This is a genomic window from Xanthomonas graminis pv. graminis, assembly GCF_030168915.1.
In the GTDB taxonomy this organism is placed as follows: domain Bacteria; phylum Pseudomonadota; class Gammaproteobacteria; order Xanthomonadales; family Xanthomonadaceae; genus Xanthomonas_A; species Xanthomonas_A translucens.
Genome location: NZ_CP076255.1, coordinates 516,229 through 745,532, shown reverse-complemented (window position 1 = coordinate 745,532; position 229,304 = coordinate 516,229). Strand labels below are relative to the sequence as shown.

Here is a 229,304-nt window from a genome sequence, read left to right as displayed (position 1 = left end):
ACCCCGTCGCGCCAGGAGATCGCCGCGGCCATCTCCGCCAGATTCGACGCTCAGCGAGCGGCCCTGGCCTCCAAGTACGCCGACCAGCTGCAGGTCCTGGACATGGGCCGCGCCGCAGTCGGCAAGCTGACGTTCAACCCGCTGCACAAATGAAAACGGCTCGAGCGCGCCAACGCCCAAGCCGTCAAATCACAGACCGAACCCTCACGAGGAACGACCATGACCGCAACGATACACCAATTTTCGCCGGACGTAGATCGCCTGCGTCTGCTGCAGAACGCGCTTGACACCAACTCCGCCGGCCTTTTCTTGATGCGGCTTTACTTCGAGCGCCTGGATTGCTTCGGCGAACACGATAGCTACACGAAAGCGTTCGAGATGGTCACCCGCGCGATACGAGAAAGCGTCCGAAGAGACAGGGAACTCTATGACGGAAGCGACATAGAAGCGCAGATGGAAAGGCTCAAGTACCTGAGCAGGATCGACGCGCATAGCGCGCACTCCAGCGGCACGCTTTCGCACGCGATCGTGGTGCAGTTCCCCGCAGAGCGCATCGTGCGTCGGCGCAAAGCGAAGAAGCTGGCCGTGCTGCCCACCGATCAGCCGTTCCGATTTTCCAAGCGTGCTGCTGATGCGCAGCCCGCAATCACCCAGGACCGGGAGAAAGCCAGATGAGCTACCGCCCCATGCGCTGCCTCACGGCTCGCCAACTGCGCGACGTGCCGCGTGCCCAGGTCGAGCGCTGGCTCGCCAGCACGAAGGCCGCGGAGAGCGCCCTGGACACGCTCATCGGCATGGGGTGCAGCGCGCCCCAGTACGCCAACGACCGCGCCGTGTGCGAGCACAACCGGCGGCTGCTGACAAAGCAGCTGTCGCGCGTGGCGGCCTGATCAGGAAAAGGCGATGAGCGATGCCAAGGTCAAGCACATCCACGAGCGGAAGCGATCGCAAATCACTGGCCGCGGCAAGGGCCCGCCGTTCTTGTCGATCGAGCACCGAATCGCCGATTCGGCGGAGTTCGGCAATCTCGGCGGCAACGCCCTCAAGCTGCTGCTGGAACTGGCCAGGCAGTACCGACCAGGCAAGAACGGCGACCTCAGCATCCCGTGGTCGCTCCTGCAGCAGCGCGGATGGCGCAGCAAGGCCACTGTGCACGCCGCAAAGCAGGAACTGCTGGCCGGCGGCTGGATCATCGAAACTCGGAAAGGCGGCAAGCACGCGTGCAGCTTGTACGCCCTCAGCTACTACTCGATCGACGAATCCGACAAGCATATGGAACCGGCCACCGCTGTGCCTCCAAATCTGTGGCAGCAAAAACGCGCGGCGTAGTCGCTATGTGGGCCAATCAGGTCGCTATGTGGGCCAATTGCCTATTGAATTAGCCCACATGGCGACCTCTGAGGTCGCTATGTGTACCAGTCGAGCGGTTATCCACAGGGGTTTGAGGTCGCTATGTGTACACCCTTCTAGATATCTACCATGGGGCACTGCTTTTGCTGCTGCTCCCCGCTCTGGATTACCGCTCCAGCACCACGGCGGCCAAATCGGCAAGCGATCGACGAGCGTTCGGCGAACGGCGATGCGTTCGCAGTGCGTTCGCAGTGCGTTCGCATGCTAGATCGATGCGTTCGCATGCTACGAGCAGGAAATCGGCTGCTACTAGCAGGCGCGCGGCTCACTGCGCACTCAATGAGCGCTCACGAACCCTTCGGAGCCCCTTCGGAAAGCCTTCCCCGAAGGCTTCCGGGAAGGCTTGCGGCAACCCCGGCGCCCTGCGCGCGCCGACTGGGCAGCACCAAGGTGACGGCGCTCCCCGTCAATCAGGCGGCCGCGGCGCTGGGCGTTCCCTGCGGCACGCTGCGGCGCTGGCTGCGCGAAGGTTGCCCGGCGGTGACCCGGGGACGGCGCGGCCGCGGCCCAGCGCAAGCCATGATTGCGGCGGATCGGGCGGTGTCGGGTCCTTCGGGAACCACCGGTCAGCAGCCCAGGTGAGCAAGGGGATGAGGTTGGCGGCAAGGGCTAGATACTCGAAGAGGTCGTGCATAGCGGCGTCCGGCTCGGTCTGGGTGAAAGGTCATCCTGAGCGAGCTGTGGGAGCGGTCAACGGGCGAGGTCTTGGCTCTGGGCCTTCGGCAATCCAGCGCGCCGCGGTGCATGGAAGGCCACACCATGCACGTAGCATCGCTGTCGGCATCCGTTGGCGCGCGCCCCCAGGTTTTGCCGCCAAGTGCGCGCGCGCGCGAGGAGATCACCAGAAGGTTCGCAGGCGTTTTGCAGACGTTTCCGCAGGCATCGCGCACGCGCGCGAGGAGATTGACATGATCGACCCCGAAAAGCTTGGCACGTTCAACCTCAGCGACCCCGAAGACCGGGCGCGGTTCGATCGCATCCACACGCCGCGCACCGGCGACCGGCTGTCGTCTTCCCTTCGGCGAACGCTCGACGAACTGCTGGCCGGCTGGAATCAGCCTGCCGAGGTGATCCAGCGAGAGCGCGACCTCGTGGAGCGCAGCCTCGCGCACATGGACGCCATCGAGGAGCAGGCTGGCGGCGCGCTGGCGGCCCTGCACCATCCGCTGATGGCCGTGGCCATGGTCCAGGCATCCGCCGCGGTGCAGCTGCTCGCCCGGGAGCCATACGTGCGCGCTGCCCGCGCTGCGATCGAGGCCAGGGCAGCAGGCGGCAGAGCCAAGGCACGCAACAACGGCGCGCCGCCTGGTCACGCGGCCGTGGTCAAGGCTGCTCGTCGCCTTCAGGCCGCAGGCGAGCCAGACCGCGACCTAGTCAGGCTGCTGGCGCAGGAGTTCCGATACTCGGACGACACGATACGGCGGGTGTTGCAGAAGAACGGCGTGCTGCCGGCCAGCAGGAGCAGGAACCGCGCCTTCTAAGCACATGCGGTTTTCATCCGGTTCAATGCCGGCATGGATACCGCAACCACCGACCCCAACGCCCGCAACAACGGCGCCGATACGGCATCGCGCGACAACCGCGGCCGCTTCGGACCGGGCAACCCCGGCCGCCGGCGCGGCGCGCGCAACAAGAGCACCCTCGCCGCTCTGGCCTTGCTGGACAAGGATTCAAAGCGGCTCACGCAGAAGGCCATCGACATGGCGCTCGCCGGCGACGCCGCGGCCATGCGTCTCTGCCTCGAGCGAATCGCCCCTCCCACGCGCGAGCGCGTGATCCAGGTGGACCTACCCATCCCCGAGACGCCGGCCGACGTACCGGCCACGATGCGCGCCATCCTGACGGCCGCGGCCGAGGGTGCCATCACTGCAGGCGAAGCCGAGAAGCTGGGGCGCTGCGTGGAGAGCTTCGCCCGGGCCCACGAGCTCGCCGACTTCGACTTGCGCCTGCGCGCTCTGGAGGGCCAGCATGCGCGCTGACCGATCGCGGCGGCTGGCCGCCCTAGAAGCCAAGCCGGCGCCGGCGCCGACTTGCCCCGCCGCCCTCGCATTCTGGACCTACTTCGACGAACTGCTGGTATCCCACGGCCCGCGGGTGAGCCCTGCACCGATGGCGAAGATCCACGAGGCGTTCAACGAGGGCTCAAGCCACGACGCCGCCGTTGCAGCTGTGGATTTCATGGAGGCGATCGAAAGGATCGACCCCGAGGCCAGCGCACGTCTGAACCACCTTCTCGACAGCGCTTGATCAGCGCCCACTCGGCATCGCCAGCACCAGCACAGGAGCACCCATGTTCAACCGAAAGCCCACCCGCACCATCATCGTCGACGGCCAGTCCATCGAATGCAGCGAGGACAGCGCCGCGGCGATCGAGCGCCTGCAGCACCAGCTGGCGGACACCGCGGCCGTGAACCAGCGCCTGCGCGCCGACCAGGCCGCCGTCGCCGAGGCCAAGGATGCGGAGATCGCCAAGCTCAACGCGGACCTGGCGAGCCTGCAGGACAGCCGGCCGAGGCCGGAGGACATCGACAGGCTCGTCGACGAGCGGGTGAAGCGCATGGCCGATTCGGCGGCCAGCGTGCAGCCGGCGAGCGACAGCCGCGCGCCCAACCAGGATCCGGTAGCCCAGGCGCTGCGCGACGGCGCCGGCCTGCGCACCGCAGTCCAGGACAACGGCTACGCCGAGTTCGTGGCGAGCCTGGACTATCGCACCCGCAAGCAGGAGGGCTGAACCATGCATGCCACCTTCACCGATCGCATCACCGTCGGTTCCACCCGTCGCACAGCCGACGGCTACCTCGTGGCCGACGCCAAGGTCGCGCGCACCGGCGTGCAGGAATACCTGGGCAGCGAGCTGGGCCGGCCCGACATGCCGGTGGTGCGCGTCTACCGCCCGGCGGACGAGGTCTTCTCCGATTCCACCCTGCGCAGCTTCGCCCACCGGCCGATGACGCTGGAGCATCCGACCCAGGGACACGTCGATGCCTCCAACTGGAAGGACCTGGCCATCGGCCACACCGGCGCCGAAGTGGTGCGCGACGGCGAGTTCGTGCGCGTGCCGCTGGTGCTGATGGACGCCGCGGCGATCACCGCCTACGAGTCCGGCAAGCGGCAGCTCTCGATGGGCTACACCGCCGAGGTCCATTTCGAGGCTGGCACCACTCCGGACGGTCAGCACTACGATGCCGTGCAGCGGAAGATCGCCAACAACCACCTGGCGATGGTCGACACGGCGCGCGGCGGCCCGCAGCTGCACATCGACTCAGCGCCGAAGCACGCCACCCTGCCGCTGCTCGATGCCGCCGAATGGCGCAAGCGCCTGATGGACGACGCCGGCCACAGCAGCCTGCGCGAGGACGAACTGGACGTGCTGTCGCGACAACTCGCGGCGAACGCAGCCGCTGGCCAGCGCACGGTGACGCAGGCAGCGAAGGACGCCGCGCAGGTGCGCGCGCACGCGTGCGGCACGCGTCAGCAACGCGTGGATGACGCGTGCGGCGCCGGCGCCAGCGACCGGTCCTACGCCCAGATGTGCGCCGGCCTCGACTACCGCACCCGCTGATCCAGCCACCTGCATACCGGAGTTTCCATGTCCATCGTCGAAGAGATCCGCACGGCAATGAGCCGCGACAATCCGCTGAGCTCGCAGGAGGTCAGCAGGATGCTGGCGCAGCTGCAGCCCGAGCTCGGCCGCTGCAATGCTCGCTGGGAGGAGATCGCGATCGCCGGCCCGCGATCCGCGAACAATGGCCCGCTCTACCGCAATCTGCTGATCAGCGGCAGCGTGGACGACATCGCGAAGATGCAGCAGGAATTCGATCGCCTGTCGATCGAGCGGGACCGCATGCGGGCCATGCAGAACAGCCTCTCCCAGCTCCGCAACCTCGCGCTGCTCAGGGAGGCCGACGAAGGCCTGCCCGACCTGCAGCAGCGTCTGGTGGCCGCCATCGAAGGCGCGGAGGCGAAACAGCGGGAGCTGGAGGCTTCGTTCGACGCTGTGGAGCAGCTGTACCTGGGGATTACTCAGGCGCGTGGCCAGTTGAACGCCGCCGGCATCACGCCCAAGCCCGAGCAATCCGCGGCAGCTGCCACGATCGCCAGGCTGGCGGTGCTGAGCTCGCTGTCGCGTGGCCAGCGCACGTCCATGTACCGCGATGCCGGCGTGCACGGCGGCAACATCGGGATCGTGCGCACGGAGAACGGAACCGAAGATGCTTCGGGCGGCCACGCCGCGGAGTGGCACGCATGAGCCGCGCGAAGCTGCTGCTGGATGCCCACCAACTCGCGCCCGACACGTTTTTCACCGACGACCAGACAGATCACGAGATCCGCCGCAGCTTGGTCCAAGACTTCATGGGCCCGGATGCAGGCATCGACCTCGACAGCGAGGCCATGGTGGCGCGCGCGTTCGACTCCATGTTGCGCACTGGCGTGACGGTAGACGGCGGCGCACGCGGCAGCCGGCCGCACGCGCAGCTGCTGCACTGATCAACCGCGCGGAGCGTTGCTCCTCCGCGCCGGGCCAGCCGGAAGGTGCCCGTGACAACGTCCGGCAGCCGCTGCACTTGGGTTGGGTGTGAGGCGGTCGGATCCCGCTCCGGCGGGATCTTGTTTCAGCAAACCTAGGGAGGAAGACATGGAACACGCTCAAGCACCTAAGCACATGCACAGCATGATGCAAGCTCTACTCGACTCAGCCACCCCACTTTTCGCTGAGTTCCAGCGACAGCTGGCCCGGCTCTCTCCTGAAGCAATGGAAGTGGCTGCAGAGGCGATCATCGCCGGCCATCGCAGAATGCTCTGCCTCGAAGTCGACAGCCCGCTACCTGCAGTGCACTTGGTGACGGTGGGTCCGGACAAGAAGATGACGCAGCACATTTCACTGCAGTTCCCCATCCCTCGCGGCCCGCTCAACTGAAGGAAGAAACCATGGAAAAGCTGCGCACCATCCGCCTGTACGGCCCTCTGGGCACGCGCTTCGGCCGTGAGTTCCGCCTAGCTGTCAGCAGCCCCGCCGAGGCCGTGCGCGCGCTCTGCGTGCTGCTGCCTGGCTTCGCGAGCTACCTGACGCACGCCAAGGATCGCGGCATGGCCTTCGCCGTCTTCGTCGGTCGCCGCAACTTGGGACTGGAGCAGTTGCACGACCCGCCCGGCACCGAGGACATCCGCATCGCACCAGTGCTGATGGGTGCCAAGAGCTCTGCCATCACGACGATCCTCATCGGTGCAGCGCTTATCATCACTGCCGGCGCGGCGAGCGTTTATCTCGGTGGTACCTTCCTCGGCACTGCGGCGGTCGGTGGCGTTGTGGGCGCCGCTGGCGCTGCAGGTTGGGCAATGGTGGTCGGCGGCATTGCGCAGATGCTGGCGCCGCAGCCTAAGGGTCTCGGCACCGGCGAGCGGCCGGAGAACAAGCCGAGCTACAGCTTCAACGGCCCGGTGAACACGCAGGCACAGGGGAGCCCATACCCGCTGGGCTATGGCCGTGGCTGGGGCGGCGGCGCGATCATCAGCGCCGGCATCTACACGGAGGACCAGGCGTAGAGTCAGCAGACGCAATTGCATAGGCCGCCTCTATCACAAAGTCGAACGCCCCTGGCCGTCTACCCTTGCTCAATTGCAGGGCCGTACACTTACTTTTTCAACGGATAGCACTCATGGGCTTGAAGTTTCACCCCGATCCAGGCGTGGTGGTGATCTGCGATTTCTCAGGGTTCAAGGAACCAGAAATGGTGAAGCGTCGGCCCGCTATCGTCATTTCGCCACGCTTCCGGCAACGGGACGATCTGTGCACGATCGTCCCTCTGAGCACAACTCCCCCCAGGTCGGTATGCAAGTTTCACCACAGGATCCAGTTCGATCCGCGTATGCCAGATCCATATGGGGAAGAGTGGATGTGGGTAAAGGCCGACATGGTTTCAGCGGTTTCCTTCGCCCGTTTGACGCTGCCTTGGGAAGGTCGAGATTTGCAGGGAAACCGGGTGTACGACGTACGCAAGATTTCTGACGTGGATTTGAAGGCCATAAAAGCGTGCGTGCTTCACGCTCTTGGAATGGGGCACTTGACTCCTCACCTCTGAAGGCGTAGATTTCGTGGCGTTCCCGCTCTGCTTCGGCATCGGGCTTAAGTCCACCTCGAAAGGGGTGGCCTCCGCACAGTGGAGATTGCAATCCCGTGCGGCGACTGACCCCTGAGAAATCAGGGGTTTTGCTTTTCTGGGCTGAGCCTGGGGCTGCACAAGCTCAATCTCACTGCAATTTATGGCGACGGCCGCAACCCGGTGCTGCTGGCCCTGCACCACCGACCAGGTCTCGCTGGGCCTGATCCGGTGCTTCTGGAGCTGGGCATCGAGGCCGCTCAGGCCGACCAGAGCGGGCGCGCGCGGTCGATCTGGTCGCCGAGGCCGGGCGCTGGGCGATCGTGTCCGCGCTGGACCCGGACTACCCGCTGCCGGCCGCGGTCAGCGACGGCCAGGGCGAGGTCGGCAGCGCCAGCCTGCCCGACCGGCAGCCGCTGGAAGTGTTGCGCGAAGGCCTGCAACTGGGCCAACGCGACGGCCTTGCGGCGCTGGCGCGGCTGCGCGAGGCCAACCTGCCGGCCGCGACGCCGATGCGATTCGCCGCCTGATCGACCTCGGCCTAGCAGTGGATGCGATCGACGCGCAGGGCTGTACCGCGCTGCTGCGCGCCGTCCGCGGCGGTGGACCTGCTGGCGTGCCAGGCTAGCGCCATGGACAACTCATCTGCTGATGCCGACCACGCTCCCGGACCGCAACCGCTGCACTTCATCCACATCCGCGAAGTGCTGGCGCGCGTCGACCTGTCGAAGTCCACGCTCTAAGCAGGCATCCGCGCCGGCGCGTTCCCCAAGCCGGTGCCGCTGGGCACGATTTCGGTGTGGGTCGAATCCGAGATCGATGAGTGGATGGCAGCGCGCATCGCAGAGCGTGGTGCTGGCTGAGCGCTTGGATCTACAGAGACGGCACCGGCCAGCGAGATGCTCCACGATCCAGTCAGCTTCTACGCCTGCCGAGCCAGCCAGCAATCTTTCGAAAGGCTGGACGAGGTTTATGGCGCGCATCTATGAGTTCGGCACGCTTGCCTGCAAAGACAACCACGCCAGCCTTGGTCTGAATTGTCTTCATCAATTCGATTGTCATGCGCTGACGGTTAGCTGCTTCGCTGACCGCGCGAGTGACGTAGAGATCAAGCGCGTCCATGCCTTCAATGGCTTGCAGAAGCGGACCTATAAGGTCAGCGTCAGGCAGTTCATGCAAAGGGATCTGCGCCAAGCGTGATCCAACCGATCTAAGCTCCGAAAGGTTCCAGTGCTTTGCTCCATCTGTGGCAAGAACGTCTGTCGAAATCGATTCGAACTGCTCCGCCACATAGGCCGCGAAGGCAATGATCTCGCAAATGGACTGGACGCGCGTAGCAATATCACGCCTATGTTGGGCGACAGCAAATCTACCCGCAGCGTAGATGGCAATGGCGCTGAGCCCTGCTTGCGCCCAAGCAGCCCAAACCTCCGCCTTCAGGCATGGCACGCTCACGAGCAACGGGCAGTAGAGCGGATCGGCCATTTCGGTCCTTCGAGTCGGATGCCCGCATCGTGCAGCGGCTCCATGCCCAAGGCAAGCGCAAGCAAATTCGCCTGATGCGCTGTAGCTGCAGCACTGGCACACCGAGGTAGCGGATGGCAGCTAGCATCGACTACACAATTTTGTGCAGTCGCAGAGCGCGAAAGATCGGTGTAGTTCCGGTGTAAGGATGCAGGAAATTCCCAGAGTTTCACCGTGGAAATCGGAAATCTAAGGCGCGCGAATATTCGCGGAAACAGCCTATTTCAAGGCATTTTTGAGCATATCGATGGCTGACGGAAACTCAGCCGAACCGGATTATGAGTCCTCTGCTCTAACCGTTGAGCTATAGGCCCGGACGCGTCCGGAGCGGGCGGGCGATGCGGTGGCCGCCGGCTTGGCGCCTCTGGCGTGCATGCAGAGGAAGGCGCCGAGGCGGCGTGAGTTTAGCGTCCGCGGTGGGGCTGTGTCTTCCCGGGATTGTCGACACGCGTCTTGTCTACGTGAGGCGAGTGGCACAGGCCGCACCGGAAAAAACCCTCAGCAGCCTCCTGGGGAGATGCTTCAGCCCCGACAGCGGGTCAGGAGAGCGCGTCGGGGCTGAAGCCCCTCCCACAACAGCCCGTCCTCCGGAGCAGGCGATTGTCCCTATCGCCCGCCCCCTGACCGTCGGCGCTCATCAGCAGATCGCATCGACGGCCGATGCGACGCCGTTAGTCACCCAAGCGCCCTTCCCTCACTCCTCCAACCCCAACACCAGCACCCCCAGCGGCGGGATGGTCAGCGACAGCGAGGCCGGATGGCCGTGGGCGCCGATGGTCTCGGTGCGCACGCTGCCACCGTTGCCGGTGTTGCTGCCGCCGTAGATTTCCGCGTCGGAGTTCAGCAGTTCGCGCCAGCGGCCGCCGCGGGGTACACCGATGCGGTAGCCGTGGTGCACCAGCGGGGTGAGGTTGGCGACGACCAGCAGCGGGGCGTCGCTGCCCTGGGCGGTGCGCAGGTAGGCGAACAGGCTGTTGCCGGCGTCGTCGCCGATGACCCAGGCGAAGCCGTCGGGGGTGTCGTCGCGGGCGTGCAGCGCGGGGTGTTCGGCGTACAGGCGGTTGAGGTCGCGGACCAGGTGCTGGATGCCGCGGTGGCGCGGGTCGTCGAGCAGGTGCCAGGGCAGTGCGGCGTCGTGGTTCCACTCGGTGGGCTGGGCGATTTCGCAGCCCATGAACAGCAACTTGCGCCCGGGGTGGGTGTACATGAAGCCGAGGTAAGCGCGCAGGTTGGCGAAGCGCTGCCAGTCGTCGCCGGGCATGCGCCCGAGCAGGGAGCGTTTGCCGTGCACCACTTCGTCGTGGGAGATGGGCAGCATGAAGCGCTCGGAATACGCGTAGACCATGCTGAAGGTCAGTTCGCCGTGGTGGTAGCGGCGGTAGATGGGGTCCAGTTCGATGTAGTGCAGGCTGTCGTGCATCCAGCCCATGTTCCATTTGTAATTGAAGCCCAGGCCGCCATGCGCCAGGTCGGCGGTGACGCCGGGCCAGGCGGTGGATTCTTCGGCGATGGTGATGGCGCCGGGCGCGTGTTCGGCCACGACCTGGTTGAGCCGGCGCAGGAAGGCGATGGTCTCGTAGTTCTCGCGGCCGCCGTGGATGTTGGGCACCCACTCGCCGGCATCGCGGCTGTAGTCGCGATAGAGCATGGAGGCGACGGCGTCCACGCGCAGGCCGTCGACGTGGTAACGCTGCAGGAATTCCAGGGCGCTGGCGATCAGGAAGCCGGAGACTTCTCGGCGCCCGTGGTTGTAGATCAGGGTGTTCCAGTCGCGGTGGAAGCCTTCGCGCGGGTCGGCGTGTTCGTACAGCGAGGTGCCGTCGAAATGGGCCAGGCCGTGCGCGTCGGTGGGGAAATGCGCCGGCACCCAGTCGACGATGACGCCGATGTCTTCGCGGTGGCAGCGGTCGACGAAGCGGGCGAAGCCGTCGGGCGAGCCGAAGCGCGCGGTGGGCGCGAACAGGCCCAGCGGCTGGTAGCCCCAGGAGCCGCCGAACGGATGTTCGGTGACCGGCATCAGTTCGATATGGGTGAAGCCCATGTCGGCGACGTAGGGAATCAGGCGGTCGGCCAGGGCGTCCCAGTCGAGCATGCTGCCGTCGTCGGCGTGCATCCACGAGCCGGCGTGGATTTCGTACACGCTCAGCGGTGCGCTGGGGCCGTGGCGGCGCGCGCGCGCCGCCATCCAGGCGGCGTCGCGCCACTGGTATGGGGTGGGATCGGCCACGATGGAGGCGGTGCCGGGCGCCAGTTCGGCGCGGCGCGCGACCGGGTCGGCCTTGGCCGGCAGGTCTTCGCCGCGCGGGCCGCGCAGCGCGTACTTGTAGTGCGCGCCGGCGGCGACGCCGGGTACGAACAGTTCCCACACGCCGGCCTGGTGGCGCAGCCGCATCGGGTGGCGGCGCGCGTCCCAGGTGTTGAAGTCGCCGATCACCGCCACGCGGGTGGCGTTGGGCGCCCACACCGCGAAGCGGGTGCCGCGCACGCCATCGACTTCGACCACGTTGGCGCCGAGCGCGTCGGCCAGTTGCAGGTGGTGGCCTTCGGATATCAGGTGCAGGTCGAAATCGCTGAGCTGCGGACCGAACGCGTAGGCGTCCTCAGTGTGCTGCTCGCCGCCGGGCCAGCGGATGCGCAGCCGGTAGCGGCCGTCGTCAGGCAGGGTGGCGGCGAAGAAGCCGGGGCTGGGGCCTTCCTGCAGCGGCACCTCGCGGCCGTCGTCGAGCACCGCGGTGACCGCTTCGGCGCCGGGCAGGTGGCTGCGCAGCACGCGCGCGTCGCCGATGCGGTGCGCACCGAGCACGGCGAACGGATCGCCGTGGCGGGCGTTGGCGAACGCACGCAGCGTTGCCTCGTCCCAGGTGTGGCCGACATCAGTCATTGCATCGCCTCCTCGGGCGCGGGAAAGCGTTCGAGTATGCGCAGCAGTCCCTGTATCGGCACCATGATCCAGGCCGGGCGGTTGGCGGCCTCGTAACGAATTTCATAGCTGGCCTTCTCGATCAGGAACAACAGGGTGGTGGTGTCGAAGGCGGCGGGCGCCACCCACGGGTGCGGGCTGGCGTCGAGCACTTCGCGGTAGGCGGCCAGGAAGGTGGCGCTGGCGCGGCGGCGGAACGCGGACAGGAACGCGTCCAGGACGGTGTCCAGGCCGACCCCGGCGCGCGCCGCGGTGCCCTCTTCGCCGCGTGCGGAGACTTCGCTGGCGTAGTCGAGCGAGCGCAGGAAGCCGGCCACGTCGTGCAGCGGGCTGGCCTTGGCCCGGCGCGCGTCCAGCGACTTGGCCGGCTCGCCTTCGAAGTCGATCAGCACCACGTCGTCGAATGCGACCAGGATCTGGCCGAGGTGGAAATCGCCGTGCACGCGGGTCAGCAGCGCGCCGGCGAGCAAGGCCGGCGCCTGCCGCAGCCAGGCGTCCAGGCGCGGGCGTTGCGCGAGCAAGGCATCCACGGCCGCGCGGTCGGCGCCATCCTCGCTGCTCTCGCGATGCGCGGACACGGTGTCCCACATCGCCTGCACCTCGTGCTCGACGCGGGCGACCACCTGCTGCGCGGCGGCGGCATCCACCGGTTGCGGCGCGAAGGCGGCGGCGTCGGTGGGCTGGGCCAGCACGTCGTGCAGTTCCGCCAGGCGCCGCCCGACCACCGCGGCGAAGGCGTCGTAGCCGGCCACGCTCTCGTCGCGTGCGGCATCGTCCTGCGCGGCGGCGTATTCCTCGGCGCCGCGCGCCAGGTGATCCAGGGTCCAGCGCCAGGCATCGCCCTGGTTGCGCACGAAGCCCTGCAGCAGCGCCAGCGTGGTTTCCACGCCATGCGCATCGACCCGGGTGACGTGGCCGAACAAGGGCGCGGCATTGGCGTAACCGATCGCAGTCAGCCGCTCGCCGAGTTCGATCTCGGGATTGGCGCCGGCGGAAACGCGGCGCAGCAACTTGAACACCGCCTTGTCGCCGACGATCAGCGAGCTGTTGCTCTGTTCGGCCGACAACCAGCGGATCTCGGCATCGTCGGCAATCTCGACCGTGGCCAGTGCCGGCGTGGGACAGAAGCGGATCTGTTCGGGCGCGGCATCGGCCCCGGCGTGGGTCTCGCCATCGACCGACAGCACCGTGCCGGCACGCAATGCGGCAAGCGTGGTGCGGGTCAGCGATTTGAGCGCAAAGCCGTCGGTCAGATAGCCGACTTCGCGGCCATGCCGCACCCGCGCCAACGCCAGCTGTTCGGCGAGCACGCTGGGTTGTTCGCGGTCCCAGACGATGCCCAGCGGCAGCATGTAGCGCTCGCGTTCGCCATGCTCCAGTTCCGCTTCGATCTCCAGCAGGCTCAGCCCGTCACTGCCAGGCAGCGGGGTGCGCCGGGCGATGCGCACGCCGCGCAGCGCGCGGTCCTTGGCCGCGAACCAGCGCCGCGTGGACAGCCACGCCGGCAGGATGTCGCGCTCCAGCGTGCCCAGGTGCGGCAGCAGCGCGTCGGCATCGGCCGCGCCGCGCAGCACCAGGGTCTGGTAGTCGGGCAGCGGCATCGGAGCGGGCACGTGCCAGTCCGGCAGGGTGGCGTTGCCGACCAGCTGGAACGCGTAGAAGCCGAATGCGGGGACGGTGAGCAGGTAGGTCAGGCGCCCGATCGGCGGGAAGCTGCCGCCGCCGATGACGTCCACCGGCACCCGGCCTTCGAATTCGGACAGGTCCAGTTCCACCGCCTGCAGCGTGTGCGACAGGTTGGCCACGCACAGCACGGTCTCGTCCTCGTGGCAGCGCAGGTAGGCGAGCAGGCGGCGATTGCCGGGATACAGGAAACGCAGCGTGCCGCGACCGAAGGCGCGGTAGCGCTTGCGCACCGACAGGATGCGCCGGGTCCAGGTCAGCAGCGAATGCTGGTCGCGCTGCTGCGCTTCGACATTGACCGCCTGGAAGCCGTACAGCGGATCCATGATCGGCGGCAGCACCAGCGCGGCCGGGTCGGCGCGCGAGAAGCCGCCATTGCGGTCGATCGACCATTGCATCGGCGTGCGTACGCCGTCGCGGTCGCCGAGGTGGATGTTGTCGCCCATGCCGATCTCGTCGCCGTAGTACAGCACCGGCGTGCCGGGCATGCTCAGCAGCAGCGAAGTCATCAGTTCGATGCGGCGGCGGTCGCGTTCGAGCAGCGGCGCCAGGCGCCGGCGGATGCCTAAATTGATGCGTGCGCGGCGGTCGGCGGCGTAGGTCTGCCACAGGTAGTCGCGCTCCGAATCGGTGACCATCTCCAGGGTCAGTTCGTCGTGGTTGCGCAGGAAGATCGCCCACTGGCAGCTCTCCGGGATTTCCGGGGTCTGGCGCATGATGTCGGTGATCGGGAAGCGGTCCTCGCGCGCGATGGCCATGTACATGCGCGGCATCAGCGGGAAGTGGAACGCCATGTGGCATTCGTCGGCGTTTTCGCCGAAATACTGCTGGGTGTCTTCCGGCCACATGTTGGCCTCGGCCAGCAGCATGCGGTCGGGATATTCGGCGTCCAGCGTGGCGCGGATGCGGCGCAGGATGGCGTGGGTCTCGGGCAGGTTCTCGTTGGAGGTGCCGTCGCGCTCGATCAGGTACGGCACCGCGTCCAGGCGCAGGCCGTCCACGCCCAGGTCGAGCCAGAAGCGCATCACTTCCAGTACCGCTTCCAGCACCGCCGGGTTGTCGAAATTCAGGTCGGGCTGGTGCGAGTAGAACCGGTGCCAGAAGTATTGCCCGGCGACCGGGTCCCAGGTCCAGTTGGAGTTCTCGGTGTCGCAGAAGATGATGCGGGTGCCGGCGTAATCCTGGTCGCTGTCGGACCACACGTAGAAGTCGCGCTCCGGCGAGCCGGCCGGCGCATTGCGCGCGCGCTGGAACCAGGAATGCTGGTCGGAGGTGTGGTTGATCACCAGTTCGGTGACCACGCGGATGCCGCGCGCATGCGCCTGCGCCACCAGCCGTTCGAAGTCGGCGATGCTGCCGTAATCCGGGTGTACCGCCATGTATTCTGCGATGTCGTAGCCGTCGTCGCGGCGCGGGCTGGGATAGAACGGCAGCAGCCAGATGGTGTCCACGCCGAGGTCGGCGATGTAGTCGAGTTTGGAGATCAGGCCGGGGAAATCGCCGATGCCGTCGTCGTTGGAGTCGAAGAACGACTTGACGTGCACCTGGTAGATGATCGCGTCCTTGTACCAGAGCGCGTCGCGCACCAGCGGGCTTGCCTCGCTGTCGGCGGACAATGGAACTGCAGCATTCATGAAGTGGCTCCGGCGCGGAGACGCCATAGGGAAAACGGCCGCGACGGATCGAGGCGAATGGTGTGCTGCTTGCCGTGCCAGGCGAAGGCATGGCCGTCCCACAGGTCCTGCACGGCGACGCTGGCGTGGTCGGGCAGGCCCAGTTCCCACAGCGGCACTTCGATCTGCGCCTCCTGCGCGGCGTGCGGGTCCAGGCTGATCGCCACCAGCACCAGGCTGCGGCTGCGCGCCAGATGCGCGTCGTCGAGGAACTTGCCGAAATACAGCACCTGGTCGTTGTGCGCGAGATAGAAGCGCGTGCCGAGGTGCGATTGCAGTTCCGGGTGCTGGCGGCGCAGCAGGTTGAGGCGGGTGATCTCGTCGACGATGTCGCCGGGTGCGCGCTCGGGCCACACGCGCAGCTGGTACTTCTCCGAATCCAGGTATTCCTCTTTGCCCGGCGCCAGCGGCGTGGCCTCGCACAGTTCGAAGCCCTGGTACATGCCCCACAGGCCCGACAGCGTGGTCGCCAGCGCGGCACGGATCAGGTGGCCGCCGCGGCCGCTTTGCTGCAGGAACACCGGATTGATGTCCGGCGTGTTGACGAAGAAATGCGGGCGGAAGCATTCGCGCGGAATGCCTGTGTTGAGCTCTTCGATATAGGCCTGCAGTTCGGCCTTGTGCTGGCGCCAGGTGAAGTAGGTGTAGGACTGCGAGAAGCCGACCTTGGCCAGCCGGTACATCGGCTTGGGCCGGGTGAAGGCTTCGGACAGGAACACCACCTGCGGATGGCGGCCGCGCACTTCGGCGATCAGCCATTCCCAGAACGGGAACGGCTTGGTGTGCGGGTTGTCGACCCGGAACAGGTGCACGCCTTCGTTGACCCAGAACAGCACCGCGTCGCGCAGCGCGTTCCACAGCTCCGGCACTGCGCCGCTGGCGTAGAAATCGACATTGACGATGTCCTGGTATTTCTTCGGCGGATTTTCCGCGTACGGGATCGAGCCGTCGGCGCGCCAGGTGAACCAGTCCGGATGCTCGCGCAGCCACGGATGGTCCGGCGCGCACTGGATCGCGAAATCCAGCGCAAGTTCCAGGCCCTGCGCGGCGGCGGCGGTACGCAGCCGGCGGAAGCCGTCCAGCCCGCCGAGTTCGGCATGCACATCGGTGTGCCCGCCGTCGGCCGAGCCGATCGCGTACGGGCTACCGGGTTCGCCCGGCTGCGCGGTGACCGCGTTGTTGCGGCCCTTGCGGTTCTTTTCGCCGATGGGATGGATCGGCGGCATGTACAGCACGTCGAAGCCCATCGCGCGGATATGCGGCAGGCGCGCGATGACGTCGTCGAAGGTCCCGTGGCGCGCGAGGTCGCCGCTCTGCGAACGCGGAAACAGCTCGTACCAGCTGGAGAAATGCGCGCCGCGGCGCTCGGCCTCGACGCGGAAGGTCATCGGGTATTCGGTGCGGAACGGCTTGTCGTCGGCACGCGCCATGGCCTCGGCGGTGCCGGGCTCGAGCAGGATTTCCGCGCGCGCCGAGGGGTCGTCGCTGCGGGTGATGCGGGCGAGGATCGCCTTCAGTCGCGCGGCCAGCGGGCCGCGGCTGCGCGCACGCGCCGCCTCGACCTGGGCCAGCGCTTCCTGCACGTCCACGGCCAGCAGGGTGCCGGCGGCACGCTTCTTTTCCAGGTCGGCATGGGTGGTGGCGAAGATGTCGCGCCAGGCTTCGATGCGGAATTCGTAGCGGCCCAGCCGCTCCAGCGGGAACTCGCCGCGCCAGCGGTCGTTGCCCAGCGCGCGCATCGGCGCGCTGGACCAGGTGCGTGCGTCGGCGGCACGCCACAGCAACGCCACCGCGATGCGGTCGTGGCCGTCGCAGAACGCGTCGGCTTCCACGCAGAGGCGATCGCCCACGGTGCGCTTGACCGGGAAGCGGCCATCATCCACCGAGGGCGTCACCGCTTCGATGCAGATCCGCGCCGCAGCGGCGGCGACATCGGCCGGCGTGCGGGCGCGCGGGGCGGCGAGCACCGGACGCGCTGGCACGCTGCGGTAGACCCGCACTTCGCCCGCTTCCAGGGTGCCGCCCTGGTCGCCCTGGATCGGCTCGCCCTGGTCGCTGAGCAAGCTTTCGCTGTCGCCGAGCAGGCGCAGCAGCGCCGCGCCGGGCACTGGCAGCAGATGGTCGCGATCGCTGTTGAGCAGCACCAGCCAGGGCGCGGCGTCGAGCGGTTCGACCGCGACTGCGGTCAGCGCGCCATCGCGCAGCAAGGGGCGCAGGCGCAGATCGTGTGTGGTCTCGACCGGGATGGCCGGCGCTTCGTCGGCATCGGTGTCGGTCGGTACAGGCAAGGCCGTGGGTTCGGCGATCGCCCAGGCATCGCCGAACGCGGCGGCCAGCCGCACGCGCTGCGTGCGTTGCAGCGGCGGTGGCGCATCCGAAGGCGCATCCGGATCGATCGTGGCGACGACGCGACGCGCCAGGCTGCGCAGCGCCACGTCCTCGTCGAAGAACCAGCTGCCGCGTCCGTCCCACCAGGCCAGCGACGAGAACGCCGCGTCGAAGCCGGCGCCGTGCAGGTGGCGCAGGGCGGCCAGGCCCAGGCCGGGGGTCCAGGCCAGGAACGCCGCCGCCGGCACCTGCGTCTGCACGTCGGCGATCAGGCTGCGCCACAGCGCGGCCGGCACGCGCTGCGGCTGTAGCACGCGGAAGCCGGCCAGGCCGCCGCGAAGCCAATCGCGCAGGCGCACGCTCCACCATTGCGCCAGGCCCGCGCCTTCCTCGGCGTAGGCGAAACGGCCCTGGGCGATGTCCGGCGCGGCACGCTGCGTGCGCGGATCCGGCAGCGCCGAGGTGCGCGCGCGGAACCAGTGCGGGTGTTCCTGCAGTAGGCGGCTGCCGCCGCCGATCTCGTCGATGCGCAGATCGACCAGCAACTTCAGGCCGTGCTTGTGCGCCAGCGCCAGCCACTGCTGCAGTTGCGCTTCGCCGGCAGCATCGTCGGCGGCCGGGTCCGCCAGCCGCCCCTGCGGGTCCTGCGCGAACGGATTGGGCAACACCACGTGGTCGCAGCCATTGGCCTGTGCGGCCGCCATGGCCGCCTCCAGCGCGGCCGGATCGAGGGTACTCAAGGGGGACAGCAGGCAGACATGCATTCGGAGATCCCGTTCGTCGTCAATGAGGAGTGCACGATCCAGACCGCGGCGTTCGCCGCAGGCGGCCCGGGTCGGCCGTCGCACAAGACGGAGACGGAATGCGCCTGCACGGTGTGCCACATCCGCATCGGAGGTGGCACCGTGACGCCAATGCCGCTCGACGCGATGCGACAGCGCCACAAGACCACAGCGGATGCCAATGAAATGTGTTCATGGCATTAAATGCGCACATACATTCTCAGGTCGCGGACGCCGCCCGATCGGCCGCCATGACGCCGTCGCAGCATGACGCCATGGGCGTTCGCGGCGAAACCCGGTGTCGGACCGACGCAGTGCCGACGTCTTAACGTCACCCTGCGTTCACGCGCCGGCCACGTCCCAGCGGACGGCCGTTGAGGCTGGCGCTGCCGATGCAGGGAGGCGCGTCGTGGCCGTCGGCGACGCTGCGCAAGCGCTTGCCGTTGGGCAGCGCCAGGGTCGGGTGCGGCAGGGCGGTGACCATGGACCAGGCCGGCATCTGCCCCGGATTGCTGCACTGCAAAATGCGCAGCGAATCACAACGGCGCAGGATGGGCGGCCTTTTGAACCGGTCTAATCGCCGTGCCGTCGTCCCCCGCCGACAAACGCGTCACCGTGTCCGACCTCGCCGCCGCCTGCGGCGTGTCGCGGGCGACCGTGTCGCTGGTGCTGCGCAACAGCCCGCTGGTGCATGCGGACACGCGCGCGCGGGTGGCGGCGGAGATCGCGCGGCAGGGCTACGTCTACCACCGCGGCGCGGCCAGCCTGCGCGGGCGCGCCTCCAACGCGGTGGCGCTGGTGGTCAACGACTTGGCCAATCCGTTCTTCGCCGAATTCGCCGGCGGCGTGGACGCGGCGCTGGCCGAGGCCGGCTACGTGATGCTGATGGGCAGCACCGGCGAATCGCCGGAGCGCCAGCACAGCGTGCTGGCCTCGCTGATCGAGCACCAGCCGGCGGCGCTGATCCTGTCGCCGACCGAGAACACCGACGCGGCGCGGCTGCGCCAGTTGCTCGGCACGCGGCTGCCGGTGCTGCTGTTCAACCGCGCGCTGGACGGCGACTGGCCGTTGCTGGCGCTGGACAACCGCCGCGGCGCGCGCCTGGCCACCGAGCACCTGCTGGCGCTGGGCCACCATGCGATCGCGTTCTTCGGCGGCCACCGCCAGTCCAGTTCCTGCGCCGAACGCCGCGCCGGCTACCGCGACGCACTCGCCGCCGCCGGCATCGCCGCCGATCCGGCGTGGCTGATCGAATGCGCGCCGACCCGGCTGGACGCCGCGCGCCAGGCCGGCGCGCTGTGCGCGCGCGACCCGCTGCCGACCGCCCTGGTCTGCTACAACGACGTGGTGGCGCTGGGCCTGGCCAGCGGCCTGGCCGAACGCGGCCGCCACGCCGGCCACGACTACGCGCTGATCGGCTTCGACGACATCGCCGAAGCCGCCGTCGCCACCCCGTCGCTGTCCACCGTCGCCGTCGCCCCGCGCGAACGCGGCATGCAGGCCGCGCAGCTGGTGCTGGACGCATTACGCCAGCAACAGACACTGCCTGCGCTTACCATCGCCCCCGCCCGGCTGTGCCTGCGTGCCAGCAGCCGGGTCGCCCTCTCGTCCGTTCCCGGAGTCGCTGCATGAGCCGTCGCCCGCTGTCCAACACTGCCGCCATCGCGGTGGTCAGCATGATCTTCTTCACCTGGGGCGGTCTGACCAGCCTCAACGATGTGCTGATCCCGCATCTGAAAGCCGTGTTCCAGATGAACTACACGCAGTCGATGCTGATCCAGTTCACCTTCTTCGGCACCTACTTCCTGATGTCGCTGCCGGCCGGTGCGGTGGTGGCGCGGGTCGGCTACAAGGCCAGCATCGTCATCGGCCTGGTGATCGCGGCGATCGGCGCGGTGATGTTCTACCCGGCGGCGCGGCTGCCGTCGTATCCGCTGTTCCTGACCGCGCTGTTCGTGCTGGCCAGCGGCATCACCCTGCTGCAGGTGGCGGCCAATCCGTACATCAGCCTGATCGGCGAACCGCGCAAGGCGCCGAGCCGGCTCAACTTCGCGCAGGCGCTGAATTCGCTGGGCACCACTGTGTTCCCGCTGCTGATCGGCCCGCTGATCCTGGCCACCGCGGTGCTGTCGGCCGACAAGATCGCGGCGATGAGCGCACTCGAACAAGCGGCTTATCGCGGCGCGCAGGCGCAATCGGTGCAGGTGCCGTACCTGCTGCTGGCCGGCGGCCTGTTGCTGCTGGCGGTGTTCGTGCTGGTGATGCGCATCCCGTCGCTGCGCGAGGACGACGCCGACAGCACCGAGTCACAGCACAGCTTCGGCGATGCGCTGCGCCAGTCGCACCTGCTGTGGGGCGTGGTGGCGATCTTCATGTACGTGGGCGCGGAAGTGTCGATCGGCAGCTTCCTGATCAACTACATCTCCGGCCCGACCACCGGCGGCCTGACCGAAGCCACCGCCAGCCGCTACCTGGCGTTCTACTGGGGCGGCGCGATGGTCGGCCGCTTCGCCGGCGCCGCGCTGCTGCAGTTGATCCCGGCGCGCAAGCTGCTGGCCGCCTTCGCCGGCGTCGCCTCGCTGCTGCTGATCGCGACCATGCTCAGCAGCGGCCAGGTGGCGATGTGGAGCGTGATCGCGATCGGCCTGTTCAACTCGATCATGTTCCCGACCATCTTCACCGTGGCCATCGAACGCCTCGGCCCGCTGACCAGCAAGGCCTCGAGCCTGCTGATCATGGGCATCGTCGGTGGCGCGCTGGTGCCGCTGGCGCAGGGCAAACTGGCCGACGCGATCGGCATCCAGCACGCCTTCGTGATCCCGCTGCTGTGCTACGCCTACATCCTCTGGTACGGCCTGCGCGGCTCGCGGCTGTCGGCCAACCTGCCGGCCGAGGCGCCGGGCACCAGGCCGGTGGCGCGCGCGATGCATTGATGCATAAAACGGGTACGGCGGCGCGCTGCCGCCGTGCCTGCGCTCGGCTGTTCTCCCCCCTCCCCCACACATGGCTCCTAGCGACCGCATGAACCTGCCTGCCACGCCCCTGCCCGACTTCGCCGATGCCGCCGTGTTGCGCGCGCATATCGCCGACACCATGGCCTTCTACCATCCGCGCGCGATCGATCCGGCCGGCGGCTTCTTCCACTACTTCCGCGACGACGGCAGCGTGTACGACGCCGGCCACCGCCACCTGGTCAGCAGCACCCGCTTCGTCTTCAACTACGCGATGGCGGCGAACGAGTTCGCCGATTCGCCGCTGGCCGCCGAGTACCTGGACGCGGCGCGCCACGGCCTGCGCTACCTGCGCGAGACGCATCGCGACGCCGCCAGCGGCGGCTACGTGTGGACCCTGCGCGACGGCGTCGCCGAGGACCGCACCCAGCACGCCTACGGCGCCGCCTTCGTGTTGCTGGCCTATTCCACCGCGAAGAAGGCCGGCCTCGATACCGACGCGTGGATGGACGAAACCTGGCAGCTGCTGGAAACCCGCTACTGGGACGCTAGCGCCGGCCTGTACCGCGACGAGGCCACGCCCGACTGGCAGTTCTCCAGCTACCGCGGGCAGAACGCCAACATGCACTTGTGCGAGGCGCTGATCGCCGCCTACGAGGCCAGCGCCGAGCCGCGCTATCTGCAGCGCGCGCTACTGCTCGCCGACCACATCACCCGCCGGCAAGCCGCGCTGGCCGGCGGCCTGGTGTGGGAGCACTAAGACGCGTACTGGCAGGTGGACTGGGACTACAACCGCGACAATCCAAAGCACCTGTTCCGGCCCTGGGGTTTCCAGCCCGGCCACCAAGTCGAATGGGCGAAGCTGCTGGTGCTGCTGCACGGGCACCTGCACACCGCCGATGGCAGCGCGCCGGACTGGCTGTTGCCCACCGCGCGGCACCTGTTCGACACCGCACTGGCCCACGGCTGGGACGCGCAGCACGGCGGCATCGTCTATGGCTTCGCCTCCGGCAGCGAAGCCGAGCCGGTGGTCGGCGTGTCCGACGTGGCGCAGCACCCGACCTACTTCTGCGACGACGACAAGTATTTCTGGGTGCAGGCCGAAGCCATCGCCGCCGCCGCGCGGCTGCTGGCCGCGAGCGGCGATGCGGGCTACCGCGCCGCCTACGACAGGCTGTGGGCGTATTCGTGGGAACACCTGGTCGATCACCGCTACGGCGCCTGGTTCCGCATCCTTAGCCGCGACAACCGCAGCTACAGCGACGAGAAGAGCCCGGCCGGCAAGACCGATTACCACACCATGGGCGCCTGCCACGACGTGCTGGCGGTGATGCGCAGCAGCAAGGCGTTCGCATAGATGCGCGGGGCGCCGGCGATCCGGCGCCTCTGTTCCTGTAGGAGCGGCTTCAGCCGCGACAGGGTGTTACCGGTGAGACCCGGTCGCGGCTGAAGCCGCTCCTACAGGGGTTGGTCGTGCGCAGGTGGTGCGATAGCGCAAGCAAGTGGCACCAATCCTTCGCCCACAAAAAAGCCCCGCACCTGGCGGGGCTTTTCCGTTGCCGCGAACCGCGCTCGATCAGTCGATATCGAGGAAGCTGCGCAGCTGCTCGGAGCGGCTGGGATGACGCAGCTTGCGCAGCGCCTTGGCCTCTATCTGGCGGATGCGCTCGCGGGTGACGTCGAACTGCTTGCCGACTTCCTCAAGGGTGTGGTCGGTGTTCATGTCGATGCCGAAGCGCATGCGCAACACCTTGGCCTCGCGCGGGGTCAGCCCGGCGAGCACGTCGCGCACGGTCTCGGACAGGTTGATGTTGGTGGTGTTCTCGATCGGGGACTCCACGTTGGTGTCCTCGATGAAGTCGCCCAGATGCGAATCCTCGTCGTCGCCGATCGGGGTTTCCATCGAGATCGGCTCCTTGGCGATCTTCATCACCTTGCGGATCTTGTCCTCCGGCATGTCCATTTCCTTGGCCAGCTCCTCCGGCGTGGCCTCGCGGCCATACTGCTGGAGCATCTGCCGGGAAATGCGGTTCAACTTGTTGATCGTCTCGATCATGTGCACCGGGATGCGGATGGTGCGCGCCTGATCGGCGATCGAACGGGTGATGGCCTGGCGGATCCACCAGGTCGCATACGTGGAGAACTTGTAGCCGCGGCGGTATTCGAACTTGTCCACCGCCTTCATCAGGCCGATGTTGCCTTCCTGGATCAGGTCGAGGAACTGCAGGCCGCGGTTGGTGTACTTCTTGGCGATCGAGATCACCAGGCGCAGGTTGGCCTCGACCATTTCCTTCTTGGCCTTGCGCGCCTTGGCTTCGCCATAGGCCATCGCGCGGCTGATTTCCTTCAGCTCGGTCAGGCTCAGGTAGGTCGCCTGCTCCACCGCCACGGTGGCTTCCTGCTCGGAGACGATCTGGTCCTTGACGTCGCGCAGCGCCGAGGACCACTTCTGCTTGCGCTTCAGTGCGTCGTCGACCCAGGCCACGTTGGTCTGGTTGCCTTCCCAGGAACGGATGAAGTCCTTGCGCGGCATCCGCGCCACGTGCGTGGCCAGGTGCAGCACGCGGCGCTCGTGGTCCTTGACCTGGGCCATGGTGTCGCGCAGCTTGCGCACCAGCACGTCGGTCAGCGGCAGCGGCAGCTTCAAGGTGACGAACACCTCGGCGATGTCGGTGCGCAGCTTGGTGACCAGCTTGTGCTCGGCGCCGTTCTTGGCGTGCGCCTTCTTGAACTTGGCGTATTCGGTGGCCAGCAGCTCCATGCGCCGCGCGACCTCGGCCGGATCCGGACCGGTCGGGCCGGCCTCTTCCTCGGCGGCTTCGACTTCCTCGTCGTCATCGTCGTCGCTGGCATCGGCGGCGCTGTCGTCGTCGCTGGCGACCACGGCCGGCGCCGGCTCTTCCTCGATCAGGTCGTTGAAGCCGACCACGATCTCGGCCAGGCGCTTCTTGCCTTCCTTGTGCTGCTCGTAGTCCTCGAGCAGGGTTTCCACTGCCAGCGGGAACGCACCCAGCGCGGCCTGGACCTGGCTGAGGCCTTCCTCGATGCGCTTGGCGATGGCGATTTCGCCTTCGCGGGTCAGCAGCTCGACCGTGCCCATCTCGCGCATATACATGCGCACCGGGTCGGTGGTGCGGCCACCTTCGGTATCGAGCGCGGTCAGCGCCGCGGCGGCTTCTTCGGCCGCGGTGTCGTCGACTTCGCGGTTACCGGTGTTGCCGTCGTTGAGCAGCAGGGTCTCGGCGTCGGGGGCGACTTCATGGACGTCGATGCCCATGCCGTTGATCATGCTGATGATGTCTTCGATCTGCTCCGGATCGACCAGGTCGTCGGGCAGATGGTCATTGACTTCGGCGTAAGTCAGATAGCCCTGTTCCAGGCCCTTGCTGATCAGTAGCTTGATGTCGGATTGCTGGGCAGGACGTTCGTTGGCCATGAGTGCTCGCGCCACCGGCAGGTAGATGAATGAGTGAACCTAGCATTATAACAGCCCGGACAGCCGCTTGCCGGACAAAGAGCGTGAATCGCTCCACCAGGAGCGCCCCGGCTTAAGGCCGGAGCAGGAAAGTGACCGGGCCGTCGTTGACCAGGCTGACGATCATATGGGCACCGAAGCGCCCGCTTTCCACCCCCGGCGGATGCCGCTCCCGGCAGATCTCCAGCAATCGGTTGAAGCCGCGTTCAGCCTCGGCTGGCGGCGCCGCGGTGGTGAAGCTGGGACGCATGCCCGAGCCGGTGTCCGCGGCCAGGGTGAACTGGCTGACCAGCAGCAGGCCGCCGCCGGTATCGCGCAGCGCGCGGTTCATGCGCCCGCTGGCGTCGGCGAACACGCGGTAGCCGAGCAGGCGCTCGGCCATGCGCTGCAACTTGGCCTCGGTATCGCCCGGCTCCACCGCCACCAGCGCCAGCAGGCCAGGGCCGATGCGACCGACCACCGCGTCGTCGACGCGGACCTCGGCCTGGGTGACGCGCTGGATCAGGGAGAGCATGGGCGGGACTCCGGTATTCGGGACTCGGGACTCGGGACTCGGGACTCGGAAGCATCCGGGTTCGATGGGGCGCTGTCATCCCGCCGGATCATGGCCGAATTGCAGCGGCTGGCGGAAGCCGTACCGGCACACAAGCGGGCCGATCCGTGACGCCGATCGGGCCGGGTGCGACCGCGCCAGCCTGGCGCGGCCGGCGCAGCGGATAAACTGGGGCGATGAAACCCGCAACCCTCGCAACCGTTCTGTACCGCTGCGCCGCCGCCGTGGCGCGCCTGCCCTGGCCGTGGCTGCGGTGCCTGGCCGACGGCCTGGCCTGGCTGTGGCTGCGCAAGGACGCGCGCGAGAGCCGGGTCACCCGCCGCAACCTGGAGCTGGCCTACCCGGAACTGCTGCCCAGCGAGCGCGTGGCCCTGCACCGCGACGTGCTGCGCTCCACCGCGCGGCAGGCGTTCGAGACCCTGGTGCTGTGGACCCGGCCGCCGGCGCAGAACCTGGCGCAGCTGCGCCAGCGCCACGGCCAGGCACTGTACGACGCCGCGCTGGCGTCGGGCCGCGGGGTGATCGTGGCCGCGCCGCACTTCGGCAACTGGGAACTGCTCAACCAGTGGCTGGCCTCGCGCGGCGACATCGCCATCGTCTACCGCGCGCCGGCGTCCGACGTCGGCGATGCGTTCCTGCAGTTGGTGCGCAGCGGCGACAACGTGCGCCAGGTGCGCGCCGAAGGCCCGGCGGTGCGGCAGTTGTTCAAGGTGCTCAAGGACGGCGGCGCGGTCGGCATTCTTCCCGACCAGCAACCCAAGGCCGGCGACGGCGTGTTCGCGCCGTTCTTCGGCGTGCCGGCGCTGACCATGACCCTGGTCAACCGGCTGGCCGAGCGCACCGGCGCGATCGTGCTGTTCGCCTGGTGCGAGCGGGTCGACAACGACCTGGAATTCGCGCTGCAGGTGCAGCCGGCGCCGGAGGCGATCGCCGACCCGGACCCGCTGCGCGCCGCGACCGCGCTGAACGAAGGCGTGGAGCGGGTGGCGCGCCGCGACCCGGCGCAATACCAGTGGACCTACAAGCGCTACACGCTGCGCCCGGATCCGGCCGAAGCCAACCCCTACGCCACCGCCAGGCATCCGCACTGAGCAGCGGCGCTACGGCTAATCGTCGTGCGGCTGCGCCGGGCCGGCGAGGATGCGCTGGTAGAAGGCCAGGTCCAGCCAGCGCCCGAACTTGAACCCGGCCTCGCGCACGGTGCCGGCATGCACGAAACCCAGTTGCTTGTGCAGTGCGATGCTGCCGGCGTTGCTGGCGTCGATGCCGCCCACCAGCACGTGCACGCCGCGTTCCTGCGCCGCATCGACCAGCGCCAGCAGCAGGCGCCGCCCCAGGCCCTTGCCGCGATGGTCGCGGTGCACGTACAGCGAATGCTCGACGCTGTACTTGAACGCCGGCCAGGCGCGGAACGTGCCGTAGCTGGCGAAACCGAGCAGGCTGCCGTGCGCGTCCTCGATCCCGATCACCGGAAAGCCGCCGGCGCGCTTGGCCGCGAACCAGCCGACCATGCTTTCCGGCGGGCGCGGCCGGTAGTCGTAGAGTGCGGTGGAATGGGCGATGGCCTCGTTGAAGATCTCCAGGATCGCGCCGGCATGGCGCTGTTCGGTGCATTCGACGAGGTGCATGCGCGGGTCCTGGAAACGGGTCCGGCCTAGTAGAAATGAATCGGCCGCGGTTGAACATGCCCATCACCGCCCGCCGGCAGATCGCGACCGCGATCCGGTGAGTGACCGCGCCTGGCATGGCGGTTGCATGCATCCATGCTGGCGCGGCACACAGTGCGTTCCATCACGCGAATGCTGGCGAGGAGGCCAAACCACGCGACAATAGCCGCCCGGGCACGCTGCCCCGCCCGCATGTGGCGCGACCGGGGTGCGCCGCCGCCGACCAGCCTTGAAGCGGCGCAGAAGATCCCCATTTGGAGTCCTGCATGACCAGCCCTGCCCCCCTCACCTGCACGCCCCCGTTCGGCGATCCTGCTGCGATCCGCGCCGAACGTGCGGCCTCGGAGCTGCGGGCCGGCCGCCCGGTGGTCATCGAAGGCGGCGATGGTCAGGCGCGTGCGGTGCTGGCGCTGGACAGCAGCACCGCGCAGTCCTACCTGAGCTTCACGCAGGCGGCGGCGCAGCGGCATTACCTGTTCCTCACCCCGACCCGCGCACAGGTGCTGGGCCTGGTCGCGCCGCAGGGCGCACGCATCGCCCTGGCCGAGCAGTCCTACGATGCCCTGGCCGCGCTGGCCTACCTGCGCAGCGGCACGCTGCCCACGCACTGGATGCCGGGCGATGCGCTGGATGCCGGCGCCGTGGAGATCGCGCGCCTGGGCCTGCTGCTGCCGGCGATCGTCGCGGTGGACCTGGACGCCGACAGCGCCTTCCAGGGCTGCCAGTCGCTGCAGCTGGACGACCTGAAACACGGCTGCGCGACCACCACCTCCGGCAGCTACGAACTGGTGACCCGCACCCAGGTCCCGTTGCGCGATCTGGGCAGCAGCGAGTTCGTGGTGTTCCGCGGCGGCGTGGCGCAGCGCGACCAGGTCGCGATCGTGATCGGCCAGCCGGACCTGTCCGTGCCGGTGCCGGTACGGGTGCATTCGTCCTGCCTCACCGGCGACCTGTTCGGCTCGTTGAAGTGCGATTGCGGCGACCAGTTGCGGCATGGCCTGGCCAAGCTCAAGGAACTCGGCGGCGGCGTGCTGCTGTACCTGGACCAGGAAGGCCGCGGCACCGGCATCGCCACCAAGTTGCGCGCCTACGGCTACCAGCACGACGGGCTGGACACCATCGACGCCGATGCGCAGCTGGGCTTCGGCGCCGACGAACGCCGCTACGGCAGCGCGGTGGCGATGCTGCGCGGACTCGGCATCCAGCGCGTGCGCCTGCTGACCAACAACCCCTCCAAGGCCGAGCGCCTGCGCGCGGCCGGCATCGACGTGGTCGAGCGCATCCCGATCACCGGCGCGATCACCGCCGAGAACGAGCGCTATCTGCGCACCAAGGCCACCCGCGCCGGCCATGCGCTGGACGTGGACGCGCTGATTCACGCCGCGCGCTGAGCCGCGGCGGCGCAACACCGGCCACGACGATCGCGGCGCATGCCGGACGGCATGGCGCGCCGAGGCGAGTCCTGACCGCTTCCCGCGCGCCCGCGGAGCGCGCCAGGCGCCGCCCGCGTTACGATCGCGGACCTGCGCGGCGCGCGTGCACAGTGTCCGCCCATCGCTTCGAGAACCCGCCGTGACCGCACCGCCGTCCCTGGATCCCTCCGCCGCCCCCGCGCCTGGCGCCGACCCGCAGGCCGCTGTCGCGTCACCGGCCGCGCACGACTGGCAACCGCTGCCGCTGCGCGGCGCCTGGCTGGCCGCGCTCGGCGGCGGCGGCATGCTCGGCATCTGCGTGCTGATCGCCGCGGCGATCTTCGGTCTCTCCCTGCACAGCCGCCAGACGGTGCTCATCGGTGCCGGCGCCGCCGCGCTCGGCGCGCTGCTGGGCGCCTGCATCGGCTTCGTGCGCCATCGCCGGATCCGCTGGCGGCTAGACGCGCAGGGCCTGGATCTGCGCCGCGGGCGGATGTGGCAGAGCGAGGTGCACGTGCCGATGTCGCGCGTGCAGCACCTGGACCTGCGCCGTGGCCCGCTGGAGCGCGCCGCGCGCCTGGCGACCCTGATCGTGCATACCGCCGGCACCCGGCACAACGCGGTGGCCGTGCCCGGCCTGGACCAGGCCGACGCCGAGCGCCTGCGCGAACGCCTGGCGCACCAGCTCGACCACGACGACGATGCGCTATGAGCGCCGCCGTGGACGCTGAAGACACTGCGGTCCGGCGCCTGCACCCGTGGTCGTGGCTGTTCGTGCTGCTGCAGCACCTGCGGCATTTCCTGCTGCCGCTGCTGGCGTTGCTGGTATTCGGCGGGCGCGACGGCCACAACGACCATCTCGACCAGCTGATGCTGCTGCTGGCGGGCAGCGCGCTGATCGCGGTGTCGCTGCTGCGCTACTTCACCTACCAGTACCGCATCGGCCGCGACAGCCTGAGCATCCGCAGCGGCTGGCTGGAACGCAGCCTGCGCGAGATCCCGTTCGCGCGCATCCACAACGTGGTCGTGCACCAGTCGCTGCTGCATCGGCTGTTCGGGGTGGCCGAAGTGCGGCTGGAATCGGCCGGCGGAACCAAGCCGGAAGCGCAGATGCGAGTGCTGCGGCTGGACCAGGCGCTGGCGTTGGAGCGGCAGATCCGCCATCGCGCAGGCGACGACAGCGCGGCGGCGTCCACGGCTGCCGCCGCGGCCAGCGACGTGCTGCTGGCGTTGCCCACGGTGGAGGTGCTGCGCCAGGGGCTGATCTCCAACCGCGGCATGGTGGTGGTGGCGACCGTGTTCGGTGCCACCTATCACCTGTTCCCCGAGCGCATGGTCTCCAACGCGATCGACCGCTACGCGCAGCAGCTGTTCGGTTACGCCAGCCATCTGCACCTGGGTTGGATGGCCGGCGCGGCCACGCTGACGCTGATGCTGGTCACGCTGCTGCTGATCATGCGCGCGCTGTCGATGGCGCTGGCGCTGCTGCAGTATCACGGCTTCCGGCTCAGCGAGAGCGAGCGCCGGCTGACCGTGGAGCGCGGCCTGCTGACGCGGCTGCGCAGCAGCGTGGCGCGGCGCCGGATCCAGGCCTGGACCCTGCACGAGGGCATGCTGCAACGCCTGCTGCGGCGGCGCAGCCTGCACATCGATACCGCGGTGATGGATGGCCACGGCGAGCACGGCCGCGCGCTGAAGGAATTGGCGCCGCTGGCGACCCCCGCGGCCTGCGATGCGCTGCTGCATCGGCTGCTGCCGCAGATCGCCTGGCCGCCGCCGCAGTGGCACGGCATCGCCACGCGCTGCTGGTGGCGGCTATCCCTGCCGGCGCTGTGCCTGGTGCCGCTGGCCTGCGCCGGGCTGTGGCAAGCGTTCGGCGCCTGGGCCGCGCTGTCGCTGCTGTGGTTGCCGTGGTCGGCGTTCAAGGCCTGGCGCCACGCGCAACGCATGGGCTATGCGCTGGACGATCGCTACGTGGCGGTACGCGGCGGCTGGTGGCGGCGCTGGTGGCGGCTGGCCGAGATCGACAAGCTGCAGGCGCTGCGGCTGACCCGCTCGCCGCTGGACCGCCGCTGCGGCACCGCCACGCTGTGGCTGGATACCGCCGGCGCCCGCCATGGCGAGCCGCCGTTGCGGGTGCGGCTGCTGCCGGAGCCGGAGGCGCGCGCGGTCTACCTGCAACTGAGCCGGGCGCTGGCGCGGCGCCGGCTGCGCTGGTAGCGGCAGGCACGGCGCCCTGCCGCGCGCTGGGTCAACGCGCGCCGCGGCCCCAGTAGCCGATGCGCCGGCGGATCTTCAGCTTGCGCCAGACATTCCACGGCTTGCGCCGCGGATTGCGCGCGCCCTCGGCGACGAAATCGTCGATCGCGCGCAGCACGCGCTCGCTGGACTGCCCATCGCGGTAGGGATGCAGGCCGTCGGCGAAGTCGCGGATCGCCGCCATCAGTTGCGGCGGCCGCGCCAGCGCGCGGCGGATCGCCGGCTCGAACTGCGCGGGGTCGTCGATGTCGATCAGTTGCGGGCCCGGGCGCCGGTTCTTGAACGTTACCACCGGCTTGTAGGTCAGCAGGAACTCGTTGAGCGCCGAGGAGGTGTCCGAGCACATCAGGTCCACCTGCGGAAACAGCTCCAGGATGTTGTCGTTGTCGGCGAAACGCAGGTACGCGTTCTCGAGCGCGCGGTAGCGCGCCACCATCTGCGGATCCATCTTCGGATGGAAGGTCACGATCCAGCGCCACTCACCGCTGCGCGACAGCCGCTTGACCTCGTCGTAAAGGATGCCGGCCGCACTCCACGACGGCGAGAACGTGGAGTGGTACAGGATCACCGGCGGTTGCCGCACCGGCGCGAGCTCGGCGCCGATCTCGCGCATGAACGGATCGATCTTGGGGAAGCCGGTTTCCTTCACCGCGAAGTGGCCGAGCCTGCGCGCCAGCGCGCCGAACGCGGCAGTGTCGCGCGGGCCGGTGGTGCAGTACAGGTCGAAGAAGCCGCGCACGTAGATGTGCCGCGGCTTGCCGGCGTCGAAGCCGTGGAAGGTCTCGACCTTCACCCCGGGGAAGAAATGCGGCACCGCGTTGCTGGAGGTGATCACCGCGTACGGATTCCACGCCAGCACCTCCTCGACGGTGGCCAGATGGCGTTCGTCGGCGCTCAGATCGGCGGCGCCGGGGCCGTCGAAGAACCACGCCGCCTGGTCGCCGCGCGCGCGGATCGCGGCCTGCAACGGGCGCAGGATCGCCAACGCGTAGCGCTCGGACCCGTACAGCAGATAGTGCTTGCTCATCAGTGCTCCAGATCGTGCCGTTGCAGCTGCGCCCGCGCCTGCTCCACCGAGGCCGGGTTGTACTGCATTTCGTAATAGCGCATGCGCTTGTACAGCGCGTAGCTGGCCGCGGTCTGCGCCACCACGAAACCGCGCCAGCCATCGAGCACCGCCAGGCGCAACAGGTAATCCTTGAGGAAGGCGCCGGCGAACACGAACGGGCTTTGCCACATTCTCACCGGCTTGCGCTTGTCGCGCCAGCCGAGCGCCTTCAGTTCGGCGTAGCGCAGCACCTTCAGTTGCTTATGCACCAGGGTCGGGTTGTGCAGGTGGTTGAACGGCGGCGCGAACTCGGTGCTGGCGCCGTCGAAGCGCAGCGATTCGTGCACCCGCGCATCGCTCCAGCGCGCGCGGCCGCGGTGGTACAGCCGCGCCAGGCGCTCGCCGACCATCGGCCGGTACCAGCGCATCGGCGCGCCCATGTACCAGGTGCTGCGACGCAGCCACACCGCGTCCAGGCGGTCCTCCGCCAGCAGCTGCGGCAGCCGCGCCAGGCATTCGGCGCGCAGCGCGTCGGACAGGAATTCATCCGCGTCCAGCACCAGGATCCAGTCGTGCGCGGCCTGGGTGGAGGCGAAGTTGCGCTGCGCGCCGAAGCCCAGCCAGGCCTGCTCGACCACGCGCGCGCCGTGCGCGCGGGCGATCGCCGCAGTGTCGTCGGTACTGCCGCAGTCCACCACCAGCTTGTCGGCGGCGAAAGGCACGCTGTCCAGGCAGCGGGCGATGTTGCCGGCTTCGTTGTAGGTCATCACCACCAGGCTGAGCGGCAAGGTGGTCGCGGCGGCGTCGGCCATGGCGCTCGGTATCCGGGGCAGCGGTGCAGCCTGCGGGCATGGCGCGGTCGGCGCCGCGCCGGTCGGCGGTGCGGGATCGGCAGTCTACCGGCTTCCGGCAACGCCTTCAGCGGCGCCGGCGCGCACCTGCGGCGGCTGCGCATCGCAGGCCGCCAGCCCGATCAGCACGCCGACCAGGGACACGTAGAAACCGGTGGTGACCTGGTGCGCGAACATCGACTGGGTCATGCCGCACAGGATGTAGGCGGCCACCACCATGATCCCGGTCGCGGCCGGGCCATGGAATTCGGGGCGCGGGCGGCGCCGGTACAGGCGCAGCAGCAGCCATAGCGGCACGCCGTAGACCAGCACGATCAGCAGCGTGCCGGGCAGGCCCTGGGTCGCGCTCCATTCGGCAAGATCGTTGTGCGCGTGGCCCAGGTGGCAACGCTCCACCCAGGTCCTGCTGCGGCAATCGGGCAGGCGCAGCATCGCGTTGTCGAAGCGGCCTACGCCCACGCCCACCAGCGGATGCTCGACGAAGGTGGCCGCCGCCACCTGCAGGCGCTCGATGCGCGCGCCGGCGGAAGAGTCGCTGTCGCCGCGCTCGTAGCGCTGCACGTCGTGATGCAGTTCGGCCAGGCGGGTCTGCCGGGTCAGCGCCGGCACGCTCAGCACCAGGGTCGCCGCCAGCGCGGCGAGCACGCCCAGGATCACCAACCGCGCGCGGCCGCTGCGCCAGCGCACGCACAGCGCAGTGACCACCAGCAGCAACAGCATGCCCAGCCAGACGCCGCGGCTGCCGCTGAACAGGATGGTCGCGCAGCCGGCGACGAGCGCCACGATGGTCCATGGCCAACGCCCGTGCGGCCGGCAGAACACCGCCACCACCATCAGCACCAGCACCACATCGGCGAGCACGATCGCGTTGGTCCAGCCCTCGGCGCGCGGCTGGCCCTGCAGCACCTGCACGATCGCCAGCACCAGGGTGACGAAGATGCCCAGCAGCGCGCCCCACCACAGCAGGTGCCGCGGCGGGCGCAGTGCGTAGACCCACAAGGCGGTCCACGGCAGCACCAGGAACCGGGTGCGGTTGTCGATGTCCTTCAGCGGCTGGCCGAAGTACAGCAACGAGAACAGCGACAGTCCGATCACCAGCAGCGCCAGCACGCCCAGCCAGCGCAGCGACGGCTGCAGCCCGGCCGCCGCGCGGCGCATCCGCTGCAGCGCCAGCAGGCTGCTCGCCAACAGCAGCAGCCCGAAAGGCAGCAATCCGCCGGGGATGCTGACCACCAGCGCCGGCAGGCACAGCAGGCCCAGCGCGGCGCCCCACTCGGCCAGCGTGTGGCGACGGGACGGGAACGCGGCCAGCGGCGGCGCGGCGCGAGACGGAGCTTCGGTCATCTGGGAGAGAACGGACGCATAGACGAGGGGGGGCGATGATCCAAGTGCGACCCCTAACCCGACCTGACCTGGACGCGGCCGCTGCCGGCCGGCGCCAACGCGGCCGGCGGCGGCGCATCGCCGAGCAGATCGGCCACCACCGCCAGCAGGCGCTCGCCGAACTCGCGCTGGCGCGACTCGAAGAACGCGCGCGCCGCGGTGCCCAGCGCATCGCATTGCATCGGCGCCAGCGCCAGCGCCTGCGTCATCGCCCGCTCGATCCCGGCCGCGTCGATCCGGTAGCGCACGCCGAAGTTGTCCTCGCGCTCGCCGACCGGATCGATCAGCACGCCGCGCTCGGCGCTCACCAGTTCGTTCATCGGCGCGCCGTCGGTGGTGATCACCACCGCGCCGACGCTCAGCGCTTCCATGATGTAGTGGCCGAAGCCTTCGACCTCGGACGGGCACAGGTGGAACCGGTGCGCGTTCTGCAGCCGGCGCAGCTCGCGCTGGTCCAGATAGCCGGTCAGGTAGTCGATGTTCTCGGCCTCGATCGGGCGCGACTTCTTCGCGCTCTGCACCACCGTCAACCGCGGCCATTCCGGGTGCCGCGCCCACGTCTGCAGCAGCACCGCGGTGCCCTTGGCCGAGCTGCGGCTGGCCACGTGCAGGCAGGCGCGCTCGCGCGGCACCTCCGGGCGGTAGCAATCGTCGCTGCAGAAACCGATGAAGGCGGTGGCCGGCCCCTGCGCGGAAAAAAGCTGCTCGGCCTGCCGGGTCTTGCACAAGACCCGCTGGAAACGCGGCAGCCAGCGCAGCCACTTGCGGCGGAACCATTCCGGATTGGGCACCAGCACGTTGCGCCGGCCCGCGCCCAGGCAGCGCGGATACACCCGTTCCAGGAAGATCTGCAGATCGGCCCGGCCGCGCAGCAGGCTGCGCAGCGCCAGGCGCAATTCGCGCAGGTGGTTGGCGAAGCGCACCGTGCCGAAGCCGAGCACTTCCACCCGGTAGCGGCCGCTGCGGCGCAGCGCCTCGGCGACCACTTGCAGATCGCGACTCAGGCCGCCGCCGTTGTCGCGGCTGATCACCCGGATCAGGCGCATCGGCATGCTCGCCCTGCGGCGCGCACGGCGCCGGCGTTGCGAGCGAAGCGGGCGCGGCCGCCGCTCACTCGAAACGGTCCTTGTCCTGCTCGCGCAGGCGATCGCGGTCGACCGGGGTGACCGTGCATTGGCCATGCACGGCGGCGGCCGGCACCAGCCACCAGTTGCGGCGGTTGGACACGCCCGCCAGGGTGCTGGCGCGGCGATCGATGCAGCCGAGCATCGCCGCCTCCTGCACCAGCAGCCAGCGCCGCTGCGGCGCCTGCGCCTGCCAGGCCACGCCGCGGCGCAACTGCTCGTCCCACGGCACCACGAAACCGAAGGTGGTCGCGGCGCGGTCGGCCATCAACAGGTTCTGTTCCTTCCAGGCGACCAGGCCCAGTTCCGCGTCCGGCCCGATGCGGCGGCCGGCCGCCTCCATCACCCCGCGTGCGGAGCTGGACGTGTTGATCAGCGGATACACCAGCAGCCCGACCAGCACCCACAGCATGCTCAGCGTGGACACCATCGCCAGTTCCGGACGCCGCCGCGCGAACAGCGCCAGGCTGGCCACGCCCCACAGGCCGAGCGCCAGCAGGATCCAGGCCAGCGCCTGCACGGTCGGCAGATCGACGCCGCGCTGCTCCATCATCTGCGCGCGGAAGCCATGCCCGGCCAGGATCGCCGCGCCAACCGCGCCCAGCGCCACCGTCACCACCGCGGTGAACGCCAGCAACAGCCGCTTGATCCCGGCCTTGCGCAGCAGCCCGGCGATCAGCGGCGCCATCGCCAGGCACAGCATCGGCAGCGCCGGCAGGATGTAGACGTCGCGCTTGCCGGTCGGAATCGAGAAGAACAGCACGATCAACGCCCACCACGCCAACGGCAGCAGATAGCGCGGATCGCGCCGGCGCAGGCGCCGCGCCCAGGCCGGCATCGCCCACGGCAGCGCCAGCAGCAGCGGCAGCCACATGCTCGGCATCACCCCGAAGAAATACAGCGGCCCATGCGGGTGGTCCCAGGATCTGGCGTAGCGCCCGGCGGTCTGCCGGAACAGGATGTCGTCGAGGTAGGCCCGGTATTCGGGCTGCTGCGCCGACAACGCCGTGGTCACCATCGGCACCAGCCAGATCGACACCGCGCCCAGGAACGCCAGCGGCCCCAGCCAGAAGCGCGGATCGCGCGCACCGACCCTGACCCCGCGCCACTGCGCCAGCGACGCCGCCGCGGCCGGCAGCAGCATCAGCAGCGCCAGCGCGCCCACGCCCTTGGTGATCGTGCCCAGGCCGGCGGCGAACCAGCCCAGCGCCCACATCCGCCAGTCGGGTCCGCGCAGCACGTGGCGCAACAGGCCGTAGTTGGCCAGGGTGATGTAGAACACCACCAGCGGATCGATCTGCGCCTTCTTCGCCTGGTAGGTGAAGTGGAACGCGAACAGCAGCGCATACGCCGCATACATGCCGACCCGGCGCGTCCACAGCCGCCGGCCCAGGTCGTAGACGCAGGCCAGCGTGCCCAGCCCGGCCAGCAGCGAGGGCAGCAGGAACGCCACCCGCCAGTTGCCGAACACGGTGTAAAACGACGCCTGCAGCCACATCAGCATCGGCGGCTTGTCCGAATACAGCTCGGTGCCGCGGTGCGGGAACAGCCAGTTGCCGCTGTCCACCATCTGCTTGGCAACCAGCGCGAAGCGCGGCTCGTCGGCCGGATGCGGATCGCGCAGGCCCAGGCCGGCGCCGAGCACCAGCAGCGCGAGCAGGGCCAGCAAGCAGAATTCTCGGGACGCGCGGGTTTTCAGCATGGGCCAGGATGATACCGGGGCCGCTTCACGCCGTCTTGCGCAGCCGCGCATAGAAGAAGCCATCGCGGTCCTGCTCGCCGGGCAGGCGCTGGCGGCCGCCGCCGTCCGCGTGGCCGCAGGCGGCGCCGGGATCTTCGGCCACCGCATCGGCGGTGCGCGCCAGGAACGCCTGCAGCTGGCGCGCGTTCTCGTCCTTGAGCAGCGAACAGGTGGCGTAGACCAGCACCCCGCCCGGCCGCAGCACCTGCCAGCCGGCGTCCAGCAACCGCGCCTGCAGCGCTTGCAGCGCGACCACGTCCTCGCGCCGCCGGTGCAGCAGCACGTCCGGCTGGCGGCGCACGATGCCGGTGGCCGAACACGGCGCGTCCAGCAGCACCGCATCGAACGCCTCGCCGTCCCACCAACTGTCCGGCTGCGCCGCATCGGCCACCTGCAGTTGCGCCTGCGCGCCGGCGCCTGTGCGTTGGAAGGTCTCGCGCACCCGCGCCAGGCGCCGCGCGTCCACGTCCAGCGCGGTCAGGCGCAGGCGCGGGCGCGCTCGAGCAGGTGCGCCGACTTGCCGCCGGGCGCAGCGCAGGCATCCAGCACGCGCGCGCCCGGCGCCGGCGCCAGCACGTCGGCAACCTGCTGCGCCGAACCGTCCTGCACCGACACCCAGCCGTCGGCGAAGCCGGGCAAGGCGCTCATCGCCACCGACTCGGCCAGGCGGATCGCATCGGCCAGGTCCGGCACCGCCTGCGCGCCGATGCCGGCGTCAGCCAGCAGTTGCAGATAGGCGTCGCGCGTGCCGCGCTGGCGGTTCACCCGCAGCCACAGCGGCGCCGCCTGCTGGCTGGCGGCGAAGATCGCCTCGGCCTGCTGCGGCCAGTCGGCGTGCAGCGCAGCGCGCAGCCACAGCGGCCAGCCGGCATCGGCGGCCACCGCCGGCAACCCGTCGCGCAGCGCAAGGCGCAGCAAGGCGTTGACCATGCCGGCCTGGCGCGGCCGGTCCAGCGCCCGCGCCGCCTCCACCGTCGCCGACAGCGCCGCGTGCGGCGCCAGGCCGAGCACGTCGAGCTGGGCGAAGCCGGCCATCAGCAGCGTGCGCAGTTCGGCGTCGCGCTGCGGCAGCTGCTTCTGCAGCCACAGCCGCAGTGCGGCCTCGTAGGCCGGGCGCCGGCGCAGCACGGCGAAGCAGATCGCCTCGACTAGGGCGCGGTCGCGCGGATCGGGCAGCGCCGGCAGCGCGGTGGCCAGTTCGGCCTTCAGCGAGCGGCCGCGGTCGATCACCGCGCTCAGCACGCGGGCGGCGACGACGCGGGGCGCGACGCCGGGCGGCGGCGCGACGGCAGGCGGCGCGGCAGGCGTCTGGGTCATCGGCCGCTCGCGCCGGTTCAGGCCAGCACCGGCAGGTCGCGCCGGGCGTTGAGGTAGTCGGCGGCGGTGATCGCCTTGCCGCCTTCGCGCTGCAGCACGCGCAGGCGCAGCGCGCCCTGCCCGCAGGCGATGTCGATGCCCTGCTTGGACGCGGCCAGCACCGTCCCCGGCGGCTGCGCATGCGCCAGCTCCAGCGCCACCGCGCCGTGGATGCGCACGCGCTCGCCGGCCAGCACCGCCTCGGCGATCGGCCATGGATTGAACGCGCGCACCCGCAGCGCCAGCTGCGCCGCCGGCTGCTGCCAGTCCAGCCGCGCCTGCGCCTTGTCCAGCTTGTGCGCGTAGGTGACGCCAACCTCCGGCTGCGGTTGCGGCACCGGACGGATGCCGGCGCGCAGCAGGCCCAGGCCGTCGGCCAGCACCTGCGCGCCGAGCGCGGCCAGCCGGTCGTGCAGCTGTCCGCCGGTGTCGCTGTCGCCGATCGGGGTGCGCTGCGACATCAGCACCGGGCCGGTGTCCAGGCCGGCTTCCATCTGCATCAGGCACACCCCGGTCTGGCTGTCGCCGGCCTCGATCGCGCGCTGGATCGGCGCGGCGCCGCGCCAGCGCGGCAGCAGCGAGGCGTGCACGTTCCAGCAGCCATGGGTCGGGATCGCCAGCACCGCCTTGGGCAGGATCAGGCCGTAGGCCACCACCACCATCAGGTCCGGCTGCAGCGCGCGCAGGGTCTGCAGCGCTTCCGGCGAACGCAGGGTATCCGGCTGCAGCACCGGGATGCCGCGCGCGACCGCCTCCAGCTTCACCGGCGAGGGCGTTAGCCCGCGGCCGCGCCCGGCAGGACGGTCCGGCTGGGTATAGACCGCGACCACTTCATGGCGCTGCGCGGCCGCGCGCAACGACGGCACGGCGAAGTCCGGCGTACCGGCGAAGACGATTTTCATGGAGGCTGGGAACCGGGAAAAGGGAATGGAGAATCGGCAAGGCGCGGACCCGGAAATGGCACGGGCACCGCACTGACGATTCCCGTTTCCGCATTCCCGCTTCGCGGCCTTCAGGCCACGTGCTTGCGCGCCTTGGCCAGCTTCTTGCGCACCATCTCGCGCTTGAGCGGCGACAGGTAATCGACGAACAGCTTGCCGTCCAGGTGGTCCATCTCATGCTGCACGCACACCGCCAGCAGGCCGTCGGTGGACAGTTCCTGCGGTCGACCGTGGCGGTCCAGGTAGCGCACGACGATAGCCTCGGCGCGGGTCACGTCGGCATAGATGCCGGGTACCGACAGGCAGCCCTCCTGGTGCACCTGCTCGCCGTCGCGCTGCACGATCTGCGGGTTGATGAACACCTGCGGGGCGTCCTTCTCTTCGCTGACGTCGATGACCATGAAACGCTGGTGCACGTCCACCTGGCTTGCGGCCAAGCCGATGCCGGGGGCCTCGTACATGGTCTCGAACATGTCGTCGAGCAGGCGCTGGAACGCCGGCGCGGTCACGTCGGCAGGATCGACCGGCAGCGCCTTGGTACGCAGGCGCGGATCGGGGAATTCGAGGATGGGAAGCAGGGCCATAGCGGTACCCAGATGGGGGCGCCGGAAAATTCGGCAAGACGTGACAATTCTACCCCGTTCTGGCGCCAACGCTTGCGCCGCGCCCAGGGTTCTGGACTATAGTGCGCGGACCTGTTGGGGAATCAGGCTCCGCACTCAATGTTCAATCGACTCCGTACGGTCGTCGCCGTGGCGATGCTCACCGTGGCGACCTATGCCGCTTCCGCGGGCATGGCTGCCGAACACCCTGACACCTATGTGGTGCGCAAGGGCGACACGCTGTGGGACATCGCCGGGCGCTTCCTCGGCAAGCCCTGGCTGTGGCCGGAAATCTGGCAGGCCAACCCGCAGGTGCACAATCCGCATCTGATCTACCCCGGCGACGTGCTCAGCCTGGCCTACCTGGACCGGGTGGCGCGCGCCACGGTCAAGCCCGGCCCGCGCCAGGACGCGCCGATCGACGCGATCCCGCTGTCCGACGTCGAGCCGTTCCTGAAGAACCTGCGCGTGGCCGACAGCATCGACGGCCTGCCCTACGTGGTCGGCGTCGAGGACAACCGGCTGCGCGCCACCGCCGGGCAACTGGTCTACGCGACCGGGCTGAGCGCGCCGCAGACCGGGCAACGCTACGCGGTAGTGCGCCCGACCGTGCGCTACGAACTGCCCAGGCTCAGCGACGACCTGAACAACGAAGGCCGCAGCACCCCGGGTACCGGCAACCTGTGGCAGACCTTCGTGCCGCCGGACACCAAGCGCCGCGAGACGCTGGGCTACGAACTGGCCCAGGTCAACGTCGGCACCGTCACCCGCGTCTCCGCCGACGCCAGCCAGGCCACTACACTGCTGCTGCAGGACAGCGCCCGCGAAGTGCGCGCCGGCGATCGCCTGATCGCGGTCGAAGCGCAGCCCTACGACCTGCAGTTCGTGCCGCATCCGCCCTCCGCGCAGGCGCTCGAGGCCGGGCTGCGGGTGCTGGCGGTGGCCGACGCGTTCAGCGCCGCCGGCCCGCGCGACGTGATCGCGATCTCCGGCGGCAGTCGCGAAGGCATCGACAACGGCACCGTGGTCTCGCTGTGGCGCCATGGCACCCGGGTCAACGACCGCGTGCAGCGCCCGAACACCTCGCGCGCCGACGACGGCTTCAGCGGCGGCCGCGGCACGGTCGCCCTGCCCGACGAATACGCCGCGCACGCGATGGTATTCCGCACCTTCGACAAGGTCAGCTACGCGCTGGTGATGGACGGCATCAAGCCGACCCGGATCGGCTACGACGTGAAGCACCCGGACGCACGCTGACCCGCGCACGCGGGCAAGTCCTACCTCCGCAACAGACGGCGCCCGAGGGCGCCGTCTGCGTTTGCGGCCTAGCCTGGGCCTGTTAACCCGAATGGAACAGGCTCCCAGACCGATGTCCGCCCTGCCCGTCCCGCCCCGTACCGCCCCTGCCTGCGCCGATCCGGCGCTGCTGACCCTGTCCCTGGCCGGCGGCGCCAGCGCCCCGCGCCGGCGCCTGCTCGACCACTGCGGCAGCCCCGCCGCGGCCCTGGCCGCCGGCGCCGGCGCCTGGCGCGCGGCGGGACTGGATCCGGCGCAGATCGCAGCGCTGCAGCGGCCCGACCGCGCCGCCGTGGACGCCGCGCTGGCCTGGCTGGCGCAGCCGCGCCGGCACCTGCTCGGCTGCCACGACCCGGACTACCCGGCGCTGCTGCTGCGCAGCCCCAACCCGCCGCTGGTGCTGTACCTGGAAGGCGACCCGGCGGCGCTGTGGCATCCGGCGGTGGCGGTGGTCGGCAGCCGCGCGCCCAGCGCCGGTGGCCGCGACAACGCGCAGCGCTTCGCCCTGGCGCTGGCCACGGCCGGGTTCGCGGTGACCAGCGGCATGGCCGCCGGGGTCGATGCCGCCGCGCACGCCGCGGCGCTGTCGCGCCAGGACGGGCTCACCGTGGCAGTGGTCGGCACCGGCGCCGACCTGGCCTACCCACGCCAGCACGCCGCCCTGCGCGAACGCATCGCCGCGCGCGGCGCGGTGGTCAGCGAGCATCCGCCCGGCACCCCGGCGCGGCCCGGCCACTTCCCGGCGCGCAACCGGATCATCGCCGGGCTGGCGCTAGCCACCCTGGTGATCGAGGCCGCCGCCCGCTCCGGCGCGCTGATCACCGCACGCCTGGCCGCCGAGGCCGGGCGCGAGGTGTTCGCGCTGCCCGGCTCGATCCACAACCCGCTGGCGCGCGGCTGCCACCGCCTGATCCGCGACGGCGCCGGACTGGTCGAGAGCGCCGAGGAGGTGCTGGCCGGGGTCGCGCCGCTGGCCGCGGAATTGGCCGATGCCTTGCGCGGACGCCTGCACGCCCCCACTGAGAGGATCGCCGACGACCCCGGCGCCATGCCGTCCTTCCCCGATCCCGACTACCAGCGCTTGTGGCAGGCGCTGGGCCACGACCCCACCTGTATGGATTCAGTGATCGCGCGCACCGGATTGACGGCCGCGGCGGCGTCCTCCATGCTGCTGACCATGGAACTGGATGGCTACGTGGCGGTCGAACGAGGTCGTTACACCCGCAAACCCTAGTTTCTTCACCTCCACAGCGTTTAGCGACGCAGGCCGAGGGCAATGAAAGAGAGCATTCTGGATGTCCTGCTGTACCTGTTCGAACATTATTTCAGCGAGGATGCGGACCCGGTCCGCGATCGCGACTCCCTCCAGAATGGCCTGATCCAGGCTGGCTTCAGCCCCACCGAAATCAGCAAAGCGTTCGATTGGCTCGATGCCCTGGCCGACCAGCGGCCGGCCGTGCCGCAGCCGCGCATCGACGGCCCGATCCGCATCTACCACGGCCCGGAGCTGGACAAGCTCGACGTGGAATGCCGCGGCTTCCTGCTGTTCCTGGAACAGCACGGCATCCTCGACAGCGACCAGCGCGAGCTGGTGCTGGACCGGGCGATGGCGCTGGACCAGGACGAACTGGATCTGGACGACCTGAAATGGGTGGTGCTGATGGTGCTGTTCAACCAGCCCGGCGCCGAGGCGGCCTACGCGTGGATGGAAACGCAGATGTTCGTCGACGAACCGGAGCCGGTGCACTGAAGCATTGCCGGGGCATGCACGGATGCACGAGGAACCGACCCTGAGCGCCTGGTACTACGCCGACGCCGCACGCGACCGGCACGGCCCGCTGAGCACCGCGGCGCTGCTGGAACGCCTGCGCGACGGGCTTCTCGAGCGCGACACCCTGGTCTGGCGCGAAGGCCTGCCGGACTGGCGGCCGCTGCACACGCTGGCCGACGAACTGGGCCTGCCGGCCACGGCCACGCCGCCCCCGCTGCCCCCACCGGCGATTGCCACGACCGCCGTCACTGCCGCCGCGCCGCGCAATGGCCTGTCCGGCTGCGGCGTCGGCACGCTCGTCGCGGCCGTGGTCGGCGCGGTGCTGCTGACCATCATCGGCATCCTCGCCGCCATCGCCGTCCCCGCGTATCAGGACTACACGCTGCGCGCCAAGGCCACGCAGGCGATCGGCAGCATGGCGCCGCTGCAGGCGCAGATCACCAGCTTCGCCGCGCAGCAGGGGCGCTGCCCGGTGAACGGCGACAGCGGCTTCGGCACCGCGCCGAGCTATGCCAGCGACTTCGTCGCGCAGGTGCGCATCGGCCGTTTCGACAACGGCCACTGCGGCCTGGAAGCCACCCTGCACGCGCCCGGCCAGGCCAAGCTGGATGGCAAGGCGCTGTGGCTGGACTACGATGAGCGGACGTCGGCCTGGAAGTGCAGTGCCGAGCTGGAAGACCGCTACCTGCCCGCGCACTGCCGCGGCGGCTGAGCGGAACGGATTTTCGACCGCAACCCTGGGGAACAGGAATGAGTGAGTGGTACTACGCCGATGCCGCGCAGCAGCGCCATGGACCGATGCCGGCCGAACAACTGCAGCAGCGCTTCCAGCGCGGCGAGGTGGGCCTGACCACGCTGGTGTGGCGCGACGGCCTCAGCCAATGGCGTCCGCTGGCCGATGTCGTCGACGAACTGGGCCTGACCCAGGCGCCGGCGGCGAGCGCGGCGGATGCCGCCGCCGCGGCGCCGCACGTGCCCGACGCGCAGGCCGTGCCAAGCGCCTGGACCACGCCGGACGCCGCGGCCGCGGCGCATTCGCCCTATGCCGCGCCCACCGCCACGCTCGGCGAGGAAGCGCGTTTCGTCAGCGGCGGCGAGGTGGTGCAGGCCGGCTTCTGGAAGCGCACCGCCGCCTACCTGATCGACGGCATGCTGGTCGGCATCGTCTCGCAGATGATCCAGTTGGTGATCATGCTCGGCTTCTTCGGCTTCAGCGGCCTGGGCGGCGGCCGCACCCCGGATTTCAGCACCGCCAGCGGCATCCTCATGCTGGTGCTGGCGTACCTGTTGCCGATGGCGATGTCCGCGCTGTACTTCGGCCTGTTCCATGCCTCGACCAAGCAGGCCACGCTGGGCAAGATGGCGATCGGCATCAAGGTGGTGCGTACCGACGGTAGCCGGATCAGCGTCGGCCGCGGCATCGGCCGCTACTTCGGCTTCCTGCTGAGCAGCCTGACCCTCTTCATCGGCTTCCTGATGGCCGCCTTCACCGAGCGCAAGCAGGCCCTGCACGACATGCTCTGCGACACCCTGGTGGTGGACAAATGGGCCTATACCGACCACCCGGAGTGGCAGCAGCACAAGCTGGGCACGGTCACCGTGGTGATCCTGTCGCTGTTCGGGGTGCTGATGGTCGGGCTCCTGCTGCTGGTGATCCTGGCGATCGGCGTGGCTGCGAGCGGTAGCTGGCACTGAAGCCGGGACTTGGGACCGGGGACCGGGGACCCGGAGAACGGAAGTCGGTAAAGCGCCGTTGGCTTGGGCATTTTCCGGCATTGCGGGGCGGCGGCGCTTGACAGCCGGCGCCGGACATGTCCACTAATAAAAAGAGACGCAGCTGAACGCCCGGGGTACCTGCCCCGGGCGTCGGTCGCTCTGAACCACCGCAACGCTTCACTAACCGCAGCAATTGCGCCACCCTACCGCCCCCAGGGCGCCCGCCCCGCCCATCGAAGCCCAGTCCGCCATGTCCAAGCACCTGCTCATCGTCGAATCGCCCGCCAAGGCCAAGACGATCAACAAATACCTCGGCAAGGACTTCCACGTCCTGGCCTCGTATGGGCACGTGCGCGACCTGATCCCGAAAGAAGGCGCGGTGGACCCGGACGACGGCTTTGCGATGCGCTACGCGCTGATCGAGAAGAACGAGAAGCACGTCGAGGCCATCGCCAAGGCCGCCAAGGTCGCCGACGACATCTATCTGGCGACCGACCCGGATCGCGAGGGCGAGGCGATCAGCTGGCACATCGCCGAGATCCTCAAGGAGCGCGGGCTGCTCAAGGACAAGCCGCTGCACCGGGTGGTGTTCACCGAAATCACCCCGCGCGCGATCAAGGAGGCGATGGCCAACCCGCGGCAGATCGCCGTGGACCTGGTCGATGCGCAGCAGGCGCGGCGCGCGCTGGACTACCTGGTCGGCTTCAACCTGTCGCCGGTGCTGTGGCGCAAGGTGCAGCGCGGGCTGTCCGCCGGCCGCGTGCAGTCGCCGGCACTGCGCATGATCGTGGAGCGCGAGGAAGAGATCGAAGCCTTTGTCGCCCGCGAATACTGGAGCATCGGCGCCGACTGCCTGCACCCCTCGCAGCCGTTCGCGGCCAAGCTGGTCAAGCTCGACGGGCAGAAGTTCGAACAGTTCACCATCACCGACGGCGACACCGCCGAAGCGGCGCGGATGCGCCTGCAGAAGGCCGCGCAGGGCGCGCTGCACGTTACCGACGTGGCCAGCAAGGAGCGCAAGCGCCGCCCGGCGCCGCCGTTCACCACCTCCACGCTGCAGCAGGAGGCCTCGCGCAAGCTCGGCTTCACCACCAGCCGCACCATGCGCGTGGCGCAGAAGCTGTACGAAGGCGTGACCGTGGGCGACGAAGGCACGGTCGGCCTGATCAGCTACATGCGTACCGACTCGGTGAACCTGTCGCAGGACGCGCTGGCCGAAATCCGCGACGTGATCGCGCGCGACTTCGGCACCGGCGCGTTGCCGGACAAGCCGAACATGTACCAGACCAAGTCCAAGAACGCGCAGGAAGCGCACGAAGCGATCCGTCCGACCGCGGCGCTGCGCACCCCGGCGCAGATGGCCAAGTACCTGGACGACGACGGCCGCCGCCTGTACGAACTGATCTGGAAGCGCGCGGTGGCCTGCCAGATGGTGCCGGCGACGATGAACACCGTGACCGTGGAACTGGCAGCCGGCAACGAGCACAGCTTCCGCGCCAGCGGCACCACGGTGATCGACCCAGGCTTCCTGGCCGTGTACGAGGAAGGCAAGGACCAGAAGGCCGCCGAGGACGAAGACGAAGGCCGCAAGCTGCCGGCGATGAAGCCCGGCGACCGCATCCCGCTCGACCGCATCCATACCGACCAGCATTTCACCGAGCCGCCGCCGCGGTTTTCGGAAGCCTCGCTGGTCAAGACGCTCGAGGAATACGGCATCGGCCGCCCGTCGACCTATGCCTCGATCATCCAGACCCTGCTGTTCCGCAAGTACGTGGAACTGGACGCGCGCCGCTTCCGCCCCTCGGACGTGGGCCGTGCGGTCAGCAAGTTCCTGTCCGGCCACTTCACCCGCTACGTCGACTACGACTTCACCGCCAAGCTCGAGGACGAGCTGGACGCGGTGTCGCGCGGCGAGGAGGAATGGCGGCCGCTGATGGAGAAGTTCTGGGGCCCGTTCAAGGAACTGGTCGAGGAGAAGAAGGAATCGGTGGACCGCTCCGAGGCCACCGGCGCGCGCGAACTCGGCACCGACCCCAAGACCGGCAAGCCGGTCAGCGTGCGCCTGGGCCGGTTCGGGCCGTATGCGGCGATCGGCAGCACCGCCGAGGACGCCGAGGACAAGCCCAAGTTCGCCTCGCTGCGGCCGGGGCAGAGCATGCACACCATCACCCTGGAAGACGCGCTGGAGCTGTTCCTGATGCCGCGTGCGCTGGGCGAGGACAAGGGCGAGGACGTCAGCGTCGGCATCGGCCGCTTCGGTCCGTTCGCCAAGCGCGGCAGCGTCTATGCCTCGCTAAAGAAGGAAGACGATCCGTACACCATCGACCTGGCGCGGGCGGTGTTCCTGATCGAAGAGAAGGAAGAGATCGCGCGCAACCGCATCATCAAGGAATACCCCGGCAGCGACATCCAGGTGCTCAACGGCCGCTTCGGCCCGTACATCAGCGACGGCAAGCTCAACGGCAAGATCCCCAAGGACCGCGAGCCGGCCACGCTGACCCTGGAAGAAGTGCAGAAGCTGCTGGAAGAGACCGGCAAGCCGGCACGGCGCGGCTTCGGCGCCAAGAAGGCCGCGGCGAAGAAGGAAGCGGCGCCGAAGAAGAGCGCAGCCAAGAAGGCCGCGGCCGACGCCCCGGCCAAGCCCGCGGCGAAGAAGGCGGTCAAGAAGGCGGCGAAGAAGACCGCGAAGAAAGCCGCCAAGAAAGTGGTCAAGAAGGCCGCGGCCAAGTCGGCTTGATCCACCACCGCCGCTGCTGCGGATGCGACATCCACAGCGGCGGCGGCGGATGGCCTCGATCGCCATCCATCGCGGCACGCGATCGGATCGCGCTTGCCGCGATCCAGGTGCACCGGTGCATTCGGTAGCGGCGCCGCAAAGGCTGTAAGAACCGCAGCCGCCGCACCCTGCGCACAGGCCACATCGCCGCGCAGCGCGCGCGCCGCCCTCCAGGAATCGAACCGGAACCGGCAGGACAGCGCGCGTCGCGCTTGCCAATGCCGAATCTCCCGACTCCCGGTTCCCCAGCCATTGCCTCACAACAACAGCCTGCCGCATCATCCATGCATGCCCGATCTGTCGCTCAACCAAGCCGTCGCCGTCCTGCAGCAAGGCGGTGTCATCGCCTATCCCACCGAGGCGGTCTGGGGCCTGGGCTGCGATCCGTACGACCAGGCGGCGGTGACGCGCCTGCTGCAGATCAAGCAGCGGCCGGTGGAGAAAGGCCTGATCCTGGTCGCCGCCGAACTGGAGCCGCTGCGCCCGCTGCTCGACCTGGCGGCGCTGCCGCCGGAGCGCCTGGCCGCAGTGCTGGCCAACTGGCCCGGCGCGCATACCTGGGTGTTGCCGGCCGCGGCGCAAGCGCCGCCCTGGATCACCGGCGCGCATTGCGGCATCGCGGTACGGATCAGCGCGCATCCGCTGGTGGCGGCGCTGTGCCGCGCCTGGGGCGGCGCACTGGTCTCGACCAGCGCCAACCGCGGCGGCGAGCCGCCGGCGCGGCAGCGCAGCGAACTGGATCCGCACCTGCTGGCTGCGCTCGACGGCGTGGTCGATGGGCAGACCGGCGGCCTGGCCCAGCCTACCCCGATCCGCGATGCACTCAGCGGCGAGATCCTGCGCGCCTGAGCGCGTTGCCGATCCCACGCGGTTCCGGCTTTCCCTGGCCGGCGAAGGCGCGCAAGATGCGCGCATGCCCACGCTCGTCCGCCCTGCCCTGCTCCTGACCGCGCTGCTGCCGCTGGCGGGCAGCGCCTGGGCGCAGACCAGGCAAACCACCCGCAGCGATGGCGCGCAGGGGTCGGTGCGCATCTACCGCTGCGTCGGCAGCGCCGGCGCGGTCAGCCTGCAGAACGCGCCCTGCGAGAACGCGCACCAGCAGCAGGTGCTGGACATGCAGCGCCCGCGCGATCCGCCGCCACGCCCGACCACCACGCTCAGCACCGATCCGGCGCGCGACGCCGCAGCGCCAGCGCCGCTGCCGCAGCGCGAGATCCGCATCGTGACCGTGCAGCCGCCGCAGCCGATGTACGAATGCGTGACCAGCGAGGGCCAGCGCTATACCAGCGACGACAACGAAGGCAATCCGCGCTGGGTGCCGCTGTGGGCCATCGGCTATGCCGGTGGCGACGGCGACGGCGGCGGCCATCGCCACGGCAATGGCGGCGGCGATGGCCGCCGCCCGCGCCCGCCGCAGCCGGTGTATCCAGGCGCCGGCGTGGTGGTGCCGGCCGGCAGCACGCTGATCCGCGACACCTGCAACGCGCTGCCGGCGCAGGAAGTGTGTGCGCGCCTGGCCGACCGCCGCTGGGAACTGATCCGCCGCTACAACAGCGCGCTGCAGAGCGATCGCCGCGCGCTGGAAACCGAGCAGCGCGGCATCGACGCGCGCCTGGACCGCGACTGCGGCGGCAGCTGAGATGCGCAGCGCGCTCTGCCTCGCCGCGCTGCTGGCCGGCGCCGGCGCCGCGCATGCAGAACAGGTGGTGTTCTATCGCTGCACCGATGCGCACGACAACCTGACCGTGCAGAACCAGCCATGCCCCAAGGGCATGCGCCAGCAGAAGAAGATCATGCAGGGCGTCGGCCGCGCGCCCGCACCGGGACCCGGTGCCGCGCCAGCGGCCGCAGCGGCAGCCGCAGCGCAGGCAGCGCCGGCGTTCGTACCCGCAGCAGTGCCCGTCGCCGCCCCGCCCGATTCGACCAATTCGACCAATTCGACCGATCCGCAGACAGCGCCGGCGGACGCTGCGCCAAGGCTGCCGCCACCGCCGCTATACGCCTGCACCACCTATGAGCAGCAACGCTACATCGGCGAAGTCGCCGAGCCCGCGCCGCGCTGCGTTCCCTTGCGCACCATGGGCCTGGACGGCAGCCCCGACAAGACCGGCGGCAGCGCCTGCGAAGTGCTTCGCGACCGCTGCGTGGCGCTGCCCGAGGCCGGCGCCTGCGAGGCCTGGACGACCTATGTGGCCAAAGCCGAGACGCACTGGCGTTTCGCCACATCCGAACACACCGAGCAACTGCGGCAGGAATTCCTGCGTCGCCAGCAATTGCTGCAGGCGAGCAGCTGCGGCGCGCCGGATTAGGGGCATGCCCCCGCGGATGTTCGATCCGACACTGGCCGTGTATCCGACCATGCCCTGCCTGTATCCAACCATGCCCCTGTAGGAGCGGCTTCAGCCGCGACAGGCATTGTCAGCAAAACGTCGCGGCTGAAGCCGCTCCTACACGGCCTGGCCGGCACTCGCAGTCTACCGGCGCCCTAGAACCCGTAACGCAGAAACCCGCCGTCCACCGCGATGCATTCGCCAGTGATGTAGCTGGCCGCCGGCAGGCACAGGAAACCGACCGCGGCCGCCACTTCCTCCGGCTCGCCGATCCGCCGCATCGGCGTGCGCTCGATCACCTGCTCGTAGTAGTCCGGATCCGACAGCGGCCCGGACGTGCGGCGGGTACGGATGTACCACGGCGCCACCGCATTGACCCGGATCCCGTCTTCGGCCCATTCGGCGGCCAGGTTGCGGGTCAGCTGGTGCAGCGCGGCCTTGGTCATGCCGTACGGCGCGCCGCTGCGCACGTGGGTCAGTCCGGACACGCTGCCGACGTTGACGATCGCCGCGGCCGCGTGCTGCGCCAGCAACGGATGCGCATAGCGCGACAGTTCGAACGCCGAGAACAGGTTGGTCTCGAAGATGCTGCGCCACTCGTCTTCGGTGTAGTCCACCGCGGCCTTGCTCAGGTTGCCGCCGGCGTTGTTGATCAGCAGGTGCAGGCCGTCGGCATGGTCCTCGACCCAGTCCAGGATCTCGCGGCGGTCCTCGTCGTCGGCCACGTCCGCGGCCAACGCCAGGATGCGCCGCTCCGGATAGGCGTCGGCCAGTTCGTCGCGCGCCGCTTCCAGCGCATCGATGTCGCGCGCCACCAGCATCAGCTCGGCGCCGAAGCCGAGCAGCTCGCGCGCGATCGCCAGGCCGATGCCGGCGCTGGCGCCGGTGATCAATGCGGTCTGTCCGTCCAGCCGCCAACGTTGCTGCATCGCCTTGCCTGTCTGCACCGGGGTGGGCGTAGGATAACGCCCACGCTCAACGAGGTCGCTGCCATGACGGGTTCACTGCGCTTGATGACGTTGGGACTGTCGCTGCTGGTCGCGCTGGCCGCCTGCAAGCCGGCACCGCCGAAACCGCCAGACAAGCCGCCCGAACCGCAGGCCGCCGCGCTGCGCACGGCGATCGGGCAACCGCTCGAGCGCGCCAAGCAAGCGGCGGCAGGGACCGAGCAGGCCACGGCCACGCAGAACGCCGCGATCGACGCCGCCACCGGGCAATGAAAAACGCCGGCATCGGCCGGCGTCGTTCGTTGCTTGCAGCGCACCCGCCAGTAGCGGAGGCGCATGCATCAGGCCTGCATCAGAAGCCGCAGAAGCAGTAGGCCAGCGCCTTGACCGGCGTGCCGTCGCGCTTGTCGGTGGCGTCCTGCACGAAGCGCAGCTGGGTATCCAGCTCCGGCATGCTGCGCGCCAGCATGGCGTGCGCCAGTGCCGAGTCGCCCAGCATCCACGCGCCCATGCGGCTGCCGGCGAACCCGTTGACGAACTGCGCGAACGGCGTGGCCGGCTTCTCGATGTAGCGCACGCGGTACTTGTCGCGCGCGCCCAGCTTGGCCCGCGCGGCGGCATCGGCCACCGCGTCCTTGAAGCCGCCGAACGCGTCCACCAGGCCGCGTTCCTTGGCCTGCGCACCGCTCCACACGCGGCCGCGCGCGACCTGGTCGACCGCCTCGACCGGCTTGTTGCGCGCCTGCGCGACCTTGCCGGTGAAGTCGGCGTAGCCCTTGTTGATCACCGACTGGATCACCTGTCCGACCACCGGATCCATCGGCCGGGTGACGTCGAACGCCCCGGCGAAACGGGTGGTGCCGACGCCGTCGGTATGCACGCCGATCTTGTCCAGGCTGCGGGTCAGGTTGGGGATCATGCCGAAGATGCCGATCGAGCCGGTGATCGTCGACGGGTCGGCGTAGATGCGATCGGCGTTCATGCTGATCCAGTAGCCGCCGGAGGCGGCCAGGTCGCCCATCGACACCACCACCGGCTTGCCGGCCGCCTTCAGTGCCACCACCTCGCGGCGGATCTGCTCGGAGGCGAACACTTCGCCGCCGGGCGAATCCACGCGCAGCACCACCGCCTTGACCGCCTCGTCGTCGCGCGCGTCGCGCAGCAGCGCCGCGGTCGATTCGCCGCCGATGCGCCCGGCCGGCTGCTCGCCGCCGCTGATCTCGCCCGCGGCCACCACCACCGCCACCTGCGGCCGCGAATCCACCGGCGAACGGCGCAGATCCAGCTGCTGCAGATAGGCATCCAGGTTGACATTACGGAAGCCCGTATCGGCATCGTCGTCGGCGACGCCGCGCTTGGTCAGCAGTTCCTCGACCTCCTCGCGGGTCTTCAGGCCGTCCACCAGCTTCTGCTGCAGCGCGAACTTGGCCATGTCGCCGCCGGCCGCGGCGATGCCTTCGGGCATCGTGTCGATGCCGGCAGAGATCTGCTCGGGCGCCAGCTTGCGCGCCTTGGCGATGTCGGCCACATAGCGCTGCCACACGTCGTTCATCCAGAACAGGTCGGCTTCCTTGGACGCCGGCGAGGCCGCGTCGAGCACGTACGGTTCGGCCGCGGACTTGAACTCGCCGACCTTGAACAGGTGCACGTCCACGCCGAGCTTGTCCTGCAGGCCTTCGCGGAAGTACTGGCGGTAACGGCCCAGGCCTTCCAGCACCACCGAACCCATCGGGTCCAGGTAGACCTCGTTGGCCTGTGCGGCCAACAGGTACTGCGCCTGGCTCAGGCTGTCGCTGTAGGCCACGACCTGCTTGCCGGAAGCGCGCAGGTCCTGCAGCGCTGCGGACACTTCGCGCATCGAGGCGAAGCCGCTGGGCTGCAGCTTGTCCAGGCGCAGCGCCACGCGCTCGATCTTCGGATCGGTCTTGGCCGCTTCCAGCGCGCGGATCAGGTCGCGCAGCTGGATCTCCTCGGCGCCCTTGTCGCCCATCGCCTTGGTCAGCGCGCGGCTGACCGGATCGGCGCTGAACTGCTCGACCAGGGTGCCTTCCGGCGCGATCAGCAGCGTGGTGCGGTCGCGCAGCGCCTTGGCGCCGTCGCCGCGCGCCATCGCGAACACGATCGCCAGCAGGAGCAGCAGCAGGAAGCCGAAGAACACCAGGTTCAGGATCAGCCGGCGAGTGAAGTTCATCACATCCCATAGGCCAACGAAGAAGCTGGCGATGGGGCTGCGACGCACGGGTTGGTTCATGGAAAAACTCCGGAAGGATGGTCTTGCGCGCGTGCAGCATACCGGCTGTGCCGGCGCCGCACATGCGCCTGAAGTCAGGGGTCAGGACGCCGCGGCGGCGAGCAGGCGCCCGCTGCTGAGCCGGAAGCGCGCGGCCATCATCACCGCGGCCGCGGCCAGGCCCAGGATCAGCCCGATCCACATGCCCTGCGGTCCCCAGCCCAGCCACAGGCCGAGCCCGGCGCCCAGCGGCATGCCCAGGCCCCAGTAGGAGCACAGGGCGAGCAGCATCGGCACGCGGGTGTCGTTGAGCCCGCGCAGCGCGCCGGCCGACAGCACCTGCACCCCGTCGGGGAACTGGAATGCGGCCGCGTACAGCAGCAGCGTGGACGCCAGCCCGGCCACCGCGATATCGCGGGTGTAGACGCCGACGATGGCGTCGTGGCCGAACAGCAGCACCAGCGCCGACAACACCTGGGTGCCGAGCACGATGGTATAGCCGGCCCAGGCCGCGCCGCGCACGCCGACCGCATCGCCGCCGCCGGCCGCGCGCCCGACCCGCACCGTGGTCGCCTCGGCCACGCCCATCGGCACCATGAAGCACAGCTGCGCCACGTTGATCGCGATCTGGTGCGCGGCCGCCGGCACCTCGCCCAGCCGCGCGATCAGCAAGGCGGTGACGATGAACAGTCCGCCCTCCATCAGGATGGTGATGCCGATCGGCAACCCGGTCTTCAGCAACCCGCCGATCGCGCGCAGGTCCGGCGCCTCGAAGCTCGCGAACAGGCGCAACGGTGCGAAGCGCCTGGAACGCGCCAGATAGATGGCGAAACACAGCGCCTGCAGCCACATCATGATCGCCGAGGCCATGCCCAGCCCGCCGGCGCCGCGCGCGCGCAGCCCGAACAGGCCGAAGGTCAGCACGTAGCCCAGCGGCGCCAGCACCAGCAGCCCGCCGAAGCCGAGCAGCATGGTCGGCAGCGTCCAGTGCATGCCCTCGCTGAGATAGCGCATGCAGAAGTACAGCACCATCGCCGGCACGCCCCAGCGGATCGCATGCAGGAAATCGCGCGCGCCGGGCACGATCTCCGCGGCGATGCCCAGTTGCGGCAACGCCCTCGGCATCACGCTCAGGAACGCGAACATCAGCACGCCCAGGCCCAGCGACAACCACAGCGCCTGGCGGAACATCGGCCCGATCTGCGCGTGGCGCTTGCCGCCGTCGAGCTGCGACACCGACGCGGTCAACGCGATCAGGGTGCCGATCGGAATCATCATCGGCAGCCACAACAGCGCGGTGCCGACCGTCACCGAGGCCAGCGTGCGGGTGCCATGGTGGCCGGCGATCACGTTGTCGACGAAGCTGATCAGGCCGGCGGAGATATGCCCCAGGACCAGCGGCAGGGCGAGCTGCGCGGTGCTGCGCAGTTCGCGGCCCCGGACCGAGGCCGGGGTGGAGGACGAAGACATTGCAAGACTCTGGCGATTCCGCCGACTGCGGCCGCGTCAGGAAAGCGCCGGCGCCGGGTGGCGGAGGGGCGGCATTTTACCCTGCGCGGCTGGTCGGCGCAGGCTTTGGGACGCGGGACGCGGGACGCAGGACTCGGAGAGCGGAGACGCTGCGCTCAGCGTGCGGCGCGTTGGCGCAGCCAGGCCGCGCGCGTGTCCGCGCCCTGCGCCAGCAACTCGCGGCGCAGCGTCGCGCGCTCCTGCGGCGGGGTGCGCTGCGCCAACAGCGCCAGGTGCTCGCGTTGTTCGGCCGGCAGCGTGCGCAGCAGGCCGAGCAGCGCCGCACGCTGCGCGTCGGGCACGTAGCCGAACAGCGGCTGCAGCGCCCAGTACTCGCTGCCCAGTTCCGGTCCCAGCAACCAACCGTGGCGTTCCAGCGCATCCAGCGCGGCGAATTGCGCGCGCAGCGTGTGCTGCTGCTCCACCGGCAAGCCGGCGAAGGCGCTGGCCACCTGGCGCAGGCGCGCCTGCACCGTGGCGCCCAGCGCCTCCCAGGCGGCCTGGCGCTCGCGCAACTGCGCCGGGGTCAACGCCGGCGGCGGGTCGGTCGCGGCGGCCTGTGCCGGCGCGGTGGCAACGCCACTGGCCGGTTGCGCGGCGGCGGCGTCGGCGGCCTCCTCCGCGCTCGGCGCACTGCGCTCGATCCGGGCCGGCGGCGCGCCCGCCGCATACCACGCGAAGAAATCCAGGTCGTAGACCGCCGGCTCCGGCAGCGCTGCCGGCGCAGCGGCCGGCAGCGGCGGCGCGCTGCGCGTCTCCGACTCGGCCGGCAGTTCCTCCACCTGCACCGGCCCGGCAGCGCCCAGCGCCAGGCCCGAACCGGCGCCCGCCGCGGCGGGCCGCGACGGCATGCGCCCCCACCACCAGGTGCCGAGCATGGCCAGGACCACGACCACGCTCACCGCCGCGGCCAGGCGCGCACGGGTCGGGCCGCGCCCGCCGCTACGCCGGCGCGGACGCACCGGCGTCGGCGCCGCCGGTGTGGGTGCGGGCGCCGGCGTGGGCGGCGCAGCGGCGATGGCCGCATCGCGCAACTGCGCCAGCGCCTGCAGCCGCTCCGGCGGCAGCTCGCGCAGATGCTGCTGCGCGGCGTCGGCCAGCGCGCGCCAGCCGGCGGCATCCGGCTGCCCGCCGACATCGCGCGGGCAGGCCCGCGCCAACGCCTGCTGGTAATCCTGGCCTGCTGGTAATCCTGGGTGGACTGATTCAACACCTGCGCCGCGGTCGGCTCGTCCAGCCCGGCCACGATCCGCAGCAGCAGCGCCAGGCGGTCGGCGGCGGTCAGCTTGCCCAGGTGCGCCAGCGGCAGCGGCCAGCCGCTGCGGGCGGCGGTCACGATCTGGCGCAGCGACGGGACGGCCGCGAGCAGTTTCCAGAAGTGCAGCGGCCAGTCGGCCATCGGCAGGGTCGCGGCATGGCTGCGGAACGCGCGCATCGCCGCGGCCAGCGCCGGCGCGCCGCGCTCGACGCTGCCGCTCTGCAACTCGGCCAGCACCGCGGCACGGCGTTCGATGCCGCGCAGGAAGGCGGCCAGGGCGGGGGGTGCGACCGCGCCGTCGGAGGGGGGCGCGGCGGTCATCGGAACTCCATCATCGGCGCGATGATAGCGAGGCCGCCGCCGCGCCGCGCGCTTGACAACGGCGCGCCGATCGGCTGCTTCAGGCGCCAGCCGGGCAGATCGCGGCGGCGGGTTGTGCACAAGCAGCGGCAGGGACGTCCAACGCCTCCTGTCAAGCCCCCGCAAAATCATGTTGCAGCCATGTTTCACGGCTAAGTGACTGTTATTAAATGCATTTATTGGAGTGGCGCTTTTTTGTCCAACTTGTGGCAGAGGCTTGTGAATCCGTCTTCACGGCGTGGAGCATCCCTTTCATGCACAGCTTTATCCACAGCGGGTGTGGATAAAATCGATTCTCCAAGCGGGGCAGCTATTTACGACTTGTTTATCACTTTTCGAACAGCTATCGCCCGCAACTGGCGCTCCTCGCCGCCCCCGCCGAGGGAGCCCTGGCCCCCGTCCCCCGGCCGCTAAACTAGGACCGATGCCGTCCCCTGCCGCCACCCTCCGCGTCGCCCTGCCGCTGCCGCTGCCGCAGCTGTTCGACTACCTGCCGCCGCCCGGCGACGCCGCCGGCGCCGGCGACATCGGCCGCCGCCTGCGGGTGCCGTTCGGCAACCGCGAGCTGAGCGGGGTGGTCGCCGCGCTCGGCCAGGTCGCCGACAGCGAGAGCCTGCGCACGGCGCTGGCCTGGCTGGACCCGGTGCCGCTGCTGCATGGCGAGCTGGCCGACTCGCTGCACTGGCTGGCCCGCTACAGCCACGCGCCGCTGGGCGAAGTGCTGGCGACCGCGCTGCCGGTGGCCCTGCGCCGCGGCGAGGCGCTGCCCGACACCCACGCCTGGGCCTGGCGCCTGACCGAGGCCGGCGCCAGCCACCGCGCCCGCGCCGGCACCCGCCCGCACCGCTTCGCCGCCCTGCTGGCGGACGGCCCCATGGACGAAGACCGGCTCGACCAGGCCATGGACGACTGGCGCAGCGCCGCGCGCAGCCTGGCCAAGCGCGACTTCGCCGAACGCATCGCGGTGCCGGCCAGCAGCGCGGCGCCGCAGCCGCAGCCCGGCCCCAGCCCGAACGACGAACAGCAGGTCGCGATCGACGCGGTCGTGGCCGCGCCCGGCTTCGCCCCGTTCCTGCTCGACGGGGTCACCGGCAGCGGCAAGACCGAGGTCTACCTGCAGGCCATCGCCGCCTGCCTGGCGCGCGGCCGCCAGGCGCTGGTGCTGGTGCCGGAGATCGGCCTGACCCCGCAGACCCTGGCGCGGTTCCGCGCGCGCCTGGGCGTGCCGGTGCACGCGCTGCATTCCGGACTCACCGACAACGAGCGCGCGCGGGTCTGGGCCGCGGCCTGGCGCGGCGAGGCGCGGGTGGTGGTCGGGACCCGCTCGGCGGTGTTCGTGCCGCTGCCGCAGGCCGGGCTGATCGTGATCGACGAGGAACACGATGGCAGCTACAAGCAGCAGGACGGGATCCGCTACCACGCCCGCGATTTCGCACTGGTGCGCGGCAAGGCGCTGGACGTGCCGGTGCTGCTGGGCAGCGCCACGCCGTCGCTGGAAAGCCTGCACAACGCCGCCAGCGGCCGCTACGCGCACCTGCGCCTGACCCGCCGCGCCGGCGCGGCGCGGCCGCCGACGGTGCGCGTGCTCGACGTGCGCAAGCGGCCGCTGCAGGACGGGCTGTCGCCGGAGGTGCTGGCCGGCATCGGCAGCGCGCTGGCCGACGGCGGCCAGGTGCTGGTATTCAAGAACCGCCGCGGCTACGCGCCGGTGCTGCTGTGCCACGACTGCGGCTGGACCGCGCCGTGCCAGCGCTGCAGCACCCCGCTGCACGCCACGCCGATGACCGTGCATGCCGGCGGCCGGCGCCTGCAATGCCACCACTGCGGCGCGCGCCAGCCGGCGCCGCTGGCCTGCCCGGACTGCGGCAGCCTGGCGCTGCAGCCGCAGGGCATCGGCACCGAGCGCCTGGAAGAACGCCTGCTGCAGGCCTTCCCCGACGTCCCCGTGCTGCGCATCGATCGCGGCACCACCCAGCGCCGCGACGCGCTGGAGACGCAGCTGGCCACGCTCGGCACCGCACCGGGAATCCTGGTCGGCACGCAGATCCTGGCCAAGGGCCACGACCTGCCGCAGCTGACCCGGGTGGTGGTGGTCGGCATCGACGAAGGCCTGTTCTCGGCCGACTTCCGCGCCAGCGAGAAACTGGCGCAGCAGCTGATCCAGGTCGCCGGCCGCGCCGGCCGCGCCGCGCGCCCGGGCGAGGTGTGGCTGCAGACTCACCATCCCGGCCATGCGCTGCTGGAGACCCTGGTGCACGGCGGCTACCACGCCTTCGCCGAGGCCGAACTGGCGCAGCGCGAAGCGGCCGGCTTCCCGCCGTTCGCGTACCTGGCGCTGCTGCGCGCCGAGGCCAAGCAGGTCGAACACGCCAACGCCTTCCTCAGCGCGGTGCGCGCGCTGCTGCCGGAGCAGGCCGACGTGCAGCGCTTCGGGCCGATGCCGGCGCCGATGCCGCGCCGCGCCGGTTTCCAGCGCACCCAGTTGCTGTTGTCGGCGCCAACGCGGCGCGCGCTGCATGCGGTGCTGGACGCGGCGGTGCCGGCGATCTACGCGCTGCCGCAGGCGCGGCGGGTGCGCTGGTCGCTGGATGTGGATCCGCAGGATCTGTACTGAGCCGGGCGCGTTCTCAGCGCGGCATGGCCAGCGCTTCCAGCAGCTGCGCGCGCAACGCGTCCGCATCGCCTGCTTCCACGCAGCGCCACGCGCCGGCATCCGCGCCGAGGCCGCAGGCGGCGGTGGCGATCACCGGCTTGCCCAGCGCCAACGCCAACGCCAACCGCAGGCCGCCCAGGCGCGACGGCGCCGCCGCGGCGGGCGAAACAAGCGGCCGCTCCGTCGCTGTCGCGCGTATTCCCGCGCGCGCTCCGCATCCCTGCCGGCGCCTGCCATCGCGCTACTATAGGAGCCATGCCGTTCCAGCCCCCAGTTCCTGCACGGCGCCGCGACCGCTGCCTGCATCACGGCGCCGCGCTGCACCGGGTGGGGGCGGCGTCCGCGGCCGGCGCCAGCGTCGCGACAGCCGCTTGCGCCTCGTCTTTGCGTCCCCCTGGAGTCCTGCATGGCTGACCCGCACGTGCCGCACCTGATCGTGATCGGCGGCGGTTTCGCCGGGTTGTGGGCCACGCGCGCGCTGGCCAAGGCGCCGCTGCGCATCACCCTGATCGACCGCCGCAACCACCACCTGTTCCAGCCGCTGCTGTACCAGGTCGCCACCGCCGGCCTGTCGTCGCCGGACATCGCCGCGCCGCTGCGCCAGATCCTGCGCAAGCAGGGCAACGTGGAAGTGCGCCTGGGCGAAGTGCTGCGCCTGGACAAGCAGGCGCGGCAGGTGCACTTGGCCGGCGGCGAGACGCTGGACTACGACTACCTGCTGGTCGCCACCGGCGCCACCCATGCCTACTTCGGCCACGACGAATGGGCCAGGCACGCGCCCGGGCTGAAGACCCTGGACGACGCGCTGCACCTGCGCCGCCACCTGCTGCTGGCGTTCGAACGCGCCGAAGCCGAGAGCGACCCGGCCGCGCGTGCGGCCTGGCTCAGCTTCGCCATCGTCGGCGGCGGCCCGACCGGGGTGGAACTGGCCGGCACACTGGCCGAGATCGCGCGGCATACGCTCAAGCACGAATTCCGCCGCATCGATCCCGCCGAGGCCAGGGTGCGGCTGATCGAAGCCGGCCCGCGCGTGCTCGCCTCGTTCCCGGAACGGCTGTCGGCCAAGGCGCAGAAACAACTGGAAAAGCTCGGCGTGGAGGTGCTGACCGGCGTGCCGGTGGCCGACATCGACGCCAGCGGCTACCGCCTGGGCAGCACCTTCGTGCCCGCGCGCACCGTGGTCTGGGCCGCCGGCGTGGCCGCCTCGCCGCTGGCGCGGACCCTGGACGTGCCGCTGGACCGCAGCGGCCGGGTGCAGGTGCAGCCGGACCTGAGCATCCCCGGGCATCCGGAAGTGTTCGTCGCCGGCGACCTGGCCGCGCTGCAGCAGGCCGACGGCAAGCCGGTACCCGGGGTGGCGCCGGCGGCCAAGCAGATGGGCCGGCACGTCGCCGAAAACCTGGCGAAACGGCTGCGCGGCGAAGCCGGCGACGCACCGTTCCGCTATGCCGACTACGGCAACCTGGCCACCATCGGGCGCATGGCCGCGATCGTGCACCTGGGCCGGCTGCAGCTGTCCGGCCTGCTGGCCTGGTGGTTCTGGCTGGCCGCGCACGTGTTCTTCCTGATCGGCTTCCGCAACCGCCTGGTGGTGCTGCTCAACTGGGCCTGGGCGTACTGGAGCTACCAGCGCGCGGCGCGCATCATCCTCGGCGACGACGCGCGCCAGGGCGCGCCCGCGCCGCCGCCGGACGCGTGACACCCCTGGGGCGCGGCTGCGATCCTGGCCGCCCTTTGCCACTGTGCAGTGCCCTCTTGGCGACCTTCCTGTTCCTGCTCGACCTGCTCGGCACCTTCGTGTTCGCGATCAGCGGCGCCACCGTCGGCGTGCGCCACCGCCTGGACCTGTTCGGCGTGCTGGTGCTGTCGTGCGCGGCCGCGGTGTCCGGCGGCATCGCCCGCGACGTGCTGATCGGCGCCACCCCGCCGGCCGCGCTCGGCGATGCGCACTACCTGGGCGTCGCCTGCCTGGCCGGGCTGCTGACCTTCTACAGCCACAACACGGTCGAGCGCCTGCGCAACCCGGTGCAACTCTTCGACGCGCTCGGCCTGGCGCTGTTCGCGGTGTACGGCACCAGCAAGGCGCTGGCGTTCGGCCTGGGCCCGCTCAGCGCGACCCTGCTCGGCATGCTCAGCGGCATCGGCGGCGGCATCGTGCGCGACCTGCTGGTGGCGCGCACGCCGGTGGTGCTGCAGGCCGAGCTGTACGCGGTGGCGGCCTTGCTCGGCGGCGGCGTGGTCGCCGCAGCGCATGCGCTGCACCTGCCGCAGCCGTGAGGATTGGCGATCGGCGCCACGCTGTGTTTCGGCCTGCGCTTCATGGCGATCCGCTACGGCTGGCACCTGCCGGTGGCGCGGCCACCGCGGGAGCCGTGACCGGCAACACGCGCGTCTGCACCGCGGGCGGCATGCCGGTTTCCACGCGTCTTGCGCAACGAAAAAGGCCCGGAAAACCGGGCCTTTCTGCTTGGCGGATGGATCGTCCGCAACTACGCAACCCTTACGCCACGAACAACGCCTTCATCTTCTTCAGCGCGTTGGCTTCGATCTGGCGGATGCGCTCGGCGGACACGCCGTACTCGTCGGCCAGCTCCTGCAGCGTGATCTTGCTGTCGGCATCCAGCCAGCGGCGCTTGATGATGTCGCGCGAACGCGCATCCAGTTCGGCCAGGCCTTCGCGCAGCAGCTGCAGCTGGTTGCCCTCGCTGTCGGCGCGCTCGTAGGCCTGCGAGGGATCTTCCTCGGCGGCCATCAGGTAGGCGGCCGGCGACGGCGGCGCGTGGTCGTCGTCGTCGTCGGACGGCGCATCGAAGCCGATGTCGCGGCCGGACAGGCGCGACTCCATCTCCAGCACCTCGCGTTCGGACACATTGAGATCCTTGGCGACCGCGGTCACTTCCGCCGCGTTCATCCAGCCCAGGCGGGTCTTGGACTTGCGCAGGTTGAAGAACAGCTTGCGCTGCGCTTTGGTCGTGGCGACCTTGACGATGCGCCAGTTCTTCAGAATGTACTCATGCATTTCGGCACGGATCCAGTGCACCGCGAAGCTGACCAGGCGTACGCCCATTTCCGGGTCGAAGCGCTTGACCGCCTTCATCAGGCCGATGTTGCCTTCCTGGATCAGGTCGCCCAGCGGCAGGCCGTAGCCGTTGTAGCCGCGGGCCACGTGGACCACGAAGCGCAGATGCGAATGGACCAGTTCGCGCGCCGCGTCCAGGTCTTCCTGGTCGCGATAACGCACCGCCAGCGCGCGCTCCTCTTCGGAGGTCAGCACCGGAATCTGATGCACGGCGCCGATATAGGCATCCAGCGAACCGAGCGGACTGGGGATCGGAAGATTGTTGGCCACCAGCGCGGTGGCAGGGATGGTCTGGCTCATAGGGCTCATCTTAGCAGTCAACTAACTAGACTGCTGGGTACAGTAAAAAGTTCCTGCGTTCTGTTTATGCAACATTCGACTCAGGAAACGGACTGTGACGGAAGCCATTGGAACACTGGGCAAGGCAGGCGTAACCGGTTACGAGCGCCAAAACTAGCACCGCTCCTGCGAAATTTGCGTACACGCGGCGCACCTCGGGCATCGCCGTCGAACCACGGTTCAGCCGCCGCCCGCCGCCGCGTCCAGCGCCGCGCGCGGCGGCAGGCTCCAGTCGATCGGCGCGGCGCCGCGGCGGCGCAGGTAGTCGTTGGCCGCGGAGAAATGCTTGCAGCCCAGGAAGCCGCGGTGCGCCGACAGCGGCGAGGGATGCGGCGCCTTCAACACGCGGTGGCGGCGGGTGTCGATGACCTTGCCCTTGGCCTGGGCATAGCTGCCCCACAGCAGGAAGACCAGGCCTTCGCGCTCGCGGTTCAGGGTGTCCACCACATGGTCGGTAAAGCCCTCCCAGCCCTTGCCCTGGTGCGCGCCGGCGCGCCCTTCCTCGACCGTGAGCACCGCATTGAGCAGCAGCACGCCGCGCTGCGCCCACGGCAGCAGGCAGCCGTGATCGGGACGGCGGATGCCCAGGTCGTCCTCGATCTCCTTGTAGATGTTCAGCAGCGACGGCGGCACCGGCACTCCGGGCAGCACCGAGAAGCACAGCCCGTGCGCCTGGCCGTAGCCGTGGTACGGATCCTGGCCGAGGATCACCACTTCGACCCGGTCGAACGGGGTCGCGTCGAACGCGGCGAAGATCTGCCGCCCGGGCGGGAACACGCGTGCGCCGGCCGCCTTGCGCTGGCGCAGGAACGCGGCCAGTTCGCGCATTTCCGGGCGCAGCAGCCAGTCGCCGATCTGCGCCTTCCAGGAGGGTTCCAGCTGGATCCGGGTGTCGTCTTCGCTACGCATGCAGGGTCGGTGGAGGTGTCGGTCAGAAGGTCACGGCATTGTCGCTGAGCTTGGCCAGGCGCAGCTGGAACAGCACCTTGGTGACCAGCAGGCGCTCCTCGATCGGCTTTTGCACCAGGTCGTTGGCGCCGGCGCGCAGCAACTCGGACTGGTTGTGCGGGTTGCTGTCGCCGGTCATCACCAGCACCGGCATGCGCCGCTTGCCGTAGGCGAAGTCGATGCGGATGCGCTGCACCACGTCGCGGCCGTTGAGTTCGCCCTTCAGGGTGACGTCGGTCAGCACCAGGTCGATGCGGCGGGTGGTGCGGCCCAGCGATTCGGCGGTGAGCAGCGCGAACGCGTCCTCGGCGGTCAGCACGTGCACCACGTGCAGTTCCTGGCGCTCGAGCATGCGCTTGGTCGCCTCTGCCACCACCCGGCTGTCCTCGACGTAGAGGATGGTGGCGCCGACCACCGGCTGCGGCTGTACGTAGCCGCGGATGAAGGTCGCCAGCGCCTCATGGCCCAGCGCCTTGTCGAAATAGTCGGTGACGTATTCGGTGAAGCGGCGTTCGACCAGATGCTGCTGCGCGTCGCCGGAGACCACGATCACCGGCACGTAGGCCTGGCCCGCGGCCTCGCGCACGCTGCGTGCCAGGGCCAAGCCGTCGCCGTCGGGCAGCGCCAGCGAGGTGGTGACCAGGTTCACCGGGCCGGCCTCCAGCGCGGCGCGCGCCTCGGCGATGCTGGCGCAGCCGACCACTTCCACGTCCGGCAGTTCGCGGTGCAGCACATCGGCGATCAGCTTGCGCACCAGCTTGGAGCCGTCCACGACCATCACCCGCGGTGCGTCGCTGATCAGGTGCTTGAGCTCGTGCCGGGACATGCGCGCCTCAAGTATCGGTAGGACGCGTCTGGCGCAGGAAGTGGCCGGTCACCAGCCAGGCGCCGAGCCAGCCCAGCAGCAGGGTGCCGAGCAGCACCAACGCCGAGTGCAGCGCGTCCAGCCCGTGCAGCGCGAAATGGCTGCCGTAGCTGTCGGCCAGTTCCGCCAGCGGCGGCCCCAGCGCCAGCCCGGACCCAGCGATCAGGCCCAGCGCCAGCACCCCGGCGCCGAAGCCGTACCAGGCACCCAGGTACAGGAACGGACGGCGGATGAAGCCGTCGCTGGCGCCGAGCAACTGCAGCACGCCGATTTCCTCGCGCCGCGACTGGATGTCCAGGCGCACGGTGTTGCCGACCACCAGCGCCGCGCCGGCACCGAGCAGCACCGACAGCACCTGCACCAGGCGCTCGCCGAAGCGCAGCCAGCCGTCCAGGCGCTTGCGCCACAGCGCGTCGTGCTGGACCAGGTCGGCCTGCGGCAGCGCGCTCAGCGCCGCCGCCAGCGGCGCATCCTCGGCCGCGGCCGGGGTGACGATCAGCAGCGTCGGCAGCGGGTTGTCGTCGAGCGCGTCCAGCGCCTCGCCCAGCCCGGCGCTGTCGCGCAGCTCGGCCATGCCCTGCTCGGGCGTGCGCAGCGCCACTGCGGCGACGTCGGCACGGCCGCGCAGGGTCGTCGCCAGGGCGTTGGCCGCGGCGGCATCGACGCCGGTCTTCAGGAACACATTGATGTCGCGCGACTGCTGCACGTTGCCGGCGAACTGCTTGAGGTTGTCCAGCGCGATCGACAGCCCCAGCGGCAACGCCAGGGCCAGCGCCATCACCGCCATGGTCAGCAACGTCGCCCACGGCTTGCGCATGGCCCGGCCGAGGCTGTAGACGATGCTGTGCAGGTGGTGGTCCCACCATACGCCCAGGCGCGAGGGCGCGGCGCCGCCGCCGGCAGTGCGTGCGCTCATTCGGCCAGGTCCTGCGGAGAGATGTCGTCGGCCAGGCGGCCGTGGTCCAGGATCAGCACGCGCTTGCGCATCTGCTTGAGCAGCGCCAGGTCGTGGCTGACCACCAGCACGCTGGTGCCGCGCGCCGGCAATTCGGCGAACAGCTGCATGATCTCGGCGGCCAGGGTCGGGTCGAGGTTGCCGGTCGGCTCGTCGGCGACCAGCAGGCGCGGCTCGGCGACCATCGCCCGGGCGATGCCGACGCGTTGCTGCTCGCCGGCCGACAGCTGCGACGGCAGCGCCTTCTCGCGATGGCCCAGGCCCATCCGCTCCAGCACAGAGCGCACGCGCTTGCCGATCTCGGCGCGGCGGGTGCCGCGCAGGATCAGCGGCAGCGCCACGTTCTCGGCGATGCTGCGGTCCATCAGCAGGCGGTGGTCCTGGTAGACGACGCCGACCTCGCGCCGGTGCAGCGGCACGCGCCGCCCGCGCACCTTCAGCAGGTTGCGCTCGCCGAACAGCACCGCCCCGCGCGACGGACGCTCGCTGAGATGGATCAATTTGAGCAAGGTGCTCTTGCCCGCCCCGGAATGGCCGGTGACGAACAGCATCTCGCCCTCCTCCACCTGGAAGCTGACATCCACCAGGGCCTCATGGCCACCGGCGTACTGTTTGCTGACATTGTCGAACCGCAGAACGCTCATCCGGCGATTATGCCGGAGCGGCCCGGGTTTTCGTCCACCGTGCGCGCGCCGCGAACGGTGGAGCGCCGGTTCAGGAGCTGGAGACCAGCGAACGCAGCTTGCGGCCGAGGCGGGTCAGGAACGAATCGTTCGCTGCGGCGGCCGGCGCGGCAGCACGCTCGCCCTGGCGCGCGGCCCTGACCTGCACCGGCTTGGTCGGCGCATCGCTGCTCGCGACGGCGGCAGCGCCCTCGGCGCCTTCGGCACCTTCCAGCGGACGCCCGCCGCGGCGACGCCGGCGCTTGCGCGGCGCGCGCTCGCCATCCACCGCAGGCGCGCCTTCGGCGGCCGCGCGGGCAGGCCTGGGCGTGGGCGCCGCGACCGCTGGCGCGGCTTCGGTGGCGACCGCCGCCGCGGGCGCGTCGGCGACAGCTGCGGTCGCTGCCCCGGCCTCGGCGTCGGCCGGACGCGGGGTGCGCGGGCGCCGCGGCTTGCCGTCGGCAGCGCGCGCTTCGCCCCGGCCGCCGGCACCGCCGCCGGGGCCGCCACGGCCAGCGCCGGGCTTGCCGCGGCTGCCGCCGCCGCGCCGCTGCTCGTCGGCCTCGCGCTGCGCACGCGCCTCGCGGAAGATGTCGCCGATGCTCTCGTCGGCATCCGCATCGACCTCGACCACGTCGCCCTCGACCACCGCGCGCGGGGTGCGCGGCAGCGCCATCAGCAATTCGGCGGTGACCGGCTCGACCGGGATCTTCTGCTCGATGTAGGCCTCGATATCCGGCAGGCTCATCGCGTAGCGCTCGCAGGCGAAGCTGATCGCATCGCCCTCCTCGCCCAGCCGCGCGGTGCGGCCGATACGGTGCACGTAGTCCTCGGCGTCGAACGGCAGGTCGTAGTTGTAGACGTACTTGACGCCGTCGATGTGCAGGCCGCGCGCGGCCACGTCGGTGGCGACCAGGATCTCCAGCTGGCCCTTCTGGAAGCGGTTGAGCAGGGTCTCGCGCTTCTTCTGCGGCACGTCGCCGGACAGCACGCCGACCCGGTAGCCATTGCGCTCCAGCGAACGCGCCACGCGCTCGACGAAGGCCTTGGTGTTGACGAACACCATGGTGCGCGCGCCCTCGCTGCGCGACAGCAGGCCCAGCAGCAGGGTCAGCTTCTCCTCATCGGAGGGGAAGTAGATGCGCTGGCGCACACGCGCGGCGGTGATGCTCTCGGTCTCGACCACGAGCTTTTCCGGCTCGTTCATGTGCTCGTAGGCCAGCTCCAGCACGCGGTGACTGAGCGTGGCCGAGAACAGCAGGGTCTGCCGGGTGCCGCGCTCGGGCATGCGCCGCAGCAGGAAGCGGATGTCCTTGATGAAGCCCAGGTCGAACATGCGGTCGGCTTCGTCGAGCACGCAGATCTCGCAGGCGTGCAGCGACACCACTTTGTGTTGCTTGACGTAGTCGATCAGCCGGCCCGGGGTGGCGATGATCACGTCCACGCCCTGCTGCAGCAGTTCGCGCTGCTTGTCGTAGTCCACGCCGCCGTAGACCAGGGCGAAGCGCAGGCCCAGGTCGGCGCCGAACTTGACCGCGTCCTTGTGGATCTGGATCGCCAGTTCGCGGGTCGGGGCCAGGATCAGCGCGCGCGGATCCTCGGGCTTGCGGTCGGCCAGCGCCGGGCGGCTGAGCAGGCGGTTCATCACCGTCACCAGGAACGCCAGGGTCTTGCCGGTGCCGGTCTGGGCCTGGCCGGCCACGTCGCGGCCCGGCAGGGCCACCGGCAGGGTCAGCGCCTGGATCGGCGTGCAGCGGGTGAAGCCGGCGCCTTCGAGGCCGGCCAGCAGCGCCGGTTGCAGCTCGAACGCGGAAAAAGTCACATCGGTCAGGGGTTTGTCGCTCATCATTCCATCTTCGTCAGGCCACCCCGCCCGAAGCGTAAGGTCGCGGCTTGCATCGGCCCCGGCAGCGTCGCACACTGGCGACTTCACATGCCGGGTCGCGCGACAGGGGGAATCCCTTGATTTCGCCGCGCAATGCCCCAGTTTACCGCAATGCGGCGGCCACCCGGTCCGGCCGGTCGCATTGGCCCAGGAGATACCCCCAAGTGAGCGATAAGGTCCTACACGTCGGCGACGCCGATTTCGATACCGCCGTGCTGCAGTCCGGCGAGCCTGTCCTGGTGGACTTCTGGGCGGAATGGTGCGGGCCGTGCAAGATGATCGCCCCGGTGCTGGACGACCTGGCCGACGCCTACGACGGCAAGCTCAAGGTGGCCAAGGTCAACGTGGACGAGAACCGCGCCACCGCGATCAAGTACCACGTGCGCTCGATCCCGATGCTGCTGCTGTTCAAGGATGGCAAGGTCCAGGCCACCCAGATCGGCGCGGTCGGCAAGGGCCAGCTGACCCAGATGATCGACAAGACCCTGGGCGGCGCGGCGGCCTGAGTCCGTCGCTGGCCGTTCCGGAGCGGAGCGGCCGCTGTGGTAACGGCCCGCGGCTTCGCTGCCGGCCGGCTGAATCGCCCGGTAACGCGTGCTTGCCGTGGTTGCGCGGCGATGATAGTGTCAGTACATCCGGTGGCATTCGCGCACCGCACCCCCTCTGGAAGATTCTCTTCTAGACCCCTTCCCAACCCGTTTGCCCCCACGCTGGGCGCTCGCACTCATAGCGAGGAATCACCACTTGTCCGATCACACCATCACCGAACCCGGGAGCGTCGATGCCCCCGCCGAGAAGCGCGCGCGCAAGCCGCGTGTCGGCAAGCCCGTCACCGGCGCTGAAGGCGGAGCAGAGCATGGCGCGCCTGCGCAGCCGAACCTGCCGCTGAACCCGGCACCGGCTCAGGCCGACGCGCCCCGCGCCGCACCCCAGCAGGAACGCGCCGCGCCGCAGGAGCACGCGCAGGCCGCGTCGCAGCAGCCTCAGTCCCAGCCCGCTCCCGCTTCCGGCGGCTACGCCCAGGGCCAGGGCGGCGGCAACCAGAACGACGGCGGCGAGCCGCGCGAAGGCGGCAACCCGCGCTTCAACAACCAGAATCCGCAGAACCAGAACAACCAGAACAACCAGCAGGGCAATCGCCGCGACCGCTTCCGCAATCGCCGCGATCGCAGTGGTGGCGGTGGTGGCGGTGGTGGCGGCGGTCGCTTCCCGGACAACGGTCTGCCCAGCGACACCGGCGCCAACGAAGTGTTCGTGCCGCGTCCGCACGCCAACGTGCCGGAAGGCTTCCCGATCTACTCGCTGAGCGACCTGAAGCGGATGCCGGCGCAGAAGCTGCTGGACATGGCCGAGCAGCTCAACATCCAGGACGGCGTGGCCCGCGCGCGCAAGCAGGACGTGATCTTCGCGCTGCTGAAGGTGCTGACCCGCCACGGCGAAGGCGTCGCCGCCGACGGCGTGCTGGAAATCCTGCCGGACGGCTTCGGCTTCCTGCGCGCGGCCGAGGCCAGCTACCTGGCCGGCCCGGACGACACCTACATCTCGCCCAGCCAGATCCGCCGCTTCAACCTGCGCACCGGCGACCACCTGTCCGGCCGCATCCGCTTCCCGAAGGACGGCGAACGCTACTTCGCGCTGTCGATCGTCGACACGATCAACGGCGAGCCGCTGGAAGCGAGCAAGAACAAGGTGCTGTTCGAGAACCTGACCGCGCTGTTCCCGCGCAAGCGCTTCACCCTTGAACGCGGCAACGGTTCCTCGGAAGACATCTCCGGGCGCATCCTCGATCTGATGGCGCCGCAGGGCAAGGGTCAGCGCGCGCTGATCGTGTCCCCGCCCAAGGCCGGCAAGACCATGCTGATGCAGCAGGTGGCCACGGCGATCACCACCAACCATCCCGACGTGCACATGATCGTGCTGCTGATCGACGAGCGGCCGGAAGAAGTGACCGAAATGCAGCGCACCGTGCGCGGCGAGGTCATCTCCTCCACCTTCGACGAGCCGGCCGCGCGCCACGTGCAGGTCGCCGAAATGGTGATCGAGCGCGCCAAGCGCCTGGTCGAACACAAGAAGGACGTGGTGATCCTGCTCGACTCGATCACCCGCCTGGCCCGCGCCTACAACAACGTGGTGCCGTCCTCCGGCAAGGTGCTCAGCGGCGGCGTGGACGCCAATGCGCTGCACCGCCCGAAGCGTTTCTTCGGCGCGGCGCGCAATGTCGAAGAAGGCGGCTCGCTGACCATCATCGCCACGGCGCTGGTGGAAACCGGCAGCAAGATGGACGAGGTGATCTACGAAGAGTTCAAGGGCACCGGCAACAGCGAAGTGCACCTGAACCGCCGGATCGCCGAAAAGCGCGTGTACCCGGCGATCGACATCAACCGTTCCGGCACCCGTCGCGAAGACCTGCTGATCGAGCCGGAGCTGCTGCAGAAGATCTGGATCCTGCGCAAGCTGCTGCATCCGATGGACGAGATCGCGGCGATGGAGTTCCTGCTGGACAAGATGAAGAACACCAAGTCCAACGACGAGTTCTTCGGGTCGATGAAGCGCTGACGGCAGCGCTGGCCGAACACGAAAACGCCCCGCATCGCGGGGCGTTTTTCGTTTGCGGCGCTGCCGCGCAGCGCGCAGGCAGTGCGGCTGCGCTCAGCTGCCCTGCAACGGCGTCAGCAGGCGCGGGCCGTTGTTGTCGACCATGTACACGCCGCCGGCCGACAGCGTGTCGGGCGAGAAGCCCGATGCGTCCTCGCCGGTGTCCCAGGGCGCACGCGCGCGCGGACCGGGGACATAGCTGATCCAGTGCCCGTAGCTGCTGTCCATGCCTTGGTTGGGCTGGTCGCGCAGCGAATAGTTGACCGGGACGCGCACCGCCCAGTACGGCGCTGACACGTCCTGGCCTTCGCTCGGCGACGGAACCTCCACTTGCGCGCCGCCGCCAGTGCGCTCCTGGCGAAGATCTCGCGCAGCTTCTGCATCTCGCTCTCCGAGGCCACGATGCGCAGGTTGACCTGCTCGACCGCGGCATCGGCGACGCTGCCGTCGCGCGCCACGTTGAGCACCAGGTACGCCGAGCCGGAGGCGCCCACACGGTACGCCGCTTCCGGATACGCCGGCGGCGGCGTCCTGATCGAGGTCACCGCGCGCGGATCCTTGGGATCGTAGGCGGCGAAGCTGGCATGGCGGATTTCCACCTGATCGCGGTCGCCCTGCTGGCGCTTGGCCACCAGACGCAGCGTCACCGGTGTGCGCGCCGGCACCGGCTTGCCGTCGCGCAGCGCCGGCTCGAACGTCCACCGCTGCACCGACGCGCGCACGAAGCCGAGCACGCCCTCGGGCAGCTTGTCTGCGTGATCGATCGCCAGCGCCGACACCGTGCCGTCTGGCTCGATGTCGATCTTGCCGGTCACCAGCAGGCTGCTTTCGACCTGCTTGCGCACCGCGCCCGGCCCGCTGCCGGTGGCGGTGGCGAACGCGGTGGCCGCGAGCAACGCCAACAGCAGACCGCCCCAACGCCACGTCGTGAGTCCTGATTTGCGATGCATTGCGCTGTCCTTGCATGGATGAGGCGCCGATTACAACGCAGCCGGCTTGCGCAGACAAGTCAGGCCAGGCGCAGCGACTCCGGGTATGGCGGCGCGTCCGGGTAGTCGTCCTCGCGCAGCCGCGCCTGCAGCGCGCGCCACCACTGCGGGTCGAACAGTTCGCCATGCGCCCGTTTGACCGCCTCCAGCGAGGCGGCCGGCAACCCCATGAACAGCGCGAACCGCTCCGGGAACACGTCGCGCGCGGCGACGTGGAACCAGGGTTCGGCGGACATCGCTTCCTCGTCGTTGCGCGGCTGCGGCCAGTCGCGGAAGGTGCAGTCGGTGACCAGGCACAGTTCGTCGTAGTCGTAGAACACCGCGCGCCCCTGCCGCGACACGCCGAAGTTCTTCAGCAGCATGTCGCCGGGGAAGATGTTGTTGCGCGCCATGTCCTTGATCGCCTGCGCGTAGTCCAGCGCCGCCTCGCGCGCCGCCTCGGCGGTCTGCTCGCGCAGGTACAGGTTCAGCGGGCGCAGCCGCCGCTGCACGTAGCACAGCTCGAAGATCAGGTCCTCGCCGTCCTCGCGCAGGCTGCGCGCGCAGCCCTGCAGCAGTTCGGCGAGCAGCGCCGGCGCGAAGCGCGCGCGCGGAAAACGCAGCGAACGGTAGGGCTGCGCGTCGAGCAGGCGGCCGACCCGGTCCAGGTTGAACACCAGCGCGTACTTGTCCTCGACCTGTTCGCGGCTCATCGTCTTCGGATAGGCGAAGCGGTCGCGGATCAGCTTGAACACCAGCGGGTAGCTGGGCAGGGTAAACACCGCCATGACCATGCCCGGCGTGCCGTCGGCATGCACCAGCTGCTCGTTGGGCTGGGCCTGGAAGTGGCGGAAGAAGGTGCGGAAGCGCTCGGTCTTGCCCTGCTTGGCGCGGCCGAGCATGGTGTACAGCTCGTCGATCGGCTTGTGCGGCAGCAGGCTGCGCAGGAACACCACCGCGTCGCCGACGGTGGGCAGGTCGGCCTGGAAGTAGCTGCGCGAGATGCCGAACAGTTGGGCCACGTCGTTGCGCCGGGTCAGCACCGCTTCGGCGCGCAGGCCGTCGGCATCGTTGACCAACGCGATCACGCAGGGCGAGAAGCGATGCTCGCCGAACACGCGGCCGACCAGATAGGCGCGGCGCTCGCGGTAGAAGACCGTCTCCAGCAGCTCGATGCCGCGCACCGGCTGCTCGCCCCAGTGCGCCAGGTCGTCCTGCAGGCGCACCGCGATGGCCGCCGCGCAGCGCGTGCGGTGCGCGTACGGCACGTCGAACGGGTAATCGCCGAGCACGCGCATGAACGCGTCCACCGGCCGCGTCTCGGAGACCGCATAGTTGTGCCGCGCCACCGGATGGGTGATCGCATCGGTCGGCTCGATGTCCAGCGCCACGAACTCGATCCGCGTATCCACGCCCTGGGTGCGGAAGAAGCGCCGGGTCAGGGTGTTGTAGAAGGTCTTGTACAGCTCCTGGTCGATCAGCCCGTGCAGTTGCGCGGCGAAGCTGTCGCGCACCTGCGCCCACAGCGTGCGGTCGTGGGTCTGGCCAAGCAACAGCGTGCGCAGGCGCAGCATGCATTCGCCGATGCATTGGTCGTACAGCGCGATGCGCTCGACCGCGTCGTTGCGCGCGGCGTTCCAGTCGCGGCTCTCGAAGCGGCGGCGGGCGCGGCCGCTGATCTGCGCGAAGCGCGCGTGGTAGTCCTCGAACGCATCGCGGATGCTGCGCGCCACGGCGTCGGCGCGGGGTTCGGCTGGCACGGGCGGAGCGGGCGTGTCGGTCATGGCCGCAGTCTACCTGCGGGTGCGGCGGCGCGACCGCAAAAAAAGCCCGGCCGACGCGCGTGCGTCGGCCGGGCTCGTACGACAGCGAACGACAGCGGCGCTTACTGCGCCGTCAGCGTCGCCAGCGCGGCGTTGAAGGTCGCGCTCGGCCGCATCGCCTGGCTGACCCGCTCCAGGTTCGGGCGGTAGTAGCCCTGGATATCGACCGGCTTGCCCTGCACGCCGTTGAGCTCGGCGACGATGGCCGCCTCGTGCTCGGCCAGTTGCTTGGCCAGTGGCGCGAAGCGCGCCTTAAGCGCCGCGTCCTCGTCCTGCGCGGCCAGCGCCTGCGCCCAGTACAGGGCCAGGTAGAAATGGCTACCGCGGTTGTCGAGTTCGCCGACCTTGCGCGAGGGCGACTTGTCGTTGTCCAGGAACTGGCCGTTGGCCTGGTCCAGGGTCTTGGCCAGCACGCCGATGGTCGCGTTCCGGTGACGCTGGCCCAGATGCTCCAGCGACGCGGCCAGGGCCAGGAACTCGCCCAGCGAATCCCAGCGCAGGTAATTCTCTTCGACGAACTGCTGCACGTGCTTGGGCGCCGAACCGCCGGCACCGGTCTCGAACAGGCCGCCGCCGGCCATCAGCGGCACGACCGACAGCATCTTGGCGCTGGTGCCCAGCTCCATGATCGGGAACAGGTCGGTGAGATAGTCGCGCAGCACGTTGCCGGTGACCGAGATGGTGTCCTCGCCCTTGCGGATGCGCTGCAGCGAGAACGCGGTCGCTTCCACCGGCGGCAGGATGCGGATGTCCAGGCCGTTGGTGTCGTGGTCCTGCAGATAGCGCTCCACCTTCTGGATCATCAACGCATCGTGGGCGCGCTGCGGATCCAGCCAGAACACCGCCGGGGTGCCGCTCAGGCGCGCGCGGCTGACCGCCAGCTTGACCCAGTCCTGGATCGGCGCGTCCTTGACCTGGCACATGCGCCAGATGTCGCCGGCTTCGACCGCATGCTCCAGCAGGACCGTGCCGCCAGCGTCGATGACCCGCACCGTGCCGTCGGCAGCGATCTGGAAGGTCTTGTCGTGCGAACCGTATTCCTCGGCCTTCTGCGCCATCAGACCGACGTTGGGCACGCTGCCCATCGTCGCCGGATCGAACGCGCCATGCCGCTTGCAGTCCTCGATCACCGCCTGGTACACGCCGGCGTAGCAGCGGTCCGGGATCAGCGCCTTGGTGTCCTGCAACTTGCCCTCCGCGTTCCACATCTTGCCGGAGTCGCGGATCATCGCCGGCATCGACGCATCGACGATCACGTCGCTGGGCACATGCAGGTTGGTGATGCCCTTGTCGGAATTGACCATCGCCAGCGCCGGGCGCTGCGCGTACACCGCCTGCAGATCGGCTTCGATCTGCGCGCGTTGCGCCTCCGGCAGGGTGGCGATGCGCGCGTAAAGGTCGCCGATGCCGTTGTTCGGATCGAAGCCGACCTGCCTCAGCGCCTCGGCGTGCTTGTCCAGCACCTCCTGGTAGAACGCGCCGACCACCACGCCGAACATGATCGGGTCGGAGACCTTCATCATCGTCGCCTTCAGGTGCAGCGAGAACAGCACGCCCTGCTGCTTGGCGTCGGCGATCTGCGCCTGCACGAAGCTGGCCAGCGCGCGCTTGCTCATCACCGCCGCGTCGATGATCTCGCCGGCCTGCACTGCGGTCTTTTCCTTCAGCACGGTGACGCTGCCGTCCTTGCCGACCAGTTCGATCCTGACGCTGCCGGCCTGCGCGATCAGCGCCGAGCGCTCGCTGCCGTAGAAATCGCCGGCGTCCATGTGCGCCACGTGCGATTTGGAATCGGCGCTCCACGCGCCCATGCGATGCGGATGCTTGCGCGCGTAGTTCTTCACCGACAGCGGCGCGCGGCGATCGGAATTGCCCTCGCGCAGTACCGGATTGACCGCACTGCCCTTGACCCGGTCGTAGCGCGCCTTGGCCTCTTTCTGCGTGTCGTCCTGCGGCTCGTCCAGGTAGTCCGGCAGCGCGTAGCCCTGCTGCTGCAGTTCCTTGATCGCGGCCTTGAGCTGCGGCACCGAGGCGCTGATGTTGGGCAGCTTGATGATGTTGGCTTCCGGCGTGGTCGCCAGCTGGCCCAGCTCGGCCAGGTCGTCGGCGATGCGCTGATCCTCGCGCAGGTATTCGGGGAACTGCGAGATCAGGCGGCCGGCCAGCGAGATGTCGCGGGTTCCCACGGCGATGCCGGCGGTACCGGCGAAGGCGGCGACGATCGGCAACAGCGACTGCGTCGCCAGGTACGGGGCTTCGTCGGTGAGCGTGTACAGGATCTTGGGCGTATTCGACATGAGTGACGTGGGCTCGCTTGCGGATTCGGGAAGGACGCGTTGCCGCGGGAAAGACCGCAGTCGGCACGGCGCGGACGGCGTGCGAACTGTGGCGCTTTCGACTAGGGGAAACCCGGCGACGGCGTTGGCATTGCAGCCGTCGATTGTCGCGTTTTCTGCGGGCCGGAGAAAGCGTTTGCATGGAACGGTTGAGATCACCGCCGCCGCGCCAGCGCATGCGCTGGCGCGGTGTGCGGCATGGCACAGCGGCGATGGCTTGCATTGGCTCGCAGGACAAATTCCGCCATCGCTTGCGGCACAAGGCGGGGCGCCTTCCCTGCGCAGGCGTATGGGCTGCACATCGGCAGAGCGATTCGCATGCAGTGCCGATGGCATTGATCGAAAGGCGGGCGGCATCGATACGGTCGCGTATGTTGCCGGCAGAAGTATCAATGCATGACGCGACCTCTATCGAGCTGCCGATTGTTCATCAACCGCGCCAGCATCTGCGTCCCCAGCTCTCGCTAGTGCGGCGACACGCTCGCCATGCCGGAGCCAATGAACTGTCTAACAAGGGCGGAACTTCCGGGTATATGCTTCCTACGGCCCGGCGATCGCGGTGCCAACACGGAGATGGGCATAGGGGGCAAGGATGAAGTTCTACGCACACTCGGCCAAGCGACAGGATCGGGGCGACTGGCAACCGCTGGCCGAGCACCTCATCCAGGTCGGCGATTTCGCTGCCGAACACGCGGCGCCTTTTGGCGGCCAGATTCTGGCCCGCGCAGCCGGCCGCCTGCATGACTTGGGCAAGTACACCGAAAAGTTTCAGGCCCGTTTGGATGGCGACCCAGCCCGCGTGGACCACGCCACCTGGGGCGCGCGGATTGCCCGCGAGCGTTACTGCACCACCGGCGCTCTGATCGCCTATGGCATCGCTGGCCACCACGCTGGGCTGGCTGATGGACGAGCCGGGCACGAGGCGCAGTCGCGTCCCTCGCTGCAAGAGCGCCTGTCCGACGACTACCGCAAGCACGAACTGCCGCCGCTGCTTCCGGAGTGGGAACAGGAGTTGGCGCTGCCGGACAAGCTGGCGTTACCGGCAGGTTTCGCTGGCCATCCGCATTTGGAACGTCGTCCCTTCCAGCTATCCCTGCTCGCCAGGATGCTGTTCTCCTGCCTAGTGGATGCCGACTTTACCGACACTGACGACTTCTACCGACGCCTGGAAGGCCGACCGTCGCGCGCGGAAGAAGCCGGTACGCGGCCCACGCTGGCCCAGCTGCGCGAACGCCTGAACACGCACATGGCCGGCTTTCCCCGCGAAGGCGGCATCAACCCGCTGCGCACGCAGATCCTGCACGAAGTTCGCGCCAAGGCGGACATGCGTCCCGGCCTGTTCTCGCTCACCGTACCGACCGGCGGCGGCAAGACGCTGGCCTCGCTGGCGTTCGCCCTGGATCACGCCATCGCGCATGCACAAAGCCACGGCCTGCGCCGGGTGATCTACGTGATTCCGTTCACCAGCATCGTCGAACAGACCGTGCAGGTATTCCGTCACGCGCTCGGGGTGCAGGACCGCGACGACGTGGTGCTGGAACACCACAGCGCGTTCTTCGACGACCCCAGTGCCGCCCCGCAGGCGATCGCCAAGCGCAGGCTGGCGATGGAGAACTGGGACGCACCGATCGTGGTCACCACCGCGGTGCAGTTCTTCGAGAGCCTGTTTGCGGACCGTCCAGCGCGCTGCCGCAAGCTGCACAACATCGCCGGCAGCGTGGTGGTCCTGGATGAGGCGCAGACCCTGCCGCACAACCTGCTGCGTCCCTGCGTGGCGCTGTTGGACGAACTGGCGCGCAACTACCGGGTCAGCCCGGTGCTGTGCACCGCCACCCAGCCGGCGCTGCGCCTGGAACAGGGCTTCAAGGGCGGCCTGGAACACGTGCAAGAACTGGTGGACGATCCACCGGCCCTGTATACGCAGCTGCAACGTGTCCACGTGCGCCACGTGGGCATGCTCGACGACGACGCATTGGCTGACCACCTGCGCCGGCGCGAGCAGGTGCTGTGCATCGTCAACAACCGCCGCCACGCGCGCCACCTATTCGATGCGATCGCCGGTCAACCCGGCGTGCGCCACCTGACCACGCTGATGCACGCACGCCATCGCAGCGCGGTGTTGGCTGAACTGCGCGAGGATCTGAAGGCGGGCCGTCCGTGTCGGCTGGTCGCCACCAGCCTGATCGAGGCTGGGATCGATGTGGACTTTCCTGACGTGCTGCGCGCCGAGGCTGGCCTGGATTCCATCGCCCAGGCGGCGGGGCGCTGCAACCGCGAAGGCCGACGACCGCTCGACGCCAGCGAAGTGCTGGTGTTCGCGCCGGCAAACCGGGATTGGGCACCACCGAAGGAACTGGAACTGTTCGCCGAGGTCTTCCGTGGCGTCGAGCGCGCCCACCGCAACGATTTGCTGGCGATGGAGGCGGTCGCCGACTACTTTGGTGCGCTCTATCGCCGCCTGGGCGATGGCCGGCTCGACCGCGAGGACCTGCTGGGCCTGCTGCGCAACGCCGACATCGACGGCCTGCCGCTGGATACGCTGGCGCGCAAGTTCAAGCTGATCCGCACCACGATGCGTCCGCTGATCGTGCCCTATGCACCGGGCAGCGACAAAGAGGTACCCGAGGTCGCCGATACCCTGCGCCAGCTCGAACACGCCGAGCAGGTGGGCGTGGCCGGTGCTGCCCGTCGCCTGCAACCATGGCTGGTGCAGGTGCCCGAGCAGGCCTACAAGGCGCTGTGGCAGGCCCATGCCATCGCTCCGGTCGCGCAGGCCAGGTATGGGGAGCAGTTCGTCCGGCTGGTGAATCCAAGCTTGTACAACGCGCGGTTCGGGCTGCACTGGGACAACCCGCAGTTCATAGCAGCCGAGGCTCTGGTCAATTGAGCAAAACCGCTTGCAATCAAATCTCGAAAATTGAGATAGAAATGAGGCAGATTCGACTTGGTAAGGCCACCATAGGGGGAACAAGGATGAGTTACGGCATCAGGCTCCACATCTGGGGCGAGCGGGCGCTGTTCACGCGCCCGGAGATGAAGGTAGAGCGGGTCTCGTACGACATCATCACGCCGTCGGCAGCGCGCGGCATCCTGGAGGCGATCCACTGGAAGCCGGCGATCCGCTGGGTGGTAGACGGCATCCAGGTACTCAAGCCGATCCGCTTCGAGTCGATCCGCCGCAACGAGGTCGGTGGCAAGCTTTCGGCAGCCAGCGTGGGTAAGGCGATCAAGGCCGGGCGCACCGATACACTGGTCAGCTACGTCGAGGAAGACCGCCAGCAACGCGCCGCCACCCTCCTGCGCGACGTGGGCTACGTGATCACCGCACACTTCGAGCTGACCGACAAGGCCGGCGCCGACGACAACGTCGGCAAGCACCTGGACATCTTCAACCGCCGCGCACGGCGCGGGCAGTGCTTCCAGGCGCCATGCCTGGGCACGCGCGAGTTCCCCGCCAGTTTCGCGCTGATCGAAGACGACACTGCCGTGCCGGCCACCGACCCCGCGCTGGCCGGCGAACGCGATCTGGGCTGGATGCTGCACGACATCGACTTCACCGACGGCATGACCCCGCACTTCTTCCGCGCACGCATGGTCGATGGGCGCGTCGAAGTACCAGCGCCGGAAGACGGCGGGGTGCGCGCATGATCCTGTCCGCGCTCGCCGACTACTACCAACGGCTACTGGACGATCCGACATCGGGCATCGCCGCGCCAGGCTATAGCCAGGAGAAGATCGGCTACGCGATCGTGCTGACCGCCGACGGTAGCGTCGTGGCCGTGGAGGACGAACACGACTACGACGGCAAGAAGCGGATTCCGAAGTCAGTTTCCGTGCCGGCGTCATTCAAGCGCCCCGGAATCGGAACCAATCCGTTCTTCCTGTGGGACAAGACCAGCTACGCGCTCGGGGTCAGCGCCAGCAGCAAGCGTAGCGAGCAGGAGCACGCAGCATTCAAAGCTCTGCACCAGCAAGCACTAGGCGGCAGCGACGATCCTGGCTTGCTGGCACTACTCGCTTTCCTCAACACGTGGTCCCCCACACAGTTTCCGGAACACCCGCATTTCGCCCGGCACGGCGAGGCACTACTGGATTCCAACATGGTGTTCCGCCTGGACGGCGACACCGGCTATCTGCATCAACGCGCTGCCGCGCGCGCTGCCTGGGAACGGCAGCAAGGCCAAGGTGCCGATGGCGCATCCGGCATCTGCCTGGTCAGTGGCGAACGCGCGCCGCTGGCGCGGCTGCATTCGGCGATCAAGGGCGTGAGCGGTGGACAGTCTGCGGGAATGTCCATCGTTTCCTTCAATGACGATGCCTACATTTCATATCGTGGTTCATTGGAAAAAATCAGAGCCCAAAAGAAAGAGAACAATAGCGGCGCCAGCGCCCCAATCTCCGAACAGGCCGCCTTCGCCTACACCACTGCGCTCAACCACCTACTGCGGCGCGACCCGCGCAACCGGCAACGGCTGCAGATAGGCGACAGCACGGTGGTGTTCTGGGCGCAGGCGAAGACGACCGCGCAGGCCGATGGTGCCGAGGACCTGATCGCCGATTTCCTACGTGGCGGCGAAGCCGACGACCCTGCAATCGCCGACGGTCAGGCCACCCAGCGCCTGCAGCTCGCACTGGAGCAGGTGCGACAAGCGCGGCCGCTGCGAGAAGTGGATGCCACGCTGGACGACGAAGCCCGCATCTTCGTGCTGGGCCTTGCTCCGAACGCCTCGCGCTTGTCGATCCGCTTTTGGGAAACGCAAACGCTGGCCGGCTTCGCGCGCCGCCTGGCCGACCACTATCACGACCTCGCCCTGCAACCACCGGCCTGGAAACGCCCGCCAACGCCGCAGTTCCTCGCCCTGCAGACCGCGCCGGTCTACGGAGAGCACGGCAAGCCCAAGGCCGAGGACGTCTCGCCGCTGCTGGCCGGTGAGCTGACGCGGGCGATCCTCGCCGGCACGCGCTATCCGCGCAGCCTGTTGGGCGCCATCGTCATGCGCTTCCGCGCCGATGGGCAGCTCAATCCGCTGCGTGTGGCCTTGTGCCGGGCCGTACTGGCGCGCGACGCACGTTTGGATACGCAACAAGGACTGTCATCCACCAAGGGAGAACCGCCCGTGAGTCTCGATACTGCCAATACCGATCCCGGCTACTTGCTGGGACGATTGTTCTCGTCACTGGAAAACCTGCAACGCGCAGCGCTCGGCAGCCAGATCAATGCCACCATTCGCGACCGCTACTACGGCGCCGCCTCGGCGACCCCGGCCAGCATCTTCCCGGTCCTGCTGCGCAGCGCGCAGAACCATTTCGGCAAGCTGCGCAAGGACAAAGCGGGCTTGGCGGTGAATCTGGAAAAGGAGATCGGCCAGATCATCGACGTGCTTCCTAGCAGCTTCCCCCGTACGCTACCGATCGAAGAGCAGGGCCGTTTCGCGATCGGCTATTACCACCAGACCCAGGCGCGCTTCGTCCGCAACGACGGCAAGGACGCCCCCGACACCGCTTCCGAAGGAGAGAACGCATGAGCGCCATCGCCCGCCGCTACGAGTTCGTTTACCTGTTCGACGTCATCAACGGCAATCCCAACGGCGACCCCGACGCCGGCAACCTGCCGCGGCTGGACCCGGAAACCAACCGCGGCCTGGTCACCGACGTGGCGCTCAAGCGCAAGATCCGCAACTACGTCGCACTGGAAAAGGAGAACACGCCTGGCTATACCATTTACATGCAGGAGAAGTCGGTGCTGAACAACCAGCACAAGCAGGCCTACGCCGCGCTCGGCATCGAACATGAAGCCAAGAAATTGCCCAAGGACGAGGCCAAGGCGCGCGAACTGACCGCCTGGATGTGCAAGAACTTCTTCGACGTGCGCGCCTTCGGCGCGGTCATGACCACCGAGGTCAATACCGGCCAAGTGCGCGGCCCGGTGCAGCTGGCCTTCGCCAGTTCGGTCGAGCCGGTGCTGCCGCTGGAGGTGTCGATCACCCGCGTGGCGGTGACCAACGAGAAGGACCTGGAAAAGGAGCGCACCATGGGCCGCAAGCACATCCTGCCCTACGGCCTGTACCGCTCACATGGCTTCGTCTCGGCCAAGCTGGCCGAACGTACCGGGTTCTCCGAAGACGACCTGCAACTGCTGTGGCGCGCGCTGACCAACCTGTTCGAGCACGACCGCTCGGCCGCCCGTGGCGAGATGGCCGCGCGCAAGCTGATCGTGTTCGAGCACGAGCATCCTATGGGCAATGCTCCGGCGCATGTGCTGTTCGACAAGGTCAAGGTCGAACGCGTCGAGAGTGCCGACAACGGGCCGGCACGCGGCTTCTCCGACTACCGCGTGGTGATCGATCGCGACCTGCCCACAGGCATCACCGTCACCGAACTGTTCTGACCACCGCAGGAGAGCGGGAACCATGGACGACGAAGACCTGATCCCGCTCTCCGCCCTGCAGCATTACCTTTATTGCCCGCGCCAGTGCGCGCTGATCCATGTGGAACGGCAATGGGCGGAGAACCGGCAGACCGCCGAAGGCCGGCTGCTGCACCAGCGCGCCGATGCGCCACAGACCGAGCGTCGGCGCGGCGTGCGCACGGTCACCGCGATGCCGTTGCTGGCGCTGGACCTGGGCATCACTGGCAAGGCCGATGTGGTCGAATTCCATCGCGAGGGCGTCGGCGAATTCGCCTTCCCGGTGGAATACAAGCGCGGCCGGCCGAAGTCGCACCGGGCCGACGACGTACAACTGTGCGCGCAGGCCTTGTGCCTTGAGCACATGCTGGGCCATCCCGTCGCCGCCGGCGCCCTGTTCTACGGCCAGACGCGGCGGCGCAAGGATGTCGCCTTCGACCCAGCCCTGCGCGAGCTGACCCTGCGCACCATCACCGAAACCCGCGCAATGCTGTCGTCCGGCACTACGCCCAGCGCGCACTATGAAGCGCGACGCTGCGATGCCTGTTCCCTGATCGACCTGTGCCAGCCACGACTGCTCGGCCGCGGCAGCGTCGACGATTGGCTGCGCAAGCAGCTCGACACCGAGGAGGAGTGAAGGTGCGCCGCCAACTCAACACGCTCTACGCCACCACAGACGGCGCCTGGCTGCGCAAAGACGGGGCTAACGTCGTGATGGAGGTCGAACGGCAAGAACGCGCCCGACTCCCCGTGCACATGTTGGAAAGCCTGGTCTGTATCGGCAGGGTCGCGGTATCGCCGCAGCTGCTGGGCTTTTGTTCCGAACAAGGCATCAGCATCTGCTACCTGACACCACAGGGACGCTTCCTGGCGCGCGTCGAAGGCCCGGTTTCAGGCAACGTGCTATTGCGCCGCGAACAATACCGGCGCAGCGACGACCCTGCGCGTTGCGCGGCCATCGTCCGTAACCTGCTGGTGGGAAAGATCCACAACCAGCGCGCCGTCCTTGCCCGCGGCTGGCGCGACCACGGCGACCGACTCACCGAAGTCACAGCCTTTCAGCACGCGCTCAAGCGGCTCAAGCGCATCCCGCAACGCATCCTTGGCGAGACCAGCGTGGACGTGTTGCGCGGCCTGGAAGGCGAGGCCGCGCAATCCTATTTCGGCGTGTTCGACCAACTCGTCCGTGCCGACGCACCGGTGCTACGCTTCGGCGGCCGCAACCGCCGTCCGCCGCGCGACGCATTCAATGCCCTGCTCTCCTTCCTCTATACCCTGCTCACCCACGATTGCCGTTCCGCCCTGGAAACAGTCGGCCTGGATCCGGCAGTCGGCTTTCTGCACAGAGACCGCCCCGGGCGGCCCAGCCTGGCCCTCGACCTGGCCGAGGAATTCAGGCCGTTGCTCGGCGAGCGCCTGGCACTGTCGCTGATCAATCGTCGCCAGTTGAACGAACGCGACTTTCAGATCTTCGACAACGGTGCCGTCCTGCTGAAGGACGATGCCCGCAAAACCGTTCTGGTGGCTTACCAGGAACGCAAGCGCGAACAACTCCAGCACGCCTTCCTCGGCGACAAGGTGGATATCGGGTTGCTGCCCTTCGTCCAGGCCCAACTACTGGCCCGACACCTGCGCGGCGACCTGGATGGCTATCCCCCCTTCCTCTGGAAATGAAAAGGCCGCCGCGCCATGATGGTTTTGGTCAGCTACGATGTCAGCACGAGCTCCCCCGGCGGCGAGAAGCGACTGCGCAAAGTCGCCAAAGCCTGCCGTGATCTCGGCCAACGCGTGCAATTCTCGGTCTTCGAAATCGAAGTGGACCCTGCACAATGGGCCGCATTGCGGCAGCGCTTATGCGACCTGATCGATCCGGGCGTCGACAGCCTTCGCTTCTATCAGCTCGGCGCGAAATGGGAAGCCCGCGTGGAGCACGTCGGCGCCAAGCCCAGCCTTGACCTCAAAGGCCCACTGATCTTCTGACGCGAACCGCAAGCGACCGGGGAAAGCCCGGCAGGTTCGCGCAACACGCCAAGCCATTGATTTTAAATTAAAAAACCTAACTCCCTCCGCTCATTGCAGGCCCGCGGCAACCCAATTCGATTGCGTCTTCGAAGGGTTCCGCAAAAGTGCGGACTTTTTCCCAGCACCCATCAGCACTTATGCTCAGGGCGGTCGCGTCCTCACGGGCGCGTGGATTGAAACCTCGAAGATCATATCTATCTGCATTTGCCCGTTGGTCGCGTCCTCACGGGCGCGTGGATTGAAACGTAGTAGTCGTTTGCGGATATGCTCCGCGCCCGGTGTCGCGTCCTCACGGGCGCGTGGATTGAAACCTTCGCCCTTGCCCCAAGCCTGCTCGGCGCGGAGGTCGCGTCCTCACGGGCGCGTGGATTGAAACGAGAACACCGCCAAGGTCGCGATCGAGATCGGCTCGTCGCGTCCTCACGGGCGCGTGGATTGAAACCTGGGTCGTGTTGCTGAGCCTATGGCTTCGATCAGTCGCGTCCTCACCGGCGCGCGGATTGAAACACCACCATCCAAGACGCGATGACGGAGTGGAAAGCGGCCGCGCCCTTACGGACGCGTGGATTGAAACATCGGACGGCACTCTCTGGAGGCTTGGAGCTATCGTCGCGTCCTCATAGGAGCGCGGATTGAAACGCGTTGGCGGTTCGTCGCGCTGGTGAGTTTTAAGGACGCTTCCTCACGGACCCGTAGATCGGAAATTGACTTGGCGACGCTATGTCGTTCTATCGGCTTTGCCCACAAAAAAAGGCGCAGTCTCGCGACTGCGCCCAGCGTGCCGCGCCGGCCGGGAGAGAGTCGGCTGGCGCGATCCGTGACTGCGGTGTCCCTAGCGGGACGCGATGCACATCACTTGACTTCGAATTCCTGCGCCGTTCCGGCCGGCTGGCCGTTCACGGTGACCTCGGCCTTGTACTTGCCGGCCGGCCAGCCCTTGGCGTTGGTGAAGGAGATATTGGTGGTTTCCGCACCGGCCGTGGTCAGCGTCGCGTTCTGCTCGCCGGCGGTCTGGCCGTCCTGGAACAGCAGCTTGGCGCCGACAGCGGTGTTGGTGGAGGAACCCTCGGTCTTCACCGAGACGATGATGGTGTCCTTGCTGCTCAGCGTGGTCAGCGGCGCCACTGTCTTGTCGGCACCGGCGGTATTGCCCACGGTCACCGAGGCGACCGTCACCGTGCCGGCAGTGGCCGCGGCCGGCGCCGTCTCTGCCGGGCCCGGCATCGCCTCGGTCGGGGCGGAGGAGGTCGGATCCGGCGTGGCGGTCTGGCTCTGCTCCTGCTTCTTGCAACCGGCCAGGGCGAGCGCGCCGACCAGGGCCAGCAGCAGGGGAGAGGTCAGTGTCTTGGAATGGATCTTCATGAGGTGGTGCTCCTTGGATGGATGATGGGTCGCGCACGTTGTGCGGCGCGGGTCAGGCGCGGGCAGGCAGCTTCAGCGTCTGCCCCGGATAGATCTTGTCCGGGTCGTCGAGCACGTCGCGGTTGGCTTCGAAGATGCGGGTCCAGGCGTTGCCGTCGCCGTAGTGCAGCTTGGCGATCTTGGACAACGAATCGCCCGATTTGACCACGTAGACCTGCTGCACCTGTTCGGCAGTGGTGTCCACGTGGGCCTGCACGGCGGAGAAATCCGCCTTCGGCGCGATGTCCGCGGTGGTGTCCACCTTGGCGGTGACTGCCGAAAAATCGGCGCGCTTGTCGCTGTTCATCGCATGTGGCTCCGTGCGGGGATGGGATGCGGCCACGGTTGCATAGAATTTGTTAAAAGCGGATCGCGCAGCCGTGAACGGCGCCGGCCCCATTCAGCCTGCGCCTACTGGCGCGGGTCGCGGTGGAAGGCGATCGGCTCGGCCACGTCGGGCGTGGCGCGCCAGGGATTGATGTCCAGGCCGCCGCGGCGGGTGTAGCGCGCCTCGACCTGCAGTGACTGCGGGCGGCAGCGGATCAGCAGGTCGTGGAAGATCTGCTCGACGCATTGTTCGTGGAAGCCGGCGTGCTCGCGAAAGCTGATCAGATAGCGCAGCAGGCCTTCGCGGTCGATGCGGCCGCCGCGATAGCGCACGCACAGCGTGGCCCAGTCCGGCTGGCCGGTGACCGGGCAGTTGGACTTGAGCAAGGCGCTGCTCAGCGTTTCCTCGACGAGGTCGTCGGCCGCAGCCAGCAGGAACTGCGGACGCGGCGGGCCGTAGCAGTCGATGGCGATGTCCAGCACATCCAGCGAGTCGCCCTCGCCCAGCGGGTCCACCGGCGGCAGGCCGAACTCCATGCTCACGTCGGCGCCAGCGCGCGCCGACAGGTCGGTGACGATGCAGGCGCGCACCGCTTCGGCGCTGTTGAAGCGCATCGCGTTGAGCGAGTTGAGGTAGAGCTTGAGCGACTTGGATTCGATCAGCTGCGGCGAGGTGCACGGGACCTGCAGCGTGGCGGTGGCCACGCAGGGCTTGCCCTGCGCGTCCAGCCAGCCCAGTTCGTAGGCATGCCAGCGGTCGAGGCCGAAGAACGGCAGCGGCGCGGTCTCCAGGCCGATCTCGGCGCGGCCGCCGGCGCGGGGAATCGGGAACAGCAGCGCGGGATCGTACTGCGAGGGGTACGCGACCTCGCGGCCGAGACTGGAATCCTGGGGGGTGTTCATGTCGGCCAGTCTAGCGGGCGCGGTGTGGCTGGCAGGTGTATGGAAGGCCGTGACTGGGGAGTCGGGATGGGCAACGGCGTGCCGCTGCGAGCGCGCGCATCGCGGCCGACTCAGCCCGAGTCAGGAACGCCGGAATGGAGATGGCAAAAATGCAGCGCCCAGCGCCGCCGCGTTTGCGAATCCCCAATCACTGCTTCATCGCCAGATAATCCAGCGACACCTGCAGCAGTGCGCGCAGGCCGACGTCCAGCGCCGATTCGTCTAGCAGGAACTGCGGCGAGTGGTTGCTCGGCGCAGTCGCCGGGTCGATGCCGGGGCCGGTGGCGCCGACGAAGAAGAACATCGACGGCACCTGCTGCGCGTAGAACGAGAAGTCTTCCGCGCCCATCTGCAGCGGCGGCTCGTAGACGTTGCCGGCGCCGACCACCGCCTGCAGGCTGGGCAGCATCTTCGCGGTCAGCGCCGGGTCGTTGATGGTGGCCGGGTTGCCGTCCTGGTCGGGCACGTGCGCCTCGGCCTTGGCGCCGTGCGCGGCGGCGGTGTGCTCGGCGACGGTCTTCAGGTCGGCGAAGATCTGCTGGCGCATGGCGTCGTCGAAGGTGCGGATGGTGCCGACCATCTCCACCTCGTCGGGAATGATGTTGTAGCGGATGCCGCCCTTGATCGCGCCGAAGCTGAGCACCGCCGGCTGCCTGGAAATGTTGGCGCGGCGGCTGACCACGGTCTGCGCCGCGCCGATCAGGTCGGCGCTGGCCACGATCGGGTCGATCCCGTTCCACGGCGCCGAGCCGTGGGTCTGGCGGCCGATCACCTTGATGCTGAAGCGGTCCGAGGCGGCCATCAGCGGACCGTCGCGCACCGCGATCTTGCCCGCCTGCACGCTGGAGAACACGTGCAGGCCAAACATCGCGTCGGGCTTGAAGTCGCGGAACAGGCCTTCCTTCAGCATCAGCGCGGCGCCGCCCTCCTCGTTGCCCGGCGCGCCTTCCTCGGAGGGCTGGAATACCAGCATCACCTCGCCCGGCAGCTGCGCGCGCATCGCCACCAGCGCTTCGGCCACGCCCAGCAGGATGCTGGTGTGGGCGTCGTGGCCGCAGGCATGCATGACCCCGACAGTCTCGCCGCGGTACTCAGCGGTGGCCTTGGAGGCGAACGCCAGGCCGGTCTGCTCGGTCACCGGCAGCGCGTCCATGTCCGCGCGCAGGGCGATCTTCGGCCCCGGCAGCGCGCCCTTGATGATCGCCACCACGCCGTGGTGGGCGATCCCGGTCTGCGGCTTCAGGCCCAGCGCGCGCAGCCGCTCGGCGACCTTGGCAGAGGTGCGCTGCTCGCGGTTGGACAGCTCGGGGTGCTGGTGGAAGTCGCGCCGCCACTCGACCACCCTGGGCTGCAGCCTGGCCGCCGCAGCCGTCACTTCCTGGCGTTCGGTGGGCTCGGCGCAGGCCAGCGCGGGGACGGCCAGCAGCAGCGCAGACAGCAGACGGGGCAGGCGCGGCATGGAAATCTCCGGTCGGGTTTTGTGTGGCGTTCAGTCAATGTAGTGCATCGGCGGCCGCCGGGCATCCGCCGGCGCCGCGTTGGGGCGAAAAAACCCTTAATAATCCGTGTCAACCAATCCGGCACCGGTGCGTTGTCGCTACCAGCGCCGATGGCCGCAAGGCACACGTCGTCATCGCTTGAGTCATGGTCCAATCGCAACCTGCCGTCGATATGCTTCACCGCTCATCGCATCAGCCACTGCGGGAGGGTCGCCCACCCCGCCTCGCCACAGGAGTTCCCCCGGATGTCGCGTTTCTGGAAGATTGCGCTGCTGATCGTCGCAGCGGTGGCCGTGGTGCTGGTGGGCGCGCACTTCCTGCGCAGCGGACATGGCCGCGGCGGCGCGGGGGCGGGCGGCGATGGCGACGACAGCACGCCGATCCCGGTGACGGTGGTTGCCGCCGGTAGCCAGGCGGTGCCGATCTATGCCACCTCCAACGGCACGGTGGCCGCGCTGGCCACGGTCACGGTCAACCCGCAGGTGAGCGGCCAGCTGATGAGCCTGAACTTCCGCGAAGGCCAGGAAGTGAAGAAGGGCCAGGTGCTGGCGCAGATCGACCCGCGCTCGCTGCAGGCCAGCTACGATGAGGCGGCGGCGAGCAAGCGCCAGAACCAGGCGTTGCTGGCCACCGCCCGCTCCACCTTCCAGCGCTCCGATGCGCCGGCCTACCGCCAGTACGTGGCCAAGACCGACCTGGACACGCAGCGCAACCAGGTGGCGCAGTACGAGGCGGCGGTCGCCGCCAACGACGCAGCGATGCGCGCGGCGCAGGTGCAATTGCAGTACACCCGCATCCTCGCCCCGATCGACGGCATCACCGGCATCCGCGGCGTGGACGTGGGCAATATCGTCGGCACTAGCAGCAACATCGTCACCATCACCCAGATCCATCCGATCTACGTGGTCTTCAACCTAGCCGAGCGCGAGCTGCAGGGCCTGCGCGAGGCGCTGGCGGCCGGACCGCTGACGGTGGCGGCACTGGACCGCACCGACGCGCACGTGATCGCCGGCGACGGCAAGGTCGACGTGATCGACAATCAGATCAGCAGCGACACCGGCACCTTCAAGGTCCGCGCCGAGTTCCCCAACCCCGGCAACGCGCTGTGGCCGGGCCAGTTCGTCAACGTGCGGCTGACCCTGCGCACCCTGGCCAGCGGCGTGGTGGTGCCGACCCAGGCGGTGCAGCGCGGCCCCGATGGCGACTACGTGTACGTGGTGCAGGGCGACAACACGGTCAAGATGCAGACGGTCAGGCAGGGCGTGGAAGTGGGCGACAGCCAGGTGCAGCTGGAGCAGGGCCTGAAGGCCGGCGAACGGGTGGTCACCGAAGGCCAGTTCCGGCTCAAGCCGGGCAGCAAGGTCGCCCCGCTGAAGCCGGGCGAAGCCCCGCCGCAGCCGACCGAAGCCGAATTGAAGGCGGCGGAAAGCAAGCAAAAGCGCAAGGACGGCAGCGGCGGCCGTCGCGGCGGCGGACTGCGCTGAGGCCCGGCGCGCGGCGCGGCGCGCTGCGTCCGGCCGCGCGAGCGCGCACGGCCAGGACCAGAACGCCGCGCCCCCCCAGGCACCGCGCGCGCCATTGGCGCCGCTGCAGATCGATCCGCTCCATCCCGACTTCCGAGCAAGGACACCCCTGTGGGCTTTTCGACGATCTTCATCCGCCGCCCGGTCGCCACCACCTTGTTGATGGCAGGCGTGTTGCTGCTCGGCATCCTCGGCTACCGGCAGTTGCCGGTGTCGGCGCTGCCGGAGATCGACGCCCCCAGCCTGGTGGTGACCACCCAGTACCCCGGCGCCAACGCCAGCACCATGGCCTCGCTGGTGACCACGCCGCTGGAGCGGCAACTGGGGCAGATCTCCGGCCTGCAGATGATGACCTCCGATTCCTCGGCGGGCCTGTCCACGATCATCCTGCAGTTCGCGATGGAGCGCGACATCGACATCGCCGCGCAGGACGTGCAGGCGGCGATCCGCCAGTCCACCCTGCCCTCGTCGCTGCCCTACCAGCCGGTCTACAACCGGGTGAACCCGGCCGACGCGGCGATCCTGACCCTCAAGCTCAGCTCCGACACGCTGCCGCTACGCGACGTCAACAACTACGCCGACTCGATCCTGGCGCAGCGCCTGTCGCAGGTGCCCGGGGTGGGCCTGGTGTCGATCGCCGGCAACGTGCGCCCGGCCGTGCGCATCCAGGTCAACCCGGCGCAGCTGTCGAACATGGGCCTGACCATGGAGGCGCTGCGCAGCGCGCTGACCGAGACCAACGTCAACGCGCCGAAGGGCTCGCTCAACGGCAAGACCCAGTCCTACAGCATCGGCACCAACGACCAGCTGTCCAGCGCCGCCGGCTACCGCGACACCGTCATCAGCTACAAGAATGGCGCGCCGGTGCGGCTGTCGGACGTGGCGCAGGTGGTGGACGGGGTGGAGAACGACCAGCTCGCCGCCTGGGCCGACGGCAAGCCGGCGGTGCTGCTGGAGATCCGCCGCCAGCCCGGCGCCAACATCGTGCAGACGGTGGAGCAGATCCGCGCGATCCTGCCGCAGCTGCAGGGCGTGCTGCCCAGCGGCGTGCACCTGGACGTGTTCTCCGACCGCACCGAGACCATCCGCGCCTCGGTGCACGAGGTCAAGTTCACCCTGATCCTGACCATCTTCCTGGTGGTGGCGGTGATCTTCGTGTTCCTGCGCCGGCTGTGGGCCACGATCATCCCGTCGGTGGCGGTGCCGCTGTCGCTGGCCGGCACCTTCGCGGTGATGGCTTTCGCCGGCATGTCGCTGGACAACCTGTCGCTGATGGCGCTGGTGGTGGCCACCGGTTTCGTGGTCGACGACGCGATCGTGATGATCGAGAACATCGTGCGCTACATCGAGCAGGGCAAGAGCGGGCGCGAGGCGGCAGAGATCGGCGCCAAGCAGATCGGCTTCACCGTGCTGTCGCTGACCGTGTCGCTGGTGGCGGTGTTCCTGCCGCTGATCCTGATGCCCGGCGTCACCGGCCGCCTGTTCCACGAGTTCGCCTGGGTGCTGTCGATCGCGGTGGTGATCTCGATGCTGGTGTCGCTGACGCTGACGCCGATGATGTGCGCCTACCTGCTCAAGCCCGATGCGCTGCCCGAAGGCGAGGACGCGCACGAGCGCGCGGCCGCGGCCGGCAAGACCACCGTGTGGACGCGCACCGTGGCGCTGTACGAGCGCACCCTGGACTGGGTGCTCGGGCACCAGCCGCTGACCCTGGCGATCGCGCTGGCGACGATGGTGCTGACCGTGGTGCTGTACGTGGTGATCCCCAAGGGCCTGCTGCCCGAACAGGACACCGGGCTGATCACCGGCGTGGTCCAGGCCGACCAGAACGTGGCGTTCCCGCAGATGCAGCAGCGCACCGAAGCGGTGGCCGCGGCGCTGCGCAAGGACCCGGCGGTGACCGGGGTGGCCGCCTTCATCGGCGCCGGCTCGATGAATCCCACCCTCAACCAGGGCCAGCTCAGCATCGTGCTGAAGACCCGCGCCGATCGCGACGGCCTGGACGAGGTGCTGCCGCGGCTGCAGCAGGCGGTGGCCGGGTTGCCGGGCGTGGCGCTGTACCTGAAGCCGGTGCAGGACGTGACCCTGGACACGCGCGTGGCCGCGACCGAATACCAGTACTCGCTGTCGGACGTGGACAGCGCCGAGCTGGCGACGCAGGGCGCGCGCCTGACCGAAGCGCTGCGCAAGCGCCCGGAACTGGCCGACGTGGACAACAACCTGGCCAACCAGGGCCGCGCGCTGGAACTGAGCGTGGACCGCGACAAGGCCAGCGCGCTCGGCGTGCCGATGCAGACCATCGACGACACCCTGTACGACGCCTTCGGCCAGCGCCAGATCTCCACCATCTTCACCCAGCTCAACCAGTACCGCGTGGTGCTGGAAGTGGCGCCGCAATTTCGCAACAGCACCGCGCTGCTGCACCAGCTGGCGGTGACCAGCAATGGCAGCGGCGCGCTGACCGCCAGCAACGCCACCAGCTTCGGCCAGACCACGTCCAGCAATTCGTCCACCGCCACCGGCATCGGCAACCAGAACACCGGCATCGCCGTCGGCAGCGGCGGCACCGTGCCGCTGGCCGCGCTGGCTGCGGCAAAGGTCACCACCACGCCGCTGGTGGTCAGCCACCAGCAACAGCTGCCGGCGGTGACGGTGTCGTTCAACCTGGCGCCGGGCTACTCGCTGTCGCAGGCGGTGGCCGCGATCGAGGAGACGAAGGAACAATTGCAGCTACCGGCGCAGCTGCATGCCGAGTTCATCGGCAAGGCGGCCGAATTCACCGGCAGCCAGACCGACATCGTGTGGCTGCTGCTGGCCTCGGTGGTGCTGATCTACATCGTGCTCGGCGTGCTGTACGAGAGCTACATCCATCCGCTGACGATCATCTCCACGCTGCCGCCGGCCGGCGTCGGCGCGCTGCTGGCACTGATGCTGTGCGGGCTGAGCCTGTCGGTGGACGGCATCGTCGGCATCGTGCTGCTGATCGGCATCGTCAAGAAGAACGCGATCATGATGATCGACTTCGCGATCGACGCGCGCCGCGAGGGCGCCAACGCGCACGACGCGATCCGCCGCGCCTGCCTGCTGCGCTTCCGCCCGATCATGATGACCACCGCCGCGGCGATGCTCGGCGCGCTGCCGCTGGCGCTGGGCGACGGCATCGGCTCGGAACTGCGGCGCCCGCTCGGCATCGCCATCGTCGGCGGCCTGCTGCTGTCGCAGCTGGTCACGCTGTACACCACGCCGGTGATCTACCTGTACATGGAGCGCGCCTCCGAGCGGCTGCGCGCCTATCGGGAGCGGCGGGCGGCGGCGGCGGGGCGGCTGGCATGATGTGCCGGGACTCGGGACTCGGGACTCGGGACTCGGAAAGCGGTGTCCGTGCAGAGTCCGTGCTACGGCGCGCCGCGGGGCTTTCCCGGAAAGCGCGAACCACATCTGCTTCGCGAGTCCCGAGTCCCGAGTCCCGAGTCCCGAACCAATGAACCTCTCCAGCCCCTTCATCCGCCGCCCGATCGGCACCACGCTGCTGGCCATCGGCCTGTTCGTGATCGGCATGATGTGCTACCTGCGCCTGGGCGTGGCGGCACTGCCGAACATCTCGATCCCGGTGATCTTCGTGCAGGCCAGCCAGGCCGGCGCCGACGCCTCGACGATGGCGTCTACGGTCACCGCGCCGCTGGAGCGGCATCTGGGCCAGATCCCCGGCATCGACACCATGCGCTCCTCCAGTTCGGAGGGGAACAGCCAGGTGTTCATGATGTTCCAGAGCGACCGCAACATCGATTCGGCCGCGCAGGACGTGCAGACCGCGATCAATTCCGCGCAGGCGGACCTGCCCTCGGGCCTGTCCACGCCGCGTTATCAAAAGGCCAATCCCAACGACGATCCGGTCATCGCCATCGCGCTGACCTCGGACACGCAATCGGCCGACGAGCTGTACAACGTCGCCGACTCGCTGCTGGCGCAGCGCCTGCGCCAGATCAGCGGTGTGGCCTCGGTCGACATCGGCGGCGCCTCGACCCCGGCGGTGCGGGTGGACGTGAACCTGCGCGCGCTCAACGCGATGGGGCTGACCCCGGACGATCTGCGCAACGCTGTGCGCGCGGCCAATGTGACCTCGCCCACCGGCTTCCTCAGCGACGGCGCCTCCACCACCGCGATCGTGGCCAACAATTCGGTGGCCAAGGCCGCCGATTTCGGCCAGGTGGTGATCTCGCAGCAGAACGGCCGCACCGTGCGCCTGCGCGATGTGGCCAACGTCTACGACGGCCAGCAGGACGCCTACCAGGCGGCCTGGTTCGGCGGCAAACGGGCGGTGGTGATGTACGTATTCATCCGCGCCGGCGCCAACATCGTGGAGACGGTGGACCGGGTCAAGGCGCAACTCCCGATGCTGCGCGGCTACCTGCAGCCGGGCACCAGGATGTCCGCCTACTTCGACCGCACCCCGACCATCCGCGCCTCGTTGAACGAGGTGCAGGCCACGCTGCTGATCAGCCTGGCGATGGTGGTGCTGACCATGGCGCTGTTCCTGCGGCGGCTCGCGCCGACGCTGATCGCCGCGGCCACCGTGCCGCTGTCGCTGGCCGGCGCGGCGCTGGCGATGTACGTGCTGGGCTTCACCCTGAACAATCTGAGCCTGCTGGCGCTGGTGATCGCGATCGGCTTCATCGTCGACGATGCGATCGTGGTGATCGAGAACATCATGCGCCACCTCGACGAAGGCATGTCGCGGCTGGATGCGGCACTGGCCGGCGCGCGCGAGATCGGCTTCACCATCGTCTCGATCACCGCCTCGCTGGTAGCGGTGTTCATCCCGATCCTGTTCGCCAGCGGCATCATCGGCAAGTTCTTCCGCGAGTTCACCGTGACCCTGGTGGCGGCGATCTGCGTGTCGGCGGTGGTCTCGCTGACCCTGACCCCGGCGCTGTGCAGCCGCTTCCTGTCCGCGCACGCCGAGCCGGAGCGGCCGGGCCGTTTCGGCGCCTGGCTGGAGCGTGTGCATGCCGGCATGCTGCGCGTGTACACCGTGGCGCTGGATTTTTCGCTGCGCCACGCGCTGCTGCTGGCGCTGACCCCGCTGCTGCTGATCGCCGCCACCGTGTTCCTGGCCGGCGCGGTGCAGAAGGGGTCGTTCCCGGCACAGGACACCGGCCTGATCGCGGGCCGCGCCAGTTCCAGCGCCACCGTGTCCTTCGCCGACATGGTCAAGCGCCAACGCCGCATCACCGACATGCTGATGTCCGATCCGGCGGTGAAGATCGTCGGCGCGCGCCTGGGCAGCAGCCGCCAGGGCTCCAGCGCCAGCTTCAACATCGAACTCAAGCGCCACGACGAGGGCCGTACCGAGACCACCGCGCAGGTGCTGGCGCGGCTCAGCGCCAAGGCCGACCGCTACCCCGACCTGCAACTGCGCCTGCGCGCGATCCAGGACCTGCCCAGCGACGGCGGCGGCGGCACCAGCCAGGGCGCGCAATACCGCGTCTCGCTGCAGGGCAACGACAACGCCCAGTTGCAGCAGTGGCTGCCCAAGCTGCAGGAGGCGCTGAAACGGAACCCGAAGCTGCGCGACGTCGGCACCGACGTGGACAGCGCCGGCCTGCGCCAGAACATCGTCATCAACCGCGCCCAGGCCGCGCGCCTGGGCGTTTCGATCGGCGCGATCGACGGCGCGCTGTACGGCGCGTTCGGCCAGCGCCAGATCTCCACGATCTATTCCGATCTCAACCAGTACAGCGTGGTGGTCAACGCATTGCCCGAGCAGACCGCCACGCCGGCGGCGCTGGACCGGATCTACGTGCCCACGCGCAGCGGCGCGATGGTGCCGCTCACCGCGGTGGCGCACCAGGTGCCGGGCCTGGCACCGCCGCAGATCACCCATCAGAAGCAGTACACGACGATGGACCTGAGCTACAACCTGGCGCCGGGCGTGAGCACCGGCGAAGGCGACGCGATCATCGCCGCCACCGTGGCCGGCCTGCGCATGCCCGGCGACATCCGCATCGCCGACGGCGGCGGCTTCAACGTGCAGCTGCAGCCCAACTCGATGCTGATCCTGGTGCTGGCGGCGATCGTGGTGGTCTACATCGTGCTGGGCATGCTGTACGAGAGCCTGGTGCATCCGGTGACGATCCTGTCCACGCTGCCGGCCGCGGGCATGGGCGCGCTGCTGGCGCTGTGGGTCACCGACACGGAACTGTCGGCGATCTCGATGATCGCGCTGATGCTGCTGATCGGCATCGTCAAGAAGAACGCGATCATGATGATCGACTTCGCCCTGGTCGCCGAGCGCCAGCATGGCAAGTCGCCGCTGGAGGCGGTGCGCGAGGCCTGCGTAGTGCGCTTCCGCCCGATCATGATGACCACGATGGTGGCGATCCTGGCCGCGGTGCCGCTGGCGGTGGGCCTGGGCGAAGGCGCGGAGCTGCGCCGCCCGCTGGGCATCGCGATGATCGGCGGCCTGCTGATCTCGCAGAGCCTGACCCTGCTCAGCACCCCGGCGCTGTACGTGATCTTCTCCTGCCTGCGGGAGCGCTGGATGGCGCGGCGCCGCGCGCCGGCGAAGCGACGGGCGGCGACGGTCACGCCGGCGACCCACTGAGCGGCGCGGGCGATGCGTGCCACTGCCGGCCTGATCTGGCGGCGATGGCGCACAGGCGCAGATGGCCACAGGCCCAGGGCGTGACGAGCGGGTAATCCACTCCAGCGCCGGTCGCCGTGCACTGAACCGATTCATCTTTCGCGTGCACGCCGCCGGCGGAAGGATGCCGTCCTTCATCGCTTCGGATCCAGCCGCGTCGGTTCGCTCCTGTCCGGCGACCTGGAACACCGTGCTGGTCTACTGGCCGTTCATGCGCTTGGCGGGCGGTGGAAAACGGTGGCGGCCAGGCAACGGCAATCGAACCACAGTGCGGCGGCGCATTGGCGCCTTGCACTGCTTCAGGCCACGCGGCGCGTATCTGCCTGCATCCGAACGCGCACCATGCCAGCGGTTTTCCAGCGATCACACAGCGGCAGCCAGGCATTGTCGGCTGCGCCGCGCCAAGAGCGGAAGTGCAAGACCTAAGACGGAGAGAATGCCATGCGACCTGCGGGAATCACCAGATCCGGCTCTGCGGAACCGGCAGATCAACCACACCCCACTCCGGTTGCATCGGATCCCGCGACGGCCGCACATCCGTCCGTGGCGGCGCCGGCCGCGCAGCCTGCGCCATTGGACGGGCTCGCGGGCAGGCCGCGCAGGCCCGCCCGCGCGTCGCATTCCCGCTCGGCCGCGAGCGCGGCCGGGCCATCGCGGAGGACGCCGCGGTCCATGCCCGGCACCGATCTCGTGTCGGCGCTGAACCAGTTAGAACTGAGCGATGCGTTATCCGATGAGATCGCGCAGAAAACGAAAGATTTGTACAAGTCGAGAGAGAAAGCGGTTTTTTTTCATGAAAAAATCTTTGACCCTGAGCAGGATACGGATTCTGAGAAAAAACTCGCACCTGCGGACAAGCTGAAGTTTATCGCGAATGCCATACAGTCGGCCCGACAGGGCCTGCACGCATTTGCCTAGTTGAATGCGCGCGGCTGCCTGCTAAAACAAAGTTCATCGGAATTGGAAGTGGATCTATTGACCCTTCTAGGAAGGGCGGCAACGGTCGGCTATAAAACGTGGGACGAGCTGCTGGAAAAAAAATGGACGAGCGATCTGCGCGCAACATCAACTTCTCTGCATCGGCACGTGCACGACATGCGGTCGATTACGCGGGAAGCGATCGCGGGCCAACAGCCCGAGGAGTGGCGGGGGTATCTGCAGGAAATCGACAAGTACCGGGCGACGATGGATGAGTTCGTGAACTACGTGAAGGCGCCGGGAACCCAGCAGATAACGCGCGACAATATCAAGTCCGTACTGCCGGTCGTCAAGACTCACCTGGGATCTTGCTATCAGTCGATGCAGGAGATCCGCGGCATGCTCATCGAGATCTACACCCTTAAGCTGGAAGGCCAGGTGGCAAGCGCCGAAAGCAACGGCATGCACGCGCTAAAGCCCCGCATGGACGAGCTGCGCAAGGCCCAACACTACCTGGGCGAAGCGAGGTCCGAGGCCTTCGAGGTGCTGAACCATGCGATCTTGAACCATGCCATTCCCCTGCTGATCGGCGCTGAGGTGACCCCGCAGGTGCTGGAAAAGCATATGGCCGTCATGGAGGACTATGCAGAACACCATGGCCGGATCGGGTCGAGACTGTGCCTGGATGTCGCGGCGTTCATCGAGGACGACAAGGACGAAGCCACCTGGCGCACCATGCTCGACCTGGCACAGGCGCTCACCGATTATCGGCAGAGCCTGCTGGATCTTTGCCGCTCTGCCAGCGGTGGTGGGCGCCCGGCCGAGCCGCAGCCAGCGACAGCGCTCGAGGAGCAGCCCGCGCCAAGCGCGCCAGGACCGGCACGCAAGCCGCGCAAGTCGCGCGGCAACCGCGCGACCGCGGAACCCAGCACCGCGCCTGCATCCCCGGCCGCCCCCGGCGACACGCGCACGCCCGCGCAAAAGCAGGCGGATACGCTGCTGAAAAGCGTTGCCCTGGAACCGGCGATGGTCCACGAACTGGGCGCGGACTTCATCCAGATCGCGAAAAGGCTAGGCAAAGACACCGGCAACGTCGAGAAGATGCTGCGCGATGCCGATCAAGATGCCGCCAGCGGCTTCGATTTCGTGAGGGCGTCGGTGCAAGGCTGGTTCGGCAGCAGCGAGCAACTGCGGCAGGCAAAAACCAAACTGCCGGCGGATGACCCGCGGATTGGCGCGCTCAGCGAGCGGCTGCAAGTTCTGCAACTGATCGAGCAGCGCGTGCGGACACACGAAGTCGATGCGCTGAAGTGCGATACGCAGCCGCGCTCGGTGCATCTGGCGCGGTTGTTGGCGATGAACGAGATCGCCCGGGTGGCTGCCCCGATCCGGCTGCCGTCGGACGCAGACATCGCAGATCGCGGCACCCTGTTCGAAGTGCGCATCGATCACAAACCGCTCTCCGACGGCCAGTGCCCGGCGCCCTGGTTCGTGCATCTGCACACGGCCGCGCCGGTACCCGCGAACGCGCTGGCGTCGCTCAACTACAAAGCCTTCGCCGCGGTCCATCTCAAGACCGCGAAGGAGAAAAACCTGGGCAAGCGCTGGGAGACGCTGATGCAAGCGCTTGGCCATACCGACGCGAAGGTGCACCGCGCCACGATCGGCTCGGAGGTGCTTGGGACGCTGTTGCAGGCCTGCCCTGGCGTCGATGCCGCGCCTGGGCAGGCGCGGCGCGGCCATAGCGGCCATCGGAGGAGGCATCGGTGACGCGCTCGCAACCAGCGCGTGTCCCGCCGCGCGAGCCGAAGCAGGCGCCCATGACTCCAGACCCATGGCCCATTTTCGCAGGCCACCGCGCCGCGTGCGGGTAAGGGCGCAGCCTCGCGCGCAACCACATCGGCGGGGCGCGTCGCGCCCTGACCATAGCCTCCTCTCTCGGCGGAAGAGGGGCTCGCCGCGCGCTCAGTTCTGCAACGCTTGCAGCGAGGCGCGTTCGATGTCCGCATAGATCGCGAATTCGTCGTGCACCGCCGCACCCAGCGCCTGCTCGAACGCGGCGCGGTTGGCGTGCGCGGCATAGGCGCGCTGTTCGCCGCCGCCGAGGTTGGACTGGAAGATGCCCGCGGCGCTGACCGGCAGGAAGTCCTCGTAGACGATCGGATCGGCGCTGGCCAGGCCGTCGGCAAGCAAGGCCTCGGCAGGCTTGCCGGCCAGCGCCGCGGCGCCCGCCGCGCGGCCGGCATCGGTCAGCGCATAGCGGAAATAGCCCAGGCCTTCGCGGCGCAGCGTGGCGTAGTCGTCGGGAAAATCGGCGAACGCGGCCTGCAGGCGCGCGGCATAGTCGCCGCCGGCGCTGCCGTCGGCGGCACGCGCACGCTCCAGCAAGGCGTCGTACAAGGCGCGGCCCTTCGGGGTCAGGGCCAGCCCGCGCTGCTCGATCTCGCCGAAACGCGCGGTGTGGGTGCCGGCCTCGGCCGCGCCGGCGCCGGCCGGAAAGCGCACCGTTTCCTCCAGCGCCTTGAAGCTGGTCTGGCGCAGCAGGATCGGGCAACGCCGCGGCGGCGGGCCTTCGATCACCGCCTTGGCCTCGATGCCCCGCTGCAGCATCTGCGCCTGCGCCGCATCGATGTCCAGCGTGCGCGGGGTGAGGTGATTGATGTGCGGGCCGTGGAAACTGACCACGTCGGCGATCAGCTTGTGCGCATCGCTCAGCGCGCGATAGGTCGGCAGCGTCACCGTCGCGTCGCCGTGCCAGCGGAAGGTTTCCAGCGCCTCGGCGACGAAGCGCTGCGCGTCGGCCTCGCCCAGGCCGCCGTCGCGCTCGCCGCGTTCGATCAGCGCCAGCGCGCCCTCGGTGAAGATGCGGCGCTGCGCGAGGATCTGCGCCGCCTGCGCGCGCAGCGCCGGATCCTCGATCAATTCCAGCCGCAGCAGCGAGGTGAACACGCGGAACGGATTGCGCGCCAGTGCCGCCGCGTCGAGCGGGCGGAACGCGGTGGAATGCACCGGCACGCCGGCCACGGACAGGTCGTAGTAGCCGACCGGATGCATGCCCATCACCGCGAACAGGCGGCGCAGCGTGGCCAGTTCCTCGGCGCTGCCGACGCGGATCGCGCCATGCCGTTCCTGGTCCAGCCGCGCGCGCTCGCCGTTGCGCTGCAGTTGCGCGTCCAGCGCCGGATCGGCAGCCAGGGTCGCCGCATTGACCTGCGCCACCAGCTCCATCAGCGTGCCGTACAGCGGCACCTCGGTGCGGTACATATCGGACATGGCCTGCGCGAACAGGCTGCGGATGGCATCGGGCGAAACGAAGGCAGTGGTCATCGGGAGATCCGGAGCGGCGGGAGCGCCGGGCATCAGGTCCGGCAGAACGCCTATTCTCGCGCCGCGGCGACGGCGCGGCCAGTCGCGCACATCGGTCGCCGCCATGAGAACGCGCGTGCCGCGAGCGCACAAGGTCCTGGCTGGAGGCCGATCGGGAATTGAGCCGGAGGCGGCAGCGGAGCAGGAACGGCGCCTGCCGCTCGACCGCGACTGCCTGCGGGCTGGCCGCAAGCCCCCTGTGGGAGCGACTTCAGTCGCGATGCATCGATCTCGCCGCACCCGCACCGAGGCCAAGCCGCCGGCCTCGACAGCATCGGAAACCGGTAGGCGTCGCGACTGCGCTCGTCGCGACTGCAGTCGCTCCCACAAGGATGTCACTGGCTTGACTGGGCGGCCCCGCGGCTTTCAAACAGAGGCTTCCCATCAACCGCGACCTGCCGACCGCTCGCTGCACGGCGTCGGCCGCGCCTACTGCGCAGCCGCCTGGTCGCGTTGCGCACGATCACCGAGCTGGCGGCGCAATAGCGCGTCCAGCACGATCGGGCGATCCCAGTGGTCGTAGCTGGCAACAATGGCGTGGCGCAGCGTGCGGTACGGCAGCGCGCCCGGCTCGACCTGCAACGCGTTCGCCACCTGCGCCCAGCTGGCCGCCTGGCCGGCGCCAGCCCGCGCACGCACCACCTCGCGGTACGGCAACCCCGCCGCCTTGGCCAGGAAGCAGGCGAAGTAGATGTCGCGCGGCGGCCAGCGGCGCTCGCGCAGCAACGCCTCGGCATAGCCGCGCGGCAGCTGCGCGTAGCGCGCCACCTCATCCAGGAAGCTGTCCGGGTAGCGCGCGGCGTAGCGGTCGATGTCGAGCAGCTGGCGGTCGATCCAGGCATCGCCGCTGCCGGGTGCCACGACCGCCGCAGCGGACGCGCCCGCTGCGGGCGCATCCTGCGCCACTGCTGCGCCCGCCAGGCACAGCGCCAGCGGCAGGATCAGACAGGCGGAGCGCAAGCGGGGCGGCATGGCGCGATTCTGCCGGATGCCGGCAGCGCTGTCAGGCGCGGCCGGCGGCGGCGCTCGATGCGCCACCCCGATCGGCCTGGCGCTGTTCAAGGCCCCGCGGGACGCGCCGGCCGACGCTCGGCGCAATCCCGAGCATGCCCAGGCCCGTCGCGCGCGCCACTGCGGGCAACGCCGGGGGGACTGCACAGGCGCGGGTTTCGCCTACCGTCTTACGCGGAAAGCGCCGGCCCCTGGCTGGCCGCATGCCGGTTCAGCTCGGCCACCGCCTGCGGCCAGTCCGCGGCCGAGGCCACCTCGCGCAGGCGCGGCTCGTCCGCGGACAGGCCATGCTCGGCCTCGTGTGCCCAGGTGGTGGCATACGGCGTGTAGATGCCCCAGCCGCCCAGGGCGATCACCGGCTCCACATCCGAGCGCAGCGAATTGCCGATCATCACGAAACGCTCGGCGCCGACGCCGAATTCGGCCAGCACCTTGGCGTAGGTCTGCGGGTCCTTCTCCGACACGATCTCGATGCGCGGGAACAGCGCGCCCAGCCCGGACTGCGCGATCTTCGCCTCCTGGTGGAACAGGTCGCCCTTGGTGATCAGCACCACCTCGAACTCGGCGGCGATCGCGGCCACCGCCTCGCGCACGCCGGCGATCACCTCCACCGGATGCTGCAGCGTGGCGCGGCCGATCTCGACGATGCGCTGCAGGTCGCGCGCGGCAATGCGCGCCTCGGTCAGCTCGATCGCCGCCTCGATCATCGACAGGGTCATGCCCTTGGCGCCGTAACCGAATACCTTCAGGTTGCGCCGCTCCACCGCCAGCAGATGCTGCAGAGTGCCGGCATCGCGCAGGTCCAGATACTGGCCGAGGATGGCCTCGAACGCGGCTTCGGCGTCGCGGTAGTAGTCCTCGCTCTTCCACAAGGTATCGTCGCCGTCGAAACCGACCAGGGCGATGGCAGAGGAGCGCAGAGCGGTAGGCGTGGGCATCGCGCAAGCATAGCAGCGCGATTATTGCGCCGCAGGGTCGCCGGGGCCGGGTTGGTAGTGCGCGTACTCCTCGCGCGACAGCGCCCCGTCGGCATCGGCGTCGAACGTGTCGAAGGTTTCGCGCAGGACCGGGTCCGCCGCGGCTTCGGCGCGGCCGATGCGGCCGTCGCGGTCCAGGTCCAGCGCGGCGAAGCTGCGCGCGCCTGCCGCGGCGCCTGCGTCGCTGGCAGGTGCGGCCGGCACCGGCAAGGGCGATGCGGGTGGTGCAGGCAACGGCGGCAGCGCGGCCGGCGCGGGTGCGGGCGTCGGCACGGGAAGGGGCAACACGGGGGCGGCAGGATCCTGCTGCGCTGCGGCCCTGCCGCTGGCGGCAAGCGCGGCAAGCAGCGAGGCCAGGCACAGGCACAGCGAGGAGCGGCGTGAAGCGGTCATGGCACGGCCCATCCAACGGCGAATCGCTACTACCCTACACCGCGCGGCCCCGCGAGGCCGCGCCGGTTTCAGTCGAACGGCACATAGCAAAGGGCGGCACCAGGCCGCCCTTCTTCACTCGTCGGTTGTATTCGCTGCGACGACCGCAGTTGCGGTCGCTTCGCGCCGGATAGGCACGCGCCCTCGTTCAAGCGCATGCCATCGCAGCGAGTTACCGATGCCTGCGTTACTGGCCGTTGCTGCCGGCCGCGCCGCCCTGCTGCTTGGCCACATAGGCCTTGTATTCGTCCGGGGTCAGCTTGCCGTTGTGATCGGCATCGGCCTGCGCGAAGATCTGGCTGAGGCCTGCGTTGACCTGCGCCTCCTGCTTGCTGATGGCGCCATCGCTATCGGTGTCGACATCCGCCCAGGTCTGGCCGCCGCCCGACGCGCTCGACTGCGCAGGCTGGCCGGTCGCGCTGGTGGGCGACTGCGCCTGCGTCGCGGCATCGCTCTGCGCGTCCTGGGCGAAGGCCGGCAGCGCCAGCGCGGCAGCGAGAATGGCGGCGGTACCGATCAGCGGGGTGCGGTTGCGAATGTTCATGTGGGTGGTCTCCTTGTGCTCTCTCGGGTGTGGCATGCCCGGTCAAATCCGGTGCATGACCACACCCTGCCGGTGCCAGGCTGAATCCATTCCCCTGCGAAAAACCCCACACAACGCTTCGTTAACCACTGCGGAGAACATACGCGCTAACGCCTTGGTTAGGAGCCGGTGAGCCTACGGTAAGGCCTTCGTTCGAGGTGTTCGGAACTTGGAAAAAAAGCGTGTGTTTCAGCCGATCTCGCGCTCGCCGTCGGCGGATTTTTCGCTTGAACGCGAACTGAACGCGACCCACGCCAGCGCCACACCGGCGAGCGCGCCGGACACTTCCAGCACTACCCGCGAACCCAATTCGTTCGGATCGTGGATGTTGGCCAGCGCCAAGCGCGCATACAACGGCGACTCCAGGCGCACGATGCCGGTGTAGAACAGGTTCCAGCAGTCGATCCCGGCCGACGCGGCCACCGCGAGCAAGCACGACCACCCCAATGCATGGCCCTGCGACCACTGCAGCCAGCGGCATAAGCGGTGCCACAGCGCATAGATCAGGAACCCGAGCGCAAGCGCGATCAGCCCGGCTTCGAGCGAGCCCAGCAGGCCGAAGTGCAGCGGCAGGTTCATGGCGGTGCTTCCTGTGGTCGAGCAGAACGCCAGTCTAGGGGGTGCGGCTGGCCGCGTGTGCGCCCCCCTGCGGTGGAATCCCGGCAGCGCGTGGGCGCATGGTCGCAGCCGGTTCTATCGTGAGCGCCGGTGGCGACGGATGGCCCGCAGCCCCGTGACGTCCGCCCCACAACGGTTTCGTCGCCGCCAGCCCAGCTGCGCAAACGCGCTAGCCATCGTTCTCGGCGCTGGCGCTCACCACCGGCGCGCCGTCTTCGTCCCAGCGCACGCTCACCAGCATCGGCCGGCAACAGACCTGGCAATCCTCCACGTACTGCTGCGCCTCGACCGACGGGTCCAGCGCCAGGTCGATCCATTCGCCGCAATACGGGCATTGCAGGTCGATGAAGCTTTGCATGCCGGACATGAGCTTGGCCTATGAAGCAAAACGAACGCCTAGCGTACCGGTACGTCGTTAGCGGTGCCGGGGCTGGGCTCCGGCTGGAAGGTGTTGTGCCACCGCGCTGCGAGTTCGTCCGCGCGCTTGGCGGTCATGTCCAGACGGCATTCGGCGGCATCCACGCGCCCCGCCTGGCCGCTGTCGGGATCGTAGACACACTTCTCGTCGCGATCGGCGATCCAGGTGCGTTGCTGCTCGCGCAGCGCGTTCTTTTCCGCCTCGCCCAACCTGGCCATCAGCGCCTTGTAGACCGTGTTCAGGCGGTCATCCTGGTAGTTGTATTCGGTGTCGATGCAGTCCTGCATCGTCGGGGTCACGCCGGCGGCAGCGCTGATGCATGCGTCATAGGAAGGTCGCAGCACGACGTTTTCTCCTGACGGTTTGGATGGTGCGGCGGCGGCATCCGCCTCGGTGGACGCCGCGCTCGGCGCTTGCCGATTCGCAGGCGCATCGCCCGCAGACTGGACCGGGGCTGGCGCCGGCGTGGCCGCTGGCGCGACGGCGGCGGATGCCGCAGTCGGCGTCGGCGCGGAAGACCCGCCATTACACGCCGCAGTCATGGCGCACAGCGCGAGCAGGCAGGAAATAGGAAAAACCCTGACGATGGCCACTGTTGGAATTCGCCTTGTGCTGATGCGTATAAGGGAGGGCAGTTCTAAACGATCATCGAAACCGCGCACATCGGATCGTCGGATCGCGACGACAGCGCTTCACGGCTGTTCAAACACCGCAAACACGCTGCCGACAGCGCCTCGACGAGCCGCAAAGCGCGCTGCATCCGCAACGTGCGCTTGATGGACACGATCGCTCGCTTCGCCCCCCGCCCCCGCTCGACACCGCGTGCGTGGCCTGGCAAGAAAACCATGCAGCTGCGAGCGCGCGCGGACGCCAGCCCGATCGCTGATCGAACCGGCATCGGCTGCCATCCGACACGCCCGACGGCGGCAGCCGATGCTGGCGACACGGATCAGCGCGTCGGTGTCTGCGACTGCGTCTGGGTGCGCTGATCCTGGGTCTGATCCTGCGCCTGGCGCTGGGTTTCCGCCGCCAGCTGCTGCTGGCTCTGCTCCAGCGGCACCGTCGCGGCATGCTGCTTGTCCACGTAGGCGCGGTTCACGTCGTGCGGATTGTTCGGATTGCGCTCCACCGCGATCAGGCCCTTGCCGTCGGTGCTGTGGACCACATCGTCGATGCGCGACATGCCGCCCACCTTGGCCTCGAACGCCACCTGGCCAGCCGCACGCTGCAGCTCCTCGCGGCTGTTGAAACCGCCGTTCGGCCCCTGCTTCTGCAACCGCTCCAACGCCTGGGTGAACAGCGGATTGTCGGCACCCTGCGCTTCGGCGGCGGCCGGGTTGAGCTTGGCCTCACCCTTGCTCTGCACCTGCAGCTTGCTCAGCGCCTCGAGGGTGATCTTGTCGGCGATGCCGGTCGGCTCGATGCCCTTCTCGCGCTGCAGGTTGGCCACCACTTCCTTGGTCTTGTCGCCGTAGTAGCCGGTGCCGGTCAGCACCTTGCCGCTGTTGTCCTTGATGCCGAGCTCGATCAGGCGCTGCTGCATCGCCTTCACGTCGTGGCCCTGCTCGCCCGGCTGCAGCGAGGTGCGCGCGTCGTGGCCTTGGCTGTGAGTCTGCGACTGCGTCTGCTGCCTGTCCTGCAGCAGGTCGCGTGCTTTGGCCAGCGGGTCGGACGCGAACAGCTTGGCGTTCTTGTGGCTGGCCAGGTAATCGTCCAGCGGCATGGTGTTCACGCCCTTGCTGCCGCTGGATTGGCTGACAAGCAGCTCGCCGTTCTTGGGATCGCGCACCACCATCAGGATGTGGTCGATGCCCTTCCAGTGGTCGTGCCCTGAGTTCTGGCTGGCATCCACGCCAATGACCATGCCTTCCTTCAGCGCCCCGGGCTTGAACACGTCCTGGCCCTGCAGCAGCACGCCGGAACTGTCGAAAGCTTTCTTGACGATGCCGCCGGAGCCGTTCATGCCTTGCCCCAGCATGTCATCGCGACCGAAGACGTCGCGGCCGGCCTTCTGGTTGATCTCCCGCATCGTGGCGTTCTGCAGCTCGGACACCCAGCCGGAACAGTCGATGTAGCCTTGCTCAAGATGCTTGCCGTCCACGCCGGGGCGGTAATGACTGCTGCGCGTGTAGTTGATCGCGTACTGCACGTGGTCGTATTTGACGCCCATCGCATGCGCAGCGGTAAGTTGGATCCCGTCGTGGCCATCCTGCTTGGCGGTCGTGGCCGGATGTGCGGCTGGATGCGGCTGCATGCGGGCCTGCGGGACCGGTTGCGGGGCATGCCCCTCGGCGACCGGCTTGATGCCCTTTTCCGGGATCGCGATGTGGTCGAACTTGGTGTCCCAGTATTTCAGGAAGGTCTTGGCCATGTCCTGGTCGGACATCTTCTTGAACTCGGCCAACGAGGCACCTGTGTAGGCCTCGAACTGCCTGGCGCCGGCCGCATCCTTCTCGCGCGGTACGTTGTTGAGGATGTTCGGCCGCGTGTCTTCGCGCGCGAAGCTGCCGCTGGCGACCGCGGCCTGGATCGAACGGTAGCCGCCGGCGCCCTGCTGGTGCGCCATGTACATGTCCAGGCCATCGGGCTGCGACTTGCCGGACAGGTACGGGCGGTGGTCCTTGTCGTGCTGTCGGGTCAGCGCATGCTGGTTGTCCTGATACAGACGCGCCGCGGCGTCGGTATTGGCCACTGCATCCAGTTCGCGACCGCTGATGCCGTAGGCCGCTGCGGTGCCGGGGGTGAACTGGAACAGGCCCTTGGCGCTGTTCGGGCCGCGGCTGGCCTGCTCGTTGAACTTGCCGCCGGTTTCGATATAGGCGAAACGCATGAAATCGTCGACCGGAATGTGGCGTTCCTTGGCCTCACGCTCGATGATGTCGAGGTTCTCGGCCTTCGTGTAATCGCGTGCCATCTCGTGTTACTCCTTGAGGTTGATATACGGCGGCGTGCGCCGACAAGGTCAACCGAGCTCGTCCGTGAGCTTGTTAGTGCGCGGTCAACAAAACAATTCGGGTACTGCAGGTCGTGCGTTCTTGCTGCTGCCGGTGCGCCGATCCGCAGATCGACGCACCAACGGATTCATGGGCCATCTTTCGGCATGTACTGCCCGCTCGCCTGGTCGTACGCATAGACCACCGCGTCGGATGCATCGAGCATGCGTGCCCTGCCGGGACCTGCGATCGCGGTGCCGCTCAGCGCCACGCGCAGGGCCGGCATGGGGTCGCCCGGAACCGACTCGAAGCTCAGCGTGCCGACACTGGAGACATGCGGGACGACGCCTTCTTCGTCGCTGCTGGCTTCGTTGTCCTCGCCGGCTGCGACCGTTCCCCGGTACACCCAGCCCCGGTAATCGCCCAGATCGTTCTTGTCCGGATCGAAGGTGAACAGCGCGAAGCCGGCGCTGGTGACGCCATTGCCGAAGCTCGACGTCGGCACCGCCAGCAGCAAGTGGCCGTCGTCCAGCACGTGGTGCTGCGGCTTGCGCTTCTCGTCGACCGCATCGGCACGCTCGTAGCCGCCGAAGCTGCCGACGTACTGCTGCGCATGCAACAGCATCCACGGCCGCTCGCTGCCCGGTGCGGTCAGCAGGAACGTGGCCTGGCTGATCGACACGCCTTCGCCCGGATCCGGAAAGGTCTCGGTGTCGTCGTTGCCATACTTGTTCGGCGTGGCATAGGCGAAGCCGGTGTAGTAGTGCTTGCCGCCCAGATCGAAGTGCTGGCCGTGCCAGAAGCTGGCCACGGCACCGTTGTCGATCTCGTACGAAAGGGCGCCATCGCCGTCGATCCCGTAGATCAGATACAGCACGCTGCCCGGGTAGGGCGGTGCTTCGGTCGCGACGGCGAGCTTGTTGTCATTGGACATGTGCAGAACATCCTGTATTCGTTGAAGAAGCCGAAAAACACTCCTGAAAATCCCGACACGCCACGCCGCCGTATCTGGATGACGCCCTCTTGCGCATCGCAAACACAGCGCGACCTACGCGGATGAAGAACTCCTCGCAGGCGCGGCTTCGGACAGGACACGATGGATTGCAATCCGGCCCCAAAGCAGGGGCGGTGATGGCGTTCGCGCATGGCGAACCGCAAGCCGGCGATCCACTCCGGCATTTCGGGCGAGTGCAGCATCCATTGCCGCTCGCGAATGACTCGCCTGATCATCAGGCCCCGTGCCGGCATCTTACCCAGTTCCATTGCCGGCTACCAGCGGGCAGCGCCCCTCCGCGCCTACCTCCGGCCGGCCCTGCCGCGGGCCGGAGGCGAGTGTTCAGCGATCCAACGGCGGTGTGTACTTGCCCTTGGCCTGATCGAAAGTATAGGTCGCCACGTCGGCGGGGCCGAGCGTGCGGACCTCGCCGGGGCCAGCGATGGCGGTGCCGCTCATGGCCACGCGCAGGTTCGGCACCGGCCCGCTGCCGGGCTCGAAGCTCAGCGTGCCGGTGCTGGACGCGCACTTCATGGTGCCCTGGTCGTCGCAGGCCGCGCCGTTGTCTTCGCCGGTGGCCACGGTGCCCAGGTAGACCCAGCCCTTATAGTCGCCCAGGTCGTTCTTGTTCGGGTCGAAGGTGAACACGGCGAAACCCGAGCTGGTGATGCCGTCGGCGAAGTGCGTGGTCGGCAGCGCCAGCAGCAGGTGGCCGTCCTTGGTTTCGGTGCTCTGCGGCTTGCGTTTCTGGTCCAGCGTGTCGGCCTTCTCGTTGCTGCCGAAATCGCCGGCCCATTGCTGGGCATGGAACAGCGTCCAGGTCGGCTTGCCGTCCGCGCTGTCGAGCACATAAGTGGCCTGGCTGATGCTGACGCCGACGGCAGGATCCGGGTTCTCTTCCTCCGGCTTGCCGTACTTCCCCGGACCCGCATTGGCGAAGCCGGTGTAGTAGTGCTTGCCGCCGAGGTCGAAGCGATAGCCGTACCAGAAGCTGGCCAGGGCGTTGTTGTCGATCGTGTAGGACGCCGAGCCGTCGCCCTTCATGCCATAGATATCGGCGAGCACCTGCCCGGGCGCCGGTGCCTCGACGCCGACCGGCTCGGGTTGCGCGGCCGCGGAGGTGGGGGCAGGCGCGGCGGCAACGGTCGCCGCGGGTTGCGCCTGCGTGCCTGCCGGCGCGGGGTCGGTGGCCTTGTCCGTGCAACCGCCGATCAGCAGCAACGCTGCCGCCCACAGGGCTGTCTTTGCAAGCCTCATCACTGCGTCCTTTGGAGTTCTTGGCGCACTCATGCTACCAAGAACGCGTTCCGATCCAGTGCATGGTGCGTGTCAGGCAGACGTTCCGCCGCACCTGCGTCGGCGAACCCTCGCAACGCCGGGTGGACACGCCGCTGCCGTTACGGCGCGTCGGACTCCACCGCCGGGGTCGGCTGCGGCCGCGCCAGCGCCGGCTGGGTCAATGCGTAGAGGATGCGCAGGTCCTCGGCATCGAACGCGGTGGCGTCGTTGCCGCGATAGTGATGGTGGAAGGCGCGCAGCGTGGCCGCGCGGTCGTCGATCGGATAGCCGATCAGCGCCAGCGCCTGCCAGGGGTCGAAGCCGGGCGGCGCCGGCAGCGTGTCCGCGGCGGGCCAGCGCCCGAAACCGGCGTCTGCGAGACGCTTCCATGGGAACAGCGGACCCGGATCGACCTTGCGCGTGGGCGCGAAGTCCTCGTGCCCGACCACCTGCGTGCGCGGGATGCGCAGCCGCGCGCACAGGTCCTCCAGCAACAGCAGCAGGCTGTCGATCTGCGCGGGCGCGAACGGGGTCTTGCCGTCGTTGTCCAACTCGATGCCGATCGAGGCGGAATTGATGTCGGTGATCGTGCCCCAGCGCCCGGCGCCGCCATGCCAGGCGCGGCGCTCGTCGCTGACCAGTTGGTAGCGCTTGCCGTCGCGACCGATCAGGTAGTGCGCGCTGACCTTGCCCTTGCTGTTGTGCGAACGCAGCGTGTCCAGGCTGCGCTGCATCGAGTCCTGGTCGGTGTAGTGGATCACGATCAGGATCGGCCGGCGCAGATCCTGGTTCGGCGACGGCATCCACTCGGCCAGCGGATTGCGCTGTGGCGCGTGCGCGCAGGCGCCGAGCAGGGCGACCAGCGCCAGCGGTGCCAGCCAGCGGATGCGGGGCGATGCGGGTGGGGGGAAGCGTCGGGTCATGGAGAAGATTCCGGGGCATCTGACAGTGAGCAGCAAGCGCAAGCAATAGCAGTATCTGGAAACTTGGTGAACGAGATGCGTGTTGTGGGAGGGACTTCAGTCCCGACGGGCCTTACCGCTAAAGCGTCGGCACTGAAGTCCCTCCCACAAGATCAGGACAGGACCCCACCCGCACGAACTCCGGGTCGGCATAGTCTTCCCCGCACAGATGGTCTACGTGCATGTTCCCGCGCTGCTGTACCTTTCAGCATTGCTGCATCCGCTCGACTTCGCGGTCGTGCCCATGCGCCAACCCCACCCAGACCGCAGGCGGTAGCTGGCGGTGAACCTGCAGCGGGTCCAGCACCCGCTCGATGCCCGATCGCGACCGGAGATACGCATGCCGAAATGCCCATGGTTGTCCGCCCTGACGCAGACCGGCAGCGCTCGCCGCAGCTGTCTGGCCGCCATGGCACTGCTGTGCACCGCCGTGACCGGCACGTGCCTGGCCGCCAACGGCCACACCATGCCGCCGGCACTGCAGCAGGCGCGCCAGCTGGTGCTGGTCGTGGCGCCGGACTGGGACAGCCCCCACGGGCAACTGCAGGCGTTCGACCGCACGGCGCAGGGCTGGCGCGCGCATGGACAGCGCTTCAATGTCGCGCTCGGCCGCAGTGGCAGCGCCTGGGGCCTGGGCCTGCATCCGGCGCAGACCGACGGCCCGCAGAAGCGCGAAGGCGACGGCCGCAGCCCGGCCGGCATCTTCAGCATCGGCGAAGCGTTCGGTTATGCACAGCGCATCGACAGCGCGCCGCCGTACCAGCCGATGCAGCAGAGCAGCTATTGCCTCGACGTGCCCGATTCGCCGGTGTACAGCCGCATCGTCGACGCCGACGGGGTCGGCGCCGATGCGGTATGCGCCTGGACCTGCACCACGACGGCGATCGCCGCTACCAGGAAGGCTTCGTGATCGGCCACAACCTGCAGGCGCGGCCCGGCGCCGGCAGCTGCATCTTCGCCCGTCTGTGGCGTGCCGCAGGCGAGGCCACCACCGGCCGCACCGCGATGGAACCGGCCGACATGCTCGCCTGGCTGCGGCCGGACGCCGCGCCGCTGTTCGTGCTGCTGCCGCGCAAAGACTACGAGCGCCTGCACACCACCTGGGCGCTGCCTGCGGTGGAGCCGGCGCCATGAGCACCGCACCCGAACCGAGCCTGGTCCGCGCGGTCAGCCGCTGGCAGATCGTCGGGCTGTCGATCAACGACGTCATCGGCAGCGGCATCTATCTGCTGCCCGCCGCCACCGCCGCGCTGCTCGGGCCGATGAGCCTGTGGGCAGTGCTGCTGGCCGGGCTGGCGGTGGGCTTGCTGGTGCTGTGCTACGCGCAGGCGGCCAGCTATTTCGACGAACCCGGCGGCAGCTACCTGTATGCGCGCGAGGCGTTCGGCCGCTTCGCCGGCTTCGAGATCGGCTGGATGATCTGGCTGACCCGGATCAGTTCCGCCGCCGCGCTCGGCAACGGCCTGGCCGATGCGGTGGTGCGCTTCTGGCCGGCCGCGGCCGGCGGCGGCGCGCGCCTGGCGATCGTGGTCGGCTCGCTCGGCCTGCTCACTGCGATCAACGTGATCGGGGTGAAATCGGCCGCGCGCACCGGCGTGGCGCTGGTGATCGGCAAGCTGGTGCCGCTGCTGCTGTTCGTGGCCATCGGCCTGTTCTACGTGGACTGGTCGTGGGCGTTCTCCGGCAAAGCGCCGGACCCGCGCGACGTCGGCAACATGGGCGAAGCGGCGCTGTCGCTGCTGTTCGCCTACGCCGGCTTCGAGAACATCCCCGCCGCCGCCGGCGAATACCGCAATCCGCGCCGCGATGTGCCGTTCGCGCTGATCACCATGATCGTCACCGTCACCCTGATCTACGCTGCGGTGCAGGTCGTCGCGCAGGGCACGCTGGCGAACGTGGCGCAGTCGGCGACACCGCTGGCCGATGCCGCCAGCGGCTTCGGCGGCGAGGCTTTGGCGCTGATCCTCACCGTCGGCGCCACCATCTCCATCCTCGGCACCACCAGCAATACGGTGATGCTGGGGCCGCGCTTCCTGTTCGCGCTGGCGCAGGACGGCTACGGTCCGGCGTTTCTGGCACGGGTGCACCCGCGCTTCCGCACGCCGGCCGCGGCGATCCTGCTGCAGGGCGTGCTGTCGCTGGCGCTGGCGCTGTCCGGCTCGTTCGTGCAGCTGGCGCTGCTGTCGATGGTCACCCGCCTGTTCGCCTACATCGGCACCGCCGCGGCGGTGCTGGTGCTGGCGCGGCGCTACCGCGACCGGCCGGGTGCGCTGCATCTGCCGGGCGGCCCGCTGATCCCGCTGGCGGCACTGCTGCTGGCGTTGGCGCTGCTGCTCAGCGCCAGCTGGCAGAACCTGGCCGCGGCCGGCGTGGCGCTGCTGGTCGGGGCGCTGTTCTACCGCTTCCCGCGCAAGACACCGACGTAGGGCCTTCACGCAACCTTGCGCGACTGTCACGGTCGGGTAACCGCAGCGCTTCGACGCTGCACGTCAGCCTCAGCGATGGAGTCCGCGATGAAACGACGCCGTGTCTACAGCGCCCCCGATCTGGCCATCGCCACCCGCGCCCTGCAAGCGGCGCGCAGCGCCGGCATCGACAACGACGCCCTGTCGCTGATCGCACGCAGCGACATCGAACTGGACGCGATCCCCGACGAGCGCAAGGACGTCAAGACCGACACCTTGCCCGCCGCCGCACGCGGCGCGCTGGGCGGCGGCGCGGCCGGGCTGCTCGCCGGACTGGCGGCAATCGCGGTGCCGCCGCTGGGCATCACCCTGGCCGGCGCCGGGGTGATGGCGATCGCCGGCGCCCTGGTCGGCAGCTGGTCCTCGGCGCTGGTCGGCGCCACCGTGCCGGATCCGGTGCGGCGCAACTTCGAAGAGGAGATCGAGGCCGGCCGCATCCTGCTGGTGATCGAGGGCGACGCGGCGCAACTGGATGCGGCCGATCCTGCATTGCGCGACGCCGGCACGGTCGCGTTGCCTTACGAGTCCGCCGCTGCCGCGCAATGACATCGGTGCGCACCGGGCAGGCGAACCACGTGCGTCCAGTCAGGACATTGGCGTCGGTGCCTGCGGCAACGCGCGCATGCGCAGCAGCAAACCGCCGCTGTGCAGCAACGAATAGACGACCAGCGCGGCGGCGATCGCCAGGGTCAGCGGACTGGCGTCGTGCAGCGACTGCGCGCTGCCGCCGGAAAACGCAGCGCTGGCCCAGCGCCACGCCAGGCGCCCGATCAGCAGCACGCTGAGTCCGGCGCCGATCCAGGGATTTGGCGTGTAGTAGCGCGTGCCGTCGCGCCATTCGATGTCGGTGTGCTGCAAGGCGACCGCGCCCAGCGCTGCGCCGGCCAGCATCCCCACTCCCATGCCGAGACGGACCGGCGGCAACACCGCCGCCAGATAGCTCAGCCCGGCCGCCGCCAGCGCCAGCGCCAGCAGCCGCGCCAGCGTCCGCCGCGGTTGCCATGGCTGTCGGCCGAAATAGCGGCGGATGCGCCGGTAGTACAGCCAGCCGATGCCGGCGGTGGCCAGGTATGGGGTGCCCAAGGCGATACCGGTGGCGGCCATGGAATCCTGCGGCAGGAAAGCAGGTGGAGTTGTCGGACCGTAATCCATCCGCGGCCCGCCACGCAGCAGGCGCCGACGCGGCGGCGGGAGTCGACCGCTGCCCGCGCGCTTCATGCTTCGATCACGCGATGCTGGAAGCGCATTAACAGCGCCGTCGCTAGGGTCGAAAACCACATCCCACCAGGAGACGACGATGAGCGTTCCATATCAGATTCCCGGGCGCGCGCCCAACGACGACGATCGCAGCCGGGTGTCGCACTATTGGCGCGAGCGTTTCGCCGAGGAGCCGTACTACAGCGACGGCGAACGCTTCGAGGACTACGAGCCGGCCTACCACGCCGGACACGAAGCGCGCATACGCAACTTCAACCTGGCCTACGAACAGGTCGAGGCCGAACTGCATCGCGACTGGGACAACACCAAGGGGTCGCAGACCTTGAGCTGGAGCAAGGCCCGGCATGCGGTGCGTCGTGCCTGGGAGCGGGCCGGGCAGGATTGATTGGGTGATCGTCGCTGGAAAGGCTGCCGTTGCGGTCGCGGCGGTCGGCCCTTCCGAATCGCTGCGCGGCCATCGCCGTGGCGCGGGTGGGGTCGCGCGCGATTCACGATGCGCTTTGGCGTTTCGGCGAGTGCCTCATGCGGAGGGTTTTTGGTCGCGGCTGAAGCCGCTCCTACAGGTGGCGCCCAGTCACCCTTGTAGGAGCGGCTTCAGCCGCGACGCACGCCCCGCGGCTGCAACGCAGACCCGTTCCCACGCAGATCGACCACCTCCCGTCACTACCTCGCCGCGCCGATCGCAGCGGCGCGGCAACGCATCAGCCGTCGGCTCGGTGCTATTCGCTCAGCTCTGCACCGGCTGCAGCTTCAGCAAACGCCCGCTGCTGCCGTCTTCCAGCAGCCACAGCGCGCCATCCGGGCCCTGCTCCACTTCGCGGATGCGCTTGCCCATGTCGTAGCGCGCCGCTTCGCGGGCGTGGTCGCCGTCGAACTCGATGCGCAGCAGCGACTGCGAGGACATGCCGCCGATGAAGCCGTTGCCGCGCCATTGCGGAAAGGCGCTGCCGCTGTAGATGACGAAGCCGGCCGGCGAGATCACCGGCGTCCAGCTGAGTTTCGGCGCGGCGAATTCCGGACGCGTGCTGTGATCGGGGATCGGCCGGCCGTCGTAATGGTTGCCGTTGGAGACGATCGGATAGCCGTAGTTGGCACCGCGCTGAATCAGGTTCAGTTCGTCGCCGCCGGCCGGGCCCATCTCGTGTTCCCACAGTTGGCCGTTGGCGTCGAAGGCCAGGCCGAGCACGTTGCGATGGCCCAGCGACCACACCTGCGCGGCGACGCCGCCGCGGCGCGCGAACGGGTTGTCGGCCGGCACGCTGCCGTCGTCGTTGAGGCGCACGATCTTGCCCAGGTTGCTGTTCATGTCCTGCGCCGGATCGAACTTCTGCCGCTCGCTGGAACTGATCCACAGCTTGCCGTCGGGACCGAACGCCAGGCGGTGGCCGTAGTGGCCGGTGCCCGACACCTTGGGCTGCTGGCGCCAGATCACTTGCAGCTGCGACAACGCGCCGCCGCCATTGGCATCCAGGGTCAGCTTGGCGCGCGCCACGGCGGCGCCACGGGTGTCGTCGCTGCCGGCCTCGACGTAGCTCAGGTACAGCCAGCCGTTCTGGGCGAAGTCCGGATGCGGCAGCACATCGCCGAAGCCGCCCTGGCCGCCGTAGTCGACCGCGGGTACGCCGCTGACCGTGCCGGTGCGGCCGCTGGCCGGGTCGAAACGCTTGAGCGTGCCGCCCTTTTCGGTTATCAGCGCGCTGCCATCGGGCAGGAAGCTCATCGCCCAGGGTTCGTTGAACGTGGCGAACGGCGTCACCGAGAACGGCCAGTCGCTGCGCCGTTCGGCGCTCTTGGCGGCCGGCGCCGCAGCTGCGGCGGACGCGGCCAGGCTCAGCAGCAATGCACAGACCAAACTCAGGGACGAACGTTGCATGCGCGCACCTCTCGAATGGGGTCGAGGGCGAACCTAGCAAACCCGGCGTGGACGGCAAGCATGCGGCGGCCAAGCCGTGGCTGCGATCACGCGCGACGTTCGCGCCGCGTAGACAGTGGCCTGCACGCGACGCAGCGGCGGGCCGGCCAGAGCGGCGCGCAGGCGAGCGTACCGCGGCCGCCTGCGCGCCGCTGTCAGGCCTGCGGCAGCAGTTCGAAGCCGACCGGCTCGCCGCTGGCCGACGACGCGCACACCCACAGTTCGAACAGCCCCGGCTCGGCTTCGCAGCGGCCGTCGCGGCCGCTGAAGGCCAGGCTGCGGCGGTCCAGGGTGAACACCACGTCCATGCCATGCCCCGGCGCCAGCTGCACCTTGCGGAAACCCTTCAGTTCGCGCACCGGGCGCACCCGGCTGGCGACGCGGTCGTGCACGTACAGCTGCACCACTTCTTCGCCGACGCGCGCGCCGACGTTGTCGATGCGGGTGGTCACGGTCAGGGTGTCGTCCCAGCCCAGCTGCACGCGATCCAACTGCGGGGCGCCGTAGGCGAAGCGGGTATAGCCGATGCCGTGGCCGAACGGATACAGCGACGCGTTCGGGATCTCGCGCCAGCGCGCCTTGAACTCGCTCATCGTCGGCAGTTCCGGCCGCCCGGTGCGCGGGTGGTTGTAGAAGTACGGCTGCTGGCCCGGGTCGAGCGGGAAGCTGACCGGCAGCCGCGCCGAGGGGTTGTAGTCGCCGAACAGCACATCGGCCACCGCCGGGCCGGTCTGCGTGCCCAGGTACCAGGTCACCGCGATCGCGGCCGCGTCGCGCACCGCGCCCTGCAGCGCCAGCGCGCGGCCGTTGCGCAGCAGCACCACCAGCGGCGTGCCGGTGGCGGCGACCGCTTCGGCCAGCGCCTGCTGCGCCGGCGGCAGCACGATCTGCGTGCGCGACTGCGCCTCGCCGCTGTAGCGCTGCGGCTCGCCCAGCGCCAGCACCACCACGTCGGCGCCGCGCGCGGCAGCCACCGCCGCATCGATGCCGCCGTCCAGCGGCGCTTCCAGCTCGCAGCCCGGCACCACGCTCAGCGCATCGGCGTCGTCCAGCGCCTCGCGCACGCCGGCTTCCAGGGTCACGTAGCGGGTCTTGTCGCCGAACAGCGTCCAGCACCCCTCGATGTTCTCGCAGTCCTGCGCGAACGGCCCGATCAGCGCGATGGTCTGCCCATGCTTGCGCAGCGGCAGCACGTCGCCGTCGTTCTTCAGCAGCACGATCGAGCGCCGCGCCGCATCGCGCGACAGCGCATCGTGCGCGGCGATGTGCGACTGGTCGGCCTCGCGTTGCGGGTCCAGCGAGCGGTACGGATCGTCGAACAAGCCGATGGTTTCCTTCAGCGCCAGCACCCGCCGTACCGCCGCGTCCAGCGCCGCCATCGGCACTTCGCCATCGGCCACCAGCGACGGCAGATGCGCGGCGTAGAAACCGCTCTGCATGCTCATGTCCATGCCGGCCAGGAACGCCTTCTTGGTCGCGTCGCGCTCGTCGCTGGCATAGCCGTGCGCGATCAGTTCCATGTCGGCGGTGTAGTCGGAAATCACCACGCCGGGGAAGTTCCATTCGCCGCGCAGGATCTCGGTCAGCAGTTCGTGGTTGGCGCTGGCCGGCACGCCGTTGATGTCGTTGAACGAGGTCATCACGCTCAGCGCGCCGGCGGCGAACGCGGCCTGGAACGGCGGCAGGTGCACGTCGCGCAGGGTCTGCGGGGCGATGTCCACGCTGTTGTATTCCATGCCCGCGGCGACCGCGCCATACGCGGCGAAATGCTTGGGCGTGGCCAGCAGCGCGTCGTGCGCGCGCAGGTCCGGGCCGTGGAAGCCGCGCACGCGCGCGGCGGCGAACGCGCAGCCCAGCACCACGTCCTCGCCGGCGCCCTCGGCGCCGCGGCCCCAGCGCTGGTCGCGGGCGATGTCCACCGCCGGCGCATAGGTCCAGTGGATGCCGGCGGCGGTGGCCTCGATCGCGGTGGCGCGCGCGGTGCGCTCGGCCAGTTCCGGCTCGAAGCTGGCGGCCTCGCCCAGCGGGATCGGGAACACGGTGCGCATGCCGTGGATCACGTCCGCGGCCAGGATCACCGGAATGCCCAGGCGGCTCTCTTCCAGCGCGGTCTGCTGGATGCGCCGCCCCAGCTCGGCGCCCACGCCGTTGAACAACGAGCCGACCAGGCCGGCGCGCACCTGCTGCAGCACCTCGTCGGCATTGCTGACGTTCGCTTCCGGATTCACGTCCGGCGCGAACGGGCGCACCATGTCGGCGAAGACGCCAAGCTGGCCGACCTTCTCTTCGACGGTCATGCGGGCGATGAGCGATTCGATACGATCCGAAGCCATGGGGTCCTTTGAGAAAACGTTTACATAACCGGCAATTCTAGCTCTCCGGCCAGACGAAAGAGCAAATGCGGGCGCCGTATCCGCCTATTCAGGCAACTGTCTACCGCCCGCTGCCGACACGCCGCCGCCCACCGCATCCGCCCCCGCGCCGCCCAACCGTTCGCGGCGCGAGCGCGGCGGACCCGGGCCGCGGCAGGCCGCAAAGCGTGCGCACGCGGCGACCACGAACACGCCGGCCTTGCCCCCTGGCGTAGGCCGGATTGCGTCTCAACCTTCATGCGACGCCATGCGCGCGCCCCCCCCGCGGCGGCGATGCGCGGCAGCGGCCGCGCGGCCCTCACGAACTGAAGTAGGCCTCGGCGATCGCGCTGTGCAGGTAGCCCAGGTGGGTCTGGATCTCGTCCATGAACTCGGCCGGATTATGCCGCGCCAAGTAGGACGGGTCGGCATTGCGCACCAGCCCGTTGATCCGCATCAGCGCGCGCTCCACGTTCGGCCGCGGCGGCATGGTCGGCAGGATGTGCTGGGCGCGGGTCAGGCAGAAATGCACGCTGCGCGGGAAATCGTTGTTCTGCAGCAGGAAGCGCAGCGCATGCTCGCCGGTGACGCGCTGGCGCACGTGGCGCCGGTACATCTGGTAGGCGGCCAGCGAGCGCAGCACGCTCATCCACTGCATGTTCTGGTAGGCCTCCAGATCGTCGGCCTTGCGCGGGGTGATCAGGCCCGAAGCGCCGGCGTCGATGATGCGCGTGGTCATGTCGGCCTGTTCGATCGCCGTGCCCAGGCGCAGGAACTGGAAGCCGATGTCGCGGCTGACGTTGGCGGTGAGCAGGCCGGACACCTTCAGGCAGGCGTCGGTGACGTGGCCGAGGAACTCCATCCGGTAGCGGCGGCCGACGCTGCGCTCGCCGTTGGCGTCGATGTACAGGTGCAGGTCGTTGACCGCCTCCCACACTTCCTGCGGCAGCGTGTCGCGGATGCCGCGCAGCAGTTCGCGCGCCTGCCGCGCCGAACTGCGCAGCGAGGACGGATTGCGCTCGTCCAGCAACAGGAAGCGCACCACGTCGGCGTCGCCGACATCGTCGCCGGCATTGGGGAACCACACGTTGAAGATCTCGCCGGCACCGACCGTGTCGACCATCGGCCGCCAGGCGAAGCGCACCGAGCGCGGCAGGTCCAGCTGCAACAGGCTGCCCACGCCGACCAGCCGCGCGGTGGTCTCGGCACGGCGCACGTAGCGGCTGAACCAGTAGAGATTGTCGGCGACCCGCGACAGCATCAGTCCATCTCCTCGTCCAGGTCCACCACCCAGGTGTCCTTGGCGCCGCCGCCCTGCGAGGAATTGACCACCAGCGAGCCCTCTTCCATCGCCACCCGGGTCAGCCCGCCGGTGGTGACGTAGACGTCCTCGCGCGACAGGATGAACGGGCGCAGGTCCAGATGCCGCGCAGACGGGCCGACCTCGGTCACGATCGGCGCGGTGGACAGGCCCAGCGTCGGCTGCGCCATGTAGTTGCGCGGATCGGCCTGGATCAGCTTGCGGAACTCGTCGCGCTGGCGCTTGGTCGAGCGCGGCCCGATCAGCATGCCGTAGCCGCCGGATTCGTTGGCCGGCTTCACCACCAGTTCGTCGAGGTGCTCGAGCACGTACTGGCGGTCCTTGTCGTCGTGGCACAGGTAGCTGGGCACGTTGGGCAGGATCGGCTCTTCGTCCAGGTAGTAGCGGATCATCTTCGGCACGTAGGCGAACACCACCTTGTCGTCGGCCACGCCGGCGCCGGGCGCATTGGCCAGCGCCACCTTGCCGGCGCGCCAGCTGCGGATCAGCCCGGGCACGCCGAGCACCGACTCGGGATGGAACACGTCCGGATCGATGAACAGGTCGTCCACCCGGCGATAGATCACATCGACCCGGCGCGGCCCGTAGATGGTGCGCATGTAGGTGCAGTCGTCGTCGGCGACGAACAGGTCGTCGCCCTCGACCAGCTCGATGCCCATCGCCTGGGCCAGATAGGCGTGTTCGAAATACGCGCTGTTGAAGATGCCCGGAGTCAGCAACGCGATCACCGGCTGGTCGCCCGGGCGCGGCGACAGCGCGGCCAGGGTGTCGTACAGCTGCGCCGGATACTCGTCCACCGGCAGGATCGCGCTGGTGTCGAACAGTTCCGGAAACACACGCTTGGCGACCATGCGATTTTCCAGCATGTACGACACGCCGCTGGGAATGCGCAGGTTGTCTTCCAGCGCGTAAAGCGTGCCGTCGGCGTCGCGCACCAGGTCCGAGCCGCAGATATGCGCCCACACGCCCAGCGCCGGGGTGATGCCGACGCACTGCGGGCGGAAGTTCACCGAATGCTCCAGCAGCATCGCCGGGAACACCTTATCCTTGACGATGCGCTGCGCGCCGTAGACATCGCCGATGAACAGGTTGAGCGCGCGCATGCGCTGCTTCAGCCCGGCCTCGGTGCGCTGCCATTCGCGCAGCGGGATCACCCGCGGAATCAGATCGAACGGCAGCGTGCGGTCGACGTTGCGGCCATCGGAATAGACGGTGAAGGTGATGCCCATGACCCGTGCGGCGACATCGGCGGCGAGCTGGCGCTCGGACAATTCGCGGCCGGACAGGCTGGACAGGTATTCGATGACCCGGCGGGCGGCGGGACGCGGCTGACCATCTGCCTGGATCAGCTCGTCGTAGGTGGCCGTGCGGTACTTACTCCAGTCCATCGTGCCCCGTCGGTGTACGCCACCGGACGCCAGCGGCCAAGTGTTGCGTTGCACAGCAACATGCCCGGAACCGGAATGAGCGTCAAACGGCCGCGGCGCAGCCGCTTAGGCGTGCGCTCAGCCAGCGTCGCGGCTGCGTTCGATGATCACGCCCACCGCCTGCGCGCCGCGCACCGCCCCCGGCTTGCTCAGCTTCAGCCGCAGCCAGCGCACCTCGAACTCGGCCAGCACTGCGGCCGCGCAGCGTTCGGCCAGCGTCTCCACCAGGCCGTAGTCGGACTGCTCGACCAGCTCCACCAGGCGCTTGCTGACCGCCTTGTAGTTGAGCGTATCGGCGATGTCGTCGCTGGCCGCCGGCACGCGGTTGTCGAAGCCCATCTCCAGATCGAAGCGCAAGGTCTGGCGGATCCGCCGCTCCCAATCGTAGATGCCGATCAGCGCGTCGATTTCTAGACCTTCGATGAAAACTCTATCCATGGTCGGGACTCGGGACCGGGGACTCGGGACTCGGAAAAGCGGGAATCGAAGGCTCTACCGAGTCCCGAGTCCCGAGTCCCGAGTCCCGCGCTGCAGCCGCCAACGGCGGCAACGCCGCCATGTCCCAGCGCGGCGTCACCCGTACCGCCGCGTCGCTGCACTGGCCGGCCTGCAGGCGCAGCGCGCCGGCGAAGGCGATCATCGCGCCGTTGTCGGTGCACAGCGCCGGGCGCGGGAAGCAGGCGCGGCCGCCGCGCGCCTGCGCCATCGCCTGCAGCCGGGCGCGCAGACGCACATTGGCGCCGACGCCGCCGGCGACCACGATGGTGTCGCAGCCGGCCGCCTGCAACGCGCGCTCGCATTTGATCGCCAGCGTGTCCACCACCGCATCCTCGAAGCCGCGGGCGATGTCGGCGCGGGTGCTCTCGCTCTGGTCGCTGCCGCGCCAGGCCAGCAGCACCTGGGTCTTGAGTCCGGAGAAACTGAAATCCAAGCCGGGCCGGTCGGTCATCGGCCGCGCGAAGCGGAACCGCCCCGGCGTGCCCTGCGCGGCCAGCGCGGCCAGCTGCGGACCGCCCGGATACGGCAGGCCCATCATCTTGGCGGTCTTGTCGAAGGCTTCGCCGGCGGCGTCGTCCAGGGTCTCGCCGAGCAGCCGGTAGCTGCCGATCGCGTCAACCGCGATCAATTGGGTATGCCCGCCGGACACCAGCAGCGCCACGAACGGCGGCGCCGGCACGCCGTGCACCGGATCGGGATCCTCCATCAGCGGCGCCAGCAGGTGGCCTTCCATATGGTGGACGCCGATCGCCGGCACCTCCAGCGCCCAGGCCAGCGCGCGGGCGACGCCGGCGCCGACCAGCAGGGCGCCGACCAGGCCCGGGCCGGCGGTATAGGCCACCCCGTCCAGGTCGCGCACGCCCAGCCCGGCCTCGGCCAGGGTCTGGCGGATCAGCGGCAGCAGCTTGCGCACGTGGTCGCGGCTGGCCAGCTCCGGCACCACCCCACCGTATTCGGCGTGCAGCGCGATCTGGCTGTACAGCCCGTGCGCGCGCAGCGCGGCCGCGCCGGACAGGGCGGTGTCGTAGACGGCGACGCCGGTTTCGTCGCAGCTGGATTCGATGCCGAGGACTCTCATGACTGCCATTGTGAGGCCGAATTGGCGGCAGGCAAACGCCCCGCTTGCAGCCAGGAAATCAGTCGCTATAATGTGCGGCTCGCCGGGCGTGACCCGGTCACCATTGTGTCCCGGAGATTCCATGCCCAGCGTCAAAGTCCGCGAGAACGAGCCCTTCGAGTTTGCGCTCCGTCGCTTCAAGCGCACCTGCGAAAAGGCCGGCGTGCTGGCCGAAACCCGCAAGCGCGAGTTCTACGAAAAGCCGACCCAGGAACGCAAGCGCAAGGCCGCAGCCGCGGTGAAGCGCCAGCTGCGCCGGACGTCTCGCGACGTCACCAAGCGCCAGCGTCTGTACTGAGGATCGCGGTTTGCGGTAGCGGATCGTGCCGGTTTCGGCATCCGCTACGGTAAGCCCACGAAGCCGGCACGCGCAAGCGTCGCCGGCTTTTTGTGTGGCCGTGGGTCAGGCCCGGCAACCCGCGGCGCCGGCCCTCTCCGCATCGGGCCGGCGTGCGCTCCGGCGCACCCGCCACCTGCCGCTGCGCCCGCTTCGGCGCGCGGCCGCCTGCGTCCTGCCCGGACCGCTGCGGCGCAGCGCCTAGAATGACCACCCCCTTCTGCCCTTTCCCCTGGAGCCCCGCATGACCCTCAAGCAGCAGCTCACCGACGACATGAAGGCCGCGATGAAGGCCCGCGACACCCACAGCCTGGGCGTGATCCGGCTGATCAACGCCGCGATCAAGCAGAAGGAAGTGGACGAGCGCAAGGACGTGGACGACGCCGCGGTGCTGGCGCTGATGGACAAGATGGTCAAGCAGCGCAAGGACTCGGTGAGCCAGTACGCCGCGGCCGGGCGCGAGGATCTGGCCTCGATCGAGCGCGAGGAGATCGTGGTGATCGAGCGCTACCTGCCGGCCAAGCTCGGCGAGGCGGAGATCGTCGCCGCGATCCAGGCCGCGATCGCGCAGACCGGCGCCAGCAGCGCGGCGGACATGGGCAAGCTGATGGCCGTGCTGAAGCCGGCGCTGGCCGGCAAGGCCGACATGAGCCTGGTCTCGGCGCTTGTCAAGCAGCAGCTGGCCGGCTGATCCGGCGGCGGGTTTCACCCGCCTTTCGGCCGCCGGCTGCTACAACGCCGGCGAGCCTGCGACACCTTATCGCGCACCCGCGGGCCCGGCATCGCACGCTGCCGCGCCCGTCGCAAGGCTGCTCCCCATTCCCATGTCCCTGTCGCTGTCGCCCACCCGCCTGCAAAAACACCTGGAACGGCTGCAGCAGAGCCTGCCGGCGGCATTGATGCGGCGTTTCGTCGAGATCGACCTGATGACCCAGGCCGCCTCGCTGTCGTTCTACGCGCTGCTGTCGCTGGCGCCGCTGCTGGTGTTGCTGCTGTGGCTGACCGCCTCGCTGTACCCGCAGGCGCAGCAGGCCTTCATCGAACAGATCGGGCAACTGGCCGGGCACGGCGCGCGCGAAGTGGCGCAGACCATCATCGACAACGCCAAGAACCAGCCCAACATCGGCTCGCTGGCCGGGCTGTGGAGCACGCTGCTGCTGTTCGTCGGCGCCACCGCGGTGTTCGCGCAGCTGCAGAACGCGCTGAACCTGATCTTCCGCACCGACAAGCAGCGCCTGGAAGGGGTCATCGCCTGGCTGAAGAAGCGTGTGTTCTCCTTCGGCGTGGTGCTGGGGCTGGGCTTTCTGCTGCTGATCTCGATGATCCTGACCACCGTGGTGCAGGTGCTGTTCGCGCGTATGCCCTCGCTGCTGCCGGCGGTGGGCTACACCTCCACGCTGGCGATCTACATCCTGGCCTTCGCCGTGCTCTACCACTACCTGCCGGACCGGCGCGTGGAATGGCGCCAGGCGTTCATCGGCGGCGCCATCACCGCCTGCCTGTTCGTGGCCGGGCGCTATGCGATCGGCGTGTACATCGCCACCGCCGCGCCGGGCAGCGCCTACGGCTCGATGGGCGCGCTGGTGATCCTGCTGGTGTGGATCTACTACGCCACCGTGGTGTTCTTCGTCGGCGCGCTGATCACCGCGGTGATCGACGAACGCCTGCGCTCGCGGCGCACGCTCGCCGCGGCCGGGATCGACGCCAGCGCGATCACTGCGGTTCCGCCGCAGCTGTAGCGCCGCAACGCCAGGGTTTGCGCCCCGATCCATGGCGGCAGCGCGGGCGCGTGGCATCCTATCGCCCATGGCCCGCATCCCCGACGCGTTCATCGACGACCTGCTCGCCCGCACCGACATCGTCGAGGTGGTCGGCACGCGCGTGCCGCTGAAGCGCCAGGGCAAGGAATACGCGGCGCGCTGCCCGTTCCACGACGAGCGCTCGGCCTCGTTCACCGTGTCGCCGACCAAGCAGTTCTACCACTGCTTCGGCTGCGGCGCGCACGGCACCGCGATCAGCTTCCTGATGAACTACGACCGGCTCGAATTTCTCGACGCGGTCGACGAACTGGCCAAGCGCGCCGGCATGGAAGTGCCGCGCGATGCGCAACAACGCGGCGCCGCGCAAGCCGCCGGCGACGACCACCGCGACCTGTACTCGGCGCTGGACGCGGCCACCAAGTTCTTCCAGCGCCAGCTCGAGACCAGCGACAAGGCGCGCAGCTACCTCGACGGCCGCGGCGTGGACGCCGACAACCGCACGCGCTTCCAGATCGGCTACGCGCCGGACGGCTTCAGCGCGCTGAAGGACGCGCTGGGCACCGACGAGCGCCGCCACAAGCTGCTCGAGCGCGCCGGGCTGTTCTCCAAGAACGAGCGCGGCCACGTCTACGACAAGTTCCGCGACCGGGTCATGTTCCCGATCTTCGACCGCCGCGGCCGGGTCATCGCCTTCGGCGGCCGGGTCATGGACAAGGACGACGGCCCCAAGTACCTGAACTCGCCGGAGACCGCGCTGTTCCACAAGGGCCGCGAACTGTACGGCCTGTGGCAGGTGCGCCAGGCCAACCAGAAGATCGAGCGGTTGATCGTGGTCGAGGGCTACATGGACGTGGTCTCGCTGTTCCAGTTCGGCGTCACCCAGGCGGTGGCGACGCTGGGCACCGCGACCACCTCCGAGCACGCCGAGCTGCTGTTCCGCAACGCGCCGGACGTGTTCTTCTGCTTCGACGGCGACGCCGCCGGCCGCCGCGCCGGCTGGAAGGCGCTGGAATCGGTCCTGCCGCGGATGAAGGACGGCCGCCAGGCGTTCTTCCTGTTCCTGCCCGACGGCGAGGACCCGGACAGCATCGTGCGCAAGGAAGGCGCCGACGCGTTCGCCGCGCGCCTGCAGCAGGCCACGCCGCTGTCGCAGTTCTTCTTCGACGAGCTGTCGCGCGAGGTCAACCTGGCCACGCTCGACGGCAAGGCGCGGCTGGCCGAGCGCGCGCGGCCGATGCTGGCGCAGATTCCCGACGGCGCCTTCGGCGACCTGATGCGCCAGCGCCTGGCCGAGATCACCGGCATCGGCGGCCCGGCGCCCGCCGCCGCGCAGCTGGCCAAACCGCCGCCGCGCGCGATGGCACGGCCGACGCAAAAACGCAGCCTGGTGCGCGAGGCCATCGTGCGCCTGCTGCACACGCCGTCGCTGGCGCTGGACCTGCCCCCGCCCTACCCGTTCGCCGGCCTGCGCCTGCCCGGCATCGAGCTGATGATCGAGCTGCTGGAGATCGTGCACACGCGCCCGGACATCTCCACCGGCGCCCTGCTCGAGCACTTCCACGAACGCGAGGAACTGCCCGCGCTGCAGAAGCTGGCGGTGCAGGAGATTCCCGGCGAGACCGCCAGCTGGCGCCAGGAACTGCACGATGTGGTGGTGCAGCTGGAACGGCAGACCCTGCAGCAGCGGCTGGAGGAACTGCAGGCCAAGCAGCGCGCGCAAGGCCTGGACGAGACCGACAAGTACGAACTGCGCGAGCTGCTGCGGCTGCGGCCCGGTGCGCGCTGAGGTGATGCGCCGGCCTGCGACCAGGATGCATGCCGTGCCGGCGCAGCTTGCGTGCGTGCACGACCGGCAGCGTTCGCCGTCTGCGGCACATGCGCGGCGCATCGCGCTCCACCACCCAGGCGATGCCCGCGTCACCGGGCGCGGTCTACGCTGGCCAATGCGCGGCGCAACCGCTTTGTGCACTAGCGCGGCGATCGCAAGCGCTGCGCACCGCGGCGCAGTTGCGCACGCAGCATCGCAGGCGCGCGTCCCGTGCCGCTGCTGCCCACGGCCCACTTCGCACGGACGCCACCCCCGATGAGCCTGCTGAAAAAACTGCGCATCGAACCGTTCACCCTGGCCTTGCTCGGCACCGTGCTGCTGGCCTCGTTGCTGCCGGTGCGCGGACAGGCCGCGGCGATCACGGACGACGTCACCGACATCGCCATCGCCGCGTTGTTCTTCCTGCACGGCGCGCGCCTGTCGCGCGAGGCGATCGTCGCCGGCGCGCTGCACTGGCGCCTGCACCTGACCATCCTCGCCGCCACCTTCGTGCTGTTCCCGCTGCTGGGGCTGCTGCTCAAGCCGCTGTCGCACTGGCTGCTGACCCCGCAGCTGTACATCGGCGTGCTGTTCCTGTGCGCGCTGCCGTCCACCGTGCAGTCGTCGATCGCGTTCACCTCGATGGCCGGCGGCAACGTGCCGGCGGCGGTATGCAGCGCCTCGCTGTCGAGCCTGCTCGGGGTGTTCCTGACGCCGCTGCTGATGGGCCTGCTGGCCGGCGCGCAGAGCGCGATGGCCAATCCGCTGGAGGCGATGGGCAAGATCATGCTGCAGTTGCTGGTGCCGTTCGTCGCCGGCCACCTGCTGCGGCCCTGGATCGGCGCCTGGGTCGAGCGGCGCCGCGCGGTGCTGCGCTACACCGACCAGGGGGTGATCCTGCTGGTGGTGTACACCGCCTTCAGCGCCGCGGTGATCGAGGGCCTGTGGCGCAAGACGCCGTTGCCGGCGCTGCTCGGCGTGGCGCTGGTCGCCGCGCTGCTGCTGGCGCTGGCGATGGGGCTGATCACCTGCGCTGCGCGGCGGCTGGGCTTCGGCCGCCGCGACGAGATCCCGATCGTGTTCTGCGGCTCGAAGAAGAGCCTGGCCACCGGCGTGCCGATGGCCAAGGTGCTGTTCGCCAGCGGCAGCCTGGGCGCGATCGTGCTGCCGGTGATGATCTACCACCAGATCCAGCTGATCGTCTGCGCCTTCGTCGCGCAGCGCTATGCGCGCGATGGCAAGGCCGCCAAGCCCGGCTGAGTGCGCATCGGCTGGCGCGCTGGTGGAACCGCAAAGCGGTTCACACCATGCAATACCATCGCCCGACGGTGCCGGCAGCGTACGCCGCACCGATGCTGAACCAGCGCATCCGCAAGCAGTGCACGGCGAGAACCGCTAGGTACAGTAGGCGGTGGCGCCATGGGATTGGTGTGCGCCGACTCTCCCCCTGTCCGGTGAACACGCATGAGCCGTAGATTCCGCCTTTCCGTGATGACGTCCGCCAGCCTGGCCGCAACCCTTGCGCTGGGCGGCTGCGACAAGCCGCCCGCACCCGCCAAGCCGCAGGCCGCCGCGCCGGCCAAGGCCGCGGACAGCGCCGGCATCGCCTGGCGCGAGGGCGACGTCGAGGATGCCTTCGCCGAAGCACGCGAGCAGAACAAGCCGTTGCTGCTGTACTGGGGCGCCGCCTGGTGCCCGCCGTGCAACCATCTCAAGGCCACGCTGTTCAAGGATCCGGCCTTCATCGCCCGTACCCGCGCCTTCGTCGCGGTGCACCTGGACGGCGATTCGAAAGGCGCGCAAGCCTGGGGCGAACGCTTCGGCGTCCTGGGCTATCCCACCATCATCGTGCTGCGTCCGGATCGCAGCGAGATCACCCGCCTGGCCGGCGGAAGCGACACCGCCAGCCTGGCCGAGGCCCTGCGCGTAGCGGCGACCCGCACCACCACCTCGGCGCAGCTGCTGCAAAAAGCGATGCAGGCGCCAGCCACGCTGAGCGCCGACGACTGGACCCTGCTAAGCGGCTACAGCTGGACCGCCGACGCCAACAGCGTGGTCAAGCCCGAACAGACCGCGGGCGTGCTCGCGAAACTTGCTGCCGCCGCCCCGCAACCGGCCCTGCAACGCCAATTCGCGCTGCTGGCGCTGGCTGCGCAGGAGCCGGACAAGGCTGGCGCCATCGACGCCAAGCAACGCGCCGCCAACCGCCGCCTGCTGATGACGGTCCTCGCCGATCCGGCCGAAGTCCGCGCCAACCACACCACGCTGACCTACTCGGCGCGCGAACTGGTGCAGGCCGCGGCGACCGACGCTGCCGAACGCGGCAAATTATCCGACGCGCTGCGCCATACATTGGATCAGATCTACGCCGACAGCAGCCTGCCGATCAACGATCGCCTGGGGACTGCCATCGCGGAAGTAGAACTGGCATGGCTGGCACAAGGCAAGCCGGCCGACCCGGGCGATGGGCCGTATCCGCCGCTGCCGGCGGCGGTGGTCGCCAAGGTGCAACAGCGCGTGCAGTGGGCCCAACAGGCCGCCAAGACCGACGCCGAACGCCAGTCCACGATCAGCACTGCCGCCAACCTGCTCGACACCGCCGGCGACAGCGCCGGCGCCGAACAGCTGCTGCTGGCCGAACTGGGGCGCAGCAAGACGCCGTACTACTACATGCCGGAACTGGCCGACCTAGCCGAGAAGCGCGGCGACAAGCAGACCGCGCTGTACTGGCTGAAGAAGGCCTACGCGAGCGCCGAAGGCCCCGCCACCCGGGTGCAGTGGGGCGTGCTCTACGTCGATGGCCTGATCCGGCTGCAGCCGGACAATGCGGCCGCGATCGAGGCCGCCGCCGGCCAGGTCATCGGCGAACTGGCCGGGCAGCCCGGCGGCTACCACCAGCGCACCAAGCAGCGCTTCGATACGCTGGCCAAGGCGCTGCAGGACTGGAGCAAGGGCCATGGCGGCAGCGCCGTGCTCGCACGCCTGCAGCACAAGATGCAGGAAAGCTGCGGCAGCCAGGACCGCGACAGCTGCCAGCACTGGCTGAGCTGAGCGATAGCGACGCGAACCGCCGCCGATTTGCAGCGGCACTGCGCAGCAGCGCGCAGTGGCGCTGCTGCGCAGGTTTGCGGACGCACTGGCCGATGCGCCGGAGCAACGACGCGCCGCTGGTCGCCCAAGGCCATCCGTCCCGGCATTGACCGGCGCCGGAATCCCCGCGGCTCCGGCGGTCGCGGCTGAAGCCGCTCCTACAACGGCCTGCGGATCGCCGGCTGGGTGCACTGTAGGCGCGGCTTCAGCCGCGACCCTATCCGAAGCCGGAAGATCCATCGCTCGCTCGTCGCGACTGAAGTCGCTCCCACAGGGACTCGCGGACAGCCAACCGGGTGCACTGTGGCAGGGACTTCAGCCCCGACAGCGTCCGCAGCCGATCGGTTCGGCGCCTGACGCAGCATCGCTGCAGCCGCTGCAGCCGCTGCACACAGGCTTCGCCAGGCCGCTCAGGCCGGCAACAACCAGTGATCCACCAGCAGGAACGCGAACAGCGCCATCAGGTACACGATCGAATAGCCGAACATGCGCATCGAGAACATCTCGTCCGGCGGGTCGAGCATCCGCCAGGCGTACCAGACGAACACCGCGTTCAGCACCAGCGTGCCGCCGAGGTAGAACACCCCGCTCATGCCCACCGCCACCGGCAGCAGCGTCACCACCGCCAGTAGCAGCGTGTACACCAGGATCTGCTTGCGCGTATGCGCCACGCCGTGGGTGACCGGCAGCATCGGGATCGACGCCTTGGCGTAGTCGGCGCGGCGGAAGATCGCCAGCGCCCAGAAGTGCGGCGGCGTCCACACGAAGATGATCAGCACCAGCAGCGACGCATAGGCCCAGTCCCACTGCCCCTGCATGCCGGTGATCGCGGCCCAGCCCAACAATGGCGGCGCCGCGCCGGCCAGGCCGCCGATGACGATGTTCTGCGGCGTGGTGCGCTTCAGGAACACGGTGTAGATCACCGCATAGCCGATCAGCGAGGCGAAGGTCAGCACCGCGGTGATGACGTTGACCCAAATCACCAGGATCGCCATCGACAGCGCCGTCAGCGCCGTGGCGAACAGCAGCACCTGCCACGGCAGCACCTTGCCCACCACCAGCGGCCGCCACGAGGTGCGCGCCATCTGCGCGTCGATGCGCGCGTCCAGCAACTGGTTGATCGCCGCCGCGGCCGAGGCCGCCAACCAGATGCCGAAGAAGCCGATCACGCCGGTGCGCACCTGCGCCCAGGTCGGCACGCCGGGAACCGCCAGGCACATGCCGACCAGTGCAGTGAACACGATCAGCGCCACCACCTTGGGCTTGGTCAGATCCCAATAGTCGCGCCAGTACATGCCCGTCGCGCTCATTGCGGCGCCCGCAACCGCGCCAGCAGCGACACCAGCACGAACAGCAGCGCCACCGCGCCGGCGTTGTGCAGCACCGCCACCGGCAACGGCAGCGCCAGCTTGACGTTGAGGATGCCCAGGCTGACCTGCGCCACCAGCAGCAACGCCAGCGCCGCCGCCCAGCCGCGCATGCCCGGCGAGCGGCTCAGCCGCCAGCCCAGCCACAGCAGATAGGCCGCCACCAGCAGCGCCATCATCCGGTGCGCCATCTGGATCGCGATGCGCGCCGCGCCGTCGAGCACGCCGCCCTCGTAGTCCACGCCGATGCCGCGCCACAGGGTGAAGCCTGCGCGGAAATCGTGCGGCGGCCACCACTGGCTGACGCAGCGCGGGAAGTTGTCGGCCGACCAGCTGCCGCCGCCGCAGGCCAGCGCCGCATAGTTGGCGCTGACCCAGCCGCCGAGCGCGATCTGCAGCGCCAGCAGCGCCACGCCCAGGCGCAACAGCCACTTCAGCCGCGACGCATCGGCCAGGGTGATCGGCAGGTGGGTGGCGCGCCAGGCCATCCACACCAGCAGCGAGAACATCAGCAGGCCGCCGAGCAGATGCCCCATCACCACGATCGGCTTGAGCAGCAGGGTCACCGTCCACATGCCAAGCAGCGCCTGGAAGATCACCACCGCCAGGGTCAGCACCGCCGCGCGCGCCAGGTCGGTATTGGACCAGCGCAGCGCCGCCAGCAGCAGGATCGCTTCGCCGGTAGCGGCCAGCGCCATCGCCAGCGATGGCCAGCCGGACATGTACAGCGGAATCGACAGCGCCACCAGCAGCGCGGCGCCGACGATCCGGGCGATGCCCAGGCGCCGCCGGCGCGCGGCCAGCAGCGACAGCACCAGCACTTCCACGCCCAGCGCCCCGGCCAGGAAGCGGTGCACCTGCTCGCGCCAGGCCTTGTGCGTCTCCAGCGGGCGGATCGCGCTGGCCGCGTGCGTGTTGGCCTCGGCACTGCTCTGCGGCCAGGTCACCCGGCCATAGCAGGTCGGCCAGTCCGGGCAGCTCATGCCCGCATCGGACAGGCGCACGAACGAACCGAACATGATCGTGCTGGCGGTGAACAGCGCTGCCAGCCAGGCCATGCGATGGAAGTGTCGAAACAGAGCCGGTGGCGCGAACAGGTTCATAGGGGACGGCTCACAGGAGTTTCAGCAGCTTCGACATATCCGCGCGCAGCCCGGCCGGGTCGAAGCCCGGCGCGTAGCGCAGCACCACAAAGCCGTTCGGATCGATCACGTAGACCGGCACCCCGGCCGCGTCGTGCACGCGCGGCAGACCGTCCAGGAACGCGGCGTCGGCGCGCAGCACGCGCAGCTGCGGCAGCGCGCGCACCGCCGCCGACGGCGTGCCGATCCACAGGATCTGCACGTGGTCGGCGTCGTGGCCGAACAGCTGCCAGACCTTGTCCAGCTCGCGCGCCAGCGCCTCGCAGGCGGTGGTGCAGTCGCGCGGCGGCGCCAGCGCGATGCGCCACAGGCGCTGCTGCGGCTGCCAGGCGTAGACGCTGCCGTCTTCGCGCCGCGGTTGCAGCGCGCGCAGATCGGCCGGCGGCTGCAGCAACTCGCCGTGGTTGCGGCTGCCGGGCGGTTGCCAGCCGGAAAAACGCAGCGCGCCGGCGACCAGCATCGAGCCGAAGAACAGCGCGAACAGCGCGATCAACGTCCAGCGCCCGCGCGCGGTCGCCTGGCGTGGAGCCGAGGGGGAGGCATTCATGCCGGGGATTTTCTCATGCGCGCGCGCTCAGCGCCCGCCTCGCCCCTTGCGCGCGCGCCAGCTGAGCAGGCCCGCGGTGATCAGCACGGCCAGCGCCAGGCCGAACCACTGCACCGCGTAACCCAGGTGGCGCTCGGGCGGCAGCGTGTTCGGCAGCATGTCCAGGTCGCGCGGATAGCCCAGCGGCAGCGCCGGATCCAGGCGCAGCACCTGCGACAAAATGTCGCGGTGGCCGAGCGCCTGGCCGATCGCCGCCGGCTCGATGCGCATCGCCAGCCACAGCTGCGGCGCCGGCGTGGCGACCAGCGCCGGCCCCAAGGTCAGCCCGTGTGAAGGCGTCGGGCCGAGCAGGCCGACCAGCGTGTAGCGCCCTTGCAACGGCACCGGCCTGGGCAATGCGCGATCGGCCGGCAGCGGCAGCCAGCCAAGCTCGACCAGCAACGGCGCGGATGTGTCATCGGCCAGGAATGGCTGGTAGACCTTGACCCCGCTGCGGCCCTCGCGCAGCTGGTTGTCGAGCAGTATCTGCCCAGGCAGGAAGCGGCCTGCGCCGTGCACCCAGGCCAGTTGCGTCGGCGACGCCGTGCGCAGCGCAGCGGCCAAGGCCTGCGGACGGTCGCGGATGTGCGCGGCCTGCGCGAGCAACGCCTGTTTCTCGTGCATGCGCAGCAATTGCCAGCGGCCGAGCGCGCAGAATCCCAGCGCCACCGCCAGCGCGAGGCCCCAGCCCAGCCACAGCGGCATGCGCGCGCGCGTAGCGACGCGCGGGGACGCGGCGAGGGTCATAATGCGGCGATACCGTGCACCGAGACGCCCATGAACGACTCGCTGAAAACCCTGCTGATCGTCGCGTTCCTGCTGGTCATTCTGTGGAACCTCGGCGCCGGCCTGTACTACCTGTTGGTGGACCGCGGCCAGAGCAAGCGCACGGTGAACGCACTGACCTGGCGCATCGGCCTATCGGTGTGTCTGATCCTGCTGGTGATCCTGGGCATTTATACCGGGGTGATCAAGCCGCATGGGTTGGGACGGTAACTCGGGACTCGGGACTCGGGACTCGGGACTCGGGACTCGGGACTCGGGACTCGGGACTCGGGACTCGGGATGATGTCCCGGGGTAAATCGATGTCAAGCGATTTGATGCAAAAAGGGCCGATTTTTAAAAAAAAAGCGGCTTTTTTTGCAGATCCAGCGCAGCTGCTTTTCTGTAGGAGGGGCTTCAGCCCCGACGCCTTACCGGTAACGCGTCGGGGCTGAAGCCCCTCCTACAGAAAAGCAGAAATGCGGCGAACTTGCGAAAATCCCGAGTCCCGAGTCCCGGCCTCACAACACATAAACGAACAGAAACAACGCCAGCCACACCACGTCGACGAAGTGCCAATACCACGCCGCCGCTTCGAAGGCGAAGTGGTTGTCGCGGCTGAAATGCCCGCGCGCCGAGCGTAGCCACATCACCAGCAGCATGATCGTGCCCAGCAGCACGTGCGCGCCGTGGAAGCCGGTGAGCATGAAGAAGGTCGAGCCGTAGATGCCCGAGCCCAAGGTCAGGTTAAGCTCCTTGTAGGCGTGGATGTATTCCTCGGCCTGAAAGTACAGGAAGGCGCAGCCCAACAGCACGGTGAGGCCCTGGAACACCAGCAGGCGCGTGCGATGGCCGGCTTTCAGCGCGTGGTGGGCAATGGTCAGGGTCACCCCGGAGCTGAGCAGGATCAGCGTGTTGATCAGCGGCAGGCCCCACGCCGGGATGGTCTGGAACTGTCCGCCGATCGCGCCCGGGCCGTTGGTCGGCCAGGCCGCCGAATAACCGTCCCACAGCAGCGCGTTGGTCATCACCCCGTCGCCGTCGCCTCCCAGCCACGGCAGGATGAAGGTGCGGGTGTAGAACAGCGCGCCGAAGAACGCGCCGAAGAACATCACTTCGGAAAAAATGAACCAGACCATGCCCATGCGGAACGACACATCGACCTGGCGGTTGTAGTGGCCGGCGATCGATTCGCGGATCACGTCGCCGAACCACATGAACAAGGTCGCCACCAGCATCGCGATGCCGGTGAAGAAGGTCCACTTGCCCCAGGCCGCGTCGTTGAGCCAACTGGCCACGCCGATCATGGTCACGAACATCGCGATCGAGCCGATGAACGGCCAGCGGCTGTGGCTGGGCACGTAATAGGCAGTGGCGTCGGTGCTGGGCTGGGCCATGGCGGGCGTTCCGGGTGAGGTCAAGGGGCCGTGCGCACGGAACCGGCCAGTTTCGGCGATCCCAGTTCCGCGCTCAGCGCATCGTTCTTGTAGAAGGTGTAGGACAGGGTGATGGTGGTGATGTCGCCAGGCAGGTTCGGATCGACGATGAAGCGCACCGGCATGTCGCGTTTCTCGCCGGCCTGCAAGGTCTGCGCGGTGAAGCAGAAGCACTCGGTCTTGGTGAAGTAGCCGGAGGCGCGCGACGGCGCCACCGACGGCACCGCGCTGCCGACGATGGCGCGCGCGCTGTCGTTGCGTGCGTAGTACAGCGCTTCGTTGAGTTCTCCCGGCACCACCTGCATGGTCAGCTGCTCGGGATGGAACGACCACGGCAGCTTGGAATTGACCCCGCCGTCGAACTCGACCTTGACCGTGCGCTTGCCGAGCAGCGGCTTGCCCGCCTGCGGGCCTTCGCCGGGGCCGCGCTCCAGGCGCACGCCGAACACCTTCTCGCAGGCGATGCGGTACAGCGGCACCAGCGAGAAGGTCAGCACGAACACCGCCAACGCCACGCCGACCAGCTTGAACAGCCCGGCGCTGCTGTGCACGCGCGGCGCCGGCGCGTTCATCGGCCCAGTATCCCGGACAGGATGAAGCCTGCATAGATCAGCACCGCGATCGCACCGATCAACAGCGCGGTACGCACGGCGCGCTTGCGGCGCAGGGCCAGATCGTCGAGCGGCGTCTGCGCGGTCATCAGTGGCTGATGTCGTCGTGGGCCAGGTCGCCGGGCTTGAGCACCGGCGGCAGGGTGAAGGTGTGCGCCGGCGCCGGCGACGGCACGGTCCACTCCAGGCCGCGCGCGCCTTCCCATGCACGCGCCTCGGCGCGCGCGCCGTTGCGCAGCGACGCCAGCAGGATGCCGGCCATGAGAAACGGAGTGACGAACATGCCGAACGCGCCGATCGAGCTGACCAGGTTCCAGTCGGCGAATACCACGTTGTAGTCGGGGATGCGCCGCGGCATACCGGCCAGGCCGAGGAAGTGCTGCGGGAAGAACAGCAGGTTGACGAACAGCATCGTCCACCAGAAATGGAACTTGCCCCAGGCCTCGCTGTACATGCGCCCGGTCCACTTCGGCCACCAGTAGTAGACCGCGGCGATCAGCCCGAACACCGCGCCGGTGACCAGCACGTAATGGAAGTGCGCGACCACGAAATAGGTGTCGTGGTACTGGAAGTCGGCTGGCACGATCGCCAGCATCAGCCCGGAGAAACCGCCGATGGTGAACAGGATGACGAACGACACCGCCCACAGCATCGGCGCCTCGAAGGTCAGCGAGCCCTGCCACATGGTGCTGACCCAGTTGAACACCTTCACCCCGGTGGGGATGGAGATCAGCATGGTGGCGAACATGAAGTAGATCTCGCCGCCCAGCGGCATGCCCACGGTGAACATGTGGTGCGCCCAGACGATGAAGCTCAGGAACGCGATCGCGGCGATCGCGTACACCATCGCCTGGTAGCCGAACAGCGGCTTGCGGCTGAAGGTCGGGATGATCTCGCTGACCACGCCGAACGCCGGCAGGATCATGATGTAGACCTCGGGATGGCCGAAGAACCAGAAGATGTGCTGGAACATCACCGGGTCGCCGCCGCCGGCGGCGTTGAAGAAGCTGGTGCCGAAGAACTTGTCGGTCAGCAGCATTGTCACCGCGCCGGCGAGCACCGGCATCACCGCGATCAGCAGGAACGCGGTGATCAGCCAGGCCCAGCAGAAGATCGGCATCTTCAGCAGGTCGATGCCCGGCGCGCGCATGTTCAACACGGTGGCGATGATGTTGATCGCGCCCATGATCGAGCTGATGCCGGCGACGTGGATCGCGAACACGCTGAAGGCGACGTTGTAGCCGCCCTGCAGCGACAGCGGCGGGTACAGGGTCCAGCCGCCGGCCGGTGCGCCGCCGGGCAGGAACAGGGTCAGCAGCAGCAGGCTGAAGGCCACCGGCAGCAGCCAGAACGACCAGTTGTTCATGCGCGGCAGGGCCATGTCCGGCGCGCCGATCTGCAGCGGGATCATCCAGTTGGCCAGGCCGACGAAGGCCGGCATCACCCCGCCGAAGATCATCACCAGCGCATGCACGGTGGTCATCTGGTTGAAGAATTCGGGCTTGACGAACTGCAGGCCCGGTTGCGCCAGTTCCGCGCGGATCACCACGCTCATCCCGGCGCCGATGATGAACATGATGAAGCTGAAAAGCAGGTACAGCGTGCCGATGTCCTTGTGGTTGGTGGAGAACAACCACCGTTCCACGAAGCTCTGCTGATGCCCGTGCTCGTCGTGGTGATCGACTGCGGAATGGGCCATGGCGCTACCTCGAAAAGGAATGCAGGAGATCAGGCGGCTTGCACGGTCAGGTGCGAGCCGGAACGAAGACGGGGCAGCAGGGCCTGCGGCGGCGCGGCCGGCGCAGTGGCCGCGGGCGCGGGCGCATCCGCAGCCGCCGGCGCGGCGGGCGCGGTGGCCGGCGCAGCCGGAGCCGCCGCCGGGGCCGGCTTGCGTGCCGCCAGCCACTTCTGGAAGTCCTGCTTGGACATCGCCTCGACCACGATCGGCATGAAGCCGTGGTCCTTGCCGCACAGTTCCGCGCACTGGCCGCGGTACACGCCGGGCGTGTCGATGTCGGTCCAGGCTTCGTTGATGATCCCGGGGATGGCGTCCTGCTTCCAGCCCAGCGCCGGCACCCACCAGGCGTGGATCACATCATCGGAGGTGATCACGAAGCGCACCTTGGTGTTCACCGGCAGCACCAGCCGGTTGTCCACGTCGAGCAGGTAGTGCGGATTGCTTTGCAGGCTCGGCACCTGGCCGCTCTGGCGCATACGGTCCGAATCGCGCGCCAGGCGGCTGGTGAAGGTGACGTTCTCGCCCAGGTACTCGTAGCGCCACATCCACTGGTAGCCGGTGACCTTGACCGTCAGCTCGGCGTCGCGGGTGTCGTACATGGCGATGAGTTTGGCGGTGGCCGGCCACGCCATCGCGATCAGGATCAGCACCGGAATCACCGTCCAGATCACCTCGGCCTTGGTGTTGTGGCTGAACTGCGCCGCGACCGCACCCTTGGACTTGCGGAACTTGAACATCGCATAGCCCATCGCGCCGAACACCAGCACGCCGATGACCGCGCAGATCCACAGCGACAGCATGTTCGAATCGTAGGCGTTGCGCGCGCTCTGGGTGACGCCGCGGCCCATGTTCAATTGCCAGGGTTTCGGGTCGGCCGATTGCGCACACGCCAACGGTGCGGCCAGCGCCGCCGCCATTGCCATCGCAGCCCTGACCGCCTGTTGCTTCCATCTGCCGCTTCGCTTCATTGCCTAGACCCCTTGGAGCGTCATCGGTTGCGGCCGGTCGCGGCCGCCAGCAAGCCTTCCAGGGTCTGCGCCAGCGCGCGGCGCTCGTCCGGGCCGAGGAACTCGCCGACCCGAACCTGCTTGCCGCTGCACGCCAGCACCACCCTGTCGTCGCCTTCGATCCGCAACCGCACCCAATGCGGGTGGGCGCGGAACGCCGGCGTTCCTGCATTCGTGCGGGTCACTTCCACGCAGCCCGGACCCACCCGGATGTCCTCTTCGCGATCGCCGCTGCGCCATGACCAGCGCAGCGCGAGCGCCACCACGATGCTGTGCAACAAGGCGAACACCGGCGCGAACACGTTGCCGGCGAACCAGCCCACTACCGCCACTGCCCACATCGCCCCGGCCAGCGCCGCGAACAACATCACGAATTGCCGGGCACTGAGCGCCCGTGGCGGCCGCAGCCGCAGCTGCGTTCCCGCTCCCTCCGCAGAACACGGACACATTTCGATCATGTCGAACCGCGCTTCCGAGCCGCCGCGCTGTGCCAGCCGCGAGCAACGATTCGATGGTAGCCCCGGGCCTGCGCGCCGGCAAGCGCGGGTTCATCATAAAAAATGCTGCATTGCAACCAGATTTCTTGCCATGCACGTTCAGACAACGCGGCGCAGCGCGCGCAAGCGCAGGCCGCGCCGACGCGCTGCGCGAGCGGGCGCTGGCATAAAATGCGCGCATCTTCCCTGGTCCTTCCTGCATGAACGCTCTGTCTGGCGCCGGTTCCGTACCGGCGATGCCGTCCGCGTCTCCCTCGCCGTTGCTTGCCCCGGAACTGCCCCCCGCGCCCCAGGCCCTGCGCGCCGCGATCACCGCCGCGTGGCTGAAGGACGAGGCCGAGCACGTGCGCGAACTGCTCGAGCAGGCGCGCCTGCCCGCCGCCGACCAGGCCAAGGTGCAGGCGCTGGCCGCCGACCTGGTCACCCGGGTGCGCGCACGCGCCCAGGACCAGGGCGCGATCGAGGCCTTCATGCGCCAGTACGACCTGGGCAGCGAGGAAGGCGTGCTGCTGATGTGCGTGGCCGAAGCGCTGCTGCGCATCCCCGACCAGGAAACCGCCGACAAGCTGATCCGCGACAAGCTCGGCGACGCGGACTGGAAGAAGCACATGGGCGAAAGCGACTCGGTGCTGGTCAACGCCTCCACCTGGGGGCTGATGCTCACCGGCAAGCTGGTGCAGATCAACGACCTGACCCGCGCCGACGTGGCCGGCGCGTTCAAGCGCCTGATCGGCCGCGTCGGCGAGCCGGTGATCCGCCTGGCGGTGCGCCAGGCGATGAAGATCATGGGCCACCAGTTCGTGATGGGCCGCAGCATCGGCGAGGCGCTGTCGCGCTCGAAGAAGGGCGACAACGCGCATTACCGCTACTCGTTCGACATGCTCGGCGAAGGCGCGCTGACCATGCGCGACGCGCACCGCTACCTCGACGCCTACCGCCAGGCGATCCACGCGATCGGGCGCAGCGGCCCCAACGGTTCCTACAAAGGCAGCGACGTATTCGCCGCGCCCAGCATCTCGATCAAGCTGTCGGCGCTGTATCCGCGCTACGAACACGCCAAGCGCGCGCGGGTGATGGCCGAACTGGTGCCGGGCGTGCTGGAGCTGGCGCAGCTGGCCCGGTCCTACGGCATCGGCTACACGGTGGACGCCGAAGAAGCCGACCGCCTGGAACTGTCGCTGGACATCATCGAGGCCACCTTCTGCGATCCGTCGCTGGACGGCTGGGAAGGCTACGGCCTGGCGGTGCAGGCGTACCAGAAGCGCACTCCGTACACGATCGACTTCCTCGCCGACCTGGCGCGCCGCGTCGGCCGCCGCATCCCGGTGCGCCTGGTCAAGGGCGCGTACTGGGACGCGGAGATCAAGCGCGCACAGGTCGAGGGCCATCCGGGCTATCCGGTGTTCACCCGCAAGCAGAACACCGATGTGTCCTACCTGGCTTGCGCCAAGCGCATGTTCGCGCACAGCGACGCGCTGTACCCGATGTTCGCCACCCACAACGCGCAGACCATCGCCGCGGTGCGCGCCATCGCCGGCAGCAAGGACTACGAACACCAGAAGCTGCACGGCATGGGCGACGACCTGTACGCCGAGGTGATCCCGGCCGGGCGCCTGGGCGTGCCGTGCCGCGTGTACGCGCCGGTCGGCTCGCACGAGGACCTGCTGCCGTACCTGGTGCGACGCCTGCTCGAGAACGGCGCCAACTCCAGCTTCGTCAACCGCATCACCGACGAGGACGTGGCCATCGAGGACCTGATCCGCGATCCGGTTGAAGCCGTGTCCGCGTTCGCCTCCATCCCGCATCCGAAGATCCCGCTGCCGGCCGACCTGCTGCGCAGCCAGAACCACAACAGGAAGAATTCCATGGGCGCCAACCTCGCCAACGACAACGACCTGCGCGCGCTGGCCGACCAGCTCAACGCCGCGATCAAGCCCTGGCAGGCCGCGCCGCTGGTGCCGGGCGCGGTGATCTCCAGCGCGCCGCTGGACGTGACCAACCCCGCCGACCGCCGCCAGGTGGTAGGCCGCTGGCAACCGGCAGACGCCGCCACGGTGGAGAAGGCGCTGGCCAACGCGGTGGCCGCGCAGCCGGGCTGGAACCGCACCCCGGCTGCCAGCCGCGCCACCATCCTCGAGCACGCCGCCGACCTGCTGGAAGCGCGCATGCCCGAGTTCATCGCGCTGTGCGTCAAGGAAGCCGGCAAGACCCTGCCCGACGGCGTCGCCGAAGTGCGCGAGGCGGTGGATTTCCTGCGCTATTACGCCGGCCAGGCGCGCGCCCAGTTCGGCGCGCCCGAGCGCCTGCCCGGGCCGACTGGCGAATCCAACGAACTGCAGTTGCACGGCCGCGGCGTGTTCGTGTGCATCAGCCCGTGGAATTTCCCGCTGGCGATCTTCCTCGGCCAGGTCGCCGCGGCGCTGGCCGCCGGCAACAGCGTCATCGCCAAGCCTGCCGAGCAGACCAACCTGGTCGGCCATGCCGCGGTGAAGCTGCTGCACGAAGCCGGCGTGCCGGAAGCGGCGGCGCAGTTCCTGCCCGGCGACGGCGCCACCGTCGGCGCGGCGCTGACCCGCGATGCGCGCGTGGCCGGCGTCGCCTTCACCGGCTCCACCGAGACCGCGCGCGCGATCAACCGCGCGCTGGCCGCGCGCGATGCCGCGATCGGCGTGCTGATCGCCGAGACCGGCGGCCAGAACGCGTTCATCGCCGACTCCTCGTCGCTGCCCGAGGCGGTGGTCAAGGATGCGATCTCCAGCGCCTTCATCTCCGCCGGCCAGCGCTGCTCGGCCGCGCGCGTGCTGTTCGTGCAGGACGACATCGCCGACAAGGTGATGACCATGCTCGCCGGCGCGATGGCGGAACTGAAGATCGGCGACCCCGGCTTGCTGTCCACCGACGTCGGCCCGGTGATCGATGCCGACGCGCTGCAGATCCTCACCGAGCACGCCGCGCGCATGGACCGCGAAGCGCGCCTGATCGCGGCGACCGCCAGCGACGACGGCACCGCCCACGGCAGCTTCTTCGCCCCGCGCGCCTACGAACTGCAGTCGCTGGCGCAGCTGCAGCGCGAGATCTTCGGGCCGGTGCTGCACGTGATCCGCTGGAAGGCCGACCAGCTCGACGCGGTGATCGAGCAGATCAACTCCACCGGCTACGGCCTGACCCTGGGCGTGCATTCGCGCATCGACGAGACCATCGAGCGCATCGCCGCGCGCGTGCAGGTCGGCAACGTCTACGTCAACCGCAATCAGATCGGCGCGGTGGTCGGCGTGCAGCCGTTCGGCGGCCAGGGCCTGTCCGGCACCGGCCCCAAGGCCGGCGGCCCGCACTACCTGCTGCGCTTCGCGACCGAGAAGGTGGTGACGGTCAACACCACCGCGGCCGGCGGCAATGCCTCGCTGCTGACCTTGGGCGACTGATCGCGCGCACGTTTCTTCATTCATTTGGCTGTTGCTCGCCAAACTTGTGCTGGAACGCGCCGGCCAAGCCGTCGCCGCCGTAGTCGCGCACGCGGCTTTCCAGGCGGCCGCTGCACAGTCACGCTGCCGCTGCTGGTCTGCTTGAAATCGAACGCGGTGGGCGTGCGGAAATCGATGGTGCCGCCGATCGCATCGCCGTCCATCTGTCCCAGTCGACGGGCGAATGGCGAATGGCGAATGGCGACGGCATGACGGCCGTGGCCGCATGCCGATGTCATCTCCACATCGGCTTCACCAGCCTTCCACGCGCAGGTCCGAGGCCGGTCAAGCGGTCGCCAGGATATGTTGCAGGGCCGCATAGGCACAGGGAAACGCGCACAAAAAAGCCCCGCCGAAAGCGGGGCTTTGGTGGCGCGCGGCCTGCGCCGCGCGACCGTCGCGCACGCGCTCGATCAGAACTTGTAGTTGACCGACGCCGCCAGCACGTTGCCGCTCACGTCGTAGCTACCGACCAGGGTGTTGCCGGTCGCGGTGGTCGAGTTGATGCTCGGATCGCTGGTGAACAGGTGGGTATAGCCAAAGCTGTACTCGGCCTGCTCGGACGGACGCCAGCTCAGACCCAGCGAGACCCACTTGCGGCTCGCGTCGGGCACGCGCACGTCGCGGTGCTCGTTGCTGGTCGGGGTTTCGTCGTAGGCCAGGCCGCCGCGCAGGGTCAGCGTGTCGCTCATGCGGTAGTCGGCACCGATCGAGACGAAGGTGGTGTCGTTGTAGGCGAAGTTCAGCACGCTGTCGGGCTGGTTGTTCGCGAAGTCCACCGTCACCTGGTCGAACTTGCTCCAGGCGGTGCGGCTGACGTCGGCCATCACCGTCCACTGCTCGTTGATGGTGTGGGTGAAGCTGGCGGTGGCGCTGGCCGGCAGCGTGACCGTGGCGCGGCCCTTGGTATCGACGAAGGTGCCCGGCGCGGCGAAGGCCAGCACGGTGGCGGCGTTGGCCGGGGTGGTGAAGTCGGCCGTGCCGTCGGTGATCTTGTGCTCGACCTTCGAACGGTAGCTGAAGCCGATGTGGGTGTTCTCGTCGATGCTGAACAAGCCGCCCAGGGTGTAGCCGACATCGGTGCTGTTGCCCTTGATGCGCGAGTAGCCATCGGCGCTGCCCGGCGCAAAGCCCGGCACGCGGCGCGCGGCCAGGACGCTGCCCAGGTCGATCGCGTTGGACAGATCGATGTCCAGGCGCTCGGCGAACACCGACGCGCCGAACGACACGTACGGATTCACGTCGTAGGAGAACGCCACGTTGAAGTCGATCGCCTGCAGCTCGGTCTTGACGCCGTTGTAGCGGCCGACCCAGTCGCGGTCGTATTCGGTCTTGAAGCCGTACGGCACGGTCAGCGAGGTGCCGAGGTGCATGTTGTTGTTCTCGCCGAACGGCAGGTGGAAGTACACCGCCGGGACCGGTGCGATCGTGCCCGCGTCGCCGCCGTTGCCGCCGGAGATCGGCGCGCCGGTGGCGTAGGTGCCGGTGCCCTGGTACTTGGCGGCGAACTGGATCGCGCTGACGTCGGCCTGCAACACCGTGCCCTCGAGCTGGCGCATGCCGGCCGGGTTGTTGGCGATGATCGAGGCGTCGCCGGGCGCGCTGCCGGAGCCGGCGAAGGCGCGGCCCAGGCCCTTGGCGCTGTTTTCCTTCAGCTGGAACGCGGCGCCATGCGCCTGACCGATGGTCAGGGCGCCGACGATGCCGACGGCCAGGGCGGTGAAACGGATGAACTGGGTTGCGTTTTGCATGGCTTGTTACTCTCCGGAAGACGAAAATGTCTGTGTTCGCGTCTGCGCATCCCAGCTGAGCAAGCCGGAAGTGCGCGCCGGAGTCCCCTCCCGACATACGACGCCGTATGCAGTATACCTCCCTGCGTTAACCGAACAATAACAATAACACCCGTTCAGTTTCGCCCAGAGTAGGCGTGCGTTCAGCCGGATGAAGGCGGTATCGTTACAGGCCGCGTTCCCCGGTACAGGCATGTTCGTCTCCATCCCCTCCCGCGACCGGACCACGCTGCGCTGGGCCACGCCGTTGCTGTTCGCGGCGATGTGGCTGGCGTTCCTGTGGTCGATCAGCCGCCCCAACCAGGCCCGCGCCACGCTGTGGCTGGACTGGGGCGCGCTCTCGGCCGGCGTCGCCAGCCCGCGCGACTGGCTGGCCACCGTGCAGGACGGCAGCGTGCTGCGTCTGTTCACCGCGCTGTTCCTGCATGCGGACTGGTCGCATCTGCTCGGCAACCTGGTGTTCCTGCTGATCTTCGGCCTGCCTGCCGAGCGCGTGCTCGGGCCGTGGCGCTTCCTGCTGCTGTTCCTGGGCGGCGGCGCCCTCTCCAACCTGGCCGCGGTATTCGCGATCGGCACCCCGGACCGGGTCATCATCGGCGCCAGCGGCGCGGTGTCGGCGCTGATCGGCACCTACCTGGCGCTGTTCCCGCGCGCCAAGCTCGGCGTGGTGCTGCCGCTGGGGCTGTTCCTGGAATTCGTGCGCGCGCCGGCCTCGCTGCTGATCGGCACCTGGGCCGCGCTGCAGGTGGTGTTCGCCTACATCGGCCCGGCCTTCGGCATGGTCGCCTGGTCCGCGCATCTGACCGGCTTCACCCTGGGCATGGGGTACGGGCTGTACGTGCGCGCGGCGATCGCGCGGCGCCTGCGCAAGCGCAAGGGCTTCTGAGCCGGCGCGCCGCCGCGCCCTATACTCCGCGCATGGCCAAGTCCCTGTACAAAGTGACGTTCCTCAACCACGGCAAGGTGTACGCGCTGTACGCGCAGCACGTGGGCAGCAGTCACCTGTGGGGCTTCAGCGAGATCGGCGGGCTGGTGTTCGACCTGCACGACGGCCTGGTGGTCGATCCCACCGAAGAACGTCTGCGCGAGGAATTCGGCGACACCAAGATGCTGCACCTGCCGATGCAGAGCATCGTGCGCATCGAGGAAGTGGAGAAGAAGGGCCAGTCGGCGATCCGCGACGCGACCACAGGCGAAAAGGTGATCACCCCGTTCCCAATGCCGGGCAAGCCGCGCTGAACCGATGCGGATCCTGATCGCGGACGACTACCAGGACACGGTCCGGCAGCTACCCTGCTTTCAGCGGCTGCAGGCGCATTCCGTCGATGTACTGACCGCGCCACTGCACGATCGCGCGGCTTTCGTCGCGCGCGCCGCGCCGGCCGAGGCGCTGGTGCTGATCCGCGAACGCACCCACATCGATGCCGCGCTGCTGGCGCAGCTGCCGAACCTGCGCCTGATCAGCCAGACCGGCAAGATCGGCGCACACATCGACCTGGCCGCATGCACCGCACACGGGATCGTGGTGAGCGAGGGGGCCGGCTCACCGATCGCGCCGGCGGAGCTGACCTGGGCGCTGGTGATGGCGGCCAGTCGGCGGCTGCCCGCTTATCGCGATGCATTGCACGCCGGCCACTGGCAAGCCACCGGCGACGCGCGCCTGGGACGCAGCCTGCACGGCCTGACCCTGGGCGTGTGGAGCTACGGCAAGATCGGTCGCCGCGTGGCCGCGTATGGCCGCGCATTCGGCATGCGCGTGCTGATCTGGGGCGGCGAGAGTTCCTGTGCGCAGGCGCGTGCAGACGGATTCGAGGTGGCGGCAAGCCGCGCGTCGCTGTTCGCCGACAGCGACGTACTCAGTTTGCACCGGCGTCTGGTCGCCGCAACCCGGCACCAGATCGTGCTCGACGACCTGCTGCGGATGAAGCCCGACGCGCTGCTGGTCAATACCAGCCGCGCCGAGTTGCTCGCGCCCGGCGCGCTGCTGGCGGCGCTGGACGCCGGGCGTCCGGGACAGGCGGCGCTGGACGTGTTCGAGCACGAACCGATGCTGGATCCGCAGCACCCGCTGCTGCGCCACCCGCGGGTGCTGGCGACGCCGCACCTGGGCTATGTCGAGCAAGCCAGCTACGAACTGTACTTCGGCACGGCCTTCGACAACCTGCTGGCCTTCGCCGCTGGCGCGCCGCAATGCCTGGCCAACCCCGAGGTGCTGGCGACGTCATCGGGCTGACCCGCATGGTGCGGGCGCCTGCGGCGCCAGCCACGCTGTGGGCCGATGGCCGCCTTGGCGTGCCACGGTTGCCGCATGCACGGGTCCCGCACGGCGCGCGCGCCCGGTTCCTGACGCCATCGTCGTCTGCCGCGTTCGCGCATGCGCGAACCCGCCGGCTGGCGATGGCGCCGTGCCGTCGCCCGCTCAGGAACCCGACGGCGGTAGCGCAGGTTCGCTCTTGCTCGGTTCGGTCGTCTTGCCGGACTCGGCCGGCGACTGCTGCGGCGCGGAAGCCGCCGGTGCGGCCGGCTTTCGCGCCGACGCCGGCGCTGCGGCCGGCTTGGCTTTCGGTTTGGCCTGCCTGGCCGCGGCGGCCCTGGCTACCGCACCGGGCTGCTTCAGTTCGGCCAACGCCTGCGCGATCGGCGCGTCGCCGGGCAGCACGTCGCCGGCGCTATAGCCCTCGGCGCCTTCGTCGTCGCCGTGCAGGTGGCCGGGCAGCGTCGCTTCGCTGTAGTCGGCCAGTACCGCCGGCTTGTCCGCGTCCTGCTTGCTCTCTTCCGGGCGCAGCACCACCTCCGGCACGATGCCGCTGGCCTGGATCGACTTGCCGCTGGGCGTGTAATAGCGCGCCGTGGTCAGCTTGACCGAGTCGCCGTTGTCCAGCGGCAGTACGGTCTGCACCGAGCCCTTGCCGAAGGTGCGGCTGCCGACGATGCGCGCGCGCTTGTTGTCGCGCAGCGCGCCGGCCAGCACCTCCGAGGCGCTGGCCGATCCGGCATCGACCAGCGCCACCATCGGCGCGCCGTTGAGCAGGTCGCCGGGGGTGGCGTCGAACTTGGAATCGCTGACCGAGATGCGCCCGCGCGTGGTCACGATGGTGCCCTTGTCGAGCAGGTCGTCGGCCACCTGCACCGCCGCGGTCAACAGGCCGCCGGGGTTGCTGCGCAGGTCCAGTACCAGCCCACGCAGCTTGCCGCCGGACTGCGCCTGCAACTGCTGCAGCTGCTTGTGGAAGTCCGCGCCGGTGTCGGCCTGGAAGGTGCTGATGCGGATATAGCCGTAGCCGGGCTCGAGCATGCGGCTGCGCACGCTGGCCACGCGGATGGTCTGCCGGGTCAGGGTCACGTCGAACGGCTTGTCCACTTTCTCGCGGACGATGGTCAGCACCACCTTGCTGCCCGACTCGCCGCGCAACGGCTCCATCGCCTTGACCGCGCTGATCGGCTTGCCGTCGATGGCGACGATGATGTCGCCCGAGCGCACGCCGGCACGCGCGGCCGGGGTGTCGTCGATCGGCGAGACCACCTTGAGCGTGTTGTCCGGCAGCTGCAGCAGCTCCACGCCGATGCCGTCGTAGGCGCCGGTGGCCTGTTCGTCGAAGGCCTCGGCGTCTTCCTTGCTGAAATAGGTGCTGTGCGGATCCAGGTCCAGCAGCAGGCCGCGGATCGCCGACTGCATGAGTTTCTTGTCGTCGACCGGATCGACGTAGGCTTCCTTCACCGCGTTGTACACCGCCACGTAGCGGCGGATCTCGTCCAGCGGCACGCGCGAGGTCGCCGATTCGGTGGCGTCCGGATCGTCGGCGCTGGCCGCCGGGGCCGGGGGCGTCTGTTCGCCGACGCTCTGCGCCATCGACGGCAGCGGCGCCAGAGCAAGCAACAGGGCAGCGGACAGGACTACGCGCATGAAGCACTCCGATTGGGGATGACCTGCGCCGTACACGGCGCAGCTGTCCGGATTATGCGCGAAAGCGGGCTAAATCCGCGTTGAATGCACGGCCGCGGCCGCGCTCAGCGGCGCTGCAGCCACGACGACGGATCCACCGGCTGACCGTTGCGGCGCAACTCGAAATACAGCGCCGGGCGCCCTTGCCCGCCGGAATTGCCGACCTTGGCCACCGCATCGCCGCGCTTGACCCGGTCGCCGGGATCGCGCAGCAACGCATCGTTGTGGGCGTACAGGCTCATGTAGCCGTTGCCGTGGTCCACGATCAGGATCATGCCGTAACCGGTCATCCAGTCGGAGAACACCACCGTGCCGTCGGCCACGGCGGTGATCGTGCTGCCGGCCGGCGCGGCGATCAGCACGCCGTTGCTGGTGCGCCCGTCCGGCAGCTTGCCGCCATAGCGCGCGATCAAATCGCCGGACAGCGGCCAGCCCAGGCCACCGACCTTCAGCGCCGGCGCCGACGCCACCACCTTCGGCGGCACCTTGCTGCCGCCGCGCGACGGATGCTTCGCCGCGGCCTTGGCCTGCGCGGCCTGCTCAGCGGCGGCGCGTTTGGCGGCGGCGCGGCGCTCGGCCTCGGCCCGCGCCGCCGCCGCGCGCAGATTGGCCAGCAGCGTTTCCAGCGCCTTGGCATCCTGGCCCAGCGCCTTCTCGCGCTCGCTGCGATCCTGGTAACGCTCGTCCAGTTCGGACACCAGGCTGGCGCGCTGCGTGCGGTCGCGCTGCAGCGCCGCCGCCTGATCCTGCTGCTGGCGCTGCGCTGCGCTGAGCTGTTGCCGCTTGGCCGCCACCTCGCGCTGCACCTGTTCCAACGCCTGCAGCTCATGGGTCAGCGTGGCGATGCGCTGCGCGCGCTCGCGCTGCAGGTAGCGGTGATAGGCCAGCAGGCGATTGGCATCGGCCACCCGATCCTGCGCCAGCAGCAGCTTCAATGGCGCATTGCTGCCGATCGCATAGGCGGCACGCAGCAGTTGCGCCAGTTCAGCGCGCTGCCGTACCAGGCCGCTGCGCAGCGTGTCGCGCTTGCGCTCCAGTTCGGCCAGGGTCTGCTGGTGCTGGCGCAGCGCCTGCTGGGTCTGCGCCAGGCTGCGCCCGGTCGTGGCCACCTTCTCGTCGGCATCGCGCAACTGCCGCGCCGCGTCGCCGCGCTTGCCTTCCAGCTGGCGCCGCTCCTCGGCCACGCTCTTGAGCTCGCCGCGCACCTTCTCCAGGCGCCGCTCGGCCTCGCGCGGGTTCTGCGCCAGCGCCAGCGTCGCGATCAGCAGCAATGCCGTCGCCGCCAGCAGTCGTGTCGCCGCGCGCCCACAGACGGGCAGGCGCCGCCGCACCGCGCTGGGCGACGCGGGACGCAACGGAGCGGAGACGGTTGCGGGCAAGGGCTGGTCCAATGACTTCAGGCAGGTGCGGATTGTAGCGAAGCGTGTTGTGATCGCCGCACACGTGGTGCCGCGACTGGCCTGCATTCTGGAGGTGGGTGATGAAGCGTACGCATTTATCGGTCCTGTTGACGTTGGCGCTGGCCCTGCTCGCTGGCACCGCCCTGGCGGCGGAAGGCATTAGCAAGGTCAACGGCAGCATCACCGCCGAAGCCGGCAAGCAGTACGGTGACCTGGAAACGGTGAACGGCGGCATCCGCGTCGAATCCGGCGCCCGTGTCGGCAATGTGGAAACCGTCAACGGTGGCCTCAAGATCGCCGACAACGCGCAGTCCGGAGGGCTGTCCACGGTCAACGGCGGCATCCGCGTGGGCCAGCAGGTGCAGATCGCCGATTCCATCGAGACGGTCAACGGCGGCATTTTCGTCGACCGCGGCAGCCGCATCGGCGGCAGCGTGGAAAGCGTCAACGGCAGCATCGGCCTGGTCGCCACGCAGCTGCAGGGCGGCATAGAGACGGTCAATGGCGACATCACCGTCGGCCACGACTCGCACCTCGGCGGCGGCATCGAGATGAAGAAGCCGAGCTTCAGCATGTCGTTCAAGCCGGCGCGCAAGCCGCGCGTCATCATCGGCCCGCGCGCGGTGATCGATGGCCCGCTGCATTTCGAGCGCGAAGTGACCCTGTACGTGCACCGCAGCGCCAAGACCGGTCCGATCAGCGGTGCCACCGCGCAGCCGTTCGACGGCGACACCGCGCCGGAGAATTGATCCGGCCGCGTCGTCCGCAAGGCCGACGGCGCGCGCGCGGGACTTGCCTATAGAATCGGGATTCCTCACCCCCCAGGAGCCCCCATGTCCCGCAAGCTCGTGCTGTGCCTGGCTGCCGCCGCCGCGCTGACCGCATGCAAGCGCGAAGCGCCGGCCCCGGCCGCCGACGCCGCGCCGTCCGTGCCCGCTCCTGTGGCCGCCACGGCCCACAGCTTTTCTCCCGAGATCACCCCGGCCGACTTCGGCGAGCTGGTCAAGACCCTGTCCTCGGACACGTTCGAAGGCCGCGGCCCCGGCACTGCGGGCGAAGAGAAGACGGTTTCCTACATCCGCGACCAGATGCAGCGCATCGGCCTGCAGCCGGGCAACGGCGACAGCTGGTTCCAGGACGTGGCGATGACCGAGACCACGGCCAATCCGAACACCACGCTGAAGCTGGAACAGAACGGCAAGCCACGCGAATTGAAGTTCGGTACCGACATGGTGATCGGCACCCGCACCGGCCAGACCGAGGTCAGGATCGACGCCAGCGACATGGTATTCGTCGGCTACGGCGTGGACGCGCCGGAGCAGAAGTGGAACGACTACGCGGACCAGGACTGGAAGGGCAAGACGGTGGTGATGTTCGTCAACGACCCGGGCTTCCATACCGAGGACGGCACGTTGTTCGAAGGCAAGCGCATGACCTACTACGGGCGCTGGACCTACAAGTTCGAGGAAGCCGCGCGCAAGGGCGCGGTCGCCGCACTGATCGTGCACGACACCCCCGGCGCCAGCTACGGCTGGGACGTGGTCAGGAACTCCTGGTCCGGCGCGCAATACGACCTGCCGGCCAAGGACGATCCGGAACCGCGCATCGCCGCGCAGGGCTGGATCACCGCGCAGGCCGCCAAACAGTTGTTCGCCGACGCCGGGCTGGACCTGGACCAGGCATACAAGGACGCCAGCAAGCGCGGCTTCAAGCCGGTGCCGCTGAAGGCCAAGCTGTCGGTGGACCTGAAGAGCACGATTTCCGAGAAGAAATCGCGCAACGTGGTCGGCGTGCTGCCCGGCGGCAGCCGCGCCGACGAGGCCGTGCTTTACATGGCGCACTGGGATCACCTCGGCAAGCACGAGGGCGAATCCCGCGACAACATCTACAACGGTGCAGTGGACAATGCGACCGGCGTCGCCGGCATCCTCGAGCTCGCCGATGCGTTCGTGCACCAGCAGCCCAAGCCGGAGCGGTCGGTGGTGTTCCTGGCGGTGACGTTGGAAGAGTCGGGCCTGCTCGGTTCCAAGTACTACGTCGCCCATCCGACCTTCCCGTTGAACAAGATCGCCGGCGTCATCAACCTCGATGCGATGCCGGTCGCCGGCCGCGCCAAGGACTTGGTGGTCAACGGCTTCGGCAGTTCCGAACTGGAGGACCTGCTCAAGCCGATCGCCGCTGCACAGGGCCGCGTACTGCATGCCGAGTCGGCGCCGCAGAGCGGCTTCTACTTCCGCTCCGATCACTTCAACTTCGCCAAGGCCGGCGTGCCGGCGCTGTACATCGATGGCGGCGAAGACCTGATCGATGGCGGCCTCGATGCCGGCAAGCGCGCCTCCGAGGACTACAGCAAGCACCGCTACCACACGCCCGCCGACCAATACGATCCGGCTACCTGGAAGCTCGATGGGGTGATGGACGACCTGCAGGCCGTGTACGGCGTCGGCAAGGGACTGGCGGCAGGCGACACGTGGCCGAACTGGTATCAGGACAACCCGTTCAAGGCGGCGCGCGACAGCATGATGGGCGGTGCCAAACCGGCGCCGGCCGCGCCGGGCAAATGATCGGCTGACGCATCGCTTGGCGACAGTCGCGACAACGGCGCTACGGCGCCGTTGTCGTTTCACCGCGTCCGCCGGCTTCGACCATCGCCGCTGATGCCCGACGCTGCCGCTTCCCTGGAGGAGCGACTTCAGTCGCGACGAGCGCAGCGGCGGGCCTTCCGGCTTCGGACGTTGTCGCCGCTGAAGCCGCTCTACAGTGCACCAAGCAGGCCTTGTAGGAGCGGCTTCAGCCGCGACGGGCATTCCCGATGTGGCCTGTTGCAACGAATGGCCCTGGGCTCTCCCGGAGTTGCCCATGCAGCTTTCGTTGCCTGTAACCACGGGAACGCAAAGCGCTCCAACGCAAGGTCATGACACATGACGCGCATAAAAAACGCCTGGGCGCTCGCGCGTCCAGGCGTCTCGTCGAACATTGCGCATCGCGAGCACAGGCCAGCCGCGTTGTTGCGCGGCCGGCCATGCCACTGCATCAAGCAGCCTGCTTGGCGTGCTCCAGGCTGGCCATGTCGATGACGAACCGGTACTTCACGTCGCCCTTGAGCATGCGCTCGTAGGCCTCATTGATCTGCGTCATCTCGATCGTCTCGATGTCCGACACGATGCCGTGCTTCGCGCAGAAATCGAGCATCTCCTGGGTCTCGCGGATGCCGCCGATCAGCGAGCCGGCCAGCTGGCGGCGCTTCATGATCAGGTTGAACACCGTCGGCGACGGATGCGGTTCGGCCGGTGCGCCGACCAGCGTCATCGTGCCATCGCGCTTGAGCAGGGCCAGGAACGCGTCCAGGTCGTGCGAGGCGGCGACCGTATTGAGGATGAAGTCGAAGCTGTTGGCATGCGCGGCCATCTCCTGCGGCAGTTTGGACACCACCACTTCGTCGGCGCCCAGACGCAAGGCATCGTCCTTCTTGCCCGCCGAGGTGGTAAACAGCACCACATGCGCGCCCATCGCGTGCGCGATCTTCACTCCCATGTGGCCCAGGCCGCCGAGCCCGACGATACCGACCTTCTTGCCCGGCCCGACCTTCCAATGGTTCAGCGGCGAATAGGTGGTGATGCCGGCGCACAGCAACGGCGCCACCGCCGCAAGGTCCTTTTCGGCGTGGCTGATGCGCAGCACGTACTGCTGGTCGACCACGATATGGTCGGAGTAGCCGCCATAGGTGTTCTCGCCACCGAACATGGGACCGTTGTAGGTACCGACAAAGCCGTTTTCGCAGTACTGCTCTTCGCCGTCTGCGCAGGAGGCGCAATGCCGGCAGCTATCGACCATGCAACCGACGCCGGCCAGATCGCCGACCTTGAAGGCATCGACCTGGTCGCCGACCGCAGTGACGCGCCCGACGATTTCATGCCCTGGTACGGACGGATACTGGGTGTTGTGCCACTCGTTGCGCGCGGTATGCAGGTCGGAATGGCAGACGCCGCAATAGAGGATCTCGATGCTGACGTCGTGCGGCCCCGTCGTGCGGCGCTCGAACGCATAGCGGGTCAGCGGCTGATCGGACGCCAGTGCGGCGTATCCATTGGCTTGGCTCATGGGAAAGTTCTCTGGTGACGGGAGAAGGGGCTGAAGCGTGGGCGACGCCGATGTCGTCGGCAACGCATGTCAAAGCTGGCATGGCAGACGAAAAGTCTAAGCCGACCTGCATTAAAAGCGCGCATCGCCGGTGGAACGGAGCGAGCCATGCAGGCGGGCGCGACGCCCGCATTGGGAAGCGCGGTTGCACAGGTTCGGCTGGATTGGCGTTGCTGGCTGCTGGACGCCGGGCGCTGAGCCCTGCGGCAAAGGCTGAAGCTGACGCGAGGGTATTCACTCCCTTGCACAACCCCGCATTGGGAGCATGGCCACTCTGCGCAAACGGAGAACGCCATGAACGACCCCAACACGATCCGGTCCCGGCCGCTGCTGGCGGCAGCGCTCGCGCTGGCCGTCGGCAGCGCCTACGCGCAATCGCCGGCGCCGGCGCAAGCCGCGGGCACAGGTAAGGCGCTGCTGGGCGAGTAGGGCTACAGCAAGCTGGAGAGGCTGAAGTTCGAAGACGGGCTATGGAAGACCGAGGCCACCAGCGGCGACGGCAAGCGCGGCGATGTACGGATCGGGCCGCGCGGCGGGTATCTACACGAAGGGCACGCCGTCCAAGCTGAGCGAAGCTCCAGTGCACGCGTCGCTGACGGATCGGGCTACTGGGCTACTGGGCAGGAGCATGACCTGGAAGAGGACGAGGGCTTGTGGGAAGCGCCGTCGCAGAACGCGGGCGGCCAGGGCGTGGAACTGTAGGCGGCCCCGGAGGGCGGTCGGTTGGTGAGGGCGCAGCGCGAGTGAGGCGCAGGGTTTGGGTGTGAGGGCTGTTGCGGTGGTGCTTTTGGATCGCGCAATAAAAAATCCCCGTCCTTGTGGGACGGGGATTAGGGGTAAAGCCCCTGGCGATGACCTACTCTCGCATGGCTTGAGCCACACTACCATCGGCGCAGCTGCGTTTCACTTCCGAGTTCGGGATGGGATCGGGTGGTTCCACAGCGCTAATTTCACCAGGGAGACGGTTGGAGTGTCGCCTGGTTGTGTCTTCGGACAAGGCACGGATGTGCGGCTTGTGTGGAAGACGGCAACTGGCGCCAGCCTCTCATAGGGTGTGACGTAGCGAGCGTTTGTAGAGCTATCGACGTGTGTCGTGCTAAGGGATGCTTGGAAGCACCTTGAGGTTATATGGTCAAGCCGCACGGATCATTAGTATCAGTTAGCTCAATGCATTGCTGCACTTACACACCTGACCTATCAACCACGTAGTCTACATGGTTCCTTAAGGGGGCTTGTGCCCCGGGAAGTCTCATCTTGAGGCGCGCTTCCCGCTTAGATGCTTTCAGCGGTTATCGCTTCCGAACATAGCTACCCGGCAATGCCACTGGCGTGACAACCGGAACACCAGAGGTTCGTCCACTCCGGTCCTCTCGTACTAGGAGCAGCCCCTCTCAAACTTCCAACGCCCATGGCAGATAGGGACCGAACTGTCTCACGACGTTCTGAACCCAGCTCGCGTACCACTTTAAATGGCGAACAGCCATACCCTTGGGACCGACTACAGCCCCAGGATGTGATGAGCCGACATCGAGGTGCCAAACACCGCCGTCGATATGAACTCTTGGGCGGTATCAGCCTGTTATCCCCGGAGTACCTTTTATCCGTTGAGCGATGGCCCTTCCATACAGAACCACCGGATCACTAAGACCTACTTTCGTACCTGCTTGATCCGTCGATCTTGCAGTCAAGCACGCTTATGCCTTTGCACACAGTGCGCGATGTCCGACCGCGCTGAGCGTACCTTCGTGCTCCTCCGTTACTCTTTAGGAGGAGACCGCCCCAGTCAAACTACCCACCATACACGGTCCCCGATCCGGATAACGGACCTAGGTTAGAACGTCAAGCACGACAGGGTGGTATTTCAAGGTTGGCTCCACCACAGCTAGCGCCATGGTTTCATAGCCTCCCACCTATCCTACACAGACGAACTCAACGTTCAGTGTAAAGCTATAGTAAAGGTTCACGGGGTCTTTCCGTCTTGCCACGGGAACGCTGCATCTTCACAGCGATTTCAATTTCACTGAGTCTCGGGTGGAGACAGCGCCGCTGTCGTTACGCCATTCGTGCAGGTCGGAACTTACCCGACAAGGAATTTCGCTACCTTAGGACCGTTATAGTTACGGCCGCCGTTTACTGGGGCTTCGATCAAGAGCTTCACCTTGCGGCTGACCCCATCAATTAACCTTCCAGCACCGGGCAGGCGTCACACCCTATACGTCCACTTTCGTGTTTGCAGAGTGCTGTGTTTTTGATAAACAGTCGCAGCGGCCTGGTTTCTGCGACCCTCTTCAGCTATAGCTCGCATGAGCCACCAAAAAGGGTGCACCTTCTCCCGAAGTTACGGTGCCATGTTGCCTAGTTCCTTCACCCGAGTTCTCTCAAGCGCCTGAGAATTCTCATCCTACCCACCTGTGTCGGTTTACGGTACGGTCTGCGTAAGCTGAAGCTTAGGAGCTTTTCCTGGAAGCGTGGTATCAGTGACTTCGTCTAAAAGACTCGTCTCGGTGCTCGGTCTTAAAGGATCCCGGATTTGCCAAAGATCCAAACCTACCGCCTTTCCCCGGGACAACCAACGCCCGGTACACCTAACCTTCTCCGTCCCTCCATCGCACTTACGCGAGGTGCAGGAATATTAACCTGCTTCCCATCGACTACGGCTTTCGCCCTCGCCTTAGGGGCCGACTCACCCTGCGCCGATTAACGTTGCGCAAGGAAACCTTGGGCTTTCGGCGTGCGGGTTTTTCACCCGCATTATCGTTACTCATGTCAGCATTCGCACTTCCGATACCTCCAGCAGACTTCTCAATCCACCTTCAACGGCTTACGGAACGCTCCTCTACCGCGCATCGCTTATCGCGATGCACCCCAAGCTTCGGTTCACTGCTTAGCCCCGTTAAATCTTCCGCGCAGACCGACTCGACCAGTGAGCTATTACGCTTTCTTTAAAGGGTGGCTGCTTCTAAGCCAACCTCCTGGCTGTCTGTGCCTTTCCACATCGTTTTCCACTTAGCAGTGAATTTGGGACCTTAGCTGTGGGTCTGGGTTGTTTCCCTTTTCACGACGGACGTTAGCACCCGCCGTGTGTCTCCCGGATAGTACGTACTGGTATTCGGAGTTTGCAATGGTTTGGTAAGTCGCGATGACCCCCTAGCCATAACAGTGCTCTACCCCCAGTAGTATTCGTCCGAGGCGCTACCTAAATAGCTTTCGAGGAGAACCAGCTATCTCCGGGTTCGATTAGCTTTTCACTCCTAATCACACCTCATCCCCTACCTTTGCAACGGGAGTGGGTTCGGGCCTCCAGTCAGTGTTACCTGACCTTCACCCTGGGCATGACTAGATCACCCGGTTTCGGGTCTACTGCCCGCGACTATGCGCCCTTATCAGACTCGGTTTCCCTTCGCCTCCCCTATACGGTTAAGCTTGCCACGAACAGTAAGTCGCTGACCCATTATACAAAAGGTACGCAGTCACTCTTGCGAGCTCCTACTGCTTGTACGCACACGGTTTCAGGATCTATTTCACTCCCCTCTCCGGGGTTCTTTTCGCCTTTCCCTCACGGTACTGGTTCACTATCGGTCGGTCAGGAGTATTTAGCCTTGGAGGATGGTCCCCCCATGTTCAGACAGGGTTTCACGTGCCCCGCCCTACTCGTCTTCACTGGAATGGCCCTTTTAAATACAGGGCTATCACCTTCTATGGCCAACCTTTCCAGGTTGTTTTTCTAGAACCATACCAGCTTAAGGGCTAGTCCCCGTTCGCTCGTCACTACTTAGGGAATCTCGGTTGATTTCTTTTCCTCCGGTTACTTAGATATTTCAGTTCACCGGGTTCGCTTCCAGCAGCTATGTATTCACTGCAGGATACTGCCGAAGCAGTGGGTTTCCCCATTCGGATATTGCCGGATCAAAGCTTGTTGCCAGCTCCCCGACACTTTTCGCAGGCTGCCACGTCCTTCATCGCCTCTGACCGCCAAGGCATCCACCGTGTGCGCTTATTCGCTTGACCATATAACCTCAAGTTGCCTCGAGGTCATGCTGAGTCCGGGGGTACAACGCCCGGACGCGAACTATAACGACTCAATTTCTAGGGACTCGAGGTCCCCGCCTTAGCCACAACGACACGTCAAGATAGTTTGATCTCAAACGCTCGCTACGTCACAAATTTTAAAAGAACATACCCCAGCCTCAGTGCTGGCGCATCTTAAATTCTTAGTGTGCTTCTTACATTCAGAGTGGTGGGTCTGGGAGGACTCGAACCACCGACCTCACCCTTATCAGGGGTGCGCTCTAACCACCTGAGCTACAGACCCAAAGTCTTGGCTCTTGCAGGTCCCTGAGACCGTCCGCACACGGATGCGCGGGCGTTTGCAGAGGGATCTGCAAATCTGGTGGAGCCAGTCGGGATCGAACCGACGACCCCCTGCTTGCAAAGCAGGTGCTCTCCCAGCTGAGCTATGGCCCCGAAATCGGGGTGCTCCGCCCTATGGCGGAACTCTCTGAATGCAGGTTACTTGTGAGGACGCCTGTAGGCGTAGCTGTCATGCTCAAAAGGAGGTGATCCAGCCGCACCTTCCGATACGGCTACCTTGTTACGACTTCACCCCAGTCATCGGCCACACCGTGGCAAGCGCCCTCCCGAAGGTTAAGCTACCTGCTTCTGGTGCAACAAACTCCCATGGTGTGACGGGCGGTGTGTACAAGGCCCGGGAACGTATTCACCGCAGCAATGCTGATCTGCGATTACTAGCGATTCCGACTTCATGGAGTCGAGTTGCAGACTCCAATCCGGACTGAGATGAGGTTTCTGGGATTGGCTTACTCTCGCGAGCTTGCAGCCCTCTGTCCTCACCATTGTAGTACGTGTGTAGCCCTGGTCGTAAGGGCCATGATGACTTGACGTCATCCCCACCTTCCTCCGGTTTGTCACCGGCGGTCTCCTTAGAGTTCCCACCATGACGTGCTGGCAACTAAGGACAAGGGTTGCGCTCGTTGCGGGACTTAACCCAACATCTCACGACACGAGCTGACGACAGCCATGCAGCACCTGTCTCACGGTTCCCGAAGGCACCAATCCATCTCTGGAAAGTTCCGTGGATGTCAAGACCAGGTAAGGTTCTTCGCGTTGCATCGAATTAAACCACATACTCCACCGCTTGTGCGGGCCCCCGTCAATTCCTTTGAGTTTCAGTCTTGCGACCGTACTCCCCAGGCGGCGAACTTAACGCGTTAGCTTCGATACTGCGTGCCAAGTTGCACCCAACATCCAGTTCGCATCGTTTAGGGCGTGGACTACCAGGGTATCTAATCCTGTTTGCTCCCCACGCTTTCGTGCCTCAGTGTCAGTGTTGGTCCAGATGGCCGCCTTCGCCACAGATGTTCCTCCCGATCTCTACGCATTTCACTGCTACACCGGGAATTCCGCCATCCTCTACCACACTCTAGTTGCCCAGTATCCACTGCAATTCCCAGGTTGAGCCCAGGGCTTTCACAACGGACTTAAACAACCACCTACGCACGCTTTACGCCCAGTAATTCCGAGTAACGCTTGCACCCTTCGTATTACCGCGGCTGCTGGCACGAAGTTAGCCGGTGCTTATTCTTTGGGTACCGTCAGAACAATCGGGTATTAACCGACTGCTTTTCTTTCCCAACAAAAGGGCTTTACAACCCGAAGGCCTTCTTCACCCACGCGGCATGGCTGGATCAGGCTTGCGCCCATTGTCCAATATTCCCCACTGCTGCCTCCCGTAGGAGTCTGGACCGTGTCTCAGTTCCAGTGTGGCTGATCATCCTCTCAGACCAGCTACGGATCGTCGCCTTGGTGGGCCTTTACCCCGCCAACTAGCTAATCCGACATCGGCTCATCTATCCGCGCGAAGCCCGAAGGTCCTCCGCTTTCACCCTAAGGTCGTATGCGGTATTAGCGTAAGTTTCCCTACGTTATCCCCCACGAAAAGGTAGATTCCGATGTATTCCTCACCCGTCCGCCACTCGCCACCCATGGTATTGCTACCACTGTGCTGCCGTTCGACTTGCATGTGTTAGGCCTGCCGCCAGCGTTCACTCTGAGCCAGGATCAAACTCTTCACTTAAAATTACAGACCCGAAGGCCAATACTTTGATATGCAGAGTTCAAACCAAGCTTACGTATCGCTTGCTTAGCAATTGATTTGTTGCTCTTGATTCGAACGTCTGCAAGATGGACATACTTCCACCTGCAGGCGCCCTCACAAGTTACCTGCGCACACTGTCAAAGAACTTCGGGGCCGGCCTCAGCGCCTTTCCCGTTTCACGGCGACGTTTCCGCCGTAGCGAGCCGCCCATTATAGCGGACTTTTTCTTGCCGTCAACACCTCGTTTCGGAGGGTTTGACGCCGGCTCAACTCAAACCCTGAAGGCTTTTCGCTGAACCGAGCCGCCCATCATAGCGGCTTTTTTGTTGCCGTCAATACCTCTTCGAAGAGATTTTTGACGACCCCGCCGCGTTGCTGTTGCGTTGCCGCAAGGCGTTGCGTTGGGGGAGGGAAAGTATGGCTGCAAACCCGCCGCTTTGGAAGGGGGTGTGAAAGATTTTTTCACTGCGCCGTCGTAGTTACGTGTTAATGCGAGGCGTATCACTAATAAGCACGCAGTTCGCAGCCCAGGCTCTACTGCCAAAAAGCTGTCAGCGTCGGCGATGGCGGTCGTTGGCCGCCATCCTGTTCAGGCCAGGACCAGGCGCACGCGCGCGAAGGTGCGCTTGCCGACCTGCAACACGCCTTCGAATCCGGGCACGAAGCTGTGCTGCGGGTCTTCCACCACTTCGCCTTCCACGCGTACCGCGCGCTCCTTGAGCTTGCGGCTGGCTTCGGAGTTGCTGGCGGTCAGCCCGGCGGCGGTCAGCAGCGCGGCGATGCGCAGGCCTTCCGCCGGCACCGCCACGTCCTGCAGCGGCAATGCGCTGGTGTCGCCCTGCCCGGTTACCACCGCATGCCAGCCGACGATGGCCTGCTCGGCCGCCGCGGCGTCGTGGAAGCGCGTGGTCAGCTCGCGCGCCAGGCGCAGCTTCACGTCGCGCGGGTGCAATGCGCCGGCCTGCACCTGCCGCTTCAGTTCCTGCGCCTCGTTCAGGCTTATGTCGAAGGACAGCAGCTCGATCCAGCGCCACATCAGCTCGTCGCCGATCTTCATGGTCTTGGTGACGATGTCGATCGCCGGCTCGCTGATGCCGATGTAGTTGCCCAGCGACTTGGACATCTTGTTGCCCCCGTCCAGGCCCTCCAGCAGCGGCATGGTCAGCACGATCTGCGCCGGTTGTCCGTAATGCTCCTGCAGGCCACGCCCCATCAGCAGGTTGAATTTCTGGTCGGTGCCGCCCAGTTCGACATCGGCCTTCAAGGCCACCGAATCGTAGCCCTGCACCAGCGGATACAGGAATTCGTGGATGGCGATGGATTGCTGCGCGGCATAGCGCTTGGCGAAGTCGTCGCGCTCGAGCATGCGCGCCACCGTGTGCTGGCCGGCCAGGCGGATCATGTCGGCCGCGCTCATCTGCCCGAACCACTCGGAGTTGAAGCGCACTTCGGTGCGCTCGCGGTCCAGCACCTTGAACACCTGCTCCTCATAGGTGCGCGCATTGGCGAGCACGTCCTCGCGGGTCAGCGGCTTGCGGGTGACGTTCTTGCCGGTGGGGTCGCCGATCATGCCGGTGAAGTCGCCGATCAGGAAAATCGCCTGGTGGCCCAGCTGCTGGAATTGACGCATTTTGTTCAGCAACACGGTATGGCCGATGTGCAGGTCGGGCGCGGTCGGATCGAAACCGGCCTTGACCCGCAGCGGGCGGCCCGTGCGCAACCGCGCTTCCAGTTCCTCGCGCTTGAGGATTTCGTCGGCACCGCGGCCGATCAGGGCAAGAGACTCTTCAATCGTGGACAAAACGGAACTCCGACGGGTTGCCGCCAGGCAACATGAATGGCGTTAAGTGCTAGTTAACCGCGCGTCCAGCGAAAACCTGAGCCGGTTCAATGGTTTGACGCGCTGTTGATCGATGTTTATGGTAGCCGAGTTTTGAGCTCGCGCTTCGAGCTCATGAGGAAGCTTTGATGCAGAACAGCGAAACCGAACAGGAACGCGCGCGCAAGCAGCGCTTCCAGCAACGTCTCCATGTGCTTCACGACACCGCACTGCATCGGCAGCTGACGCAGCATTTGCCCGCCGGGCGCTGGACGCGCCGCCACTGGATCCACGCCAGCCTGTTCGCCACCATCGGCGCGCTGGTGTCGACGATCGTGCCCGGCTTCTCCAATGCGATCGACGTGCCGCTGCAGACCACGCACGCGACCCTGGCGCTGCCGTTGCCGCCGATCTCGCTGGCCCAGCAGCAGGGCGTGGCCGGCGACAGCTGGCAGGTGGTGCGGATCCAGCCCAGGCAGACCCTGGGCGCGGTGTTCGAACAGCTCGACATCCCGGCCACGGTGATGCACCAGGTACTGGATCACCCCGGCACCCGCGAGGCGCTGACCAAGCTGCGCCCCGGCGCCGAGATCGGCTTCGACCTGCCGGTGGCCGGCAGCCTGCGCGGGATCCGCTTCGACCGCGACGCCACCCACCGCGTGGAACTGTCGCTGCTCGGCGACGATATCCGCGAGAAGGTGACCGAGCGCGAGACCAGCACCCGCACCGCGGTCATCAGCGGCGAAATCACCAGCTCGCTGTATGTGGCCGCGCGCAAGGCAGGGTTGTCGCCGGCGGCGATCGCGACGATGACCGACGAGATCTTCAAGTACGACATCGACTTCGATAAGGATCTGCAGCCGGGCGACCGCTTCAGCGTGGTGATGGACGAGACCTGGCGCGAAGGCGAACGGATCGACACCAGCAAGATCCTGGCGGCGACCTTCACCACCCGCGGCAAGACCTACAGCGGCTTCCGCTTCGAGCGCGACGGCAAGCCGGCCGAGTACTTCGACGTGAGCGGGCGGCCGCTGAAGAAGAGCTTCATCCGCATGCCGGTGTCCTACAGCCGGATCAGTTCGACCTTCGGCGAGCGCAAGCATCCGGTGCTGGGCACCATGCGCATGCACAAGGGTATCGACTACGCGGCGCCGTCGGGCACGCCGATCATGGCCGCCGGCGATGCGCGGGTGCAGTTCGTCGGCACCCAGCACGGCTACGGCAACGTGGTGATCCTGGACCACGGCAAGGGCTACAGCACGCTGTACGGGCACATGTCGCGCTTCGGCGGGATCAAGCCCGGCCAGCGCATCAATCAGGGCACGGTGATCGGCTTCGTCGGCATGACCGGCATGGCCACCGGCCCGCACCTGCACTACGAGTTCCGCGTGGATGGCGTGCAGCGCAATCCGGCGTCGGTGACGATGCCGCCGCCGACACCGCTGGCCGGCACCGAGCTGGCCGCGTTCCGTTCACAGACCTCGCCCGCACTGGCGCGCATCCAGCGCGTGGAGAAGCTGATCTACGCCGACGCCGCCCCGGCCAAGAGCGACGCCCCGGCGAAGAAGAAGAAGACGGTCGCCTCGGCCAAGTCGGCGCAGTCCAGCGACGCTGGTTGAGCCGCTTACCGGCCCCGGCCCCGCCACGGCGGCGCGGATTGACGCGCCGCCGTCCCTCGCCCACGCTGCGACGCTGATGCTGCCTGGTGCTCCGCAATGCCCGCTCCGATCGCACTCGATGACGAGGCGCTGTTCCTCGGCCTGATGTCCGGCACCAGCGCCGATGGCATCGATGCGGCGCTGGTGCGCTTCGGCGCCGATGGCCAGGCGCAGCTGCGCCTCGGCCGCACCTACGCCTGGGCGCCGCGCCAGCGCCAGGCGCTGATCGCGCTGGGCGAAGGCGGCGAGATCGATTCGCTGGATACGCTGGGCCGGCTCGATGCGGAGGTGGCGATCGCTTTCGCCGCGGCCGCGCTGCGCCTGCTCGAGGAAGCCGGCGTCGCGCCTGCGCAGGTCCGCGCGATCGGGTCGCACGGGCAGACCGTGCGCCATCGGCCGCTGGCCGACCCCGCCTTCACCTGGCAACTGGGCGACGGCAACCGCATCGCCGAGCTGACCGGCATCGCCACGGTGTGCGACTTCCGCCGCCGCGATGTGGCCGCCGGCGGCCATGGCGCGCCGCTGATGCCGGCCTTCCATGCGGCAATGCTGGGCGCGGCGCACGAGGACCGCGCGGTACTGAACCTGGGCGGGATCGGCAACCTGACCCTGCTGCCGGCGCACGGCAGCGTGCGCGGGTTCGACACCGGCCCGGCCAACGCGCTGCTCGATGCCTGGTGCCAGCGCCATCTGGGCCAGCCCTACGATGCCAGCGGCGCCTTCGCCGCCAGCGGCCAGGTCGACGAGGGCCTGCTGCAGCGCTTGCTGGCCGATCCCTGGTTCGCACTGGCCCCGCCCAAGAGCACCGGGCGCGAACAGTTCCACCTGCGCTGGGTGGATGCGCTGCTGGAGCCGGCCGCGCATCCGGCCGCGGCGGTGCAGGCGACCTTGCTGGAACTGAGCGCGGCCACCGTCGCCGATGCGCTGCTGGCGCAACAGCCGGCGACCCGGCAACTGCTGGTCTGCGGCGGCGGCGTGCACAACCCGCTGTTGCTGGCGCGGCTACAGGCGCGGCTGCCGGGGGTGCAGGTGCTGTCCACGCAGGCGCTGGGCCTGGATCCGGACTACGTGGAAGCGATGGGCTTCGCCTGGCTGGCGCGGCAGACCCTGGCCGGATTGCCCGGCAACCTGCCTTCGGTCAGCGGCGCGCGCGGGCCGCGCATCCTGGGCGCGATCCACCTGGCCTGACGGCGGCGGCACCGCTCAGCGCCATGGGTGACGCCGCACGGCTCAGAAGCCGGCGCCGGCCGGCAGTTCGCGCAACGCCGCGATCGCCTCGGACAAGACGTCCACTTCCGGATTCTCGAAGCCGCTGCGCACCTGGTACTCACTGGCGAACAGGCCATGCTCGATCAGGTTGAGCACGGTCTGGTGCTGGGTCCAGCCGCGCGAAACAGCGATGCGGCGGATCCGATCGACCAGGAGGGGGTTGATGTCGCGCAGCAGCAGATCGGTCATGCGTACTCCCGAAAGGACGGCGGCCCCCCCTGCGCCGCCGAGCATCATCCGCAAGTCCGAGCGGGCTTTCAATCCGCCTGATGCGCGGCGGGCGCTGATTGTTCACGGATCCGTGGCCACAGCCAGGCCAGCAGCAACAGGGTCGGGATCACCGTGAACGCGCTGAGCACGAAGAAGGTGCTGTAGGACGTGGCCTCGACGATGTAGCCGGAAGCACCGCCGACGAACTTGCCGGGCAGGTTGGCCAGCGACACCAGCAGCGCGTACTGGGTGGCGGTGAAGTTGCGGTCGGTGAGCGACGACATGAACGCGACCAGCACGGTGCTGGCGAAGCCCTGGAACAGGTTGTCGGCGCTGAGCGCGGCGTAGAACGACCACAGCTGCCCGGGATGGTGGGCCATCAGCAGGAACGCCAGGTTCGACAGCGCCACGCCCAGCGCGGCGACGAACAGCATGCGCCGGAAGCCGAACGCCGCCACCGCCAGGCCGCCGGCGAACGCGCCGGCGATGCCCATCCACACCCCGAACAATTTGGACACGGTGGCGATGTCGGCCTTGCTGAAGCCCGAATCCAGGTAGAACGGCCCGGACATCACCCCGATCACCTGGTCGGGAAACTTGAACAGGCCCACGAACAGCAGCAGCCCCAGGCCCAGCGCCAGGCCGTTGCTGCTGAAGAAGCTGGAGATCGGCTGCCAGAACGCGCCGACCACATCGATCTTGCGCACCACCGTGGCCACCGGCACCTCCGGTTCGCGGCACAGCAAGGTGGTGGCGATCGGCAGCAGCATCAGCCCGGCCATGACCAGATAGGCCAGGGTCCAGTCGCCGAACTGGGCCAGGTACAGCGCGCCGGCGCCGGACAGGATCAGGCCGATGCGGTAGCCGAAGGTGTAGGTCGCGGCGAGCGCGGCCTGTGCGGAGGCCGGGGCGATCTCGATCCGGTACGCATCGACCACCGAATCCTGGGTGGCGCCGGCGAAGGAGGCGATCAGCACCCACAGCACCAGGCCGCCGAGACTCAGCTCCGGACGCATCAGCGCCAGCGCGGCCAGGCCGATCATGACCCCCAGCTGCGACACCAGCAGCCACGAGCGGCGCCGGCCCAGGAACGCGACCAGCGGGAACGGATAGCGGTCCAGCAGCGGCGCCCACAGGAACTTGAGCAGGTAGAAGAAGCTGGCCAGGCTGATCAGGCCGATGCTGCCCAGGTCCAGGCCGACGTCGCGCAGGCGCGTGGACAGGGTCTGCGAGGCGATCAGCAGGAACGGCAGGCCGCTGCCGAAGCCGAGCAGCGCCATCGTCGCCGCCGACGGCGTGGCGAAGGCGCGCTTGATCCCGGCCCAGCCCTTGTAGGACGCCGGCGCGGACGCAGTTCCGCTCATTCGCGGTAGTCCACCACGAACGGCGCATGGTCGGAGAAGCGCTGCGCGGTGTAGATCGCGCAGCCCTGCAGGCGCTCGCGCAGCGACGGCGTGACGAACTGGTAGTCGATACGCCAACCGACATCGTTGGCGCGCGCGGCGCCGCGGTTGCTCCACCAGGTGTAGTCCTGGCCCTGCGGGTGCAGCGCGCGGTAGGCGTCGACCCAGCCGCGGCCGCTGGCCGGGTCGGCGTCTTCGGCGCGGTCGGCGCACAGGCCGTTGAGCCAGTCGCGCTCGGCCGGCAGGCAGCCGGAATTCTTCTGGTTGGACTTCCAGTTTTTGATGTCCAGCGCCGAGCGCACGATGTTCCAGTCGCCGCACAGCACGTAGTCGCGGCCGCTGGCCAGCCATTCGGCCAGGATCGGCCGCAGCCAGTCCATGACCTGGAACTTGTAGCCCTGGCGCAGTTCGCCGGACGAGCCGGAGGGGATGTAGAACGAGACCACGCTGAGGTTGCCGAAGCGCGCTTCCAGGTAGCGGCCCTCCTCGTCGAACTCGGGCCAGCCCAGTGCGGTGCGCACCTCGTCGGGCTCGCGCTTGCTGTAGATGGCCACGCCGCTGTAGCCCTTCTTGGTGCTGGCATCGCGGAACCAGACCCGATACCCCTGCGGCATGAACGCCGGCCCGGCCAGCTGATGTTCCTGCGCCTTGGTTTCCTGCACGCACAGCACGTCGGCGTGCTGGCTGGAGAACCACTCGAAGAAGCCCTTGGTGGCGGCCGAACGCAGGCCGTTGGCGTTGAAGCTGATGATGCGCATGGAGAACCGGGAATGGGAAAAAGGGAATGGGCTATCGACAAAGCGTACCCCAGCAAGGCCGCGAAGACGGAACAACCGGCTATGCTTTTGACCATTCCCTATTCTCCATTCGCTACTCCAAGCCCCCCATGACCGACTACCGGCAACGTTTCCTGCAATTGGCCCTGGACGCGCAGGCGCTGCGCTTCGGCGAGTTCACGCTGAAGTCCGGGCGCATCAGCCCCTATTTCTTCAATGCCGGGCGCTTCGATTCCGGGAGCACGGTGGCGAGCCTGGCGGCGTGCTACGCCGATGCGGCCGATGACGCCGGGCTCGACTTCGACCTGCTGTTCGGCCCGGCCTACAAGGGCATCCCGCTGGCAACCGCACTGGCCTGCGAGTATGCGCAGCGCGACCGCAACCTGCCGTTGGCGTTCAACCGCAAGGAAGCCAAGACCCATGGCGAAGGCGGCAGCCTGATCGGCGCGCCGCTGGCCGGGCGCCGGGTGCTGATCGTGGACGACGTGATCACCGCCGGCACCGCGATCCGCGAGGCGCTGGCGATCATCCGCGCGGCCGGCGGCATCCCGGCGGCGATCCTGGTCGCGCTGGACCGCCAGGAGATCGCCGGCGAGCACGACCGGCGCTCAGCGGCGCAGGCGGTGGCCGCGGAGGCCGGGGTTCCTGTGGTGTCGGTCGCGCACCTGGGCGATCTGCTTGCATTCATCGATGGAAACGCGGACCTTGTCGGCTTCCGCGAACCGCTGCTGGCCTATCGGGCACGCTACGGCTGCGATCCGTCAGGCTGACAGCAGGGGGCTGCCATGATGCCGATCCAACCACCATGGGCCCGGGCCGCGTTGCCGGTCCTGCTCGCACTGATTGCGCTGCCAGCCGCAGCGCAGCCGGCGTCATCCAAGAAACTGTACTGCTGGAACCAGGGCGGGCAGCGCGTGTGCAGCGATGCGCTGCCGCCGGAAGCGGTGAACCAGGCGCGCGACGAATTCAATGCCAAGAGCGGCATGCGCAGCGGCGCGGTCGGCCGCGCGCTGAATGCCGAGGAGCGCGCCGCGGCCAGCGCCGATGCCGCCCAGCAGCGCGCCGACCAGGCGGCGCTGGAGACGCGCAAGCGCACCGACCAGGCGATGCTGCTGTCGTTCCAGACCGAAGAGGAACTGCGCCGGGTGTTCTCCGAGCGCATTGGCATCGTCGACAACAACATCAACACCGCGCGCTACAACGTCAACAGCCTGCGCGAGAGCCTGGTCGGCCTGCTCGCCAGCGGCGGCGCGCGCGAACTGGCCGGGCAGAAGGTGACCGGCAAGATCGTCGAAGACGTGCAGCAGCGGCATCGCGCGCTGCTGTGGCAGCTGCGCATGCAGAAGAACTTCGAGCAGCAGCGGCTCGGCCTGAACCAGGAAATCGACGACGCCCTGCAACGCTATCGTGCGGCGAAGCGGCCCGAAACCGGAACAGCGCCGGCTACGCCAACGAACAGCGGTTGAGCGCGGCACGCGGCCAGCGACGATCGCCAGGTCGCCGCGGCAGGGATGTCGGGACTGAAGTCCCTCCCACAATGCACCCAGCGAGTAGCCCGCGCGTCCCTTGTAGGGAGCGACTTCAGTCGCGACGAGCGAAGCACGGATGCACGGCGGTTTCGGATGCTGTCGGGGCTGAAGCCCCTCCTACAGTGCACCCAGCGAGTGGGCCGCGCTTCCTGTAGGAGCGGTTTCAACCGCGACGAGCGCAGCCCGCAATCGTTGCGCTCTCGGCAACTCTGTCGCGGGCTGACGCCCCTCCTCCAGCACTCCGCGTGCCGGCAGCGCTACGTCGCCTCGCCCGGCGCTGCGCCGGACGAATACGACATGCACGCGCCTCAGAATCCCGCCGCCAGCGACGACGACAGGGCCTGCAGCTGGCTGCGGAACAGGTCCTTGATCCGCTCCAGCGCGGCGCTGGTATCGGCCTCGAAGCGCAGCACCAGCACCGGCGTGGTGTTGGATGCACGCACCAGCCCCCAGCCATCGGCGAAGTCGGCGCGCAGGCCATCGATGGTGAGCAGGCGTGCGCCGGCGAACGCCGAATCTTCCTGCTGCGCGGCGGCGACCAACTGCGCGACCAGCGCATGCGCGTCCTGGCCGTCGGCCAGCGGCAGCTTGATCTCCGGCGTAGAGACGCTGTCGGGCAACTCGGCCAATACCTCGGACGGGCTCTGCTGGCGCTGCGCCAGAATCTCCAGCAGCCGCGCCGCCGCGTACAGGCCGTCGTCGAAGCCGTACCAGCGTTCCTTGAAGAAGAAGTGGCCGCTCATCTCGCCGGCCAGCTCGGCATCGGTCTCGCGCATCTTCGCCTTGATCAGCGAATGCCCGGTCTTCCACACCATCGGGCTGCCGCCGTTGCGCAGCACGTAGTCCGACAGCTTGCCGGTGCACTTGACGTCGTAGATCACCAACGCGCCGGGATTGCGCTGCAGCACGTCGGCGGCGAACAACATCAGCAAGCGATCTGGGTAGATCACCGCGCCTTCCTTGGTGACCACGCCGAGCCGGTCGGCATCGCCGTCGAAGGCGATGCCCAGGTCGGCGTCGAAGCGCTTCACGGTCTGGATCAGGTCTTCCAGGTTGTGCGGTTCGCTGGGATCGGGGTGATGGTTGGGGAAGGTGCCGTCGACCTCGCAGTAAAGCGGGATGACCTCCGCGCCGATCGCCTCCAGCAGCCGCGGCGCCAGTTCGCCGCCCACACCGTTGCCGGCATCGGCCACCACCTTGAGCGGGCGATCCAGCTGCACGTCGTCGGCGATGCGCTGGATGTAGTCGCCGCCGACATCGCGCTGCTCCAGCCGTCCCGGTTCGGCGGCGCTCGGCAGGCGGCCTTCGCTGATGCGTGCGTACAGGTCGGTGATCGCCGCGCCGGACAGCGTCTCGCCGCCGACCACGATCTTGAAGCCGTTGTAGTCCGGCGGGTTGTGGCTGCCGGTGACCGCCACGCAGCTGCCGGCACGCAGGTGGAAGCTGGCGAAGTACACCACCGGAGTCGGCGCCAGGCCGATGTCGGTGACGTGGCAGCCGGAGCGGCGCAAGCCTTCGATCAGCGCCGCCGACAGTTCCGGGCCGGACAGGCGGCCGTCGCGGCCGACCACCACCTCGTTCAGCCCCTGCTCCTGCATCACCGCGCCGATCGCCTGGCCGATCAGCGTGGCGGCCTGCGGGCTGAGGTCGCGGCCGACCACGCCGCGGATGTCGTAGGCGCGGAAGATGGCGGCCGGCACCGTCTGCGCCGGCACCGTCCTGGCCGGCGCGGACTCGCCCTCGCCCTCGCCCTCGGGCGACGGCGATGGCGACGGCGGTGACGGCGGTTCCTGGTGTTGCAGGCTCTGCCGCAGGGTGGGTTCCTGCTCGGTGCCGGCGGCGGCGGCCTTGGCGCGACGCGGCCGCGGCAGGCGGCCGCGCGCGGCCAGCAACACTGCCAGGGCCAGGACGCCGAGCATGCCGGCGACGATCAGGCACGGCAGCGCGCCCAGGCCGAGCGGACCGACATCGGCATCGGGCAACGCCGCGACCACGCGCAGCCCGGACGTGCCGATCGGGCGCGACAACGCATCGCCATGGTCGGCCAGGCTGGTATCGCCGGCGCCGATCACGTCGTAGCCGCCCTGGCGCAGCGCCAGGTAGCCGCTGGCCGGAACCGCGGCCTGCGCCACCGGCGCGGTCAGCACGCGCAGCGGCAAGCGCAGGTAGGCCACGCCGACGCCGGTGTCCAGGGTCACCGGCGCCGCCAGTCCCAGCCGCGGCCCGCCGCCGTCGCGCACCACCGCGCTGGCGACGGCGTTGGTCAGCAAGGCCTTTTCCACCAGCGCCAGGCGCCCGTAGCCGAAGCCGCCGACATCGGCATAGCCGGCACCGAGGTCGCCGGGCAGCACCTGCGCGTCTTCCGCTTCCTTCCAGCCCTCGCGCAACGCCTGCGCGGCCGTCGCCGCGTCGCCGCACGCCAATGCGGCCTGCACCGCGGGCCGCTGCACCTGCGCGGCCAAGCGCTTGGCGGCAGCGGCCAGCGCCTGCGAGGTCTGCGCCACCGCCGCGTCGCGCGCCTGCTCCAGCGCGGTGGCGCTATCTGCGTAGCGCCATTGCTGCGCGCCGCTCCAGCCGAACCACGCGGCCAGCACCACCAGCAGCAGCGCCAGCAGCGGCGCCGCCTTGCGCAAACCTTCCGGCGCAGGCGGCCGTTGTGTTGCCTCGCTCATGCAGACGATCCCCTGTCAGCGCACTCCGGTATGGCCGAATCCACCCGTTCCCCTGGCGCTGTCGGCGAAAGTATCCACCACCTGCAGGGCAACGCGCACGACCGGCATCACCACCAGCTGCGCGATGCGGTCGCCGGGGGCGATGGTGAACGGCTCGCGGCCACGGTTCCAGACGCTGATCAGCAGCGGCCCCTGGTAGTCGGCGTCGATCAGGCCGGTGCCGTTGCCGAGCACGATGCCGTGGCGATGGCCCAGCCCGGAACGCGGCAGCACCACCGCGCACAGCTGCGGATCGGCGATGTAGATGGACAGCCCGCTGGGGATCAGCGCGGTATCGCCCGGCGCCAGGGTCAGCGGCGCCTCGGTGGCCGCGCGCAGATCGAGCCCGGCGCTGGCCTCGGTGGCGTAGTCCGGCAGCGGCCAGCTGTCGCCGAAGCGCGGGTCGAGCAGTTTGACCTGCAGCGGGTATGGCGTCGGGATGGTCATGCGTGCAGTCGCTCCGCGATCAGGGCCAGCAATTGTTCGGCCAGTTGCGCCTTGGACACGGCCGGGAAGCTGCGCGCGCCCTGCTGCCAGTACGCGGTGGCGGCATTCTGGTCGCTCTCGAAGCCGTTGCCGGCCACCCCCACCTGGTTGGCGATGATCAGGTCCAGGTGTTTGTCGTTGAGTTTGCCACGCGCGTAGCGTTCGATGTCGTGGGTCTCGGCGGCGAAGCCGACCACCAGTTTCAGCGCCTGGGTCTGGGCGGCGACCTCGGCCAGGATGTCCGGGGTGCGCACCAGTTCCAGGGTCAGCATCTCGCCGCTCTTCTTGATCTTCTGCGCGGCGACCTGCCTGGGCGTGTAGTCGGCGACCGCAGCGGTGCCGATGTAGATGTCGGCCGGCAACGCGCCCAGCACCGCGTCGCGCATCTGCGCCGCCGAGCGCACGTCGATGCGCTGCACGCCGTCGGGCGTGGGCAGGTGCACCGGACCGCTGACCAGCACCACCGCCGCGCCCTGCCGCGCGGCCGCGGCGGCCAGGGCGTAACCCATCTTGCCGCTGCTGCGGTTGCCGAGGTAGCGCACCGGATCAAGATCCTCGTAGGTCGGGCCGGCGCTGATCAGCAGGCGCAGGCCGCTGAGCGCGCCGGCCGCGGTGCCGGCGGCGAGCGTTGCCGGCGCCGCGGCCGCTGCGGGCGTGGCCGCGGCGCGGCCGCCGGCCAGCGCGGCGACGATCTGCTCCGGCTCGGCCAGGCGCCCGGGACCGGACTCGCCTTCGGCCAGTGGGCCGTCGTTCGGCCCGACCACGCTGGCGCCGCGCTGGCGCAGCGTGGCGACATTGGCCTGGGTGGCGGGGTGCAGCCACATGCGATGGTTCATCGCCGGGCACACGGTCAGCGGCGCGGTGGTGGCCAGGCACAGCGTGCTGACCAGGTCGTCGGCCAGGCCGTGGGCGAGGCGGGCCAGCAGGTCGGCGGTGGCCGGCGCGACCACCACGCGGTCGGCCCAACGCGCCAGTTCCAGATGCCCCATCGCCTGCTCGGCGGCGCTGTCCCACAGGCTGGTGCGGGTCGGGTGCGCGGACAGCGCCTGGAAGCTCAGCGGCGTGACGAACTGCTGCGCGCCGGCGGTCATCGCCACCTGCACCTCGGCGCCGGCCTCGCGCAGCCGCCGCACCAGCTCCAGCGCCTTGTAGGCGGCGATGCCGCCGCCCACGCACAACAGCACACGCCGCCCCTGCAGGGGCCCCTCGAAAGTACCGGTCACGTCGGGAGTGTCCTACCCATGCAAGAATGATTAGCTTACCCGATGGCCCTTTGCGACCCTGATACCGTTGCGCCATATCGTCCGCCAATCTGGCGATATGCACATATCCAAATGGCCCCGCGACGAACGCCCCCGGGAAAAGCTGCTGGCACGCGGCGCCTGGGCCCTCTCCGACGCCGAACTGCTGGCGATCTTCCTGGGTTCCGGTTTGCCCGGCAGCGACGCGGTACGCACCTCGCGCGACCTGCTGCAGCGGCACGGCCCGCTGCGCAAGCTGCTCGACCGCCCGCCCCGCGACCTGGTCCGCCTGCCCGGACTCGGCCTGGCACGGGCCTGCAGACTCTCGGCCGCGCTGGAGCTGGGCCAGCGCCATCTGGCCGCTGAACTGGAACGCGGCACGACCCTGAACGACCCGAGCGCGGCCGGCCGCTACTTCGCGCAGCGCTTGCGGGCGCGGCCGCACGAGGTGTTCGCGGTGCTGTTCCTGGACACGAAGCACCGCTCGCTGGCGTTCGAGGAGCTGTTCCAGGGCACCCTGGACGGCGCCGAGGTGTATCCGCGCGAAGTGCTGCGGCGCGCGCTGGCGCACAACGCGGCGGCGGTGATCATCGGCCACAACCACCCGTCCGGGAACCCGGAGCCCTCCTCCGCCGACCGCGCCGTCACCCATCGCCTGAAACAGGCACTGGGGCTGGTGGATATCCGCTTGCTCGACCATTTCATCGTCGGCGACGGCGTGCCGGTGTCGATGGCCGCGCGCGGCTGGGCCTGAACCGCCGGCCGTGGGTCGTGCGCCAGGCGCCATGCCAGCGCCTGGCATGTGCGCGGATCGCGAATGCACGATCCCGGGTCACCGATCCCGGATTCCGGATCCCGCCATCGTCGGACGGCCTGAGGTCGGGCTGAACCCGGCACGGGCCGGGAGGCGGCGGGTCGGGTAAAATCGCCGGTTCCGCGCTTCAAGCAGATAATCACGTGAAATCCCAACTCCGCGCCCTGATCGGTCAAGGCATCGAAGCCTTGCGCGCCAACGGCACCCTGCCGGCCGACACCTTGCCGCAGGACTTCGTGGTCGAGCGGCCCAAGACCCGCGAGCACGGCGACTTCGCCACCAACGCGGCGATGCTGCTGGCCAAGGCCGCGCGCGGCAATCCACGCGCGCTGGCCCAGCAACTGGTCGCCGCGCTGCCGGCCAGCGACGAGGTGACCCGGGTCGAGATCGCCGGCCCCGGCTTCATCAACTTCCACCTCAGCCCCAGCGCCTACCAGCGCGAAGTGCTGGCGGTGCTCAAGCAGGGCGAGGACTACGGCCGCAGCCTGGTCGGCAACGGCCGCACCGTGGGCGTGGAATACGTCTCGGCCAATCCGACCGGCCCGCTGCACGTGGGCCACGGCCGCGCCGCGGCGATCGGCGACTGCCTGGCGCGGCTGCTCGAGGCCAATGGCTGGAACGCCAAGCGCGAGTTCTACTACAACGACGGCGGCGGCCAGATCGAGAACCTGGCGCGCTCGGTGCAGGCCCGCGCGCTGGGCAAGACCCCCGACAGCCCCGACTGGCCGGAAGAAGGCTACCGCGGCGACTACATCCAGGACGTGGCCAACGCCTACCTGGCCGGCGACTCGGTGGATCTGGAGGGCAACCTGGTCACCGGTTCCAAGGATCCGAACGACCTGGAGGCGATCCGCCGCTTCGCCGTGGCCTACCTGCGCAACGAGCAGAACCACGACCTGGCCGCGTTCGGCGTGGACTTCGACATCTACTTCCTGGAAAGCTCGCTGTACCGCGACGGCAAGGTCGAAGAGGCGGTGCAGAAGCTGGTCGCGTCCGGCCACACCTACGAGGAAGGCGGCGCGCTGTGGCTGAAATCGACCGATTTCGGCGACGACAAGGACCGCGTGATGCGCAAGTCCGACGGCAGCTACACCTATTTCGTGCCGGACGTGGCCTACCACCTGAGCAAGTGGCAGCGCGGCTACCTACGCGCGATCACCGAACTGGGCGCGGACCACCACGGCTCGCTGGCGCGGGTGCGCGCCGGCCTGCAGGCGATGGACCTGGGCATCCCCAAGGGCTGGCCCGAGTACGTGCTGCACCAGATGGTCACGGTGATGCGCGGCGGCGAGGAAGTGAAGCTATCCAAGCGCGCCGGCAGCTACCTGACCCTGCGCGATCTGATCGAGGAAGCCGGCCGCGACGCCACGCGCTGGTTCCTGATCGCGCGCAAGCCCGATTCGCAGCTGACCTTCGACATCGACCTGGCGCGCCAGCAGAGCAACGACAATCCGGTGTTCTACGTGCAGTACGCGCATGCCCGCGTGTGCAGCCTGCTGCGCCAGGCGCAGGAGAAGAAACTGGATTACGACCAGGCCGACGGGCTGAGCCAGCTGAACCGGCTGAACGATGCAACCTCGCTGGAACTGATGCTGGAACTCTCGCGCTACCCGGAAGTGGTGGAGAATGCGGGACACCTGCTGGAACCGCACCTGATCGCGCAATACCTGCGCGAACTGGCGACCGCGTTCCACACCTGGTACCACGGCACCCCGGTGCTGGTGGACGATGCGAGCGAGCGCAACGCCAAGTTGACCCTGGCCGTGGCGGCGCAGCAAGTGCTGGCGAACGGCTTGAACCTCCTGGGCGTTTCCGCCCCGGAAAAAATGTGAGTGGAGAAGCAGTAGATGGCAGCAAGACGCGGTAAGACCCAGGCGCGACGCAACAGCGGCAACGGCACGCCCGGATGGGTGTGGCTGATCGCCGGCGTGGCGATCGCGGCGGTGGTGTTCCTGGCAGCACCCGGCCTGTTCAAGAAGGACGGCGACGGCTTCCTGCGCGTGGGCGGCCCGCGCGCCAACCCCGACGCGCAGCCGGCGCCGGTGGCCGATGCCGATGTGGACGCGGCGCCGGAGCTGCCCAAGCCGGCGGCGGCCGGCAGCAGCAAGCCCAACGCCAAGGATGCCAAGAAGGACGCGCAGACCCAGTACGACTTCTACACCTTGCTGCCCGGCAAGGAAGTGCAGATGTCCGACGCCGAACTGGCGGCCAGCGCGCGCGCCGAGACCGCCCGCCAGGCGCGCGCGCCGCAGCCGACGGCAGCCACCGCGGCGACCGCCACCGCCACCGCCACCGCTCCGGCAACGACGGCGGCGCTGTCCAATCCGACGCCGATAGCGGAAACGGCCGCAACCAGCGCGCCCGCCAACACAGCCGCCATCGCGACCAGGCCGGCGGCGGCGGCGGCCACGCCTGCCACGGCCGCAGCGGTAGCGGCGGACAACGCCCGCTACATCCTGCAGGCCGGTTCGTTCGGCGCCTCCGGCGATGCCGAATCGACCAAGGCCAAGCTGGCGATGCTGGGCCTGTCGGCGCGCGTGGAATCGGCGCAGATCAGCGGCAAGACCGTGTACCGCGTGCGCATGGGCCCGTACGGCACCGCCAGCGAACTGGCCGCGGCCAAGCAGAAACTGACCGGCAGCGGCCTGCCGGCGATCGCGATCAAGGCGCAGTGAGGCGGGGAGCGGGGAGCGGGGAATCGGGAAACGGGAATGGGGAGAAGCGGCGTCTCCTGCATTCCCTGCGACCGGCCTACGTAGGCCAGTCGTTTCATTGCCTCGCCAGTCGCGCGAGCGCGCTGCTGGCAGCCTAGCGGCAATGACCTGTAGCAGGCCGCCTGCTTTCGCTTTACCTATTGCCGCTTCCCCACTCCCTATTCCCGGCCCCTGGCCACCTGGAAGCCGGCGAAGGACTGCGTCACCGGCATGATTTCCAGCCGATTGATGTTCAGATGCGGCGGCAGCGTGGCGACCCAGAAGATCTGCTCGGCGATGTCCTCGGCGGTCATCGGCTGCGCGCCGTGGTACAGCTTGTCCGATGCGCCCTGGTCGCCGTGGGTACGGACCAGGGTGAACTCGGTCTCGGCCATGCCCGGCTCGATCGCGGTCACGCGCACGCCGGTGCCGTGCAGGTCCGAGCGCAGGCCCAGCGAGAACTGGCTGACGAAGGCCTTGGTGCCACCGTAGGCATTGCCGCCCGGATACGGGTACCGCGCGGCCACCGAACTGATGTTGACGATCGCGCCACGGCGCTGGATCAGCGTCGGCAGCAGGCGATGGGTCAGGGTCACCAGCGCGGTGATGTTGGTGTCGATCATCGTGCGCCAGTCGTCCAGCGACGCGGCCTGCGCCGGTGCGGTGCCCTGCGCCAGGCCGGCGTTGTTGACCAGCAGGTCGATGCCGCGGAACGCGTCCGGCAGCGCGGCCAGCATCGCATCGAGCGCGGCGGCGTCGCGGATGTCGAACGCCGCCACGTGCACACGCTCGGCGCCGAACTCGGCCAGCAGCGGCTGCAGCCGCTCGGCGCGGCGGCCGGTGGCGATCACGCGCCAGCCGGCGTTGACGAAGCGGCGCACGGCGGCGGCGCCGAAACCGGAGGTGGCACCGGTGATCAGGGCGGTCTGGGTCATTGAGAGGCCGGGAATGGGGAGTGGGGAATCGGGAATGGTAAAAGCAAACAGGCAACGCGGGGTGCCGTTGCCTCAACCGCCGCTTGCCGGCATGGACACATGGCCCACAGCGTAGGCTTGACCGACCTCCGGCGAGGGCGGCGGCAGATCGCGCCAAAGCTGCAGGCGCAGCCGGTTCCAGCCGTGCGGCTCGTAAGCGCTCAGCGTGGCCAGCGCGCCTGCGACAACAGCGTTCCGCGCCCACTCGGCCTCGCGTTCGCTCAGCGTTTCCAGCGGGTCGGCATCGGGGATCGCGGCGATCTCGCGACGGGCGTAGCGGGCGCCGCGCAGGTCTGCGTGCAGATGCGCAGCGCACACCGTCCACAGTTGCACAGCAGGCCGTCCGAAGGACGCGGTCAGCGCGCGGAACGCGGCGCCGGCGAGGAAATCGCGCATCGCCTCGGCATCGCGCCACAGATAGAACGGCGCATACAGGTTGCTGCGGCTGGACAGCGCGCGATCGCCGCGATCGGCGCTGAGATAGGCCTTGAACAGCAGGCCCGGCAGATCGTCCAGCAACGGCCCCTTGTCGGCGATGCGGCGCCGGATGATGGCCATGTCGTAGTCGGCCGGCAACGCGATGCTGTACTGCATGGCGATCATGCGTCGGCCTGCGCTGCCACGATCCCGGCGCGGCCACCGCCGAAGGACCAGTCCTGCGCCGCGGTGGTGACGATGTTCACCATCACGTCTTCAGGCGCGATGCCCGGCGCGATCGCCAGCAGCTCCACCAGGCGCCGGTAGAACGCGCGCTTGCAGGCCTCGCTGCGCGGCCGCCCGGCAGTGATCGCGATCAGCACGAAGGCGTCCGAGCGCGGTCCGCCGAGATAGTGGCGATCGAACACCAGTTCCCCCGGATCGTGCTGGTGGATGACCTGGAAGCAATCGCCGGCCGGCACCTCGAAGGCCTCGTGCATGGCCTGGTAGACGCTGGCGGACAAGGCGCGCAGATAGTCGGGAGTAGCGCCGCGCTGCAGCGAGATGCGGGCGTAGGGCATGGTTATGTCTCCTGCTGGAGGGATCAGGCGGCCGACGCGGTCGCGGCACGCAGCAGCGGCAGCGCCGAGGCGGCGCACGGCCAGCCGGCGTAGAACGCCAGATGGGTGATCGCTTCGGCCAGTTCGTCGCGGCCCAGGCCGTTGTCCAGCGCGCGGCTGAGGTGGAACGGCAGCTGCTGCGGCCGGTAGAGCGCCACCAGCGCCGCTACCGTGACCAGGCTGCGCTCGCGCGGCGACAGCGCGGGACATTGCCACAGGTCGGCGAACAGCACTTCGTCGGTCATTTGCGCGAATTTCGGCGCGATATCGCCGAACAAGGATGCATCAGGCTGGGGCAGATCGGACATTGGCGTCTCGCGCTGGAGATTGACTGCGCCCAGCCTAGCCACCGAAGATGCTCCTGAAAATCGGGAAATTCAGCATCCAATCTTCGATAAAACAGGATCGATAGCATGCGTCGCGTCAGCTTCGACCTCGATGCGCTGCGCAGCTTCGTCGCCGGCATCGAACTGGGCAGCTTCGCCAAGGCGGCGGATCGGCAAGGACGCTCCACGTCCGCGATCAGCGCGCAGCTGAAGAAGCTGGAAGACCAGGCCGGCCAGGCGCTGCTGCGCCGCAGCGGCCGCGGGCTGGCGCTGACCGAGGCCGGCGAGGTACTGCTGGCCTACGCACGGCGCCTGCTCGACCTCAACGACGCCGCCGCCACCGCGCTGCACGAACCCGCCCTGCAGGGCTGGGTACGGCTCGGGCTGCAGGAGGATTTCGGCGAGCACATGTTGCCGGACGTGCTCGGGCGCTTCGCCCGCGCTCATCCCAAGGTGCGCATCGAAGCGCGCATCGCGCGCCATCAGGAATTGTTGGCGCGGGTCGAAACCGGCCAGCTGGACCTGGCGCTGGTCTGGGACGCAGGGAGCGCGACGGCACATCGCCAGCCCCAGGCCGCCTGGCCGATGCGCTGGATCGCCGCGGACGATGCGCCGCCGCCGGAGCCGGCCGGCTGGAACGGTGAGACGCCATTGCCGCTGGTGATGCTGGACGCGCCGTGCCTGCTGCGCACGGCGGCGACCACGGCGCTGGACCGCGCCGGCATCCCGTGGCGCATCGCCTTCACCAGTGCCAGCCTGGGCGGGGTCTGGGCCGCGGTCCGCGCCGGCCTGGGCCTGACCTTGCGCACGCCGGCCGGCCTGCCCGACTCGCTGACACTGCTGCCGCCAGGAGCCGGCGGCCTGCCGAGGCTGCCGGCGCTGGGCTTGAACCTGCATCGTGCCGACGCGGAACCGGCACCGGCAGTGGCGCGGCTGGCGGAGATCCTGCAGCAGCGCCTGCATGAAGCGCGCGTGGCCTACACCGATCCGGAGTAAAGCCGTGGCGTGGAGAACCGCACACGTCCAGCAATCGCCGCGCCGATGCGCTCCGGCAGTGGCGGCCTAGGCAGCCACCGGCACATCGGCGGACGTGCGCCGCAAGCGCTCGCGCAGCTGCAGGAACGGCCGCTCCACCGCGTAGTGCAGCAGCGCAGCGGCCAGCAGCGCCATCGCCGCATAGATCGCGAATGCGAGCAGCCCACGTCCGTCGAGCGCGGCGCCGAACCAGCGCTGGGTGAGATGGAACACGGCCTTGTGGGTGAGGTACAAGCTGTACGAGATCGCCGCCAACCACCCAGCTCCAGGCAGCGCACGCAGGCCGATCCAGCTGCGCGTGGACGCGCCGGCAATCACCAGCAACGCCAGCCCCAGCGACAACAGCGGCCAGCCGATCGCGTTGCCGAGCAGGCCGGTACGTTCGCGGAACAGCCACAGCGCCAGCGCGCACACCGCCAACCCGGCCAGCAGCAGCGCATTCGCGCGCGCCTGCAGCCACTGCCAGCGCTGCGGCCGGAACACCTTGAGCACGGCCAGCACCACGCCGGCCAGCAGGCCGTCGAGCCGGTTCCAGGTCGGGTAGTAGAGATCCTCGATGAACCAGTTGCGTTGCAGCCCGTCGCCGATGCGCTCGAGCGCGCTGTCGTGCAGCCAGGTCGCCGTGCGCAACGCGATCCCGGCCAGTACCACCGTGCTGCACAGCGCGACGAAGCGCGGCGCCGACGGCCGCCGCATCGACAGCGCCGCCAGCAGCGGGAACACCAGGTAGAACTGCTCCTCCACGCACAGCGACCAGGCATGCGAGAACGCCGGCTGGTTGGCGTAGTCGATGCCCAGGTTCAAGCTGAAGCTGGCGAACATCCACCACGGCGCGATGCCCGGCGCTTCGCGAAAACCCGGCCAGGCCAGGTACAGCGCCAGCACCACGACGAAGGCCGGCAGGATGCGCAACGCGCGGCGCAGGTAGAAATCGCCAAAACGCAGCGGTTCGCCGCGCGCCAGCGGCGCCAGCACCTGGCTGCCGATCAGCAAACCGCTGAGCACGAAGAACAGGTCCACGCCCATCCAGCCATAGCGCGACAGCCAGGCCCAGTCCGGTCCCAGGCCGCCGACCACGAACGAATGGAACAGCATCACCCAGCCGATCGCCAGCGCGCGCAACAGATCCAATCCGGGGTAGCGCATGCGGCCGGCATCCTTTCACGGCAAGGAACGTGGGCGACATTCTAGGCAGGGCAGCGCGACCGCTCAATGCGCGCTGGATACCTCCAACCTCTGCGTGCCGCATCGCGCGACGACCACGCGGTAGGGCGGCGATGCGGACTAGCGTCCTCCCGCTCCAAGGGCCTGCGGCGACACCGAGCGATCGGGTTCACCACGCCCGAGCCGCGGCAACACGCCCCAGCGTTCCAGCCACGCCACCGCCGTCGCCACGCCATCCTCAGCACGGATGCGCGCGCCCAGGTGCGCCGCTGCCTGCACCATCGCCGGTTGCGCCGCCTGGTCTAGCGCGGCGGCCAGGGTCTGCGCCTGCAGGCCGGCGCGGGCTAGCGCCGGCGGCGCCACGCCCTGTTGCGCCAGACAGTGCGCCCAGAACGGCTGGTCGCCGTAGAACGGCACCACCACCGAGGGCACGCCCGCCGCCGCCGCCGCACCGGTGGTGCCTGCGCCGCCGTGGTGCACGATCGCGGACATGCGCGGGAACAGCCAGGCATGCGGCGCCTGCTGCAAAGGGAAGATCTGCGCATCGGCGTGCACATGTGCGGCGTCCAGCCCGCCCCAGCCGCTGGCCAGCACCGCGCGCCGGCCGCTGCGCCGCACCGCCTCGACCAGCATTGCGACGAATGCCTGGGGATCGGCGCTGACCATGCTGCCGAAGCCGATGTAGACCGGCGCCGGACCGGCGTCGAGAAACGCCTGCAACGCCGCGGGCGGCTGCCACTGCGATTCGGGCAACATCCAGTAGCCGCAGATCTGCACCGACGCGGGCCAGTCGCGCGGACGCGGCAGCAGCTGCGGGCTGAAGCCATACACCACCGACACCTGCGCCGAACCGCGATGGAAGAAAGGCCCGTACCAGGGATAAGCACGCAGCCCGAGCTGCGCGCGCACGCACTGGTTGATCGCCGGCCGCATCACCCGCCACACCGCCAGGCGCATCAGGTGATAGGCGGCCATGCTCAGCGGCCCCGGCACATTGCGCCCGGCCAGCGGCATCGGCGGCAAGTGCCGCGACGCGGTAAAGGGTTGCAGCTGCGCGAACACCACCGGAATCGCGCACGCCTCGCCCAGCGCCGCGGCGAGCAGGCTGCCGCTGCCGACGCCGACCAGCAGATCGGCGCCGGTGCACGCCAGCTGCCCTTGCGCGGCCCAGTCCTTCGCCCACAACGCCATGCGCTCGCGGAACAACGTCGCCATCGCTTTCCACTGCAGCCCACGCTCGGCGATGCTCGGATCGTTTTCGAGCAAGGCCTGGAAGTCGCCGCTGAGCGCGAAGAAGCTCAGCCCGGCAGCGCGGATCTGCTCGGCGAAGTTGGCGCTGGTGACGATGCGCACCGCGTGGCCGCGCTGCTGCAGTCCGCGGCCCAGCGCCAGCAGCGGTTGGATATCGCCGCGCGTGCCCAGGGTGAAGATCGCCACCGTCGCGCCGTGCGCCGGCGCGGCATGCTGCTGCTCAGGCATCGGCCAATGCCTCCGTGGCCGGCAGCGGCGGGGCCAGCCGCGCTGCGGTCGCAGCGCCGCGGTGTCCGGACTGGCGCGGGTGCAGGCGCGCATCCACGATGCGCGCGATCTGCGCCGCTGGCGCCAACTGCAGCATCGACTGATGGTCGCTGTCGATCGAGTACACCTCCAGTCCGGCCACGACACCGCGCCACGCATCGGGGCGATGATCCGACAGCGGCGACAAGTCCAGCGCCGGCTTGATCGCCGCATCGAAGAACAGCAGGTCCACGTCCACGGGTTGCGGCTGGAAATGGCCGGCCAGCGCCAGCTGATGCTCGGTCAGTGCGGCGATGCGGTCGAACAACTGCGGATCGTCCTGCAGCAACTGTTGCACCAGCGGCACCGACAGCAAGCCGTAGTGTTCGCACAACAGCATCGACAACTCGGCCACGCACGCGGGAGCCGGCTGGCCGGGATCCAGCCGCAGGCCGAGGAACGCCACGGCGGCGCGCACCCTGGCCGCCTCGTCGCCCAGCGTGGCGATGCGCGCGGCGAACGGATAAGCGTCGAGCATGGCCAGCAATTCCACCTCCTGGCCGCCGGCCCGCAGCTCGGCGGCCATCGCATGCACGATCAAGCCGCCCAGCGACCAGCCCAGCAGCCGGTACGGCCCCTGCGGCTGCACGCGGCGGATCCGCTGCACATAGTCGGCGGCGATCGTCTCGATGCTGTCCGGCAACGCGGCGCCGCTGCGCAAGGCCGGCGATTGCAGCGCATACACCGGGCAGCCCGGATCGAGCTGGCCGAGCAGTCCAAGATACGACCACCCCAGCCCCACCACCGGATGGATGCAGAACAGCGGCCGGTTGCCGTGATCGCCGGCGCGCAACTGCAACAACGGCGCCAGCGGATCGTTCTGCGCCTCCTCGGCATTGGCCATCAGCGTCGCCAGGCCGGCCACGGTCGAGGCCTGGAACAGGCTGCCCAGCGGCAGTTCGATCCCGAACCGGCTGGGAAACCGCGCCAGCAATTCGGCCGCGGTCAACGAATCGCCGCCCAGTTCGAAGAAGTTGTCGTGCACGCCGATCCGCTCCACCGCCAGCAGGTCCTGCCACAGCGCGATCAGACGCTGCTCGAGCGGATTGCGCGGCGCCACGTAGCGCGGTGCCGCCGCTGTGCCCGGAACCGGCAGCGCCTTGCGGTCGAGCTTGCCGTTGGGGGTGAGCGGCAGCGCCGGCAGCGCCATGCACACCGACGGCAACATGTACTCGGGCAAACGCCCGTGCAACTGCTGGCGCAGCGCGTCGAGCGTCGGCAGCGCGGCGCCGTCGGCCGCCACCAGATAGGCCACCAGTTGCATCACGCCATCGGCGTCGCCATCGCGGTGGCCGACCACCGCCGCCGCGGCGATCGCCGGATGGCACAGCAGCGCGGCTTCCACTTCGCCCGGTTCGACCCGGTGCCCTCGGATCTTCAACTGCGCATCGGCGCGGCCGAGGAATTCCAGTACGCCGTCCTCGCGCCAACGCGCCAGATCGCCGGTGCGGTACATGCGCCCGCCATCGGCGGCGAACGGATCGGGCAGGAAGCAGGCGTCGCTGAGCTGCTGCCGCTTGCGGTAGCCCTTGGCCACGCCGGCGCCGCCGATATACAGCTCGCCGCTGGCGCCGGTGGGAACCGGCTGCTGCTGGGCATCGAGCACATAGACGCGGGTGTTGCGCAGCGGCCGCCCGATCGGCACCGATGCGGTATCCGCCGGGGTCAGGTGCATCAGCGTGGACCACACCGTGGTTTCGGTGGGGCCGTACAGGTGCGTCAGCTGCGCGGTACGCTGCAGCAGCCGGGTCGCCAACTCGCCGCTGAGCGCTTCGCCGCCGACCAGCGCGTGCACCTGCTGCAACGGCAGATCCTCGTTGGCCAACAGGATGCGCCATAGCGAAGGCGTAGCCTGCATCAGGCTGATCCGCTCACGCGCGATCAACCGCGACAGGCCTTGCGGATCGTGCAGCGCGCCATCGCCGGCGATCACCACGCTGGCGCCGCAGATCAGCGGCAGATACAGCTCCAGCGCGGCGATATCGAAACTGATCGTGGTCAGTGCCAGCACCCGGTCGCTGGCCTGCAACTGCAGTTCGTGCTGCATGGCGAACAGGAAGCTGGCCAGATTGCGGTGGCTGACTTCCACCCCCTTGGGCGTTCCGGTGGAACCGGAGGTGTAGAGCAGATAGGCGATGCCATCGGCCGTGGCGCGCGGCGCGGGCAACGGCGCCAGATCGGTCCCTGCCCGCGGGTCGAGCCAGACGATGCCGCCCAGCGCATGCTGCTCCCACTGCGCCGGTTCGCACACCAGCGCGATCGCGCCGGAGTCTTTCAGTATCGTCGCGTTGCGCTCCGCCGGACCCAGCGGATCCAGCGGCAAATACGTGGCGCCGCTCCACATCACCGCGAGCAGCACCACCAGCAGCTGCTCGCTGCGCGGCAACGCCACCGCGATCACGTCGCCCGGCGACACCCCCTCCTGAACCCACTGCGCCGCCAACTGCGCGCTGCGCTGCTGCAGGCTGCGGTAGTCCAGCACCCGGCTAGCGCAACGCACCGCGATCGCATCGGGCGTACCGGCAGCCTGCTGCGCGAATCAGTGCGGCAGGCTGCTCGGCTCGGGCAGCGCGGCATCGGTGCGGTTCCAGTCGTAGAGCAGGCGTGCGCGCTCTTGCGCACCCAGCATGTCCACCTGCCCCAACGCCTGGGTTGGATCGTCCAGCACCGAATCGACCAGTTGCAGCAGGCGTCGGCGGTGTTCGTCCAGTTCCTCGCGGGTGTACAGCCCGGGATTGGCATCGAAATCGAAGCGCACGTCGGCACCATCGCCGCGTTCGTAGAAGAAGATGGTCAGATCCTCGAACGAGCCGTTGGACAGATTGTGCGGAATCGCCTGCACGCCGCCGAAATCCAGCGCGTAGTCGAACGCCTCGATATTCACCGCCAGCCATGCCAACTGCTGGTCGTTGCGAACCAGACCCAGGGCGCGGCGCAGATCTTCGTAGCGATATTGCTGATGCCGCAGCGCCGACCTGACCACCGACGCCACCTGGGCGAACAGGTGATGGAACGGCGCCTGCGGCGCCATCGCCAGGCGGATCGACACCGCATTGGCGACCATGCCCGGCGTGTTGCGGTACTGGCGGTTGACCCGCCCGGTCACCGGCATGCCGAAGATCAGATCCTCCGCGCCGGTATTGCGATGGTAGAACGCGGCGACCAACGCGATCAGCAACTGCGGCAGCGTGGCGCCGTACAGGGCGCCAAGTTCGCGCAGACGCACGATCTGCGCACTGGACAGGTAGCCCGTACTGCGCAAAGAGCCGAATTGCAACGCGCCGGGGCGGCGCGTCAGTCTCACCGCCGGCGGGGGGTTGGCCAACTGCTGCAGCCAGTAGTCGCGATCGCGGCGGCAACGTTCGGACTCGCGGTACGACGCTTCCAGCTCGACCAGCCCGGCCAGCGGACCGGCCGTACTCGCCGGCGGCTCGACGCCCGCGGCATAGGCGCTGTAGAGCTCGGCCATCCGCTGCGCGGCCATGCCGCCGCTGTAACCGTCCATCATAATATGGTGCGCGTATTGCACCCACAGATAGTGGTCTTCGCCCAGCCGGAACAGCACGCAACTCCACATCGGATCGCGCGCGATGTCCCACTGCCGCTCAATCGCCTGCGCGACCCAGCGCTCGGCCGCCTGACGTGGCGCCGCTTCGCCGCTCAGATCGAGATACGGAAAATCGCCAAGGTATTCGGCCTCCACCCGCTGTCGCGGCACGCCGTTCTCTTCGACGATGCGCGTCCGGATAGCCTCGAATTCGCGCACCACCTGCCGCGATGCGCGCAGGATCAGTTGCGGCTGGATCGGACCGCACAGTTCCAGCGCCTCGGACAAATTCAGCGAAGCCTTTGGATTGATTTTCTGTGCGACCCACAGTCCGCGCTGGGCGATGGTCAAAGGCAGGGAATCGCAGGAGAGCTGGTTCATGCATGCTCCTTATTGGACTCGCTCGCAAGGCGTTGCCATCGACGCCGGAATCGGCGTCGAGAAAGCACGACCCACAAGGAGTCGGATTGAGATCGAGTTAATATGATCCCCGGTCCGGAAACCGGAAAAATCCGGGGAAACGCCCAAACACTACCCCCACGTCAACCAGCGGCAGGATGACAACGGATCATTGCCCTGATCGAGAAAGTACAAGCACGCAACACCGACAGCCAAATAAAAAGGCAGTCAATCTTTAGATTCCGCGTAGAGATTTTCCATTTGCGCTTGCGCACTGTCCACCGAAACCCGGTGCGGCAAATCACAATTCCATGTCCGTTAACGTAGACATGTAGATAGAACAGTGATTAGGGACACTCTTGTCTTCGACCTGTATTATGCCGCGGCATCTATGCGCCCGCAGACCGCGCAGATGTGGAGAAACATAAGCCGCCATGCGCGGCCAAGGCAGCACTGTCACCACGCTTCAACCTGCATGCTCATCGACACGCGTGGGCGGGCAAACCCACAGCGACATCCTGGTCAGGCGATGCCCGCAGCACAGGGGCATGCGCGCAGTGCTGCTTGCTTAGCATGGCGAAGCCGCCGGATAGCACCGACATGCAGCGTCGACGATGACAGGTGCGCTGCCGCAATCGCCAGCCGTAGCAGCGGCGGTGTACCCGCCGCCCACGGTGCGGGCCGGCGGCGCGCGCTGGCGGCTAGCGCATGTCGGGTCGATCAGCCCAGCGGCTCGTCCGACAGATAGGTGTAGCCGGTCAGCCCCGCTTCCAGCGCCGCCGACAAGGCCTGCGCCTGCGCCGCCGGCAGCTGCGCGGCGGCCACGCGCTCGGCGTAGGCCGCGCGCAGGTCGGCCAGTGCATAGCCCACGTAGTCCAGCATCACGTCGGTGGTGTCGCCGCGGCGCTGCTGGGCGATCCGGTAGCCGTCGCCATCGGCGCTGACCTCGATCGCATCGGTGTCGCCGAACAGGTTGTGGATGTCGCCGAGGATCTCCTGGTAGGCGCCGACCAGGAAGAAGCCGAGCCGGTAGCTCTCGCCCGCGCGCAGCTCGTGCAGCGGCAGCGAGCTGTCCAGGCTCTCGTTCTCGACGTAGGTCTTGACCATGCCGTCGGAGTCGCAGGTCATGTCGCAGATCACCCCGCGCCGCGCCGGCGCCTCGTTCAGGCGCTCGATCGGCACGATCGGGAACACCTGGTCGATCGCCCACACGTCGGGGATCGATTCGAACACGCTGAAGTTGACGAAATACTTGTCCACCAGCCGCTCGTTGAGCTCGTCCAGCACCGGGCGGTGGCTCTTTTCCTCATGGCTCAGGCGCGCACGCACGCCGTGCGCGATGGCGTAGAACAGGTCGTCGATGCGCGCGCGCTGCGGCAGGTCGATCTGGCCCAGCGCGTAGCTGGACAGGCCTTCGGCATGGAAATGCTGCGCTTCCTGGAACAGTTCCACCGCCGGGCGCACGTCCAGCTCGTCGTGGATCTCGCGCAGGTGGCGGATCGCTGCCGGCTCGTCGGCATGCGCGTCGGGCACGCGCCCTTCCGGCGCCTGCTCCACTTCCGAGACGTTGGCGATCAGCACCGCGTGGTGCGCGGTCATCGCGCGGCCGCACTCGGTGACGATCCGCGGCGGCGGCAGGCCGTGTTCCTCGCAGGCATTGGCCAGCGGCTGCACGATGTTGCTGGCGTAGGAGTGCAGGCCGTAGTTGATCGAGCAGTAGCTGCGCGAACGGGTACCTTCGTAATCGATGCCCAGGCCGCCGCCGACGTCGACGTGGCTGATCTTCGCGCCCAGCTTGGACAGCTCGACGAAATAACGCGTGGCCTCGCGCATGCCGTTGGCGATGTCGCGCACGTTGGAGATCTGCGAGCCCATGTGGAAGTGCAGCAGGTTCAGCGACTCGGCGTATTCGGTGTCGCGCAGCGCCTTCCACAGGTCCAGCACCTGCCGCGGCGACAGCCCGAACTTGGCCTTGTCGCCGCCGCTGTTCTGCCACTTGCCCGCGCCCAGCGAGGCCAGGCGCATGCGCACGCCCAGGCCCGGCTTGACGTCCAGCGCGCGCGCTTCCTCCAGCACCAGCTTCAGCTCCGACGGCTTCTCGATGACGATGAAGGTCTGCAAGCCGAGCTTGCGCCCGATCAGCGCCAGGCGGATGTATTCGCGGTCCTTGTAGCCGTTGCAGACGATCAGCCCGCCCGGCCGCGACAACGCCAGCACCGCCATCAGTTCCGGCTTGCTGCCGGCTTCCAGGCCGAAACCCTCGCCGTGGTGGCTGGCCAGGGTGCCGGCCACGCCGCGGTGCTGGTTGACCTTGATCGGGTACACCGCGGTGTAGCCGCCGGCATAGTCCCAGTCGGCCTGGGCCTGGGCGAAGGCCGACTGCAGCTTGCCCAGGCGCTCGCCCAGGATGTCCGGAAAGCGCACCAGCATCGGCAGCTTGGCGCCGGCCGCGCGCGCGGCGTCCACCACCTCGGGCAACGCGATCGCCACGCCGTCGGCGCCTTGCGGGCGCACCACCATCCGGCCGGCCGCATCCACGTCGAAATACCCATCGGCCCAATGCGGGATCGAATAGGTCTTGCGGGCCTGGTCGAGGGACCAATCGCTCATCGTGGCGGCTCGGCGGGGAAAAGGGGCGTGGATTGTAACGCCTGCTACGCGTGGGCTCCGTTACAATCCGCGCCGAGCTGATGCCCCTCTCCTGGTGGGAGCGGGGTGGGTCGGGGTTCGGGTGCTGCGCGGCGTGGTTTGGGTGCGCGAGGCTGCGCCCTTACCCTCATCCCGCGCTGCGCGCCACCTTCTCCCGGTGGGAGAAGGGATCGTCTGCATTCTTTCCGCTTTACTTAGGACATCGCATGAGCGCCAACGACAACTGGTACATCGAACACTTCCAGCCCACCGGCTCGGCCATCGGCTACCGCATCACCGGCAAGCTGGACGAGGTGCAGTCGCCGTTCCAGAAGATCGAGATCTACGACACCACCGACTGGGGCAAGTTGATGGTGATCGACGGCGCGGTGATGCTGACCACGCGCGACAACTTCTTCTACCACGAGATGATCAGCCACCCGGCGCTGTTCACCCACGCCGCGCCCAAGCGCGTGGTGATCATCGGCGGCGGCGACTGCGGCACCCTGCGCGAAGTGCTCAAGCACCCGGGCGTGGAGCGCGCCACCCAGTGCGACATCGACGAGCAGGTCACGCGCATGGCCGAGAAGTACTTCCCGGAGCTGTGCGAGTCCAACGCCGATCCGCGCGCCGAGCTGCTGTTCGACGACGGCATCGCCTATATGGCCAACTGCCCGGCGGGCAGCGTGGACATCGTCATCGTCGATTCCACCGACCCGGTCGGCCCGGCCGAAGGCCTGTTCAACAAGGCGTTCTACGCCAGCTGCTTCAAGGCGCTGAAGGACGACGGCATTCTGGTGCAGCAGTCCGAATCGCCGCTGGCGTTGCTGGACCTGATCAAGGAAATGCGCACGGAGATGGGCAAGGCCGGCTTCGCCAGCTTCCACACCGTGCCGTTCCCGCAGCCGTGCTACCCGACCGGCTGGTGGAGCGTGACCCTGGCGCGCAAGTCCGGCGGCTTCGACTTCCGCGAAGCCGACGCGGCGGCCAAGCCGTTCGTCACCCGCTACTACAGCGCGCACCTGCACACCGGCACCCAGGTGCTGCCGCCGTTCGTGGCCGAGGCGCTGGGCGGCTAAGCGTCGGGCCGGCGCCGACGAGGTTGGCGCCGGTCGCGCCGCGCGGAGCGCCGGCGGCCGGCACGCCACGGTGTTCGCCCTCGCCGCATGCCGCAGCCGGCACGCCACCGCGCGCACCGCGTTCGCGCTGGTCGCCGCATGCAACGGCCTGTGGGGCGCGGGCTACCTGATCTTCTCCGCGGTCACCGGCCCTGGCGATCTCGCCTTCGTGGTGCGCGATCTCGCGTTGCGGCCAGGATGGGCGTGGCGCCTGGGCATGGGACCGACCGGACTGTGGTTCTACCGCATCGTCGTGCGCAACGCCGCCCCCTGCCTGCCGAACGGCATGCCACGCTGGCCCCGTATTGCGTGGCGGGCGGCGTGACTCGCATCAGCGTGCTGTTCTATCCAGGCGAGGTGTTGCCCGCGCTCAAGGAAGCGGCGCAAGAAAGCCTGCTCGCGCCGCTTGGCCTGCTGTTCGTCGCGTTCTGCCGGCGCCCATCCCGGGTCTTGCCACCGCCATCCAGCCGGACCGCCGTGCTCGCCTTCTGGCTGACCCTTGGACGGGGCTATGCCACGCATCGGCCTGCGGCGTGCACCCTTGCCACCGCCCCGCAGAAGCGCCGGCCTGCGCGCACCGCACGCTCTACTTCGTGCTAGGCTCATCGTAGGCGTTGCAAGCCGCCACCGGGTCCGCGGAAAGGGTTCAACCCACTTGCCGAATGCTTGCCACCACCAACCTTTGTGCAGCCGGGCTTGCGGACCTTCGGCACTCATTGCATGGAGGTTGTCATGAAAGCTCTGCCTGAGCGTCCGCACCTTGATTACCTGAAGAAGCAGGCCAAGACGCTGCTCGATGGCATACATCGCGGCGATCCCGCCTCGCTCGAACGCATCCGCGTTGCCCTGCCCGCCGCCGTGCGGCTCGACCATGGCGCCATCGCAGCAATGCCGCTGCGTCTGCACGATGCGCAATCCTGCGTGGCGCGCGAGTACGGTTTCGACTCGTGGGCACAGTTGAAAGACTACATCGCATTGCAAACAGCCTCGGTCGACGTGGCCAATCGCCAGCGTCAGTGGCGGCAATGGATCTTCGGTCATGGTTACCAGCCGGCCAAGCCGCGGCTAGCCGAACGGTTGTTGCGCGATCATCCCGACCTGCCGACCGGCGAAACGGCCCTCGCCTGCGCCATCGGCGACGCCAGCGTGGTACAGGCGGCGATTGCAGGCGATCCCTCATGGGTCGATAGGTCCCATGCCGACAGCGGCATGCTGCCGCTGGTTTGCGCCAGCTTCTCGGGCATGGTCGCGCTGCCGGCGTATGCGCCCGGTATTCGCGCCTGTATCGACCTGCTGCTCGCGGCCGGCGCCGATCCCAATGCGCGCTGGGTCGCGCCATCCTCCAGCGATTCCTTGAGCGCCTTGTATGGCGCAGCGGGGCACAACCACGACGCGGCCATCACACAACGGCTGTTGGCCGCCGGTGCCGACCCGAACGACCATGAGTCGCTGTATCACGCCACCGAAACCGACGACGAAAGCATCGTGCGACTGCTGCTCCAGGCCGGGGCGCGCGTCACCGGCAGCAACGCCTTGTTCCGCGCGCTAGACTTCGAACGCCCAGAAAGCCTGCGTCTGCTGTTAGCCCATGGCGGCGACCCCAACGAATCAGGCCCGAGCGGTTGTCCGCTGCTGCATGCGATCCGTCGTCGTCGCTCGTCCGAAATCGTCGGCATCCTGCTCGACGCAGGTTCCGATCCTTCGGTGCACGACCAGCATGGCACCAGCGCCTACCGGCTGGCGCGCAGACGTGGCCTCGACGACGTCGCCGAACGGCTGTTGCAGGCCGGCGCGAAGGCCGACGAACGCCCTGGCGATGCTTTCCTGGGCGCCTGCGCACGCGGCGACCGCGCCACCGTGCAGGCCATGCTGGCTGCCGATCCGCAGTGGATCGGCAAGCTGTCGCCTGACGCCCTGCGACTGCTTCCCGAGCAGGCGGCCAACGGTTCCGACGAGGCGGTACGCGTGATGGTGGAATCGGGTTGGCCGATTGGCGTGCGCGGTGGAGACATCGACGGCAGTGCGCTGAACTGGGCCGTTTTCCATGGCAACGCGTCGCTCACAAGGTTCCTGCTCGCGCATGGAGCGAGCTACGACGAACGTCACGGCTACGACGACAACGTCTACGGCACGCTCAGCTTCGCCTCCAACGCCGAGACCACGCCCGGCGGCGACTGGCTCGGTTGCGCGCAGGCCTTGGTCGAGGCGGGATCGCCGTTACCGGCGCAAAGCTATGTTTTCCCCGAGGAGATCGCATCCTATTTCAACGCGTTGCGCCAAGCCGCCGACCCCATCGAGGCTGGTTGAGGGACAAAAGCACGAGGGCGGTGGCCGGCTTCGCATCGACTTCCGTGGCCAGCAACCTCGCCACCGACCGTAGCAGCGCGCGTACCGCATCGCTCCACGCTGCGCCGATCCGCTCCCTGCCCGCGTACGCCGGGAGCCACTGCACGTCTTGGCCAGGTGATGCAGGATCGGGCGCTGTTGCCCACGTGATCGGATGAGGGGCCGAGCGGCACCTCATCCCCACTCCATCGCCACCACGGCAATCCGGTTCTGCTCTAACGCCCGGCGCGGTTGAAGCCGCTGCTACGCGGAATCGGTGCCGGCTGCAGCGTTACAGCGCGTCCGCATCCAGTTCGCCGGTGCGGATCCGCACCACCGTGCCCAGGTCGTACACGAACACCTTGCCGTCGCCGATCTTGCCGGTCCCGGCCGCCTTGACGATCGCCTCGAGCACGCGTTCGACCTGGTCCTCGGTGACCGCCACTTCCAGCTTCACCTTGGGCAGGAAATCGACCACGTACTCGGCGCCGCGGTACAGCTCGGTGTGGCCCTTCTGCCGGCCGAAGCCCTTGACCTCGGTGACGGTGATGCCGGCCACGCCCTGCGCGGCGAGTGCTTCGCGCACGTCGTCGAGCTTGAACGGCTTGATGACGGCCATGATCATCTTCATGCAGCTTTCTCCAATCACAATGGCATCAGGATAGCGCGGTTGCGCGATGCCCGGCCGCCGGGTTCAAATGGCCGCGCGCCCCATCGCCGGAATTTTCCGACAGCGCGCCGCGCCCGATACCGATGGCCCCGAACCGCAGGGTGCCGCAATCTGGCGCCACCTGCCGGAGCATCGCCATGATCGACCTCAATCACCTAGACGACCTCGCCCGCCGCCTCAGCGACCTGGTACCGCCAGGACTGCGCGAATCCCGCGACGAACTGCAGAGCACCTTCAAGAGCGCGCTGCAGGCCGGCCTGGGCAAGCTCGACCTGGTCACCCGCGAGGAATTCGACGTGCAGCGCGCGGTGCTGCTGCGCACCCGCGAGAAGCTGGAAGCGCTGGAACGCAGCGTCGCCGCGCTGGAAGCCGCGCGCAGCGGCGACGCGCCGTCCGCGCAAGCCTGATCCACCCGCCACCATGAGCCTGGCGCTGGTGCACAGCCGTGCCCGCGCGGGGGTGCTTGCGCCTCCGGTCCGGGTCGAGGTCCATCTGTCCGGCGGACTGCCGGCCACGCAGATCGTCGGCCTGCCCGAAGCGGCGGTGCGCGAATCGCGCGACCGGGTACGCGCCGCCATCCTGTGCGCGCAATACGAATTCCCGGCGCGGCGCATCACCGTCAACCTGGCCCCGGCCGACCTGCCCAAGGACGGCGGCCGCTTCGACCTGCCGATCGCGCTGGGCATCCTCGCCGCCGCCGGGCAACTCGACCCGCAGGCGCTGGGCAACTACGAATTCCTCGGCGAACTGGCCTTGACCGGCGAACTGCGCGCCGTCGACGGGGTGCTGCCGGCGGCGCTGGCCGCCGCGCAAGCCGGACGCACGCTGATCGTGCCCGCCGGCAACGGCCCCGAAGCGGCGCTGGCGCAGCACGTGCAGGCGTTCACCGCGCGCACCCTGCTCGAAGTCTGCGCACTGTTGAACGGCACCAAGACTCTGCCGGCCGCCGAAGCCCTGCCGGCCGCGGTCACGCCGTTTCCCGACCTGAGCGACGTGCGCGGGCAGGCCCAGGCGCGGCGTGCGCTGGAAATCGCGGCGGCCGGTCATCACCATTTGTTATTGATCGGTAGCCCGGGCTGCGGCAAGACCCTGCTGGCCTCGCGCCTGCCCGGCATCCTGCCCGAGGCCAGCGAGGCCGAGGCGCTGGAAGCGGCGGCGATCGCCTCGGTCAGCGGTCGCGGCCTGGACCCGGCGCGCTGGCGGCAACGCCCCTACCGGTCCCCGCACCACACCGCCAGCGCGGTGTCGCTGGTCGGCGGCGGCACCCATCCGCGTCCCGGCGAAATCTCGCTGGCGCATCGCGGCGTGTTGTTCCTCGACGAGTTGCCCGAGTGGAACCGGCACGCGCTGGAAGTGCTGCGCGAGCCGCTGGAATCGGGCACGGTCACCGTCTCGCGGGCCGCGCGCAGCGCCGAATTCCCGGCCCGCTTCCAACTGGTCGCGGCGATGAACCCCTGTCCCTGCGGCTGGGCCGGCGATGCCAGCGGCCGTTGCCGCTGCAGCGACGACAGCATCCGCCGCTATCGCGCGCGCATCTCCGGTCCGTTGCTGGACCGCATCGACCTGCATGTGGACGTGCCGCGACTGCCGCCGCAGGCGCTACGCGCCGATGCCGCTCCCGGCGAAAGCAGCGCCGCCGTGCGCGCCCGGGTGGAGCTGGCGCGGCAACGCCAGCTGGCGCGCGCCGGCCGCCCCAACGGCCAGCTCGGCCACAGCGAGACCCTGCGCGACTGCCGCCTGCAGCCGCGCGACGAGGCGCTGCTGGAACACGCCATCGACCGCCTGCGCCTGTCGGCGCGCTCCCTGCACCGCATCCTGCGCGTGGCCCGCACCATCGCCGACCTGGCCGGCAGCGACGCGATCGCCACCGCGCACCTGACCGAGGCGATCGGTTACCGGCAACTGGATCGAGCAGAGCCGGGGCTGGCGCGGAGCGCATGACAAGGGCTGCAGCTGATGCATTTTGGCAGCGGTGCCATCCGTGTTGAGTGGCCGCATGCGTCGGGAAATCGGCGGGCTTGTTCGCACGCTGGATCGGGCCGTTCGGCCTGCGCTCTGCGCTGCACGCGCCAGCGAACCGCCGAGGTTCCAACGCCCCTCCGTCCTGCAGCGGATCCAAAGCCCCCTCTCTACCCAGGAGCAGGATTGGGGTGGGGGGAAGGCGCGAAGCGCCGCGATGTTCGATTGCACGCCGCTTGGCCCCTACCCTCATCCGCCCGTTCGGGGCATCTGCCGAGGGCAGAAGGGAACCACGCCGTCTGCGCATCGCGCGGCGCGACGCCGCGGGTGATCGGCGGCGCGCTGCGCACAAAAAAGGCCCGGGCGATCCAACGCGCCCGGGCCATCTTCATCTCGCCGCTGGATCAGGGCAGTGAGCTGTAAGGCTCCTTCCAGGGATTGACCTCGACATAACTACGGCCGGTGACGCTCTTGCCGTTGAGAGTGCCGACCACTTGCGAGGAACCCTCCCAATAGTAGCGATGGTAGGGCCAGAACATTTCCTGGTCGTCCACCAGCGGGGTGATCGTGAGATTGCCTTCTGGCAGGATCACGTTCCATTTCGACTCATAGGTATAACCGGACTGCGGACTGAGCCAGGTCGAAAGCGGTTTCAAGTCCATCTGATCGCCGGGAACCACCGATGCCACGCCATTGCTGATCCGCGTGCCCAGCTTTCTGGTAATGGCGCCGGTCCCCGGATCCTGCATGTAATACAGCATGTACTGCGTATTGTCGTCGAGTTGGATCGCGAACCAGTTCCAGCCGCCGCTGAAGAAGGAACCTCCCTGATCGGCCTCGGTGCCCTTCACGAACCATTGGCGGTCCTGCCATGACACCCCGACGACCTTGATCGGCACCCCGTTGTCGTAGATCGTGCCCTCGGTATCCAGGGCGGTCGAGGAATAGTAGGACGACGTGGTGGCGATCGGGCGATAGTCCACCAGACCGTTGCCGTTGTGCAGAACGAACGGAAGAGCGCTGCTTGTCTTGAGATCGATGGCAAACCGGCCATCGCTGAGCGCCGCCTTGATCGCATAATTCTGTTGCGACCCGCCGACCGACCAATTCCCGTTGGTGAAGTTGAAGCCGCCGGTCTGGCCGGGGATCGTGTCCGATATGGCACGTTCCTCTACCTTGTGCAGCTTGTTGTTCACGTCGGTCACTGCGAAATGCCACGAATAGGTCGCGGTATTTCCCAGCGGCAACGGATACAGTTGGAACACGGTGACTTCGAAACCGTATTCGCGCTTGACCCCGCTCGGATCGACGCCATAGAGATGGCCGACGAAATACCACCATTCCAGTTGGCTGTGATGGGCGCCTTCGTCGCCCGGCATCACCACCGGTGCCGGGTATTCGAAACTCTGCGCGAAGGCCGGCGAGGTCAACAGACCGCAGGCGATGGCGCCGGTGGCAAGCCAACTGCGCAGACGTGAAAACAGCGTAGGCAAAACTTTCTTTTTCATGTCAATCCCCTAATTGATGTGCTCTTCGATTCATGGCCCGCCCTGGATCAGGGCAGGATGCGCAGCCCCCAATCCACCCCCCAAGGATTCATTTCCGCAAACGCCTTGCCCGTTGCCGCCTTGCCACCCAGCGTTCCCACAACCGTCGCCGGCCCTTCGAAGTAGAATTTCTGCGTCGTCGGCGCATACAGCTCGGCATTCTGGATCACCGGGGTAATGGTGATCGACCCGTCCGGCAATGTGACCAGCCATTTCGCCGGGTAGCTATAGCCGGTATTGGGACTTTTCCAACCGCCGATCCTTTCCAGCTTGATCTGGTCGGCCGGAATCGGCGCGTAGCTGCCATTGGCGGTCTTCACTCCAAGCGCCTGGTCGATGGTGCCGTCGCTTTTGACGAAGAAGCTGAGGTTGTATTGGCTATTGTCATCCATCGACACGCCGAACCAGGTCCATCCGCTGTCGGCATCTCCGGGAATGCCGTTCGCCCACTCATGGTCGTACCAGGTAGTGCCGGTCACCGTGACCGGGACGCCGTGGTCCCACACGGTGCCAGTGGTGGTGTTGACATCGAACGAGTAATAAGGCGATTTGAAACCGCGGTAAGTTTCCACGCCGTCGACGCCGTTCAACGTGGGCCCCTGCGCCGGCTGGGTGTTCAGATCGAGCGCATAATCCATGTTGGACAACGCGGCGAGCACATAATAGCGGCCCATCGATCCGCCGACCTGGAATCCACCGACGTCCAGATCGAAACGGTTTTGCGACGTGGTAAAAGGCGCCGAGACCACACGTTTTTCGAACCGGAATGCACCGCTCTCCAGATCGGAAACCGCAAAATGCGCGTCATATACCGGCGGCAGGCCGGCGACCGCGGCGATCTGGAACACGACCATTTCATAGGCGTAGGAATGCTTGCCACCGGACGGATCGGTGCCATCCAAAAAGCCGGTCATGTACCACCATTCTGCCGGCTGACGATGCGCGGCCTCATCGGCCGGCAAATTGATGCCGGTCTCGATCGGCGGAAATGTACCAATTGCCTGCGCCATCAATGGCGCCGGCATCATTGCCGTGGCAAGTGCAGTGCAAAGCGATGCCGAAAGCGCACGCTTGATCGCGTGCTCCCATTTTTTCTTCATGACCAGCCCCCTGGTTAACTTCCATGCCAGACCCGAACAGCATTGCCGGGTCTTCCCGTGTTCGCAATGGCGAATTTTCGACTTCAAATCCATTGCGTCTATTCAACCTAGTCCGTTCGCAACACCTGGTCAACGGTTGATCAGGATTTTTTCCATATCTGCTACGGCGTTCTCGACGGAAAGTAAATTGTCACAATCTCGTGTATGGATTCAAGATACCCACGACAGGCACCGCGTCCAAACAGTCTTGTCCGGCACTGCGTATATGTTGTTCATAACATTGGCGTTTGACATTTTCCATCGCCCGGCTTTTTTCCAACGTCGCAGTCCGTCATAGAGAACAGCGGCCGGCTGGCTCAAAACGACGTTTCGCAAACGGCCATCGCCTGCAGCGCAAACGGCGCATGCAGCGCGCGGCGCGGGCACAACGCGGTCCGCAACCGCAGGCATCCGCACTGCACGCCGACACCATGCGGTTGCTGCCACCAAGCGTATGGACGGCTTGCGAAAAACCCGAGACGCTGGCCGCCGATATTGAGACCGACGAACCATCGACTATTTCACTCGACCATTTCAGATGCGCGCCTGCCACGACGCGGAAACTGCGTCAGTTTCATTGCGGTATGCTCCAGCGCGATCGCGCATTCGCCCGCGGGATCGACCTCGCCGCGGTCGAGCAATCACGACCGGGCCAGGAGCGGCGCCGGAAACGTCAACCGCGATGCGCTGCAACGAACTCCGCGATCAGCGCGTTGCAGCGCCGCGCATGGGTGAAGGTCATGCCGTGCGAGGCGCCGGCGAGGACGTGGTGGCGCGCGTCGGGCAACCACTCGGCCAGCGCGGAAGCGTTGTCGCAGTACTGCGCCGGGCTCAGCTCGCCGCTGACAAGCAGCACCGGCAGCGCCAGCGTCGCGGCCTGTTCGCGGTCGTAGGCCGGCAGCGCATCGCCGATCTGCGGCACCAGGGTCTGCGCGTTGTCGCGCACCATCTGCCGGAACGACGCGCTGCTGCGCGCCCAGGCGCCCGGCTGGCTCACCGAATCGACGAAACATTCCAGGCCGGCCTCGACCTGGCCCTCGCGCAGCAAGGCGATCGCCCGCGCGCGGATCGCCAGCACGTCCTCGGGCAGGCCCTGCGGCTGCGGCCCGCCCGGGTCGAACAGGCTCAGGCTGGCGATCGCGGCAGGCCGCTGCAGCGCGACCTGCCAGGCCACCGCGGCGCCGCGCGAATGACCGACCAGATGCACCGGTTGTCCGTAGCTGGCGAGGAACCCGGCGACCTGCTGCGCGTGCCAGCGCCAGCCGAAGGAATGCCGCAGCGACGATGGCAACTGCGGGAAATACTGGCCCAGGCTCAGCGCGGCGACCTCGCAGCGCTCGCACAGGCCGCGCACTTGCGGCGCCCAATAGCGGTAGTCGCACAGCGCGCCGTGCACCAGCACCACCGGCGCGCCATCGCCCATCCGCAGGTAGGCCAGCGCATCGTCGTCGCCCAGCAAGTGGACCGCAGGCTTGCCGAGCGGGGTGCGCGGGCCGATCACCGGCGGCCTCCGGCAAGACGCCGCAACGGAACCCCCGCCACGCCATTCATGGCGACCTCGCTGACGCGGCAGCGGAGAGGATGCCAGGGAGTCGCCCCGCACTGGGGCTCCGCGAGCGCAGCAACCGCGGCCACGCGCGGCCCAGCGGCGGCGCCGGCACAATGCAGGGCGTTGTGGTGTGCGCGCCGCACACGCTGGCGATGCAGGCCAAGGCAATCCAGTGCGGCATCGCAGGGAGCGGCGGCGGCGTCACCCGCCCAAGACCGCCGGTCGCCGCAACGCCGAAGGCGATGCAGGCCAGCGGCGGAAGGAATTCCATGCACGCTGCACGACGATGCGGCGCGCGCGGGACGCGCTGGCCTTTCAACGCAGAGGGGCCCAGCGCGGCATCCCGGGTAGTACGGGCAGCGGCGGTATACGCCACAGGCCGTCGCTCGCCGCAGCGCCGAAGGCGGTGTCCACCACCGGCAGGTTTCGCGGTCGAAGAGGCCATGCAGGCTGGGGATGATGTGGTGCGCCCGGAGGGATTCGAACCCCCGACCAATGGCTTCGGAAGCCACTACTCTATCCGGCTGAGCTACGGGCGCAACGGACGCGCATTCTAACGGCAAACCGCGCGCCGCGTCTGCCCCATGCCGATCGCATGCCGCAGCGACCGGCCCCGGCATTGGCCAGGGCGCACGGCGGCCGCTGGCGGCGAGCAGCCGACGGGGCGGCTTGCGCCAGGCCGGCCGGGGTTCAGCCGCCACACATCCGATGCGTTTCACGGTTCCCGCGCCTGGTTCGCCGCTACTGCGCATAGACGCAGGCTGCTTGCGGCAGTGGCGGGCGGCACCTTGCTGCCGCCGGGCAGGCCCGGCTGCTACCCTTGCGTGATGGGTTACGAACGCTACGAAACGCCCGCCGCGCTGCCGCCGCGCGCGCGCCTGGGCCAGTACTGGAAACTGCTGCGCGGCGACCGTCCGATCGGCGCGCTGTTGCTGCTATGGCCGACCTGGTGGGCGCTGTGGCTGGCCGCCGACGGGATGCCGCCGCTGTGGACGCTGTTCGTGTTCAGCGCCGGGGTCTGGCTGACCCGCTCGGCCGGCTGCGTGATCAACGACTACGCCGACCGTTGGCTGGACCCGCAGGTCGAGCGCACCCGCAGCCGGCCGCTGGCCACCGGCGCGGTCGGCGGCCGCGAGGCGCTGGCGGTGTTCGCGCTGCTGATGCTCGTCGCCTTCGCGCTGGTGCTGACGATGAACCCGCTGACCATCGGCCTCAGCGTGGTCGGCCTGTTCCTGGCCGCCAGCTATCCCTATCTGAAGCGCTACACCTACCTGCCGCAGGTCTATCTGGGCATGGCCTTCGGCTGGGGCATCCCGATGGCGTTCGCCGCGATTCGCGGCGAGGTGCCGGCGCTGGGCTGGCTGCTGTACGCGGCCAACATCCTGTGGGCCACCGCCTACGACACCTGGTACGCGATGGTCGACCGCGAGGACGACCTGCGCGCCGGCTCCAAATCCACCGCGATCCTGTTCGGCGACCTGGATCTGGTCGCGCAGGGCATCCTGTATGCGCTGATGTTCGTCGCGCTGGGCTTGGTCGGCACCCGGGGCGCGCTGGGGCTCTGGTATTGGGTGGGCCTGGGCGTGGCCGCGCTGCTGGTCGCCTACGAATTCCGCATCGCGCGAACCCGCGAACGCGCGCCCTGCTTCCGCGCCTTCCTGCACAACAACTGGGTCGGCCTGGCGATCTTCGCCGGCATCGCCGCGGCGTTGGCGCTGCGCGCGGGCTAGCCCCGAACCAGGACGCCACGCACTGGCCGCTGCGCCCGAGCACATCGCCAGGCCAATCGGCGTCCTCGGCCACTGGCGGCAATGCCGCAGGGCGCGCCTGGTCCGGGCATTGCCGGTAAAGCGTCGGGACTGAAGCCCCTCCCACAGTGCACTCGTTTGGCGCACCGCAAGCCCCTGTAGGAGCGGCTTCAGCCGCGACGCCTTTTCCACGACCGGTGGCGGGAGCGAACTCGGTTACGCCAGGGATGCCCGGCAAACCCCGCGTCCCACCTGCTGGATCGACATTGACTGAGCTGGCCGGTCGGCGCAACCGGCGGAAGGTCCGGCGCACTGAGGTTCAAGGCATCGGCAGCGCACCACGCTACCGGCACAAGACAGCGGCGCGCAGCGCGAACCCCAACAGGCACGCCATGCCGTGCATGGCCGCCATGGCGAACTGTCACCCCTGCCGATCGCGCCAGCCAGCGCTAACGCTTCCCGTCCGCCGACGGCGCATGCGTCAGCAGCGCGAACACCCGCTGCTGTTCCTGCACATCCTGCAGACCGCTGATGCGCAGGCTGTCGCCGGGGAGCGGCGACATGACCGTCGCCACGGTGAGGACCTGAGCGTCGGCCAGCAACGCGATCGGCTTGCCGATGTTCTGTTCCGTCGCCCGGGTCAGGCGATCGTCGTGCCCAGGGAAACGCAGGTCCAGTGCCGGCCGGCCATCGTCGCCGTCCACGCGCATCACTGTGGCGGCGCCATCGACGGCCAGCAACTGCTGCGGCGCCAGGTACACCGGCCGTCCCTGGTACGCGGCCTCGGCATAGCCGGCGCGCGGCGCATTGCTGGCCAGGCGCCATTCGATCCTGGCCTTCACCGCGCTCGCTCCGGCGCTGTCCGGCGCCTTGTCGATCCCGCAGCCGGTCGCACCGAACACGCACAACGCCATCGCCATTGTCCAAGCCATCCAGCGCATCGCCATCTCCTGCAGTTCGTTGACCGGCATCATAGAAGAACGCGGGTTGCGCCCCGTTACGCACGCGCGGCACTCCGGCTGGAGGTGCTCCGCCTGTTGCCCGCTGCCACATGCGGTCGCGCCTGTTCGCCGCACATCCGCTTCTGTGCCACGCATGCGTCGGATGCCAAACCCATTTACCTCGCAAGCCCGGCATGGGCAGACGCCGCCGATGCATCGGCAACGGCGTACAGGCAGCGCGCATCGCCACGACGTGCGCACGCCATGCCATGCGGCGCGCTCACGGCACCCGCGCCACCACCCAGGCATCGACCCGCGCCACGCCGGCACGGCGCAGCGCCCGTGCCGCGGCATGCAGGGTCGCGCCGGTGGTCATCACGTCGTCGATCAGCGCCACGTGCGCCGGCAGCGGCGCCTGCACCGCGAACGCATGGCACAGGTTGCGGCGCCGCGCAGACGCATCCAGTTCGGACTGCGGCGCCGTCGCGCGCACGCGCTGCAGGCCGGCGCACAGCGGCAGGCCCAGCGCGCGCGCCAGCGGCCGCGCCAGTTCCAGCGCCTGGTCGTAGCCGCGCTGGCGCAGCCGCGTGCGGTGCAGCGGCACCGGCAACAGCGCCTGCGGCCGCGGCAGGCCGGCGCAACGCGCCTGCAGCACGGCCGCCAGCACGCGCCCGGCGGCCAGGTCCTGGTGGAACTTGAAACGGCGCAGCAGCCCATCCACCGGCGCGGCGTAGACGCAGGCACTGGCGACCAGCGCCAGCGGCGGCGGTTTGCGTTGGCAGCTGCCGCACAGCTGATCCGCATCCAGCGCCGGCAACGGCAGCGCGCACGTCTGGCAGGCGCAGGCATTCCAGGGCAGCGCGTCGCGGCAGGCCGGGCACAGGTCCAGGCCGGCGGCGCCCACTTCGGCGCAAACCAGGCAGCGCTCCGGGAGCATCCAGCGCTGCAGCCGTCGCCAGCAACCGTCAACCCGATGCGCGCCGATGAAGTTGACAGGGATATCCATGCTCACCAGACTGCCCGCTTTCCCAGCCGCTTACCGTCAGGAAACCCCCATGTCCGCTGTCGTCCGACACGACTGGCAACGCCAGGAATTGCTCGCCCTGTTCGATCTGCCGTTCCCGGAGCTGTTGCACCGCGCCGCCGCGGTGCATCGCGAACACTTCGATCCGGCGCAAGTGCAGGTCTCCACGCTGCTGTCGGTGAAGACCGGCGGCTGCCCGGAGGATTGCGCGTACTGCCCGCAGGCGCAGCGCTACGACACCGGCGTGGACGCGCAGAAGCTGATGAGCACCGAGGCGGTGCTGGCCAAGGCACGCCAGGCCAAGGCCGCCGGTGCGTCGCGCTTCTGCATGGGCGCGGCGTGGCGCTCGCCCAAGGACCGCGACATCCCCAAGGTCGCGGCGATGATCCGCGAGGTGAAGGCGCTGGGCCTGGAGACCTGCGCCACCCTGGGCATGCTCGACGGGCGCCAGGCGCAGGCGCTGAAGGCGGCCGGGCTGGACTACTACAACCACAATCTGGACACCGCGCCGGATTTCTACGACACCATCATCCACACCCGCCAGTACCAGGACCGCCTGGACACCCTCGCCCACGTGCGCGATGCCGGCATGAAGACCTGCTGCGGCGGCATCGTCGGCATGGGCGAATCGCGCGAACAGCGCGCCGGCCTGCTACAGGCGCTGGCCAACCTGCCGGTGCATCCGGACTCGGTGCCGATCAACCGCCTGGTACAGGTCGCCGGCACCCCGCTGCATGGCACGGTCGAGCTGGATCCGTTCGAGTTCGTGCGCACCATCGCCGTGGCGCGCATCGCGATGCCGCAGGCGATGGTGCGGCTGTCGGCCGGCCGCGAGAGCATGAGCGACGAACTTCAGGCGCTGTGCTTCTGCGCCGGCGCCAACTCGATCTTCTACGGCGAAAAACTGCTGACCACCGGCAACCCGGACACCGCACGCGACCAGGCGCTGTTCGCGCGGCTGGGGCTGAAGCCGATGCAGGTGACGGTGGACGCCGATGCGCACGACCATCCCGGCACCGTGCATGCGGACATCGCCGCACCGGCGCCGACCGCGGACAGGCCGGCGATCGCCGCCGCGCTGGTCTGACCCCAGCGCGCCGCGCCGGCGCGCGCGTCCATCCGCCGATCCGGCCGTCCATCGCCGGCGGCGCCCGGCCCGGCCGGGGACGCGCTACGCTAGCCAACCGCCCCATGCCCCGCCGCCCATGGCCCGTCCCGACCTGCACGACCGCATCCAGTCCTTGCGCACGCTGCGCGAGGCGCAGGGCCGCATCCGCGTGCGCCGCAGCGTGGGCCGCCGCGACGGGGTGCGCCTGGAGCTGGACGGACGCTGGCTGACCGGCTTCTGCAGCAACGACTACCTGGGCCTGGCGCAACAGTTCGAAGTGCTCGCCGCGCTGCAGGACGCGGCCGCACGCGAGGGCGTCGGCGCTACCGCCTCGCACCTGGTGTGCGGCCACCATGCGCTGCACGAGAGCCTGGAACGCGAGGTCGCCGACTGGCTCGGCTATCCGCGCGCGCTGCTGTTCGGCAGCGGCTTCCTCGCCAACCTGGCGGTGCAGCAGGCGCTGCTCAGCGAAGAGGACGACGTGTGCGTGCAGGACCGGCTCAACCACGCCAGCCTGCTCGACGCCACCCGCCTGGCCGGTTGCCGCCTGCGCCGCTACCCGCACCTGGATAGCGAGGGCGCGATGCGCCAGCTCAAGCACGCCGCCGACGGCGCGGCGATGCTGGCCACCGATGGCGTGTTCAGCATGGATGGCGACATCGCCCCGCTGCGTTCGCTCACCCTGGTCGCGCGCATGCAGCAGGCGCTGATGTACGTGGACGACGCGCACGGCGTCGGCGTGCTCGGCCCGCATGGCCGCGGTTGCGTGGCCGAGGCCGGGCTGGGCGTGGACGACGTGCCGCTGCAACTGGTGACCCTGGGCAAGGCGCTGGGCGGCTATGGCGCGCTGGTGGTCGGCGACGAGGCCTTGATCCGGCACCTGGCCGAAACCGCGCGCCCCTATCTGTACACCACCGCGCTGCCGCCGGCGCTGGCCGCCGCCTCGCTGGCCGCGGTGAAACTGGCGCGGCGCGACCAGTGGCGGCGCGAGCGCCTGGCCGAGACGATCGCCGCATTCCGCGGCGGCGCGCGCCGCCATGGCCTGGAACTGATGGCCTCGGACACCCCGATCCAGCCGCTGCGGTGCGGCGACGAGGCCAGCGCGCTGGCGCTGTCGGCGGCGCTGGAGCAGGCAGGTTTCCTGGTCTCGGCGATCCGCCCGCCGACCGTGCCGGAGGGCAAGTCGCGGCTGCGGGTGACGCTGTCGGCGCTGCACACGCCGGCGCAGGTGCAGGCGCTGCTGGACGCGCTGGCGCTGGCGCGCGACCGCCTGGTTGCGCATCCGGTCGGCCTGCCGGCCTGAGCGGGCCGCCGCGAGCGGAGCGCGGCGTTGGCCGGCTCCCTTTTCCCCATTCGGCACACGATCGACGATGCACATCGACACTGTGGGGCAAGGCCCCGATCTGGTCCTGATCCACGGCTGGGCGCTGCACGGCGGCATCTTCGCGCCGCTGGTGGAGCGCCTGTCGGCGCAGTTCCGCATGCACCTGGTGGATCTGCCCGGGCATGGTCATAGCCGCGGCGACGATACCCCGCTGGCGCTGCCGCACGTGGTCAATGCGATTGCCGCGGCGACGCCGCCGGCGGCGTGGCTGGGCTGGTCGCTGGGCGGGCTGTTCGCGCTGCATGCCGCGGCGACGCAGCCGCAGGTGCGCGGCCTGGCGATGCTGGCGGCGACGCCGCGGTTCGTGCGCGGCAGCGACTGGCCGCATGCGGTGGAACCGCAGGTGTTCGCGCAGTTCGGCCGCGACCTGGCCGATGACTACCGCGGCACCCTGGACCGCTTCCTGGCCCTGGACACGCTGGGCTCGGCGCATGCCCGCACCGAATTGCGCACGCTGCGCGAGACGCTGAGCGCGCGCGGCGAACCCGATGCGCAGGCGCTGCAGGATGGACTGGCGCTGCTCGAGCGCAGCGACCTGCGGCGTGCACTGCCGGGCATGCGCGTGCCCAGCCTGTGGCTCAGCGGCCAACGCGACCGGCTGGTCTCCGCCGCCGGCATGCACGATGCCGCCGCGCTGGCGCCGCAGGCGCAGACGCTGTGCATCCCCGGCGGCGGCCATGCGCCGTTTCTCGGCCATGCCGATGCGGTGGCGGAAGCGTTGCGCGGCTTCCTCGCCGGCCTGGCGTAGCGCGCTTGCGCTCTCTGTAGGACCTGATTAGCGCTGTGTCTCAGCTGTCGTACGCAGTTGCTGCTCTGTGAGCCTTCCCGCGCCGGCCAGGGCACTGGCCAGGCGCGGCACCATGGCGGCCAGGTTGAAGCGGCGATTGAAGCGGTAGGCATGCGCATGCAGGTAGCGCGCGCCGTATTTGGGGAAGTCCACCGCATGGTGGGTGCCGCTAAGCGCCGTTTTGAGATTGCCCAGGATCGTATTGACCCAACGCAGACGAGGCTGCTGGACGCCTTTGCGGCCGCTTCCGGTCACGATGGCATCGTGGGTCAGGCCTGCCCAGCCCACACCGGTGAACGCTGTCAGCCCATCACTGACGACATGGGTGCCCGGTGCCAGTGCCTGCTGAGCCCACGTGTGCACGACGCTTCTTCGGAAGCTGGAGACCACATCCAGGCGGAGATAGCGCGGGCGCCCTTGATGCAGGGAAACCGCTGCAATAAACGGCACTTTATTGCGCCACTGCGGTTGGCCTGGACCACCGGCGCGTTCGCCGCCCAGATAGGCATCATCGATCTGGACCTCTCCGTCGAGCCGGCGTGACTGCTCACGATCGGCCATCGCCGACATCACTTTGTGCTTGATCCGCCATGCAGTGCGATAGCACACGCCCAGTTGCCGAGCCAGTTCCAGCGCAGCAATTCCGTTCTTGGCTTGGCTCACCAGATAGATGGCCAGCCACCACACCCGCAAGGGAAGCTTGGTGTCTGCCATGGGCGTGCCGGCGGTCAAGCTGGTCTGTACCCGGCAGCGCGCGCACTGCCACAGGTGCTGGCGTCCCCGCTCAAAGCCACTGGCATGCGTGTGTCCGCACTGCGGACACACGAAGCCATTGGGCCACCTGGCCTGAACCAAGGCCTCGACACATTGCGCCTCGGAGCCGTAGCGGCTCAGAAAAGCCGGAATCGAAAGCCCCTTTTGGAACTGGATCCGATTGAGCGTCATCGCCGTATCTCACTGAAGAACCTGCATTTCTAAACCAAGGCAGCATCACCAGCTGAGACACAGCGCTAATCAGGTCTGTAGGAGGGGCTTCAGCCCCGACCGGGCGTTACCGGTGAAACCCGGTCGGGGCTGAAGCCCCTCCTACAAAGAAGCGGGATTTCCGGGCGCATCGGCGCACCGCGCTGGCCGTTGCCACGCCGATATCCGATCATCGCGGTTCCTTCAATCGATCGGAACGCCGACATGGATCTGGGAATCGCCGGCAAATGGGCGCTGGTCTGCGCCGCGAGCAAGGGCCTGGGCCTGGGGTGCGCGCAAGCGCTAGCCGGCGAAGGCGTCAACGTGGTGATCGTGGCGCGCGGCCAGCCCGCGCTGGATGCGGCGGCGGACGGCCTGCGCGCACTGCCCGGTGCCGGCGCGGTGATCGCGGTCGCCGCCGACATCGCCACCGAGGCCGGACGCGGCGCCGCACTGGCGGCATGCCCGCAGGTCGATATCCTGGTCAACAACGCCGGCGGCCCGCCGCCGGGCGACTTCCGCGATTGGGAACGCGCCGACTGGCTGCGCGCGCTGGACGCCAACATGCTGGCGCCGATCGCGCTGATCCGCGCCACCGTCGATGCGATGCAGGCGCGCGGTTTCGGCCGCATCGTCAACATCACCTCGGCGGCGGTGAAGGCGCCGATCGACAGCCTGGGCCTGTCCAACGGCACGCGCGCCGGCCTGACCGGCTTCGTCGCCGGGCTGGCGCGGCGCACGGTCGCGCACAACGTCACCATCAACAACCTGCTGCCCGGCCAGTTCGACACCGACCGGCTGCGCAGCAACTTCGCCCATGCTGCGCAGCGCAGCGGCATTGATGTGGACACGATGGCGACGCAGAAGCGCGCGCAGATTCCGGCGGGGCGTTTCGGCACGGCAGAGGAATTCGGCGCGGCCTGCGCGTTCCTGTGCAGCGCGCAGGCCGGCTATCTCAGCGGGCAGAACCTGTTGCTCGATGGCGGGGCGTATCCGGGGACGTTCTGAGGGCCGGGACTCGGGACTCGATCGTTCGCGATCGGCAAATTGGTCGCAATACCCGGCATGGCGCCCATGGCCGCGCGCGTTGCAACGACACGGCTGGCCGCTGCGCGCCGCGGCCGGCGATAATGCGCCGATGGATTCCTCTTTGTTCGATACCCACCACATCCGCCGCGCGTTCTCGCGCGCCGCCGCCAGCTACGATGCCGCCGCCGCCCTGCAGCACGAGGTCGAGAAGCGCCTGCTGGAATCGCTGGACTATCTCGGCGAGCGCGTGCCGCAGGTGGTGCTGGACGTGGGCTGCGGCCCGGCGCACGCCGCCGCGACGATGAAGAAACGCTGGCCGCGCGCGCAGGTGATCGCGCTCGATCAGGCGCTGCCGATGCTGCAGCAGGCCAAGCGCCAGGCCGGCTGGTGGAAGCCGTTCGGCCGCGTCTGCGCCGACGCGCGCGCGCTGCCGCTGGCCGAGCACAGCGTGGATGTGATCTTCAGCAACCTGTGCCTGCAATGGGTCGAAGACCTGCCGGCGGTGTTCGCCGGCTTCCGCCGCGTGCTCAAGCCCGGCGGCCTGCTGCTGTGTTCCAGCTTCGGCCCGGACACGCTGGTGGAACTGCGCGAGGCGTTCGCCCAGGCCGACCGCGAGGCACCGCACGTGAGCCGCTTCGCGCCGATCGCGCAGTTCGGCGATGCGCTGATGCTGTCCGGCTTTCGCGATCCGGTGCTGGACCGCGACCTGTTCACCCTCACCTATCCCGACCTGGCAGCACTGATGCGCGAACTGCGCGCGATCGGCGCGACCAACGCGCTGCACGCGCGCCGCCACACACTGACCGGACGTGGCCGCTTCGCCGCCGCCGGCGCCGCCTACGAGCCGCTGCGCAACGCCGACGGCAAACTACCGAGCAGTTGGGAAGTGATCTATGCGCACGCCTGGGCGCCGCCGCCGGGCGCGCCGATCCGCGAGGGCGGCAGCGAGATCGCGGCGGTGCCGGTGTCGGCGATCCCGATCCGCCGCCGCGGCGATTGAGGCGGCGCTTTGCTTCGGGACTCGGGACCGGGGACTCGGGACTCGTAACAGCGCAGAACCGATGCACTTGCACTCCCTGTAGGAGCGGCTTCAGCCGCGACCGAGTCTACGGGTAGAACCTGTCGCGGCTGAAGCCGCTCCTACACAGCCGCCGGGCGGCCGTGCGTGCCGCCGCTCAGGCCGATACCTGGTCGATCCAGTCCTGCAGGTTGTAGTAGTTGCTGACCCGCGCGATCTTGCCGTCGCGGATGTCGAAGAACGCCCCGCCCGGCAGCACGTAGGTCTGCCCGCGCGCCGGCGGCAGGCCTTCGTCGGTGTGGTGGTATTCGCCGTGCACCACGTATTCGGCGGCGGCGCGGCGGCCATCCTGTGCGCCCAGCACCACGATGCCGCGCAGCTGTTCGCGGTAGCTGGCGTTCATCCGCTGCAGGAACGCCGCGAAGGCATCCTTGCCGGTCTCGCGCGCGCCCTGGTTGAGATCGTGCGCCACGTCGTCGGTCAGCTTGTCGAGCATCGCCGCCCAGTCGCCGCGGTTGAACGCGTCGTAGTAGGACAGCACCAGTTCGATGGCACGGTCTTGCTCGCGGGTTCCGTCGATCTTCATCGCCACCACCTCATGCCATGCGGGCGCCCATGATACGGCGGCCAGGCCCGCTCAGGCGCCCGGCAGCAGCAGGTCGCGGTGGAAGAAGTAGACCTCCTGCAGCAGGAAGCGCCAGCGGGTCTGGAAGCTGCGGAAGCGGGTGCTCGGGGTCGAGGAGGCCAGCGCCTCGATCTGCAGGTCGCGGCACAGGCGCAACGCCCGCGCCATGTGCAGCGGATCGCTGACGATGATCGCCCGGTGCAGGCCATGGCTGCGCATCAAGCCGCGCGCCTCCAGCAGGTTCTGGCGGGTGGTGCGCGAGACGGTCTCGATCAGGATCGCGTCGGCCGGCACGTCGTGGCGCAGCGCGTAGCGGCGCGCCACCTGCGACTCGGCGAAGCGCGCGCCGTTGCCGCCGAAGCCGCCGGTGAAGATCAGGGTCGGCGCATAGCCGCGCTGGTACAGGTCCAGGCCGTGGCGGATGCGCTCTTCGAACACCGGCGAGGGCTTGGCGTCGTAGGCGGCCGCACCGAGCACGATGATCGCGTCGGCCGGCGCCGCCTGGTCGCGGTCGCCGACCCAGACGATGTAGATCGCCACGCCCAGCAGCCACAGGCCCAGCAGCGCGCCCAGCCGGCCGAGCCAGCCCAGCCAGCCGCGTCGTGGTCGCGGCTTCACGCCGTGCCCCACGGCAGGGCGTCGAGATCGACGTTGCCGCCGGACAGGATCAGCCCGACCCGGCGCCCGGCGAAGCGCGCGGGCTGCGCCAGCACCGCCGCCAGCGCGATCGCCGAGGAGGGTTCCACCACCTGCTTGAGCACTTGCCACAGCAGCCGCATCGCCGCCACGGTGGCGGCGTCCTCGACCACGATGGTCTCGGCCTGGCCGTGCAGCAGCGCGAAGTTGGGCGCGCCCAGGGTGCCGCGCAAACCGTCGCAGATCGTGTCCGGAACGAAGTCCACGCGCAGCGCGCCGGCCGCCAGAGAGCGCGCGGTGTCGGCGGCACCGGCCGGCTCGGCCAACAACAGGCGCGCCTGCGGGGCCAGCGCCGACAGCGCCAGGCGGCTGCCGGCGGCCAGGCCGCCGCCGCCGACCGGCACCACCAGCAGGTCGAGCGGGCCGCTGGCGCCGAGCAGTTCCAGGGCCGCGGTGCCCTGGCCGGCGATCACCGCCGGATCGGTGTATGGATGCACCAGGGTCGCGCCGGTCTGCTGCTGCACCTGCGCGCACATCGCCTCGCGCGCTGCGATGCCGGCGTCGCAGCGCCACAGGGTGGCGCCGTCGCGGGCGATATTGGCCAGCTTGGCCGCCACCGCGCCCTCCGGCACCACCACGTGGCAGCCGATGCCGCGGCTACGCGCGGCCTGCGCCAGCGCCGCACCGTGGTTGCCCGAGGAATGGGTGACCACGCCGCGCGCGGCCTGCGCCTCGCTCAGCGCCCACACCGCATTGCAGGCGCCGCGGAACTTGAACGCACCGCTGCGCTGCAAGTGTTCGGCCTTGAAGTGCAGGCTGGCGCCGGCTAATGCGTCCAGCGCCTGCGAGCGCAGGACCGGGGTCGCCTGGGCATGCGGCGCGATCCGCGCGGCCGCGGCCGTCACATCCGCGAAAACGGGCAGTGAAGATGAGAACATGCGTGAAAGGTTAACGTATCGTCGCAAGTTCGCGTTGTCGCCGGCTGCCAGGACAACACAGCCGTTGTACGCGACTTAAGCGTTCAATCACCGACGAAGCGGGTTAAGGGGGCATTCAATGCAACACGTCGAACCTGTCGGTCAGCCTCAGGGAGAGGATTCGCCATGAACATGCGCCTGATCTGGGCCGCTGGAGTGCTGGCCACGCTGAGCGGCTGCGCCACCTACGACTACGCCGACAACGGCGGCGGTTACTATCGCGGCGCCCCAACGGTCGAATACCGCTATCCGGACGGCTACTCCGACGGGTACTACGCGCCGTACAGCGCCGTGCCGTATGGCTATGGCGCGGGCTATTACGGTTATGGCTACTACGGCTACGGCGGCCCGTCTTACTACCGCGACTACTACGGTCCGCCGCGCTACCGTCAGCCGCGCCCGCGGCCCGACGACAACGGCCGCCCGCCGGACCGCCCGCCGCCGGTCAGCGGTGGTGGCGGCCGGGTCAAGTCGCCATGGCGCGACCTGGACCGGCTGCGCCGGCCGGATGCCGCCAACGCCGGTCCTAGCCCCCAATCGATGCAGCCGCGCCCGCAGTCGATGCAGCCACGGCCGGCCAGCGCGCCCAGGCCGGCCGCCCAGCCGCGTCCGTCCGCGCCCCGGCCTGGCAATCTGGGGCGTAGCAATGGGACGAAGCGCACACTAGAGCCTTAAGAAAAAGCTTGATTTCACGCAGGCACAAGACGCACTCTACGTCGTACGGGTGACCGCTTGCGTCGCTTTATGACCCGAAGCGATCGCCCCACCGTCTATGTCGATGTCCGACAGGGAAATCTGGATCCCCCCTGTTCCGGCCCTGTCGGGCGTCGGCGCCTAAAACGAAAAGCCCCGGCTCGCCGGGGCTTTTCGCGTTCGGGCCTTGCGGTTGCTGGGGCGGAGCCAGAATCGCGCGCATAAAAAAAGGGCCGGCAGTCCCCCGACTACCGGCCCCCAGCTCCCCCAACGTGCGCGTGACTGGCCCCTGTTCCAATTCCAGTCGTACGCCCCTGACGCAATGCCACGTTGGGTGCAGTAGGGTTATCTGCAGAGTGCATGCCAACTTTAATGCCGAATTCGTAAATTGTGATGCAGAACACAAAAATACCCTCTTCCAGTGCGCGTCGCGGCGCGAACACCCCCATTCCGGTCCGCGCGACCCGGCCAACGAGTCCCCGATGAGCGATTCCTTCTACCGCTACGACGTCATCGTGATCGGCGGCGGCCATGCCGGCACCGAGGCGGCGCTGGCCGCCGCGCGCGCCGGCGCGCGCACCCTGCTGCTGACCCACAATGTGGAGACGGTGGGCGCGATGAGTTGCAACCCGGCCATCGGCGGCATCGGCAAGGGCCACCTGGTCAAGGAGATCGATGCGCTGGGCGGGGCGATGGCGCATGCCGCCGACCTGGCCGGGATCCAGTGGCGCACGCTCAATGCCTCCAAGGGCCCGGCGGTGCGCGCCACCCGCTGCCAGGCCGACCGCAGCCTCTACCGCAGCGCGATCCGGCGCCTGGTCGAGGCGCAGCCCGACCTGACCCTGTTCCAGGCGGCGGTGGACGCGCTGATCGTGGAAGGCGAGCGCGTGCGCGGCGCCATCACCCAGACCGGCCTGCGCTTCGAGGCGGCGGCGGTGGTGCTGACCGCCGGCACCTTCCTGGCCGGCAAGATCCACATCGGCCAGACCCAGTACGCTGGCGGCCGTGCCGGCGACCCGCCGGCCACCGCGCTGGCGCAGACGCTGCGCGACGGCCGCTTCGGCGTGGACCGGCTCAAGACCGGCACCCCGCCGCGCATCGACGGGCGCAGCCTGGACTATGCGGCGATGGAGGAGCAGCCCGGCGACGATCCGCTGCCGGTTATGTCGTTCCTGGGCGAACGCGCCCAGCATCCGCGCCAGGTCTCCTGCTGGATCACCCATACCACCGAGCGCACGCACGCCATCATCCGCGGCGCGCTGGACCGCTCGCCGCTGTACACCGGCCAGATCGAAGGCATCGGCCCGCGTTACTGCCCCTCGATCGAGGACAAGGTGGTGCGCTTCGCCGAGAAGGCCAGCCACCAGATCTTCGTCGAGCCGGAAGGGCTGGACGTGGCCGAGATCTATCCCAACGGCATCTCCACCTCGCTGCCGTTCGACGTGCAGCTGGAGTTGGTGCGCTCGATCCGCGGCTTCGAGCGCGCCCACATCACCCGCCCCGGCTATGCGATCGAGTACGACTTCTTCGACCCCCGCGGGCTGAAGGCCTCGCTGGAGACCAAGGCCATGCCGGGGCTGTTCTTCGCCGGCCAGATCAACGGCACCACCGGCTACGAGGAAGCCGCCGCGCAGGGCCTGATCGCCGGGCTCAACGCGGCGCGCCAGGTGCGCGGGCTGGAACCGTGGTCGCCGCGCCGCGACCAGGCCTACATCGGCGTGCTGATCGACGACCTGATCACCCACGGCACCACCGAGCCGTACCGCATGTTCACCAGCCGCGCCGAGTACCGGCTGCAACTGCGCGAGGACAACGCCGACGCGCGCCTGACCGGCATCGGCCGCGAGCTGGGCCTGGTCGGCGAGGCGCGCTGGGCGCGCTTCCAGGCCAAGCAGGAGGCGGTGGCGCAGGAGAACGAACGGCTGCGCGCGCTGTGGGCCACGCCGGGCAATGCGCTGGGCCGCGAGGTCGCCGCGACGCTGGGCGTGGCGGTGAGCCGCGAGACCACCGTGCTCGACCTGATCAAGCGTCCGGAGCTGGACTACGCCGCGCTGATGCGGGTGCCGTCGCTGGGCCCGGGCGTGGACGACGCGCAGGTCGCCGAGCAGGTCGAGATCGGCATCAAGTACGCCGGCTACCTGGACCGCCAGCGCGACGAGATCGCGCGCCAGCAGCGCCACGAGGACACGCCAATTGCCGAGGCGTTCGACTACGCGCAGGTGCGCGGGCTGTCGGCCGAGGTGCAGCAGAAGCTGCAGCGCGTGCGCCCGCAAACCGTGGGCCAGGCGCAGCGCATCCCCGGCATGACCCCGGCGGCGATCTCGCTGCTGCTGGTGCACCTGGAGCGCGCGCGGCGCAGCCGGGTGGCGTGAGCGGCGGCGGTCGGTAGGGCGTGGCACGCATTTTCCCAGGCGACTGCTACCCGTCCACGGCTGCCCACGCCTGCCCTTGTAGGAGCAACTGTCTTCTCATCCGATAACCTCACGCCATGGTGTGCGATCTCGTGCCATGGCGTTGAGTCGGATAAGCAGCACGCGCATGCATGCGGTGATGGCGACCTTGGCGGGCTTGCCGCGTGCCCGTAACTGTTGATAACGCTCCTTGAAGGAGGCTTGAGTGCGCACAACGCTCCAACAGGCCATGTACAGCACTCGTCGGATCGTGGCACGCCCGCCGCGGATGCGGCGTTTGCCGCAGTGCTGCCCGCTGTCCACGTTGTAGGGAGCCAGGCCGACCAGGGCCGCGATCTGGCGACGATCCAGCGTCCCCAGTTCGGGCAGATAGGCCATCAGGCTGGCGGTGGTGACCTCGCCGATGCCCGGGACCGTGCCCAGGGCGTGCGCCAGCGCATCGTCGAGCTGGCACCGCACCTGCTTGATCGCCTGGTTCATCCGCTGGATACGGCGGCGCACGTCGCCGATCTGCTCGATCAGGCACGCGCGCACCATGGCCAGGGTCGCCTGATGCAAGCGACGGCGCTCGTCGTCACGTTGCTGGACCAGTTGCTCGCGGCGCTGGACCAGCATGCGCAGTTGCTCACGCAAGGGATCGGGAGCCGGCGCGGGCGCTTGCACCAGGTGAGCCATGCGCGCCAGCAAGGCCGCATCCAGCGGATCGGTCTTGGCGGTTGTGCCCAAGGCCGTGGCGAAAGCGCGTGCCCGGCGCGGATTGATCCGGGTCACCGGGATCCCTGCCGTGGCCAGTGCCGTCATCACCGCCCGTTCGTAGCCGCCGGTGGCCTCCAGCAGCGCGTTGCCGACGCAGTGCCCGGCAAGGTGGTCGCACAGGCGCTGGTGGCCCTGGGCGGTATTGGGAAAGGACAGCAACTGGTCCAGGGGAAGCACGTGGACGGCCAAGGTGTCCTTGGCCACATCGATACCGATCCAAAGAGGCATAAGCGTTAGGTAGACTGGGGGACAGGAGAGAGCCACCTCGTCGCTGCCCACGCTTGTGAAGTTCGAGCGAACGCTCGTTCAACTGTTCGGGCTAGGCAACGAGGTCGATGTGCGGCCGCCCTGGCTCCTACACGTGCTTGAACACTACGGCCTGTCGGCGTGCCGCACATCGCTCTCCACTCAAACTGTAGAGCAATCTCCAGACACAAGCGGCTTCAGACGCGACACAATCTCTGATAATGCCTGTCGCGGCTGAAGCCGCTCCTACAGGGGCAACGGCGCGCTGGATTGCGCTCACCGCCCCGCCGCCGTGGCATCCGCGCCGCCGCCCAGCACGGTGTACAGCGCGACCCGGTTGCTGTCGTCCTGCAGGCGCAGGGCGATCAGGTCCTGCTGCGCGGCATACAGCGAACGCTGCGCGTCCAGCACCTGCAGGTAGCCGTCCACGCCGGCGCGGTAGCGCGCTTCGGCCAGCGTGTGGCTGCGCCGCACCGCCTCCACCAGCGCCCGTTGCGCGCTCAGCTGGGCGTCGAGGTGGTCGCGCTGCGCCAGCGCATCGGCGACGTCGCTGAAGGCGCTCTGGATGGCTTTCTCGTATTGGGCCACGGCGATGTTCTTGCCGATCCTGGAGACGTCCAGCGAGGCCTTCAGCGCGCCGGCGTGGAAGATCGGCAGCGCGATGCTGGGCACGAACGCCCAGGTGCGCGAACCCGCCGCGAACAGGGTGGACAGCGCGTCGCTGCTGCGCCCGCTGGAGGCGGTCAACGACACGGTCGGGAAGAATGCCGCGCGGGCGGCGCCGATGCCGGCGTTGGCGGCCTTCAGCGCGTGCTCGGCGGCGAGCACGTCGGGACGCTGCAGCAGCACCGCGGCATCCAGCTGCGCCGGGACCGGCGCCAGCGCCACGCTGCCGTCGAACGCATCGGTGCCGGCCAGCAGCGCCGCGTCCACCGGCGCGCCGACCACCAGTTGCAGCGCGTCGCGCGCCTGCGCGAGCTGGGTAGCAGCGCGCGCGACCGCGACCCGCGCCGCTTCCACGCTGCTCTGGATCTGCGCCAGGTCCAGGCCCGAGCCGATGCCGTTGGCGTGCTGAGCGCGGCTGCGTCGCAGCGTCTGCTCCTGGCTGTCCAGGGTCTGCTGTGCCAGGGCCAGCGACTGCTGGTCGGCACCGACCGCGAGCCAGGCGTCGGCGATCTGGCCGATCAGGCTCAAGCGCACGCTGCGCTGGGTTTCGGCGCTGGCCAGCCAGGTTTCCAGGGCTTCGTCCTTCAGGCTGCGCACGCGCCCGAACAGGTCCAGCTCCCAACTGCTGATGCCGACCTGCACGGTGTCGCTGCTGTCGATCTGCGCCTGCCCGCTGTCGCTGGCGCTGGCACTGGTGCGCTGGCGGCGGCTGCTGGCAGTGGCATCCAGCGCCGGCGCCAACGCGGCGCGCTGGATCCGGTACTGCGCGCGCGCCTTGTCGATCGCGAGCATGGCCACGCGCAGGTCGCGGTTGTTGTCCAGGCCCAGGGCGATGACCTGGCGCAGGCGCGGATCCAGGAACACCTCGCGCCAGTCCGGCAGCGCCAGCGCGGCGCCGGCCGCGGGCGTGGCGCTGCCCGCGGTGTCGAACCGCAGCGGCACCGGCGCGGCCGGGCGCGCGTAGTGCGGGGCCATGCTGCACGCGGCCAGCGCCGTGCAGCAGGCCAACGCCAGCAGGCGCGACGACCGTGCGCTCATGGCGTGGCCTCCAGTGGCGGATGCTTGCTGCCGGGAAACACGCTGCGCACGATCACGTAGAACAACGGCACGAAGAACAGCCCCAGGGTGATCGACGCCAGCGTGCCGCCGGTGACGCCGGTGCCCAGCGAATGGCGCGCCGCCGAGCCGGCACCGTGACTGAACACCAGCGGCAGCACGCCGAGCAGGAACGCCAGCGAGGTCATCAGGATCGGCCGCAGGCGCATCTGCACCGCGTGCAGGGTGGCGGCCAGCAGGGGTTCGCCGCGGTGCTCCAGCTCGCGCGCGAACTCCACGATCAGGATGCCGTTCTTGGCCGCCAGGCCGACCGTGGTCAGCAGGCCGACCTGGAAATACACGTCGTTCTGCAGGCCGCGCACGGTCATCAGCAGCGCCGCGCCGAACACCCCCACCGGCACCGCCAGCATCACCGCGAACGGGATCGTCCAGCTTTCGTACAGCGCCACCAGGCACAGGAACACGAACAGCAGCGAGATCGCGTACAGCGCCGGCGCCTGGTTGGCCGACAGCTTCTCCTGGTAGGCCATGTCCGACCACGCGTAGCCGAAGCCATGCGGCAGCTGCTTGCTCAGTGCGGCCATGGCGTCCATCGCCGCGCCGGAGCTGACGCCAGCCACCGCCTGGCCAGTGAGTTCCATCGCCGACACGCCGTTGTAGCGCTCCAGCGCGGCCGGCGCGCTGGTCCAGTGCGAGGTGGTGAAGGCGGACATCGGCACCATGTCGCCGCTGGCGTTGCGCACCGTCCAGCGCTGCAGATCCTGCGGCGCCATGCGCGCCTCGGCGTCGCCCTGCACGAACACCTTCTTGATGCGGCCCTTGTAGATGAAGTTGTTGACGAAGTCGCCGCCGAGCGCGCTGTTGAGCGTGGCGTTGATGTCGCCCGGGTCCACGCCCTGCGCCTGGGCCTTGTCGTCGTCGATCTTGACCGCATAGACCGGCGCGTCCTCCAGGCTGGCGTAGCGCACGTCGCGCAGCTTGGGATCGCGCCCGGCCAGGCGCAGCAGCTTGTCACGCGCATCCACCAGGGCGGCGTGGCCGGCGCCTTCGTAGTCCATCAGCTCGAAGGTGAAGCCGGAGGCGTCGCCGAGGCCGCTGATGGCCGGCGGCGAGGTCACGAACAGTTCCGCGTCGGGCACGTCGGCCAGGGCCTGGTTGAGATGCGCGGCGATGGTGTCGGCATCGTCCTCGCGGTCGTCCCAGTCCTTGAGGCGGACGAAGGCCATGCCGACGTTCTGCCCGGCACCGGTCACGCTGAAGCCGGCCGAGGACAGCACCGAGCGCACGCCCGGCTCGTGCAGCGCGGCCTTGGTCAGGCGGTCGGTCACCGCCAGGGTCTGCTCCAGGGTGGAGCCGGCCGGCAGCTTGACCAGCACGTTGAGCATGCCCTCGTCCTCGTCGGGCAGGAACGCGCCGGGCAGGCGCCACAGCAGCACGCCGGTGAGACCCAGCAGCAGCGCGTAGGCGAGCAGGCTCAGCGCGCGCCGGCCCAGCACGCGCTCGACCAGCGCGCGATAGCGCTCGGACAGCTGGCCGAAGCGCGTGTTGAACCAGACGAAGAACCGGCCGAGGCGGCCGTGCGAGCCGATCGGCGCCTCGCCCTGGTGCAGGGGCTTGAGGATGGTCACGCACAGCGCCGGGGTCAGGGTCATCGCCACCAGCACCGACAGGATCATCGAGGCGGCGATGGTGATCGAGAACTGCCGGTAGATGACCCCGGTGACGCCGTTGAAGAAGGCCATCGGCACGAACACCGCGGTCAGCACCAACACGATGCCGACCAGCGCGCCGCCGATCTGCTGCATCGAGCGCAGCGTCGCCTCCTTCGGCGGCAGCCCTTCCTGGCTCATGACCCGCTCCACGTTCTCCACCACCACGATGGCGTCGTCCACCAGCAGGCCGATCGCCAGCACCATCGCGAACATGGTCAAGGTGTTGATCGAGTAGCCGAACGCGGCCAGCACGCCGAAGGTGCCCATCAGCACCACCGGCACCGCGATGGTCGGGACCAGGGTGGCGCGCCAGTTCTGCAGGAACAGGTACATCACCGCCACCACCAGCAGCACCGCTTCGATCAGGGTGATGACCACTTCCTTGATCGAGGTGGTCACGAACGGCGTGGTGCTGAAGGCGATGTGGTAGCTGTAGCCGTGTGGCCAGTACTGCTTGAGCTCCTGCAGGCGCGCGTCGATCGCCTTTGACGTTTCCACCGCGTTGGCGTCGGCGTTCAACTCGATGCCCAGCGAGGCCGACGGCTTGCCGTTGAAACGGGTGATGCTGTCGTAGGTTTCCGGACCCAGGCCGATCCTGGCCACGTCGGACAGGTGCACCGCCGCGCCGCCGGGACCGCTCTTGAGCACGATCGCGCCGAACTGCGCCGGCGTGTGCAGGCGGCTGCGCGTGGTCACGGTCGCATCCAGGCGCTGCCCGCGCGGCGCCGGCTGGCCGCCGATCTCGCCGGCCGACACGTCGGTGTTCTGCGCCTGCAGCGCGTTCTCCACGTCAGAGGGCATCAGCGCGTACTTGCGCAGCTTCTCCGGATCCAGCCAGATGCGCATGGCGTACTCCGAGCCCATCGGCTGGATGTTGCCCACGCCGCTGACCCGGCTGATCTGGTCGTCGATGTTCGATTCCATGTAGTTGGCGACATCGAAGTTGTCCATGCTGCCGTCGTCGGAGGTGAACGCCACCACCTCGAACAGCGAGCCGCTGGACTTGGTGATGACCAGGCCGTTCTGCTGCACCGCCTGCGGAAGCACCGACATCACCGACTGCAGCTGGTTCTGCACCTGCACCTGCGCGGTGTCGGCATTGGTGCCGGTCTCGAACACCAGGTTGACCTGCGCGGTGCCGTCCGAGGCGCTGGTCGAGGTCATGTACAGCAGGTGGTCCAGGCTCTGCTGCGACTGCTCGATCAGCTGGGTGACGGTGTTCTCCACGGTCTGCGCCGAGGCGCCGGTGTAGGCGGCGCGCACGGTGATGGTCGGCGGCGCCATCTGCGGATAGCGCTCGATCGGCAGCGCATGGATGGCCAGCATGCCGACCAGGACGACGACGATGGCCATGACCCAGGCCACCACCGGGTGGTTGACGAAAAAACGCGACATGGCAGCTCCTCAGTCGGCCTGGGCGTCGCCCGGCACCGCGGGCGCGGCCTGGAGCTGCGCGGCGCTGAGCGCATACGGCACGACCGGCTTGCCGATCTCGGCGCGGCTGCCGTTGACCACGATCAGCCGCTCGCCCGGCTTGAGTCCGGACTGCACCACCCAATCGTGGCCCACCGTGTCGCCGGTGCGGATGCGCCGCTCCAGCACCCGGTTGTGCGCGTCGAGCAGCTTCACCAGCGGTTCGCCCTTGGCATCGCGGGTCACCGCCTGTTGCGGCACCAGGATCGCACCCGGGTCACTGGCCAACGGCAGCAGCGCGCGCAGGTACATGCCGGGCAGCAGCAGGTGCTGCGGATTGGGCACGACCACGCGCAAGGTGACCCCACCGGTGCCGGGATCGACCGAGGTGCCGACGAATTCCAGCGTGCCGGTATGCGGATAGACGCGGCCGTCCTCCAGCCGTACCCGCACCGCGACCTTGCCGTCGCTGGCCTTGATACGGCCGGCGTCGAGTTGCTCGCGCAGCGCCAGCAGCTGCGTGCTGGACTGGCTCACGTCCAGGTAGATCGGGTCCAGCCGCTGGATCCTGGTCAGCGCCGCGTCCTGTTGCGCGGTCACCAGCGCGCCGGCGCTGTAGGCCGAGGTGCCGATGGTGCCGGAGATCGGCGCCAGCACGCGGGTGTAGTCGAGATTGATGCGCGCCGCCTGCAAGGCTGCCTGCGCCGCCACCACGTTGGCTTCGGCTTCCTTCAAGGCGGCCAGCGCATCGTCGGCATCCTGCTTGCTGGCCGCATCCAGCGCGACCAGGGTGCGGTAGCGCTCGGCCTTGGGCCGCGCCGCGAGCGCCGCGGCCTGGGCCTGCGCGAGTTGCCCGCGGGCGCTGTCGTAGGCGGCCTGGTACGGCGCCGGATCGATCTGGTAAAGCACCTGTCCGGCCACGACGTCCTGGCCTTCGGTGAACAGCCGCTTGCGCACCAGGCCGTTGACCTGCGGGCGCACGTCGGAGACCTCGAAGGCGACGGTACGGCCGGGCAAGGCCTGCTCCACCGGCATGGTCTGCGCGCTCACCGCGAGGGTGCCGACCTTGATCGGCGGCGGCGGTTGCGCCGTGGACGAACACCCCGCCGCCATCGTCAGCGCAATAACGGATCCACAGAAAATGAAACAACGAGGCGCAGCGAAGGCGTCGAACATAAGCGAGAAATCGTGGGGGTGGGGAGATCGAAGCGCGCAACGCTACACGAAATGTATTCCCGCGATACAGCGCGACGAAAACGGCAGTCAGCTGCCACTTCAACTTGCGTGCGCGCGCAGAAAGATTGGCGAAAGATTGGTATTGCGGGCGATACGTTGGTATCGCATCGGGATACGCATATTGGCGTTTGCGCTGCGCGATCGCGCGCGTTTGCCGAGCGCATGGTGGTGCCGCGTCATGCCGCGGCGGCGCTCACGGCGTGGCCGCGGCAAGCGGTGACGACGATGGCCAAAGCTGCAGGCCGCGGCAGTGGCGCCGCCGATGCGATCGGCGGCGCGGCGCGGCGCTGGGCGCGTGTTCGGCAGGCCGCAGGAGGCACTGCCGCTGCGCTCAATCCTCGTCGGCGGCAGCCTCGCGACCCTGCTGGCGAATGATCGCTTCCTGCCGTGCATCCTCGATCGAATCGCGCACGGCGCGCACGTCGGCGCGGTGGGTGTCGAACACGAAGCGGCCGCTGAGCGCGCTGTCCGGGCGCAGCTCGCCCTGCTCGTACAGCGCCCACATCTCCTCGCCGTAGTAAGTGTCGTTGAGTTCGGGCGCGGCGCGGCCCAGGCAATCGCGCAGGTTGTGCACGTCGCGCAGCAGCATGTCGCGCGCGGCGTTGTTGCCGGCGGCGCTGACCACCTGCGGGAAATCGATCAGCACCGGGCCGGCGGCGGCGACCAGCACGTTGTATTCGGATAGGTCGCCGTGCACCAGGCCCAGGCACAGCATCTTCACCACGTCGCCGATCAGCTGCGTATGGAACGCGCGCGCCTGCTCCGGCTCCAGCTCCACTTCGCCCAGCCGCGGCGCGCTCTGCCCGTCGGCATCGGTGACCAGGTCCATCAGCAGCACGCCGTGGAAGTAGCCGCGCGGCTGCGGCACGTGCACGCCGGCATCCACCAGCTGGTACAGGGTGTTGGCCTCGGTGTCCTTCCACGCGGCCTCCTGCTCGCGGCGGCCGAACTTGGTCGCCTTGCCCATCGCCCGCGCCTGGCGGCTGCCGCGCACCTTGCGGCCCTCCTGGTACTGCACGCGGGCCTGGAAGCTGCGCTGCGCCATGTCCTTGTAGACCTTGGCGCACAACACGTCATCGCCAGCCTGGACCACGTACACGGCGGCCTCCTTGCCACTCTTGAGCGGACGCAGCACGCTGTCGATGACGCCGTCCTCGATCAGCGGCTGCAGGCCCTGGGGGGTTTTCATCGGACGCGGGGGCCTTGAAGGGGAAAACCGGATTATGACCCAACCGTGGGTGCATGCCGGGCGACAACGGCGGCCTGGCCGGCCGCCAGCGGAGTAAAGTGGTCGCTGCGATCGCCGCCACGGCGGCCGCAGCCGGCAATCCATTCGTGCAATCGTCCAGAGGGTGTCATGAGCAAGGGCTTGGATCAGAAGAAGAGCGACAAGAAGCAGCCGACCAAGACGCTGAAGGAAAAGCGCGCCGCCAAGAAGGAAAAGAAGAAGTAGCAAACGCCTCCGGCGAGCTCGCGCGACGGGCTCGCCGGACCGCGACCGCCGATGCGGCGCGCGGCATCCTGGCCCCGCCCGACGGCGATGCCCTGGCCTGCATCGCGTGCGCCCCTGGCCCGTGGGCAAGCGTGCCGCGCCTGCGCGCACGACGATCCCCCCTTATCAACCGCGCCAGTGCTGGCATCCCCGCGGTCCCCGCGATGCGCCCGAAGCGCCCGAAGCGCTTCGCAGCCAGGCGCTATCATCGACAGCCGCGCCGCAGTCCGGTGCTTGCCCCCACCCGCTCCCTCGGAGAATGCCGTGAACCCGATCCGTCCGTTCCTGGACAAGACGCCGCAGCTGGGCGCACGCGTCTACGTGGATCCGGCCTGCACCATCATCGGCGACGTGGTACTGGGCGAGGACGTCTCGGTGTGGCCGGGCACGGTGATCCGCGGCGACGTCAACCACGTGCATATCGGCGCGCGCAGCAACATCAAGGACGGCACCATCCTCCATGTCAGCCACCACAGCCCGTTCAACAAGGCCGGCTACCCGACCCTGATCGGCGCGGACGTGACCGTCGGCCACGGCACCATCATCCACGCCTGCACCATCGAGGACCTGTGCCTGATCGGCATGGGCGCGTGCATCCTGGACGGGGCCACGGTGAAGAAGTACGGCTTCGTCGGCGCCGGCGCGGTGGTCGGCCCCGGCAAGACCGTCGGCGAAGGCGAGCTGTGGCTGGGCAATCCCGCCCGCAAGGCACGCATGCTCAGCGACCGGGAGATCGAGAGCCTGCACTACTCGGCGCAGCACTACGTGCGCCTGAAGGATCGCTACCTGGCCGCGGCCGCTGCGTCGCCGCCATAGGCGCCGCGGCACGCCGGCACCGCTACTGCCCCGCCAACGCCAGCCGCGCGCGGCCGATCGGGCGCGGCGCCTCGCTGAGGCGGTCGACACCGGCGTCGGGGCGGTACCGCTGACGGGCGCGCGGTACGGTGAAGAAGAACCGCGTCTGGTCGGCGCTGGTCAGGCGCCGCCATTGGCCACCCGCAGCGCGATCGACCTGAAGTCCCGGCGCATCGCCTGGCAGCTGCCGGTGGGGACGATGCAGGACACCGGCCCGCTCGGGTTCAAGATGCATCTGCCGATCCCCACACGCGGCGCGCAGCGCGCGGCTCAACGCGTGCGCAGGGCCAGCAGCGCCACCGCCGCCAGGAGCAACGGCACCGTGCACAGCAGATACAGGTGCTGGGGCGACCAGCCGCCGTCCAGCAGCCACCCCACCGTCGGCGGCGACAGGATCGCGCCGATGCGGCCGATGCCGATCGCCCAGCCCAGGCCGGTGCTGCGGATCGACGCATCGAATACCACCGGTGCGGTCGCGTAAAGCCCGGACATCGCCGCGAACACCGCCGCACCGATGACCAGGGCAATCGCGAAGGCCGACGCAAGGTGCGTGCTGTAAGCGCTGAAAGCCAGCATCGCCAACGCCCCCAGCAGGAACATCGCCAGCGTCGACCAACGCAAGGACCAGCGCACCGCCAGCCAACTGAACACACCGCCGCCGACGATACCGCCCAGGTTGAGCAAGGTGCCGCCGGTGATCCCCTGCTGCGCCGACATACCGGCCGCGATCAGCAACTTGGGTGTCCAACTCAGGACGAAAAAGAATGCGAACATGTGCAAGAAGAACGCCAGTGCGAGCAACAGCGAACGTCGGCGCATCGCACCGACGAACAGCACGGCATAACCCTGGCGTGGAACGGCATCGCGCGGCGGCAACGCCGGCAACTCCGGTAATGGCGCCTGCCGCATGCGCAGCAACGTCGCGTTGAGCTGGGCCAGCGCGTTGCTCGGGCGCTGGCTGACCAGGAAATCCAGCGACTCGGGCAAACACGCCAGCACCAGCGGCATGCACAGCAGCGAACACCCCGCGCCGAACAGAAATACCGCGTGCCAGTGCAGGTGCCAGCGTTCGAGCAGCAAGCCGGCAATCACGCCGCCGAGCGCGGCGCCGATCGGATAGCCGGTGGTCTGCAACACCACCGCCGCGCTGCGCCACCTGGCGCTGGCGTATTCGGCGGTGATCGCCCCGATGCTGGGAAACATCGCGCCGATGCCGAGGCCGGTGAACGCCCGCAAGATCCAAAGCTGCTGCACATTCTGCGCCATCGCCGAGGCTCCCATGGCCACGGTGAGAATCGCCAGGCAACCCAGGATCAGGCGCCGCCGCCCCCAACGATCGGCCAGGGGCGCCACACACAACGAGCCCACCGCCATGCCGATCAAACCGGCACTGAGCAACCCGCCCAGGAGCTTGCCGGACAACTGCCACTCGTCGGACACGTGCGATGCAGTGAATGCCATCACCATCACGTCGAAGCCGTCGAGCATGGTCAACACCACGCAAATCCCGACGGCCATCCATTGGAAGCCACCCATGCGGTCCTGCATGAGGGAGCCTGGTACAGCAGCATGCGGCATGACGAAATTCCTGCATGAAAGGGGAAATACAGCGGCCGGACGCTACCGCGCCTGCCTGACCCGATGCAATGCACTGCTTTGCATTTACCGTAGACGCATCGCATGACCCACCCCGATGCGCAAGAAAAACGCGCATGCCCATGCTCCGCATCGGTACGCTGGCATCTGCCTGCGCGTGCCTGCTAGGCAGCGGCCGGATCGGCACGCAGACTGGCATCGCCTGCCGCTACGGCCATTGACCGCCATCGTCGCGGACCGCCATGGCCCCGATCCGCCCATTCCTCGACAAGTCACCCCAACTCGGCGCACACGCCTACGTGGATCCGGCCTGCACCATCATCGGCGACGTGGTACTGGGCGAGAACGTGTCGGTGTGGCCGGACCCGGTGATCCGCGGCGACGTCAACCGCGTGCGCATCGGCGCGCGCAGCAACATCCAGGACGGCGCCATCCTCCACGCCTGCACCATCGAGAACCTGTGCCTGATCGGCATGGGCGCGTGCCTCCTGGACGGCGCCACGGTGAAGAAATACGGCTTCGTCGGCGCCGGCGCGGTGGTCGGGTCGGGCAAGACCGTGGGCGAGCGCGAGCTGTGGCTGGGCAATCCGGCGCGGCTGGCGCGCACGCGCAGCGACAAGGAGATCGAACGCCTGCACTACTGCGCGCAGCACTACGTGCGGCTCAAGGACCGCTACTTGGATTCATCGGCAAAATGCCGCCGGCGGCGATGAATCGCCATGGCACGACGACGCGCGCATCGCGACACTGGCCGCTCTCTGCAACCGAGCGTAGCGCATGCAAGCGCTTGTGATCGTGCCGGGCATCGGCGACTCGGGGCCGGAACACTGGCAGACCCATTGGCAACGGCACGACCCGCGCATGCGGCGGCTGCAGCCGGACTCCTTCGCGCAGCCGCAGCTGCACGATTGGCTGCAGGCGCTCGACCGCTGCGTGGACGCGTGCGTCACGCCGCCGCTACTGGTCGCGCACAGCCTGGGCTGCCTGCTGATTGCGCACTGGGCCGTGCGTGCCACGCGCCTGCCGCGCGGCGCCTTCCTGGTCGCGGTTCCCGATCCGCACAGCGCCGCGTTTCCGCATGCGCAGGCCGCCAGCTTCGTCCCGGTGCCGGCGGCGCCGCTGCCGTTTCCCAGCCTGATCGTGGCCAGCGGCGACGATCCGTACGCGACGCCGTCCTACAGCCGCCGTTGCGCATCCGTCTGGGGCAGCGGCCTGGTCGAATTCGACGGCCTGGGCCACCTCAATGCGGCCAGCGGCCTGGGTGCGTGGCCGGGCGGCGCGCAGTTGCTGGCCGCGTTCGACTCGGGCATCGGCCGCCTGCCCGCGCCGGCCGCCGCCGCGCCGGCACCAGCCGCGCCGCGACCACCGCGCCACGCCGGCGACTGGCGCGCACAGGCGCTTTGCGCGACACTGCGCGCCTCTGGCGTGGGGACGCCACCGAATGGATTCGCGATGACCAAGACACTTCCGTTGCGCGGCCTGCTGGCCGCTTTCCTGCTTGCGCTGGGCGCCAGTGCCGGAGCGGCTGTGGCCGTGGCCGAAGAAGAGAATGGCAAGGACGGCATGAGCGCCGAGCAGTTCGTCGCCTCGCTGCATTTCCAGGACGGGCACATCGCAGTGCCGCAGGCCAAGGTGCATTTCGACCTGAACCACGACTTCCGCTATCTGGGCAAGGACGACGCGCGCCAGGTCCTGGAATCTTACTGGGGCAACCCGCCCGACGACAGCGTGCTGGGCATGATCGTGCCGCGCCAGCCCGCGCTGGACGAAAAGGGCAGCTGGGCGGTGGTGGTCACCTATGCCGACGACGGCTACGTGTCCGACGAGGACGCCAGCAAGATCGACTACAAGGACATGCTCGCGGACATGCAGAAGCAGACCCGCGAGGAGAACACGCCGCGCAAGGAAGCCGGCTACGAGAGCGTGGACCTGGTCGGCTGGGCGGTGCCGCCGCGCTACGACGCCGCGACCAAGAAACTGTACTGGGCGCGCGAGCTGGCGTTCCAGGGCAGCCCAGGCCACACCCTCAACTACGACATCCGCGTGCTCGGCCGCCACGGCTACCTGAGCCTCAACGCGATCGCCGGCATGGATGCGCTGCCACAGGTGCGCGCAGGCATGCAGCAACTGCTGCCGATGGCCGAATTCGACAGCGGCGCGCGCTATGCCGACCACAACCCGTCCACCGACAAGATTGCCAGCTATGGCCTGGCGACCTTGATCGGCGGCGGCCTGGCCGCCAAGGCCGGCCTGTTCGCCAAGCTCGGCCTGCTGCTGGCCAAGGCCTGGAAGCTGGTGGCGCTGGGGGGGATGGCGCTGGTCGGCGGCATCGGCAAGCTGTTCTCCGGGCGCAAGCGCGACGGCGGCACGGTACGTTGAGCGGCCTACGCGGCGCGCGTGTCGCGCCGTCGTCGTCGTCATCGCGTGAAGACCCTGCGGCGCCGGGCACGGCGCCGACTGGGCAATTGGCGCCGCGCCGGCTACAGTCGCGGTTCGGAGCAGGACGCAATCGAGATCACGCATGCCGCCACAGGCCGCCGGCCGGACGCAAGGACGGTTTTCCTACATCGCAGGCGCGCAGGCGCGCCGCGCCGCAATCCGGCGATGAGCGGCATGCTCGACACCTACCGTGAAGTGATCACGCCCGAAGGCGTGCCGCTGCAGTTGCCGGCCGCCGGCGCGGTGCCGCGCGCGCTGGCCTGGCTGATCGACCTGGCGGTGCGCTTCGCCGTGCTGACCGCGATGGGCATGCTGCTCGGCGCGCTCGGCGGCTTCGGCCAGGGCCTGTACCTGGTGGCGATGTTCCTGGTGTTCTGGGCCTACCCGATCGTGCTCGAAGGCTGGTTCGGGCAGACCCTGGGCAAGAAGGCGCTGGGCCTGCGCGTGGTCGCGCGCGACGGCGCCCCGGCCGGGTGGATGGCGGCGATCACCCGCAACCTGCTGCGCACCGTGGACATGCTGCCGTTCGGCTACGCCATCGGCCTGATCGCCTGCCTGTTCGACGCGCATGCGCGGCGCCTGGGCGACATGGTCGCCGGCACCCTGGTGATCCACCAGGCGCCGCGCCACGCGGCGGCGCCGCCGCCGATCGCCAGCGCCGTGGCGCCGCCGTGCCGCCTGTTGCCGGCCGAGCAGGCGGCGTTGATCGCCTTCGCCGAGCGCGCGCCGCGGCTGGCCCCGGCGCGGCAGTTGGAACTGGCCACGCTGGCGCTGCCGTTGACCCAGACGCCCGGCCAGGCCGGCGTGCTGCGGCTGTATGCGATGGCCAACTGGCTGCTGGGGCGGCGATGAGGCAGGAGCAGTTCATCGCCCGCCACCAGCACGAGTGGGAGGCCTTCGAGACCTGGCTGCACACGCGCGGCCGCAAGCGCCCCGCGAGCGCGGACGCGAGCGCGCCCGACAGCGCCGCGCACGCATGGCGCCTGGCCGACGAAGACATGCCCGCCCGCTACCGGCGCCTGTGCCAGCAGCTGGCGCTGGCCCGCAAGCGCGGCTACAGCCCGCTGGTCACCGCGCGCCTGCAGCAACTGATGCAACAGGGCCACACCGAACTGTACCGGCCGCCGCGGCCGCGCTGGCGGCGCGCGGCCGAGTTCCTGTTCGCCGATTTCCCGCAGCTGGTGCGCAGCCAGGCCGGCTGCATGGCCGCGGCCACGGCGCTGTTCGTGGTGCCGCTGGTCACCATCTTCGTGCTGCTGCAGTACCGGCCGGAACT

Annotated in this window: 191 protein-coding genes, 3 tRNA genes, 3 rRNA genes and 8 pseudogenes (2 of these 205 only partly in view); 98 read left to right on the top strand and 107 right to left on the bottom strand. The window is 68.6% G+C overall.

Features of this window, described 5'->3' with window-relative positions:
• The 16 genes and pseudogenes from KHF85_RS03210 to KHF85_RS03135 all read left to right on the top strand — a co-directional run.
• Positions 1-153: the 3' portion of a hypothetical protein gene (locus KHF85_RS03210; protein ID WP_284568501.1), read on the top strand. Its footprint begins 60 nt before the window's first position; 153 of the gene's 213 nt are visible here — the last part of the coding sequence; its start codon lies off the left edge, out of view; it ends in the stop codon at positions 151-153.
• A gap of 66 nt (positions 154-219) precedes the next feature.
• The gene (locus tag KHF85_RS03205) at positions 220-675 is read left to right on the top strand and encodes a hypothetical protein (RefSeq protein ID WP_284568500.1); all 456 of its coding nucleotides are present in this window, start codon (positions 220-222) and stop codon (positions 673-675) included.
• The gene (locus KHF85_RS03200; protein ID WP_284568499.1) at positions 672-890 is read left to right on the top strand and encodes a hypothetical protein; all 219 of its coding nucleotides are present in this window, start codon (positions 672-674) and stop codon (positions 888-890) included. Before KHF85_RS03205 ends, KHF85_RS03200 begins: the two co-directional genes overlap by 4 nt.
• Positions 891-903: 13 nt before the next feature.
• Complete coding sequence (locus tag KHF85_RS03195) at positions 904-1,329, top strand: hypothetical protein (RefSeq protein WP_284568498.1); 426 nt, start codon at positions 904-906, stop codon at positions 1,327-1,329.
• A 989-nt stretch (positions 1,330-2,318) separates the two neighbouring features.
• Positions 2,319-2,891 carry a hypothetical protein gene (locus tag KHF85_RS03190; protein ID WP_284568497.1) on the top strand — a complete coding sequence of 191 codons (573 nt, stop codon included), beginning with the start codon at positions 2,319-2,321 and terminating at the stop codon, positions 2,889-2,891.
• Positions 2,892-2,924: 33 nt separating this feature from the next.
• On the top strand, positions 2,925-3,389 hold the full coding sequence (locus KHF85_RS03185; RefSeq protein ID WP_284568496.1) for a hypothetical protein: 465 nt from the start codon (positions 2,925-2,927) through the stop codon (positions 3,387-3,389).
• Entirely contained in the window at positions 3,379-3,657 is a 279-nt protein-coding gene (locus KHF85_RS03180) for a hypothetical protein (RefSeq protein ID WP_284568495.1), read from the top strand. The genes KHF85_RS03185 and KHF85_RS03180 overlap by 11 nt, the downstream gene beginning before the upstream one ends.
• Positions 3,658-3,700: 43 nt before the next feature.
• On the top strand, positions 3,701-4,141 hold the full coding sequence (locus KHF85_RS03175; RefSeq protein WP_284568494.1) for a hypothetical protein: 441 nt from the start codon (positions 3,701-3,703) through the stop codon (positions 4,139-4,141).
• Between the two features lie 3 nt (positions 4,142-4,144).
• Positions 4,145-4,972 (top strand): DUF2213 domain-containing protein, encoded by an 828-nt coding sequence (locus KHF85_RS03170; RefSeq protein WP_284568493.1) that lies wholly within the window; start codon positions 4,145-4,147, stop codon positions 4,970-4,972.
• A gap of 27 nt (positions 4,973-4,999) precedes the next feature.
• Positions 5,000-5,659, top strand: a complete 660-nt coding sequence (locus tag KHF85_RS03165) for a hypothetical protein (RefSeq protein WP_284568492.1) — start codon at positions 5,000-5,002, stop codon at positions 5,657-5,659.
• The gene (locus KHF85_RS03160; RefSeq protein WP_284568491.1) at positions 5,656-5,898 is read left to right on the top strand and encodes a hypothetical protein; all 243 of its coding nucleotides are present in this window, start codon (positions 5,656-5,658) and stop codon (positions 5,896-5,898) included. Before KHF85_RS03165 ends, KHF85_RS03160 begins: the two co-directional genes overlap by 4 nt.
• 148 nt (positions 5,899-6,046) lie before the next feature.
• Entirely contained in the window at positions 6,047-6,328 is a 282-nt protein-coding gene (locus tag KHF85_RS03155) for a hypothetical protein (protein WP_284568490.1), read from the top strand.
• Between the two features lie 11 nt (positions 6,329-6,339).
• Positions 6,340-6,954 carry a tail assembly protein gene (locus KHF85_RS03150; RefSeq protein WP_284568489.1) on the top strand — a complete coding sequence of 205 codons (615 nt, stop codon included), beginning with the start codon at positions 6,340-6,342 and terminating at the stop codon, positions 6,952-6,954.
• Between the two features lie 113 nt (positions 6,955-7,067).
• Positions 7,068-7,490: a type II toxin-antitoxin system PemK/MazF family toxin gene (locus KHF85_RS03145; protein ID WP_284568488.1), complete on the top strand. Its 423-nt coding sequence runs from the start codon at positions 7,068-7,070 to the stop codon at positions 7,488-7,490.
• Positions 7,491-7,649: 159 nt separating this feature from the next.
• Positions 7,650-8,112, top strand: a pseudogene (locus KHF85_RS20580) (ankyrin repeat domain-containing protein); the annotation flags it as partial.
• A gap of 172 nt (positions 8,113-8,284) precedes the next feature.
• A complete protein-coding gene (locus KHF85_RS03135; protein ID WP_284569460.1) occupies positions 8,285-8,371 on the top strand; it encodes a hypothetical protein in 87 nt (28 codons plus the stop codon).
• 52 nt (positions 8,372-8,423) lie between these two features.
• Here the strand turns inward: KHF85_RS03135 and KHF85_RS03130 are convergent, their stop codons facing one another.
• The 4 genes from KHF85_RS03130 to KHF85_RS03115 all read right to left on the bottom strand — a co-directional run bounded on the left by KHF85_RS03130 (position 8,424) and on the right by KHF85_RS03115 (position 18,400).
• The gene (locus tag KHF85_RS03130; protein ID WP_284568486.1) at positions 8,424-8,993 is read right to left on the bottom strand and encodes a hypothetical protein; all 570 of its coding nucleotides are present in this window, start codon (positions 8,991-8,993) and stop codon (positions 8,424-8,426) included.
• 733 nt (positions 8,994-9,726) lie between these two features.
• Positions 9,727-11,913, bottom strand: coding sequence for a 1,4-alpha-glucan branching protein GlgB (gene glgB / locus KHF85_RS03125; protein WP_284568485.1), 2,187 nt, complete (start codon positions 11,911-11,913; stop codon positions 9,727-9,729).
• On the bottom strand, positions 11,910-15,269 hold the full coding sequence (gene treS, locus KHF85_RS03120) for a maltose alpha-D-glucosyltransferase (RefSeq protein ID WP_284568484.1): 3,360 nt from the start codon (positions 15,267-15,269) through the stop codon (positions 11,910-11,912). The genes glgB and treS overlap by 4 nt, the downstream gene beginning before the upstream one ends.
• Entirely contained in the window at positions 15,266-18,400 is a 3,135-nt protein-coding gene (locus tag KHF85_RS03115) for a maltotransferase domain-containing protein (RefSeq protein ID WP_284568483.1), read from the bottom strand. The genes treS and KHF85_RS03115 overlap by 4 nt, the downstream gene beginning before the upstream one ends.
• On the opposite strand from KHF85_RS03115, the gene KHF85_RS03110 reads away from it, so the two are divergent.
• Positions 18,395-18,622, top strand: a complete 228-nt coding sequence (locus KHF85_RS03110; protein WP_053834143.1) for a hypothetical protein — start codon at positions 18,395-18,397, stop codon at positions 18,620-18,622. The two genes, KHF85_RS03115 and KHF85_RS03110, sit on opposite strands and share 6 nt — an antisense overlap.
• 127 nt (positions 18,623-18,749) lie before the next feature.
• On the opposite strand, the gene KHF85_RS03105 is transcribed toward KHF85_RS03110, so the two are convergent.
• Positions 18,750-18,917: an alpha-1,2-mannosidase gene (locus tag KHF85_RS03105; protein WP_284568482.1), complete on the bottom strand. Its 168-nt coding sequence runs from the start codon at positions 18,915-18,917 to the stop codon at positions 18,750-18,752.
• A gap of 83 nt (positions 18,918-19,000) precedes the next feature.
• Here KHF85_RS03105 and KHF85_RS03100 point away from each other — a divergent pair, with 83 nt between their 5' ends.
• The 3 genes and pseudogenes from KHF85_RS03100 (at position 19,001) to KHF85_RS03090 (ending at position 22,726) form a co-directional block, all read left to right on the top strand.
• A complete protein-coding gene (locus tag KHF85_RS03100; protein ID WP_284568481.1) occupies positions 19,001-20,050 on the top strand; it encodes a LacI family DNA-binding transcriptional regulator in 1,050 nt (349 codons plus the stop codon).
• Positions 20,047-21,351 carry a sugar MFS transporter gene (locus KHF85_RS03095; protein ID WP_284568480.1) on the top strand — a complete coding sequence of 435 codons (1,305 nt, stop codon included), beginning with the start codon at positions 20,047-20,049 and terminating at the stop codon, positions 21,349-21,351. Before KHF85_RS03100 ends, KHF85_RS03095 begins: the two co-directional genes overlap by 4 nt.
• A gap of 88 nt (positions 21,352-21,439) precedes the next feature.
• Positions 21,440-22,726: pseudogene (locus KHF85_RS03090) on the top strand (AGE family epimerase/isomerase).
• Between the two features lie 219 nt (positions 22,727-22,945).
• Here KHF85_RS03090 and rpoD read toward each other — a convergent pair.
• Together rpoD and dtd are read right to left on the bottom strand one after the other, a co-directional pair.
• Positions 22,946-24,805, bottom strand: coding sequence for an RNA polymerase sigma factor RpoD (rpoD, locus tag KHF85_RS03085; protein WP_003480854.1), 1,860 nt, complete (start codon positions 24,803-24,805; stop codon positions 22,946-22,948).
• 112 nt (positions 24,806-24,917) lie between these two features.
• Complete coding sequence (dtd, locus tag KHF85_RS03080) at positions 24,918-25,358, bottom strand: D-aminoacyl-tRNA deacylase (RefSeq protein WP_284568479.1); 441 nt, start codon at positions 25,356-25,358, stop codon at positions 24,918-24,920.
• 215 nt (positions 25,359-25,573) lie between these two features.
• Between dtd and KHF85_RS03075 the strand changes: the two genes are divergently transcribed.
• The gene (locus tag KHF85_RS03075) at positions 25,574-26,488 is read left to right on the top strand and encodes a lauroyl acyltransferase (RefSeq protein ID WP_284568478.1); all 915 of its coding nucleotides are present in this window, start codon (positions 25,574-25,576) and stop codon (positions 26,486-26,488) included.
• A 15-nt stretch (positions 26,489-26,503) separates the two neighbouring features.
• On the opposite strand, the gene KHF85_RS03070 is transcribed toward KHF85_RS03075, so the two are convergent.
• Positions 26,504-27,025 carry a GNAT family N-acetyltransferase gene (locus KHF85_RS03070; protein WP_284568477.1) on the bottom strand — a complete coding sequence of 174 codons (522 nt, stop codon included), beginning with the start codon at positions 27,023-27,025 and terminating at the stop codon, positions 26,504-26,506.
• Between the two features lie 305 nt (positions 27,026-27,330).
• Between KHF85_RS03070 and ribA the strand changes: the two genes are divergently transcribed.
• The 3 genes from ribA to KHF85_RS03055 all read left to right on the top strand — a co-directional run bounded on the left by ribA (position 27,331) and on the right by KHF85_RS03055 (position 30,696).
• On the top strand, positions 27,331-28,455 hold the full coding sequence (gene ribA / locus KHF85_RS03065; protein ID WP_284568476.1) for a GTP cyclohydrolase II RibA: 1,125 nt from the start codon (positions 27,331-27,333) through the stop codon (positions 28,453-28,455).
• Positions 28,456-28,636: 181 nt separating this feature from the next.
• Entirely contained in the window at positions 28,637-29,188 is a 552-nt protein-coding gene (locus KHF85_RS03060) for a PH domain-containing protein (RefSeq protein ID WP_284568475.1), read from the top strand.
• Positions 29,185-30,696 carry a PH domain-containing protein gene (locus tag KHF85_RS03055; RefSeq protein WP_284568474.1) on the top strand — a complete coding sequence of 504 codons (1,512 nt, stop codon included), beginning with the start codon at positions 29,185-29,187 and terminating at the stop codon, positions 30,694-30,696. Before KHF85_RS03060 ends, KHF85_RS03055 begins: the two co-directional genes overlap by 4 nt.
• A gap of 31 nt (positions 30,697-30,727) precedes the next feature.
• On the opposite strand, the gene KHF85_RS03050 is transcribed toward KHF85_RS03055, so the two are convergent.
• The 8 genes and pseudogenes from KHF85_RS03050 to def form a co-directional block, all read right to left on the bottom strand.
• Entirely contained in the window at positions 30,728-31,762 is a 1,035-nt protein-coding gene (locus KHF85_RS03050) for a CDP-glycerol glycerophosphotransferase family protein (protein ID WP_284568473.1), read from the bottom strand.
• The gene (locus tag KHF85_RS03045) at positions 31,762-32,595 is read right to left on the bottom strand and encodes a glycosyltransferase family 2 protein (protein ID WP_284568472.1); all 834 of its coding nucleotides are present in this window, start codon (positions 32,593-32,595) and stop codon (positions 31,762-31,764) included. The genes KHF85_RS03050 and KHF85_RS03045 overlap by 1 nt, the downstream gene beginning before the upstream one ends.
• An 84-nt stretch (positions 32,596-32,679) precedes the next feature.
• Positions 32,680-33,978, bottom strand: coding sequence for an O-antigen ligase family protein (locus tag KHF85_RS03040; protein WP_284568471.1), 1,299 nt, complete (start codon positions 33,976-33,978; stop codon positions 32,680-32,682).
• A 53-nt stretch (positions 33,979-34,031) separates the two neighbouring features.
• Positions 34,032-35,069, bottom strand: coding sequence for a glycosyltransferase (locus KHF85_RS03035; protein ID WP_284568470.1), 1,038 nt, complete (start codon positions 35,067-35,069; stop codon positions 34,032-34,034).
• Between the two features lie 58 nt (positions 35,070-35,127).
• Positions 35,128-36,843: an ArnT family glycosyltransferase gene (locus KHF85_RS03030; protein ID WP_284568469.1), complete on the bottom strand. Its 1,716-nt coding sequence runs from the start codon at positions 36,841-36,843 to the stop codon at positions 35,128-35,130.
• Positions 36,844-36,868: 25 nt separating this feature from the next.
• A pseudogene (rsmB, locus tag KHF85_RS03025) lies at positions 36,869-38,199 on the bottom strand (16S rRNA (cytosine(967)-C(5))-methyltransferase RsmB).
• A 17-nt stretch (positions 38,200-38,216) separates the two neighbouring features.
• Positions 38,217-39,140, bottom strand: coding sequence for a methionyl-tRNA formyltransferase (gene fmt, locus KHF85_RS03020; RefSeq protein WP_284568468.1), 924 nt, complete (start codon positions 39,138-39,140; stop codon positions 38,217-38,219).
• Between the two features lie 110 nt (positions 39,141-39,250).
• A complete protein-coding gene (def, locus tag KHF85_RS03015) occupies positions 39,251-39,763 on the bottom strand; it encodes a peptide deformylase (protein WP_284568467.1) in 513 nt (170 codons plus the stop codon).
• A gap of 138 nt (positions 39,764-39,901) precedes the next feature.
• Here def and KHF85_RS03010 point away from each other — a divergent pair, with 138 nt between their 5' ends.
• The 9 genes from KHF85_RS03010 (at position 39,902) to KHF85_RS02970 (ending at position 49,649) form a co-directional block, all read left to right on the top strand.
• A complete protein-coding gene (locus KHF85_RS03010; RefSeq protein WP_064542905.1) occupies positions 39,902-41,038 on the top strand; it encodes a LysM peptidoglycan-binding domain-containing protein in 1,137 nt (378 codons plus the stop codon).
• A gap of 112 nt (positions 41,039-41,150) precedes the next feature.
• Entirely contained in the window at positions 41,151-42,311 is a 1,161-nt protein-coding gene (gene dprA / locus KHF85_RS03005) for a DNA-processing protein DprA (protein ID WP_284568466.1), read from the top strand.
• 42 nt (positions 42,312-42,353) lie between these two features.
• A complete protein-coding gene (locus tag KHF85_RS03000) occupies positions 42,354-42,827 on the top strand; it encodes a DUF494 family protein (RefSeq protein WP_003470396.1) in 474 nt (157 codons plus the stop codon).
• 40 nt (positions 42,828-42,867) lie between these two features.
• Complete coding sequence (locus KHF85_RS02995) at positions 42,868-43,560, top strand: pilin (protein ID WP_284569459.1); 693 nt, start codon at positions 42,868-42,870, stop codon at positions 43,558-43,560.
• A gap of 38 nt (positions 43,561-43,598) precedes the next feature.
• On the top strand, positions 43,599-44,543 hold the full coding sequence (locus KHF85_RS02990) for an RDD family protein (RefSeq protein ID WP_284568465.1): 945 nt from the start codon (positions 43,599-43,601) through the stop codon (positions 44,541-44,543).
• Positions 44,544-44,814: 271 nt separating this feature from the next.
• Complete coding sequence (locus tag KHF85_RS02985) at positions 44,815-47,301, top strand: DNA topoisomerase I (RefSeq protein WP_064542892.1); 2,487 nt, start codon at positions 44,815-44,817, stop codon at positions 47,299-47,301.
• Positions 47,302-47,628: 327 nt separating this feature from the next.
• On the top strand, positions 47,629-48,189 hold the full coding sequence (locus KHF85_RS02980; RefSeq protein ID WP_284568464.1) for a Sua5/YciO/YrdC/YwlC family protein: 561 nt from the start codon (positions 47,629-47,631) through the stop codon (positions 48,187-48,189).
• Positions 48,190-48,253: 64 nt separating this feature from the next.
• Positions 48,254-48,979, top strand: a complete 726-nt coding sequence (locus KHF85_RS02975; protein ID WP_284568463.1) for a DUF4124 domain-containing protein — start codon at positions 48,254-48,256, stop codon at positions 48,977-48,979.
• 1 nt (position 48,980) lies between these two features.
• A complete protein-coding gene (locus KHF85_RS02970) occupies positions 48,981-49,649 on the top strand; it encodes a DUF4124 domain-containing protein (protein WP_284568462.1) in 669 nt (222 codons plus the stop codon).
• Between the two features lie 176 nt (positions 49,650-49,825).
• Here KHF85_RS02970 and KHF85_RS02965 read toward each other — a convergent pair whose 3' ends face one another.
• Positions 49,826-50,599 carry an SDR family oxidoreductase gene (locus KHF85_RS02965; RefSeq protein ID WP_064542883.1) on the bottom strand — a complete coding sequence of 258 codons (774 nt, stop codon included), beginning with the start codon at positions 50,597-50,599 and terminating at the stop codon, positions 49,826-49,828.
• A 63-nt stretch (positions 50,600-50,662) separates the two neighbouring features.
• On the opposite strand from KHF85_RS02965, the gene KHF85_RS02960 reads away from it, so the two are divergent.
• On the top strand, positions 50,663-50,890 hold the full coding sequence (locus tag KHF85_RS02960) for a hypothetical protein (protein WP_284568461.1): 228 nt from the start codon (positions 50,663-50,665) through the stop codon (positions 50,888-50,890).
• A 79-nt stretch (positions 50,891-50,969) separates the two neighbouring features.
• Here the strand turns inward: KHF85_RS02960 and sppA are convergent, their stop codons facing one another.
• The 4 genes from sppA to KHF85_RS02940 all read right to left on the bottom strand — a co-directional run bounded on the left by sppA (position 50,970) and on the right by KHF85_RS02940 (position 55,935).
• The gene (sppA, locus tag KHF85_RS02955) at positions 50,970-52,868 is read right to left on the bottom strand and encodes a signal peptide peptidase SppA (protein WP_284568460.1); all 1,899 of its coding nucleotides are present in this window, start codon (positions 52,866-52,868) and stop codon (positions 50,970-50,972) included.
• 81 nt (positions 52,869-52,949) lie between these two features.
• On the bottom strand, positions 52,950-54,317 hold the full coding sequence (locus KHF85_RS02950; RefSeq protein WP_284568459.1) for an MATE family efflux transporter: 1,368 nt from the start codon (positions 54,315-54,317) through the stop codon (positions 52,950-52,952).
• 155 nt (positions 54,318-54,472) lie between these two features.
• Positions 54,473-55,258 (bottom strand): hypothetical protein, encoded by a 786-nt coding sequence (locus KHF85_RS02945; protein WP_284568458.1) that lies wholly within the window; start codon positions 55,256-55,258, stop codon positions 54,473-54,475.
• A complete protein-coding gene (locus tag KHF85_RS02940; RefSeq protein ID WP_284568457.1) occupies positions 55,255-55,935 on the bottom strand; it encodes a hypothetical protein in 681 nt (226 codons plus the stop codon). The genes KHF85_RS02945 and KHF85_RS02940 overlap by 4 nt, the downstream gene beginning before the upstream one ends.
• 463 nt (positions 55,936-56,398) lie before the next feature.
• Between KHF85_RS02940 and KHF85_RS02935 the strand changes: the two genes are divergently transcribed.
• Positions 56,399-58,588, top strand: a complete 2,190-nt coding sequence (locus tag KHF85_RS02935; protein WP_284568456.1) for a primosomal protein N' — start codon at positions 56,399-56,401, stop codon at positions 58,586-58,588.
• A gap of 13 nt (positions 58,589-58,601) precedes the next feature.
• Here KHF85_RS02935 and KHF85_RS02930 read toward each other — a convergent pair whose 3' ends face one another.
• Positions 58,602-58,751, bottom strand: a complete 150-nt coding sequence (locus KHF85_RS02930; RefSeq protein WP_284568455.1) for a glycosyltransferase family protein — start codon at positions 58,749-58,751, stop codon at positions 58,602-58,604.
• Positions 58,752-59,033: 282 nt separating this feature from the next.
• Here KHF85_RS02930 and KHF85_RS02925 point away from each other — a divergent pair, with 282 nt between their 5' ends.
• On the top strand, positions 59,034-60,326 hold the full coding sequence (locus KHF85_RS02925) for an NAD(P)/FAD-dependent oxidoreductase (protein WP_284568454.1): 1,293 nt from the start codon (positions 59,034-59,036) through the stop codon (positions 60,324-60,326).
• A 56-nt stretch (positions 60,327-60,382) separates the two neighbouring features.
• Positions 60,383-61,003, top strand: a pseudogene (locus KHF85_RS02920) (trimeric intracellular cation channel family protein).
• A 124-nt stretch (positions 61,004-61,127) separates the two neighbouring features.
• Here KHF85_RS02920 and rpoH read toward each other — a convergent pair.
• The 6 genes from rpoH to rhlB all read right to left on the bottom strand — a co-directional run bounded on the left by rpoH (position 61,128) and on the right by rhlB (position 67,321).
• On the bottom strand, positions 61,128-62,006 hold the full coding sequence (rpoH, locus tag KHF85_RS02915; protein WP_053834114.1) for an RNA polymerase sigma factor RpoH: 879 nt from the start codon (positions 62,004-62,006) through the stop codon (positions 61,128-61,130).
• 219 nt (positions 62,007-62,225) lie between these two features.
• A complete protein-coding gene (ung, locus tag KHF85_RS02910) occupies positions 62,226-62,954 on the bottom strand; it encodes a uracil-DNA glycosylase (RefSeq protein WP_284568453.1) in 729 nt (242 codons plus the stop codon).
• Positions 62,955-62,976: 22 nt separating this feature from the next.
• Positions 62,977-63,819 carry a response regulator gene (locus tag KHF85_RS02905; RefSeq protein WP_064542860.1) on the bottom strand — a complete coding sequence of 281 codons (843 nt, stop codon included), beginning with the start codon at positions 63,817-63,819 and terminating at the stop codon, positions 62,977-62,979.
• A gap of 7 nt (positions 63,820-63,826) precedes the next feature.
• Entirely contained in the window at positions 63,827-64,774 is a 948-nt protein-coding gene (gene ftsX / locus KHF85_RS02900; protein WP_284568452.1) for a permease-like cell division protein FtsX, read from the bottom strand.
• Positions 64,771-65,457, bottom strand: a complete 687-nt coding sequence (gene ftsE, locus KHF85_RS02895; protein ID WP_047324490.1) for a cell division ATP-binding protein FtsE — start codon at positions 65,455-65,457, stop codon at positions 64,771-64,773. The genes ftsX and ftsE overlap by 4 nt, the downstream gene beginning before the upstream one ends.
• Positions 65,458-65,527: 70 nt before the next feature.
• Positions 65,528-67,321: an ATP-dependent RNA helicase RhlB gene (rhlB, locus tag KHF85_RS02890; RefSeq protein WP_284568451.1), complete on the bottom strand. Its 1,794-nt coding sequence runs from the start codon at positions 67,319-67,321 to the stop codon at positions 65,528-65,530.
• A gap of 203 nt (positions 67,322-67,524) precedes the next feature.
• Between rhlB and trxA the strand changes: the two genes are divergently transcribed.
• Positions 67,525-67,866, top strand: a complete 342-nt coding sequence (trxA, locus tag KHF85_RS02885) for a thioredoxin TrxA (protein ID WP_009605950.1) — start codon at positions 67,525-67,527, stop codon at positions 67,864-67,866.
• A gap of 238 nt (positions 67,867-68,104) precedes the next feature.
• A complete protein-coding gene (gene rho / locus KHF85_RS02880; protein WP_284568450.1) occupies positions 68,105-69,916 on the top strand; it encodes a transcription termination factor Rho in 1,812 nt (603 codons plus the stop codon).
• Positions 69,917-70,029: 113 nt separating this feature from the next.
• On the opposite strand, the gene KHF85_RS02875 is transcribed toward rho, so the two are convergent.
• The 3 genes from KHF85_RS02875 to KHF85_RS02865 form a co-directional block, all read right to left on the bottom strand.
• Entirely contained in the window at positions 70,030-70,905 is an 876-nt protein-coding gene (locus KHF85_RS02875; protein WP_284568449.1) for an energy transducer TonB, read from the bottom strand.
• Positions 70,906-70,964: 59 nt separating this feature from the next.
• Complete coding sequence (gene aceK, locus KHF85_RS02870; protein ID WP_237650176.1) at positions 70,965-72,707, bottom strand: bifunctional isocitrate dehydrogenase kinase/phosphatase; 1,743 nt, start codon at positions 72,705-72,707, stop codon at positions 70,965-70,967.
• 101 nt (positions 72,708-72,808) lie between these two features.
• The gene (locus KHF85_RS02865; protein WP_284568448.1) at positions 72,809-75,043 is read right to left on the bottom strand and encodes an NADP-dependent isocitrate dehydrogenase; all 2,235 of its coding nucleotides are present in this window, start codon (positions 75,041-75,043) and stop codon (positions 72,809-72,811) included.
• A gap of 631 nt (positions 75,044-75,674) precedes the next feature.
• On the opposite strand from KHF85_RS02865, the gene KHF85_RS02860 reads away from it, so the two are divergent.
• The 7 genes from KHF85_RS02860 to cas2 all read left to right on the top strand — a co-directional run bounded on the left by KHF85_RS02860 (position 75,675) and on the right by cas2 (position 83,468).
• The gene (locus KHF85_RS02860) at positions 75,675-77,969 is read left to right on the top strand and encodes a CRISPR-associated endonuclease Cas3'' (RefSeq protein ID WP_284568447.1); all 2,295 of its coding nucleotides are present in this window, start codon (positions 75,675-75,677) and stop codon (positions 77,967-77,969) included.
• An 86-nt stretch (positions 77,970-78,055) separates the two neighbouring features.
• A complete protein-coding gene (cas5c, locus tag KHF85_RS02855; protein WP_284568446.1) occupies positions 78,056-78,730 on the top strand; it encodes a type I-C CRISPR-associated protein Cas5c in 675 nt (224 codons plus the stop codon).
• Positions 78,727-80,607: a type I-C CRISPR-associated protein Cas8c/Csd1 gene (gene cas8c / locus KHF85_RS02850; RefSeq protein WP_284568445.1), complete on the top strand. Its 1,881-nt coding sequence runs from the start codon at positions 78,727-78,729 to the stop codon at positions 80,605-80,607. The genes cas5c and cas8c overlap by 4 nt, the downstream gene beginning before the upstream one ends.
• Entirely contained in the window at positions 80,604-81,470 is an 867-nt protein-coding gene (gene cas7c, locus KHF85_RS02845) for a type I-C CRISPR-associated protein Cas7/Csd2 (protein ID WP_284568444.1), read from the top strand. The genes cas8c and cas7c overlap by 4 nt, the downstream gene beginning before the upstream one ends.
• 22 nt (positions 81,471-81,492) lie before the next feature.
• On the top strand, positions 81,493-82,125 hold the full coding sequence (cas4, locus tag KHF85_RS02840; protein ID WP_284568443.1) for a CRISPR-associated protein Cas4: 633 nt from the start codon (positions 81,493-81,495) through the stop codon (positions 82,123-82,125).
• Between the two features lie 2 nt (positions 82,126-82,127).
• Entirely contained in the window at positions 82,128-83,162 is a 1,035-nt protein-coding gene (gene cas1c, locus KHF85_RS02835; RefSeq protein ID WP_284568442.1) for a type I-C CRISPR-associated endonuclease Cas1c, read from the top strand.
• A 15-nt stretch (positions 83,163-83,177) separates the two neighbouring features.
• Positions 83,178-83,468, top strand: a complete 291-nt coding sequence (gene cas2 / locus KHF85_RS02830; protein WP_003465411.1) for a CRISPR-associated endonuclease Cas2 — start codon at positions 83,178-83,180, stop codon at positions 83,466-83,468.
• A gap of 894 nt (positions 83,469-84,362) precedes the next feature.
• Here the strand turns inward: cas2 and KHF85_RS02825 are convergent.
• The 4 genes from KHF85_RS02825 to KHF85_RS02810 form a co-directional block, all read right to left on the bottom strand.
• Positions 84,363-84,872 carry a hypothetical protein gene (locus KHF85_RS02825; protein ID WP_284568441.1) on the bottom strand — a complete coding sequence of 170 codons (510 nt, stop codon included), beginning with the start codon at positions 84,870-84,872 and terminating at the stop codon, positions 84,363-84,365.
• Between the two features lie 52 nt (positions 84,873-84,924).
• On the bottom strand, positions 84,925-85,218 hold the full coding sequence (locus KHF85_RS02820; protein WP_284568440.1) for a LysM peptidoglycan-binding domain-containing protein: 294 nt from the start codon (positions 85,216-85,218) through the stop codon (positions 84,925-84,927).
• Positions 85,219-85,322: 104 nt separating this feature from the next.
• Positions 85,323-86,141: an NADPH-dependent 7-cyano-7-deazaguanine reductase QueF gene (gene queF, locus KHF85_RS02815; RefSeq protein WP_284568439.1), complete on the bottom strand. Its 819-nt coding sequence runs from the start codon at positions 86,139-86,141 to the stop codon at positions 85,323-85,325.
• A 187-nt stretch (positions 86,142-86,328) separates the two neighbouring features.
• Complete coding sequence (locus KHF85_RS02810) at positions 86,329-87,639, bottom strand: M20 family metallopeptidase (protein WP_284568438.1); 1,311 nt, start codon at positions 87,637-87,639, stop codon at positions 86,329-86,331.
• Between the two features lie 285 nt (positions 87,640-87,924).
• Between KHF85_RS02810 and KHF85_RS02805 the strand changes: the two genes are divergently transcribed.
• The 5 genes from KHF85_RS02805 to KHF85_RS02785 all read left to right on the top strand — a co-directional run bounded on the left by KHF85_RS02805 (position 87,925) and on the right by KHF85_RS02785 (position 98,533).
• Positions 87,925-89,163 (top strand): efflux RND transporter periplasmic adaptor subunit, encoded by a 1,239-nt coding sequence (locus KHF85_RS02805; RefSeq protein WP_284568437.1) that lies wholly within the window; start codon positions 87,925-87,927, stop codon positions 89,161-89,163.
• Positions 89,164-89,313: 150 nt separating this feature from the next.
• The gene (locus KHF85_RS02800) at positions 89,314-92,535 is read left to right on the top strand and encodes an efflux RND transporter permease subunit (protein WP_284568436.1); all 3,222 of its coding nucleotides are present in this window, start codon (positions 89,314-89,316) and stop codon (positions 92,533-92,535) included.
• A 148-nt stretch (positions 92,536-92,683) separates the two neighbouring features.
• Complete coding sequence (locus tag KHF85_RS02795) at positions 92,684-95,806, top strand: efflux RND transporter permease subunit (protein WP_284568435.1); 3,123 nt, start codon at positions 92,684-92,686, stop codon at positions 95,804-95,806.
• A gap of 711 nt (positions 95,807-96,517) precedes the next feature.
• Positions 96,518-96,763 carry a hypothetical protein gene (locus KHF85_RS02790; protein WP_284568434.1) on the top strand — a complete coding sequence of 82 codons (246 nt, stop codon included), beginning with the start codon at positions 96,518-96,520 and terminating at the stop codon, positions 96,761-96,763.
• 48 nt (positions 96,764-96,811) lie between these two features.
• Entirely contained in the window at positions 96,812-98,533 is a 1,722-nt protein-coding gene (locus KHF85_RS02785) for a type III effector protein XopP (protein ID WP_284568433.1), read from the top strand.
• 195 nt (positions 98,534-98,728) lie between these two features.
• On the opposite strand, the gene hglS is transcribed toward KHF85_RS02785, so the two are convergent.
• From hglS to KHF85_RS02720, 13 genes are all read right to left on the bottom strand, one after another.
• Positions 98,729-100,090: a 2-oxoadipate dioxygenase/decarboxylase HglS gene (gene hglS / locus KHF85_RS02780; protein WP_284568432.1), complete on the bottom strand. Its 1,362-nt coding sequence runs from the start codon at positions 100,088-100,090 to the stop codon at positions 98,729-98,731.
• Positions 100,091-100,558: 468 nt separating this feature from the next.
• The gene (locus KHF85_RS02775; RefSeq protein WP_284568431.1) at positions 100,559-101,101 is read right to left on the bottom strand and encodes a hypothetical protein; all 543 of its coding nucleotides are present in this window, start codon (positions 101,099-101,101) and stop codon (positions 100,559-100,561) included.
• Positions 101,102-101,310: 209 nt separating this feature from the next.
• The gene (locus KHF85_RS02770) at positions 101,311-102,078 is read right to left on the bottom strand and encodes an HAD family hydrolase (protein WP_284568430.1); all 768 of its coding nucleotides are present in this window, start codon (positions 102,076-102,078) and stop codon (positions 101,311-101,313) included.
• A gap of 21 nt (positions 102,079-102,099) precedes the next feature.
• On the bottom strand, positions 102,100-102,510 hold the full coding sequence (locus KHF85_RS02765; protein ID WP_284568429.1) for an EF-hand domain-containing protein: 411 nt from the start codon (positions 102,508-102,510) through the stop codon (positions 102,100-102,102).
• Positions 102,511-102,736: 226 nt separating this feature from the next.
• Complete coding sequence (locus KHF85_RS02760) at positions 102,737-103,093, bottom strand: EF-hand domain-containing protein (protein ID WP_064541310.1); 357 nt, start codon at positions 103,091-103,093, stop codon at positions 102,737-102,739.
• A 228-nt stretch (positions 103,094-103,321) separates the two neighbouring features.
• Positions 103,322-103,711, bottom strand: coding sequence for a hypothetical protein (locus KHF85_RS02755; protein ID WP_064541313.1), 390 nt, complete (start codon positions 103,709-103,711; stop codon positions 103,322-103,324).
• A 208-nt stretch (positions 103,712-103,919) separates the two neighbouring features.
• Positions 103,920-104,117: a CPXCG motif-containing cysteine-rich protein gene (locus KHF85_RS02750; protein WP_284568428.1), complete on the bottom strand. Its 198-nt coding sequence runs from the start codon at positions 104,115-104,117 to the stop codon at positions 103,920-103,922.
• A gap of 29 nt (positions 104,118-104,146) precedes the next feature.
• Positions 104,147-104,761 (bottom strand): lysozyme inhibitor LprI family protein, encoded by a 615-nt coding sequence (locus KHF85_RS02745; protein ID WP_284568427.1) that lies wholly within the window; start codon positions 104,759-104,761, stop codon positions 104,147-104,149.
• A gap of 44 nt (positions 104,762-104,805) precedes the next feature.
• Positions 104,806-104,952, bottom strand: a complete 147-nt coding sequence (locus KHF85_RS02740; RefSeq protein WP_284568426.1) for a hypothetical protein — start codon at positions 104,950-104,952, stop codon at positions 104,806-104,808.
• 165 nt (positions 104,953-105,117) lie between these two features.
• Entirely contained in the window at positions 105,118-107,082 is a 1,965-nt protein-coding gene (locus KHF85_RS02735; protein ID WP_284568425.1) for an XVIPCD domain-containing protein, read from the bottom strand.
• A 167-nt stretch (positions 107,083-107,249) separates the two neighbouring features.
• Positions 107,250-108,035, bottom strand: coding sequence for a hypothetical protein (locus KHF85_RS02730; protein ID WP_284568424.1), 786 nt, complete (start codon positions 108,033-108,035; stop codon positions 107,250-107,252).
• Between the two features lie 402 nt (positions 108,036-108,437).
• Positions 108,438-109,352, bottom strand: coding sequence for a hypothetical protein (locus KHF85_RS02725; RefSeq protein WP_284568423.1), 915 nt, complete (start codon positions 109,350-109,352; stop codon positions 108,438-108,440).
• A gap of 140 nt (positions 109,353-109,492) precedes the next feature.
• On the bottom strand, positions 109,493-110,296 hold the full coding sequence (locus KHF85_RS02720) for an N-acetylmuramoyl-L-alanine amidase (RefSeq protein WP_284568422.1): 804 nt from the start codon (positions 110,294-110,296) through the stop codon (positions 109,493-109,495).
• A 448-nt stretch (positions 110,297-110,744) separates the two neighbouring features.
• Here KHF85_RS02720 and KHF85_RS02715 point away from each other — a divergent pair.
• The 3 genes and pseudogenes from KHF85_RS02715 to KHF85_RS02705 all read left to right on the top strand — a co-directional run bounded on the left by KHF85_RS02715 (position 110,745) and on the right by KHF85_RS02705 (position 113,346).
• Positions 110,745-111,469, top strand: a pseudogene (locus tag KHF85_RS02715) (L,D-transpeptidase family protein).
• Positions 111,466-112,761, top strand: a complete 1,296-nt coding sequence (locus KHF85_RS02710) for an APC family permease (protein WP_284568421.1) — start codon at positions 111,466-111,468, stop codon at positions 112,759-112,761. The pseudogene KHF85_RS02715 and the gene KHF85_RS02710 overlap by 4 nt, the downstream one beginning before the upstream one ends.
• Positions 112,762-112,848: 87 nt before the next feature.
• Positions 112,849-113,346: a hypothetical protein gene (locus KHF85_RS02705; protein WP_284568420.1), complete on the top strand. Its 498-nt coding sequence runs from the start codon at positions 112,849-112,851 to the stop codon at positions 113,344-113,346.
• A 39-nt stretch (positions 113,347-113,385) separates the two neighbouring features.
• Here KHF85_RS02705 and KHF85_RS02700 read toward each other — a convergent pair whose 3' ends face one another.
• Positions 113,386-113,904 (bottom strand): hypothetical protein, encoded by a 519-nt coding sequence (locus KHF85_RS02700; protein WP_284568419.1) that lies wholly within the window; start codon positions 113,902-113,904, stop codon positions 113,386-113,388.
• Positions 113,905-114,097: 193 nt separating this feature from the next.
• Here KHF85_RS02700 and KHF85_RS02695 point away from each other — a divergent pair, with 193 nt between their 5' ends.
• The gene (locus tag KHF85_RS02695; protein WP_284568418.1) at positions 114,098-114,403 is read left to right on the top strand and encodes a hypothetical protein; all 306 of its coding nucleotides are present in this window, start codon (positions 114,098-114,100) and stop codon (positions 114,401-114,403) included.
• 342 nt (positions 114,404-114,745) lie between these two features.
• On the opposite strand, the gene KHF85_RS02690 is transcribed toward KHF85_RS02695, so the two are convergent.
• The 6 genes from KHF85_RS02690 to tsaD form a co-directional block, all read right to left on the bottom strand.
• Positions 114,746-115,891 (bottom strand): PQQ-dependent sugar dehydrogenase, encoded by a 1,146-nt coding sequence (locus KHF85_RS02690; protein WP_284568417.1) that lies wholly within the window; start codon positions 115,889-115,891, stop codon positions 114,746-114,748.
• Between the two features lie 194 nt (positions 115,892-116,085).
• Positions 116,086-118,263: a glycoside hydrolase family 3 N-terminal domain-containing protein gene (locus tag KHF85_RS02685; RefSeq protein ID WP_284568416.1), complete on the bottom strand. Its 2,178-nt coding sequence runs from the start codon at positions 118,261-118,263 to the stop codon at positions 116,086-116,088.
• 337 nt (positions 118,264-118,600) lie between these two features.
• On the bottom strand, positions 118,601-119,542 hold the full coding sequence (locus KHF85_RS02680) for an alpha-E domain-containing protein (protein ID WP_009605407.1): 942 nt from the start codon (positions 119,540-119,542) through the stop codon (positions 118,601-118,603).
• On the bottom strand, positions 119,542-120,990 hold the full coding sequence (locus KHF85_RS02675) for a circularly permuted type 2 ATP-grasp protein (RefSeq protein ID WP_053840737.1): 1,449 nt from the start codon (positions 120,988-120,990) through the stop codon (positions 119,542-119,544). Before KHF85_RS02675 ends, KHF85_RS02680 begins: the two co-directional genes overlap by 1 nt.
• 117 nt (positions 120,991-121,107) lie before the next feature.
• The gene (gene folB, locus KHF85_RS02670) at positions 121,108-121,467 is read right to left on the bottom strand and encodes a dihydroneopterin aldolase (protein ID WP_039006236.1); all 360 of its coding nucleotides are present in this window, start codon (positions 121,465-121,467) and stop codon (positions 121,108-121,110) included.
• On the bottom strand, positions 121,460-122,605 hold the full coding sequence (gene tsaD / locus KHF85_RS02665; protein ID WP_284568415.1) for a tRNA (adenosine(37)-N6)-threonylcarbamoyltransferase complex transferase subunit TsaD: 1,146 nt from the start codon (positions 122,603-122,605) through the stop codon (positions 121,460-121,462). The genes folB and tsaD overlap by 8 nt, the downstream gene beginning before the upstream one ends.
• Positions 122,606-122,726: 121 nt before the next feature.
• Here tsaD and rpsU point away from each other — a divergent pair, with 121 nt between their 5' ends.
• The 6 genes from rpsU (at position 122,727) to KHF85_RS02635 (ending at position 129,599) form a co-directional block, all read left to right on the top strand.
• Positions 122,727-122,942, top strand: a complete 216-nt coding sequence (gene rpsU, locus KHF85_RS02660) for a 30S ribosomal protein S21 (protein ID WP_003465342.1) — start codon at positions 122,727-122,729, stop codon at positions 122,940-122,942.
• Positions 122,943-123,225: 283 nt separating this feature from the next.
• Positions 123,226-123,672: a GatB/YqeY domain-containing protein gene (locus tag KHF85_RS02655; protein ID WP_284568414.1), complete on the top strand. Its 447-nt coding sequence runs from the start codon at positions 123,226-123,228 to the stop codon at positions 123,670-123,672.
• A gap of 133 nt (positions 123,673-123,805) precedes the next feature.
• On the top strand, positions 123,806-124,720 hold the full coding sequence (locus KHF85_RS02650; protein WP_284568413.1) for a YihY/virulence factor BrkB family protein: 915 nt from the start codon (positions 123,806-123,808) through the stop codon (positions 124,718-124,720).
• 67 nt (positions 124,721-124,787) lie between these two features.
• On the top strand, positions 124,788-126,527 hold the full coding sequence (gene dnaG / locus KHF85_RS02645; RefSeq protein ID WP_284568412.1) for a DNA primase: 1,740 nt from the start codon (positions 124,788-124,790) through the stop codon (positions 126,525-126,527).
• A 297-nt stretch (positions 126,528-126,824) separates the two neighbouring features.
• Positions 126,825-127,808: a bile acid:sodium symporter family protein gene (locus tag KHF85_RS02640; RefSeq protein WP_284568411.1), complete on the top strand. Its 984-nt coding sequence runs from the start codon at positions 126,825-126,827 to the stop codon at positions 127,806-127,808.
• A gap of 204 nt (positions 127,809-128,012) precedes the next feature.
• Entirely contained in the window at positions 128,013-129,599 is a 1,587-nt protein-coding gene (locus tag KHF85_RS02635; protein WP_284568410.1) for a thioredoxin family protein, read from the top strand.
• A 449-nt stretch (positions 129,600-130,048) separates the two neighbouring features.
• Here KHF85_RS02635 and cyoE read toward each other — a convergent pair whose 3' ends face one another.
• Genes cyoE through KHF85_RS02615 form a run of 4 tightly spaced genes read right to left on the bottom strand, consistent with a single transcriptional unit; the run spans position 130,049 to position 133,480 of the window.
• A complete protein-coding gene (cyoE, locus tag KHF85_RS02630) occupies positions 130,049-130,948 on the bottom strand; it encodes a heme o synthase (protein WP_409976646.1) in 900 nt (299 codons plus the stop codon).
• A complete protein-coding gene (locus KHF85_RS02625; RefSeq protein ID WP_284568409.1) occupies positions 130,945-132,108 on the bottom strand; it encodes a COX15/CtaA family protein in 1,164 nt (387 codons plus the stop codon). Before KHF85_RS02625 ends, cyoE begins: the two co-directional genes overlap by 4 nt.
• A gap of 10 nt (positions 132,109-132,118) precedes the next feature.
• Complete coding sequence (locus KHF85_RS02620; protein ID WP_284568408.1) at positions 132,119-132,694, bottom strand: hypothetical protein; 576 nt, start codon at positions 132,692-132,694, stop codon at positions 132,119-132,121.
• A 27-nt stretch (positions 132,695-132,721) separates the two neighbouring features.
• Complete coding sequence (locus tag KHF85_RS02615) at positions 132,722-133,480, bottom strand: SURF1 family protein (protein WP_284568407.1); 759 nt, start codon at positions 133,478-133,480, stop codon at positions 132,722-132,724.
• Positions 133,481-133,510: 30 nt separating this feature from the next.
• On the opposite strand from KHF85_RS02615, the gene KHF85_RS02610 reads away from it, so the two are divergent.
• Positions 133,511-133,729: a twin transmembrane helix small protein gene (locus KHF85_RS02610; RefSeq protein ID WP_003480622.1), complete on the top strand. Its 219-nt coding sequence runs from the start codon at positions 133,511-133,513 to the stop codon at positions 133,727-133,729.
• A 288-nt stretch (positions 133,730-134,017) separates the two neighbouring features.
• On the opposite strand, the gene KHF85_RS02605 is transcribed toward KHF85_RS02610, so the two are convergent.
• From KHF85_RS02605 to KHF85_RS02580, 6 genes are read right to left on the bottom strand one after another with little or no spacing between them, the layout of a single operon-like run.
• On the bottom strand, positions 134,018-134,893 hold the full coding sequence (locus tag KHF85_RS02605; RefSeq protein ID WP_284568406.1) for a cytochrome c oxidase subunit 3: 876 nt from the start codon (positions 134,891-134,893) through the stop codon (positions 134,018-134,020).
• 20 nt (positions 134,894-134,913) lie between these two features.
• Entirely contained in the window at positions 134,914-135,504 is a 591-nt protein-coding gene (locus tag KHF85_RS02600) for a cytochrome c oxidase assembly protein (protein ID WP_003471846.1), read from the bottom strand.
• Complete coding sequence (locus KHF85_RS02595) at positions 135,501-135,632, bottom strand: hypothetical protein (protein WP_003471848.1); 132 nt, start codon at positions 135,630-135,632, stop codon at positions 135,501-135,503. Before KHF85_RS02595 ends, KHF85_RS02600 begins: the two co-directional genes overlap by 4 nt.
• Complete coding sequence (gene ctaD, locus KHF85_RS02590; RefSeq protein WP_039006247.1) at positions 135,632-137,242, bottom strand: cytochrome c oxidase subunit I; 1,611 nt, start codon at positions 137,240-137,242, stop codon at positions 135,632-135,634. The genes KHF85_RS02595 and ctaD overlap by 1 nt, the downstream gene beginning before the upstream one ends.
• A 29-nt stretch (positions 137,243-137,271) precedes the next feature.
• Positions 137,272-138,249, bottom strand: a complete 978-nt coding sequence (gene coxB, locus KHF85_RS02585; RefSeq protein ID WP_284568405.1) for a cytochrome c oxidase subunit II — start codon at positions 138,247-138,249, stop codon at positions 137,272-137,274.
• Between the two features lie 20 nt (positions 138,250-138,269).
• Entirely contained in the window at positions 138,270-138,746 is a 477-nt protein-coding gene (locus KHF85_RS02580) for a DUF2244 domain-containing protein (RefSeq protein ID WP_053836929.1), read from the bottom strand.
• Between the two features lie 275 nt (positions 138,747-139,021).
• Between KHF85_RS02580 and putA the strand changes: the two genes are divergently transcribed.
• Positions 139,022-142,207, top strand: coding sequence for a bifunctional proline dehydrogenase/L-glutamate gamma-semialdehyde dehydrogenase PutA (gene putA, locus KHF85_RS02575; protein WP_284569457.1), 3,186 nt, complete (start codon positions 139,022-139,024; stop codon positions 142,205-142,207).
• Between the two features lie 452 nt (positions 142,208-142,659).
• Here the strand turns inward: putA and KHF85_RS02570 are convergent, their stop codons facing one another.
• Positions 142,660-143,997, bottom strand: a complete 1,338-nt coding sequence (locus KHF85_RS02570) for an outer membrane protein transport protein (protein ID WP_284568404.1) — start codon at positions 143,995-143,997, stop codon at positions 142,660-142,662.
• 232 nt (positions 143,998-144,229) lie between these two features.
• On the opposite strand from KHF85_RS02570, the gene KHF85_RS02565 reads away from it, so the two are divergent.
• Genes KHF85_RS02565 through KHF85_RS02555 form a run of 3 tightly spaced genes read left to right on the top strand, consistent with a single transcriptional unit; the run spans position 144,230 to position 146,269 of the window.
• Positions 144,230-144,922, top strand: a complete 693-nt coding sequence (locus KHF85_RS02565) for a rhomboid family intramembrane serine protease (RefSeq protein WP_009605019.1) — start codon at positions 144,230-144,232, stop codon at positions 144,920-144,922.
• Between the two features lie 32 nt (positions 144,923-144,954).
• Positions 144,955-145,275: a DUF1820 family protein gene (locus KHF85_RS02560; protein ID WP_064539480.1), complete on the top strand. Its 321-nt coding sequence runs from the start codon at positions 144,955-144,957 to the stop codon at positions 145,273-145,275.
• Between the two features lie 4 nt (positions 145,276-145,279).
• Positions 145,280-146,269, top strand: coding sequence for a D-2-hydroxyacid dehydrogenase family protein (locus KHF85_RS02555; protein WP_284568403.1), 990 nt, complete (start codon positions 145,280-145,282; stop codon positions 146,267-146,269).
• A 186-nt stretch (positions 146,270-146,455) separates the two neighbouring features.
• Here the strand turns inward: KHF85_RS02555 and KHF85_RS02550 are convergent, their stop codons facing one another.
• Both KHF85_RS02550 and KHF85_RS02545 read right to left on the bottom strand, forming a co-directional pair.
• Positions 146,456-147,940, bottom strand: coding sequence for a S41 family peptidase (locus KHF85_RS02550; RefSeq protein ID WP_009605014.1), 1,485 nt, complete (start codon positions 147,938-147,940; stop codon positions 146,456-146,458).
• Positions 147,941-148,044: 104 nt separating this feature from the next.
• Complete coding sequence (locus KHF85_RS02545) at positions 148,045-149,358, bottom strand: murein hydrolase activator EnvC family protein (RefSeq protein WP_409976645.1); 1,314 nt, start codon at positions 149,356-149,358, stop codon at positions 148,045-148,047.
• A gap of 101 nt (positions 149,359-149,459) precedes the next feature.
• On the opposite strand from KHF85_RS02545, the gene KHF85_RS02540 reads away from it, so the two are divergent.
• Complete coding sequence (locus KHF85_RS02540) at positions 149,460-150,128, top strand: DUF4097 family beta strand repeat-containing protein (RefSeq protein ID WP_284568402.1); 669 nt, start codon at positions 149,460-149,462, stop codon at positions 150,126-150,128.
• Positions 150,129-150,212: 84 nt separating this feature from the next.
• The gene (locus KHF85_RS02535; protein WP_284568401.1) at positions 150,213-151,943 is read left to right on the top strand and encodes a M28 family metallopeptidase; all 1,731 of its coding nucleotides are present in this window, start codon (positions 150,213-150,215) and stop codon (positions 151,941-151,943) included.
• Between the two features lie 469 nt (positions 151,944-152,412).
• Here the strand turns inward: KHF85_RS02535 and KHF85_RS02530 are convergent, their stop codons facing one another.
• Positions 152,413-153,480, bottom strand: a complete 1,068-nt coding sequence (locus KHF85_RS02530; protein ID WP_284568400.1) for an NAD(P)-dependent alcohol dehydrogenase — start codon at positions 153,478-153,480, stop codon at positions 152,413-152,415.
• A 333-nt stretch (positions 153,481-153,813) separates the two neighbouring features.
• On the opposite strand from KHF85_RS02530, the gene KHF85_RS02525 reads away from it, so the two are divergent.
• The gene (locus tag KHF85_RS02525) at positions 153,814-153,948 is read left to right on the top strand and encodes a hypothetical protein (RefSeq protein ID WP_284568139.1); all 135 of its coding nucleotides are present in this window, start codon (positions 153,814-153,816) and stop codon (positions 153,946-153,948) included.
• Between the two features lie 414 nt (positions 153,949-154,362).
• On the opposite strand, the gene rrf is transcribed toward KHF85_RS02525, so the two are convergent.
• From rrf to tyrS, 6 genes are all read right to left on the bottom strand, one after another.
• Positions 154,363-154,477, bottom strand: a 5S ribosomal RNA gene (gene rrf, locus KHF85_RS02520).
• A gap of 170 nt (positions 154,478-154,647) precedes the next feature.
• A 23S ribosomal RNA gene (locus tag KHF85_RS02515) occupies positions 154,648-157,527 on the bottom strand.
• A 227-nt stretch (positions 157,528-157,754) separates the two neighbouring features.
• Positions 157,755-157,831: transfer RNA gene (locus KHF85_RS02510), tRNA-Ile, on the bottom strand.
• Positions 157,832-157,907: 76 nt separating this feature from the next.
• Positions 157,908-157,983: transfer RNA gene (locus KHF85_RS02505), tRNA-Ala, on the bottom strand.
• A gap of 85 nt (positions 157,984-158,068) precedes the next feature.
• A 16S ribosomal RNA gene (locus KHF85_RS02500) occupies positions 158,069-159,613 on the bottom strand.
• The 16S, 23S and 5S rRNA genes sit together here with 2 tRNA genes alongside, the layout of an rRNA operon.
• Before the next feature lie 610 nt (positions 159,614-160,223).
• A complete protein-coding gene (tyrS, locus tag KHF85_RS02495) occupies positions 160,224-161,435 on the bottom strand; it encodes a tyrosine--tRNA ligase (RefSeq protein ID WP_284568399.1) in 1,212 nt (403 codons plus the stop codon).
• Between the two features lie 167 nt (positions 161,436-161,602).
• On the opposite strand from tyrS, the gene KHF85_RS02490 reads away from it, so the two are divergent.
• Both KHF85_RS02490 and KHF85_RS02485 read left to right on the top strand, forming a co-directional pair.
• Positions 161,603-163,072: a M23 family metallopeptidase gene (locus tag KHF85_RS02490; RefSeq protein WP_284568398.1), complete on the top strand. Its 1,470-nt coding sequence runs from the start codon at positions 161,603-161,605 to the stop codon at positions 163,070-163,072.
• 96 nt (positions 163,073-163,168) lie between these two features.
• A complete protein-coding gene (locus KHF85_RS02485; protein ID WP_284568397.1) occupies positions 163,169-164,299 on the top strand; it encodes an anhydro-N-acetylmuramic acid kinase in 1,131 nt (376 codons plus the stop codon).
• Positions 164,300-164,341: 42 nt separating this feature from the next.
• On the opposite strand, the gene KHF85_RS02480 is transcribed toward KHF85_RS02485, so the two are convergent.
• The 3 genes from KHF85_RS02480 to KHF85_RS02470 form a co-directional block, all read right to left on the bottom strand.
• Positions 164,342-164,569: a hypothetical protein gene (locus KHF85_RS02480; RefSeq protein WP_064539574.1), complete on the bottom strand. Its 228-nt coding sequence runs from the start codon at positions 164,567-164,569 to the stop codon at positions 164,342-164,344.
• 68 nt (positions 164,570-164,637) lie between these two features.
• Positions 164,638-165,954: an AmpG family muropeptide MFS transporter gene (locus KHF85_RS02475; protein ID WP_284568396.1), complete on the bottom strand. Its 1,317-nt coding sequence runs from the start codon at positions 165,952-165,954 to the stop codon at positions 164,638-164,640.
• Positions 165,951-166,751 carry an exodeoxyribonuclease III gene (locus KHF85_RS02470; protein ID WP_284568395.1) on the bottom strand — a complete coding sequence of 267 codons (801 nt, stop codon included), beginning with the start codon at positions 166,749-166,751 and terminating at the stop codon, positions 165,951-165,953. The genes KHF85_RS02475 and KHF85_RS02470 overlap by 4 nt, the downstream gene beginning before the upstream one ends.
• A 128-nt stretch (positions 166,752-166,879) precedes the next feature.
• Between KHF85_RS02470 and pyrE the strand changes: the two genes are divergently transcribed.
• Together pyrE and KHF85_RS02460 are read left to right on the top strand one after the other, a co-directional pair.
• Positions 166,880-167,539 (top strand): orotate phosphoribosyltransferase, encoded by a 660-nt coding sequence (gene pyrE / locus KHF85_RS02465; RefSeq protein WP_284568394.1) that lies wholly within the window; start codon positions 166,880-166,882, stop codon positions 167,537-167,539.
• 15 nt (positions 167,540-167,554) lie between these two features.
• Positions 167,555-168,235, top strand: a complete 681-nt coding sequence (locus KHF85_RS02460) for a hypothetical protein (protein WP_284568393.1) — start codon at positions 167,555-167,557, stop codon at positions 168,233-168,235.
• A 371-nt stretch (positions 168,236-168,606) separates the two neighbouring features.
• On the opposite strand, the gene KHF85_RS02455 is transcribed toward KHF85_RS02460, so the two are convergent.
• Genes KHF85_RS02455 through coaBC form a run of 3 tightly spaced genes read right to left on the bottom strand, consistent with a single transcriptional unit; the run spans position 168,607 to position 172,718 of the window.
• Entirely contained in the window at positions 168,607-170,970 is a 2,364-nt protein-coding gene (locus KHF85_RS02455) for a phosphomannomutase/phosphoglucomutase (RefSeq protein ID WP_284568392.1), read from the bottom strand.
• Positions 170,971-170,985: 15 nt separating this feature from the next.
• On the bottom strand, positions 170,986-171,456 hold the full coding sequence (dut, locus tag KHF85_RS02450; RefSeq protein WP_009588584.1) for a dUTP diphosphatase: 471 nt from the start codon (positions 171,454-171,456) through the stop codon (positions 170,986-170,988).
• Positions 171,453-172,718: a bifunctional phosphopantothenoylcysteine decarboxylase/phosphopantothenate--cysteine ligase CoaBC gene (gene coaBC / locus KHF85_RS02445; protein ID WP_284568391.1), complete on the bottom strand. Its 1,266-nt coding sequence runs from the start codon at positions 172,716-172,718 to the stop codon at positions 171,453-171,455. Before coaBC ends, dut begins: the two co-directional genes overlap by 4 nt.
• A gap of 97 nt (positions 172,719-172,815) precedes the next feature.
• Here coaBC and radC point away from each other — a divergent pair, with 97 nt between their 5' ends.
• The 3 genes from radC to KHF85_RS02430 all read left to right on the top strand — a co-directional run bounded on the left by radC (position 172,816) and on the right by KHF85_RS02430 (position 176,225).
• On the top strand, positions 172,816-173,490 hold the full coding sequence (gene radC / locus KHF85_RS02440) for a RadC family protein (RefSeq protein WP_053839145.1): 675 nt from the start codon (positions 172,816-172,818) through the stop codon (positions 173,488-173,490).
• Positions 173,491-173,693: 203 nt separating this feature from the next.
• Positions 173,694-175,382: an arginine--tRNA ligase gene (argS, locus tag KHF85_RS02435; RefSeq protein WP_284568390.1), complete on the top strand. Its 1,689-nt coding sequence runs from the start codon at positions 173,694-173,696 to the stop codon at positions 175,380-175,382.
• A gap of 15 nt (positions 175,383-175,397) precedes the next feature.
• Complete coding sequence (locus KHF85_RS02430; protein WP_284568389.1) at positions 175,398-176,225, top strand: SPOR domain-containing protein; 828 nt, start codon at positions 175,398-175,400, stop codon at positions 176,223-176,225.
• Between the two features lie 197 nt (positions 176,226-176,422).
• Here KHF85_RS02430 and KHF85_RS02425 read toward each other — a convergent pair whose 3' ends face one another.
• From KHF85_RS02425 to KHF85_RS02410, 4 genes are all read right to left on the bottom strand, one after another.
• Positions 176,423-177,178 (bottom strand): SDR family NAD(P)-dependent oxidoreductase, encoded by a 756-nt coding sequence (locus KHF85_RS02425; RefSeq protein WP_284568388.1) that lies wholly within the window; start codon positions 177,176-177,178, stop codon positions 176,423-176,425.
• A 72-nt stretch (positions 177,179-177,250) separates the two neighbouring features.
• On the bottom strand, positions 177,251-177,820 hold the full coding sequence (locus KHF85_RS02420) for a DUF4865 family protein (RefSeq protein WP_284568387.1): 570 nt from the start codon (positions 177,818-177,820) through the stop codon (positions 177,251-177,253).
• Positions 177,817-178,215 (bottom strand): tautomerase family protein, encoded by a 399-nt coding sequence (locus KHF85_RS02415; RefSeq protein WP_284568386.1) that lies wholly within the window; start codon positions 178,213-178,215, stop codon positions 177,817-177,819. Before KHF85_RS02415 ends, KHF85_RS02420 begins: the two co-directional genes overlap by 4 nt.
• Positions 178,216-178,238: 23 nt before the next feature.
• Positions 178,239-178,562 (bottom strand): carboxymuconolactone decarboxylase family protein, encoded by a 324-nt coding sequence (locus tag KHF85_RS02410; RefSeq protein WP_284568385.1) that lies wholly within the window; start codon positions 178,560-178,562, stop codon positions 178,239-178,241.
• Positions 178,563-178,667: 105 nt separating this feature from the next.
• On the opposite strand from KHF85_RS02410, the gene KHF85_RS02405 reads away from it, so the two are divergent.
• Complete coding sequence (locus KHF85_RS02405; protein ID WP_284568384.1) at positions 178,668-179,576, top strand: LysR substrate-binding domain-containing protein; 909 nt, start codon at positions 178,668-178,670, stop codon at positions 179,574-179,576.
• A gap of 66 nt (positions 179,577-179,642) precedes the next feature.
• Here KHF85_RS02405 and KHF85_RS02400 read toward each other — a convergent pair whose 3' ends face one another.
• The 4 genes and pseudogenes from KHF85_RS02400 to speA all read right to left on the bottom strand — a co-directional run bounded on the left by KHF85_RS02400 (position 179,643) and on the right by speA (position 188,892).
• Positions 179,643-180,761, bottom strand: coding sequence for an acyltransferase family protein (locus KHF85_RS02400; RefSeq protein WP_284568383.1), 1,119 nt, complete (start codon positions 180,759-180,761; stop codon positions 179,643-179,645).
• Positions 180,762-180,899: 138 nt separating this feature from the next.
• Positions 180,900-182,258 (bottom strand): glycosyltransferase, encoded by a 1,359-nt coding sequence (locus KHF85_RS02395; protein ID WP_409976644.1) that lies wholly within the window; start codon positions 182,256-182,258, stop codon positions 180,900-180,902.
• Positions 182,251-186,264: pseudogene (locus KHF85_RS20575) on the bottom strand (amino acid adenylation domain-containing protein). The gene KHF85_RS02395 and the pseudogene KHF85_RS20575 overlap by 8 nt, the downstream one beginning before the upstream one ends.
• A gap of 738 nt (positions 186,265-187,002) precedes the next feature.
• The gene (speA, locus tag KHF85_RS02380; protein ID WP_064539560.1) at positions 187,003-188,892 is read right to left on the bottom strand and encodes an arginine decarboxylase; all 1,890 of its coding nucleotides are present in this window, start codon (positions 188,890-188,892) and stop codon (positions 187,003-187,005) included.
• A 245-nt stretch (positions 188,893-189,137) separates the two neighbouring features.
• On the opposite strand from speA, the gene speE reads away from it, so the two are divergent.
• The 4 genes from speE (at position 189,138) to KHF85_RS02360 (ending at position 192,335) form a co-directional block, all read left to right on the top strand.
• The gene (gene speE, locus KHF85_RS02375) at positions 189,138-189,989 is read left to right on the top strand and encodes a polyamine aminopropyltransferase (protein WP_284568380.1); all 852 of its coding nucleotides are present in this window, start codon (positions 189,138-189,140) and stop codon (positions 189,987-189,989) included.
• A 70-nt stretch (positions 189,990-190,059) separates the two neighbouring features.
• The gene (locus tag KHF85_RS02370) at positions 190,060-190,353 is read left to right on the top strand and encodes a hypothetical protein (RefSeq protein WP_284568379.1); all 294 of its coding nucleotides are present in this window, start codon (positions 190,060-190,062) and stop codon (positions 190,351-190,353) included.
• Positions 190,350-190,628 carry a hypothetical protein gene (locus tag KHF85_RS02365; protein WP_284568378.1) on the top strand — a complete coding sequence of 93 codons (279 nt, stop codon included), beginning with the start codon at positions 190,350-190,352 and terminating at the stop codon, positions 190,626-190,628. Before KHF85_RS02370 ends, KHF85_RS02365 begins: the two co-directional genes overlap by 4 nt.
• Positions 190,629-190,760: 132 nt before the next feature.
• A complete protein-coding gene (locus tag KHF85_RS02360; protein ID WP_284568377.1) occupies positions 190,761-192,335 on the top strand; it encodes an ankyrin repeat domain-containing protein in 1,575 nt (524 codons plus the stop codon).
• A gap of 310 nt (positions 192,336-192,645) precedes the next feature.
• Here KHF85_RS02360 and KHF85_RS02355 read toward each other — a convergent pair whose 3' ends face one another.
• Both KHF85_RS02355 and KHF85_RS02350 read right to left on the bottom strand, forming a co-directional pair.
• A complete protein-coding gene (locus tag KHF85_RS02355; protein WP_003480503.1) occupies positions 192,646-192,984 on the bottom strand; it encodes a P-II family nitrogen regulator in 339 nt (112 codons plus the stop codon).
• Between the two features lie 25 nt (positions 192,985-193,009).
• Complete coding sequence (locus KHF85_RS02350; protein WP_284568376.1) at positions 193,010-193,162, bottom strand: hypothetical protein; 153 nt, start codon at positions 193,160-193,162, stop codon at positions 193,010-193,012.
• Here KHF85_RS02350 and ubiK point away from each other — a divergent pair.
• Together ubiK and KHF85_RS02340 are read left to right on the top strand one after the other, a co-directional pair.
• Positions 193,161-193,430 (top strand): ubiquinone biosynthesis accessory factor UbiK, encoded by a 270-nt coding sequence (gene ubiK / locus KHF85_RS02345; protein ID WP_009595755.1) that lies wholly within the window; start codon positions 193,161-193,163, stop codon positions 193,428-193,430. The two genes, KHF85_RS02350 and ubiK, sit on opposite strands and share 2 nt — an antisense overlap.
• A 13-nt stretch (positions 193,431-193,443) precedes the next feature.
• Positions 193,444-194,964, top strand: a complete 1,521-nt coding sequence (locus KHF85_RS02340; RefSeq protein ID WP_284568375.1) for a YifB family Mg chelatase-like AAA ATPase — start codon at positions 193,444-193,446, stop codon at positions 194,962-194,964.
• Between the two features lie 422 nt (positions 194,965-195,386).
• Here the strand turns inward: KHF85_RS02340 and KHF85_RS02335 are convergent, their stop codons facing one another.
• The 4 genes from KHF85_RS02335 to KHF85_RS02320 form a co-directional block, all read right to left on the bottom strand.
• Positions 195,387-196,490, bottom strand: coding sequence for a lipocalin-like domain-containing protein (locus KHF85_RS02335; RefSeq protein WP_284568374.1), 1,104 nt, complete (start codon positions 196,488-196,490; stop codon positions 195,387-195,389).
• A 47-nt stretch (positions 196,491-196,537) separates the two neighbouring features.
• Positions 196,538-197,722, bottom strand: a complete 1,185-nt coding sequence (locus KHF85_RS02330; RefSeq protein ID WP_284568373.1) for a carotenoid 1,2-hydratase — start codon at positions 197,720-197,722, stop codon at positions 196,538-196,540.
• A 619-nt stretch (positions 197,723-198,341) separates the two neighbouring features.
• The gene (locus KHF85_RS02325) at positions 198,342-199,169 is read right to left on the bottom strand and encodes an alpha/beta fold hydrolase (RefSeq protein ID WP_284568372.1); all 828 of its coding nucleotides are present in this window, start codon (positions 199,167-199,169) and stop codon (positions 198,342-198,344) included.
• Positions 199,170-199,679: 510 nt separating this feature from the next.
• Positions 199,680-199,756, bottom strand: a tRNA-Arg gene (locus tag KHF85_RS02320).
• A 288-nt stretch (positions 199,757-200,044) separates the two neighbouring features.
• Between KHF85_RS02320 and ubiA the strand changes: the two genes are divergently transcribed.
• On the top strand, positions 200,045-200,947 hold the full coding sequence (gene ubiA, locus KHF85_RS02315; protein WP_284568371.1) for a 4-hydroxybenzoate octaprenyltransferase: 903 nt from the start codon (positions 200,045-200,047) through the stop codon (positions 200,945-200,947).
• A 467-nt stretch (positions 200,948-201,414) separates the two neighbouring features.
• Here ubiA and KHF85_RS02310 read toward each other — a convergent pair whose 3' ends face one another.
• Both KHF85_RS02310 and KHF85_RS02305 read right to left on the bottom strand, forming a co-directional pair.
• Complete coding sequence (locus KHF85_RS02310; protein ID WP_284568370.1) at positions 201,415-202,062, bottom strand: SecDF P1 head subdomain-containing protein; 648 nt, start codon at positions 202,060-202,062, stop codon at positions 201,415-201,417.
• Positions 202,063-202,186: 124 nt separating this feature from the next.
• On the bottom strand, positions 202,187-202,912 hold the full coding sequence (locus tag KHF85_RS02305; RefSeq protein WP_284568369.1) for a ComF family protein: 726 nt from the start codon (positions 202,910-202,912) through the stop codon (positions 202,187-202,189).
• Between the two features lie 49 nt (positions 202,913-202,961).
• Here KHF85_RS02305 and bioB point away from each other — a divergent pair, with 49 nt between their 5' ends.
• From bioB to bioH, 3 genes are all read left to right on the top strand, one after another.
• Positions 202,962-204,017, top strand: a complete 1,056-nt coding sequence (gene bioB / locus KHF85_RS02300) for a biotin synthase BioB (protein ID WP_064541247.1) — start codon at positions 202,962-202,964, stop codon at positions 204,015-204,017.
• 118 nt (positions 204,018-204,135) lie between these two features.
• Positions 204,136-205,341: an 8-amino-7-oxononanoate synthase gene (gene bioF, locus KHF85_RS02295; protein ID WP_409976643.1), complete on the top strand. Its 1,206-nt coding sequence runs from the start codon at positions 204,136-204,138 to the stop codon at positions 205,339-205,341.
• Positions 205,342-205,408: 67 nt separating this feature from the next.
• Positions 205,409-206,170 carry a pimeloyl-ACP methyl ester esterase BioH gene (gene bioH, locus KHF85_RS02290; RefSeq protein ID WP_284568367.1) on the top strand — a complete coding sequence of 254 codons (762 nt, stop codon included), beginning with the start codon at positions 205,409-205,411 and terminating at the stop codon, positions 206,168-206,170.
• 27 nt (positions 206,171-206,197) lie between these two features.
• Here the strand turns inward: bioH and KHF85_RS02285 are convergent, their stop codons facing one another.
• The gene (locus KHF85_RS02285) at positions 206,198-207,154 is read right to left on the bottom strand and encodes an IS1595 family transposase (protein WP_284566649.1); all 957 of its coding nucleotides are present in this window, start codon (positions 207,152-207,154) and stop codon (positions 206,198-206,200) included.
• Between the two features lie 243 nt (positions 207,155-207,397).
• Between KHF85_RS02285 and KHF85_RS02280 the strand changes: the two genes are divergently transcribed.
• Together KHF85_RS02280 and bioC are read left to right on the top strand one after the other, a co-directional pair.
• Positions 207,398-208,180 carry an SDR family oxidoreductase gene (locus KHF85_RS02280; protein WP_284568366.1) on the top strand — a complete coding sequence of 261 codons (783 nt, stop codon included), beginning with the start codon at positions 207,398-207,400 and terminating at the stop codon, positions 208,178-208,180.
• A gap of 130 nt (positions 208,181-208,310) precedes the next feature.
• Positions 208,311-209,201: a malonyl-ACP O-methyltransferase BioC gene (gene bioC, locus KHF85_RS02275; protein ID WP_284568365.1), complete on the top strand. Its 891-nt coding sequence runs from the start codon at positions 208,311-208,313 to the stop codon at positions 209,199-209,201.
• A 175-nt stretch (positions 209,202-209,376) separates the two neighbouring features.
• Here the strand turns inward: bioC and KHF85_RS02270 are convergent, their stop codons facing one another.
• From KHF85_RS02270 to KHF85_RS02260, 3 genes are read right to left on the bottom strand one after another with little or no spacing between them, the layout of a single operon-like run.
• Positions 209,377-209,805, bottom strand: a complete 429-nt coding sequence (locus KHF85_RS02270; protein WP_284568364.1) for a ketosteroid isomerase-related protein — start codon at positions 209,803-209,805, stop codon at positions 209,377-209,379.
• A gap of 51 nt (positions 209,806-209,856) precedes the next feature.
• Complete coding sequence (locus tag KHF85_RS02265) at positions 209,857-210,474, bottom strand: YdcF family protein (protein ID WP_409976642.1); 618 nt, start codon at positions 210,472-210,474, stop codon at positions 209,857-209,859.
• Positions 210,459-211,418: a pyridoxal-phosphate dependent enzyme gene (locus KHF85_RS02260; protein WP_284568363.1), complete on the bottom strand. Its 960-nt coding sequence runs from the start codon at positions 211,416-211,418 to the stop codon at positions 210,459-210,461. The genes KHF85_RS02265 and KHF85_RS02260 overlap by 16 nt, the downstream gene beginning before the upstream one ends.
• Before the next feature lie 165 nt (positions 211,419-211,583).
• On the opposite strand from KHF85_RS02260, the gene KHF85_RS02255 reads away from it, so the two are divergent.
• Both KHF85_RS02255 and mnmG read left to right on the top strand, forming a co-directional pair.
• The gene (locus KHF85_RS02255; RefSeq protein ID WP_284568362.1) at positions 211,584-212,132 is read left to right on the top strand and encodes a hypothetical protein; all 549 of its coding nucleotides are present in this window, start codon (positions 211,584-211,586) and stop codon (positions 212,130-212,132) included.
• A gap of 500 nt (positions 212,133-212,632) precedes the next feature.
• Positions 212,633-214,522: a tRNA uridine-5-carboxymethylaminomethyl(34) synthesis enzyme MnmG gene (mnmG, locus tag KHF85_RS02250; RefSeq protein ID WP_284568361.1), complete on the top strand. Its 1,890-nt coding sequence runs from the start codon at positions 212,633-212,635 to the stop codon at positions 214,520-214,522.
• A gap of 96 nt (positions 214,523-214,618) precedes the next feature.
• Here mnmG and KHF85_RS02245 read toward each other — a convergent pair whose 3' ends face one another.
• From KHF85_RS02245 to KHF85_RS02225, 5 genes are all read right to left on the bottom strand, one after another.
• Entirely contained in the window at positions 214,619-215,545 is a 927-nt protein-coding gene (locus KHF85_RS02245; RefSeq protein WP_284566813.1) for an IS110 family RNA-guided transposase, read from the bottom strand.
• A 294-nt stretch (positions 215,546-215,839) separates the two neighbouring features.
• Entirely contained in the window at positions 215,840-217,267 is a 1,428-nt protein-coding gene (locus KHF85_RS02240; RefSeq protein ID WP_284568360.1) for an efflux transporter outer membrane subunit, read from the bottom strand.
• On the bottom strand, positions 217,264-220,392 hold the full coding sequence (locus tag KHF85_RS02235; RefSeq protein WP_284568359.1) for an efflux RND transporter permease subunit: 3,129 nt from the start codon (positions 220,390-220,392) through the stop codon (positions 217,264-217,266). Before KHF85_RS02235 ends, KHF85_RS02240 begins: the two co-directional genes overlap by 4 nt.
• Before the next feature lie 9 nt (positions 220,393-220,401).
• Positions 220,402-221,523, bottom strand: coding sequence for an efflux RND transporter periplasmic adaptor subunit (locus tag KHF85_RS02230; protein WP_284568358.1), 1,122 nt, complete (start codon positions 221,521-221,523; stop codon positions 220,402-220,404).
• A 454-nt stretch (positions 221,524-221,977) separates the two neighbouring features.
• The gene (locus KHF85_RS02225; protein ID WP_284568357.1) at positions 221,978-222,835 is read right to left on the bottom strand and encodes a PA4780 family RIO1-like protein kinase; all 858 of its coding nucleotides are present in this window, start codon (positions 222,833-222,835) and stop codon (positions 221,978-221,980) included.
• A gap of 567 nt (positions 222,836-223,402) precedes the next feature.
• Here KHF85_RS02225 and KHF85_RS02220 point away from each other — a divergent pair.
• Positions 223,403-223,954, top strand: coding sequence for a gamma carbonic anhydrase family protein (locus tag KHF85_RS02220; RefSeq protein WP_284568356.1), 552 nt, complete (start codon positions 223,403-223,405; stop codon positions 223,952-223,954).
• A gap of 172 nt (positions 223,955-224,126) precedes the next feature.
• Positions 224,127-224,219 (top strand): annotated as a pseudogene (locus KHF85_RS20700) (hypothetical protein); the annotation flags it as partial.
• 44 nt (positions 224,220-224,263) lie between these two features.
• Here KHF85_RS20700 and KHF85_RS02210 read toward each other — a convergent pair.
• A complete protein-coding gene (locus KHF85_RS02210) occupies positions 224,264-225,571 on the bottom strand; it encodes an MFS transporter (RefSeq protein WP_284568354.1) in 1,308 nt (435 codons plus the stop codon).
• Positions 225,572-225,831: 260 nt separating this feature from the next.
• On the opposite strand from KHF85_RS02210, the gene KHF85_RS02205 reads away from it, so the two are divergent.
• The 5 genes and pseudogenes from KHF85_RS02205 to KHF85_RS02190 all read left to right on the top strand — a co-directional run.
• On the top strand, positions 225,832-226,302 hold the full coding sequence (locus KHF85_RS02205) for a gamma carbonic anhydrase family protein (RefSeq protein ID WP_284568353.1): 471 nt from the start codon (positions 225,832-225,834) through the stop codon (positions 226,300-226,302).
• Positions 226,303-226,366: 64 nt separating this feature from the next.
• Positions 226,367-226,822, top strand: a pseudogene (locus KHF85_RS20465) (RBBP9/YdeN family alpha/beta hydrolase); the annotation flags it as partial.
• A 219-nt stretch (positions 226,823-227,041) separates the two neighbouring features.
• Positions 227,042-227,968: a DUF2167 domain-containing protein gene (locus KHF85_RS20460; RefSeq protein ID WP_345782178.1), complete on the top strand. Its 927-nt coding sequence runs from the start codon at positions 227,042-227,044 to the stop codon at positions 227,966-227,968.
• Between the two features lie 225 nt (positions 227,969-228,193).
• Complete coding sequence (locus tag KHF85_RS02195; protein WP_284568351.1) at positions 228,194-228,880, top strand: RDD family protein; 687 nt, start codon at positions 228,194-228,196, stop codon at positions 228,878-228,880.
• A protein-coding gene (locus tag KHF85_RS02190) for a stage II sporulation protein M (protein WP_284568350.1) crosses the window boundary here: on the top strand, positions 228,877-229,304 show its start. 598 nt of this gene lie beyond the right edge of the window; only the first 428 of its 1,026 coding nucleotides appear in the window; it begins with the start codon at positions 228,877-228,879; the stop codon falls past the right edge of the window. The genes KHF85_RS02195 and KHF85_RS02190 overlap by 4 nt, the downstream gene beginning before the upstream one ends.

Coding starts and splice junctions, on each gene's coding strand:
- KHF85_RS03205 (WP_284568500.1), top strand. CDS start 220: ATGACCGCAACGATACACCAATTTTCGCCGGACGTAGATCGCCTGCGT.
- KHF85_RS03200 (WP_284568499.1), top strand. CDS start 672: ATGAGCTACCGCCCCATGCGCTGCCTCACGGCTCGCCAACTGCGCGAC.
- KHF85_RS03195 (WP_284568498.1), top strand. CDS start 904: ATGAGCGATGCCAAGGTCAAGCACATCCACGAGCGGAAGCGATCGCAA.
- KHF85_RS03190 (WP_284568497.1), top strand. CDS start 2,319: ATGATCGACCCCGAAAAGCTTGGCACGTTCAACCTCAGCGACCCCGAA.
- KHF85_RS03185 (WP_284568496.1), top strand. CDS start 2,925: ATGGATACCGCAACCACCGACCCCAACGCCCGCAACAACGGCGCCGAT.
- KHF85_RS03180 (WP_284568495.1), top strand. CDS start 3,379: ATGCGCGCTGACCGATCGCGGCGGCTGGCCGCCCTAGAAGCCAAGCCG.
- KHF85_RS03175 (WP_284568494.1), top strand. CDS start 3,701: ATGTTCAACCGAAAGCCCACCCGCACCATCATCGTCGACGGCCAGTCC.
- KHF85_RS03170 (WP_284568493.1), top strand. CDS start 4,145: ATGCATGCCACCTTCACCGATCGCATCACCGTCGGTTCCACCCGTCGC.
- KHF85_RS03165 (WP_284568492.1), top strand. CDS start 5,000: ATGTCCATCGTCGAAGAGATCCGCACGGCAATGAGCCGCGACAATCCG.
- KHF85_RS03160 (WP_284568491.1), top strand. CDS start 5,656: ATGAGCCGCGCGAAGCTGCTGCTGGATGCCCACCAACTCGCGCCCGAC.
- KHF85_RS03155 (WP_284568490.1), top strand. CDS start 6,047: ATGGAACACGCTCAAGCACCTAAGCACATGCACAGCATGATGCAAGCT.
- KHF85_RS03150 (WP_284568489.1), top strand. CDS start 6,340: ATGGAAAAGCTGCGCACCATCCGCCTGTACGGCCCTCTGGGCACGCGC.
- KHF85_RS03145 (WP_284568488.1), top strand. CDS start 7,068: ATGGGCTTGAAGTTTCACCCCGATCCAGGCGTGGTGGTGATCTGCGAT.
- KHF85_RS03130 (WP_284568486.1), bottom strand. CDS start 8,993: ATGGCCGATCCGCTCTACTGCCCGTTGCTCGTGAGCGTGCCATGCCTG.
- glgB (WP_284568485.1), bottom strand. CDS start 11,913: ATGACTGATGTCGGCCACACCTGGGACGAGGCAACGCTGCGTGCGTTC.
- treS (WP_284568484.1), bottom strand. CDS start 15,269: ATGAATGCTGCAGTTCCATTGTCCGCCGACAGCGAGGCAAGCCCGCTG.
- KHF85_RS03110 (WP_053834143.1), top strand. CDS start 18,395: ATGCATTCGGAGATCCCGTTCGTCGTCAATGAGGAGTGCACGATCCAG.
- KHF85_RS03115 (WP_284568483.1), bottom strand. CDS start 18,400: ATGCATGTCTGCCTGCTGTCCCCCTTGAGTACCCTCGATCCGGCCGCG.
- KHF85_RS03105 (WP_284568482.1), bottom strand. CDS start 18,917: ATGCCGGCCTGGTCCATGGTCACCGCCCTGCCGCACCCGACCCTGGCG.
- KHF85_RS03095 (WP_284568480.1), top strand. CDS start 20,047: ATGAGCCGTCGCCCGCTGTCCAACACTGCCGCCATCGCGGTGGTCAGC.
- rpoD (WP_003480854.1), bottom strand. CDS start 24,805: ATGGCCAACGAACGTCCTGCCCAGCAATCCGACATCAAGCTACTGATC.
- dtd (WP_284568479.1), bottom strand. CDS start 25,358: ATGCTCTCCCTGATCCAGCGCGTCACCCAGGCCGAGGTCCGCGTCGAC.
- KHF85_RS03075 (WP_284568478.1), top strand. CDS start 25,574: ATGAAACCCGCAACCCTCGCAACCGTTCTGTACCGCTGCGCCGCCGCC.
- KHF85_RS03070 (WP_284568477.1), bottom strand. CDS start 27,025: ATGCACCTCGTCGAATGCACCGAACAGCGCCATGCCGGCGCGATCCTG.
- ribA (WP_284568476.1), top strand. CDS start 27,331: ATGACCAGCCCTGCCCCCCTCACCTGCACGCCCCCGTTCGGCGATCCT.
- KHF85_RS03055 (WP_284568474.1), top strand. CDS start 29,185: ATGAGCGCCGCCGTGGACGCTGAAGACACTGCGGTCCGGCGCCTGCAC.
- KHF85_RS03050 (WP_284568473.1), bottom strand. CDS start 31,762: ATGAGCAAGCACTATCTGCTGTACGGGTCCGAGCGCTACGCGTTGGCG.
- KHF85_RS03045 (WP_284568472.1), bottom strand. CDS start 32,595: ATGGCCGACGCCGCCGCGACCACCTTGCCGCTCAGCCTGGTGGTGATG.
- KHF85_RS03040 (WP_284568471.1), bottom strand. CDS start 33,978: ATGACCGAAGCTCCGTCTCGCGCCGCGCCGCCGCTGGCCGCGTTCCCG.
- KHF85_RS03035 (WP_284568470.1), bottom strand. CDS start 35,069: ATGCCGATGCGCCTGATCCGGGTGATCAGCCGCGACAACGGCGGCGGC.
- KHF85_RS03030 (WP_284568469.1), bottom strand. CDS start 36,843: ATGCTGAAAACCCGCGCGTCCCGAGAATTCTGCTTGCTGGCCCTGCTC.
- fmt (WP_284568468.1), bottom strand. CDS start 39,140: ATGAAAATCGTCTTCGCCGGTACGCCGGACTTCGCCGTGCCGTCGTTG.
- def (WP_284568467.1), bottom strand. CDS start 39,763: ATGGCCCTGCTTCCCATCCTCGAATTCCCCGATCCGCGCCTGCGTACC.
- KHF85_RS03010 (WP_064542905.1), top strand. CDS start 39,902: ATGTTCAATCGACTCCGTACGGTCGTCGCCGTGGCGATGCTCACCGTG.
- dprA (WP_284568466.1), top strand. CDS start 41,151: ATGTCCGCCCTGCCCGTCCCGCCCCGTACCGCCCCTGCCTGCGCCGAT.
- KHF85_RS03000 (WP_003470396.1), top strand. CDS start 42,354: ATGAAAGAGAGCATTCTGGATGTCCTGCTGTACCTGTTCGAACATTAT.
- KHF85_RS02990 (WP_284568465.1), top strand. CDS start 43,599: ATGAGTGAGTGGTACTACGCCGATGCCGCGCAGCAGCGCCATGGACCG.
- KHF85_RS02985 (WP_064542892.1), top strand. CDS start 44,815: ATGTCCAAGCACCTGCTCATCGTCGAATCGCCCGCCAAGGCCAAGACG.
- KHF85_RS02980 (WP_284568464.1), top strand. CDS start 47,629: ATGCCCGATCTGTCGCTCAACCAAGCCGTCGCCGTCCTGCAGCAAGGC.
- KHF85_RS02975 (WP_284568463.1), top strand. CDS start 48,254: ATGCCCACGCTCGTCCGCCCTGCCCTGCTCCTGACCGCGCTGCTGCCG.
- KHF85_RS02970 (WP_284568462.1), top strand. CDS start 48,981: ATGCGCAGCGCGCTCTGCCTCGCCGCGCTGCTGGCCGGCGCCGGCGCC.
- KHF85_RS02965 (WP_064542883.1), bottom strand. CDS start 50,599: ATGCAGCAACGTTGGCGGCTGGACGGACAGACCGCATTGATCACCGGC.
- KHF85_RS02960 (WP_284568461.1), top strand. CDS start 50,663: ATGACGGGTTCACTGCGCTTGATGACGTTGGGACTGTCGCTGCTGGTC.
- sppA (WP_284568460.1), bottom strand. CDS start 52,868: ATGAACCAACCCGTGCGTCGCAGCCCCATCGCCAGCTTCTTCGTTGGC.
- KHF85_RS02950 (WP_284568459.1), bottom strand. CDS start 54,317: ATGTCTTCGTCCTCCACCCCGGCCTCGGTCCGGGGCCGCGAACTGCGC.
- KHF85_RS02940 (WP_284568457.1), bottom strand. CDS start 55,935: ATGACCGCCGCGCCCCCCTCCGACGGCGCGGTCGCACCCCCCGCCCTG.
- KHF85_RS02935 (WP_284568456.1), top strand. CDS start 56,399: ATGCCGTCCCCTGCCGCCACCCTCCGCGTCGCCCTGCCGCTGCCGCTG.
- KHF85_RS02925 (WP_284568454.1), top strand. CDS start 59,034: ATGGCTGACCCGCACGTGCCGCACCTGATCGTGATCGGCGGCGGTTTC.
- rpoH (WP_053834114.1), bottom strand. CDS start 62,006: ATGAGCCAGACCATCCCTGCCACCGCGCTGGTGGCCAACAATCTTCCG.
- ung (WP_284568453.1), bottom strand. CDS start 62,954: ATGCGTAGCGAAGACGACACCCGGATCCAGCTGGAACCCTCCTGGAAG.
- KHF85_RS02905 (WP_064542860.1), bottom strand. CDS start 63,819: ATGTCCCGGCACGAGCTCAAGCACCTGATCAGCGACGCACCGCGGGTG.
- ftsX (WP_284568452.1), bottom strand. CDS start 64,774: ATGAGCGCACGCACTGCCGGCGGCGGCGCCGCGCCCTCGCGCCTGGGC.
- ftsE (WP_047324490.1), bottom strand. CDS start 65,457: ATGAGCGTTCTGCGGTTCGACAATGTCAGCAAACAGTACGCCGGTGGC.
- rhlB (WP_284568451.1), bottom strand. CDS start 67,321: ATGAGCGACAAACCCCTGACCGATGTGACTTTTTCCGCGTTCGAGCTG.
- KHF85_RS02875 (WP_284568449.1), bottom strand. CDS start 70,905: ATGCATCGCAAATCAGGACTCACGACGTGGCGTTGGGGCGGTCTGCTG.
- aceK (WP_237650176.1), bottom strand. CDS start 72,707: ATGACCGACACGCCCGCTCCGCCCGTGCCAGCCGAACCCCGCGCCGAC.
- KHF85_RS02865 (WP_284568448.1), bottom strand. CDS start 75,043: ATGTCGAATACGCCCAAGATCCTGTACACGCTCACCGACGAAGCCCCG.
- KHF85_RS02860 (WP_284568447.1), top strand. CDS start 75,675: ATGAAGTTCTACGCACACTCGGCCAAGCGACAGGATCGGGGCGACTGG.
- cas5c (WP_284568446.1), top strand. CDS start 78,056: ATGAGTTACGGCATCAGGCTCCACATCTGGGGCGAGCGGGCGCTGTTC.
- cas8c (WP_284568445.1), top strand. CDS start 78,727: ATGATCCTGTCCGCGCTCGCCGACTACTACCAACGGCTACTGGACGAT.
- cas7c (WP_284568444.1), top strand. CDS start 80,604: ATGAGCGCCATCGCCCGCCGCTACGAGTTCGTTTACCTGTTCGACGTC.
- cas4 (WP_284568443.1), top strand. CDS start 81,493: ATGGACGACGAAGACCTGATCCCGCTCTCCGCCCTGCAGCATTACCTT.
- cas2 (WP_003465411.1), top strand. CDS start 83,178: ATGATGGTTTTGGTCAGCTACGATGTCAGCACGAGCTCCCCCGGCGGC.
- KHF85_RS02825 (WP_284568441.1), bottom strand. CDS start 84,872: ATGAAGATCCATTCCAAGACACTGACCTCTCCCCTGCTGCTGGCCCTG.
- KHF85_RS02820 (WP_284568440.1), bottom strand. CDS start 85,218: ATGAACAGCGACAAGCGCGCCGATTTTTCGGCAGTCACCGCCAAGGTG.
- queF (WP_284568439.1), bottom strand. CDS start 86,141: ATGAACACCCCCCAGGATTCCAGTCTCGGCCGCGAGGTCGCGTACCCC.
- KHF85_RS02810 (WP_284568438.1), bottom strand. CDS start 87,639: ATGCCGCGCCTGCCCCGTCTGCTGTCTGCGCTGCTGCTGGCCGTCCCC.
- KHF85_RS02805 (WP_284568437.1), top strand. CDS start 87,925: ATGTCGCGTTTCTGGAAGATTGCGCTGCTGATCGTCGCAGCGGTGGCC.
- KHF85_RS02795 (WP_284568435.1), top strand. CDS start 92,684: ATGAACCTCTCCAGCCCCTTCATCCGCCGCCCGATCGGCACCACGCTG.
- KHF85_RS02790 (WP_284568434.1), top strand. CDS start 96,518: ATGCCCGGCACCGATCTCGTGTCGGCGCTGAACCAGTTAGAACTGAGC.
- hglS (WP_284568432.1), bottom strand. CDS start 100,090: ATGACCACTGCCTTCGTTTCGCCCGATGCCATCCGCAGCCTGTTCGCG.
- KHF85_RS02775 (WP_284568431.1), bottom strand. CDS start 101,101: ATGCCGCCCCGCTTGCGCTCCGCCTGTCTGATCCTGCCGCTGGCGCTG.
- KHF85_RS02770 (WP_284568430.1), bottom strand. CDS start 102,078: ATGCCCACGCCTACCGCTCTGCGCTCCTCTGCCATCGCCCTGGTCGGT.
- KHF85_RS02765 (WP_284568429.1), bottom strand. CDS start 102,510: ATGACCGCTTCACGCCGCTCCTCGCTGTGCCTGTGCCTGGCCTCGCTG.
- KHF85_RS02760 (WP_064541310.1), bottom strand. CDS start 103,093: ATGAACATTCGCAACCGCACCCCGCTGATCGGTACCGCCGCCATTCTC.
- KHF85_RS02755 (WP_064541313.1), bottom strand. CDS start 103,711: ATGAACCTGCCGCTGCACTTCGGCCTGCTGGGCTCGCTCGAAGCCGGG.
- KHF85_RS02750 (WP_284568428.1), bottom strand. CDS start 104,117: ATGTCCGGCATGCAAAGCTTCATCGACCTGCAATGCCCGTATTGCGGC.
- KHF85_RS02735 (WP_284568425.1), bottom strand. CDS start 107,082: ATGGCACGCGATTACACGAAGGCCGAGAACCTCGACATCATCGAGCGT.
- KHF85_RS02730 (WP_284568424.1), bottom strand. CDS start 108,035: ATGTCCAATGACAACAAGCTCGCCGTCGCGACCGAAGCACCGCCCTAC.
- KHF85_RS02725 (WP_284568423.1), bottom strand. CDS start 109,352: ATGAGGCTTGCAAAGACAGCCCTGTGGGCGGCAGCGTTGCTGCTGATC.
- KHF85_RS02720 (WP_284568422.1), bottom strand. CDS start 110,296: ATGACCCGACGCTTCCCCCCACCCGCATCGCCCCGCATCCGCTGGCTG.
- KHF85_RS02710 (WP_284568421.1), top strand. CDS start 111,466: ATGAGCACCGCACCCGAACCGAGCCTGGTCCGCGCGGTCAGCCGCTGG.
- KHF85_RS02705 (WP_284568420.1), top strand. CDS start 112,849: ATGAAACGACGCCGTGTCTACAGCGCCCCCGATCTGGCCATCGCCACC.
- KHF85_RS02700 (WP_284568419.1), bottom strand. CDS start 113,904: ATGGCCGCCACCGGTATCGCCTTGGGCACCCCATACCTGGCCACCGCC.
- KHF85_RS02695 (WP_284568418.1), top strand. CDS start 114,098: ATGAGCGTTCCATATCAGATTCCCGGGCGCGCGCCCAACGACGACGAT.
- KHF85_RS02690 (WP_284568417.1), bottom strand. CDS start 115,891: ATGCAACGTTCGTCCCTGAGTTTGGTCTGTGCATTGCTGCTGAGCCTG.
- KHF85_RS02685 (WP_284568416.1), bottom strand. CDS start 118,263: ATGGCTTCGGATCGTATCGAATCGCTCATCGCCCGCATGACCGTCGAA.
- KHF85_RS02680 (WP_009605407.1), bottom strand. CDS start 119,542: ATGCTGTCGCGGGTCGCCGACAATCTCTACTGGTTCAGCCGCTACGTG.
- KHF85_RS02675 (WP_053840737.1), bottom strand. CDS start 120,990: ATGGACTGGAGTAAGTACCGCACGGCCACCTACGACGAGCTGATCCAG.
- folB (WP_039006236.1), bottom strand. CDS start 121,467: ATGGATAGAGTTTTCATCGAAGGTCTAGAAATCGACGCGCTGATCGGC.
- tsaD (WP_284568415.1), bottom strand. CDS start 122,605: ATGAGAGTCCTCGGCATCGAATCCAGCTGCGACGAAACCGGCGTCGCC.
- rpsU (WP_003465342.1), top strand. CDS start 122,727: ATGCCCAGCGTCAAAGTCCGCGAGAACGAGCCCTTCGAGTTTGCGCTC.
- KHF85_RS02655 (WP_284568414.1), top strand. CDS start 123,226: ATGACCCTCAAGCAGCAGCTCACCGACGACATGAAGGCCGCGATGAAG.
- KHF85_RS02650 (WP_284568413.1), top strand. CDS start 123,806: ATGTCCCTGTCGCTGTCGCCCACCCGCCTGCAAAAACACCTGGAACGG.
- dnaG (WP_284568412.1), top strand. CDS start 124,788: ATGGCCCGCATCCCCGACGCGTTCATCGACGACCTGCTCGCCCGCACC.
- KHF85_RS02640 (WP_284568411.1), top strand. CDS start 126,825: ATGAGCCTGCTGAAAAAACTGCGCATCGAACCGTTCACCCTGGCCTTG.
- KHF85_RS02635 (WP_284568410.1), top strand. CDS start 128,013: ATGAGCCGTAGATTCCGCCTTTCCGTGATGACGTCCGCCAGCCTGGCC.
- cyoE (WP_409976646.1), bottom strand. CDS start 130,948: ATGAGCGCGACGGGCATGTACTGGCGCGACTATTGGGATCTGACCAAG.
- KHF85_RS02625 (WP_284568409.1), bottom strand. CDS start 132,108: ATGAACCTGTTCGCGCCACCGGCTCTGTTTCGACACTTCCATCGCATG.
- KHF85_RS02620 (WP_284568408.1), bottom strand. CDS start 132,694: ATGAATGCCTCCCCCTCGGCTCCACGCCAGGCGACCGCGCGCGGGCGC.
- KHF85_RS02615 (WP_284568407.1), bottom strand. CDS start 133,480: ATGACCCTCGCCGCGTCCCCGCGCGTCGCTACGCGCGCGCGCATGCCG.
- KHF85_RS02610 (WP_003480622.1), top strand. CDS start 133,511: ATGAACGACTCGCTGAAAACCCTGCTGATCGTCGCGTTCCTGCTGGTC.
- KHF85_RS02605 (WP_284568406.1), bottom strand. CDS start 134,893: ATGGCCCAGCCCAGCACCGACGCCACTGCCTATTACGTGCCCAGCCAC.
- KHF85_RS02600 (WP_003471846.1), bottom strand. CDS start 135,504: ATGAACGCGCCGGCGCCGCGCGTGCACAGCAGCGCCGGGCTGTTCAAG.
- KHF85_RS02595 (WP_003471848.1), bottom strand. CDS start 135,632: ATGACCGCGCAGACGCCGCTCGACGATCTGGCCCTGCGCCGCAAGCGC.
- ctaD (WP_039006247.1), bottom strand. CDS start 137,242: ATGGCCCATTCCGCAGTCGATCACCACGACGAGCACGGGCATCAGCAG.
- coxB (WP_284568405.1), bottom strand. CDS start 138,249: ATGAAGCGAAGCGGCAGATGGAAGCAACAGGCGGTCAGGGCTGCGATG.
- KHF85_RS02580 (WP_053836929.1), bottom strand. CDS start 138,746: ATGATCGAAATGTGTCCGTGTTCTGCGGAGGGAGCGGGAACGCAGCTG.
- putA (WP_284569457.1), top strand. CDS start 139,022: ATGCCGTCCGCGTCTCCCTCGCCGTTGCTTGCCCCGGAACTGCCCCCC.
- KHF85_RS02570 (WP_284568404.1), bottom strand. CDS start 143,997: ATGCAAAACGCAACCCAGTTCATCCGTTTCACCGCCCTGGCCGTCGGC.
- KHF85_RS02565 (WP_009605019.1), top strand. CDS start 144,230: ATGTTCGTCTCCATCCCCTCCCGCGACCGGACCACGCTGCGCTGGGCC.
- KHF85_RS02560 (WP_064539480.1), top strand. CDS start 144,955: ATGGCCAAGTCCCTGTACAAAGTGACGTTCCTCAACCACGGCAAGGTG.
- KHF85_RS02555 (WP_284568403.1), top strand. CDS start 145,280: ATGCGGATCCTGATCGCGGACGACTACCAGGACACGGTCCGGCAGCTA.
- KHF85_RS02550 (WP_009605014.1), bottom strand. CDS start 147,940: ATGCGCGTAGTCCTGTCCGCTGCCCTGTTGCTTGCTCTGGCGCCGCTG.
- KHF85_RS02540 (WP_284568402.1), top strand. CDS start 149,460: ATGAAGCGTACGCATTTATCGGTCCTGTTGACGTTGGCGCTGGCCCTG.
- KHF85_RS02535 (WP_284568401.1), top strand. CDS start 150,213: ATGTCCCGCAAGCTCGTGCTGTGCCTGGCTGCCGCCGCCGCGCTGACC.
- KHF85_RS02530 (WP_284568400.1), bottom strand. CDS start 153,480: ATGAGCCAAGCCAATGGATACGCCGCACTGGCGTCCGATCAGCCGCTG.
- KHF85_RS02525 (WP_284568139.1), top strand. CDS start 153,814: ATGAACGACCCCAACACGATCCGGTCCCGGCCGCTGCTGGCGGCAGCG.
- KHF85_RS02490 (WP_284568398.1), top strand. CDS start 161,603: ATGCAGAACAGCGAAACCGAACAGGAACGCGCGCGCAAGCAGCGCTTC.
- KHF85_RS02485 (WP_284568397.1), top strand. CDS start 163,169: ATGCCCGCTCCGATCGCACTCGATGACGAGGCGCTGTTCCTCGGCCTG.
- KHF85_RS02480 (WP_064539574.1), bottom strand. CDS start 164,569: ATGACCGATCTGCTGCTGCGCGACATCAACCCCCTCCTGGTCGATCGG.
- KHF85_RS02475 (WP_284568396.1), bottom strand. CDS start 165,954: ATGAGCGGAACTGCGTCCGCGCCGGCGTCCTACAAGGGCTGGGCCGGG.
- KHF85_RS02470 (WP_284568395.1), bottom strand. CDS start 166,751: ATGCGCATCATCAGCTTCAACGCCAACGGCCTGCGTTCGGCCGCCACC.
- pyrE (WP_284568394.1), top strand. CDS start 166,880: ATGACCGACTACCGGCAACGTTTCCTGCAATTGGCCCTGGACGCGCAG.
- KHF85_RS02460 (WP_284568393.1), top strand. CDS start 167,555: ATGATGCCGATCCAACCACCATGGGCCCGGGCCGCGTTGCCGGTCCTG.
- KHF85_RS02455 (WP_284568392.1), bottom strand. CDS start 170,970: ATGAGCGAGGCAACACAACGGCCGCCTGCGCCGGAAGGTTTGCGCAAG.
- dut (WP_009588584.1), bottom strand. CDS start 171,456: ATGACCATCCCGACGCCATACCCGCTGCAGGTCAAACTGCTCGACCCG.
- radC (WP_053839145.1), top strand. CDS start 172,816: ATGCACATATCCAAATGGCCCCGCGACGAACGCCCCCGGGAAAAGCTG.
- KHF85_RS02430 (WP_284568389.1), top strand. CDS start 175,398: ATGGCAGCAAGACGCGGTAAGACCCAGGCGCGACGCAACAGCGGCAAC.
- KHF85_RS02425 (WP_284568388.1), bottom strand. CDS start 177,178: ATGACCCAGACCGCCCTGATCACCGGTGCCACCTCCGGTTTCGGCGCC.
- KHF85_RS02420 (WP_284568387.1), bottom strand. CDS start 177,820: ATGATCGCCATGCAGTACAGCATCGCGTTGCCGGCCGACTACGACATG.
- KHF85_RS02415 (WP_284568386.1), bottom strand. CDS start 178,215: ATGCCCTACGCCCGCATCTCGCTGCAGCGCGGCGCTACTCCCGACTAT.
- KHF85_RS02410 (WP_284568385.1), bottom strand. CDS start 178,562: ATGTCCGATCTGCCCCAGCCTGATGCATCCTTGTTCGGCGATATCGCG.
- KHF85_RS02405 (WP_284568384.1), top strand. CDS start 178,668: ATGCGTCGCGTCAGCTTCGACCTCGATGCGCTGCGCAGCTTCGTCGCC.
- KHF85_RS02400 (WP_284568383.1), bottom strand. CDS start 180,761: ATGCGCTACCCCGGATTGGATCTGTTGCGCGCGCTGGCGATCGGCTGG.
- KHF85_RS02395 (WP_409976644.1), bottom strand. CDS start 182,258: ATGCCTGAGCAGCAGCATGCCGCGCCGGCGCACGGCGCGACGGTGGCG.
- speA (WP_064539560.1), bottom strand. CDS start 188,892: ATGAGCGATTGGTCCCTCGACCAGGCCCGCAAGACCTATTCGATCCCG.
- speE (WP_284568380.1), top strand. CDS start 189,138: ATGAGCGCCAACGACAACTGGTACATCGAACACTTCCAGCCCACCGGC.
- KHF85_RS02360 (WP_284568377.1), top strand. CDS start 190,761: ATGAAAGCTCTGCCTGAGCGTCCGCACCTTGATTACCTGAAGAAGCAG.
- KHF85_RS02355 (WP_003480503.1), bottom strand. CDS start 192,984: ATGAAGATGATCATGGCCGTCATCAAGCCGTTCAAGCTCGACGACGTG.
- ubiK (WP_009595755.1), top strand. CDS start 193,161: ATGATCGACCTCAATCACCTAGACGACCTCGCCCGCCGCCTCAGCGAC.
- KHF85_RS02350 (WP_284568376.1), bottom strand. CDS start 193,162: ATGGCGATGCTCCGGCAGGTGGCGCCAGATTGCGGCACCCTGCGGTTC.
- KHF85_RS02340 (WP_284568375.1), top strand. CDS start 193,444: ATGAGCCTGGCGCTGGTGCACAGCCGTGCCCGCGCGGGGGTGCTTGCG.
- KHF85_RS02335 (WP_284568374.1), bottom strand. CDS start 196,490: ATGAAAAAGAAAGTTTTGCCTACGCTGTTTTCACGTCTGCGCAGTTGG.
- KHF85_RS02330 (WP_284568373.1), bottom strand. CDS start 197,722: ATGGATTTGAAGTCGAAAATTCGCCATTGCGAACACGGGAAGACCCGG.
- ubiA (WP_284568371.1), top strand. CDS start 200,045: ATGGGTTACGAACGCTACGAAACGCCCGCCGCGCTGCCGCCGCGCGCG.
- KHF85_RS02310 (WP_284568370.1), bottom strand. CDS start 202,062: ATGCGTGGCACAGAAGCGGATGTGCGGCGAACAGGCGCGACCGCATGT.
- KHF85_RS02305 (WP_284568369.1), bottom strand. CDS start 202,912: ATGGATATCCCTGTCAACTTCATCGGCGCGCATCGGGTTGACGGTTGC.
- bioB (WP_064541247.1), top strand. CDS start 202,962: ATGTCCGCTGTCGTCCGACACGACTGGCAACGCCAGGAATTGCTCGCC.
- bioF (WP_409976643.1), top strand. CDS start 204,136: ATGGCCCGTCCCGACCTGCACGACCGCATCCAGTCCTTGCGCACGCTG.
- bioH (WP_284568367.1), top strand. CDS start 205,409: ATGCACATCGACACTGTGGGGCAAGGCCCCGATCTGGTCCTGATCCAC.
- KHF85_RS02285 (WP_284566649.1), bottom strand. CDS start 207,154: ATGACGCTCAATCGGATCCAGTTCCAAAAGGGGCTTTCGATTCCGGCT.
- KHF85_RS02280 (WP_284568366.1), top strand. CDS start 207,398: ATGGATCTGGGAATCGCCGGCAAATGGGCGCTGGTCTGCGCCGCGAGC.
- bioC (WP_284568365.1), top strand. CDS start 208,311: ATGGATTCCTCTTTGTTCGATACCCACCACATCCGCCGCGCGTTCTCG.
- KHF85_RS02270 (WP_284568364.1), bottom strand. CDS start 209,805: ATGAAGATCGACGGAACCCGCGAGCAAGACCGTGCCATCGAACTGGTG.
- KHF85_RS02260 (WP_284568363.1), bottom strand. CDS start 211,418: ATGTTCTCATCTTCACTGCCCGTTTTCGCGGATGTGACGGCCGCGGCC.
- KHF85_RS02255 (WP_284568362.1), top strand. CDS start 211,584: ATGAACATGCGCCTGATCTGGGCCGCTGGAGTGCTGGCCACGCTGAGC.
- mnmG (WP_284568361.1), top strand. CDS start 212,633: ATGAGCGATTCCTTCTACCGCTACGACGTCATCGTGATCGGCGGCGGC.
- KHF85_RS02245 (WP_284566813.1), bottom strand. CDS start 215,545: ATGCCTCTTTGGATCGGTATCGATGTGGCCAAGGACACCTTGGCCGTC.
- KHF85_RS02240 (WP_284568360.1), bottom strand. CDS start 217,267: ATGAGCGCACGGTCGTCGCGCCTGCTGGCGTTGGCCTGCTGCACGGCG.
- KHF85_RS02235 (WP_284568359.1), bottom strand. CDS start 220,392: ATGTCGCGTTTTTTCGTCAACCACCCGGTGGTGGCCTGGGTCATGGCC.
- KHF85_RS02230 (WP_284568358.1), bottom strand. CDS start 221,523: ATGGCGGCGGGGTGTTCGTCCACGGCGCAACCGCCGCCGCCGATCAAG.
- KHF85_RS02225 (WP_284568357.1), bottom strand. CDS start 222,835: ATGAAAACCCCCCAGGGCCTGCAGCCGCTGATCGAGGACGGCGTCATC.
- KHF85_RS02210 (WP_284568354.1), bottom strand. CDS start 225,571: ATGCCGCATGCTGCTGTACCAGGCTCCCTCATGCAGGACCGCATGGGT.
- KHF85_RS02205 (WP_284568353.1), top strand. CDS start 225,832: ATGGCCCCGATCCGCCCATTCCTCGACAAGTCACCCCAACTCGGCGCA.
- KHF85_RS20460 (WP_345782178.1), top strand. CDS start 227,042: ATGACCAAGACACTTCCGTTGCGCGGCCTGCTGGCCGCTTTCCTGCTT.
- KHF85_RS02195 (WP_284568351.1), top strand. CDS start 228,194: ATGAGCGGCATGCTCGACACCTACCGTGAAGTGATCACGCCCGAAGGC.